General features: G+C 72.0%; 203 protein-coding genes and 4 tRNA genes (1 of these 207 only partly in view). 93 read left to right on the forward strand and 114 right to left on the reverse strand.

What is annotated here, in order from left to right:
* The first annotated feature begins 159 nt into the window (after positions 1 to 159).
* Positions 160 to 477, forward strand: a complete 318-nt coding sequence (locus CXY01_RS08845) for an exodeoxyribonuclease VII small subunit (RefSeq protein ID WP_146927077.1) — start codon at positions 160 to 162, stop codon at positions 475 to 477.
* Complete coding sequence (locus CXY01_RS08850; protein WP_146927078.1) at positions 474 to 1,406, forward strand: carbohydrate kinase family protein; 933 nt, start codon at positions 474 to 476, stop codon at positions 1,404 to 1,406. Before CXY01_RS08845 ends, CXY01_RS08850 begins: the two co-directional genes overlap by 4 nt.
* 69 nt (positions 1,407 to 1,475) lie before the next feature.
* Here the strand turns inward: CXY01_RS08850 and CXY01_RS08855 are convergent, their stop codons facing one another.
* The 4 genes from CXY01_RS08855 to CXY01_RS08870 are packed head-to-tail and all read right to left on the reverse strand — an operon-like array spanning position 1,476 to position 5,905.
* Positions 1,476 to 2,732 (reverse strand): ABC transporter ATP-binding protein, encoded by a 1,257-nt coding sequence (locus CXY01_RS08855; RefSeq protein WP_146927079.1) that lies wholly within the window; start codon positions 2,730 to 2,732, stop codon positions 1,476 to 1,478.
* 34 nt (positions 2,733 to 2,766) lie between these two features.
* Positions 2,767 to 3,615, reverse strand: a complete 849-nt coding sequence (locus CXY01_RS08860) for a carbohydrate ABC transporter permease (protein WP_146927080.1) — start codon at positions 3,613 to 3,615, stop codon at positions 2,767 to 2,769.
* A complete protein-coding gene (locus CXY01_RS08865) occupies positions 3,615 to 4,610 on the reverse strand; it encodes a carbohydrate ABC transporter permease (protein ID WP_146927081.1) in 996 nt (331 codons plus the stop codon). The genes CXY01_RS08860 and CXY01_RS08865 overlap by 1 nt, the downstream gene beginning before the upstream one ends.
* Positions 4,607 to 5,905: an extracellular solute-binding protein gene (locus CXY01_RS08870; RefSeq protein ID WP_246125186.1), complete on the reverse strand. Its 1,299-nt coding sequence runs from the start codon at positions 5,903 to 5,905 to the stop codon at positions 4,607 to 4,609. The genes CXY01_RS08865 and CXY01_RS08870 overlap by 4 nt, the downstream gene beginning before the upstream one ends.
* Positions 5,906 to 6,001: 96 nt before the next feature.
* Here CXY01_RS08870 and CXY01_RS08875 point away from each other — a divergent pair, with 96 nt between their 5' ends.
* Both CXY01_RS08875 and CXY01_RS08880 read left to right on the forward strand, forming a co-directional pair.
* On the forward strand, positions 6,002 to 6,658 hold the full coding sequence (locus CXY01_RS08875; protein ID WP_146927083.1) for a carbonic anhydrase: 657 nt from the start codon (positions 6,002 to 6,004) through the stop codon (positions 6,656 to 6,658).
* Positions 6,659 to 6,679: 21 nt separating this feature from the next.
* Positions 6,680 to 8,077: a class II fumarate hydratase gene (locus CXY01_RS08880; RefSeq protein WP_246125189.1), complete on the forward strand. Its 1,398-nt coding sequence runs from the start codon at positions 6,680 to 6,682 to the stop codon at positions 8,075 to 8,077.
* 49 nt (positions 8,078 to 8,126) lie between these two features.
* Here the strand turns inward: CXY01_RS08880 and CXY01_RS08885 are convergent, their stop codons facing one another.
* Both CXY01_RS08885 and CXY01_RS08890 read right to left on the reverse strand, forming a co-directional pair.
* Positions 8,127 to 9,749 carry a DHA2 family efflux MFS transporter permease subunit gene (locus tag CXY01_RS08885; RefSeq protein ID WP_146927085.1) on the reverse strand — a complete coding sequence of 541 codons (1,623 nt, stop codon included), beginning with the start codon at positions 9,747 to 9,749 and terminating at the stop codon, positions 8,127 to 8,129.
* Complete coding sequence (locus CXY01_RS08890) at positions 9,746 to 10,378, reverse strand: PadR family transcriptional regulator (RefSeq protein WP_146927086.1); 633 nt, start codon at positions 10,376 to 10,378, stop codon at positions 9,746 to 9,748. The genes CXY01_RS08885 and CXY01_RS08890 overlap by 4 nt, the downstream gene beginning before the upstream one ends.
* 186 nt (positions 10,379 to 10,564) lie before the next feature.
* Here CXY01_RS08890 and CXY01_RS08895 point away from each other — a divergent pair, with 186 nt between their 5' ends.
* From CXY01_RS08895 to CXY01_RS08910, 4 genes are all read left to right on the forward strand, one after another.
* Entirely contained in the window at positions 10,565 to 13,843 is a 3,279-nt protein-coding gene (locus CXY01_RS08895; RefSeq protein ID WP_146927087.1) for an FtsX-like permease family protein, read from the forward strand.
* Positions 13,844 to 13,848: 5 nt separating this feature from the next.
* Positions 13,849 to 16,647: an FtsX-like permease family protein gene (locus CXY01_RS08900; protein ID WP_146927088.1), complete on the forward strand. Its 2,799-nt coding sequence runs from the start codon at positions 13,849 to 13,851 to the stop codon at positions 16,645 to 16,647.
* Between the two features lie 34 nt (positions 16,648 to 16,681).
* Entirely contained in the window at positions 16,682 to 17,752 is a 1,071-nt protein-coding gene (locus CXY01_RS08905; RefSeq protein ID WP_146927089.1) for an ABC transporter ATP-binding protein, read from the forward strand.
* Positions 17,753 to 17,838: 86 nt separating this feature from the next.
* On the forward strand, positions 17,839 to 18,471 hold the full coding sequence (locus CXY01_RS08910; RefSeq protein WP_146927300.1) for an ABC transporter ATP-binding protein: 633 nt from the start codon (positions 17,839 to 17,841) through the stop codon (positions 18,469 to 18,471).
* 22 nt (positions 18,472 to 18,493) lie between these two features.
* On the opposite strand, the gene CXY01_RS08915 is transcribed toward CXY01_RS08910, so the two are convergent.
* Positions 18,494 to 19,090, reverse strand: a complete 597-nt coding sequence (locus tag CXY01_RS08915; RefSeq protein WP_146927090.1) for a class I SAM-dependent methyltransferase — start codon at positions 19,088 to 19,090, stop codon at positions 18,494 to 18,496.
* 59 nt (positions 19,091 to 19,149) lie between these two features.
* Here CXY01_RS08915 and CXY01_RS08920 point away from each other — a divergent pair, with 59 nt between their 5' ends.
* A complete protein-coding gene (locus CXY01_RS08920) occupies positions 19,150 to 19,617 on the forward strand; it encodes a MarR family winged helix-turn-helix transcriptional regulator (RefSeq protein ID WP_146927091.1) in 468 nt (155 codons plus the stop codon).
* 42 nt (positions 19,618 to 19,659) lie between these two features.
* On the opposite strand, the gene phoH2 is transcribed toward CXY01_RS08920, so the two are convergent.
* Together phoH2 and CXY01_RS08930 are read right to left on the reverse strand one after the other, a co-directional pair.
* Complete coding sequence (phoH2, locus tag CXY01_RS08925) at positions 19,660 to 21,039, reverse strand: RNA 5'-3' helicase PhoH2 (protein ID WP_371862758.1); 1,380 nt, start codon at positions 21,037 to 21,039, stop codon at positions 19,660 to 19,662.
* Between the two features lie 285 nt (positions 21,040 to 21,324).
* A complete protein-coding gene (locus CXY01_RS08930; protein ID WP_146927092.1) occupies positions 21,325 to 22,086 on the reverse strand; it encodes an isoprenyl transferase in 762 nt (253 codons plus the stop codon).
* A 261-nt stretch (positions 22,087 to 22,347) separates the two neighbouring features.
* Here CXY01_RS08930 and trhA point away from each other — a divergent pair, with 261 nt between their 5' ends.
* A complete protein-coding gene (gene trhA, locus CXY01_RS08935; RefSeq protein WP_146927093.1) occupies positions 22,348 to 23,103 on the forward strand; it encodes a PAQR family membrane homeostasis protein TrhA in 756 nt (251 codons plus the stop codon).
* A gap of 9 nt (positions 23,104 to 23,112) precedes the next feature.
* Here the strand turns inward: trhA and CXY01_RS08940 are convergent, their stop codons facing one another.
* Genes CXY01_RS08940 through mca form a run of 3 tightly spaced genes read right to left on the reverse strand, consistent with a single transcriptional unit; the run spans position 23,113 to position 25,192 of the window.
* A complete protein-coding gene (locus CXY01_RS08940; protein ID WP_146927094.1) occupies positions 23,113 to 23,946 on the reverse strand; it encodes a carbon-nitrogen hydrolase family protein in 834 nt (277 codons plus the stop codon).
* On the reverse strand, positions 23,943 to 24,311 hold the full coding sequence (locus CXY01_RS08945) for a hypothetical protein (RefSeq protein WP_146927095.1): 369 nt from the start codon (positions 24,309 to 24,311) through the stop codon (positions 23,943 to 23,945). Before CXY01_RS08945 ends, CXY01_RS08940 begins: the two co-directional genes overlap by 4 nt.
* On the reverse strand, positions 24,308 to 25,192 hold the full coding sequence (mca, locus tag CXY01_RS08950) for a mycothiol conjugate amidase Mca (RefSeq protein ID WP_246125191.1): 885 nt from the start codon (positions 25,190 to 25,192) through the stop codon (positions 24,308 to 24,310). Before mca ends, CXY01_RS08945 begins: the two co-directional genes overlap by 4 nt.
* Before the next feature lie 179 nt (positions 25,193 to 25,371).
* Between mca and CXY01_RS08955 the strand changes: the two genes are divergently transcribed.
* Both CXY01_RS08955 and greA read left to right on the forward strand, forming a co-directional pair.
* On the forward strand, positions 25,372 to 25,839 hold the full coding sequence (locus CXY01_RS08955) for a DUF4307 domain-containing protein (protein ID WP_186813339.1): 468 nt from the start codon (positions 25,372 to 25,374) through the stop codon (positions 25,837 to 25,839).
* Positions 25,840 to 26,091: 252 nt separating this feature from the next.
* Entirely contained in the window at positions 26,092 to 26,577 is a 486-nt protein-coding gene (gene greA, locus CXY01_RS08960; RefSeq protein ID WP_146927096.1) for a transcription elongation factor GreA, read from the forward strand.
* A 55-nt stretch (positions 26,578 to 26,632) separates the two neighbouring features.
* On the opposite strand, the gene ilvA is transcribed toward greA, so the two are convergent.
* From ilvA to CXY01_RS08975, 3 genes are read right to left on the reverse strand one after another with little or no spacing between them, the layout of a single operon-like run.
* A complete protein-coding gene (gene ilvA / locus CXY01_RS08965) occupies positions 26,633 to 27,829 on the reverse strand; it encodes a threonine ammonia-lyase (RefSeq protein WP_146927097.1) in 1,197 nt (398 codons plus the stop codon).
* Positions 27,826 to 29,151 (reverse strand): AI-2E family transporter, encoded by a 1,326-nt coding sequence (locus tag CXY01_RS08970; RefSeq protein ID WP_371862759.1) that lies wholly within the window; start codon positions 29,149 to 29,151, stop codon positions 27,826 to 27,828. The genes ilvA and CXY01_RS08970 overlap by 4 nt, the downstream gene beginning before the upstream one ends.
* Complete coding sequence (locus tag CXY01_RS08975; protein ID WP_146927098.1) at positions 29,148 to 30,380, reverse strand: cystathionine gamma-synthase; 1,233 nt, start codon at positions 30,378 to 30,380, stop codon at positions 29,148 to 29,150. Before CXY01_RS08975 ends, CXY01_RS08970 begins: the two co-directional genes overlap by 4 nt.
* Positions 30,381 to 30,584: 204 nt before the next feature.
* Between CXY01_RS08975 and msrA the strand changes: the two genes are divergently transcribed.
* The gene (msrA, locus tag CXY01_RS08980) at positions 30,585 to 31,253 is read left to right on the forward strand and encodes a peptide-methionine (S)-S-oxide reductase MsrA (RefSeq protein ID WP_146927099.1); all 669 of its coding nucleotides are present in this window, start codon (positions 30,585 to 30,587) and stop codon (positions 31,251 to 31,253) included.
* Between the two features lie 345 nt (positions 31,254 to 31,598).
* On the opposite strand, the gene CXY01_RS08985 is transcribed toward msrA, so the two are convergent.
* On the reverse strand, positions 31,599 to 31,886 hold the full coding sequence (locus tag CXY01_RS08985) for an Rdx family protein (RefSeq protein WP_146927100.1): 288 nt from the start codon (positions 31,884 to 31,886) through the stop codon (positions 31,599 to 31,601).
* 135 nt (positions 31,887 to 32,021) lie between these two features.
* On the opposite strand from CXY01_RS08985, the gene CXY01_RS08990 reads away from it, so the two are divergent.
* From CXY01_RS08990 to CXY01_RS20810, 3 genes are all read left to right on the forward strand, one after another.
* Entirely contained in the window at positions 32,022 to 32,810 is a 789-nt protein-coding gene (locus tag CXY01_RS08990; RefSeq protein ID WP_146927305.1) for a CPBP family intramembrane glutamic endopeptidase, read from the forward strand.
* Positions 32,811 to 32,819: 9 nt separating this feature from the next.
* Positions 32,820 to 34,076: a D-arabinono-1,4-lactone oxidase gene (locus CXY01_RS08995; RefSeq protein WP_146927101.1), complete on the forward strand. Its 1,257-nt coding sequence runs from the start codon at positions 32,820 to 32,822 to the stop codon at positions 34,074 to 34,076.
* A 148-nt stretch (positions 34,077 to 34,224) separates the two neighbouring features.
* Complete coding sequence (locus CXY01_RS20810) at positions 34,225 to 34,572, forward strand: hypothetical protein (protein ID WP_186813340.1); 348 nt, start codon at positions 34,225 to 34,227, stop codon at positions 34,570 to 34,572.
* 10 nt (positions 34,573 to 34,582) lie between these two features.
* Here CXY01_RS20810 and CXY01_RS09005 read toward each other — a convergent pair whose 3' ends face one another.
* From CXY01_RS09005 to CXY01_RS09015, 3 genes are all read right to left on the reverse strand, one after another.
* Complete coding sequence (locus tag CXY01_RS09005; protein WP_146927102.1) at positions 34,583 to 35,512, reverse strand: transglutaminase-like domain-containing protein; 930 nt, start codon at positions 35,510 to 35,512, stop codon at positions 34,583 to 34,585.
* A gap of 33 nt (positions 35,513 to 35,545) precedes the next feature.
* Positions 35,546 to 36,370, reverse strand: coding sequence for a MerR family transcriptional regulator (locus tag CXY01_RS09010; RefSeq protein ID WP_186813341.1), 825 nt, complete (start codon positions 36,368 to 36,370; stop codon positions 35,546 to 35,548).
* 76 nt (positions 36,371 to 36,446) lie between these two features.
* Positions 36,447 to 36,857, reverse strand: a complete 411-nt coding sequence (locus CXY01_RS09015; RefSeq protein WP_146927104.1) for an FKBP-type peptidyl-prolyl cis-trans isomerase — start codon at positions 36,855 to 36,857, stop codon at positions 36,447 to 36,449.
* Between the two features lie 108 nt (positions 36,858 to 36,965).
* Here CXY01_RS09015 and CXY01_RS09020 point away from each other — a divergent pair, with 108 nt between their 5' ends.
* From CXY01_RS09020 to CXY01_RS09030, 3 genes are read left to right on the forward strand one after another with little or no spacing between them, the layout of a single operon-like run.
* Positions 36,966 to 37,829: an alpha/beta fold hydrolase gene (locus CXY01_RS09020; RefSeq protein ID WP_146927105.1), complete on the forward strand. Its 864-nt coding sequence runs from the start codon at positions 36,966 to 36,968 to the stop codon at positions 37,827 to 37,829.
* The gene (locus tag CXY01_RS09025; protein WP_146927106.1) at positions 37,822 to 38,409 is read left to right on the forward strand and encodes a TetR/AcrR family transcriptional regulator; all 588 of its coding nucleotides are present in this window, start codon (positions 37,822 to 37,824) and stop codon (positions 38,407 to 38,409) included. The genes CXY01_RS09020 and CXY01_RS09025 overlap by 8 nt, the downstream gene beginning before the upstream one ends.
* A gap of 52 nt (positions 38,410 to 38,461) precedes the next feature.
* Complete coding sequence (locus CXY01_RS09030) at positions 38,462 to 39,067, forward strand: class I SAM-dependent methyltransferase (protein ID WP_146927107.1); 606 nt, start codon at positions 38,462 to 38,464, stop codon at positions 39,065 to 39,067.
* On the opposite strand, the gene CXY01_RS09035 is transcribed toward CXY01_RS09030, so the two are convergent.
* From CXY01_RS09035 to CXY01_RS09045, 3 genes are all read right to left on the reverse strand, one after another.
* Positions 39,050 to 40,075: an acetylxylan esterase gene (locus CXY01_RS09035; RefSeq protein WP_146927108.1), complete on the reverse strand. Its 1,026-nt coding sequence runs from the start codon at positions 40,073 to 40,075 to the stop codon at positions 39,050 to 39,052. The two genes, CXY01_RS09030 and CXY01_RS09035, sit on opposite strands and share 18 nt — an antisense overlap.
* 20 nt (positions 40,076 to 40,095) lie before the next feature.
* Positions 40,096 to 41,481: a cystathionine beta-synthase gene (locus CXY01_RS09040; RefSeq protein ID WP_146927109.1), complete on the reverse strand. Its 1,386-nt coding sequence runs from the start codon at positions 41,479 to 41,481 to the stop codon at positions 40,096 to 40,098.
* A 108-nt stretch (positions 41,482 to 41,589) separates the two neighbouring features.
* Positions 41,590 to 42,414: a Bax inhibitor-1/YccA family protein gene (locus CXY01_RS09045; protein WP_146927110.1), complete on the reverse strand. Its 825-nt coding sequence runs from the start codon at positions 42,412 to 42,414 to the stop codon at positions 41,590 to 41,592.
* 207 nt (positions 42,415 to 42,621) lie between these two features.
* Between CXY01_RS09045 and CXY01_RS09050 the strand changes: the two genes are divergently transcribed.
* Together CXY01_RS09050 and CXY01_RS09055 are read left to right on the forward strand one after the other, a co-directional pair.
* The gene (locus CXY01_RS09050) at positions 42,622 to 43,599 is read left to right on the forward strand and encodes an ABC transporter ATP-binding protein (RefSeq protein ID WP_146927111.1); all 978 of its coding nucleotides are present in this window, start codon (positions 42,622 to 42,624) and stop codon (positions 43,597 to 43,599) included.
* Positions 43,596 to 44,465, forward strand: coding sequence for a DUF2705 family protein (locus CXY01_RS09055; protein WP_146927112.1), 870 nt, complete (start codon positions 43,596 to 43,598; stop codon positions 44,463 to 44,465). Before CXY01_RS09050 ends, CXY01_RS09055 begins: the two co-directional genes overlap by 4 nt.
* A 54-nt stretch (positions 44,466 to 44,519) precedes the next feature.
* Here the strand turns inward: CXY01_RS09055 and CXY01_RS09060 are convergent, their stop codons facing one another.
* Positions 44,520 to 47,594 carry an efflux RND transporter permease subunit gene (locus CXY01_RS09060; RefSeq protein WP_146927113.1) on the reverse strand — a complete coding sequence of 1,025 codons (3,075 nt, stop codon included), beginning with the start codon at positions 47,592 to 47,594 and terminating at the stop codon, positions 44,520 to 44,522.
* Positions 47,595 to 47,823: 229 nt separating this feature from the next.
* On the opposite strand from CXY01_RS09060, the gene CXY01_RS09065 reads away from it, so the two are divergent.
* Positions 47,824 to 48,684 carry a siderophore-interacting protein gene (locus tag CXY01_RS09065; RefSeq protein ID WP_146927114.1) on the forward strand — a complete coding sequence of 287 codons (861 nt, stop codon included), beginning with the start codon at positions 47,824 to 47,826 and terminating at the stop codon, positions 48,682 to 48,684.
* Between the two features lie 3 nt (positions 48,685 to 48,687).
* Entirely contained in the window at positions 48,688 to 49,116 is a 429-nt protein-coding gene (locus CXY01_RS09070) for a VOC family protein (protein WP_146927115.1), read from the forward strand.
* Positions 49,117 to 49,135: 19 nt separating this feature from the next.
* Here CXY01_RS09070 and CXY01_RS09075 read toward each other — a convergent pair.
* The 21 genes from CXY01_RS09075 to CXY01_RS09175 form a co-directional block, all read right to left on the reverse strand.
* A tRNA-Leu gene (locus CXY01_RS09075) sits at positions 49,136 to 49,209 on the reverse strand.
* Between the two features lie 73 nt (positions 49,210 to 49,282).
* Positions 49,283 to 50,773 carry an NAD(P)/FAD-dependent oxidoreductase gene (locus CXY01_RS09080; RefSeq protein ID WP_146927116.1) on the reverse strand — a complete coding sequence of 497 codons (1,491 nt, stop codon included), beginning with the start codon at positions 50,771 to 50,773 and terminating at the stop codon, positions 49,283 to 49,285.
* Between the two features lie 80 nt (positions 50,774 to 50,853).
* On the reverse strand, positions 50,854 to 52,338 hold the full coding sequence (locus CXY01_RS09085; protein ID WP_146927117.1) for a GH1 family beta-glucosidase: 1,485 nt from the start codon (positions 52,336 to 52,338) through the stop codon (positions 50,854 to 50,856).
* Positions 52,339 to 52,439: 101 nt separating this feature from the next.
* The gene (locus tag CXY01_RS09090; RefSeq protein WP_146927118.1) at positions 52,440 to 53,555 is read right to left on the reverse strand and encodes an HAAS signaling domain-containing protein; all 1,116 of its coding nucleotides are present in this window, start codon (positions 53,553 to 53,555) and stop codon (positions 52,440 to 52,442) included.
* Positions 53,552 to 53,881 carry a PadR family transcriptional regulator gene (locus tag CXY01_RS09095; RefSeq protein ID WP_055917522.1) on the reverse strand — a complete coding sequence of 110 codons (330 nt, stop codon included), beginning with the start codon at positions 53,879 to 53,881 and terminating at the stop codon, positions 53,552 to 53,554. The genes CXY01_RS09090 and CXY01_RS09095 overlap by 4 nt, the downstream gene beginning before the upstream one ends.
* A 447-nt stretch (positions 53,882 to 54,328) precedes the next feature.
* The gene (locus tag CXY01_RS09100) at positions 54,329 to 55,282 is read right to left on the reverse strand and encodes a Ppx/GppA phosphatase family protein (RefSeq protein ID WP_146927119.1); all 954 of its coding nucleotides are present in this window, start codon (positions 55,280 to 55,282) and stop codon (positions 54,329 to 54,331) included.
* 70 nt (positions 55,283 to 55,352) lie between these two features.
* Positions 55,353 to 55,853 carry a DUF501 domain-containing protein gene (locus tag CXY01_RS09105; RefSeq protein WP_146927120.1) on the reverse strand — a complete coding sequence of 167 codons (501 nt, stop codon included), beginning with the start codon at positions 55,851 to 55,853 and terminating at the stop codon, positions 55,353 to 55,355.
* A gap of 30 nt (positions 55,854 to 55,883) precedes the next feature.
* On the reverse strand, positions 55,884 to 56,612 hold the full coding sequence (locus CXY01_RS21170; protein WP_246125192.1) for an FtsB family cell division protein: 729 nt from the start codon (positions 56,610 to 56,612) through the stop codon (positions 55,884 to 55,886).
* A gap of 176 nt (positions 56,613 to 56,788) precedes the next feature.
* Entirely contained in the window at positions 56,789 to 58,069 is a 1,281-nt protein-coding gene (gene eno / locus CXY01_RS09115) for a phosphopyruvate hydratase (RefSeq protein ID WP_146927121.1), read from the reverse strand.
* A 99-nt stretch (positions 58,070 to 58,168) separates the two neighbouring features.
* Positions 58,169 to 59,551 carry a Re/Si-specific NAD(P)(+) transhydrogenase subunit beta gene (pntB, locus tag CXY01_RS09120; RefSeq protein ID WP_146927122.1) on the reverse strand — a complete coding sequence of 461 codons (1,383 nt, stop codon included), beginning with the start codon at positions 59,549 to 59,551 and terminating at the stop codon, positions 58,169 to 58,171.
* 4 nt (positions 59,552 to 59,555) lie between these two features.
* Positions 59,556 to 61,109 (reverse strand): Re/Si-specific NAD(P)(+) transhydrogenase subunit alpha, encoded by a 1,554-nt coding sequence (locus tag CXY01_RS09125; RefSeq protein ID WP_146927123.1) that lies wholly within the window; start codon positions 61,107 to 61,109, stop codon positions 59,556 to 59,558.
* Between the two features lie 134 nt (positions 61,110 to 61,243).
* Positions 61,244 to 61,885, reverse strand: coding sequence for a nucleoside triphosphate pyrophosphohydrolase (locus CXY01_RS09130; protein WP_307724387.1), 642 nt, complete (start codon positions 61,883 to 61,885; stop codon positions 61,244 to 61,246).
* On the reverse strand, positions 61,882 to 62,442 hold the full coding sequence (locus tag CXY01_RS09135) for a hypothetical protein (RefSeq protein ID WP_186813342.1): 561 nt from the start codon (positions 62,440 to 62,442) through the stop codon (positions 61,882 to 61,884). The genes CXY01_RS09130 and CXY01_RS09135 overlap by 4 nt, the downstream gene beginning before the upstream one ends.
* Positions 62,443 to 62,549: 107 nt before the next feature.
* A complete protein-coding gene (gene mfd / locus CXY01_RS09140; RefSeq protein ID WP_146927125.1) occupies positions 62,550 to 66,236 on the reverse strand; it encodes a transcription-repair coupling factor in 3,687 nt (1,228 codons plus the stop codon).
* A gap of 145 nt (positions 66,237 to 66,381) precedes the next feature.
* On the reverse strand, positions 66,382 to 67,491 hold the full coding sequence (locus CXY01_RS09145; protein ID WP_146927126.1) for an acyltransferase family protein: 1,110 nt from the start codon (positions 67,489 to 67,491) through the stop codon (positions 66,382 to 66,384).
* A 13-nt stretch (positions 67,492 to 67,504) separates the two neighbouring features.
* Complete coding sequence (locus tag CXY01_RS09150; RefSeq protein ID WP_146927127.1) at positions 67,505 to 67,963, reverse strand: FAD synthase family protein; 459 nt, start codon at positions 67,961 to 67,963, stop codon at positions 67,505 to 67,507.
* Positions 67,964 to 68,074: 111 nt separating this feature from the next.
* A complete protein-coding gene (locus CXY01_RS09155) occupies positions 68,075 to 69,196 on the reverse strand; it encodes a glycosyltransferase (RefSeq protein WP_246125194.1) in 1,122 nt (373 codons plus the stop codon).
* A 132-nt stretch (positions 69,197 to 69,328) separates the two neighbouring features.
* Positions 69,329 to 70,438, reverse strand: coding sequence for an acyltransferase family protein (locus tag CXY01_RS09160; protein ID WP_146927128.1), 1,110 nt, complete (start codon positions 70,436 to 70,438; stop codon positions 69,329 to 69,331).
* Positions 70,428 to 71,597, reverse strand: coding sequence for an acyltransferase family protein (locus CXY01_RS09165; RefSeq protein ID WP_146927129.1), 1,170 nt, complete (start codon positions 71,595 to 71,597; stop codon positions 70,428 to 70,430). Before CXY01_RS09165 ends, CXY01_RS09160 begins: the two co-directional genes overlap by 11 nt.
* Positions 71,590 to 72,741 (reverse strand): acyltransferase family protein, encoded by a 1,152-nt coding sequence (locus CXY01_RS09170; RefSeq protein ID WP_146927130.1) that lies wholly within the window; start codon positions 72,739 to 72,741, stop codon positions 71,590 to 71,592. Before CXY01_RS09170 ends, CXY01_RS09165 begins: the two co-directional genes overlap by 8 nt.
* On the reverse strand, positions 72,734 to 73,807 hold the full coding sequence (locus CXY01_RS09175) for an acyltransferase family protein (protein ID WP_146927131.1): 1,074 nt from the start codon (positions 73,805 to 73,807) through the stop codon (positions 72,734 to 72,736). The genes CXY01_RS09170 and CXY01_RS09175 overlap by 8 nt, the downstream gene beginning before the upstream one ends.
* A gap of 140 nt (positions 73,808 to 73,947) precedes the next feature.
* On the opposite strand from CXY01_RS09175, the gene CXY01_RS09180 reads away from it, so the two are divergent.
* Entirely contained in the window at positions 73,948 to 75,264 is a 1,317-nt protein-coding gene (locus CXY01_RS09180; RefSeq protein WP_146927132.1) for a hypothetical protein, read from the forward strand.
* A 112-nt stretch (positions 75,265 to 75,376) separates the two neighbouring features.
* Here CXY01_RS09180 and CXY01_RS09185 read toward each other — a convergent pair whose 3' ends face one another.
* Both CXY01_RS09185 and CXY01_RS09190 read right to left on the reverse strand, forming a co-directional pair.
* Entirely contained in the window at positions 75,377 to 80,707 is a 5,331-nt protein-coding gene (locus CXY01_RS09185) for a PKD domain-containing protein (RefSeq protein ID WP_146927133.1), read from the reverse strand.
* 166 nt (positions 80,708 to 80,873) lie between these two features.
* Positions 80,874 to 81,563 carry a DUF4352 domain-containing protein gene (locus CXY01_RS09190; protein WP_146927134.1) on the reverse strand — a complete coding sequence of 230 codons (690 nt, stop codon included), beginning with the start codon at positions 81,561 to 81,563 and terminating at the stop codon, positions 80,874 to 80,876.
* Between the two features lie 212 nt (positions 81,564 to 81,775).
* Here CXY01_RS09190 and CXY01_RS09195 point away from each other — a divergent pair, with 212 nt between their 5' ends.
* Positions 81,776 to 83,434, forward strand: coding sequence for a tyrosine-protein kinase domain-containing protein (locus CXY01_RS09195; RefSeq protein WP_186813343.1), 1,659 nt, complete (start codon positions 81,776 to 81,778; stop codon positions 83,432 to 83,434).
* 5 nt (positions 83,435 to 83,439) lie between these two features.
* On the opposite strand, the gene CXY01_RS09200 is transcribed toward CXY01_RS09195, so the two are convergent.
* From CXY01_RS09200 to CXY01_RS09210, 3 genes are all read right to left on the reverse strand, one after another.
* Positions 83,440 to 85,008 carry a glycosyltransferase family 39 protein gene (locus CXY01_RS09200; protein ID WP_146927136.1) on the reverse strand — a complete coding sequence of 523 codons (1,569 nt, stop codon included), beginning with the start codon at positions 85,006 to 85,008 and terminating at the stop codon, positions 83,440 to 83,442.
* Complete coding sequence (locus CXY01_RS09205) at positions 85,005 to 85,970, reverse strand: glycosyltransferase family 2 protein (RefSeq protein ID WP_186813344.1); 966 nt, start codon at positions 85,968 to 85,970, stop codon at positions 85,005 to 85,007. Before CXY01_RS09205 ends, CXY01_RS09200 begins: the two co-directional genes overlap by 4 nt.
* 85 nt (positions 85,971 to 86,055) lie before the next feature.
* Entirely contained in the window at positions 86,056 to 87,105 is a 1,050-nt protein-coding gene (locus CXY01_RS09210; protein ID WP_146927137.1) for a glycosyltransferase, read from the reverse strand.
* A 136-nt stretch (positions 87,106 to 87,241) separates the two neighbouring features.
* Here CXY01_RS09210 and CXY01_RS09215 point away from each other — a divergent pair, with 136 nt between their 5' ends.
* The 4 genes from CXY01_RS09215 (at position 87,242) to CXY01_RS09230 (ending at position 91,982) form a co-directional block, all read left to right on the forward strand.
* The gene (locus tag CXY01_RS09215) at positions 87,242 to 88,138 is read left to right on the forward strand and encodes a glycosyltransferase family 2 protein (protein WP_186813345.1); all 897 of its coding nucleotides are present in this window, start codon (positions 87,242 to 87,244) and stop codon (positions 88,136 to 88,138) included.
* Positions 88,135 to 89,295, forward strand: coding sequence for a glycosyltransferase family 4 protein (locus tag CXY01_RS09220; RefSeq protein WP_146927139.1), 1,161 nt, complete (start codon positions 88,135 to 88,137; stop codon positions 89,293 to 89,295). The genes CXY01_RS09215 and CXY01_RS09220 overlap by 4 nt, the downstream gene beginning before the upstream one ends.
* Positions 89,296 to 89,366: 71 nt before the next feature.
* On the forward strand, positions 89,367 to 90,446 hold the full coding sequence (locus tag CXY01_RS09225; RefSeq protein WP_146927140.1) for a polysaccharide pyruvyl transferase family protein: 1,080 nt from the start codon (positions 89,367 to 89,369) through the stop codon (positions 90,444 to 90,446).
* Positions 90,447 to 90,464: 18 nt separating this feature from the next.
* Complete coding sequence (locus tag CXY01_RS09230; RefSeq protein ID WP_146927141.1) at positions 90,465 to 91,982, forward strand: lipopolysaccharide biosynthesis protein; 1,518 nt, start codon at positions 90,465 to 90,467, stop codon at positions 91,980 to 91,982.
* An 81-nt stretch (positions 91,983 to 92,063) separates the two neighbouring features.
* Here the strand turns inward: CXY01_RS09230 and CXY01_RS20815 are convergent, their stop codons facing one another.
* The 6 genes from CXY01_RS20815 to pth all read right to left on the reverse strand — a co-directional run bounded on the left by CXY01_RS20815 (position 92,064) and on the right by pth (position 101,153).
* Positions 92,064 to 93,914 (reverse strand): right-handed parallel beta-helix repeat-containing protein, encoded by a 1,851-nt coding sequence (locus CXY01_RS20815; protein ID WP_186813346.1) that lies wholly within the window; start codon positions 93,912 to 93,914, stop codon positions 92,064 to 92,066.
* A gap of 715 nt (positions 93,915 to 94,629) precedes the next feature.
* Positions 94,630 to 96,237, reverse strand: a complete 1,608-nt coding sequence (locus tag CXY01_RS20820) for a right-handed parallel beta-helix repeat-containing protein (RefSeq protein WP_186813347.1) — start codon at positions 96,235 to 96,237, stop codon at positions 94,630 to 94,632.
* A gap of 611 nt (positions 96,238 to 96,848) precedes the next feature.
* Positions 96,849 to 97,583 carry a CDP-alcohol phosphatidyltransferase family protein gene (locus tag CXY01_RS09245; protein ID WP_146927142.1) on the reverse strand — a complete coding sequence of 245 codons (735 nt, stop codon included), beginning with the start codon at positions 97,581 to 97,583 and terminating at the stop codon, positions 96,849 to 96,851.
* Positions 97,580 to 98,782 (reverse strand): DUF1972 domain-containing protein, encoded by a 1,203-nt coding sequence (locus CXY01_RS09250; RefSeq protein ID WP_146927143.1) that lies wholly within the window; start codon positions 98,780 to 98,782, stop codon positions 97,580 to 97,582. The genes CXY01_RS09245 and CXY01_RS09250 overlap by 4 nt, the downstream gene beginning before the upstream one ends.
* Before the next feature lie 99 nt (positions 98,783 to 98,881).
* Positions 98,882 to 100,300, reverse strand: coding sequence for a sugar transferase (locus CXY01_RS09255; protein ID WP_246125196.1), 1,419 nt, complete (start codon positions 100,298 to 100,300; stop codon positions 98,882 to 98,884).
* A gap of 232 nt (positions 100,301 to 100,532) precedes the next feature.
* Positions 100,533 to 101,153: an aminoacyl-tRNA hydrolase gene (gene pth, locus CXY01_RS09260; RefSeq protein WP_146927145.1), complete on the reverse strand. Its 621-nt coding sequence runs from the start codon at positions 101,151 to 101,153 to the stop codon at positions 100,533 to 100,535.
* 240 nt (positions 101,154 to 101,393) lie between these two features.
* Here pth and CXY01_RS09265 point away from each other — a divergent pair, with 240 nt between their 5' ends.
* Positions 101,394 to 102,602 (forward strand): acyltransferase family protein, encoded by a 1,209-nt coding sequence (locus CXY01_RS09265; RefSeq protein WP_186813348.1) that lies wholly within the window; start codon positions 101,394 to 101,396, stop codon positions 102,600 to 102,602.
* 112 nt (positions 102,603 to 102,714) lie between these two features.
* Here the strand turns inward: CXY01_RS09265 and CXY01_RS09270 are convergent, their stop codons facing one another.
* The 6 genes from CXY01_RS09270 to CXY01_RS09295 form a co-directional block, all read right to left on the reverse strand.
* A complete protein-coding gene (locus CXY01_RS09270) occupies positions 102,715 to 103,344 on the reverse strand; it encodes a 50S ribosomal protein L25/general stress protein Ctc (RefSeq protein ID WP_146927147.1) in 630 nt (209 codons plus the stop codon).
* Positions 103,345 to 103,591: 247 nt separating this feature from the next.
* Positions 103,592 to 104,260 (reverse strand): SIMPL domain-containing protein, encoded by a 669-nt coding sequence (locus CXY01_RS09275; protein ID WP_246125198.1) that lies wholly within the window; start codon positions 104,258 to 104,260, stop codon positions 103,592 to 103,594.
* Positions 104,261 to 104,265: 5 nt separating this feature from the next.
* Positions 104,266 to 105,249, reverse strand: coding sequence for a ribose-phosphate diphosphokinase (locus tag CXY01_RS09280; protein WP_146927148.1), 984 nt, complete (start codon positions 105,247 to 105,249; stop codon positions 104,266 to 104,268).
* Positions 105,246 to 106,856: a bifunctional UDP-N-acetylglucosamine diphosphorylase/glucosamine-1-phosphate N-acetyltransferase GlmU gene (gene glmU / locus CXY01_RS09285; RefSeq protein WP_146927149.1), complete on the reverse strand. Its 1,611-nt coding sequence runs from the start codon at positions 106,854 to 106,856 to the stop codon at positions 105,246 to 105,248. Before glmU ends, CXY01_RS09280 begins: the two co-directional genes overlap by 4 nt.
* Before the next feature lie 64 nt (positions 106,857 to 106,920).
* Complete coding sequence (locus tag CXY01_RS09290; RefSeq protein ID WP_146927150.1) at positions 106,921 to 107,196, reverse strand: hypothetical protein; 276 nt, start codon at positions 107,194 to 107,196, stop codon at positions 106,921 to 106,923.
* 67 nt (positions 107,197 to 107,263) lie between these two features.
* Positions 107,264 to 107,335 (reverse strand) — tRNA-Gln (locus CXY01_RS09295).
* 104 nt (positions 107,336 to 107,439) lie between these two features.
* Between CXY01_RS09295 and CXY01_RS09300 the strand changes: the two genes are divergently transcribed.
* Genes CXY01_RS09300 through CXY01_RS09310 form a run of 3 tightly spaced genes read left to right on the forward strand, consistent with a single transcriptional unit; the run spans position 107,440 to position 109,776 of the window.
* Positions 107,440 to 108,036, forward strand: a complete 597-nt coding sequence (locus CXY01_RS09300; protein WP_146927311.1) for a TetR/AcrR family transcriptional regulator — start codon at positions 107,440 to 107,442, stop codon at positions 108,034 to 108,036.
* A gap of 35 nt (positions 108,037 to 108,071) precedes the next feature.
* Positions 108,072 to 108,596 (forward strand): MarR family winged helix-turn-helix transcriptional regulator, encoded by a 525-nt coding sequence (locus CXY01_RS09305; RefSeq protein ID WP_146927151.1) that lies wholly within the window; start codon positions 108,072 to 108,074, stop codon positions 108,594 to 108,596.
* 4 nt (positions 108,597 to 108,600) lie between these two features.
* Positions 108,601 to 109,776, forward strand: coding sequence for an MFS transporter (locus tag CXY01_RS09310; protein WP_146927152.1), 1,176 nt, complete (start codon positions 108,601 to 108,603; stop codon positions 109,774 to 109,776).
* On the opposite strand, the gene CXY01_RS09315 is transcribed toward CXY01_RS09310, so the two are convergent.
* Complete coding sequence (locus CXY01_RS09315) at positions 109,777 to 111,561, reverse strand: ABC-F family ATP-binding cassette domain-containing protein (RefSeq protein WP_146927153.1); 1,785 nt, start codon at positions 111,559 to 111,561, stop codon at positions 109,777 to 109,779. It abuts the gene before it with no gap.
* An 87-nt stretch (positions 111,562 to 111,648) separates the two neighbouring features.
* On the opposite strand from CXY01_RS09315, the gene CXY01_RS09320 reads away from it, so the two are divergent.
* The gene (locus tag CXY01_RS09320) at positions 111,649 to 112,833 is read left to right on the forward strand and encodes an LCP family protein (protein ID WP_146927154.1); all 1,185 of its coding nucleotides are present in this window, start codon (positions 111,649 to 111,651) and stop codon (positions 112,831 to 112,833) included.
* A 5-nt stretch (positions 112,834 to 112,838) separates the two neighbouring features.
* Here CXY01_RS09320 and CXY01_RS20825 read toward each other — a convergent pair whose 3' ends face one another.
* From CXY01_RS20825 to CXY01_RS09370, 10 genes are all read right to left on the reverse strand, one after another.
* Positions 112,839 to 113,564 carry a hypothetical protein gene (locus CXY01_RS20825; RefSeq protein WP_186813349.1) on the reverse strand — a complete coding sequence of 242 codons (726 nt, stop codon included), beginning with the start codon at positions 113,562 to 113,564 and terminating at the stop codon, positions 112,839 to 112,841.
* Between the two features lie 47 nt (positions 113,565 to 113,611).
* Positions 113,612 to 114,085, reverse strand: coding sequence for an SRPBCC family protein (locus CXY01_RS09330; RefSeq protein ID WP_146927155.1), 474 nt, complete (start codon positions 114,083 to 114,085; stop codon positions 113,612 to 113,614).
* Between the two features lie 2 nt (positions 114,086 to 114,087).
* On the reverse strand, positions 114,088 to 114,417 hold the full coding sequence (locus CXY01_RS09335) for an ArsR/SmtB family transcription factor (protein ID WP_146927156.1): 330 nt from the start codon (positions 114,415 to 114,417) through the stop codon (positions 114,088 to 114,090).
* 49 nt (positions 114,418 to 114,466) lie between these two features.
* On the reverse strand, positions 114,467 to 115,405 hold the full coding sequence (locus tag CXY01_RS09340; RefSeq protein WP_146927157.1) for a 4-(cytidine 5'-diphospho)-2-C-methyl-D-erythritol kinase: 939 nt from the start codon (positions 115,403 to 115,405) through the stop codon (positions 114,467 to 114,469).
* Complete coding sequence (gene rsmA, locus CXY01_RS09345) at positions 115,402 to 116,349, reverse strand: 16S rRNA (adenine(1518)-N(6)/adenine(1519)-N(6))-dimethyltransferase RsmA (RefSeq protein WP_146927158.1); 948 nt, start codon at positions 116,347 to 116,349, stop codon at positions 115,402 to 115,404. Before rsmA ends, CXY01_RS09340 begins: the two co-directional genes overlap by 4 nt.
* A 68-nt stretch (positions 116,350 to 116,417) precedes the next feature.
* A complete protein-coding gene (locus tag CXY01_RS09350; RefSeq protein WP_146927159.1) occupies positions 116,418 to 117,698 on the reverse strand; it encodes a resuscitation-promoting factor in 1,281 nt (426 codons plus the stop codon).
* Positions 117,699 to 118,006: 308 nt separating this feature from the next.
* A complete protein-coding gene (locus CXY01_RS09355; RefSeq protein WP_246125199.1) occupies positions 118,007 to 119,206 on the reverse strand; it encodes a resuscitation-promoting factor in 1,200 nt (399 codons plus the stop codon).
* A 151-nt stretch (positions 119,207 to 119,357) separates the two neighbouring features.
* Positions 119,358 to 120,263, reverse strand: coding sequence for a TatD family hydrolase (locus CXY01_RS09360; RefSeq protein WP_146927160.1), 906 nt, complete (start codon positions 120,261 to 120,263; stop codon positions 119,358 to 119,360).
* Entirely contained in the window at positions 120,263 to 122,056 is a 1,794-nt protein-coding gene (gene metG, locus CXY01_RS09365) for a methionine--tRNA ligase (protein ID WP_146927161.1), read from the reverse strand. The genes CXY01_RS09360 and metG overlap by 1 nt, the downstream gene beginning before the upstream one ends.
* Positions 122,057 to 122,087: 31 nt before the next feature.
* Entirely contained in the window at positions 122,088 to 123,212 is a 1,125-nt protein-coding gene (locus CXY01_RS09370; RefSeq protein WP_146927162.1) for a PQQ-dependent sugar dehydrogenase, read from the reverse strand.
* Positions 123,213 to 123,361: 149 nt separating this feature from the next.
* Between CXY01_RS09370 and CXY01_RS09375 the strand changes: the two genes are divergently transcribed.
* A complete protein-coding gene (locus CXY01_RS09375) occupies positions 123,362 to 124,561 on the forward strand; it encodes a cytochrome ubiquinol oxidase subunit I (protein WP_146927163.1) in 1,200 nt (399 codons plus the stop codon).
* On the forward strand, positions 124,558 to 125,481 hold the full coding sequence (locus CXY01_RS09380) for a cytochrome d ubiquinol oxidase subunit II (protein WP_146927164.1): 924 nt from the start codon (positions 124,558 to 124,560) through the stop codon (positions 125,479 to 125,481). Before CXY01_RS09375 ends, CXY01_RS09380 begins: the two co-directional genes overlap by 4 nt.
* Positions 125,482 to 125,664: 183 nt before the next feature.
* Here the strand turns inward: CXY01_RS09380 and rsmI are convergent, their stop codons facing one another.
* Complete coding sequence (gene rsmI, locus CXY01_RS09385) at positions 125,665 to 126,531, reverse strand: 16S rRNA (cytidine(1402)-2'-O)-methyltransferase (protein ID WP_246125200.1); 867 nt, start codon at positions 126,529 to 126,531, stop codon at positions 125,665 to 125,667.
* Positions 126,532 to 126,597: 66 nt separating this feature from the next.
* Here rsmI and CXY01_RS09390 point away from each other — a divergent pair, with 66 nt between their 5' ends.
* Positions 126,598 to 128,787, forward strand: a complete 2,190-nt coding sequence (locus tag CXY01_RS09390) for a dolichyl-phosphate-mannose--protein mannosyltransferase (protein ID WP_246125201.1) — start codon at positions 126,598 to 126,600, stop codon at positions 128,785 to 128,787.
* Between the two features lie 12 nt (positions 128,788 to 128,799).
* Here the strand turns inward: CXY01_RS09390 and CXY01_RS09395 are convergent, their stop codons facing one another.
* Positions 128,800 to 130,284 (reverse strand): beta-N-acetylhexosaminidase, encoded by a 1,485-nt coding sequence (locus CXY01_RS09395; protein WP_146927165.1) that lies wholly within the window; start codon positions 130,282 to 130,284, stop codon positions 128,800 to 128,802.
* 45 nt (positions 130,285 to 130,329) lie between these two features.
* Positions 130,330 to 131,343 carry a bile acid:sodium symporter family protein gene (locus tag CXY01_RS09400; protein WP_307724388.1) on the reverse strand — a complete coding sequence of 338 codons (1,014 nt, stop codon included), beginning with the start codon at positions 131,341 to 131,343 and terminating at the stop codon, positions 130,330 to 130,332.
* Positions 131,344 to 131,475: 132 nt separating this feature from the next.
* Between CXY01_RS09400 and CXY01_RS09405 the strand changes: the two genes are divergently transcribed.
* The 12 genes from CXY01_RS09405 to CXY01_RS09460 all read left to right on the forward strand — a co-directional run bounded on the left by CXY01_RS09405 (position 131,476) and on the right by CXY01_RS09460 (position 145,048).
* Entirely contained in the window at positions 131,476 to 131,751 is a 276-nt protein-coding gene (locus CXY01_RS09405; protein WP_146927166.1) for a GlsB/YeaQ/YmgE family stress response membrane protein, read from the forward strand.
* Between the two features lie 88 nt (positions 131,752 to 131,839).
* Positions 131,840 to 132,196, forward strand: coding sequence for an ArsR/SmtB family transcription factor (locus tag CXY01_RS09410; RefSeq protein WP_146927167.1), 357 nt, complete (start codon positions 131,840 to 131,842; stop codon positions 132,194 to 132,196).
* Entirely contained in the window at positions 132,193 to 132,699 is a 507-nt protein-coding gene (locus CXY01_RS09415) for an SRPBCC family protein (RefSeq protein ID WP_146927168.1), read from the forward strand. Before CXY01_RS09410 ends, CXY01_RS09415 begins: the two co-directional genes overlap by 4 nt.
* Before the next feature lie 680 nt (positions 132,700 to 133,379).
* On the forward strand, positions 133,380 to 136,166 hold the full coding sequence (locus CXY01_RS09420; RefSeq protein ID WP_246125217.1) for an ATP-binding protein: 2,787 nt from the start codon (positions 133,380 to 133,382) through the stop codon (positions 136,164 to 136,166).
* Positions 136,167 to 136,391: 225 nt separating this feature from the next.
* Positions 136,392 to 136,673: a hypothetical protein gene (locus CXY01_RS09425; protein ID WP_146927170.1), complete on the forward strand. Its 282-nt coding sequence runs from the start codon at positions 136,392 to 136,394 to the stop codon at positions 136,671 to 136,673.
* A 292-nt stretch (positions 136,674 to 136,965) separates the two neighbouring features.
* Positions 136,966 to 137,193 carry a hypothetical protein gene (locus CXY01_RS09430; RefSeq protein WP_146927171.1) on the forward strand — a complete coding sequence of 76 codons (228 nt, stop codon included), beginning with the start codon at positions 136,966 to 136,968 and terminating at the stop codon, positions 137,191 to 137,193.
* A complete protein-coding gene (locus CXY01_RS09435; protein ID WP_146927172.1) occupies positions 137,163 to 137,636 on the forward strand; it encodes a hypothetical protein in 474 nt (157 codons plus the stop codon). Before CXY01_RS09430 ends, CXY01_RS09435 begins: the two co-directional genes overlap by 31 nt.
* A gap of 179 nt (positions 137,637 to 137,815) precedes the next feature.
* Positions 137,816 to 140,347 (forward strand): ATP-binding protein, encoded by a 2,532-nt coding sequence (locus CXY01_RS09440; RefSeq protein WP_186813351.1) that lies wholly within the window; start codon positions 137,816 to 137,818, stop codon positions 140,345 to 140,347.
* Positions 140,344 to 142,485 (forward strand): hypothetical protein, encoded by a 2,142-nt coding sequence (locus CXY01_RS09445; RefSeq protein ID WP_146927174.1) that lies wholly within the window; start codon positions 140,344 to 140,346, stop codon positions 142,483 to 142,485. Before CXY01_RS09440 ends, CXY01_RS09445 begins: the two co-directional genes overlap by 4 nt.
* The gene (locus tag CXY01_RS09450) at positions 142,485 to 143,054 is read left to right on the forward strand and encodes a hypothetical protein (RefSeq protein WP_146927175.1); all 570 of its coding nucleotides are present in this window, start codon (positions 142,485 to 142,487) and stop codon (positions 143,052 to 143,054) included. Before CXY01_RS09445 ends, CXY01_RS09450 begins: the two co-directional genes overlap by 1 nt.
* 15 nt (positions 143,055 to 143,069) lie before the next feature.
* Positions 143,070 to 144,386: a M23 family metallopeptidase gene (locus CXY01_RS09455; RefSeq protein ID WP_146927176.1), complete on the forward strand. Its 1,317-nt coding sequence runs from the start codon at positions 143,070 to 143,072 to the stop codon at positions 144,384 to 144,386.
* Positions 144,386 to 145,048: a hypothetical protein gene (locus CXY01_RS09460; protein ID WP_146927177.1), complete on the forward strand. Its 663-nt coding sequence runs from the start codon at positions 144,386 to 144,388 to the stop codon at positions 145,046 to 145,048. The genes CXY01_RS09455 and CXY01_RS09460 overlap by 1 nt, the downstream gene beginning before the upstream one ends.
* Before the next feature lie 248 nt (positions 145,049 to 145,296).
* Here the strand turns inward: CXY01_RS09460 and CXY01_RS09465 are convergent, their stop codons facing one another.
* From CXY01_RS09465 to CXY01_RS09485, 5 genes are all read right to left on the reverse strand, one after another.
* A complete protein-coding gene (locus tag CXY01_RS09465) occupies positions 145,297 to 145,590 on the reverse strand; it encodes a hypothetical protein (protein ID WP_146927178.1) in 294 nt (97 codons plus the stop codon).
* A gap of 361 nt (positions 145,591 to 145,951) precedes the next feature.
* Positions 145,952 to 147,211, reverse strand: a complete 1,260-nt coding sequence (locus CXY01_RS09470) for a DUF1214 domain-containing protein (RefSeq protein ID WP_146927179.1) — start codon at positions 147,209 to 147,211, stop codon at positions 145,952 to 145,954.
* Positions 147,212 to 147,251: 40 nt separating this feature from the next.
* A complete protein-coding gene (locus CXY01_RS09475) occupies positions 147,252 to 147,923 on the reverse strand; it encodes a GAP family protein (protein ID WP_146927180.1) in 672 nt (223 codons plus the stop codon).
* Complete coding sequence (locus CXY01_RS09480; RefSeq protein WP_146927181.1) at positions 147,920 to 149,593, reverse strand: SulP family inorganic anion transporter; 1,674 nt, start codon at positions 149,591 to 149,593, stop codon at positions 147,920 to 147,922. Before CXY01_RS09480 ends, CXY01_RS09475 begins: the two co-directional genes overlap by 4 nt.
* Before the next feature lie 307 nt (positions 149,594 to 149,900).
* Positions 149,901 to 150,863, reverse strand: a complete 963-nt coding sequence (locus CXY01_RS09485; protein WP_186813352.1) for a PAS and ANTAR domain-containing protein — start codon at positions 150,861 to 150,863, stop codon at positions 149,901 to 149,903.
* A gap of 341 nt (positions 150,864 to 151,204) precedes the next feature.
* On the opposite strand from CXY01_RS09485, the gene CXY01_RS09490 reads away from it, so the two are divergent.
* The 3 genes from CXY01_RS09490 (at position 151,205) to CXY01_RS09500 (ending at position 153,471) form a co-directional block, all read left to right on the forward strand.
* A complete protein-coding gene (locus CXY01_RS09490) occupies positions 151,205 to 151,948 on the forward strand; it encodes an ANTAR domain-containing protein (RefSeq protein WP_146927183.1) in 744 nt (247 codons plus the stop codon).
* Complete coding sequence (locus CXY01_RS09495) at positions 151,945 to 152,637, forward strand: GAF and ANTAR domain-containing protein (RefSeq protein ID WP_146927184.1); 693 nt, start codon at positions 151,945 to 151,947, stop codon at positions 152,635 to 152,637. Before CXY01_RS09490 ends, CXY01_RS09495 begins: the two co-directional genes overlap by 4 nt.
* Before the next feature lie 141 nt (positions 152,638 to 152,778).
* Positions 152,779 to 153,471, forward strand: coding sequence for a GAF domain-containing protein (locus tag CXY01_RS09500; protein ID WP_146927185.1), 693 nt, complete (start codon positions 152,779 to 152,781; stop codon positions 153,469 to 153,471).
* A 35-nt stretch (positions 153,472 to 153,506) separates the two neighbouring features.
* Here CXY01_RS09500 and CXY01_RS09505 read toward each other — a convergent pair whose 3' ends face one another.
* Complete coding sequence (locus CXY01_RS09505) at positions 153,507 to 153,980, reverse strand: ATP-binding protein (protein ID WP_146927186.1); 474 nt, start codon at positions 153,978 to 153,980, stop codon at positions 153,507 to 153,509.
* Positions 153,981 to 154,114: 134 nt separating this feature from the next.
* On the opposite strand from CXY01_RS09505, the gene CXY01_RS09510 reads away from it, so the two are divergent.
* Together CXY01_RS09510 and CXY01_RS09515 are read left to right on the forward strand one after the other, a co-directional pair.
* Positions 154,115 to 154,423, forward strand: a complete 309-nt coding sequence (locus CXY01_RS09510; RefSeq protein WP_146927187.1) for an STAS domain-containing protein — start codon at positions 154,115 to 154,117, stop codon at positions 154,421 to 154,423.
* Between the two features lie 104 nt (positions 154,424 to 154,527).
* Positions 154,528 to 155,106, forward strand: coding sequence for an HD domain-containing protein (locus tag CXY01_RS09515; protein WP_146927188.1), 579 nt, complete (start codon positions 154,528 to 154,530; stop codon positions 155,104 to 155,106).
* Here the strand turns inward: CXY01_RS09515 and CXY01_RS09520 are convergent.
* Positions 155,056 to 155,526 carry an NUDIX hydrolase gene (locus CXY01_RS09520; protein WP_146927189.1) on the reverse strand — a complete coding sequence of 157 codons (471 nt, stop codon included), beginning with the start codon at positions 155,524 to 155,526 and terminating at the stop codon, positions 155,056 to 155,058. The two genes, CXY01_RS09515 and CXY01_RS09520, sit on opposite strands and share 51 nt — an antisense overlap.
* A 20-nt stretch (positions 155,527 to 155,546) precedes the next feature.
* A complete protein-coding gene (locus CXY01_RS09525) occupies positions 155,547 to 156,287 on the reverse strand; it encodes an XRE family transcriptional regulator (RefSeq protein WP_246125202.1) in 741 nt (246 codons plus the stop codon).
* Positions 156,288 to 156,431: 144 nt separating this feature from the next.
* Between CXY01_RS09525 and CXY01_RS09530 the strand changes: the two genes are divergently transcribed.
* The 6 genes from CXY01_RS09530 to CXY01_RS09555 all read left to right on the forward strand — a co-directional run bounded on the left by CXY01_RS09530 (position 156,432) and on the right by CXY01_RS09555 (position 161,554).
* Complete coding sequence (locus tag CXY01_RS09530; protein ID WP_146927190.1) at positions 156,432 to 156,857, forward strand: plasmid replication, integration and excision activator; 426 nt, start codon at positions 156,432 to 156,434, stop codon at positions 156,855 to 156,857.
* Positions 156,854 to 157,243 carry a hypothetical protein gene (locus tag CXY01_RS09535; protein WP_146927191.1) on the forward strand — a complete coding sequence of 130 codons (390 nt, stop codon included), beginning with the start codon at positions 156,854 to 156,856 and terminating at the stop codon, positions 157,241 to 157,243. The genes CXY01_RS09530 and CXY01_RS09535 overlap by 4 nt, the downstream gene beginning before the upstream one ends.
* On the forward strand, positions 157,243 to 158,694 hold the full coding sequence (locus tag CXY01_RS09540; RefSeq protein WP_146927317.1) for an FtsK/SpoIIIE domain-containing protein: 1,452 nt from the start codon (positions 157,243 to 157,245) through the stop codon (positions 158,692 to 158,694). Before CXY01_RS09535 ends, CXY01_RS09540 begins: the two co-directional genes overlap by 1 nt.
* 116 nt (positions 158,695 to 158,810) lie before the next feature.
* Entirely contained in the window at positions 158,811 to 160,217 is a 1,407-nt protein-coding gene (locus CXY01_RS09545; protein ID WP_146927192.1) for a replication initiator, read from the forward strand.
* Positions 160,218 to 160,259: 42 nt separating this feature from the next.
* The gene (locus CXY01_RS09550; RefSeq protein WP_146927193.1) at positions 160,260 to 160,433 is read left to right on the forward strand and encodes a helix-turn-helix transcriptional regulator; all 174 of its coding nucleotides are present in this window, start codon (positions 160,260 to 160,262) and stop codon (positions 160,431 to 160,433) included.
* Positions 160,430 to 161,554: a tyrosine-type recombinase/integrase gene (locus CXY01_RS09555; RefSeq protein ID WP_146927194.1), complete on the forward strand. Its 1,125-nt coding sequence runs from the start codon at positions 160,430 to 160,432 to the stop codon at positions 161,552 to 161,554. The genes CXY01_RS09550 and CXY01_RS09555 overlap by 4 nt, the downstream gene beginning before the upstream one ends.
* 61 nt (positions 161,555 to 161,615) lie before the next feature.
* Here the strand turns inward: CXY01_RS09555 and CXY01_RS09560 are convergent.
* From CXY01_RS09560 to galU, 5 genes are all read right to left on the reverse strand, one after another.
* Positions 161,616 to 161,688: transfer RNA gene (locus CXY01_RS09560), tRNA-Ala, on the reverse strand.
* A gap of 54 nt (positions 161,689 to 161,742) precedes the next feature.
* Positions 161,743 to 162,861, reverse strand: a complete 1,119-nt coding sequence (locus tag CXY01_RS09565; RefSeq protein ID WP_146927195.1) for a SepX/GlpR family protein — start codon at positions 162,859 to 162,861, stop codon at positions 161,743 to 161,745.
* A gap of 63 nt (positions 162,862 to 162,924) precedes the next feature.
* Positions 162,925 to 163,524, reverse strand: a complete 600-nt coding sequence (locus CXY01_RS09570) for a GNAT family N-acetyltransferase (protein ID WP_146927196.1) — start codon at positions 163,522 to 163,524, stop codon at positions 162,925 to 162,927.
* Positions 163,524 to 164,759: a molybdopterin molybdotransferase MoeA gene (locus tag CXY01_RS09575; protein ID WP_146927197.1), complete on the reverse strand. Its 1,236-nt coding sequence runs from the start codon at positions 164,757 to 164,759 to the stop codon at positions 163,524 to 163,526. The genes CXY01_RS09570 and CXY01_RS09575 overlap by 1 nt, the downstream gene beginning before the upstream one ends.
* Positions 164,760 to 164,785: 26 nt before the next feature.
* Positions 164,786 to 165,688, reverse strand: coding sequence for a UTP--glucose-1-phosphate uridylyltransferase GalU (gene galU / locus CXY01_RS09580; protein WP_146927198.1), 903 nt, complete (start codon positions 165,686 to 165,688; stop codon positions 164,786 to 164,788).
* A 121-nt stretch (positions 165,689 to 165,809) separates the two neighbouring features.
* Between galU and CXY01_RS09585 the strand changes: the two genes are divergently transcribed.
* Positions 165,810 to 166,448, forward strand: a complete 639-nt coding sequence (locus tag CXY01_RS09585) for a 5-formyltetrahydrofolate cyclo-ligase (RefSeq protein WP_146927199.1) — start codon at positions 165,810 to 165,812, stop codon at positions 166,446 to 166,448.
* On the opposite strand, the gene CXY01_RS09590 is transcribed toward CXY01_RS09585, so the two are convergent.
* Positions 166,438 to 169,026: a penicillin acylase family protein gene (locus tag CXY01_RS09590; protein WP_371862762.1), complete on the reverse strand. Its 2,589-nt coding sequence runs from the start codon at positions 169,024 to 169,026 to the stop codon at positions 166,438 to 166,440. The genes CXY01_RS09585 and CXY01_RS09590 overlap by 11 nt on opposite strands.
* A 155-nt stretch (positions 169,027 to 169,181) precedes the next feature.
* Here CXY01_RS09590 and CXY01_RS09595 point away from each other — a divergent pair, with 155 nt between their 5' ends.
* The 3 genes from CXY01_RS09595 to mscL all read left to right on the forward strand — a co-directional run bounded on the left by CXY01_RS09595 (position 169,182) and on the right by mscL (position 171,139).
* Entirely contained in the window at positions 169,182 to 169,517 is a 336-nt protein-coding gene (locus CXY01_RS09595) for an FmdB family zinc ribbon protein (RefSeq protein WP_146927200.1), read from the forward strand.
* Between the two features lie 281 nt (positions 169,518 to 169,798).
* Positions 169,799 to 170,482, forward strand: a complete 684-nt coding sequence (gene cpaB, locus CXY01_RS09600; RefSeq protein WP_146927201.1) for a Flp pilus assembly protein CpaB — start codon at positions 169,799 to 169,801, stop codon at positions 170,480 to 170,482.
* A 66-nt stretch (positions 170,483 to 170,548) separates the two neighbouring features.
* Positions 170,549 to 171,139, forward strand: coding sequence for a large conductance mechanosensitive channel protein MscL (mscL, locus tag CXY01_RS09605; protein WP_246125204.1), 591 nt, complete (start codon positions 170,549 to 170,551; stop codon positions 171,137 to 171,139).
* Between the two features lie 178 nt (positions 171,140 to 171,317).
* Here mscL and CXY01_RS09610 read toward each other — a convergent pair whose 3' ends face one another.
* From CXY01_RS09610 to CXY01_RS09630, 6 genes are all read right to left on the reverse strand, one after another.
* On the reverse strand, positions 171,318 to 171,959 hold the full coding sequence (locus tag CXY01_RS09610; RefSeq protein WP_307724389.1) for a dienelactone hydrolase family protein: 642 nt from the start codon (positions 171,957 to 171,959) through the stop codon (positions 171,318 to 171,320).
* Positions 171,960 to 171,962: 3 nt separating this feature from the next.
* Complete coding sequence (locus CXY01_RS09615) at positions 171,963 to 172,247, reverse strand: hypothetical protein (RefSeq protein ID WP_146927203.1); 285 nt, start codon at positions 172,245 to 172,247, stop codon at positions 171,963 to 171,965.
* A gap of 58 nt (positions 172,248 to 172,305) precedes the next feature.
* Positions 172,306 to 176,883: a PDDEXK-like endonuclease domain-containing protein gene (locus CXY01_RS20830; protein WP_307724390.1), complete on the reverse strand. Its 4,578-nt coding sequence runs from the start codon at positions 176,881 to 176,883 to the stop codon at positions 172,306 to 172,308.
* Between the two features lie 619 nt (positions 176,884 to 177,502).
* Positions 177,503 to 177,625 carry a hypothetical protein gene (locus CXY01_RS21310; protein ID WP_281285303.1) on the reverse strand — a complete coding sequence of 41 codons (123 nt, stop codon included), beginning with the start codon at positions 177,623 to 177,625 and terminating at the stop codon, positions 177,503 to 177,505.
* A 117-nt stretch (positions 177,626 to 177,742) separates the two neighbouring features.
* Positions 177,743 to 179,053 carry a helix-turn-helix domain-containing protein gene (locus tag CXY01_RS09625; RefSeq protein ID WP_146927204.1) on the reverse strand — a complete coding sequence of 437 codons (1,311 nt, stop codon included), beginning with the start codon at positions 179,051 to 179,053 and terminating at the stop codon, positions 177,743 to 177,745.
* Positions 179,054 to 179,302: 249 nt separating this feature from the next.
* The gene (locus CXY01_RS09630; RefSeq protein ID WP_146927205.1) at positions 179,303 to 180,796 is read right to left on the reverse strand and encodes an MFS transporter; all 1,494 of its coding nucleotides are present in this window, start codon (positions 180,794 to 180,796) and stop codon (positions 179,303 to 179,305) included.
* A gap of 120 nt (positions 180,797 to 180,916) precedes the next feature.
* On the opposite strand from CXY01_RS09630, the gene CXY01_RS09635 reads away from it, so the two are divergent.
* Positions 180,917 to 181,519 carry a TetR/AcrR family transcriptional regulator gene (locus tag CXY01_RS09635; RefSeq protein ID WP_146927206.1) on the forward strand — a complete coding sequence of 201 codons (603 nt, stop codon included), beginning with the start codon at positions 180,917 to 180,919 and terminating at the stop codon, positions 181,517 to 181,519.
* On the opposite strand, the gene CXY01_RS09640 is transcribed toward CXY01_RS09635, so the two are convergent.
* Complete coding sequence (locus tag CXY01_RS09640; RefSeq protein WP_146927207.1) at positions 181,520 to 182,950, reverse strand: MATE family efflux transporter; 1,431 nt, start codon at positions 182,948 to 182,950, stop codon at positions 181,520 to 181,522.
* A 200-nt stretch (positions 182,951 to 183,150) separates the two neighbouring features.
* Between CXY01_RS09640 and CXY01_RS09645 the strand changes: the two genes are divergently transcribed.
* Positions 183,151 to 183,918, forward strand: a complete 768-nt coding sequence (locus CXY01_RS09645) for a class I SAM-dependent methyltransferase (RefSeq protein ID WP_146927208.1) — start codon at positions 183,151 to 183,153, stop codon at positions 183,916 to 183,918.
* 45 nt (positions 183,919 to 183,963) lie between these two features.
* Positions 183,964 to 184,353 carry a hypothetical protein gene (locus CXY01_RS09650; protein ID WP_146927209.1) on the forward strand — a complete coding sequence of 130 codons (390 nt, stop codon included), beginning with the start codon at positions 183,964 to 183,966 and terminating at the stop codon, positions 184,351 to 184,353.
* Here the strand turns inward: CXY01_RS09650 and CXY01_RS09655 are convergent, their stop codons facing one another.
* Together CXY01_RS09655 and CXY01_RS09660 are read right to left on the reverse strand one after the other, a co-directional pair.
* Positions 184,354 to 185,040: a hypothetical protein gene (locus CXY01_RS09655; protein ID WP_146927210.1), complete on the reverse strand. Its 687-nt coding sequence runs from the start codon at positions 185,038 to 185,040 to the stop codon at positions 184,354 to 184,356.
* Between the two features lie 101 nt (positions 185,041 to 185,141).
* Positions 185,142 to 185,897, reverse strand: coding sequence for a DinB family protein (locus CXY01_RS09660; protein WP_146927211.1), 756 nt, complete (start codon positions 185,895 to 185,897; stop codon positions 185,142 to 185,144).
* A gap of 91 nt (positions 185,898 to 185,988) precedes the next feature.
* On the opposite strand from CXY01_RS09660, the gene CXY01_RS09665 reads away from it, so the two are divergent.
* The 4 genes from CXY01_RS09665 to CXY01_RS09680 are packed head-to-tail and all read left to right on the forward strand — an operon-like array spanning position 185,989 to position 189,312.
* Positions 185,989 to 187,116: an epoxide hydrolase family protein gene (locus CXY01_RS09665; RefSeq protein WP_146927212.1), complete on the forward strand. Its 1,128-nt coding sequence runs from the start codon at positions 185,989 to 185,991 to the stop codon at positions 187,114 to 187,116.
* Positions 187,117 to 187,142: 26 nt separating this feature from the next.
* Positions 187,143 to 187,742 (forward strand): dihydrofolate reductase family protein, encoded by a 600-nt coding sequence (locus CXY01_RS09670; RefSeq protein WP_146927213.1) that lies wholly within the window; start codon positions 187,143 to 187,145, stop codon positions 187,740 to 187,742.
* 23 nt (positions 187,743 to 187,765) lie between these two features.
* The gene (locus CXY01_RS09675; RefSeq protein WP_146927214.1) at positions 187,766 to 188,092 is read left to right on the forward strand and encodes a YciI family protein; all 327 of its coding nucleotides are present in this window, start codon (positions 187,766 to 187,768) and stop codon (positions 188,090 to 188,092) included.
* Positions 188,089 to 189,312, forward strand: coding sequence for an RNA polymerase sigma factor (locus tag CXY01_RS09680; RefSeq protein ID WP_146927215.1), 1,224 nt, complete (start codon positions 188,089 to 188,091; stop codon positions 189,310 to 189,312). The genes CXY01_RS09675 and CXY01_RS09680 overlap by 4 nt, the downstream gene beginning before the upstream one ends.
* Positions 189,313 to 189,341: 29 nt before the next feature.
* Here CXY01_RS09680 and CXY01_RS09685 read toward each other — a convergent pair whose 3' ends face one another.
* Positions 189,342 to 189,809 carry a DUF6493 family protein gene (locus tag CXY01_RS09685; RefSeq protein ID WP_146927216.1) on the reverse strand — a complete coding sequence of 156 codons (468 nt, stop codon included), beginning with the start codon at positions 189,807 to 189,809 and terminating at the stop codon, positions 189,342 to 189,344.
* Positions 189,810 to 190,080: 271 nt separating this feature from the next.
* Here CXY01_RS09685 and CXY01_RS09690 point away from each other — a divergent pair, with 271 nt between their 5' ends.
* Both CXY01_RS09690 and CXY01_RS09695 read left to right on the forward strand, forming a co-directional pair.
* Entirely contained in the window at positions 190,081 to 190,515 is a 435-nt protein-coding gene (locus tag CXY01_RS09690) for a VOC family protein (RefSeq protein ID WP_146927217.1), read from the forward strand.
* A 5-nt stretch (positions 190,516 to 190,520) separates the two neighbouring features.
* Positions 190,521 to 191,162: a winged helix-turn-helix transcriptional regulator gene (locus CXY01_RS09695; protein ID WP_146927218.1), complete on the forward strand. Its 642-nt coding sequence runs from the start codon at positions 190,521 to 190,523 to the stop codon at positions 191,160 to 191,162.
* Between the two features lie 12 nt (positions 191,163 to 191,174).
* Here CXY01_RS09695 and CXY01_RS09700 read toward each other — a convergent pair whose 3' ends face one another.
* The 4 genes from CXY01_RS09700 to CXY01_RS09715 are packed head-to-tail and all read right to left on the reverse strand — an operon-like array spanning position 191,175 to position 195,824.
* Positions 191,175 to 192,704, reverse strand: a complete 1,530-nt coding sequence (locus tag CXY01_RS09700; protein WP_146927219.1) for an alpha-N-arabinofuranosidase — start codon at positions 192,702 to 192,704, stop codon at positions 191,175 to 191,177.
* A gap of 30 nt (positions 192,705 to 192,734) precedes the next feature.
* Positions 192,735 to 193,559, reverse strand: coding sequence for a carbohydrate ABC transporter permease (locus CXY01_RS09705; protein ID WP_146927220.1), 825 nt, complete (start codon positions 193,557 to 193,559; stop codon positions 192,735 to 192,737).
* Complete coding sequence (locus CXY01_RS09710; RefSeq protein ID WP_186813353.1) at positions 193,556 to 194,509, reverse strand: carbohydrate ABC transporter permease; 954 nt, start codon at positions 194,507 to 194,509, stop codon at positions 193,556 to 193,558. The genes CXY01_RS09705 and CXY01_RS09710 overlap by 4 nt, the downstream gene beginning before the upstream one ends.
* Before the next feature lie 58 nt (positions 194,510 to 194,567).
* Complete coding sequence (locus tag CXY01_RS09715) at positions 194,568 to 195,824, reverse strand: ABC transporter substrate-binding protein (RefSeq protein WP_146927221.1); 1,257 nt, start codon at positions 195,822 to 195,824, stop codon at positions 194,568 to 194,570.
* A gap of 160 nt (positions 195,825 to 195,984) precedes the next feature.
* Between CXY01_RS09715 and CXY01_RS09720 the strand changes: the two genes are divergently transcribed.
* Positions 195,985 to 196,986, forward strand: coding sequence for a LacI family DNA-binding transcriptional regulator (locus CXY01_RS09720; RefSeq protein WP_146927222.1), 1,002 nt, complete (start codon positions 195,985 to 195,987; stop codon positions 196,984 to 196,986).
* 94 nt (positions 196,987 to 197,080) lie between these two features.
* A complete protein-coding gene (locus CXY01_RS09725) occupies positions 197,081 to 197,929 on the forward strand; it encodes an SDR family oxidoreductase (RefSeq protein ID WP_146927223.1) in 849 nt (282 codons plus the stop codon).
* Between the two features lie 30 nt (positions 197,930 to 197,959).
* On the opposite strand, the gene CXY01_RS09730 is transcribed toward CXY01_RS09725, so the two are convergent.
* The 3 genes from CXY01_RS09730 to CXY01_RS09740 form a co-directional block, all read right to left on the reverse strand.
* The gene (locus CXY01_RS09730; protein ID WP_146927224.1) at positions 197,960 to 198,334 is read right to left on the reverse strand and encodes a hypothetical protein; all 375 of its coding nucleotides are present in this window, start codon (positions 198,332 to 198,334) and stop codon (positions 197,960 to 197,962) included.
* 19 nt (positions 198,335 to 198,353) lie between these two features.
* A complete protein-coding gene (locus CXY01_RS09735; protein WP_146927225.1) occupies positions 198,354 to 200,498 on the reverse strand; it encodes a DEAD/DEAH box helicase in 2,145 nt (714 codons plus the stop codon).
* Between the two features lie 292 nt (positions 200,499 to 200,790).
* Entirely contained in the window at positions 200,791 to 202,236 is a 1,446-nt protein-coding gene (locus CXY01_RS09740; protein ID WP_146927226.1) for a DUF1254 domain-containing protein, read from the reverse strand.
* A gap of 161 nt (positions 202,237 to 202,397) precedes the next feature.
* On the opposite strand from CXY01_RS09740, the gene CXY01_RS09745 reads away from it, so the two are divergent.
* The 4 genes from CXY01_RS09745 (at position 202,398) to CXY01_RS09760 (ending at position 207,563) form a co-directional block, all read left to right on the forward strand.
* On the forward strand, positions 202,398 to 202,964 hold the full coding sequence (locus tag CXY01_RS09745) for a dihydrofolate reductase family protein (RefSeq protein ID WP_146927227.1): 567 nt from the start codon (positions 202,398 to 202,400) through the stop codon (positions 202,962 to 202,964).
* Between the two features lie 184 nt (positions 202,965 to 203,148).
* Positions 203,149 to 204,765 (forward strand): LCP family glycopolymer transferase, encoded by a 1,617-nt coding sequence (locus CXY01_RS09750; RefSeq protein ID WP_186813354.1) that lies wholly within the window; start codon positions 203,149 to 203,151, stop codon positions 204,763 to 204,765.
* Positions 204,766 to 205,374: 609 nt separating this feature from the next.
* Positions 205,375 to 206,526, forward strand: coding sequence for a hypothetical protein (locus tag CXY01_RS21035; RefSeq protein ID WP_222594524.1), 1,152 nt, complete (start codon positions 205,375 to 205,377; stop codon positions 206,524 to 206,526).
* An 11-nt stretch (positions 206,527 to 206,537) separates the two neighbouring features.
* Positions 206,538 to 207,563, forward strand: a complete 1,026-nt coding sequence (locus CXY01_RS09760; RefSeq protein WP_146927229.1) for a hypothetical protein — start codon at positions 206,538 to 206,540, stop codon at positions 207,561 to 207,563.
* Between the two features lie 247 nt (positions 207,564 to 207,810).
* Here the strand turns inward: CXY01_RS09760 and CXY01_RS09765 are convergent, their stop codons facing one another.
* Positions 207,811 to 208,128 carry a hypothetical protein gene (locus tag CXY01_RS09765; protein ID WP_146927230.1) on the reverse strand — a complete coding sequence of 106 codons (318 nt, stop codon included), beginning with the start codon at positions 208,126 to 208,128 and terminating at the stop codon, positions 207,811 to 207,813.
* 360 nt (positions 208,129 to 208,488) lie between these two features.
* Here CXY01_RS09765 and CXY01_RS09770 point away from each other — a divergent pair, with 360 nt between their 5' ends.
* Complete coding sequence (locus tag CXY01_RS09770) at positions 208,489 to 209,202, forward strand: tyrosine-type recombinase/integrase (RefSeq protein ID WP_246125206.1); 714 nt, start codon at positions 208,489 to 208,491, stop codon at positions 209,200 to 209,202.
* A 23-nt stretch (positions 209,203 to 209,225) separates the two neighbouring features.
* Here CXY01_RS09770 and CXY01_RS09775 read toward each other — a convergent pair whose 3' ends face one another.
* From CXY01_RS09775 to CXY01_RS09785, 3 genes are all read right to left on the reverse strand, one after another.
* Complete coding sequence (locus CXY01_RS09775; protein ID WP_146927231.1) at positions 209,226 to 209,771, reverse strand: hypothetical protein; 546 nt, start codon at positions 209,769 to 209,771, stop codon at positions 209,226 to 209,228.
* Positions 209,772 to 209,949: 178 nt separating this feature from the next.
* Positions 209,950 to 210,022 (reverse strand) — tRNA-Arg (locus tag CXY01_RS09780).
* Between the two features lie 79 nt (positions 210,023 to 210,101).
* Complete coding sequence (locus CXY01_RS09785) at positions 210,102 to 210,467, reverse strand: VOC family protein (protein WP_146927232.1); 366 nt, start codon at positions 210,465 to 210,467, stop codon at positions 210,102 to 210,104.
* An 80-nt stretch (positions 210,468 to 210,547) separates the two neighbouring features.
* Here CXY01_RS09785 and CXY01_RS09790 point away from each other — a divergent pair, with 80 nt between their 5' ends.
* Positions 210,548 to 211,879, forward strand: a complete 1,332-nt coding sequence (locus CXY01_RS09790) for an FAD-binding oxidoreductase (protein ID WP_146927233.1) — start codon at positions 210,548 to 210,550, stop codon at positions 211,877 to 211,879.
* On the opposite strand, the gene CXY01_RS09795 is transcribed toward CXY01_RS09790, so the two are convergent.
* Both CXY01_RS09795 and CXY01_RS09800 read right to left on the reverse strand, forming a co-directional pair.
* Positions 211,876 to 212,064 carry a hypothetical protein gene (locus tag CXY01_RS09795; RefSeq protein ID WP_146927234.1) on the reverse strand — a complete coding sequence of 63 codons (189 nt, stop codon included), beginning with the start codon at positions 212,062 to 212,064 and terminating at the stop codon, positions 211,876 to 211,878. The genes CXY01_RS09790 and CXY01_RS09795 overlap by 4 nt on opposite strands.
* On the reverse strand, positions 212,061 to 214,667 hold the full coding sequence (locus CXY01_RS09800) for a LuxR C-terminal-related transcriptional regulator (RefSeq protein WP_146927235.1): 2,607 nt from the start codon (positions 214,665 to 214,667) through the stop codon (positions 212,061 to 212,063). The genes CXY01_RS09795 and CXY01_RS09800 overlap by 4 nt, the downstream gene beginning before the upstream one ends.
* Positions 214,668 to 214,933: 266 nt before the next feature.
* On the opposite strand from CXY01_RS09800, the gene CXY01_RS09805 reads away from it, so the two are divergent.
* Genes CXY01_RS09805 through CXY01_RS09820 form a run of 5 tightly spaced genes read left to right on the forward strand, consistent with a single transcriptional unit; the run spans position 214,934 to position 218,114 of the window.
* Positions 214,934 to 216,502 (forward strand): phage tail sheath family protein, encoded by a 1,569-nt coding sequence (locus CXY01_RS09805; RefSeq protein ID WP_146927236.1) that lies wholly within the window; start codon positions 214,934 to 214,936, stop codon positions 216,500 to 216,502.
* Between the two features lie 32 nt (positions 216,503 to 216,534).
* Entirely contained in the window at positions 216,535 to 217,014 is a 480-nt protein-coding gene (locus CXY01_RS09810; protein ID WP_146927237.1) for a phage tail protein, read from the forward strand.
* A complete protein-coding gene (locus tag CXY01_RS09815; protein ID WP_222594525.1) occupies positions 217,011 to 217,478 on the forward strand; it encodes a hypothetical protein in 468 nt (155 codons plus the stop codon). The genes CXY01_RS09810 and CXY01_RS09815 overlap by 4 nt, the downstream gene beginning before the upstream one ends.
* A 5-nt stretch (positions 217,479 to 217,483) precedes the next feature.
* A complete protein-coding gene (locus CXY01_RS20835) occupies positions 217,484 to 217,657 on the forward strand; it encodes a DUF6760 family protein (protein ID WP_186813355.1) in 174 nt (57 codons plus the stop codon).
* Positions 217,650 to 218,114, forward strand: a complete 465-nt coding sequence (locus tag CXY01_RS09820; protein ID WP_246125207.1) for a phage tail protein — start codon at positions 217,650 to 217,652, stop codon at positions 218,112 to 218,114. The genes CXY01_RS20835 and CXY01_RS09820 overlap by 8 nt, the downstream gene beginning before the upstream one ends.
* A gap of 2,035 nt (positions 218,115 to 220,149) precedes the next feature.
* Here CXY01_RS09820 and CXY01_RS09825 read toward each other — a convergent pair.
* Entirely contained in the window at positions 220,150 to 221,232 is a 1,083-nt protein-coding gene (locus CXY01_RS09825) for a hypothetical protein (RefSeq protein WP_146927238.1), read from the reverse strand.
* A gap of 66 nt (positions 221,233 to 221,298) precedes the next feature.
* Positions 221,299 to 221,790, reverse strand: a complete 492-nt coding sequence (locus CXY01_RS09830; RefSeq protein WP_146927239.1) for a hypothetical protein — start codon at positions 221,788 to 221,790, stop codon at positions 221,299 to 221,301.
* 73 nt (positions 221,791 to 221,863) lie between these two features.
* Between CXY01_RS09830 and CXY01_RS09835 the strand changes: the two genes are divergently transcribed.
* The 7 genes in view from CXY01_RS09835 to CXY01_RS09865 are tightly spaced (each overlapping or abutting the next) and all read left to right on the forward strand, a layout consistent with a single transcriptional unit that may run on beyond the window.
* Positions 221,864 to 222,076 carry a hypothetical protein gene (locus tag CXY01_RS09835; RefSeq protein WP_146927240.1) on the forward strand — a complete coding sequence of 71 codons (213 nt, stop codon included), beginning with the start codon at positions 221,864 to 221,866 and terminating at the stop codon, positions 222,074 to 222,076.
* Positions 222,076 to 222,756 (forward strand): CIS tube protein, encoded by a 681-nt coding sequence (locus tag CXY01_RS09840; RefSeq protein ID WP_146927241.1) that lies wholly within the window; start codon positions 222,076 to 222,078, stop codon positions 222,754 to 222,756. Before CXY01_RS09835 ends, CXY01_RS09840 begins: the two co-directional genes overlap by 1 nt.
* Positions 222,753 to 224,516, forward strand: a complete 1,764-nt coding sequence (locus CXY01_RS09845) for a phage baseplate assembly protein V (RefSeq protein WP_146927242.1) — start codon at positions 222,753 to 222,755, stop codon at positions 224,514 to 224,516. Before CXY01_RS09840 ends, CXY01_RS09845 begins: the two co-directional genes overlap by 4 nt.
* On the forward strand, positions 224,513 to 224,935 hold the full coding sequence (locus CXY01_RS09850) for a GPW/gp25 family protein (RefSeq protein ID WP_146927243.1): 423 nt from the start codon (positions 224,513 to 224,515) through the stop codon (positions 224,933 to 224,935). Before CXY01_RS09845 ends, CXY01_RS09850 begins: the two co-directional genes overlap by 4 nt.
* Entirely contained in the window at positions 224,935 to 226,881 is a 1,947-nt protein-coding gene (locus tag CXY01_RS09855; protein ID WP_146927244.1) for a putative baseplate assembly protein, read from the forward strand. The genes CXY01_RS09850 and CXY01_RS09855 overlap by 1 nt, the downstream gene beginning before the upstream one ends.
* Positions 226,878 to 227,429, forward strand: coding sequence for a phage tail protein (locus tag CXY01_RS09860; protein WP_146927245.1), 552 nt, complete (start codon positions 226,878 to 226,880; stop codon positions 227,427 to 227,429). Before CXY01_RS09855 ends, CXY01_RS09860 begins: the two co-directional genes overlap by 4 nt.
* Positions 227,426 to 227,691, forward strand: partial view of a hypothetical protein gene (locus CXY01_RS09865; RefSeq protein ID WP_146927246.1) — the 5' portion only. The gene runs 211 nt beyond the window's last position; only the first 266 of its 477 coding nucleotides appear in the window; it begins with the start codon at positions 227,426 to 227,428; the stop codon falls past the right edge of the window. Before CXY01_RS09860 ends, CXY01_RS09865 begins: the two co-directional genes overlap by 4 nt.

The raw sequence follows: 227,691 nt of genomic DNA on the forward strand, positions 1-227,691 counted from the left end.
CTAGTCGGCGGTTCCGGCTCTACGCGTCGTCAGGCGGGTCCGGCTCCACGCCCTAGTCGGCGGTTCCGGCTCTACGCGTCGTCAGGCGGTTCCGGCTCGGCGTCTCGTCCGGCGGGTCCGGCCGTCGGGAGTGTGGCCGCCTGCTGGTTGACTGTCCCCGTGCCGAAGCCGTCCTCGTCCTCCCCCGCCACCCCGCCGGCCACGCCGCCCGACCCGAACGCCGACGTCGCCGCCCTCGGCTACGAGGAGGCCCGCGACGAGCTCGTCGCGGTCGTGGCCAGGCTCGAGGCCGGCGCCGCGACCCTCGAGGAGTCGCTCGCGCTCTGGGAGCGCGGCGAGGCGCTGGCGACGCGGTGCCAGGAGTGGCTGGACGGTGCACGCGAGCGCCTGGCCGCCGTCCGCGAGACGCGCACCCCGACGAACGTCAGCACGAACGACAGCACGGACGGCAGCACGGACGACCAGGAGGCACGATGACCCCGCCGACCGCAGACCGCGCCCTCGTCATCGGCGAGGCGCTCATCGACGTCGTCGCCCGCCCGGACGGCAGCCGCGCGGAGCACCCCGGTGGCAGCCCCGCCAACGTCGCGCTCGGGCTCGGTCGCCTCGGTCGGCGGGTGGACCTGCTGACGTGGCTCGGTCAGGACGCCGCCGGGGACCTCGTGCGCGAGCACCTGCGCGGGTCCGGGGTCACCGTCCTGGAGGGCAACCGGTCGCCGCTGCGCACCCCGGTCGCCACCGCCCACCTCGACGCCACCGGGACCGCCTCGTACGAGTTCGACCTCAAGTGGGACCTGCCGGAGACGTGGGACGAGGACGCCGGCGACCCGCTGGTTGTCCACACCGGCTCCATCGCGACCGTGCTGCAGCCCGGCGGAGCGGCCGTCGCCTCGATCGTGGGCCGCCGCCGCGAGACGTCGACGATCACCTACGACCCCAACCTGCGGCCCGTGCTGATGGGTTCGCCCGCGCACGCCCTGCCGGTCGTCGAGGCCCTGGTCCGGGTGGCCGACGTGGTCAAGGTCAGCGACGAGGACCTCGCCTGGCTGCACCCGGGCGTCGCGCCGGCGGAGATCGCCGAGGAGTGGAGCCGGTCCGGGCCCTCGCTCGTCGTCGTCACGCACGGGGGCGAGGGGGCGTTCGCCAGCACGTCGGCGGGCGCGCGCATCTCGGTCGAGGCACCGTCGGTGCAGGTGGCCGACACCGTGGGTGCCGGGGACTCGTTCATGGGCGGGCTGATCGACGGTCTGTGGTCGGCGGGGCTGCTCGGGGCGGACCGCCGCCAGGCGCTGGCCGACGTCGACGCCGCCACGGTCGAGGCCGTGCTCGAGCGGTGCGCACGCATCGCGGCGATCACGGTGTCACGGGCGGGCGCCAACCCGCCCCGCCTCGCCGAGCTCGGCTGAGACGGAGCGCCACCCGGGCCGAGCGCGGCCGGGTGACCCCGGCCGCGGCGCGGGCGTGGGGGCGGACGGTCAGGCGCTGGCCTTCTCGCGCGCCTGTGCGCGTTCCAGGGACGCCTTGCGGTCGGCCTCGTTCTCCTGGTCGATCGTCCTGGCGGCGTCGGCGTCCCACGTGAGGTTCTCCCCGGTCTCGGGGTCGAACACCATCATGCGGGCGGGGTCGAACCAGAGCTGGGCGTCGTCGCCGTCGCGGATCTTGGTCTCCGACCCGAGCGTGACGATGAGCTGGGTGCGCAGCCCCTCGCCGTCGAGGTCCCGGTCGAGCTCCTCCAGGGTCGTCGCGACGTCAGGGTTCGTCTCGAAGGGGATGTAGGCGTAGAGCTCCGAGCCCAGCCACTCGCTGACGTCCACGGGAGCGGTGAACGTGACCCCGGACGACACCTTGGACTCCTCGAGGAGGTTGGCGTCCTCGAAGTGCTCGGGGCGGATGCCGACGATCACGACGTCCTTGCCGCCGAGCTTGGGCGCCAGGTCTGCCGAGATCGGCACGTCGGCGAACGGGAGGTGCATCGTCGACCCGTCCACCTCCCCCGGCAGGAAGTTCATGGGCGGTGAGCCGATGAAGCCGGCGACGAAGAGGTTCACGGGCTGCTCGTAGAGACCGCGCGGGCTGGCCACCTGCTGGAGCTCGCCCTTGCGGAGCACCGCGACCCGGTCGCCCAGGGTCATGGCCTCGGTCTGGTCGTGGGTGACGTAGACCGTCGTGGTCCCGAGCCGGCGCTGCATCCGGGCGATCTCGGTGCGCATCTGGCCGCGCAGCTTGGCGTCGAGGTTGGACAGGGGCTCGTCGAAGAGGAACGCCTGCGCCTCCCGGACGATGGCGCGGCCCATCGCGACGCGCTGGCGCTGACCACCGGAGAGGTTCGCGGGCTTGCGCTGCAGGTGGTCCTGGAGCTCGAGCGTCTTCGCGGCGAACTCGACCTTCTCCGTGATCTGCGCCTCGGTGAACTGCCCCTTCTGCAGGCGCAGCGGGAAGGCGATGTTCTCGAAGACCGTCAGGTGCGGGTAGAGCGCGTAGTTCTGGAACACCATCGCGAGCTTGCGGTCGCGGGGTGCCTTGTCGTTGACCCGCGTCCCGCCGATGGTCAGCTCGCCGGCGGTGATGTCCTCAAGGCCGACGATCATGCGCAGCAGCGTCGACTTCCCGCAGCCGGAGGGCCCGACCAGGATGACGAACTCGCCGTCGGCGATGTCGAGGCTCACGCCCTTCACGGCGAGGAAGCCGTCGCCGTACTGCTTGACGATGTCCTTGAGGGTGATGGCGGCCATCGGATCTCCTTCGTGGGACGGGCTGTGCGCGGGCTCAGCCCTTGACGGCGCCCTGGGTCAGGCCGGACACGATCTGGCGTTGGAACAGCAGGACGAGGATGACTACCGGGACGGTCACGATGATGGCGGCGGCGGAGATCGACCCGGTCGGCTCCTCGAACTGGGAGGCACCGGTGAAGAAGGCCAGCGCCGCGGGCACAGGACGCGCGCGGTCGGTCGAGGTCAGCGAGATCCCGTAGACGAAGTCGTTCCACGCGATGAAGAACGCGATCAGCGCGGTGGTGAACACCCCGGGTGCTGCCAGCGGCACGATCGCCTTGCGGAACGCCTGCCAGGTGGTCGCACCGTCGACCTGGGCAGCCTGCTCGAGCTCCCACGGGATCTGGCGGAAGAACGCCGCGAGGGTCCAGATGGAGATGGGGAGCGTGAGCGACAGGTACGGGATGATCAGCCCGAGCCAGGTGTCGTAGAGGCCGATGTTGCGCCACAGGTTGAACAGGGGCGTGACGATCGAGATCACCGGGAAGATCGACACGCCCAGCGCGGTGAGCAGCACCAGCCGCTTGCCGGGGAAGTCCAGACGGGCGATCGCGTAGGCCGCGAGCGTGGCCAGGACGACGGCGATGGCGGTGGCGATCAGGCAGATGCCGATCGAGTTGCGCAGCGACGACAGGAACAGCGTCTGGGCGGAACCGCCCGGCGCGAGGATCTCCTCGTAGTTCACCAACGTCCAGGTCTTCGGCCAGAACAGCCCCAGGTTGAGCTGGCTGGGCAGCTTGAACGACGTCGCGAAGATCGAGACGATCGGGAAGAGGGCGTAGGTGATGACGAAGATCGTGATGAGGGCCCAGGCCCACTTCGCCCTGGTGGACAGCTGCTTCATCAGCTCGCTCCCCTCGCGCCGCCGGCCAGATCGACCTTGAAGAGCTTGACCGCGATCCAGCAGATCAGGATCACGCACAGGAAGAGGAGCACGGAGATCGCGGACCCGAGGCCGATCTCGAGCCGTCCGATCGACGTCCGGTAGGCGAGCAGCGACAGCACCTCCGTGCCGTTCGCGCCGTTGGTCATGATGAACACGTTGTCGAAGATGCGGAACGCGTCGAGCGCACGGAACAGGACGGCGACCATGATCGCGGCCTTCATGTTCGGCAGGACCACCCGCGTCAGCCGCTGCCACCACGTGGCGCCGTCGACCTCCGCCGCCTCCTCGAGCTCCGTCGGCACCTGCGAGAGGCCGGCGAGCAGGAGCAGCGAGATGAACGGCGTGGTCTTCCAGATCTCCGACAGGATGATCACGAAGAGGCTGGTGCCCTGCTGCGCGAACCAGTTGAGGTCCGCGCTGATGCCGGGCACCCAGTCGAACCAGTGGTTGATGTACCCCGAGTCGATGGCGAAGGCGTAGAACCAGGCGAACGCCGAGACGACCGTGATGATCCCGTAGGGCACCAGGATCGCGGTGCGCAGCAGGCCGCGGAGCTGGGTGATGGCGCGGTGCATGACCAGCGCGAGCGCGAACCCGAGGACGAGCTCGATCACGACCGTCACCACCGTGATGAAGACGGTGACCCCGAGCGCCTGCCAGAAGATCGGGTCGGAGAGCACGACCGCGTAGTTGCTCAGGCCCGCCCAGCGCCTGTCGTCCGGCGCGGTCAGGCGGAAGTGGAACAGGGAGTCGTAGAAGGCCTGCAGGATCGGGTACAGCGTGACGGCGAGCATGACGACGAACGCCGGCCCGGCGAGCAACCAGCCGAGGCGCGCCTCGGCCTTCGCGCGGTCGCTGCGGCCCGCCTTCGCCGCGTCGTCGCGCAGGTCGGGTCGAGCGCCCGAGGGAACCTGCTGCTTGACCGCACCAGCCCCCGTCGATGCGGTGCTCATAGCAGCTGCTCCCCTCGAAGGACGGCTGTGATCAGGTCCGTCGACTCGGTCGGCGTGACCTCCGGGGTCACCGCGCTCGGCGGGTGCCACGTCTGCTGCAGACCGGAGGACACCTCGTTGTAGTACGGCGTCTGCGGCCGGGGCACGGCGATCTCGAGCGACTCCCGGATGACGTCCGCCATCGGGAACGCCTCCGAGACGGCGGGGTCGTCGTAGGCCTCGGTGTTGGACGGCGGGTTGCCGTTCGTCGCGAAGTACTGCGCCTGGTGCTCCGGGGTGACGATGCACTCCGCCGCCTCGTAGGCGAGGTCGACGTGCTCGCTGAAGGCTCCGACGCCGAGGTTGATGCCGCCGTACGGCGGAGCGGTCTGCTGGTCCTCGGTCACCTGGGGGTACAGCGCCCAGCCGATGTCGTCGAGCAGTGACTGCTCGAACGTGCCGTCCTCGACGCCGGCCTTCGTGGCCGACCACACGAACGGCCAGTTGACCATGAACGAGCCCCGGTCGCCCTGGAAGATGGACAGCGACGCGCCCTCGTCCTCGGTCGGCAGGCCGGGTCCGCCGACGCCGCCCGACTCGCCGATCGTGCCCATGATCGTCGCGGCGGCCTCACCCGCGGGGCTCTCCAGCCCGAGGGTGATCTCGTCGGCCGGCGCCTCCGGGTTCTCGATGATCGTCCCCCCGGCCGAGGCGACGAGGGCGTTGATCCACACGGTGAGGGACTCCGCCTTGGTGCCCTGGACGCCGAGCAGCTTGTCCTGGTCCTGCGCGGCGGTGATGATCTGGTCCCACGTCACCGGTGCCGCGGCCGGGTCCAGCCCGGCCGCCTCCGCGACGGACTTGCGGTACCAGAGCAGCTGCGTGTTCGCCCAGAACGGGACGGTGACCAGCTCGTCGCCCCAGGTCGCCCCCGCGAGCGCACCGGCCACGACGTTCTCGGACACCCGCGACGCCACGTCCTCCGGCACGGGCGCGAGGAACCCGGGCTCCGCCATCTCGGGGATGAACGGGGGGTCGAGACTCATGAGGTCGATGGACGGGTCCTTGGCGGCCAGGCGTCGGGCCAGCTGCTCGCGCTGGGCGCTGGCGTCCCGGGGCAGGAGCGACGTCTCGATGACGTACTGCCCCTCCGCGGACTCCGTGCACTGCTTCGCGATCTCCGCCTGACCGCCGTCGTCCGGGTTGATGTACCAGGTGAGCACGGGAGTGCCGGACCCGGATCCCGCGCACGCGGCCAGCGGAGCGGCGACCGCTGCCCCCACGACGAGGGCGAGAGCTCGTGTGCGTCGTCGCACGGAACACCTCCGAAGACCGAGACGTGGTCGCCTCTGGGTCTTTGGTACTCCCGCCCGGAGGTGCCCGCCACTGGAGACGGGCTCCCGTCCGGCGCCATGACCTGCGACCATGGCGCCGTGCCACGTCCCACCACACCTGCCGAAGCCTGGTCCGCGCTGCGCGAGGGGAACGAGCGGTTCGTCCGCGGCGAGATGCTCCACCCGTCGCAAGGCGCCGACCACCGCACCGAGCTGAGCGTCGCCCAGCACCCGTACGCGGTGATCTTCGGCTGCTCGGACTCCCGGGTGGCCGCCGAGATCATCTTCGACCAGGGCCTCGGCGACGTGTTCGTGGTCCGCACCGCCGGCCACGTGCTGGACACCACCGTCATCGGTTCCATCGAGTACGGCGTGGACGTCCTCGGGGCGTCGCTGGTCGTCGTCCTCGGCCATGACAGCTGCGGCGCGGTCGCCGCCGCGACGACCGCCCTGACCACGGGCGAGCTGCCCACCGGGTTCGTGCGCGCGATCGTCGACCGGGTCATCCCGAGCATCGTGAACCTCGGCGGCGGTGGCCTGGGCGCCCTGGACAGCGTCGACCCCGCCGCCTTCGGCCACGAGCACGTCCGGCACACGGTGCAGATGCTCCAGGGCTACTCGCGGTCGCTCGCGGAGTCGGTCACGGAGGGGCGGGTCGCGATCGTCGGGCTCGAGTACACGCTCGCCGACGGGACCGTCCACCTCACGGAGTCGCTGGGGGACGTGGGGGCGTAGTCGTGCGGCAGGATGGCTCGCATGACTTCTGAGTTCCGCATCGAGCACGACACGATGGGTGAGGTGCGCGTCCCGGTCGACGCCCTCTACCGCGCACAGACCCAGCGGGCGGTCGAGAACTTCCCGATCTCCGGCAGCCGCCTCGAACGCAGCCACATCGAGGCGCTCGCCCGCATCAAGAAGGCCGCGGCCCGCGCGAACGCCGAGCTGGGCGTGCTGGAGCAGGACGTCGCGGACGCCATCGTCGCCGCCGCGGACGACGTCGCCGGCGGTGCGCACGACGGCGACTTCCCGATCGACGTCTACCAGACCGGCTCGGGCACCAGCTCGAACATGAACACCAACGAGGTGCTCGCGACGCTGGCGACGCGGCGGCTCGGGCGCGACGTGCACCCGAACGACCACGTCAACGCGTCGCAGTCGTCCAACGACGTGTTCCCGACGTCGGTGCACGTGGCCGCGACCGCGGGCGTCGTGCGCGACCTCATCCCGGCGCTGGAGCACCTCGCGGGCGCGCTCGAGGCGAAGTCCGTCGAGTGGGCGCAGGTGGTCAAGTCGGGCCGGACGCACCTCATGGACGCCACGCCGGTCACGCTCGGCCAGGAGTTCGGTGGCTACGCGGCCGCGGTCCGGTACGGCATCGAGCGGCTCGAGTCGGCGCTCCCCCGCGCGGCCGAGGTCCCGCTGGGCGGGACCGCCGTCGGGACCGGCATCAACACCCCGGCGGGCTTCCCGCAGCGCGTCATCGCGCTGCTGCGCGAGGACACGGGCCTGCCGCTGACGGAGGCGCGCGACCACTTCGAGGCGCAGAGCTCGCGCGACGGCCTGGTCGAGCTGTCGGGGGCGCTGCGCACGATCGCGGTCAGCCTCACCAAGATCTGCAACGACCTGCGCTGGATGGGCTCCGGCCCGAACACGGGGCTCGGGGAGCTCGCGATCCCCGACCTGCAGCCGGGGTCCTCGATCATGCCCGGCAAGGTCAACCCGGTCATCCCCGAGGCCGTGCTCATGGTCGCCGCGCGCGTCGTCGGCAACGACGCCACCGTCGCGTGGGCCGGTGCGAGCGGGTCGTTCGAGCTCAACGTGCAGATCCCCGTGATCGCCGCCGGGGTGCTGGAGTCGGTGCGGCTGCTGGCCAACGCGTCGCGGCTGCTCGCCGACAAGACCGTCGTGGGGCTCGTCGCCAACGTGGAGCGCGCCCGTGAGCTGGCCGAGTCGTCGCCGTCGATCGTCACGCCGCTGAACCGGGTGATCGGGTACGAGGCCGCCGCGAAGATCGCCAAGCACGCGGTCAAGCACGGGATCACCGTGCGGGCCGCCGTGATCGACCTCGGCTTCGTCGAGCGCGGCGAGGTCACCGAGGAGCAGCTGGACAGCGCGCTGGACGTCCTGAGCATGACGCGACCGCCGCAGGCCTGATCCGACGACGACGGCCCCGGTCCGTGGGACCGGGGCCGTCGTCGTCCCGTCAGACCTCGGCGGGAACGCGCTCCTGCGTCGGCGCGTGGTGGACCGGGCGTCCGCCCTTCATGGCCAGGCTGGAGACCAGCCCCAGCACCAGCACCGCGACCGTCAGCAGCATCGTCTGCGTCACCGCGGTGGCGAACCCGGAGTGCACGGCCTGCTGCGCGACCTGACCGATCTGTGCGGCGACGTCGGCCGGCACGGACGACGGCAGCTCGGGGGCAGCGCCGCTCGCGAAGCTCCCGGACGCGAACCCGTCGACGAAGGACTGCCGGAACTGCTCGGGCACCTGGTCCGCGGCGGCCTCGGCGGCGGCCGGGATGGTGACCGCGAGCCGGGAGGTCAGCATCGCGACGATCGCGGCGGAGCCGATGACGCCGCCGATCTGCCGGGTCGTGTTGAACGCGCCGGCACCGGCGCCGGCGGTGCGGCCGTCCAGCCCCGAGGTCGCCAGGTTGGCGAGCGGGGAGAACAGGGCGCCGGTGCCGATGCCGAACAGCGTCATCGGGAGCACCAGGTGCCAGACCGGCGCGTCCGGCTGCACCGCGAGCGCGAGCCACGTGATGGCGACCGACAGGATGGCGAACCCGCTGGCGACGACCCACTTGCCCGCGACCCTGTCCGACAGCCGGCCCGCGAACGGGGCGACGACGCCGGACAGGAGCGAACCGGGGAGCCCGACGAGCGCGGCGTTCAGGGGGCTGAGGCCGAGCACCTCCTGCAGGAACAGGGTGAACGGGAAGAAGATGCCGATCATCGCGAACGTCACGGCGCCGCCCGCGACGTTGGACAGCGAGAAGTTGCGGCTGTGGAAGAGGCTCAGCGGCAGCAGGGCGTCGCTGCCGCGGTGGCGCTGCCAGAGCACGAAGCCGACGAGCACGAGCACGCCGGCGGCGATGACGCCCCACACGGTGACCGGTCCGGTGATGGTGCCCCAGTCGAAGGTCGCGCCTTCCTGGATGCCGAACACGACGAGGAACATGCCCACCACGGAGAGCAGGACGCCGAGACCGTCGAACGACCTGTTCGCCGTGGGGAGCGCGGGGAGCGTCCGCAGCGCGAGGACGAGGGCCACGACCCCGACGGGGATGTTGACGTAGAAGATCCACTCCCAGCCGACGGTCTGCACCAGCAGCCCCCCGAGCACCGGCCCGGTGATGGTCGCGATGCCGGCGACCGCACCCCACAGCCCCATCGCGGCGCCCCGCTTCTGCGGCGGGAAGACGCGGGTGATCATCGACATCGTCTGCGGGGTCATCAGCGCGGCGCCGACCCCCTGCAGCGCGCGGGCGACGATGAGCATCTCGATGGACCCGGACAGGCCGCAGAGCAGCGACGTCACGGTGAAGATGACGAGGCCGAGCACGAAGACGGGCCGGGGGCCGAACCGGTCGCCCAGCCGTCCGGTGACCAGGAGCAGCGTGGCGAAGGTCAGCAGGTAGGCGCTGTTCACCCAGCCGACCGCCGTCAGGTCCGCGTCGAAGGCCGTGACCAGCGACGGGATGGCGATGTTCACGATCGTGGTGTCCACCATGATCATGAAGAAGCCGAGGCACAGCGCGGGCAGGATGCTCCACGGGCTGCGCCCGTGCAGGTCGACGAGCGCGCGGGGCTGCTCAGTGCTCATGGGACGTCCTTCGGGTGGGGGTCGAGGGCGCGCAGCGTGCGCTTCGCCTCGTGGAACGAGTCGGGGATGGGGCTGGTCCAGTCGAGGTCGCCGGAGCGCAGCTCGGTGATCGTGCGGTCGAGCCAGTCGATCTCGGCGCGCAGCGTGGCCAGCGCGTGGTCGACGTCGAGCAGGTAGCGCCGGGGCAGCCCGAGGCGGCTGACCGAGTCGGAGGACGCCGCGAGGTGGTCCCGGTGGGCGACCGCGCGGTCACGTCGCCGGACCAGCTGCGTGACGACCTCGTCGGCCGGCAGCTCGTTGGCCTCCGCCAGCCCGACGGAGAACAGCGGGTAGCTCGGGTGCTCGTCGCCCAGCAGGCTGGTGAGGCGGGCGGCGAACTCTGCCCGGCCCGCGTCGGTGATCCGGTAGGTGGTGCGCTCGGGTCGCCTTCCGGCACGGTCGGTCCGGACGACCTCGACCAGCCCGTCCCGCTCGAGCCGCTCGACGCCGTGGTAGACGGCGCCGGGGTTGACGCGGACGATCCGGGTGTCGCCGCGCTCGACCAGGGTCTGGTGGAGCTGGTACGGATGCATCGGCTGCTCGTGCAGCAGGCCGAGGACCAGCACCGCGACCGCGGAGAGCTTCGCCATGACATCACCTCCGCATCAAATATTCCGGTCGGAATATACCCGTCCCGGCAGACCCTGTCGCGCCCGTTCGTATCGGTTCGATCACAACCGCGGGATCGCTCCCACACCTCGGTTCTGCTCCCATACGATCGCCGGACCGCGCAGCGACGTCCCGACGTCGGCCGCGCCCCGAGACGAGGAGGTCGGATGGGCTGGAGCCTGCGAGTGCTGCGGCACCGCGCCGCCGCCCAGCGCACGCTGCTGGCCGCGGTCCTCGCCGTCGCGCTGATCGGCTCCACGCTGCTGGGCACGTTCGCGCTCCTGCTGTTCACCAGCGAGAACCGGGCGATGGACACCGCGCTCAACGAGGCGCCCGCGCAGGACACGGACGTCGACGTCGAGCTCCGGCTGGAGCGTTCCGACCCCGTGGAGGCCGCCGCGGCCGGCAGCGCCTTCCTCGACAGCCTGCTCGGTGAGGTCTCCTCCACCCGCACGCAGTGGACCGCGTCGCCCATGTACCGGCTGCTCGGGGAGGCGCAGGCCGTCCCGCCCCTCGCGTACCTCGCGTCGAACCCGCGCCTGGAGACGAACGCCACGCTGCTGGCCGGGCAGTGGCCCACGACCGCCACGGACGACGCCGGACGCGTCGAGGTGTCCGTGCCGCAGGTCGCCGCCGAGGAGTACGGCTGGACGGTCGGCACCGAGCTGCCCGTGCAGAACATGGGCACCTACGCCGAGAGCGCCGTCGTCGTGGTCGGTGTGCACGAGCTGACCGGTGCCAGCCGCCTCTGGACCCGGGACGTGCTGCAGGGCCTGGAGCACGACCCGTCCTACCCGGTCCCGGGCAGCTTCGGGTTCGTGGTCACCGACGCGTGGGGCCCGTTCGTCGTCGCCCCGGAGGCGCTGACCGCTCCGGGCAGCGTCCTGTCGATCGACCTGGTCGCCGCTCCGGAGCTCGTCGACAGCCCGCCCGGCGCCGTCGACGCCATGCGCGGCCGGCTCGACGAGGGGCAGGCCGCGCTCGTCGCCGCCACCGACGACGTGACCCTCGGCAGCCTGCTCCGGACACGCCTGGGCGCGACCATCGACGTCGCTGAGTCCAACCTGGCCGTCACCCGGGTGAGCCTCGTCATCGTCGGCCTGATGCTCGTGGTCCTCACCGTGACGGTGCTGCTGCTCGCGGCCCGGCTGCTGGCCGACCGGCGCGCCCCGGAGCAGACGCTCATGGCCTCACGGGGCGCCTCGGGACGTCAGCTGCTCGGACTGGCCGCCCTCGAGGCGGCGGCCGTCGCGCTGATCACCACGCTCGTCTCCCCCTGGCTCGCCGGACTGCTGTTCCAGGCGATCACCGCGGTCGGCCCGCTGGCCCGCGCCGGGCTCCACCACGACCCGGGCCGCCCGCCGTCGCTGTGGATCACCTGCGCCGTCTCCTCGTTCGTGCTCGCCGGCGTGCTGCTCGGACCGCTGCTGCGGCGTCGCGGCAGCGTGGTCGACGCAGAGCAGCAGCTGGTGCGTCAGGACCGGCGAGGGGCCCTCGCCCGGTCCGGGGCGGACCTCGCGCTGCTGGGGCTGGCCGGGGTCGCGGTGTGGCAGCTCAGCACCTACCGCTCGCCCGTCGCGGCGACCGGTGCCACGACGCTCGACCCGGTCCTCGTCGCCGCACCCGCCCTGCTCCTGCTCGCCGGCGCCGTGCTCGCGCTGCGCCTGCTGCCGCTGGTCACCGGGACGGGCGAGCGCCTCGCGGCGCGCAGCCGGTCCCTGATCTCGCCGCTCGCGGCCTGGGAGGTCGGCCGCCGGCCCGCTCGTGCCGCGGGGGCGGTGCTGCTGCTGACGCTCGCCCTCGCCGTCGGGTCGTTCTCCCAGTCGTTCCTGAGCACCTGGCGCACGTCGCAGGCAGAGCAGGCCGACCTGGCGATCGGGACCGACGTCCGGCTCGACCGGATGGCGGGGTCTCCCGTCACGCAGGCGGCCGTCGCCACGGGCCTGCCCGACGTGCAGGAGGCCAGCGCGGCCGCCAACCGCTCGGTCGACCTGGGTCAGCCGTCCATGCTCGGGGTGGAGGTCCGCCGCCGGTCCGCCAACCTCCTGGCGATCGACACGACGCTCGCCGCCGAGCTGCTGCGTGGACGGATCTCCCCGACGTGGGACGCCCTGTCCACCCCGCTGCACCCGGTGGGGCCGGACGGTGCGCTGCCGCTGCCCGGGTCCCCCACGAGCCTGCTCGTCGACGTGGTGAGCGAGGCGAACCTGGCGCTGCCGGGCACGATGCTCGTCACGCTCGTCCTGCAGGACGACATGGCGAACCGCGTCCCCGTCGAGCTTGCCGCGATGGCCCTGGTGGGCACCGAGGACGACATCGCCGTACCGCTTCCCGAGGGGGCCGGTGACCTGGCTCTCGTCGGCATGACGGTGCGCACCTTCGCCGAGGTCGAGGACCCGCAGAAGTTCCTGAGTGCCGACCAGTCGGGCGAGCTCAGGTTCGGCGTGACCCTGCGCGACGTCCGGGCGGTCGAGGACGACGTCGTCTCGGCCGTCCCGCTGGTGGAGCCGGCCTGGAACGTCCTGGGCCTGCCCGACGAGCGCGGGAACAGCGCCACCCTGGCGATCGACGCCGACGAGGAGGGCCTGCACGTCGACGGTCCCCTCGACATCGTGCGCATGATGTTCGACGGCGCCGGGTTCGCGGCGACGACGTTCCCGGACCCGGGGCCGGTCCCCGTCCTGGCCACCGACACGCTGATGGCGTCGTTCGGGGTGCAGGTCGGCGACGAGCTCGAGGTGGATCTCGGCGGCGTGCTGGTCCCGGTCGTCATGGAGCGGGAGGTGCCCTACCTGCCCGGGCTGCCCAAGGGTGCCGGGATCCTCGCCGACCGCGACGCCCTGTCCCGCGCCGCCGTCGTCCGCTCCTTCACGGCGCCGCTGCTGGACGAGTGGTGGCTCCAGGTGCCGGACGAGGACGCGCCGGCGCTCGTCGACCACATCGCGACGGCCGACCTCGGCGTCGCGGAGTCCCGCGCCACCCTCCGGCAGGCCGCCACCGACGGCCCGCTGCGGATCGGCGTGCAGGCCGCGCTCTGGATCGTCACGATCGCCGCGGTCGCACTCGCCGTCGCCGGGTTCGCGATGAGCGCGACCGTGGCCGTACGGACCCGGCGGCTCGAGCTGGCGCGCCTGCAGGCCCTGGGGGCGTCCCGGCCGGGACTCGTCCGGTCGGTCCTCGTGGAGCACGGCATCCTCGGCATCCTCGGGCTGCTGGCCGGCCTGACCCTCGGCGCGCTCCTGGGCCACGTGGTCGCCCCGCTGGTCACCGTGTCGCCGGAGGGCGGTCGGCCCGTGCCGGCCGTGGTCGTGCAGTGGCCCTGGCCCACCCAGCTGATGCTGGTGACCGCCCTCGTCGTGCTCGTCGGCCTGGCCGTCGTGGTGACCACCAACTCGCTCCTGCGCCGGGCGTCCGGCGAGCTCCTGCGTCTGGGGGACGAACGATGAGCGTCATGGCCACGCGCAGCCGCACCACCAGCAGGTGGCGCGCCACCACGGGGGACGCGGTTCTGGTCGCGCGCCGCCGCAGCGTGCAGGACGCCGGGCTCCTGACGCTCGCCGCGGTGGTGCTCGCCGTGACGGTGCTCATCGCCCTGGCCGTCCCCAGCGTCGTGCTCCAGATGGCCGACGAGGGCGTGCGGCGCAGCGTGCTGGACGCCGGACCCTCGGCCGACGTCGTCGCCGTGCTCGGCGGCGCGCCCGGCGGGCGCAGCATCGGGATGGACGGCAGGCCCGTCCGCGTCGAGAACGCCTCCGTCCTCGTCTCGAACGCGGCACGGGACATGCGGATCTCCCTCCCGCCGGAGCTGCAGGCAGTCACCGGGCCGCCGGTCACCGCCGTGCAGAGCCCGCCCCTGACCGCCCGCATCGACGACGAGGACGTGCTGGCGACCCGGCTGCTGCACGTCGCCACGACCACGGGCCGGGAGGACCCGGTCGTCCGCTGGGTGGACGGGGTCGAACCGTCCGCCTCCGTCGAACCGACCGTCGGCACCGCCGAGCCGTACCTCGTCCAGGTCGGGATCTCCGCCGCGGCCGCGGACCGGCTCGGCCTGACCGTCGGGCAGCGGCTCGAGCTGACGGGCCCGACGCGGCGCTCGCCGCTCGCGGTCGTGAGCGGCCTGTACGAGCCGCTCGATCCCGAGTCACCGGTGTGGTCGACGTACCCGGACCTGCTCGACCAGGTGCCCGCACCCGCCGCCGCGGCCGCCGTGGGCCGCGTGGCCATGCTGCTGTCGGACGAGTCGCTGCCGGACATGATGCTCGCGATCGAGGCCGACCGGTCCGTGAGCACCTCGACCCGCTTCCCCGCCGAGCCCACCGACCTCCTCGCCACGGACATCGCCGCGATCGAGCGGGCCACCGCCCAGCTGATCGTCGTCCCGCTCCCGCTGACCGGGTCGGACGGCCGGACACCAGCCGTCCAGACCACGCTGGACGCCGTCATGCGGACCGCCGACGAGCGGCTGACCGCCGCGACCGCGCAGACGTCCGTCCTGCTCGTCGGGCTCGCCGTGGCCGGCGCGCTCGCGCTCGTCCTGGCCGCGAGGCTGCTCGTGGTGCGCCGCGAGACCTTCCTGCTCGCGGAGCGCGCACGCGGTGCGTCCATCGCGTCGGTCGCGCTCCGGGCCCTGGTCGAGACCGTCCCGCTGGCCGCCGCCGCCACCGTGGTGGGGGCCCTGGGCGCCTGGCTGATCGTCCCCGGCGGCCGAGGCACCTGGGTGGTCGCGGCGGTCATCGTCGTCGTCGCCGCCCTGGCCCCCGCCGTCGCGGCCTCGGTCGTCGTGGCGGGCGCCTGGACGGGTCGGCGGCTGCCGGCCAACCGCGCCGACCGCGAGCGGGTGCTCGGGCGCCGGCGCGTGCGCCGCCTCACGGCCGAGCTCACCCTCGTCGCGGTCGCCGCGGCGGCGCTGGTGTCGGTGCGCAGCCGCGGGCTCCTGCAGACGGCGACCGGCAGCGTCGACCTGCTCCTGGCCGCGACCCCCGTGCTCCTCGCCGCCGCGGCCACGGTCCTCGTCGCCCGGATCCTGCCGCCGACCCTCCGTGCCCTGTCGCGCCGGTCCTCGCGCGGGCGCGGGATCGTCCCGATCGTGGCGACCGCACGGGCCAGCCGCACCGCCGGGACGCGCGTACCGCTGCTGACCCTGACCATCTCGGTCGCGCTCGTGGTCTTCTGCGGCACCACCGCCGTCACCGTGCAGCGCGGCCAGGACGTCGCGGCCGACATCGTGGTCGGTGCGGACGTGCGCCTCCAGGGGGTGCTCGACGACGCCGACATCGACGCCCTGCGGGAGATGCCCGACGTCACGGCCGTCGCGGGGGCGACGACGCTGGGCGAACGGACGTTCGGCCGGGACAGCGGCGTCAAGGCGCGGCTCGTGCTCGTCGACGCCGCCGAGCTCGCCCAGATCCTCGAGGCGCACGACCGGCCCGTCGACCCCGGGCTCGCCACGCTCGCCACGGCCGCCACGGGAGGCGGCACCCCGGTCCTGATCACGCCGTCCCTGCAGCGGACGGCCACCCTCGTGCGGCCCGAGGTCATGGGCTCCGACGAGTTCGTCGACCTGCAGGTGGTCGGGACCGCGGAGCACCCGCCGGTCCTGCCGAGCACCTCGAGCACGGCGACCGTGCCCGACGGGTACGTCGTCGTCGACCGCGAGACCTTCGCCGCGGCCTCGGGCGCCGACACCGCACCCAGCACCGTGTGGGTCGACGGGCCGGGGGCCGCCGCGGCGGTGCGGGACGCCGGGCTGGCGGACGCTCCCGGCGTGACCGTCGTGACCCGCGTCGACTGGCTCGACACCTGGCGCACGTCGCCCCTCAACGCGGGCCTCATGGTCCTGCTCGTCGCGACCGGCGTCCTCCTGGCCGGGTACGCCGCCCTCGCACTGGTGCTCACGGTGGTCGCGACCAGCCGCGAGCGCGGCCGGACGCTGTCGGCGCTGCGGACCCTCGGGCTCGACGCGCGCACGGCCCGCGCGATGACGTTCGGCGAGCTGGCGCCCCTCGCTCTCGCCGCCGTCCTGGCGGGCACCGTGATCGGCATCGGGGTGCCGTGGCTGCTCACCGGCGCGCTGGGTCTGGACCTGCTGACGGGCGACCCGGGCGCGACGGCGCTGCAGGTGACCTGGATCCCGGTGGTCGGCGCGGCCGCGGTCGTGCTGGTCGCGCTGCTGGCGGCGGTCGCGGTCGAGTCGGCGGTCCGCAAGAAGGACCGGCTGGGCGAGGTGCTCCGGGTGGGAGAGCGATGAACATGACGGACACGGCGACACGCAGGAGGTTGTGATGAACGCCATCCAGACGGTCGAGGAGCCGACTCTCGGCGCGCTCGAGGAGCGCGCCCGGCAGCGCACCGACGCGTTCGGTGAGCACGCGCTGATCGTGTGCGACTCGCTGGTCCGGATCTACCAGTCCGAGGGCGTCGAGGTGCAGGCCCTGCAGGGCCTCGACCTGCTCGTCGAGGACGGAGAGCTCGTCGCCATCGTCGGCGCCTCCGGCTCCGGCAAGTCGACGCTGCTGTCGGTGCTGTCCGGCCTCGACGTGCCCACCGCCGGCAAGGTGCGGGTGGGCCCGTGGGACCTCATGGGCATGACCGGGGCGCAGCGGGTGGAGTACCGGCGGTCCATGGTCGGCTTCGTCTGGCAGCAGACGGCCCGCAACGTGGTGCCGTACCTGAGCGGCACCGAGAACGTGGCCTTCCCGATGGCGCTGGCCGGGGTCCCCCGCAAGGAGCGTGACCGCCGGGCGACCGAGCTGCTGGACGTCCTCGGCGTCGGCTACTGCGCCGACCGCCGGCCCGGGCAGATGTCCGGTGGCGAGCAGCAGCGGGTCGCGATCGCGGTCGCCCTCGCCAACTCCCCGCAGGTCCTGTTCGCCGACGAGCCGACCGGTGAGCTCGACTCCGCCACGTCGCACGACGTGCTCGAGGGTCTGCGGACCGTCAACCGCGAGCTGGGCACTACGGTCGTCGTCGTCACCCACGACCCCGGCGTGAGCGAGCACGTGCAGCGGACGGTCGCCATCCGCGACGGTCGGACGAGCTCCGAGGTCGTCCGTCGCACGCACACCCGGGAGGACGGCACCGAGCACGTGGTCGCCGAGGAGCTCGCGGTCCTCGACCGTGCCGGCCGGGTGCAGCTGCCGCGCGAGTACCGCGAGGCGCTGAACCTGGTGGGCAAGGTCCGGCTGGCGCTCGAGGAATCGCACGTGTCGCTCTGGCCCGACCGCCCGCTCCCGGCGCGGACCTCCGACCGCCCGTCGGGCCGGCACTCCGCCACGCCGACCGGGGCCGTCCCCGCCGTCCCGGCACCGCCCGCCGCACCCGCCCCGTCCGCCGAGCAGGAGGCCGACCGGTGACCACCGCCCTCACCACGCCCGCACCGACGGGTGCCACGAGCACGGAGCCCGTCGTCCGTGTGGAGAACGTCAGCCGCACCTACGGCATGGGCTCCGCAGCGGTCCACGCGCTCCAGGACATCTCGTTCACCATCGCGCCCGGTGAGCTGGTCGCGCTGGTCGGCCGCTCGGGTTCGGGCAAGACCACGCTGCTCAACGTCATCGGCGGCCTCGACCGGCCGGACGCGGGGCGCGTCGTCGTCGACGGGCGGGAGGTCTCCACGCTCGACGAGCGAGGCCTGGTCGACCTGCGCCGGGATGTCGTCTCGTTCGTGTTCCAGACGTTCGGCCTGGTGCCGGTGCTGTCGGCCGCGGAGAACGTCGGGGTGCCGCTGCGGCTGCGCAAGCTGCCGACCGCCGACCGCGAGGCCCGTGTCCAGCTCCTGCTCGACCTGGTGGGTCTCGGCGGCCATGCCCTGCAGCGTCCGGGCGAGCTCTCCGGCGGTCAGCAGCAGCGCGTCGCGATCGCACGCTCGCTGGCGAACTCGCCGCGCCTGCTGGTGGCGGACGAGCCGACCGGCCAGCTGGACACCGAGACCGGCACGGCGGTCATGGCCCTGATCCGCGCGGTCGTCGAGGCCGAGGGCATGACGGCCATCGTCTCCACCCACGACCCGCTGATGGTCTCGCTGGCCGACCGGGTGCTGCACATCGCCGACGGGAAGCTGGTCCAGGGCTGACCGCGGACCGGCTGCCGGCACCTCACCTCGCGCGCAGGACCAGGCGCCCGACGGAGAAGAACCACCACATCCGCAGGACGGAGCGCTCGTGGGTGACGTCCGTCGTCGGTGCGAGCGTCGAGGTGGTGGACCCGGCCTCGGCCAGCGCCCACCCGAAGTCGTAGACCCATGCCTGGCCCCCGGGCCGGAGCACGCGCCGGATCTCCCGCAGGCCTGCGGCCGCGTCGCCCCAGTGGTGCTGGCTGAGGCTGGAGACGACCACGTCGAAGGTGGCGTCGGGCCACGGCAGGGACTCGACGTCGGCGACCGTGTAGGTCACGCGGGGCGTCTCGGTCTGCTGGGCCCAGGCGATCATCTCGGGTGCGACGTCGACGGCGTCGACCTGCAGGCCGGGGGCGGACGCGGCGATCAGCCGGGGCAGCGTGCCGGGGCCGGTCCCGACGTCGAGCACCCGCGACCCCGCGGGCAGCCGGAGGTCGGTGACGTCCCGCGCGACCCGGCGGTAGAGGCGCGTGGCCAGTCGCGCCGAGAGGCGCTCGTACCCCTTCGGGTCGTGCATGGGGCCGGTCCCGTGCCCGCGCCGGTGCCGGTGCCCGTGCTGGTGGTCCGTGTCGGCCATGGGATCCTCCCGTATGGTTGTACGCCACAACTCCTACCGGAAGACAGTAGGCGAAACAGTTGCAGAGCACAACTCTTCCTGACGACAGCGCGCTGCGCCGGTTCATCCAGCAGATCGCCCGGTCGAGCGGCTTCCTCGAGTCCGTCCAGCGGCCGCACGAGCACGCGGGCGTCCGGCTCTCGGTCTCGGAGACCTTCGCGCTCGGAGAGCTCGTCGAGGCCGGCGCCCTCTCGCAGCAGGAGCTCGCCGCCCGGCTCGGCCTGGAGAAGAGCACCGTGAGCCGGCTCGCCGCGGGCATGCAGGAGCGGGGCTGGATCAGCCGCGAGCGCGACGTCGACGACCGGCGCCTCTACCGGCTCCAGCTCACCCCCGAGGGGCGGGACGTGGCCGAGCGCGTCGGCGCCGAGCTCAGGGAGCACCACGGCCGGCTGCTCGTCCGGCTGAGCGCCGAGGAACGGGCCGCCCTGACCGTCGGGCTCGGTGCGCTGGTCCGCGAGCTGGAACGGTTCCACGAGCAGCACGGGTGAGTCCGGCAGGACGCCCGGGTCCCCGGGCGTCCTGCCGGTCGGTCAGACCTCGATGCTCTCCAGCAGCTCGGTCACCAGCGCGGCGACGGGCGACCGCTCCGAGCGCGTCAGCGTGATGTGCGCGAACAGCGGGTGCCCCTTGAGCGCCTCGATGACGGCGGCGACCCCGTCGTGCCGGCCCACCCGCAGGTTGTCGCGCTGGGCCACGTCGTGCGTCAGGACCACGCGCGAGCTCTGCCCGATGCGGGACAGCACCGTCAGCAGGACGTTCCGCTCGAGCGACTGGGCCTCGTCGACGATGACGAACGCGTCGTGCAGCGAGCGCCCGCGGATGTGCGTGAGCGGCAGGACCTCGAGGATGTCGCGGTCCATGATCTCCTCGACGACCTCCTTCGACACCAGCGCACCGAGGGTGTCGAAGACCGCCTGCGCCCAGGGGTTCATCTTCTCGTCGGCGCTGCCGGGCAGGTAGCCCAGGTCCTGGCCGCCGACCGCGTACAGCGGCCGGAACACCATCACCTTGCGGTGCTGGCGACGCTCCAGGACGGCCTCGAGCCCCGCGCACAGCGCGAGCGCCGACTTGCCGGTCCCGGCGCGACCGCCGAGCGAGACGATGCCGATCTCCTCGTCGAGCAGCAGGTCGATCGCGATCCGCTGCTCGGCGCTGCGCCCGTGCAGCCCGAAGACGTCCTGGTCGCCGCGCACCAGCTGCACGTGCTTGTCCGCGGTCACCCGGCCCAGCGCCGACCCGCGGGGGCTGTGCAGCACCACGCCCGTGTGGCAGAGCAGGTCGTTCGGGGTCTGGTTGCCCCCGGGGAAGCCGGCCGCGACGTCGGCCAGCGGGATGGTCTCGTGCTCCCACAGCTGCGACATCTGCTGCTCGGCGAGGTCGAGCGCGTCCATCCCGGTCCACCCGGAGTCGACGGCCAGCTCCGCGCGGTACTCCTCGGCGGTCAGCCCGACGGCCGATGCCTTGACGCGCATGGGCAGGTCCTTGGAGACGACCACGACGTCGCGCCCCTCGGCCGCCAGGTTGGCCGCGACGGCGAGGATCCGGGTGTCGTTGTCGCCGAGCCGGAACCCGGCCGGCAGGACCGCGGGGTCGGTGTGGTTCAGCTCGACCCGCAGGGTGCCGCCGTCGGACCCCAGCGGGATCGGGGTGTCCAGGCGGCCGTGCTCGATGCGCAGGTCGTCGAGCATCCGCAGGGCCGACCGGGCGAAGTAGCCCAGCTCGGCGTGGTGGCGCTTGGCCTCCAGCTCCGTGATGACGACGACGGGGAGGACCACGTCGTGCTCCGCGAACCGCAGGATCGCCCGCGGGTCTGAGAGGAGCACCGAGGTGTCGAGCACGTGGGTCTTGCGGCCATCAGTCACGGTGGCGGGGGTCGCGGACTGGGGGTCGTGCTGCGCCTTGCTGACCACGGCAGGCTCCCTCTGGCGCTACGTGCGCCGAGACGGGCACCGGACACCGGCGTCCTGCCAGAGCAGGACCACGCACCGACGTACGGCGACGGGACGGGGGCGGTCGGCCCCTCCGGTGACGGAGAGCCGGATCCGGCCCTCCTCCCGGAGCGGATGCTCCATGGGCTGGCCTCCCGGGGACGGCGGTCGCTGTCCTCTACGGCGGAAAGTACGCCCGCTACCGATGCCCCGGAGCGTCGACACGCCACCGGTCACATGACGGTTACACGTCCTGCGGGTGAACCGTCAGCGCCCGCCCCGACGCTCCCGGGCGGCGTAGGCGCGGACCGCCCGCAGGAAGTCCACCCGCCGGAAGTCCGGCCAGTACGCCTCGCAGAAGTAGAACTCGGAGTGCGCGCTCTGCCAGAGCAGGAACCCGCCGAGCCGCTGCTCCCCCGAGGTGCGGATCACGAGCTCGGGGTCCGGCTGGCCCTTGGTGTAGAGGTGCTCGGCGATGTGCTCGACGTCGAAGGCCTCCGCCAGCTCGTCCAGGCTCGACCCGGCCTCGGCGTGCTGGCGCAGGAACGACTTCACGGCGTCGGCGATCTCCTTGCGCCCGCCGTAGCCGACCGCGACGTTCACGTGCAGGCCGGTCACCGACGCCGTGGCGTCCTGCGCCGCGACGAGGGCCTTGACGGTCTGCTCCGGCAGCAGCTCGAGCGCGCCGACCGCCTGGATCCGCCACCGGCCCGTGTCCGCGAGCGCGGCGACGGCGTCCTCGATGATCCGCAGCAGCGGCTCCAGCTCGTCGGCGCTCCGGGCGAGGTTGTCCGTGGACAGCATCCAGAGCGTGACGACCTCGACCCCGATGTCCTCGCTCCACTGCAGCAGGTCCGCGATCTTGTCCGCCCCCGCCTGGTGCCCGTGCCGGGTGGACTCGCCCATGCTGCGCGCCCAGCGGCGGTTGCCGTCGAGGATGACGCCGACGTGGCGCGGCAGTCCGTCCTGCGGGAGCGACGCCGCCAGCCGGCGCTCGTACAGCCCGTAGAGCGGGTGGGGCAGACGCACGCGCACTCCTCGGTCCAGGCGACAAGAACCCGCTCACCGTACTCGCCGGTCGGGCCCGGCGGACCCGGACTCCCGCAGCGCGGGACGTCGACGCACGGGACCTTCACAGGTTCCGCCCGTGCACCGCCGGGCGCCCGCGGGAGGTAGTTTCGGAAGGGTCGCGCCGACCGCGTCACATCGCCCCCGGCGTGGTCGACACGCTACCTACGGTGTCGTAACCTACGGTGTCGTAGGTTTCCGCTGACGAATCGAGTCCGGTCCATGAGCTCCTCCCCCGCGCCCGCCCCGGGACAGCCGGGCGCACCGTCCGTGGCCTCCTCCGGGACCCTCGGGCAGCAGGGGTCCGACGACCACGACGGCCTGGTCGACCGGGTCGCCGAGACCGTCAAGCCGCACCTGCGGGGCTGGATCCACGCCGGCGTCACACCGTTCGTGCTGATCGCGTCCATCGTGCTCGTCGTGCTGTCCCCCACGCCGCAGGCCAAGTGGTCCACCGCCGTCTTCGGTCTCACGGCCGTGATGCTCTTCGGCACCAGCGCCGTCTACCACCGCGGCCACTGGTCGCCCAAGGTCGCCGGGGTCCTGCGCCGGCTCGACCACACCAACATCTTCCTGATCATCGCCGGCACCTACACGCCGCTGTCGGTGCTGCTGCTGCCCGCCGGCACCGCGCGCACCCTGCTGGTCGTCGTGTGGTCGGGCGCGCTCGTCGGCCTGCTCGCGCGCGTCTTCTGGCTGGGTGCACCCCGCTGGGTCTACGTGCCCGTCTACGTGGCGCTCGGCTGGGTCGCGGTCTGGTTCTTCCCGGAGTTCTACCGGTCCGGCGGCCTCGCGATCGTCCTGCTCATCGCCATCGGCGGCCTGGCGTACACCCTCGGTGCCGTCGTGTACGGCACCAAGTGGCCCAACCCGAGCCCGCGCTGGTTCGGGTTCCACGAGATCTTCCACGTGCTCACCGTGGTCGGCTACGGCTGCCACTACGTCGCGGTGTCGCTCGCGTCGTACGGGTCGGTCTGACCGCAGGGCTCAGCCGACCGGGACCACCGCGTACCGCCGGTTGGCCAGCGACGGGTTCTGCTCCCGGACGCGCAGCAGCGCCGCACCGTCCAGGTCCACCGTCCGGACCTGTGGCTGCTCGTCCATCTCCAGGCCGACCACACCGTCGGGCGCCACCACGAGCGAGCGCCCGGTGACCCCCCTGCCGGCCTGCCCCACGGCGACCACCGCCGCGGTGTTCTCGATGGCCCGCGCGATCGCCAGGGTCCGCCAGTGCATCGCCTTGAGATCGCCCGACGCCCACGCCGCCGGCACGACGAGCACCTGGGCGCCCGCGTCGACCAGCCGGCGCGCCGACTCCGGGAACCGCAGGTCGTAGCAGGTCAGCACCCCGAACGTCAGACCGCCGACCTCGACGACGAGCGGCGGCGCGTCCGCCGGCCCCGGCGCCAGCCGCTCCGACTCCCGCTGGCCGAAGGCGTCGTAGAGGTGCACCTTGCGGTAGACGCCGACCAGCTCGCCGGACCCGTCGACGGCCACGACCGCGTTCACCGCGCGCGGGTCGTCGCCGTCCGCCGGCAGCGTCGTCCCGGCCAGCACCGCCACGCCCGTCGCCCGCGCGCGCGTCCGCAGCAGCGTCACGAACGGCCCGTCGAGCGGCTCCGCGTGCTCGGCGCCCACACCGCGGGCGTCGAACCCCGACGCGTACTCCGGCAGCACCAGCACGTCCGCGCTCGCCCGGGACGCCGTCGCGAACGCGTCCCCCACCGCCTCGCGGTTCGCCGTGTGGTCGTCGCTGACCTGCAGCTGCGCCACGGTCACCCGCACGGCGGGACGCTGCGGCGGCTGGGGGGCGGCACTCATCGGGAGGCGCCCCGCGCGGGCGGCTCGTCGTCCGGGTGCACGTCCCGGGGCGCCACCTCGACGTCGGCGTCCACCTCGAGGTCCGGACCCCCGGGTCCGGCGTCGACGAGCCCGAGGTCCGCATGCGGACGGGCCGTGCGGTCGTCGGAGCCGTCCTCGTCGTCCAGGCCCAGCGCCTTCGCCCGGCGGTCCACGACCCGCAGCTGCTTGGTCAGCGAGAGGAACAGGAAGACGACCGCGAGCGCGAGCGCGAACGTGAACACGAAGCCGAGGAACCCCGGCGAGCCCAGCGGGGTGCCGTCGATCGTGACGTCCGTCGGGGACGGGGTGGGGTCCGGTGCGACGCGGAGCAGGGCGGCGATCATGCGGTCGCGTCCCCACGCAGCCCGGCGAACAGGTCGTCCTCCGGCAGGGTCACCGGCACGTGCGACACCGCGAGCTCGTACTCCTCGGTGGGCCACTGGGCGACCTCGAGCTCGCGCGGCACCGCGAAGAAGAAGCCGTCCGGGTCGATCTGCGTGGCGTGGGCGCGCAGGGCGTCGTCGCGCTGCGGGAAGTACGCGGAGCACTCGATGCGCGTGGTCACCTCACGCTCGGGCACCTCGCGGGCCTGCCGGGAGTCGAGCCAGTCGCCGAACGGGGACTCGCGGCCGGCGGCGACGATCGCGTCGTGCACCGCCCGCATGCGCGCGAGCGAGAATCCGTGGTTGTAGTAGAGCTTCGACGGCGCCCACGGCTCGCCCAGCCCGCGGTAGCGCTCCGGGTCCCCGGCGGCCGCGAACGCCTCCGCGGACACCCGGTGGCACATGATGTGGTCGGGGTGCGGGTAGCCGCCCGTCGGGTCGTACGTCGTGATGACGTGCGGCCGGAACTCGCGGACCAGCTGGACCAGCGGGGCCGCCGCCTCCTCGAGCGGGACCAGCGCGAAGCAGCCCTCCGGCAGCGGCGGCAGCGGGTCGCCCTCGGGCAGGCCGGAGTCGACGAAGCCGAGCCACCGGTGCTGCACGCCCAGCGCGCTCGCCGCGGCGGCCATCTCGTGCCTGCGGTACTCCCGCATGCCGTCCAGCCCGCCCTCGACCGCGGGGTGCTGCGGGTTGAGCACGTCGCCGCGCTCACCGCCCGTGCACGACACGACGAGGACGTCGACGCCCTCGGCCGCGTACTTCGCCGTGGTCGCGGCGCCCTTGCTCGACTCGTCGTCGGGGTGGGCGTGCACCGCCATCAGGCGCAGCCGCTCTCCGGTCACCTCGGGCCTCCCGTCGGTCGCCCGCCGATGGCCCGCCGGGACCGCGGGGTCGCGGTCCGCTCGGCACGGGCGGGATGGTGGACGAGAGACAATGATCGCGCACGCGGCGCTCGCGTCGCGCCACCACCCGCACCCGCACCGTCCCGCTCGCGTCTGCCGCGCGAGGCACGAGGAGCTCCGTGACCCAGTCGCCCGACACCCGACCGCCGTCCGGCGGGGACGGTCTCGCGCAGCCCGCCGTCCGACCGCCCGCCGGTCGGTACGGCCCCGAGCCGACCGCACGGTCGGCCCGGCGCGGGCGGATCGGCATCCTCGCGGCGGCGGTCGTCGGCGTCGCGGTCGTCATCTGGGTCGGCCTGTCCATGGCGGGCCAGCCCTTGTCGTTCAAGGACGTGGGCTTCGCCGTCGACGGCGCCCGGTCCGTCGACGTGACCTTCGAGGTGACCAAGCCCAAGGAGGCGACGGTGACGTGCACCGTCACCGCGCTGTCGGAGTCGTACGCCGAGGTCGGCGTCCGCACGGTCGAGGTCGGTCCTGCCGACGCGGCCACCCGTCGCGTCACGGTCACCGTGCAGACCACCGAGCTCGCCGTGACCGGGGTCGTGGACTCCTGCGAGCTGGTCGAGGAGCCGACCGCCGGAGACTGACCCCGGTGCCTCCCCCCGGGTGATATCGGGGCTCCGTCGGCCCCGCCTTGCTATCCTGTTCGTTTCAACGCCGCCCCGGTCCGGCGCCGTCACTGGTCCACCCGACCGCGAGGGAACGGCGGAGCACCCCTGGAGTACCCGCTATCCGGATGCGTCCGCAGGACGCGTCCGGTCGATCGGACTGCCGAGCGCTGGCCCCCCGGGCAGCGCGGTATCGGCCCGTCCGGCACACACGTCAGGAAAGGAGCGATCGTGACCGACACGACTGCGGCCACATGGCTGACCCAGGAGGCCTACGACCGCCTCACGGCCGAGCTCGCCCACCTCGAGGGCGAGGGCAGCGCCGAGGTCATCGAGCGCATCGCCGCCGCACGCGACGAGGGCGACCTCAAGGAGAACGGCGGCTACCACGCCGCTCGCGAGGAGCAGGCGAAGCAGGCTGCCCGGATCCGCGAGCTGAAGGAGAAGCTGCGCAACGTCCAGATCGGGACGCCGCCGGACGACGGTGTCGTCGAGCCCGGCATGGTCGTGACGGCCGTCGTGGCCGGTGACGAGATGGTCTTCCTGCTCGGCTCCCGCGAGATCGCCGGGACGTCCGACATCGAGGTCTTCTCCCCCACGTCGCCGCTCGGTGCCGCCATCAACGGCTCCAAGGTCGGCGACTCGACCTCGTACACCGCACCGAACGGGCGCGAGATCCAGGTCGAGATCACGGACGCCAAGCCCTTCACGGGCTGAGCCCCGCACGGACCACGAGGCGCCCTCCCTGTCCGGGGGGGCGCCTCGTCGTCTGTCAGCCGAGCCGGTAGCCCGCGGCGCGGAGCCGCTCGAGCACGTGCTCGCAGTGGTCGGGACCCTTGGTCTCCACCTGCACCACGATCGCGACCTCGTCGAGCTGCAGGTCCCCGACGGTCCGCGCGTGCGACACGTGCATGACGTTCCCGCCCGTGTCCGCCAGGGCGCGCAGCAGGTCGGCGAGCGCGCCCGGTGTATCGTCGATCCGGACCTGCAGCTGCAGGAACCGCCCCGCCGACGCGAGCCCGTGGCGGACCACCCGCATGAGGACCAGCGGGTCGATGTTCCCGCCGGACAGGATCACCACGACCGGGCCCTCGAGCGGACCGACGCCCGCCATGACCGCGGCCGCGGCGGCCGCGCCCGACGGCTCGACCAGCATCTTGGCGCGCTCCGCGACGAGCAGCAGCGCGCGGGACAGGTCCTCCTCCGAGACGGTCACGACCTCGACGTGGTGGCCGGCCAGGATCTCGAACGGCACGGTGCCGGGCAGGCCGACCGCGATGCCGTCGGCCATGGTCCGCAGCTCGGGCGCGGGCACGGGGTGGCCCGCGGCGAGCGACGCGGGGTACGACGCGGCGCGTGCGGCCTGCACCCCGATGATCCGCACGTCGGGCCGCAGCTCGGCCAGCGCGGCGACCACCCCGGCGGCCAGGCCTCCACCCCCGATCGGCACGACGACGGTCGCCACGTCCGGCACCTGCTCGACGATCTCGAGGGCGATGGTGCCCTGCCCGGCGACGACGTCCTCGTGGTCGAACGGGTGGATGAGCACGGCACCGGTGCGCTCCGCGAACTCCCGGGCGTGCACCAGGGCCTCGTCGACGCTCGCGCCGACCAGCTCGACCCGTGCGCCGTAGTCCCGCGTCGCGGCGATCTTCGGCAGCGCGGCGTCGGCCGGCATGAACACCACCGCGGTCAGCCCGAGGATCCGGGCCGCGAGCGCGACGCCCTGCGCGTGGTTCCCCGCGCTGGCCGCGACGACGCCGCGCGCCTTCTCCTGATCGGTCAGCCGTGCCATGCGCACGTAGGCGCCGCGCAGCTTGAACGAGCCGGCGCGCTGCAGGTTCTCGCACTTGAGCCACACCTCGGCCCCGCACGCCTGCGACAGGGCACGGCTCAGCTGCACGGGGGTGCGGTCCGAGATCCCCTCGAGCAGCGCCGCCGCGTCACGGACGTCGGCGAGGCCGGTCATCGCCTGCTCGTCGGCGACGCATCGTCCGGGCCGCCCGGCTCGCCGGCGTCCTCCGCCACCGTGTCGACCGTCGCGGGCTGCTCGTCGGCCTCGGCACGCTCGGCGATCTCCGCCTCCGTGGCCACGCGCTCCGACGTCGCCTCGGCGACCTGCGCGATGGCGCGGTCGAGGACGGGGTGCCCTCGTCCGCGCACGGGGACGTGGTCGTCGGTGCCCAGCTGCGGGAACTTGTCGTGGCCGTGCAGGTAGAGCATCACGGTGTTGAGGGTCGCGGCGATCGGCACGGCGAACAGGGCGCCGACGATCCCCGCGACGAACGAGCCCGCCGCCACCGACAGCAGCACCGCGACGGGGTGCAGCGACACCGCGTGGCCCATGAGGAACGGCTGGAGCACGTGCCCCTCCAGCTGCTGGACCACGATGACGACGACCAGCATCCAGAGCGCCGTCGCGGGGCCGTTGGACACCAGCGCGACGAGGATCGCGATCGAGCCGGTCACCACCGCGCCGACGATCGGGATGAACGAGCCGAGGAACACCAGCACCGCGAGGGGCAGCGCGAGCGGGACCTGCAGGATCGCCGCGCCGAGACCGATGCCGAGGGCGTCCACGCCGGCGACCAGGATCTGCGTCCGGGTGTACGCGCCGAGGGTGACCACCCCGCGCCGCCCGGCCTGGTGGACGTGCTCGCGGGACCCGCGCGGGAGCAGGCCGACGACCCACGCCCAGATGGTGCGCCCGTCGAGCAGGAAGAAGAACGTGCAGAACAGCGTGATGAGGGACCCGGCGGCCACGTGCGCGACCGTCGTCGTAGCGTGCAGCGCACCGGTCACCAGCTCGGAGCTGCCGCCGCTCAGCGACCCCTGGATGCGGTCCACCCACCCCGAGATGTCCGAGGTCGTGAGCTGGAGGGGGCCCTCCGCCAGCCACGTCGTCAGCTTGTCGACGCCCTGCGCGGCCTGGTCCCACAGCTCACCGAAGCCCTTGACGATCGAGCGGCCCGCCAGCGTGAGCAGTCCGGCCACGAGCACGACGAGCCCGGCCAGCGACAGCCCCACGGCCGCCCCGCGCGGGAGCCCGCGCCGGACCAGCCAGCCGACGAACGGCGTGAGCAGCACGGTCAGCAGGAGCGCCACCGCGATCGGCACCACGACGACCTTGAGCTCGCTCAGGAGCCACAGCAGGACCGCGAGCGCGGCCCCGATCAGCAGCAGGCGCCACGACCACGCGGCGGCGTTGCGGACCGACGGGGGAACCGACGTGCCGTCGGTGGCCGGTGGACGGGTCGTCGGCGCGCTCACGCTCCCCGCAGGTGTGCTCACGCGGCGCGTCCCTCGGCCAGCGCGGCGTCGAGGTCGGCGATCAGGTCGGCGACGTCCTCGATGCCGACGGACAGGCGCACCAGGTCGTCGGGGACCTCCAGCTCCGTCCCCGCCACGGACCCGTGGGTCATCTTGTGCGGGTGCTCGATCAGGGACTCCACGCCCCCGAGCGACTCGGCGAGCGTGAACACGTGCGTCGCCCCGCAGACCGCCAGCGCGGACGCCTCGCTGCCGGTCCGGAACGAGACCATCCCGCCGAACCCGGTCATCTGCCGGGCGGCCACCTCGTGCCCGGGGTGGCTGTCGAGACCCGGGTAGATCACGGACGTGACCGCGTCGTGCGCCACGAGGAAGTCGGCGATCGCGCGGGCGTTGCTCTCGTGGCGGTCCATGCGCACCGCGAGCGTCTTGAGCCCGCGCAGCGTCAGCCACGCGTCGAACGGACCCGCGACCGCGCCGGACGCGTTCTGGTGGAACCGCACGGCGTCCGCGAGGTTCGTCGTCCCCGTCGGCGACTCGAGCCCCACGGGCAGCTGTGCACCGTCCGCGACGACCAGCGCACCGCCGACGACGTCCGAGTGCCCGCCGATGTACTTGGTCGTGGAGTGCACGACGACGTCGGCCCCCAGCGCGAGCGGCTGCTGGAGGTAGGGCGTCGCGAACGTGTTGTCGACGACGAGCAGGGCACCCGCGGCGCGCGCGTGCGCGGCCAGCACCGCGATGTCGGCGACGCCGAGCAGCGGGTTGGTCGGCGTCTCCACCCAGACCACCTTCGTGCGGCCGGGCTGGATCGCGGCGACCACCGCGTCGGCGTCGGACAGGTCGACCGGCGTGTGCTCGATGCCCCAGGGCCCAAAGACGCGCGCGATCAGGCGGTACGTGCCGCCATACGCGTCGTTGGGGACCACGACGTGGTCGCCGGGCCGCAGGGTCGCCCGCAGCAGGGTGTCCTCGGCCGCGAGGCCCGAGGCGAACGCGAAGCCCGCGGCGCCGCCCTCCGCCGCGGCGAGGGCCGACTCCAGCGCGGTGCGCGTCGGGTTGGCGGAGCGCGAGTACTCGTACCCGCCCCGCAGGCCGCCGACGCCGTCCTGCTTGTAGGTCGAGGTGGCGTAGATGGGCGGGACGACCGCCCCGGTGGCGGGATCCGGGTCCTGACCTGCATGGATGGCGCGGGTCGAGAAGCCTGCGGAGGACCAGTCGTCGTCGTGGGGGTGCGCGTGGTTCGTCACGCGTCCCAGGCTAGGCGCTCCCGGCGTTCCCGCCGCGACGGGTCGCGCACGGTGCGCTGCGGGTCATGGGAGGGTGCGCTCTCGGTATGGTATTGGTTCGGTCAAGACTTCTTCATGCGCGCGGGAACACCAGCGGGGTGCGTACCGTTGCAGATCCCGGGAGGACCCAGGTGACCAACCGGGCTCCCGGAGAGGATCACGACCATGAACTGGCTGTTCGGTTCCGCCCTCAAGACCACGATGGTGACCCCCGAGAAGGCCCTCGCCGGACGCGACCGCTACGCGTACGCCGTCCCGACCACCCACACCGTCCTCGGCACCCCCCTGCAGGGTCCGTGGCCCGAGGGCACCGAGGTGCTCTACGTGGGGATGGGCTGTTTCTGGGGCGCCGAGCGCACCTTCTGGAAGATCCCCGGGGTCGTCACGACCGCCGTGGGCTACCAGGGTGGGTTCACACCCTTCCCCAGCTACGAGGAGACCTGCACCGGCCAGACCGGGCACACCGAGATCGTGATGGTCGCGTACGACCCCACGGTCGTCTCGGCCGACGACCTGCTCCGCACCTTCTGGGAGTCCCACGACCCGACGCAGGGGTACCGGCAGGGCAACGACGTCGGCACCACGTACCGGTCGGCGATCTACACCACGACGCCCGAGCAGGAGCTCGCCGCACGCACCACCCGCGACGAGTTCCAGCCGCGGCTGACCAAGTCCGGCTTCGGGGAGATCACCACCGAGATCCGGTCCGCGGACGAGGCCGGCACGTTCTACTACGCCGAGGGCTACCACCAGCAGTACCTCGACAAGAACCCGGCGGGCTACTGCGGCCTGGGCGGCACGGGCGTCTCCTGCCCGCGTCCGACCGGCGCGTAGCCGCTGACCGAGATCGTGGGTCGGGCGTCAGATCGTGGCGTCGCACCCACGATCTCGGGTCGATGCCACGATCTCGCTGCCGCGGCGAGCGCCGCCCGTCCCAGATGTACGGGCGGGTGACCGAGGAGCCCCCGCTGTCGGTCACCCGCCCGTCATGGGGCCGGCCGGAGTCCCCCGTCTCCCGGCCAGCCGCCCTCGGGAGCGTCTGTGGCGGACCGGCCAGGTCGCTCTCCTTGCCGGTCCGCCGCGAACTTATCGACGCACGCGCGGACCCGTCCACGGTCGTCCACCTGGTGCTGGACCCCGGTCCACCTGCACGAACGTCCACCTCGGTGCCGCCGTCGGTCAGTCCTGCGCCACCCGGTCGGTGTGCCCCAGCGGCTTGTCGGGCGCCACGAGGTCCCGCACGATCCGCTTCAGGTCCGGCAGCTCGGGGAACCCGCCGCGCTCCGAGCGGTCCCACACGAGCACCCCGTCGACCTCGACCCGGAACACACCCCCGGTCGCGGGCCGCAGCGCGACCTCGCCGAGCTCGCGGTGGAACGTGGTCAGCAGCTCCTGCTGGTACCAGGCGGCCCGCAGGAGCCAGCGGCACTGCGTGCAGTAGGTGATCGCGACGCGCGGCAGGTCCATGGGCCAAGTGTCGCCCAGCGGCCGACGAGCAGTCAGACTGCACGTCGAGACCCTGGAGGCCCGCCCGTGCCCGACCTGTCCAGCGCCACCCACGACCACCCCGCGGTCGTCGACCAGCCGCCCGCCCTGTCGGCGATGCGCATCCTCGCCGCCGCGCTGGTGTGCGGTGCGGCGGTCCTGCTGTTCGCGGTCCACGTGCGCCCGCTCGGGTACGTGCCGCTGGTGCTGGGCGTCGCCCTGGGGCTGGTGGTGGACCGGAAGCTGGGCCGGGACCTGGGCCTCATCGCGCTGGGCCAGGTGATCATCAGCACGATCTCGCTGAAGGCGGACCTGTCCAACGTCGGCATGCTGAAGTTCACGCTCGCGCTCGGTCTGGCGGTGGTCGTGCCGACCGTCCTGTCGAGCCGGGTGTTCCACGACGACACGATCCACTTCCCCGTGCGCACGGGCCGCCGCTGGGACCGCTGGCAGGCGCTGTACCTGGTGGCGGTGGCGTTCGCGGCGTACCTGATCCTGCCGGCGTACTTCCTCGGGTCCGGCGTGTGGCAGAACTGGCCGGACCTCGACGGCACGGGCGACGTGGCCCGGCTGTTCGTCGGCGTGAACGCCGTGGGCATCTGGGACGAGCTGTTCTTCATCTGCGTGGTCCTGGCGCTGCTGCGGCCGCACTTCCCGTTCTGGCTGGCCAACCTGCTGCAGGCGACGGTGTTCGTGTCGTTCCTGTGGGAGCTGGGCTACCGCGAGTGGGGGCCGCTGCTGACCATCCCGTTCGCGCTGATCCAGGGGTGGATCTTCCGGCGGACCACGTCGCTGACGTACGTGGTCGCGGTGCACCTGCTGTTCGACCTGTTCGTGTTCATGGTGCTGGTGCACGCCCACGACCCCAGCATGTTCGACATCTTCGTCACCGCTCCCGCACCGTAGGTTGGTCCGGTGACACTGACGAACTGGGCCGGCAACTACGTCTACCGCGCGGGGGTCGTGCACCACCCGACGTCCGTCGAGGAGCTGCAGGAGCTCGTCGCGCGGTCCCCGCGGATCCGCGCGCTGGGCACCCGGCACTGCTTCAACGACCTCGCCGACGACCCCGCCGCGCTCGTGGCGCTCGACGAGCTCGACGGCGAGCCGCAGGTCGACGAGCAGGCCCGGACGGTGACCGTCACGGGCGGCACGCGCTACGGGACGCTCGCGCAGCACCTGCACCCGGCGGGCTGGGCGGTGCACAACCTGGCGTCCCTGCCGCACATCTCGGTGGCCGGTGCCGTCGCCACCGCCACGCACGGGTCCGGGGACGCGAGCGGCAACCTGGCGTCGGCCGTCGCCGCCCTGGAGGTCGTCGGACCCGACGGCACGCTGCGGACGGTCCGCCGTGGCGACGACGACTTCGCCGGGTCCGTCGTCGCGCTGGGCGCGCTCGGCGTCGTGACCCGCGTGACCCTCGACATCGAGCCCACGTACGAGGTCGCCCAGGAGGTCCACGTCGACCTGCCGTGGGCGCAGGCGCTGGAGCACCTGGACGAGATCACGAGCAGCGCCGACTCCGTGAGCCTCTTCACCGACTGGACCGGCGAGACCATCCAGCAGGTCTGGCGCAAGACCCGCGTCACGCCGGGCTACACGCTGCGCACCGACCTGTTCGGCACGGTCCCGGCCGACGGCCCGCGGCACCCCCTGCCCGGCATCGACCCGGTCAACTGCACCGCGCAGCTGGGCCAGCCCGGCCCGTGGCACGACCGCCTGCCGCACTTCCGGATGGACTTCACGCCGAGCAACGGCGACGAGCTGCAGTCCGAGTTCCTGGTGCCGCGCGCCCACGCGGTCGCGGCCCTGGAGGCCGTCCGGTCGCTGAGCGACCTGGTCTCACCGCTGCTGCAGGTCACCGAGGTCCGCACGATGGCCGGTGACGACCTGTGGCTGTCCGGCGCGCAGGGCGGCCCCCGGGTCGGCCTGCACTTCACGTGGCTGCCCCGGCAGGCCGAGGTGGAGGCGGTGCTGCCGACGATCGAGGCCGCGCTGGCGCCGTTCGACGCGCGGCCGCACTGGGGCAAGCTCTTCGCCGACGAGAACCGCGACCTCGCGCGCCTCTACCCGCACTGGGACGACTTCCAGGCCCTGATCGCGCGGACCGACCCCGACGGCGTCTTCCGCAACGACTTCCTCGAGCGGCACGTCCTCGGGACCCGTGCCTGACACCTCCGCCGGCGCGGTACACGAGCATGGACCCCGCGACCTCGGCTGGTCCGAGCCGCAGCCGGTCCCGGACGGCACCTGGCACCGCACCGCCGTCGTTCCGTGCACCCACCGCGCGTGTGCTGGTGGGGTGCTCGCCGTCCACCTCATGACGAGCACGGACGGCCGGGTGCCGCAGCAGGCCGCGGACCTCGCGACCAGGATCGTCGCAGCGGTGCCCGGCGTGCTCGACGACGCCCTCGCGTTCCTCGTGGCAACCGCCCGCGCGGACCCGCAGGCAGTCGGGCTCGATGACGCCGGTGCGGTGGTCGCCGACGTCCTCGACGAGCTCTCGCTGGTGCTGGACGAGTCCGACGAGTGGCTCGTCCACGTCGGCGAGTGCCCGTTCCCCGCCGCGGACCCCTACGGCATCGCCGTCCGGATGCGCGGGCTGCGACCGGTCGGCCTCGAGGTCCTCGAGGACGCGGAGACCGAACCGCCGGGCACCGGCTCCTGAACCCGCCCGATCAGCCCTGTGCGTCCGGGGCCCGCCAGCGGTTGACCTTCGCGACGAGGTCCGCGTCGCCGACCCGTCCGGTCGGGGACAGCGTCACGACCTGCTCGCCGGGACGCAGGCGCGGGTCGCTCGCGTACCGCTGCTCCAGCTCCGCCTCGGCCGCAGCGGAACCGCCGTCCGCGGCGACCAGCAGCTCCGCGATCTCGTCGGCGAGGCGGTCCAGCTCCTCGGCGGGCGTCGACGTCTCGGGCAGCGTGTCGCCCCACACGTCCCAGAGCAGCAGCTCGTCGCGCTGCCGGTGCGCCAGCTCGGTGACGACGTAGCCCCGGACGAACTCCGGTCCGCACAGCTCGGGCAGGGAGGGGTCCACGCCGTACGTGGACACGTCGAGGCCGTCGCGACGATGGGCCAGCCACACCTCGGCGGCCGTCTCGAACGGTGCCCCGAGGCCGGTCGCCATGTCGTGCGAGTCGAAGCCGAACCAGGGGTTCGCGGCGTCGAGCTCGGCGTCGAAGCGCACCCAGCGCGACCCGTCCCAGTGCTCGGCGACCACGTGGTCGTGGTGGAACCCGGGCCGGAAGTAGCCCGCGAAGCCGACCCGGCTGCGCGCCGGGATGCCGTGCTCGCGCAGGACGCCGATCGCGAAGAGCGTGTGGTCCCGGCAGCATCCGGCGATCTGCTGGGCCGGCTCCCGGGCGGCGTCGAGCGGGCCGGTCGCGCGCTCCTGCGCCTCGCCGAGGATGTCCGCCAGCCAGCGCAGGTCGATGTCGGCGTCCTGCCCCGGCGCGAGCTGCTCGGCGCCCGCGCGGTAGTGCACGACCGTGCGGCAGGCCGCCGCGTGCAGCGCGGCGGGGTCCGGGGGAACCGCCTTGAGGAGCACGGCGTGGGGTCCGGGGTCGGTGAACGGGCTGTGCGTGGCGTACGCGGCGAGATCAGGCATGACGCCAGCGTGGGCCCTCCCCCTGGGGCAGGGTCAAGCGACGGGCTGCGCGACGTGCGCGACGACGACCTCGTCCGACCACGGGACGGGGTAGATCTCCCGCGTCGGTCCCGCGGTCCGACGACCGTCGGTGGTGAACCAGGTCTCGAGCGCGACGTACGCGCCGATGATCTGGGGGTAGCGGCAGTCCGCCGCGGTCACCGGCACGAACGCCATCGTCTGCGCGGGCTCCTCGCGCAGGACGACCGGTCCGACGGGGACGACCGCCCCCTCGTACGGGACGCACGTCTCGATCGGGCCGTCCCCGTCGTGACCCACCGCGCCGTGGAACAGCACCCAGAACTCGGTCCCGTACGTCGCACCGGCCGCGTCGAGGAACGCGCGCAGCTCCAGCACGTCCGACGCGAAGGCGGCGACCAGGTCCTCCTGCACGACGTGGCGGCGCACCGTCGCGACCGTCCGGGCCTCGACCGGCCGGACGACGACGTCGTCGACGCCGAGGTGGCCAGGGTGGACCGGACCTGTCGGTGCACCGAGGGACTGCAGCACGAGGTCGAGCTCGGGTCCGCGGTCGACCAGCTCGCGTCGGCGGCCGTCCCACCAGGCCCGGATGGCGTGTCCCTGCCCGGCGGGCTCGGCGAGCACGTCGGCGATCGCGCCGAGCGGCATCTCCAGGCGCCGCAGCAGGGAGATGGTGCGCGCGCGGGCCAGCTGCTCCGGGTCGTAGTAGCGGTACCCGCTCGCGGGGTCGACCCGCACCGGCTGCAGGAGCCCGCGGGCGTCGTAGAGCCGGAGCGCCTTGAGCGAGAGCCCGGACCGGCGGGCGAACTCGCCGATGGTCACCTCGCCGCCTGTCACAGGCCGAGGATACGCACGAGACCGGGCAGCGGACGGCCCCCTCCGCCCGCTGGTGGAGGGGGCCGTCGGCCGGTGCTCAGCTGCCGCTGGTGCCGACGATGTCGACCACGAAGACGAGCGTGTCGCCGCCCTTGATGCCGGCCTGCGGCACGCCACGGTCGCCGTAGCCGAGGTGCGACGGGATCGAGACGAGGACGCGCGACCCGACCTGCTGGCCGACGAGCGACTGGTCCCACCCGGCGATGACCATGCCGACGCCGATCGGGAAGCTGGTCGTGGAGCCGCGGTCGTACGAGTTGTCGAAGATGCCGCCCTGCCAGGACTGGCCCAGGTAGTGGACCTCGAGCTCGTCGCCGGCCTCGACGAGGGCACCGTCGCCGCGGGACAGGACCAGGACCTCGAGCTCACCGGACGCCGGGGCGTCCGGGAAGGTCAGCGTCGGCTTCTGGCCGAAAGAACCCGAGACCTCGGGCAGCGCTGCGGACATGACGTACTCCTTCGGTGGATGACAGTGCGCGCACCATCTTGCCAACCTCGACCGACAGCCGCCGAACCGAGGGTTGACGTCGTTGGCTAATAGCATTAGCTTTGCGTCATGACACAGCACCTGAGCCGCCCCGAAGGTCGCATCGCCTACTCGCTCGACGGTCCTGCCGCCGGCCCGCTCGTCGTCCTGATCCCCGGCATGGGGGACCTGCGCAGCACGTGGCGCGAGCTGACCGGCCCGCTCGTCGCGGCCGGCCACCGCGTGGCCGCCCTGGACCTGCGTGGTCACGGCGACTCCGACACCACCTTCGCCACGCACGGCGACGTCGTGACGGGCCAGGACGCCCTCGCGCTCGTCGAGCACCTGGGCGGACCGGCGGTCCTCGTGGGCAACTCGATGGGGGCCGGCGCCGCCGCGTGGGCAGCCGCCGAGCGACCCGACCTCGTCGCGGGCCTCGTCCTGACCGGCCCGTTCCTGCGGGATCGCACGATGCCGGCCGTCGTCACCGCCGCCGCGCACGGCCTGATGCGCGCGCTGTTCGCCCGACCGTGGGGCGCCGCGGCGTGGGCCTCGTACTACCGCGGGACCCTCAACCGCGGCACCAAGGCGCCGTGGCTGGACGAGCACGTCGCGGACCTGCGGGCGGCGATGAAGGACCCCGCCCACCTGCGCTCCTTCCGGCACCTGACGGCCCAGCTGACACACGCACCGGTCGAGGCCCGCGTCCCGGAGATCACGACTCCCGCCATCGCCTTCGTCGGCGCGATCGACCCCGACTTCGCGGACCCCGCAGCGGAGGCCGAGTGGCTGCGCGGCGCGATCGACGCCGACGTCATCCTCATCCCGGACGTCGCCCACTACCCCCAGCACCAGGCGCCCGAGGTCGTCGTCCCCCGCACGCTCGCCTTCCTCGCGGACCTCCCCCGCGACGCTGACGGTCGGCTCCAGGTGCCCGCGAGCGCGCGTGCCTAGGGCCGGGCTCGACCGGGCGACCGTGGTCGACCTGGCCCTCGCGGTCGTCGACGACGGCGGCTCGACCGGGTTCTCGGACCTGACCCTTGCCGCCGTCGCGGCCAGGGCCGGCGTCGCGGTCCCCAGCCTCTACAAGCACGTCGCCGGGCTCCCCGCGCTGCGCCGCGAGGTCGCGCTGGTCTGCATCGAGGAGTACGACGCCGCGCTCCGGTCCGTCCGCGCGGACCACTCGGGCGCGGACCTGGTCCCGGCCATGGCACGGGCCATCCGGGACGTCGCCCGCCGCAGCCCCGGGCGCTACCAGGCGGTCCAGGGGGCGGCCTGGGTGCACGACCCGGACGCGCACGCCGTCCGTGAGGCCAGCGTCCGGGTGGTGGACAGGATCGCCGACGCCGTCGCCGCGCTCGGCATCCCGGACGACCGCCGGATCGACGCCGTGCGCGCCGTCCGCGCCGCGGTGCACGGGTTCGTCGTCCTCGAGCTCGACGGCGGCTTCGGCATGCCCGACGACGTCGACACCAGCTTCGACTTCCTCGTCACGGGCCTGGTCGGCGGCCTGGAGCGCCTGAGCGTCCGCTAGGTCTGTGCACCGGAGCCGTCCGGTGCTGGGATGGGACCGGAGGTGTCGGGCGATGAAGGGTGTCCGCACGGGGTACGGCCTGGCCTACCGCATCGGGTTCGCGCCGTGGGAGCACTACGGGCGGATGGCCGAGGCGACGGTCTGCGCGCTGCTGGACCGGGAGGAGGTCGACCGCCCGCACCCGCCGGGCCGGGCCCTCGACCTGGGGTGCGGTCGCGGCCGGCAGACCCACGAGCTCGCCCGCAGGGGCTGGGACGCCGTCGGCGTCGACACCGCGGTGCACGCCATCGCCGTGTCGGGCGCCCACGGGTCGTCCGGCGCACGGTTCCTGGTGGCCGACGTGACGGCGCTGCCGGCCGACCTGGGCACGTTCGACTTCTTCCTGGACGTCGGCTGCCTCCAGCACCTGGACCTCGCCGAGCGGACGGCGATGGGCCGCGGGGTCACCGCCTTGGCGAACCCGGGCGCGACGCTGCTGATGCTCGAGTTCGGTGCGAGCCGACTGCGCTCCGTCGTCGGCGGCGTGACCCGGGCGGAGATCCAGTCGGCGTTCGCACGCTGGGACCTGCTCGCGGCCGAGCCGGCCAGCACCGCCGGTCTGGGCTGGCCCATGTCGAGGACCGCACCGCAGTGGTTCCGGCTAGGACTGGCCGCCTGAGACGAGCGCGGCCCGCGACGGGGACGCGAGCAGCGACCGCAGCCAGCGCAGCTGCCGGTCGAGCTGGTGCGCCTGCCCGCCCTCGTGCTGGTTGAACGCGTAGACCTCGATGTCGGTGGCGGGTCGCGATCCCGAGAGCCCCGCGTAGTGGTTGTACGCCGCGAACACGGTCGACGGCGGGCACGTCTGGTCCCGCAGCGCGACCGAGAACAGCGCCGGCGCCGACGCCCGTCGCGCGAAGTGCACGCCGTCCAGATACGACATGGTGCGCAGGACGGTCGCCTCCTGGTCGCGGTGCACCGCCAGATACTGCACGAGCTCGCCGTACGGGAACGCGTCGGTGATGCCCAGCGCGCGCGGGTAGTGGCACAGGAACGGCACGTCGGGCATGACCGCGGCGAGCCCGTCCACCAGCCCACCGACCGCCAGCGCCAGCCCGCCGCCCTGGCTGATCCCGGCCACGGTCACGCGCGCGGCGTCGACGCCGGGCAACGCACGCGCGGCGTCGACCGCGCGGACCGCGTCGGTGATGAGCCGCCGGTAGTAGTGCTCGTGCGGGTCGAGGACGCCGCGCGTCATCACGCCCGGCGACGCGGGACCGGAGCCGGCGGGGTCGGGCGTGTGCCCGCCGGCGCCCCAGGTGGAGCCCTGCCCGCGCGTGTCCATCACCAGGTGCGCGTACCCGGCGGCGGCCCAGGCGAGCCGCTCGTGCGCGAACCCGCGCCCGCCCCCGTACCCGATGAGCTCGACCACCGCGGGCAGGTCACCCGTCGCGCCCGCGGGCCTCGTCAGCCAGGCCTTGATCGGGTGCCCGCCGAACCCGGCGAACGTCACGTCGAACGCGTCGATGACCGTGAGCACGGAGTCGACCGGGGTCACGGTCAGGCCGAGGTCGAACGTGCGCGCCTCGGCGAGCGTCGTCGCCCAGAACTCGTCGAAGTCCGCCGGCTCGTGCAGGTCGGGCAGGTAGCGCTCGAGCTCGGGCAGGGGAAGGTCGAACAGGGCCATCGTGCTCCTTGGCAGCCGAATCAGCGGGCGAGGAATCCCAGCAGATCATGCCGGGTGAGCACGCCGACGGGCGACCCGTCGTCGACCACCATGAGCGCGTCCGCCTTCTGCAGCGCCGACCGTGCCGACTCCACGCTCTCCCCCGAGCCGATCAGCGGCAGCGCCGCGGCCATGTGCCGGTCCACCCGGTCGGACAGCTCTGCCTCGCCCGAGAACACCGCGTCGAGCAGCTCGCGCTCGCTCACCGCACCGGCCACCTCGCCGATCTTCACCGGCGGCTCCGCACCGACGACGGGCATCTGCGAGACGCCGTACTCGTGCAGGATCTCGATGGCGTCACGGACGGTCTCGTTCGGGTGCGTGTGCACCAGGTCGGGCAGCGTGCCGGTCTTGGTGCGCAGCACGTCGGCGACCGTCGCGCCCTCGTCGGCCGCCAGGAACCCGTACGACCGCATCCACTTGTCGTTGAAGATCTTGGAAAGGTACCCGCGCCCGCTGTCGGGCAGGATCACCACGATCACGGCCGCCTCGGCAGCCGCCGGGTCCTCGTCCTGCAGCCGGCGCGCGTACCGCAGCGTCGCCTCGACGGCCATGCCGCACGAGCCGCCGACCAGCAGGCCCTCCTCGCGCGCGAGCCGTCGCGTCATCGCGAACGAGTCGGCGTCGGAGACCGCGATGATCTCGTCGGGCACCGTGGGGTCGTAGGCGGTGGGCCAGAAGTCCTCGCCGACGCCCTCGACCAGGTACGGCCGCCCGTCGCCGCCGGAGTACACCGAGCCGGCGGGGTCGGCGCCGATGACGACCACCCGCCCGTCGGAGACGTCGTGCAGGTAGCGCCCGGTGCCGGTGATCGTGCCGCCCGTGCCGACGCCCGTGACCAGGTGCGTCACGCGGCCCTCGGTGTCCGCCCAGATCTCCGGACCTGTCGTCTCGTAGTGGCTGGCCGGGCCGTTGACGTTGGCGTACTGGTTCGGCTTCCAGCCGCCGGGGATCTCCTTCGCGAGGCGGTCGGAGACCGAGTAGTACGAGTTCGGGTGGTCCGGGGCGACCGCGGTGGGGGTCACGACGACCTCCGCTCCGTACGCCCGCAGCACGTCGCGCTTGTCCTGGCTGACCTTGTCGGGGCAGACGAACACGCAGCGGTAGCCCTTGCGCTGGGCCACGAGCGCCAGCCCCACGCCGGTGTTCCCGCTGGTCGGCTCGACGATCGTGCCGCCGGGCAGGAGCTCGCCGCTCGCCTCGGCCGCCTCGATCATCTTCAGCGCGATGCGGTCCTTCACGGAGCCGCCGGGGTTCATGTACTCGACCTTGGCGAGGATCGTCGCCGTCAGGCCGGCCGTCACGGACGTGAGCTGGACGAGCGGGGTGCCGCCGACGAGCTCAGAGATGTGCTTCGCGTACTTCACTGCAGCTGCTCCCAGGGGTGGTGGGTCACGTTCGGTGCGGCCGGACGCACGTCGGCCCGGGTGCGATCGATCATCGCACCCGGGCCGACGTCAGGCAGTCAGGCTGGGTCAGTCGCCACGCAGGATCGCGAAGATCCGCAGCAGCTCCAGGTAGAGCCAGACCAGCGTCACGACGAGGCCGAAGGCGGCCGTCCACGCCAGCTTGGCCGGGACACCGGCCTCGACACCGCGCTTGATGGAGTCGAAGTCGACGATGAGCATCGCTGCTGCGAGCACGACCGCGATCAGGCCGACGGCGACACCGATCCACCCGGAGCGCAGCGGGCCGTACTCGCCGCCGCCGACCCCGAACAGCATGAGACCGAGGTTGATGAGCGAGAAGACCAGGTAGCCGACCATCGCGATCAGCAGCGTCCGCTGGAACTTCGGCGTGACGCGGACCTTGCCGGACTTGAAGAGGAACAGCGAGACGGCGAACACCGAGAGCGTGGCGAGCACGGCCTGACCGACGATGCCGTTGTAGAACGACTCGTAGAACTGGCTGATGCCACCGAGGAAGACACCCTGCGCCGCGGCGTAGAGCAGGATCAGCGGCGGGCTGGGCTCCTTCTTGAACGCGTTGACCAGGCCGAGGACGAGGCCGACGATCGCGCCGAAGATCCACAGGCCGGGCGCGAGCACCCAGGTGGCTGCACCGGTGACGACCAGCACGGCCAGCAGGCCGGCGGTCTTCATGATGACGTCGTCGTACGTCAGCCGACCCGTCTCGCGCGTGGTCGCGGCGGGGGCGGCGTACATCTGGTCGAGCGTGGCGGCGTCGGCCACCTGGGCGCCGGCGGTGCCGTAGGAGACCGTCGACGCGGGCGACTTCTGGCCCTTGCGCTGGACGGGGTCCTGGAAGACCGGACTGTTGTTGAAGATCGGATTGGCCATGGCGTCCTCCTGGACGGATCGGGCGCTGTCAGACAAGGCTGTCAGCGTAACGAACGTCGACGGGGGCGTGTTCGTTCCCAGGTCTTGTGTGCCTCGGCCATTCGGTGGGGGCGGATCCCCCCTTGGTCCGATGTATGGGCTTGCCGGGCACCCCTAGGGTCGACGCAGTTCCATTCACCATCCGTTCCCGACTGACGAGGACAAGTGATGATCGAGGCCCACGACCTCACGAAGAGATACGGCACCAAGACCGCGGTGGACGGCATCTCGTTCACGGTGCAGCCCGGCCGGGTCACCGGCTTCCTGGGCCCCAACGGTGCCGGCAAGTCCACCACGATGCGGATGATCATGGGCCTCGACCGGCCCACGCACGGCACCGTCACCGTCAACGGCCGTCCCTACGCCGAGCACCGCTCGCCGCTCACGCAGGTCGGCGCGCTGCTCGAGGCCAAGGCGGTCCACACGGGCCGCACCGCCCGCAACCACCTGCGCGCCATCGCCGCGACGCACGGCATCGGGGACAAGCGGGTCAACGAGGTCATCTCGATGACCGGCCTGGACACCGTCGCCAAGCGGCGGGTCGGGGGCTTCTCGCTCGGCATGGGGCAGCGCCTCGGCATCGCGGCCGCCCTCGTCGGCGACCCGCAGACCCTGATCCTCGACGAGCCCGTCAACGGCCTGGACCCCGAGGGCGTCCTCTGGGTGCGCAACCTGGTCAAGTACCTGGCCGCGTCCGAGGGCCGCACGGTCTTCCTGTCCTCGCACCTCATGAGCGAGATGGCCGTGACTGCGGACCACCTCATCGTCATCGGCCGCGGCAAGATCATCGCCGACGGCCCTGTCGACTCCGTGATCTCGGACGCCACGCGCGCCACCGTGCGCGTGCGGTCGCCGCAGGCGTCCGACCTGGCGGCGCGCCTGGCGGGCCCCGCCGTGACGGTGACGCCGGCCCAGGACGGGCTGCTCGAGGTGCACGGCGCCACCGCGGTCGAGATCGGCGAGATCGCCGCGCGGTCCAGCATCGTCCTGCACGAGCTCACCCCGCTGCAGGGTTCCCTCGAGGACGCCTACATGTCGCTGACGTCCGAGGCCGTCGAGTACCACTCGGCGGAGATCCCCGGCCAGCCCCACGCGGGCAGCCACGTCGCAGCACCCGCCGTGACCACCGGAGAGGACGCCCGATGAGCGCCGCCGTCGCCACCGAGACGCACCGCCACGCCACCCCGTCGACGGACTACAAGCTGGGCTTCGGCCACCTGCTGCGCGGTGAGTGGATCAAGTTCTGGTCGGTCCGGTCCACGACGTGGACCCTGTCGATCTTCCTGATCGCGACCGTCGGCCTGGTCGTCCTGATCAGCCTGGCCTTCGTCAACGTGCCCAGCCCGGAGGACGGTGGACCGCCCGCGGGCACCGCCGGCAACCCGCTGGACCCGTTGAGCATCGCCGTCACGCTGGCCCAGCTGGCCCTCGCGGTGCTGGGTGCGCTGACGATCACCAGCGAGTACAGCACCGGCATGATCCGGTCCAGCCTGACCGCCGTGCCCAAGCGTCTGCCGATGCTCTGGTCCAAGGCGATCGTGCTCGTCGTCTCGGTCTTCGCCGTCTCGCTGGTCGCGGTGGCGCTCGCCGTGGCGCTGCAGTGGCTGTTCTTCGACAGCAAGGACTTCTCGATCGACGTGACGGACCCGGAGATGATCCGCCCGCTCGTCGGCACCGCGGTGTACCTTGCGACCATCGCGCTGTTCTCGTTCGCGCTGGGTGCGCTCCTGCGGCACTCGGCGGCGGCGCTGGCCACGGTCCTCGGGCTCCTGCTCGTGGCACCGATCCTGTTCGGTTCCATCCCGTGGAAGCCGCTACAGCTGGCCAACCCGTTCCTCCCGGGCGTGGCGGGCCAGCAGTTCACCCAGACGACCGAGCAGCTCGAGGCGTCCGCCTCGTTCAGCGACGTCGGCGTGGACCTGACCGCCTGGCAGGGCTACGGGGTGCTGGTCCTGTGGATCGTCGTGGTCCTGGGTGTGGCGGCCGTGCTCCTGAAGAAGCGCGACGCCTGACCTGAGACACAGCGAAGGGGGCGGTCCGGATCCGGACCGCCCCCTTCGTCGCGCTCAGACCGTCCGGCCGCGAGCCTTGGCCTTCTCGGCCAGCGTGTAGAGCACGGGCACCAGCACCAGGGTGAGCAGCGTCGAGCTGACCAGCCCGCCGATGACGACGATGGCGAGCGGCTTGGAGATGAAGACGCCCCCGCCGGTGAGCCCGAACGCCATCGGCAGGAGCGCGAAGATCGTCGCGAGAGCAGTCATCAGGATCGGCCGCAGGCGCTTGCGAGCACCCTCGGTCACGGCCTCGGCCAGCGGCCTGCCCGCCCGGCGGTACTGGTTGACCAGGTCGATGAGCACGATGGCGTTGGTGACCACGATGCCGACGAGCATGAGCACGCCGATCAGCGCCGGGACGCCCAGCGGGGTGCCGGTGAGCAGCAGCGCCAAGAGCGCGCCCGTCGCGGCGAACGGCACCGAGACCAGCAGGATCACCGGCTGGAGCAGCGACCGGAACGTCGCCACCATCACCAGGTAGACGATCGCGACGGCGACGAGCAGCGCGAGGCCGAGGTCCGCGAACGCGTCCTGCTGGTCGGTGGCCACACCGCCGATCGCGACGCCGGCACCGGCCGGGACGTCGAGGTCGTCCAGCTCCGCCTGGAGCGCGGTGGTGAGCGCGCCCAGGTCCTGGCCCGTCGGCGTCGCGGAGATCGTCGCCGACCGCTCGCCGTCGACGCGCGTCACCGAGGTGGGCACGTCGACCTCGTCGATGCTGGCCACCTGCGTCAGCGGCACGAGGCCCGTGGCCGTGGGCAGCACGACCGCACGCAGCTCGTCGAGCGTCGACGGGCCCGCGGTCGCCACGACCGTCACGTCCAGCGGCCCCTCGCCCAGGTCGACCGTCCCGATCGGGCGCGGGCTCATCACCGCGGCGACCGTGCCGGCCACCTGCGTCTCGGTGAGCCCCACCTCCGCGGCGGCCGCACGGTCCACCACGACCTGCACGGTGGGTTGGGCGGCGGCGAGGTTGTTGGTGACGTCGGAGGTGCCGTCGACACCCTCGACCACCGTCTGCACCTCCCCGGCGAGCTCCTCCAGCTGCACGGGGTCGTCCGACCGGACGACCACGTCGACCGTCGAGCTGCCGAACGCCGCACCGCCACCGGCGACGGTCACGTCGCCGTCGGTCCCCAGGTCGGCCGTCGCGTCCCGCACGTCCTCCTGGACCCGCTCGGCGTCCGCGTCACCGTCGAGCGTGAGCGCGAACGTGGCCCGCGGGGTGCCGGAGCCCCCGGTGAACGCGGCCTCGGCCCCGCCGGACGAGCCGACCGTGGTCTGCACGGTGGTCACGCCGTCGACGCCACCGAGAGCCTGCTCGACCACCTGGGCGGACGCGTCCTGCGCCTGCAGCGACGTCCCCGGCGCGAACGTCTGCGTGACCGTCAGGGTGTCCTGGCCGGAGTCGCCGAGGAAGTTCGTCTCCAGGCGCGGGACCAGCGCGAGCGTGCCCGCGAAGATGAGGAAGGCGGCGCCCAGGGTGATCACGGGGTGGCGCAGCGCCGGGCGCAGGGTGGCCAGGTAGCCGCGCTGCAGGAACCCGTTGCGCTCGCGCTCCTCGGCCGCGTCGCGCGCAGGGGCGGCGTCGTCGGCCTCGTCGGCACCCGGCGTCACCTTGATGAACCAGTACGCGAGGACCGGCACGATCGTCAGCGCGACGAACAGCGACGCGGTCATCGCGATGGCGACGGTGACGGCGAACGGGCGGAACAGCTCGCCGACCATGCCGCCGACCAGCGCGATCGGCAGGAACACCGCGACCGTGGTGACGGTCGACGCGGTGATCGCCCCGGCGACCTCGCGCACCGCCGTGAGGATGGCGGTGCTCTTGGCCTCGCCGTACGACAGGTGCCGCTTGATGTTCTCGATGACCACGATGGAGTCGTCGACCACCCGCCCGATCGCGATGGTCAGCGCACCGAGCGTGAGGATGTTGAGGGAGTAGCCGCCGACGTTGAGCCCGACGAACGTGACCAGCAGCGACAGCGGGATCGAGATGGCGGAGACCAGCGTCGAGCGGACCGAGCCCAGGAACAGCAGGATCACGAGCACCGCGAAGACCAGGCCGAGCGCACCCTCGGTGGCCAGGCCATGGATGGACTCCTCGATGAACGGCGCCTGGTCGAACACGACCGCCACCTGCACGTCGTCGCCCAGCTGGGCCTCGAGCTCGTCGACGGCGTCCTGCGCGCCGTGCGAGACCTCGACGGTGTTGCCGTCCGGGGTCTTGGTCAGCGCCACGGCGAGCGCCGGCTCGCCGTCGAGGCGCGAGTAGGACGTCGCGGGGACAGGCGCGACGGCGACCTCCGCGACGTCGCCGAGCGTCACGGCCGGGTCGGCGCCGACCAGCGGCAGCGACTCGAGGTCCTCGACGGAGGCCAGCTCGCTGCCCACCTGCACGGACAGCGTGGTGTCGCCATCGTCGACCGTCCCCGTGGGCAGCACGACGCCGTTGTCCTGCAGGATCGTCGCGACGCCGGCGGGCGTCAGGCCGACGCCGGCGAGCGCGGGCAGGTCGAGCGTCACGGTCACCGCGTCGTCGGCGACGCCGGTCACCGTCACGTCGCGCACCCCGTCGATCTGCTCGAAGCGCGGCACGACCGTGTCCTGCACGAGGGCGGCCAGCTCGGCGTCGTCGGTGCCGGTCCCGCCTGAGATCGCCAGCTGCACCACGGGGAAGTCGTCGAGCGAGCCCGTGAACACGGTGGGCTCCACGCCGTCGGGCAGCGCCGTGCGCACCCGGTCGACGGCCTGCTGCAGCGACTGGGCGGAGGCGTCGAGGTCGCCGCCGTAGGTCAGCTCGACGGTCGTCGTCGACAGGCCGGTCGAGGACGTCGACGTGACCTTCTCCACCCCGTCGACGGCGCGAACGGCCTGCTCGACGGGCACGGTGACCTGCTGCTCGACCAGCTGCGGCGACGAGCCCGGGTCCACCGCGACGACGACCGCGGTCGGGATCTGCAGCGAAGGGATGAGCTCCTGCTTGAGCGACCCGAGGCTGATCCAGCCGAAGACGGCGATGGCGATCGTCAGCAGCGCGACGACCGAGCGGTTGGCCAGCGAGAGGCGGGCAAGGCGGGACATGGATCCTCCGGCGGGGTCCGCGTACTTGTGCAACAGGTGACGCGGAACCGCGTCCAGGTGCGAGAACGTGCTCCGGGGCGAGGTCGTTCCCGGTCCGGAGCGCGTCGTGCGTCACAGGTCGGACGGCCTGGCCGAGCACCTCCCCCGGCACACCCTCGACGCCCGCGGCACACGGACAGCGGCTAGCGTGGGCCGCCGCAGGAGACGTTCACCCCGACGAAGGACCTCGATGACCGACGCACCGGCCCGCCCCCGCCCCGCACCGCTCGTCGGGGAGGTCGTCCGGACCGAACGCATCGCCGCGACCATGGTCCGCGTCGTCGTCGGCGGAGCGGGCCTGGCCGCCTTCCAGCCGTCGCCCCACGCCGACTCCTACGTCAAGGTCGTCTTCCTCCCGCCGGGCACCGCCCGGCCCCTGCGCGAGGACGGCCGGCTCGACCTGGACGCGGTGCGCGCGGCACTCCCGCCCGAGCAGCAGCCCCGGCAGCGCTCGTACACGGTCCGCGCCTGGGACCCGGCCGCGCACGAGCTCACGCTCGACTTCGTCGTGCACGGCGACGAGGGCATCGCGGGGCCCTGGTCGGCGTCCGCGCAGCCCGGGGACGAGGTCCTCCTCGTCGGCCCGGGTGGGGCGTGGTCGCCGGACCCCGGCGCGGCGTCGTACCTGTTCGCCGGGGACGCCAGCGCGCTGCCCGCCATCGCGGTCGCTCTCGAGCGGCTCCCCGCCGACGCGGTCGGGCACGCCGTCGTCGAGGTGCACGGCCCCGAGGACGAGATCCCGCTGGCCTCCCCCGCCGGCATGCACGTCGTCTGGGTGCACCAGGGCTTCTCGGTCGCCGGCCTCGCGCTCGTCGACACCGTCACGGCCCTCCCCGACCTGCCCGCGCCCGTTAGTGTGTTCGTGCACGGCGAGGCCGGGGTGGTGCGCGAGCTGCGTCGGCACGTCCGCGTCGACCGCGGCATCACCCGCGAGCAGCTCTCGGTCTCCGGCTACTGGCGGCTCGGCGCGGACGACGAGGGCTGGCGGGCCACCAAGCGCGACTGGCTCGCCACCATCGAGGAGTCCGAGGCGGCGGAAGGACTGGACTGACCCATGTGGAGCGTGACGTTCGACTGCGCCAGCCCGGCGGTCATGGCCCGGTTCTGGGGTCCGGCCCTGGGCTACGTCGAGCCGCCCCCGCCCGACGGGTTCCCGACCTGGGAGGCGTGGGCGCGCCACCACGAGGTCCCTGACGACGAGCTCGACTCCGGCGCCTACCTCGCAGACCCCGACGGCGTGCTGCCGACCCTGTCGTTCCTCCGGGTGCCCGAGGGCAAGGTGGCCAAGAACCGCGTGCACCTCGACCTGCGCGTGTCGGGCGGTCGGTCCGTGCCGCAGCCGGAGCGGGAGGCGCTGATCGGCGCCGCGGTCGAGCGGCTGACGGCGGCGGGCGCGACCGTGCTGGCCGAGCACGGTGGGCCTGACGGCCTCGACCACCTGGTGATGGCCGACCCCGAGGGCAACGAGTTCTGCGTCGTCTGACGCCACCGGCGGACGGACGTGCCCCCGCCGGGGTTCGAACCCGGACTGTGCCGGGTTTAAGCCGGCTGCCTCTGCCAGTTGGGCTACGGGGGCTGCCCGCCATCCTGCCAGCCACAGCACGCGAGCCCCCGACCCGCACGGGGTCGAGGGCTCGCGTCGAGGCTGGTCAGGCGGTCTTGGCTGAGGACTTCGCCGCCGGCGACCCGGGCTCGGCCTTCTGGGGCGGCAGCGCCTTGTCACCCTCACCGGGCTCGACGGCGCGCGGCTTGGCGGGCACGGACGCGGCCCGGAACTCGGCGCGGGGGTCGTGCAGGGTGCCGAGCGCGACGACCTCGCGGCGCAGCAGCAGCGCACCGGTCCAGCCTGCGGCGATGCGGATCTTGCGGTTCCAGGTGGGCATGGCGGCCACGTGGTACGAGCGGTGCAGGACCCACGCCAGGAAGCCGCGGACCTTGACCTTGCCGAACATCTGGGCGACGCCCTTGTACATGCCGAGAGACGCGACGGCGCCGATGTTCTTGTGCTTGTAGTCGGTCACCTCGGCCGAGCGCAGGACCCGCGACAGGTTGTCGCCCAGGTGGTTGCCCTCGCGCAGCGCGTGCTGGGCGTTCGGGGGGCAGAACTGGCCGGGGTTGTACAGGTCCGGGACGGCCGCGCAGTCGCCGGCGGCGTAGGCGTCGGCCACGACCGCGCCGTCCGCGTCGACCACCTGCAGGGCCGCGTTGCACGTGACCCGGCCCATCTTGTCCAGCGGCAGGTCCGAGTTCTGCAGGACGGGGTTCGCCTTCACGCCCGCGGTCCAGATGAGCGTCTCGGCGTCGAACTCCATCTTGTTGGACAGCACGACGTGCCCGTCGACACAGCTGTTCAGGAACGTCGAGAGGTGGATCTCGATCTGCCGCTTGCGCAGCTGCTCGAGCGTGTACCCGCCGAGCTCCTCGCTGACCTCGGGCAGGATGCGGGGCGACCCCTCGACCAGGACGAAGCGCAGCTCCTCCTGCTCGATCGCCTTGTAGTACTTCACCGCGGCGCGCGCCATGTCCTCGACCTCGGCGAGGGCCTCGATCCCGGCGAACCCACCACCGACGAAGACGAACGTGAGCATGCGCTTGCGCAGGTCCGGGTCCCACGTGCTGGCCGCGACGTCGATCCGGTTGAGGACGTGGTTACGGACCGCGATGGCCTCTTCGACGTTCTTGAAGCCGATGCCCTGCTCCGCCAGACCCGGGATGGGCAGCGTGCGGGCGACCGAGCCCAGGCCGACCACCAGGTGGTCGTAGGTGATCCAGTACGGGTCACCCTCCTCCGGGGTGATCTGCACCGTGCGGCCCGCGTGGTTGATCTCGCTGACCTTGCCCTGCAGCACGTCGATGCCCTTGAGCGCGCGGCGGTGGGGGGCGACGACGTTGCGCGGGTCGATCGACCCGGCCGCGGCCTCGGGGAGGAAGGGCGCGTACGTCATGTACGGGCGGGGGTCGACGACGACGATGGCCGCCTCCCGCTTGCCCAGCCGCTTGCGCAGCCGACGCGCCGTGTACAGACCGACGGTGCCGCCGCCGAGGATCACGACACGGGGCACCTTGCGCGGCTTGCCCGGACGGGCCGCCGCAGCTGTGCTGGTCGACGTGGTGGCGACATCGGAGACGGGGGTAGGCATACCTCAACGGTAGCGGCGTGGGCATACCGCCGCGCTCCGGGAGGCGGCCGGAAGGCGGTGATAATGCGCACACCGGGAACTCAGGAGGGCGGCACCGCGTTCGCGCGGACCACCGTCGAGTACCACTCCATGCTCGCCTTGGGGGTCCGTTCCTGGGTCTCGTAGTCCACGTGGACGAGGCCCCAGCGCTGGCTCATCCCCTCGGCCCACTCGAAGTTGTCCAGCAGCGACCACGCGTAGTAGCTGACCAGGTCGACCCCGTCCTCGATCGCGCGGGCGGCCTGCTGCAGGTGCGCGCGCAGGAACTCCAGCCGCTCCTGGTCGTCCGTCGTGCCCTCGGGCGTCCGGTCCGGGATGCCGTTCTCCGTGATGACGAGCGGGGGTGCGTCCGGGTAGTCGATGAGCAGGTCGATCAGCAGGTCGAACAGACCCTCCGGGTGCACCTGCTGCCACGTCGCCGCCGACGTCGGGTAGAGACCGACCTGGTTCCCCGCGTCGTCGACCCCCGCGACCCCGTAGTACTGCACGGCCAGGACGTCGAGGGGCGCGCTGATGACGTCGAGGTCCCCGTCCAGGACGAGGTCCTGGAAGGCGCCGGTGTCCGCCGGCAGCTGCCCCGGCTCCCTGCCCAGCGCGTCCGACGGGTACCGCCCGAGCAGGACGGGGTCCAGGAACATCCGGTTCTCGACGGCGTCGGTGCGGACGGTCGCCGCGGCCGCGTCGGGGCTGGTCGGGTAGACGGGCAGCAGGTTCAGCGCGATGCCGATGCCGCCCGCGGCGCCGCTCGCCCGGAACGCCTCGACCGCACGACCGTGCGCCAGCAGCTGGTGGTGGACCGCGGCCGCGGCCTGGTCCTCGTCGGCGATCCCCGGTGCGTGCCCGCCCCACCGGTGGCCGACGTACGCGGTCGTCTTGGGCTCGTTGATGGTCAGCCACGTGGCGTCGACGTCCCGCAGCGCGTCGAACATCACCGCCGCGTACTCGCCGAACCGGTCCGCCGTCTCGCGCACCGCCCAGCCGCCGGCGTCCTGCAGGGCCTGCGGGAGGTCCCAGTGGTACAGCGTGATCGCGGGGTGGATGCCCCGGGCCAGCAGGCCGTCCACCAGGCGCCGGTAGAAGTCGACCCCCGCCTGGTTGACGTCGCCGGAGCCCGTGGGCTGGATCCGGGACCACGCCACCGAGAACCGGTAGGCCGCCAGGCCGAGGTCCGCGATCAGGTCGAGGTCCGACTCCCACAGCCGGTAGTGGTCGGCGGCCGGGTCACCCGTCGACCCGTCGTGGATGCGGCCGGGGGTGGCCGCGAAGGTGTCCCAGATCGACGGCCCCCGGCCGTCCGCGGTGGTGGAGCCCTCGACCTGGAACGCCGACGTCGCGGCGCCCCACACGAAGCCCGCGGGGAACGCCATGGGCGCGGCGGGCGGCTGCCAGCCGGCCGGGACCGTCGCGGTCGGCGACGAGGAGGCCGGTCCGCCGGGCGTGCAGGCGGCGAGCACCCCGGCTGCCGCCACCCCGCCGCCGAGCTGCAGGACGGTGCGCCGGTGCAGCATCGGGTCAGGGACGGTCATGACTCTCCTCGTCGAGCGCGTTGGGAGCGTTCCCATTCGCCATGGTCCCAGCCCACAGGCGTCGGCGGCACCCGTTTCCGGGCGGGTGCCGCCGACGGGCGTCAGGGCGTGCTGGTCGGCGTGGGCGCAGGACCCTCCGCGCCGATCGTCGCCTCGGGAGCGGCGTCGAGCGCGGGCGCCTTGGCGAACGGCCACGGGGGTGTCGTCGCGCTGGAGCCCGCGGGGAGCACCTGCAGGCCGTCGTCGTCGTAGGTGAACTCCGACGTCGGCGCGCCCTGCAGCGGGTAGACGTTCCAGCGCGCGCGGCCGTCCGAGTCGACCCGGCTCACGAACGACCACGGCTCCGTGGCCTCGGGGAACCAGTACTGGTCGAAACCGTTGTCGAACGTCGTGCGCACCGGGCGGCCGCGGTCGTCGTAGACCTGGACGTCCGACAACGGGTTGCCCTCCGCGTCGTACACGAACAGGTTGCTCACCTGCATGCCGTCGACGACGACCCCGTCGACCGCCTTGTCCTGGATGATCGTCTGGGTACCCCCGCCGCCGCTGAGCCGGCCCGCCGTGTAGTCCGCGTAGACCGACTCGCTCGCGGCCACCCGGTCGTGCGCCCCGGCCAGCAGGGGCAGCACGGCGAGGACCGCGACCACGTTCGCCGTCACGGCCAGCCACGTCACCCGTCGCGACCGGAACCACTCGCCCCGCCCGTACTGCACGCTGAGCACCACGGCGCCGACGAGCACCAGGAACGCGGCGAGGTTGCGCGGGAGCCACCCCGACACGCCCAGCACCAGCGCGACCAGCTGGTAGACGACCCACCCGCGCAGCAGCCACCACGCGGGCCGGAGGGCGATGAGGAACGCCTCGACCGGTGCCCACCACGCCTGCGCGCGCAGGCGTCCCAGCGCCCAGCGACCCAGCCGGCGGGTGTCCTCCACCGGGTCGCCGAACAGCCGCACCCGACCCGTCGGTGCCGCCGCCGGCGCCAGCCCGGCAGCCGCGCGGAGCTCCGCTGCGTACTCCACGGGCGGTCCGAACTGCTCCAGGACCCCGCGGCCGTGCGCGACGTGCCGCTCGTCGTCCAGCGCCTCCGCGAGGTCCGCCTCGAGGTCGTCGGTCAGGTCGTCGACCTGCTCCGGCCCCAGGTCGGCGAGGCTGCGCCGGACGGCCGCCGCATAGCCCGCGACGTCCAGGACGTCCGTGGTGTCCAGCACGCTCATCGCACGACCTCCGTCTTGAGCAGGCGGCCCATCGTGCCTGCGAACTCCTGCCAGTCCTTGCGCTGCGCCTCGAGCATCGCCCGCCCCTGCGCGTTGATCCCGTAGTACTTGCGGTGCGGTCCCTCGTCGCTGGGCACCACGTACGACGTCAGGGCTCCCGACGAGTACAGGCGCCGCAGCGTCCCGTAGACCGACGCGTCCCCGACCTCCTCGATCCCCGCGGCGCGCAGCCGGCGCACGACGTCGTACCCGTACCCGTCCTCGTCGGAGACGACGGCGAGCACCGCCAGGTCGAGCACGCCCTTGAGCAGCTGTGTGGTGTCCATCGGTCCTCCGGGTCGGGGTGCGCACCCGCGTCCCCGGCCGGCGGCTGCCCGCGGGCGACCGACGGCACGGGGACCGGCGCGCTGGTGCGGGAACCCCCTCCGGTTCCCGCAGGCGTGACGCTATTACACACTGCGCACTACCGTCCAGAACGCACAAGGCGTGTCGGACCGCAGGAGCACTCCCGGCTGCCCGGCACGACGTCCGCACATGCAGTCGCCAGGACGCTCGGACGTGCGGACGTCCCGGTCTACCCCGCCGGACGTCCGCAGAAACGGTCGTCAGGACGCTCGAACCTGCGGACGTCCCGGTCCCCCCGCCGGACGTCCGCAGAAACGGTCGTCAGGACGCTCGAACGTGCGGACGTCCCGGTCTCCCCCGCCGGACGTCCGCAGATCCGGTCGTCGGGACGCTCGAACGTGCGGACGTCGCGAGGCGGCCGGGACGGTTCAGCGGGTGGCGATGCTCCAGGCGATGCCGTCGAGGATGTCGTGCTCCGAGGTGACTACCTCGGTCAGCTGTCCTCCGGCGGCGGCGACGTCGTCGCGCACCCGGCGGATGACGTCCGCCCAGACCAGCGCGCCGGCGCCGATGACGTCGACGCGGCCGGGATGCATGAACCCCAGGGCAGCGCGGTCCTCGCGGGAGCGTGCCAGGAGGTCGTCGCACGCGGCGAGGACGACGTCGACCGGCAGGACGGACCCGTCGATGACCGCGGGGTCGTACGCGGGCAGCCCGAGGGCGTGGGCGGTCACGGTGGTGACGCTGCCGGCGAGCCCGACGAGCGTCACGGTCTTGCCGAGCGGGACGACCGCCGACGCGGTGTCCAGGGCGGCGGAGACGTCGGCGTGCGCAGCGGCGACCTCCGCGGCGGTCGGCGGGTCGCTGCGCAGGTGCCGCTCGGTCATCCGGACGCAGCCGACGTCCATCGAGAACGCCGCCTCGGGGGTCGTCGTGCCGAGGACCAGCTCCGTCGACCCACCGCCGAGGTCGACCACGAGGAACGGTCCGGGGTGCTGTGCGCCGAGCACGCCGGTGGCGCCGCGGAACGACAGCTCGGCCTCCTCCTGCCCGGCGACGACCTCCGGCTCGACGCCCAGCGCGGCGTGCACGCCGTCGACGAAGTCCGCCCGGTTCTCCGCGTCGCGGGACGCCGACGTGGCGACGAACCGGATCGCCTCCACGCCGAGTTCGGTGCAGATGTCGTTGTACCGGCGGGCGGCGTCCAGGGTCCGTGCGAGGGCCTCGGGCGCGATCCGCCCGGTCTGGTCCACCCCCTGGCCCAGGCGCACGACCTCCATCCGCCGGTCGAGGTCCACGAGCGTCCCGGCGTCGGGATCGACGTCGGCGACGAGCAGCCGGATGGAGTTGGTCCCGCAGTCGATGGCAGCCACACGAGTCACGCCACCATCCTCGCACCGCTCCTCGTCCGTCACCTGCGGCGTCCGAGCGCGTGACGGCCCCGCGCGCGGGTCAGCAGGTGCAGCGGTCCGGACGCCAGTCGTCACGGAGGAGGGTCAGGGCCTCGTCGCCGATCGGGTTCACGCCGGGGCCGGACGCCAGGGCGTGGCCGACCAGCACGTGCAGGCACTTCACGCGGGTGGGCATGCCCCCGGCCGAGATGCCCGCGATCTCCTCCACGTGCCCGAGCGCCTCGCGGTCCGCGAGGTAGGCGTCGTGGGCGCGGCGGTAGGCGGCGGCCAGCTCCTCGTCGTCGGCGAGCCGTGCCGTGAGCTCCTTCATGAGCCCGCCGGCCTCGAGGGTGCTCACCGCGGCGACCGCGGGCGGGCAGGTGAGGTAGTACGTGGTCGGGAACGGCGTCCCGTCGTCGAGACGCGGGGCGGTCCGGACCACGAGCGGGCGACCGCAGACGCACCGGGCGGCGATGCCGACGACGCCGCGGGGCGGGCGGCCGAGCTGCTCGGCGAGCACCTCGAGGTCCTGGTCGGTCACGGCGTCGAAGGAGGGGGCCACAGGTGGATCCGTTCGTGCGGGGAGGTCCGGTCAGCCGCCGGCGGGCGGTGCGGGCGTCCCATTGTCGCCCGGCGTCGCGGCATCCTCCTGCACGGGCGTGACGCCGGCGACCGCGACGGACTCCCACACGGTCGCGTACCAGGGCAGCGTCGACCCCGAGTCCAGCACGGACGCGGGCCCCTCGGCGGCCGGCGGGGTGTCGGGGACGGTCTCCGGGTCGATGACGCGGAACGCCTTCTCCCCCGGCATCACGAACGAGAGCCGCTCGCGCGCCTGGGCCCGGACGTAGGCCTCGTCGTCCCACCGCAGGAGGTCGGCCTCGAGGTCGTCGTTGCGCTCGCGCGCCGCCTCGACCTCGGCCCGCAGCTGGTCGACCTCGACGCGCTGCTGCAGGTACGAGTGCAGGGTCGGGTAGACGAGCACGAAGGCGAGCAGCAGCACGCAGGAGAACACCATCGCGCGGACGGTGAACAGCCGCGGCACGCGGACCTGCACGCGCTCGGCGCGCGGGGTGCCCCGTGGCGGGGTCGGCGTCCCGCGGGTGGCGGGCCGGGTCGCGGCGGGCCGCGACGAGGACGGCTTGGGTGAGGACGAGGGGGTGGGGCCGACGCGAGGGGTCGCCCCCGAGCGGGGTGCCGACGGACGGCTGCTCGCGCTCCCGCGCGGGACACCGCCCGCGGGGGTGGGTGCCCCGGTCCGCGCTGCCCCCGGGCGCCTGCCGGGGGCGCTCGGGGACGCCGGGCGTCGGGGGGCAGACATGGCGTCGATTCTGCCCCGGACCGCCCCGACCTGCCCGGATGTCGGGTGCCGTGGCGCGCCGGGGCCGACATTCACAGGTTCGGCGTCGAGAACGGCGAGCAGCAGCGTCCGCCGCGGCCCGACCCGCGCACGCCGAAGGCCGGCCACCCGAGCGGGCGACCGGCCTTCGAGGTGTGTCAGGCCTGGAACCGAGGGAAGGCGGAGCGGCCGGCGTAGCGCGCGGCGTCGTCCAGCTCCTCCTCGATGCGGAGCAGCTGGTTGTACTTGTTGATGCGCTCGCCACGGGCGGGGGCACCCGTCTTGATCTGGCCGGCGTTGGTGGCCACCGACAGGTCGGCGATCGTGGTGTCCTCGGTCTCGCCGGAGCGGTGCGAGGTCATCGTCGTGAAGCCGCTGCGCTGGGCCAGCTCGACGGCGTCGAACGTCTCCGTCAGCGTGCCGATCTGGTTGAGCTTGACCAGCAGCGAGTTGGCCGACTTGAGCTCGATGCCCTTGCGCAGGCGCTCGGGGTTGGTGACGAACAGGTCGTCGCCGACGATCTGCACGCGGTCGCCGACCTCGGAGACCAGCTGCGACCAGGACTCCCACTCGTCCTCGGACAGCGGGTCCTCGACGGAGACCAGCGGGTAGTCGCGCACCAGCTGCTCGTAGTACGTGATCATCTCCTGCGGGGTGTGCGCGCGACCCTCGAACTGGTAGGCGCCGTCCTTGAAGAACTCGGTGGCGGCGACGTCGAGCGCGAGGCCCAGGTCGACGCCGGGCGTGAAGCCGGCCTTCTCGATGGCGACCAGGATCAGGTCGAGCGCCTCGCGGTTGCTGCCCAGGTTCGGGGCGAAGCCGCCCTCGTCGCCGAGACCGGTCGACAGGCCCTTGCTCTTCAGCACGGACTTGAGCGAGTGGTAGACCTCGACACCGGTGCGCAGCGCCTCGCGGTACGTGGCCGCGCCGATGGGGGCGACCATGAACTCCTGGATGTCGACGTTGGAGTCGGCGTGCGACCCACCGTTGAGGATGTTCATCATCGGGACCGGGAGCACGTGCGCGTTGGGGCCGCCGAGGTAGCGGAAGAGCGGCAGGTCGGCCGAGTCGGCAGCGGCCTTGGCGACGGCGAGCGAGACGCCGAGGATCGCGTTGGCGCCGAGCTTGCCCTTGTTGGCGGTGCCGTCGAGGTCGATGAGCGCACCGTCGATCAGGCGCTGCTCGGTGGCCTCGAAGCCGATCAGCTCGGGGGCGATCTCGTCGATGACGGCGCTGACGGCCTCCTCGACGCCCTTGCCCAGGTAGCGGGCGGAGTCACCGTCACGGCGCTCGACGGCCTCGAAGGCGCCGGTCGAGGCACCGGAGGGAACTGCAGCACGGGCGATGGTGCCGTCGTCGAGTGCGACCTCGACCTCGACAGTGGGGTTGCCGCGCGAGTCGAGGATCTCGCGGGCGCCGACGGCCTCGATGCTGGCCATGGGTGCTCCTTTGGAAGCGGGTGGGTTTACGACCTCACCCTAGTGGCGTCCACGAAGAGCTGCGGAGGGCCCTTCGACCCGTGGACGCGCTCGACCTCCTCAGAGCGCCAGCATGATGTGCTCGACCTGGTCCTTGGCGTCCCCGAACAGCATCGAGGTGTTGTCCCGGAAGAACAGCGGGTTCTGCACGCCCGCGTAGCCGGTGGCCATCGACCGCTTGAAGACGATGACGCGCGCGGCCTTCCACACCTCGAGCACGGGCATGCCCGCGATCGGCGAGGACGGGTCGTCGAGCGCCGCCGGGTTCACGGTGTCGTTGGCGCCGATGACGAGGACGACGTCGGTCTCGGCGAGGTCGCCGTTGATCTCGTCCATCTCGAGCACGATGTCGTACGGCACCTTGGCCTCGGCGAGCAGGACGTTCATGTGCCCGGGCAGCCGGCCCGCGACCGGGTGGACCCCGAACCGGACCTCGACGCCGCGGGCGCGCAGCTTGGTGACGAGCTCCGCGACGGGGTACTGCGCCTTGGCGACGGCCATCCCGTACCCCGGCGTGATGACCACCCGTCGGGCGTCGGCGAGCAGCTCGGCGGCCTCGGGCGGCTTGATCTCGTGGTACTCGCCGACCTCGGCGTCCGACGCGACGACCGTCCCGCCCCCGGTCCCGTAGCCGCCGAGGATGACGCTGACGAACGAGCGGTTCATCGCCGTGCACATGAGGTAGCTGAGGATCGCACCGGACGAGCCGACGAGCGCGCCGGTGACGATCAGGAGGTCGTTGCTGAGCATGAAGCCCGCCGCCGCGGCCGCCCAGCCGGAGTAGGAGTTGAGCATCGAGACGACGACGGGCATGTCGCCGCCGCCGATGGAGGCCACCAGGTGCCAGCCGAGGGCCAGCGCCACCACGGTCATGAGCAGCAGCGGCCACACGCTCCCCGTGCCGAGGAACCAGACCAGCAGCGCGCCCGACGCCACGACCATCGCCAGGTTCAGCCAGTTGCGGCCGGGCAGCACCATCGGCGCGGAGCTGATCTTCGTCGACAGCTTGAGGTACGCGACGATCGAGCCGGTGAACGTCACGGCGCCGATGAGCACGCCGAGGAACACCTCGACCAGGTGTGCGGGGTCGGACGGTTCCGTGAGGAACGAGTTGTAGCCGACGAGCACCGCGGCGAGCCCGACGAACGAGTGCAGGATCGCGATGAGCTCGGGCATCTGCGTCATCTCGACGCGGCGCGCCTGCCAGGTGCCGACCGTGGCGCCGATCAGGAGCACGACGAGGATCAGCGACGCGGTGACCTCGACGGGCCGCTCGGACCCCTCCAGGGCGAGCGCGATGGTCGCCGCGAGCGCGATGACCATGCCCACCATCCCCGCGACGTTGCCGCGCCGGGCGGTCTCCTGCTTCGAGAGTCCGGCGAGGCTGAGGATGAACAGGACGGCAGCGGCGAGGTAGGCAGCCTGGGCCACGGAGGTCAGCACGGGGTCAGGCGTCCTTCCGGAACATGCGGATCATGCGGTTGGCGACGAGGAACCCGCCGAACACGTTGATGCTGGCCACGGACGCGGCGATCACCGCGAGCGCGGTCACCAGCCAGCTGTCGTCGCCGATCTGCAGCAGCGCGCCGACCAGGATGATCCCCGAGATGGCGTTGGTCTGGGCCATCAGCGGCGTGTGCAGCGAGTGGCTGACGTTCGAGATGACGTAGTAGCCGACGATCACCGCGAGCACGAAGACCGTGACGTGCCCGAGCACGGCGGCCGGCGCGAACGAGATCGCGAACAGCACGGCGACCGCCAGGAGCGCGAGGACGACCGACCGTCGCTGGCGCCGGCGCGCCTTCTCCTCCGCGGAGGCGGTGGCCGCGAGAGCACGCTCCTGCGGCGACGGCCCGGCCGGTGCGGCGGGTGCCGCCGACACCTGCACGGGCGGCGGTGGCCACAGCACCTCCCCGTCGCGCGTCACCACCATCCCGCGCTGCACGGGGTCGTCGAGGTCGAGCACCAGCTGCCCGTCCTTGCCGGGGGTGAGCAGCTGGAGCAGGTGCACGATGTTGGTGCCGAACAGCTGGGACGTGTGCTGCGGCATCCGGCTGGTGAGGTCCGTGTAGCCGACGACGGTGACGCCGTTCTCGGTCACGACGGCCTTGCCCGGCACGGTGCGCTCACAGTTGCCGCCACCGGAGGCTGCCAGGTCGACGATCACGCTGCCGGGCCGCATGCCGGCGACCATGTCGGCGGTGATCGTGGTCGGCGCGTGGCCCCGCACGAGCGCGGTCGTGATGACGATGTCCGCGTCGGCCGTCTCGGCGGCGTACATCTCCTGCGTCAGCCGCTCCTGCTCCTGCGTGAGCGCGCTGGCGTACCCGTCGGAGCTGACGGCCTGCTGGGCGGCTGCGGCCTGCACGAACGTCGCCCCCATCGACTCGATCTGCTCACCGACCTCGGGCCGGACGTCGAACGCGCGGACGCGGGCGCCCATCGACCCCGCCGCCCCGATCGCCGCCAGGCCTGCCACTCCCGCGCCGATGACGAACACCCGCGCCGGCGGGGTCTTGCCGGCGGCGGTGACCTGCCCGGTGAACATGCCGCCGTAGACCTCGGCCGCCTCGATGACGGCCCGGTAGCCCGCCACGTTCGACATGGTGCTCAGGACGTCGAGCGCCTGCGCCCGCGAGATGCGGGGCACGGCGTCGAGGGCCAGCGCCGTCACGCCGCGCGCGTGCAGGTCCTCGACCAGGCCGGGGCTGGCCGCGGGGGCGAGCATGGCGACGAGCGTGGCGCCCGGCCGCAGCGAGGCGAGCTCGGCGTCCGTCGGCGGGTTGACCTTGGCGACGACGTCGCTCAGCCAGGCGTCGGCCGCGCTGCCGACCGCCGCGCCGGCGGTCGCGTAGTCCTCGTCGCGGAAGGTGGCCGCATCGCCGGCGCCGCTCTCGACGACCACCTCGTAGCCGAGGCCGACCAGCTGCCCGACCGTCTTGGGCGTGGCAGCGACGAGGCGTTCGCCCGGGCGGCTCTCCGTGGGGATGCCGATGCGCATCGCTGCGTTCCTCCGTCGTCGGTGGTCGTGGTGGCTGGCCCTCATCATGGCGGCCCCGGGCAGGCTACGGCCTTCGCTCGGGCTCCGGCAAGCGCTTTCCGTCTGCTGGTCGGAGGATCCGCGGAACTTCCGCCTCAGGCACCCGCGGCCCGCTCGGCCGAGCGCAGGTCCCGCTCCCAGGCAGCGGCCGCCTGCCGCAGCGCACCCTCCGCGTCCATCCCGGCGGCGTCCGCCTCCAGGACGAGCGCGAGCAGCCGTTCGCCCAGGCCCTCTCCTCCGGCGGGGGGCGGGGTCGTGAGCTGCGCCCGGCCGGCCCGCCCGGCCACCTTCTGCGCCCGCGCGAGCGCCCCCAGGGCGAGCGGCACACCGTCGAGCGCCGAGGCGCGCTGCTTCTCGGCCTTCTTCAGCCGGTCCCACTGCACGTGCACGTCCCCCACGACCGCCGCGGACCCATCGTCCTCGAAGACGTGCGGGTGCCGCCGCACCAGCTTGGCGACGAGGTCGGCAGCCACGTCGTCGACGTCGAACGGGTCGCTCGGGTGCTCGGTGGCGATGCGCGCGTGGAACACGACCTGCAGCAGCAGGTCGCCCAGCTCCTCGCGCAGCCCGGGCCGGTCGCCCGTCTCGATCGCCTCCGCCAGCTCGTACGCCTCCTCCAGGGCGTACGGCACCAGCGACCCGTGCGTCTGCTGGGCGTCCCACGGACAGCCGCCCGGCGAGCGCAGCCTGTCCATCACCCGCACGAGCTCGCGCAGCGGGTCCGGCGCCGTCGTCACGAGGCCGAGGGCGCGGGCTCCGGCGTCGGCTGAGGCTCCGGCGCTCCGTCGTCGGCAGCGTCCGCGTCGGCGTCCACCAGCCACGACGGGCGGACGGGAGCGCCGATCTGGAAGCCTTCCTGCAGCGAGGCGAACCGCGGGTTGACCGTGATGTCGAGCTCGCGCAGCCGGCCGTCGATCTCCTGGCCGACGTCGTCGGCCTCCGGGAGGGCCTCGAGGTTGCTGTAGGCGATGGAGTACCGCGCGACCGCGAGCGACGGCTCCGTGAAGGTCGCCGTGGCACCCTCGACCCGCTGCTCCACGACGCTGTCCAGCAGCGCCTGGGCGTCCTCGTCCGAGACCCCGACGCCCTTCTCCTCGGCCAGCTCCACGACCGTCGGCTCCTGGACCAGCAGGGCCAGCAGGTTGGTCGTCGTGATGTCCGGGAGCCACGGGGACAGCTCGGTCAGGGCGGCCTCGAGGTCCGAGGTGGGGATCGCCGTGCCGTCGACCACGGCCGCGGCCCCGGGCTGCCCGGAGCACCCGACCAGACCGACCGTCGCCGTCAGCGCGACCACCAGGCCTGCGCCCCGCACAGCCTTGCCCCGCACTGCCCTACGCCACTGCACCGCCACAGCCGGACCTCCCGCGTCGTCGCTCGTCGATCGGGGTCATCGTAGGGCCCTCACCTGCGCGCGGTGCCCACCGTCCCGGCTGTGCCTGCCGTGGCCGCCGCGGCGACGTCACCGCGGACCACCGCGTCGATGAACTGGCGCGCCCAGAGCATGACCTCGCGCCCCTGCACGGGCTTGCCGCCCAGCCGTGCGGTCATGGGCCAGGGCACCAGGACCGTGCGCGTGGCCGGCTTGAGCACCGCGCCCGGGTAGAGCCGCTTGAGCCGCAGCTGCGCGGACTCGGGCAGGTCGACGGGCGCGAACCGGACGAACTTGCCCTGCGCCGTGACGTCGGACAGCCCCGAGGCGCGCACGTGCTGGCGGAACTCGGCCACCTCGAACAGGTTGTCGACCGCTGACGGCACGGCGCCGTACCGGTCGAGCAGCTCAGCCCGGACCTCGCCCAGCGCCGCCGAGTCCGCCGCCGCCGCGATCTTGCGGTACGCCTCGAGGCGCAGCCGCTCGTGCGCGATGTAGTCGTGCGGGATGTGCGCGTCGACGGGCAGCTCGATGGTGACGTCGGGCAGCTCCTCCTCGACCTCGCCGCGGAAGTTGGCCACCGCCTCCCCGACCATGCGGATGTACAGGTCGAAGCCGACGCCCTCGATGTGCCCGGACTGCTCGCCGCCCAGGAGGTTGCCCGCACCGCGGATCTCCAGGTCCTTCATGGCCACAGCCATGCCGGCGCCGAGGTCGGTGTTCGCGGCGATCGTCTGCAGCCGGTCGTGCGCGGTCTCCGTCAGCGGCTTCTCCGGCGGGTAGAGGAAGTACGAGTACGCGCGCTCGCGCCCACGGCCCACCCGGCCGCGCAGCTGGTGCAGCTGCGACAGGCCGAGGAGGTCGGCGCGCTCGAGGATGAGGGTGTTGGCGTTGGAGATGTCCAGGCCGGTCTCGACGATCGTCGTGCAGACCAGGACGTCGAACCTCTTCTCCCAGAAGTCGACGATGACCTGCTCGAGCTGGTGCTCGTTCATCTTCCCGTGCGCCACCGCCACCCGGGCCTCGGGCACCAGCTCCATCAGGCGCGACGCGGTCCGCTCGATCGAGTCGACCTTGTTGTGCACGTAGAAGACCTGGCCCTCGCGCAGCAGCTCACGACGGATGGCCGCGCTGATCTGCTTCTCGTCGTACGCGCCGACGAACGTCAGGACCGGGTGCCGCTCCTCGGGCGGGGTGGCCAGCGTCGACATCTCCCGGATGCCCGTGACCGCCATCTCCAGCGTGCGCGGGATGGGCGTCGCGCTCATCGACAGCACGTCCACGTTGGTGCGCAGCGCCTTGAGCGTCTCCTTGTGCTCGACGCCGAACCGCTGCTCCTCGTCGATCACCACGAGCCCCAGGTCCTTGAACCGCACCTCGCCGGTGATCAGCCGGTGGGTGCCGATGACCACGTCGACCGTGCCGTCGGACAGCCCGGCGGCGACCTCCTTGGACTCCTTGGGCGACTGGAACCGGCTGAGCGCCTTCACCGTCACCGGGAACGCGCTGTACCGCTCGCTGAACGTGTCGAGGTGCTGCTGGACCAGGAGCGTCGTCGGCACGAGGATCGCCACCTGCTTGCCGTCCTGCACCGCCTTGAACGCGGCCCGCACGGCGATCTCCGTCTTGCCGTAGCCGACGTCCCCGCACACCAGCCGGTCCATCGGGATGGGCTTCTCCATGTCGGCCTTGACCTCGTCGATGGTCGCCGCCTGGTCCGGGGTCTCGACGTACGCGAACGCGTCCTCGAGCTCGCGCTGCCACGGCGTGTCCGGGCCGAACGCGTGCCCGGCGGTCGCCATGCGCGCCGAGTAGAGCCGGATGAGCTCCGCGGCGATCTCCTTGACGGCCTTCTTGGCGCGGCCCTTGGTCTTCGCCCAGTCGCCCCCGCCCATCTTGGACAGGCTCGGCGCCTCGCCGCCCACGTACTTGGTGACCTGGTCCAGCTGGTCGCTGGGCACGAACAGCCGGTCCCCCGGCTGACCCCGCTTGCTGGAGGCGTACTCGATGACCAGGTACTCGCGCGTCGCCGCGGTGGCGCCGGTTCCGATGGTCCGCTGCACCAGCTCCACGAACCGCCCGACGCCGTGCTGCTCGTGCACCACGTAGTCGTGCGGGCGCAGCTGGAGCGGGTCGACGACGTTGCGGCGCCGGCTCGGCATCCTGCGCATGTCCCGCGTCGACGTCCCCGCACGGCCCGTGAGGTCCGACTCGGAGAACACGGCGAGGTGCAGCGGCTCCGCGACGAACCCGGGCCCGACCGGGGCCGGCACGACGAGGACGACGCCGCCGTCGGGCTCCTCGGCGATCGTCCCCACCAGCCGCGCGGGCACCTCGGCGGCCTTGAGCTGCTCGACCATGCGCTGCGCCGGGCCGTGCCCCTCGGTGGCCAGCACCAGCCGCCAGCCGGCCTGCTGCAGCACCCGGACGTCGGCCACCGCGCGGGCGACCTCCCCGCGGTAGCGCTCGACGTCCCGCGCCGCGATCACGAGCGTCTGCGCGGTCGCCGCCAGGTCGTCGGCCATCGCGCTCAGGTGCGGCGACTCGTTGCGGGCGGCCGTGTGGCCGGTGCCCGTCGCGCCCTCGTAGAAGTCGTCCGGCTTGGCGGCCTCCGTCGCGTCGACGTCCAGGGAGAACGGCGACAGCGTCCACCAGCCCAGCCCGCGCACCGCCGCCAGCGCGCGGACCTCCGCGAACGACGCGAAGCTCGCCGCCGACAGGTCCAGGGGCGTCGCCGCACCGGCCGCCGCGGACGTCCACGCCGCCTCGAGGAACTCCTGCGTGGTGGCGACGAGGTCGTGCGCGCGACGGCGCACCCGCTCGGGGTCCACCATCACCAGCAGGCTGTCGTCGTGCACCAGGTCGAGCACCGGGACCATGCGGTCGACCAGCGCGGGCGCCAGCGACTCCATGCCCTCGACCGCGATGCCCTGCGCCAGCTTGTCCAGCATGTCGACCGCACCGGGCAGCTGCGGGACCAGCTCGGCGGCACGCGCACGGACCGCGTCCGTCAGCAGGATCTCGCGGCACGGCGGCGCCCACACCCCGTGGTCCGCCACCTCGAGGCTGCGCTGGTCGGCCACGGAGAACCAGCGGATCTCCTCGACGTCCTCGCCCCACAGCTCGACGCGCAGCGGGTGGTCCTCCGTCGGCGGGAACACGTCGATGATCCCGCCGCGCACCGCGAACTCGCCGCGCTTCTCCACCATGTCGACGCGCGTGTACGCCGCGCCGACCAGCTTCTCCGCGAGGTCCGCCAGGTCCACCCGGTCCCCGGTGCTGATCGAGACGGGCGCCAGCTCCCCGAGGTCCTCGACCACCGGCTGCAGCAGCGCCCGCACCGGCATCACGAGGACCCGGACCGGCCCGGCGTGCCCCTCCGTCTCGGGGTGCGCGAGCCGCCGGAACACCGCCAGACGCCGTGCCACGGTGTCGCTGCGCGGCGACAGGCGCTCGTGCGGCAGCGTCTCCCACGACGGCAGGACCGCCACGTCGTCGGCCGGCACGTAGCACCGGATGGCGGCGGCGAGCTCGTCGGCGTCCCGGCCCGTCGCGGTCACGACGACCAGCGGGCGACCCGAGGCCAGCGCGGCCAGCAGCGGCGGACGGACCCCCGCGGGGCCGACGACGTCGAGCTCGCCACGGGCACGGACGTTCTCGACGGCCGCGGCGGCGGCAGGGTCGGAGAGCAGGGCGGGCAGGAGGCCGGAGAGGTCCATGGGGTCCTTCGTGGAGCGACGAGACATGCCTGCGGCACCGGGGAGGGCACCTAGGTGCAGCGCGAACGCCCCGGATCCACGAAGGAGGCGGGGTGCAGGTCAAGTCTACGAGGGCCGTCGGACATCCGGCGGGGCAGCGCGCATCTCAGCGACCCAGACGAGCGCGGACGGGACGAGGGAGCTCCCACAGCGCCGACCACCCGGCCCGGCGGGTGAGGACCTCCACCCCGAGGCTCAGCGCGATCACGGCCGCCGTGATCGCCAGGGGCGCCAGCAGCGCACCCACCGCGGACCCGAGCACCCCGTCGACCAGGGCGCCGGCAGCTCCGGCCGTCGCCCACAGGAGCAGGTAGATCCACAGCGGGTGCAGGACGTACACCGCAAGGGTGTGCCGCCCGAGGCCGACGCCCAGGCGGAGGGCGGGTCCCCATCGGACGACCAGCGCGACCGCAACCACGGCCAGGAGCATGAATGCCGTCCCGCGCAGGACGAAGAGCACACCGCCCAGCACGGGACCCTCCATCACCCGGCCCAGCAGCGTGACACCCGCCGCGAGCACCGCTGTGGCCAGCAGCAGACCGGGGCCACCCCGCTCGCCGAGCCGACGCAGCAGCGGCGCGCCGTAGACACCGACGGCGAAGAACACGAACACCTCGAGGATGCGGGGCCAGAAGCTCGCGGTGTCGTCGAGCGTGTGCGCCCAGACCGAGAGCGGGACCAGGGCCGTGAGCACGAGCCACGCCGGTACGCGCCGTGCGGCCGCCAGGACCGGGATGAAGACGGCGAGGGCGAACAGGTACCAGAGGGTCGTCGCCGGGGCGACCACCTGGACCAGCAGGTCCCCCACGCCGTCGATGCGGTGCGGGAGCTCGGTGGCAGGGACCACGACGAAGAACACCGCGTACAGGGCCAGCCACACCAGGTAGAGGTAGTAGTTGCCCACGGCCCGGAAGACGGTCGTCGACCGATGCAGTCCCGCGCGGACCTGCCGCGACATCACCAGGCCTGACGCGGCCAGGAGAACGGGCATCCGCACGCTGCCCAGCCACGAGTTCACGGTCCGCCACAGGCTGTCACCGGGGTCGGCGATGCCGGCCGGTGACGCGAGCGTCCACCAGAGGACCACGTGGAACAGCACCACGGCGGCCACGCTGTAGCCCCGGGTCGCATCGACCCAGGCCAGGCGCGGCGCCCGATCCGGCTCACGGCCGGTGTCCGCGGGGGCCGGCGCGCTCGTGGCCCCCGGCGTGCTCATGGCCGCCGGTACCTCACGCCGTGGCCGCCACGGCCTCGTCGTCACGCAGCGGGCTGACCAGGCGGTCGAGAGCGGCGCGCAGCATCGTGCTGGACGTCTGCATCGTGTACGGGAAGTACACGACCTCCACGCCGACCTCGGCGAAGCGCCGCTCGAGGTCGCGGCCCTTGACCGTGCCACGCCAGTCGTCGCCCTTGAAGAAGACGTCGAAGCCCACCGCGGCCCACGTGTCCAGCTTGTCCGGCAGCACCTCGGCGTGGACGCGGTCCACGAAGGAGATGTGGCTGACGATCTCCATCCGCTCCGCCAGCGGGACGACCGGCCGCCGGCCCTTGGCCCTCTCGAGCATCTCGTCGGAGACCACGCCGGCGATCAGGACGTCGCAGTGCTGGCGCGCGTGCCGCAGCAGGTTGAGGTGCCCGACGTGGAACAGGTCGTACGCCCCTGGGGCGTAACCGACTCGCTGGGACATCCGACCTCCAGTACGTAGGCCGACAGCGTTGGCGGCGAGCTTCTTTCTCGACATCGACATTATGATGAATCGGGCATTTCCGGCAGGGTTCAGACGGGTGAATACCCCGTGTCAGGCCCGCTCGTCCAGCAGCGGAGCGGCCTCGGCCGGCAGCGACGACGACCTCCGCGACGACCGCGGGCGGTAGATGACCCGGGCGTGGAACGTGAAGCGGGCCAGGAACGCGATCAGCAGCGTCACAGCGGTCGCGGGGACGGCGGCGACGTGTGCGGTCTGCACGAGCAGCGCCAGCAGAGGCAGACGGACGAGCGTCTCGGCGTTGTTGAAGGCGAACGAGCTGCCGAACCTGCGCCAGACCCCCCGGCCCTCGTGGCGCAGGTCGTGGAACACGAACCGCTCCTGGAGCAGGAAGTTCATGACGATCGTGAACTCGGCCGCGCAGACTGCGGCGAGCAGGTAGCCGGCTCCCAGCGAGGTCAAGGCGGCCACGATGCCGATGTTCACCAGGGCGCCCAGTCCGCCGATCACCGCGAACCGCGACATCCGGCCGAACCGGAGGGCCGCCAGCTGCGAGAGGAACGAGAGACCCTGTGCCAGCGAGGCCTTCGACTCCCCGGCCAGCCGGTCCCCGAAGACGAACGGGATCTCCGCGAGCGTGAGCCGGTGCCGGGCCAGGATCTCGAGCAGGATCTTGAACCCGCGGGGACGCAGGCGCTCGAGGTCGACGGCGGCCCGACGGACGACGAAGAATCCCGTCATCGGGTCGGAGCAGTCCGCGAGCCGCAGGGGGAACATCGCCCGGGTGAGGCTGGTGGACACGGAGGAGACCGCGCGCCGGGTGGCGTTCGCCAGTCCCCCGCTGCTGCCGTCGGCCAGGTACCGGGAGGCGACGACGACGTCGACGCCCTCGTGGACGGCGGTCGCCAGCAGCACCGGCACCAGGTCGGGGGGGTGCTGCAGGTCGCCGTCCATCACGAGGCACCACGTCGCCGTGCTCGCGGCGATGCCTTCCTGGACGGCCCCACTGAGTCCGCCGGTCGGGTTGTCGCGATGGATCAGTCGCACCGGGATGGCCGCCGTCGCGGCGACCGTCCGGACGACATCGGGCGTGTCGTCCGAGGAGTCGTCGACGAACAGGACCTCCGCTGCGACACCGTCGAGCGCGACCCCGAGCTGCCGGACGAGCTCGGCCACGTTCGGTGCCTCGTTGTACGTGGGGACGATGACGGTCACCTCGAACCTCGAGGTGGTGCCTGGGCCGTCCGACACGCTCACATGGCTCCCTCAGAGATGGGTGGGCTCACGCCCGGTGACTTGCAGGCTAGCCGCGGGACCCCCGCACGGCGGAAGGGTTCCGGTCCGATTTCACCCCGTTTGTCCCCCGGGTGGCCGAGCACCCCGCTTGAGCCTGAGCGCCGGACGCTCGACCAGGAACCAGCTCGCCGCAGCAACCGGCAGGGTCACCGCGATCGAGAGGCCGGCGAACACCGCCACCGGCAGCGCACCCAGCCCGACGCACACCAGCGCCTGCTGGAGCGGGAACGCGTAGACGTACGTGCCGTAGGACAGGTCCTGGGTGAACCGCCAGCGAGGCGCCGTCATCATCGCGCCCAGCCCGAGCGCCACGTAGGCGACGAGCGGCGCGGCGACGAGCCTGTAGTCCGGGACGAAGGCGGCGGGGACGACGGCGAGCGCGGCGACGGCGAGGTACGCGGGGCGGACCCGCACCCGGTGGGCCAGCACCAGGAGCAGGGCGCCGGCGGTGAACATCAGACCGAACCGCGCGCCCATGCGGAACTCGTAGCGCTCGACGACGCCGAGGGTCACCGCGAGCTCCGCGCACCAGAAGAGGACGAACAGCACGACGACGGTCTCCCGGCTGCGGCGCAGGAGACCCACCACGCCCAGCGCGGCGATGCCGAGGTAGCAGAGCGCCTCCCACCACAGGGTCCACAGGGACCCGTTCCAGACGCCCTCGTACGGCACGCCGGTCGGGGTCCCCGCGATGTCGTACTGCTGCACCCGGAGGAACGCGTTGGCCAGGACGTAGTCGAGCGAGTCGGAGAGGCTGAGGGACTGGCCCTGGGCGCGGACGGCCAGCGGCGCGATGACGAACGCGGTCAGTACGAGGCACACGTAGAACGCGGGCAGGATCCGCAGGGCGCGCGCCCACAGGTACGTCCGCAGGCGGGGGTTGCGGATCCAGCTGCGGGTGATCAGGAAGCCGGAGATGGCGAAGAACGCGTCGACCCACAGGCTCCCGCCCAGCTGACGCACCGGCGCCCAGGGCACCGAGGCACCGGTCACCGGGACCGAGTGCCAGACGATCACCGCCGCGGCCAACCCCAGGCGGACGGCGTTCAGCCCGTTGCGCCGGGGATCGAACTGCTCAGCGAGGGTCGGGGCTCCCTGCGCGCGGGGACGGGGCGGTTCCAGCACCTCCGGCCGCGGCGCGACCACCTCGTCAGCCGTCATCGCCCGGACCCGTCGCAGGTGGAACCGGGACAGCCGGACGACGGAACCGGCTGAGCAGCTCCACGTTCTTGAGCCGGAGCGCGGGACGTTCGACGGCTCGCCAGCTCAGGGCCGCCATGGGGAGCACGACCGCGACCGAGGCGACGAAGAACCCGAGGACGCCCAGCGAGGCGGCGCCCACGCCGATCAGCATCTGCTGCATCGGGTAGCCGTAGATGTAGGTGCCGTACGAGAGGTCGGTCGGCAGGCGCAGCGCCGGGTTCTTGATGAGCGCCCCCGCGACGATGACGAGGTACGCCAGCGGCAGGGCGCCGATGAGCCGGTAGTCCGGCAGCGCCGTGGACAGCAGCACGACGGCGGCAGCCGGGAGCAGGAGCCACCTCGAGGCCGGGATCCGGTCCCGGAACGTGTAGACCACCGCTCCGGCCAGGAACATCGTCGCGAACCGCGCGGCGTGATGCGGCAGGTAGCCCGGGACGACGTCCGTGGAGGTCAGCGAGAGAAGCGCCAGCGAGCCGAGGAAGAGCACCACGATCACGGCTCGCCGGGACACCAGGCGCGTCACGCCGAGGACCAGGACCCCCACGTAGCAGGCGAACTCCCACGAGAGGGTCCACAGCGACCCGTTCCAGGTGCCCGACTCCTGCGGCGAGGCACCGGTCGGGGTGCCGTCGATCCCCTCCTGGAAGATCCACAGCGCGCTGTTGTGCCAGACGTAGCCCCACTCGTCGCTGACGAACCGGGAGGTGATCGGGTGGCCCGTGATGAGCGCGTGCACCGGTGCCAGGACGAACGCCGTCACCACCAGGCACACCCAGAAGCCCGGCATGATCCGCAGGAACCGGGCCCGGGCGTAGCGGCGGACGTCGGGTCTGCTGACCCAGCTGCCGAGGATCAGGAAGCCGGAGATCGCGAAGAACGCGTCCACGAAGACGCTCCGCATCAGGACCTCGGCCGGAGCCCAGCCGGAGCTCGTGCCGAGCATCGTGAACGAGTGCCGCAGCAGGACGCCGAGCGCCAGCAGCAGGCGGATGAGGTTGAGCGCGTTGGCCCGCGGGTCGAACACGTCCAGCAGGGAGGGCAGCGCGCGGCGGCGCGTCCGGCCCCCCGGCGTCGTCGGACGTGCCGGGGCGATCGTCGCCGCGTGGTCGTCAGCCATGCGTGGTCCTCTCCGGCTCCGGCGCGGCGGCTGCTCGGACGGGCAGGTCTCCCCGGCCGAACCGCGCGCGCAGGGGCTCGGGCATCTCGAACAGGAACGCGAGCGGCGTGCGGGTGAGCACCGTCTGCACGCCGACCGACACGGCGACCACCACGGCCGTGACGACCAGCGGGTAGACGAGCGCCGTCGCGCGCTGGCCGAGCACGTCGTCCAGCCGGTCCCCGCCCCAGGTGCGCACGACGACGATCCACACCCCGATCAGCAGGGGGTGGAGCACGTAGACGCCGAGCGTGCGGCGGCCGAGGGCGACCCCGAGCCGGCGGAGAGGCTCCCAGCGCACGGCGAGCGCGACGGCGACGACGCTCACGGCGACGAACGCGGTGCACCGGACGACGAAGAACAGCGAGTCGGCGAGCGGCCCGTCGACGAGCCGGTTCGCCACCGTGAGCGCCGCGGCGGCTGCCGCTGCGACGAGCAGGACGACCACACTGGCCCTCTCCGCGAGCCTGCGGAGCACCCCGGCGCCGTAGACGCCCAGGGCGAAGAACACGACCATCTCCGGGACCTTGGGCCAGAACTGGTCCGCCACCCCGGGGACGTCCCAGACGCGCAGCGCATGGGCGACGGTGGAGACCAGCGCGGCGACGACCAGCACCGGGACGGGCGGCGCGCGGTGCAGGAGCGACAGGACGACGATGTACGCCGCGAGCGCGTAGACGTACCAGAGCGTGGTGTCCGGGACCAGGAGCTGCACGAGCACGTCCGCGCCGTCCACGCGGTGCCGCAGGTACGCCTGCGCGAACACCGCGAAGAACAGGAAGTACACCAGCAGCCACACCACGTAGAGGTAGTAGTTGGCCGCTGCGCGGTATCCCGTGGTGCTCGTCCGCAGACCCGCGCGCACCTGGCGGGCGAGCACGAGACCCGAGACCGCCACGAGCACGGGCATCCGGACGCTGTCGAGGACGGTGTTGACCAGCCCCCACACGCCGTCGGCGACGTCGTCCACCGCGTCCGCGGACAGGACGTTCCAGAGGACCACGTGGAACAGCACGACGGCGACGACGCAGTAGCCGCGCGTCGCGTCGACCCACGCGAGCCGCGGGGTCGTCGACGTGCCCACGGCGGGTGCGGCGTCAGCCACGGGGCTCCGCGGCGACGGCCGTCCGGTCGGCGGGGCGTCGCACGGTGGCGAACCACCCGGGCGGGGCGAACAGGGCCTCGCAGTGCAGGCTGCTGCGGCGGGAGTGCACGAGGAGCGCGACCGACACCGCCGTGGCTGCCAGCAGGGGCGGCATCAGCACCGACATGCCGGGCAGGTCGACCGCACCGCTGTAGTGCAGGGCCACGGCCAGCAGGATGATCAGCGGGGTGTGCATGAGGTAGATCGGCAGCGTGCGGGACCCGATCCAGCGCAGCGGCGCGTTCTGCACCGCCATGCTCAGCGCGATCCCGGCGCCGACGCCCAGGACGCAGTTGACGAAGTACAGTCCCGGCAGCGCACGCCAGTCCATGGCCCACAGGAGCACCGAGAACCCCGCCCACGTGACGATCAGGGCGGTCCCGAGACCCCACCCGACGCGCTCGGAGAACGCGAGCACGGCGCTGCGCGCGTACATCCCCGCGAGGAAGAAGAAGTAGTACTTCACCGACCCCGACCAGCCCGGGACGGAGGTCTCCCACCCGCTCAGCGCGATCACCGACGCGACACCGGCCACGGCCAGCTGCGCGGCCACGGGCACCCGCGCGGTGAGCTTGGCCACCACGAAGAAGAGCGCGAGCGCCCAGATGAACCACAGCTCGAGCTGCGGGGCGTACGGCGATGCCCCGACGACGCGCAGGACCCCCTCGAGCGACCCCTCGCCCTTCATCCGGACGCCGATGAAGAAGGTGGCGACACCGACGACGGTCCACAGGAAGTACGTCCAGACGTACAGCCGCAGCTTCACGTCCCAGAGGTCGGACCAGCGTGCCAGCACCCACTTGCGCGCGAAGAGCCCCGCGAGCACGAAGAACAGCGGCATGCGCAGCGACGACACGACGAGGTTGACCTGGATCCACCCGCCCACGTGCGCACCCGCCGCGGCGGACCAGTTGGCGGAGTGGAACAGCGCGACGAGAAGGATGGCGATGCCACGCCCGGCGTCCACCCAGCCGAGGCGGGGGCGGGGGGTCCCGGAGTCCGCGCTCGGGTGGGGTTCGGTCGTCACCCCGGAATTTTAGGCTGGGCAGGCACGAGATGTACCGTTTGTCCCCGTTTTTCAGCCGCTATCCACCCGACTGCCGGTCTGCGCTCGCCCGGACGGTGGGAGACTGAGACCCCGCGGACCGCGAGAAAGGCGGCGAACCTGTGCCTCCTCTCGTCCGGACGGGTGCCGTCGGGTCCGACACCCTGGAGCGCGGGGGCCGGGGTGCGTGGCACACCGGAGGGTCCGCCTGGGTCGCCGCCGCCACCGTGCTGCTCGTCGCCACGCGGATCCCCGTCGCGCAGGGCGTGACGCTCGGGATGCTCGCCTCGGCGGTGTTCCTGCCCGTCTGGTGGCCCGTCGTGGTCCGGTGGGCCGGCTACCGGTGGATCGTCGCGGGCGTGCTGGCGTCCCTCGTCCTCGGCTTCTGGCTGACCGAGCTCGCGTCGGCGACCTTCCCGACCTCTCAGCGGGCCCTGATCTTCTCCAGCGTGATGGCCCTCGAGCTCGCGCTCGGGATCGGAGCCGTCATCTGGGCGCGCACGCTGATCCCCGCGCCCGCGATCGCCGTGCTCTTCGGGGTCGGCATGTTCTTCGCGTCCAGCGGGGAGCTCGACCCGGACACCAACCTGTGGCGCTTCCGTCTGGCCACCCCGGTGACGATCATCGCCCTGGCCCTCGCCTGGTACGTGGGCAAGGTGTGGGTGCAGGCCCTCACGACCGTCGTGCTCATCGCCGTGTCGGCGCTGAACGGCGGACGTTCCGCGACGGCCATCCTCGTGCTCGCGCTCATCGTGGTCCTGGCGCAGTCCTGGGGCCCGGCGCGATCCCGGCGCACCTCCCGGCTCCGCGCGGCCGCGCTCGCCGCCGTGCTCGTCGTGGCGCTGTACAACGTCGGGCAGAGCCTCATCCTCGAGGGGTACCTGGGCGAGTCGGCGCAGCAGCGCACCGAGGCGCAGACGGCGGCCAGCGGCTCCGTCATCCTCGGGGCGCGCCCGGAGCTCGGCGCGACGATCGCCCTGTTCGCGCACCGGCCCTACGGGTTCGGCAGCGGGACGCAGCCCACCGCCGAGACGGTGGTCGTGGCCAAGACCGGCATGGCGTCGATCGGCTACGACCCGAACAACGGGTACGTCGAGCGGTACATGTTCGGCAGCGGGATCGTGCTGCACTCCACCATCGCCGACTTCTGGGCCCGGTTCGGGTTCGCGGGCATCGCCACCGGTGTCGCGCTCCTCGCCGTCACGATCAACGGGTACCTGCGCCGCCTCGCCAGCAAGCAGGCGGCGGCGCTCCTCACCTACCTCGCGGTGCGGACCATCTGGAACCTGCTCTTCAGCCCCGCACACTCGTCGCTCCCCCAGATCATCCTCACCGTCGGGCTGCTCGCCTGGGTCGTCGTCCGCGATCCCGCGACGCCGCGAGCCGCCGTCGAGACCCCGGCGCCCGCCCTGGACTCGGCGCCCGACAGCCGGGCCTGACGGCCGCCGCCCACCCCCCGGAGGCGGTCCGCCGTCGCGCCCCGGACGCGAGAGACCCCCGGCACCGGAGCGGTCTCCCGCTCCGACCCGGGGGTCGCCTGCGCCGGTGCCGTCAGGCGACCGGCTCTGCCGTGAGGTCGTCGAAGGAGAAGACGACCGGTCCCACCGTGGCGGACCCGGCGAGGTAGGTGGTCACACCCACCGTCCCCGGACCCTGCAGGCTCGCGGCGGCGTCGACCATGCTGACCTGCCAGTCGGCGGGCTCGGTCGTGCCCACCTCCCAGACCTTGGCACGCACCGTGGTCGGGGCGGACCCGACGACCTCGAGGACCACGCGGAGCCGGTCGCCACCGTCGAACGTCAGGCCCGGCACCGTGATCCCGCTGACGACGACCCCGGCGCCCCGCGACACGTGCAGCTGGACGCTGCCGTCCGCGACGAGCTTGAGCCGTGCGCCGTAGGCCTCGCCGCCGACCTTGCGTCCCTGCACCATGATGAGCGACCCACCACCGTCGGGGCGCTTGTCCGCGCCGACCGTGAGACCCACGCGCGCGCTCGGCGACGCGGCCGCCGGGAGCGTCGCCCCGAGCGTCACCCCCGCGGGGATGGTGAACGTGCCCGCGCCGCCGTCCACGCCGAACCTGCTCGCCGTACCCGTGAGCGCCCAGGCGCCCCCGGTGTCCGCCGCGCCCCAGCCACCCGCGACGGTGCGCGTGAACGCGTCGGCGACGAAGGGCTGGTTGGCCGGCGGGGCCGCGACCGTGACAGACGTCGTCGAGGTGGCGGTGGCACCGGTGTTGTCGGTGGTGGTCAGCGTGACCGGGTAGGTGCCGGCCGCCCCGTACGTGTACGACGCGGTCACACCGCTGGCGGTCCCGCCGTCGCCGAACTGCCAGGCGTACCCCGTCACGGCCCCGTCGGGGTCGGACGACGCCGACGCGTCCACCGAGACGCCGAGCCCGTTCACCGTCGGGGTGAACACCGCCGTGGGCGCCTGGTTCGGTGCTGCCGCGCCCACCGGCCGGGCGGAGAGCTCGTCGTAGGAGAAGACCACGGGGCCGTTGGCGGCCGAGCCGGACAGGTACGACTGGATGCCGATCCCACCCGGTGCCTGCAGCGCCGGCGTCGCCGAGTCGGTGAACGTGGCGAACCACGCCGCCGGCTCGGGGTCGCCGACCTTCCAGACCTTGGCCTGGACGGTCGTCGGGGAGACCCCCGTGACCTGCAGACGCAGGTTCAGCCTCGTCGCCGCGGTGAAGGTCAGCCCGGGGACCGTCCCGCCGACGAGCGTCGTGCCGGGCCGGGTGAGGTGCAGCTGCACCGCGCCGTTCTCGTACAGCTTGATGCGGGCGCCGTACGCCTCACCCGTGCTCGCTCGCCGGCCGAGGACCGTGAGCATGGCACCGCCACCGCCCGGGACCTTGTCGGCGCCGACCGTGGTGGTCAGGTCCGTGCTCGTCGAGGACACCCCGGCGAGGACGGACGTCGTGGTGATGCCCGCGGCCAGCGAGACGTTGCCGGTCGAGCCGTTCACCGAGAACCGGCTCGCGGTCCCGGTGCTCGTCCAGCCGCCACCGACGTCGGCCGTGCCCCAGCCGTTGGCGACGGTCCGGCCGAAGCCGTCCACCGCGAACGGTGCGTTGGCCGGCGGCGTGGAGACCGTGACCGGTTCGGACGTCGTCGCCGAGTCGCCGTCGTCGTCCGTCACCGTGAGGGTCACGGTGTAGGTCCCCGGCGCGGCGTAGGGGTGCGAGGTCGTCGCGCCCGTCGCGGTGGGGGTCCCGTCGCCGAAGTTCCAGGCGTACGTCTGCACGGTGCCGTCCGGGTCCGTGGAGCCGGACGCGTCGAGCGCCACCGACAGTCCCGTGGCGGTCGCCGTGAACGCGGCCGTCGGTGCCTGGTTCGGGATGACGACGAACACGTTGCGGGACGCCGTCCCCGTGGCGCCGTCGTCGTCGGTCACCGTCAGGGTGACCGTCTTCGTCCCGTTGCTCGTGTAGGTGTGGCTGGCCGTCGGGCCGGTGGCCGTCACGCCCTCCCCGAAGTTCCACGCGTAGCTCGTGACGGAGCCGTCGGGGTCCGAGGACCCGGTCGCGTCGACCGAGACCTGACCGCCCACGACGCTCGCGCTGAACGCGGCCGTCGGGGCGACGTTCGGTGCCGTCGTCGTCACGACGTTCGTCACCTGGGACGTCCCGCCGTCGTCGTCCGTCACCGTCAGCGTGACCGAGTGGTCGCCCGCCGTCGTGTAGACGTGCGTCGCCGTGGCACCGGTGGCGGTGGCACCGTCACCGAAGCTCCAGGCGTACCCGACCACGGTGCCGTCGCTGTCGGAGCTCGTGGAGCCGTCGACGAGCACGGTCTGGTCGGTCACCGTGGACGTGAACGCCGCGGTCGGCAACGCGTTGGGCGGGACCGCACCGCTGCCCAGCTGCCAGTGCGAGGCCACCTGCGCCGGCGTGAGCGCGACCGGGTAGATCGCAGCCTCGTCGATGGTGCCGTCGAACCAGGGCTGCGGGCCCCAGGTCGTGTCGCCACCGATCCGCCAGTAGCCGGTGTACTCCTGCGCCGCGGTCTGCGGGTGCGTGCCCCGCAGCTGGCCGTCGACGTAGAGCCGCATGCCCTCCGACGACTGCGTCGCCACGAGGTGGTGCCACGCGTTGTCGTTGTACGCGGCCGGCGTGGTGATGGTGTTGGTCTGTCCGGTCCACACGCCGAACGTCAGGCGACCGTCGGTCTCCATGTACACGTGCCGGTCGTAGTTGTTCGAGGTGCCGGAGGTGGCGTCACCGAACCCGATGAGCTTCCCGCCCGACGTCGTCGAGGTCTTGAACCACAGCTCCTCGCTGTAGGTCGTCGGGCCCGACGCCGGCTTGGTCGCGACGACCAGCCCGTGCGTGCCGCCGGTCGGCGGCAGCTGGACGGCCTTGCCCGGGCCGGGCACGGCCCCGTCGACGCGGTAGTTGACCGCCCCGCGGTAGGTGCCCGGGTTCTCGGTGGGTCCGGCGTCCGCCGCCATCGAGCTGCCGGCGGCGTCGTCGAGGCGCCAGTAGACGTCCGGCGAGAGGCCGAAGACGGCGGCACCGTAGGCGTCCGCGGGAGCCGTCGGCAGGGCCGAGGGCCGCCCGGAGGCCACCCAGTGGTTGTTCACCTGGGCCGCCGTCAGCGGGGTCGAGTAGATCGAGACGTCGTCGATGTCGCCACGGAAGTAGGCGTCACCGGACCACGGGGAGTCCCCGCCGATCCGCCAGTAGCCCGAGTACGACTGAGCCGACGTGACGTTGCTGGCCTGCGCGACGCGCTTGCCGTCGATGTACAGCTTCTGCCCGTCCGGGCCCAGCGTCGCGACCGCCTGGTGCCAGGTGCCGTCGTTGTAGGACGACCCCGAGGTGACGATCTTGCTCGCGTTCGGGTAGACCCCGAACACGACCTGGCCCGACGGCAGCATGTAGATGTGCCGGTCGTAGCTGCCGCTGTTCCCGGTGTTGCGGTTGCCGAAGCCGACGATCTTCCCGCCGGTCATCGTCGTCGTGCGGAACCAGGTCTCGATGGAGAACACCTGCGGCCCGGGGACCGCCGTGTTCGTGGCCACGAGGCCGGAGGTCGTGCCGGAGAAGCTCGCCGCCTTGTTGGTGTCGCCGAGGATCGCCCCGGTCACGCCACGGGTCACGCCCGCGCTCGCGGTCGCGTCGGAGAAGCCGGCCCAGTCGTTGACGTCGGGCCCCATCGGCTCACCGAGCCGCCAGAACGAGGTCGCGTCGTCCTCCCACACGGCGTCGGTGTAGGCGCTCGCCACGCCGTCGGCGTTGACGGTCACCGTGACGTAGTCCGAGCGAGCCAGGTTGCCGAACGGGTCGACCGCCTCGAGGCGGTACCGCTGGCTTGACCCAGGCGTGAGGTTCCGGTCCACGAAGCCCATGGACTGCGGCAGCCAGAACGGCGTGGTCACGGTCTCGGTGTAGATCGGGGGCGTCGTGATGTTCGTGCGGTACAGCTTGTACGTGAGCGTGGCGTTGTCCCGGTCGTAGTTGGTCTTCCAGGACAGCCGCACCTGACCCGACGCGAACGAGTTCGCCGAGAGGGGGAAGTTGGCACCCGAGAGGCGCGGTCCCTGGACGTCGGGGGCGATCGCGGACCGCGCGAACCGCGCGAGACCCTGCTGGCCCGCGCCGTTGACCAGGGTGAACTCGCCACCCATCAGGACGTAGTCGTCGTTGCCGTTCACGGTCCACGGCCCCTGGCCCTTGCCGGTGAACGTGCCCGCGTTCATCGTCGGGTACCAGTTCAGCATGCGCGGGGCCGGCTCACCGTCGTGGTCCGGGTAGCCGTACGGGTCCACCGTGTTCACACCGAAGACCGCCTTGCTCGTGGCGGTGGCGCGGTAGTAGGTCCACGGGTCCGTCTGGGGGAAGCCGCCCGTGTTGCCGCAGAAGTGCTTGTGGCTCGCCGAGTAGACCTCGTCTCCGGCCGGGAACGCCGAGTACGTGTCGCCGTGGCAGTCCTCGACCCAGTTCATCTGGCCGGTGGCCCAGCTGGCCGAGAACGACCCCTCCATGTTGCCGCCGCCCCCGAAGTGGTAGCCGGCTCCGTAGAAGCTGGTCCCGTCCGACTCGAGGCTGAGCACGGCGGAGTCCTGGCCGCCGTTGCGGATGAAGCTGTTGACCGGCAGCGGGATGCTCGCGCCGGTCGCCGTCGACACCCGCGCGAGACCGTAGCCCGCACCACCGTTGACGCTCGTGAACGCGCCACCGAGGATCAGCGACTCGCCGTCGGGGGCGGCCAGCACGGCGCGGATCGAACCGCCGGAGACGGTCGGGTTGAAGGGGAGCACGGTCGAGGTGACCGGGTCCAGGCCGGCGACGCCGACGCGCGCCGTGCCCTGCACGCTGGTCAGCGATCCGCTGAAGAAGACACCGGAGGGGGTGGCCGTCACGCTGACGAGGGGTGCGTTCACCGTCGGGCGGAACGTCGTCAGAGCGCCCGTGGCGGTGTCGAACGACGCGATGCGGTACCGCGCCTGGCCGTCGATCGACGTGAAGTTGCCGACCGCGTACAGCCGGGACCCGTCGGGAGACAGCGCGAGGTCCTTGACCTGTGCGTTGAGCACGGGGGCGAACGACGGCTTGAGCACGCCCGTGGTCAGGTCGTAGGCCAGCAGGTGCGTGCGGTTGACCTCGTTGGCACCCGGGGCGGACCCGGCCGGCCTGGCCTTGGTGAAGTCACCCGCCACGTACACCGTGTTGCCCACGATCTGCTGGTTCCAGACCACCCCGTTGACCTGGACCGTGGGCAGCGAGTCCGCGGTGACGGTCGTCGGCTCCGCCGGGTCCAGTGGCGCGGTGTCGGCCTGGGCCGGGGACGCGGCCACCAGCCCGGCGAACCCGAGAGCGATGACGGCGAGGGGGGCCGCGACGGCCCGCTGTGCCCACGTTGACCGCTGCATGTGCCGTTCCTCCTGATTGGGGGCTCAGGTGACGTACAGCTGAGCGACTGGGGAGAAACTAATGCCGAAAAGGGACAAACAGGTCACTGCACAGGGGTGAACTTGCCCGTTTTGGGGGTGATTGTCGCCCGTTCGGCGGCACCGCGTCGTGGACGCGCTCGACGCCTCAGACCCCTGCGGGACCCCGGAGCAGCACGACGGCCGAGCCCACGGACAGGTCGAGCTCGATGGTGACGTCGTCGCGGGCGTCGACCGGCACGTTGAACACGAAGGTGCCGGTCGACGACGCCCCCGGCTCCACCTGCTCGGCGAACGGCACCGTGCCGGGCTGGCCGAGCGGTGTGGCCGGGGTGGCGTCCGCCCCGTAGTAGAGGTTGACCACCGCGGTCGTCAGGTCGAGGGCGCTCGCCGTGCCGTTGGTGATCTCGACCGACACGCGCAGCGACGGGCCGCCCACCTCGCCCGGCAGCTCGGCCGTCCCGTCGACCGCCTCGATCAGGGCGACCCGGGCCGTGACGTCGGCCGCCGGCGTCCCCGTGCCGTCGATCGGCGCCGTCTGCGTCGAACCCGGCTCCGGGGCGGGGGCAGGGGCAGGGGCCTCGCCCTCGGCCGGGGCGGACGGCTCCTCGGTCGGTGTGCTGCTCGGCGCCGACGAGGTCGCCGAGGCCGTCTCGGACGCGGAGGCGCTCGTCCCCGTCGCGGTCGGCGACGCGTCGTCCGACGTGGGGCGCGTGAGCGCGATGCCGATCGACACGGCCAGGACGACCGCGACCGCACCGGCGACCCACCACCACCACGCAGGACGACGGCGCGAGGCGCCCTCGTCGACGGGCGGGGAGTTCACTGGCTCAGACATGGGGTGCTCCGCGCGCCGGGGGTGGGGACGAGGCGAAAGTGTAGGGGCGGTGGGTCGCGGCCGTACCGCCGCGCACCGTATTTCAGCCGCACCCGCCCCGGTCGGTGCTCGGGCCTCGTGAGACGATGGGCGGCCGGTGCGGCACCACCACTTTCCCTCGTGGATCGGGGTCCGTGGGGGCGAGGGCGAGGGCGGAGGAACGTGCGTTGGGCATGAACGAGTACTTGTCGGCGCTGCGCAAGCGGTGGTGGGTGATCGCTGTGCTCGCCGCCGTCGGCGCAGGCATCGGCTACTACAACACCCAGTCGGCGACGCCGATGTACCGGGCGAGCAGCGAGATGTACGTGTCGCTGACCCGCGGCGACACCGTGGGCGAGCTCGTGCAGGGCTCGACCTACACGCGTGGCCTGGTCGAGTCGTTCGTGCAGCTGGCCACCACGCCCCGAGTTCTCGATCCGGTCGTCGAGGACCTCGGGTTGACCGTGAGCAGCCGCGCCCTCGCCGGAGCCGTCACCGCCGACTCCCCGCTCAACACCGTGATCATCAAGGTGACCGCCGTGTCCACCGACCCGGACCGCGCGGCCGCGATCGCCAACTCGGTGGCGACGCACCTGTCCGAGACCGTCGTCGAGCTGTCGCCGACGTCCGCGGAGGGAGCCGCGACCGTCACCATGAACGTCGTCTCCCCCGCCGTCGCGCCCCTGCACCCGTTCTCCCCGAACAAGAAGCTGGACGTGGCCACGAGCCTCGCCCTCGGCCTCGCGCTCGGGTTCGTCATCGCCCTGGTCGTGTCGCGGCTCGACACCCGCGTCCGCACGATCAAGGACATCCCCACCGAGCCCGAGCGGGCGATGCTCGGCGTGGTCCCCCTCGATCGTTCGATCCGCCGTCACGGCGGGCGCGCGATCGTCGAGGTGCCGCACTCTCCGCTCGCCGAGTCCTACCGCCGCGTGCGTACCAACCTCCAGTTCCTCAACCTGGCCACGCCCCTGCGGGTGGTCGTCGTGTCGTCGGCCGTGCCCAACGAGGGCAAGACGATGACCTCGATCAACCTGGCGCTCACCATGGCCGAGCAGGGCAAACGAGTGCTCCTGGTCGACGCCGACATGCGGCGGGCGAGCGTGGCGAGCGAGTGCGGGCTCGAGGAGAGCGCCGGCCTGTCGACCGTGCTGGTGGGCGAGGCGACCCTCGAGGAGGTCGCGCAGGTCTGGGCCACTCCGACCCTGCGGGTCGTCACGGCGGGCACTGCCCCGCCCAACCCCGGACAGCTCATCGAGTCGGAGGCGATGTCCGCCTTCCTGCACCGGGCACGCGAGCTGTACGACTTCGTGGTCGTCGATGCCCCGCCGCTGCTGGCGGTCACCGACGCGGCGGTCCTCGCCCACCGGACCGACGGGGTCATCGTCGTGGCCGGGTCCAGCAAGGTCCGTCGGCACGAGCTCGTCGAGGCCCTCGACTCCCTGGACGCCATCGAGGCGAACGTCCTCGGCATCGTCCTCAATAAGGTCCGGCGGTCGCGGTCCGCCGGCTACGCGTACAGCTACGGCTCGGCAGGCCGCAAGAAGTCGCGTGCGCGCCGGCGGCCGTCGTCGGCGACCGCGGTCCCCGTCGTACCCGACCCCACCGCCGCGCCTCCCCCGGCGGTCGCCTGGCAGCGGCGGGGCCCGGACGCGGGCGCGCACGTCGCCGAGCAGAGCGCCCACGAGCCTCCCGCGCCGAGGGAGCCGTCCGACTCCCCCGCGCAGGACACCGCGCACGGCGCCGTGGACGAGAGCGCACCGGTCGAGCCCGGCACGCGGACCGAGCACGACGTGCTCGAGCCCGGCACCTCCGACGAGCGCCTGCGTGACGAGGAGCCGGCCCGGGGCTGACGCGGTCAGCGACCGAAGGTGATCACCTGGTCGAGGGCGCCGTTCCACGTCTCGCCCTTCACCAGGCCGGCCGCCTCGATGGCGTCGTCGTCGCGCGCCGCAGCGTCCGCCGGGTAGTCGTGCCGACGGACGACGACGAGCGTGTCCACGCCGGCCAGCGCCTCCTCGGCGTCACCGATGAGCACCGACCTTCCCAGGAGGTCCCCCGCGTCCACGGGGCTCACGACGAGTGTCATGTCGACCGTGCCGTCGAAGGCCTGCGGGTACGCGACCGAGAGGTTGCGCGTGGTGAGCCGGACCTCGGGACCGGTGGGCGGGTACCGCGGGGAGAAGTAGACGCCGTCGCCCGCCTGCACCTGCGTGGCCACGCGCTCGGCCGCCTGCTGCCAGTCGGACCCGCTCTTTGCGTTCTCCGTGCGCTGCGAGACCAGGACGGGCAGGGCGAACGAGACCAGGAGCGCGGCGACGACCACCCGGACCGCGTCACGGCGCAGGGCGGCGAGACCGAAGGCGACGAGCAGCGCGACGCCGGGTGACGCGAAGGCCAGGTAGCGCGGCGAGTAGGTGGCACTGACCAGGGCGTACGCGACGAGGACGACGGTCGGCGCGACCACCCACGGGAGGGCCCAGCCCAGGAGGTCCCGCGTGGGGGCGTCGAGCGGCCGACGACGCGCCGCCGCGACGACCGCGCCGACGACCAGGGCGACGACGGCCAGCGCGAGCGCCACGGACGCGACCTGCCACACCTCGATCCCGGCGGGGGTCGGTGCCTGCTGACCGCGGGTGTACACGGTCGGTGTCTCCCCGAGGAACCACTGGTTCACCACGACGTTGCGCGCGAGCTCGGCGGCCGATCGCGGGGCCTGACCGATCTGCCCCGACTGCCCCAGCGCCGTCAGCACCATCGGCGCGGTCACCGCGATCCCGACCGCCCCGGAGACGAACCAGCGCCGCAGCACGGGTCGGTCGCCGCGGTGCAGGAGCAGCAGAGACACCCCGTGCGCGACCACCAGCAGCACCAGGTAGAGGTTGAGCAGGACCGACGACGCCACGAGCGCGGCGTAGAGCACCCACCACCGCGCCCGCCCGTCGCGCACCGCGACCAGCAGCGCGAGCGTCGCCCAGACGCCGCACGCGGTCGCGAACGCGAACGGCCGGGCCTCGACCCCCATCCAGGCGACCCGTGGGAGCAGGACGAAGGCGGCTGCCGCCACCGGTGCGGACGCAGCCCAGCCGAGGCGGACGGCGATCAGGTAGACCCCCGCGGTCGCCAGCCCGATGGCGACCGCGCTCGGTGCGCGCAGGGCGAGCTCGCTCTGCCCCGCCACCGCGATCCACCCGTGCATGAGGAGGTAGTACGTCCCGTGCACGGCGTCGATGGTCTGCACCATCCGCCACAGCTCGGGCAGGCTGCGGGTCGACGCCGAGATGGTCGCGGCCTCGTCCGTCCACAGCGACGGCGTCCACGACCCGAGCGCGACGACGACCGCCGCCACGACGCCGGCCAGCGAGGCACGCAGGCGGTCCGAGCCCCAGACGCCCGGGGGTGCGACGTGGGATGCGGTCGCCGTCACGGTCGTGCGTAGTCGAAGACGACCGCGCCGAGCGCGCCCGAGATCATGCCGCGGCCCCGAGCGGCGGTGCGCCGACCTTTCGCGTCGTGCTCGTCGGACCGCAGGAGCCGCCCGACGACCGACCGTGCCGTGCCGCCGGCCGTGCGGATCGCGCCGGCAGCGAGGCACCGCGCCCGGACCACGGCACGCGCCGGGGCGGAGGGCGCGAGCACGATGCTGCACCGGCTCGCGGAGTTCCCGCTGCGGCGTGCCCGGTGCAGCACCCACTCGCGTGTGGTCCGCTCTGCGGGGACCACGTCCGTGACGATCGCCTCGTCGCACCACACGAGTGCGGCGCCGCTCGACGCCAGCTGTCGGGTGAACAGGGTGTCGGACCCGCCGCTCAACCCGAACTGCGCGTCGAACCGCAGCCCCAGGCGCTGGACGGTGGTCAGGTCGAGCAGGAGGTTGTTGGTCGCCGCGACGTCCACGTGCGTCCCGGTCGGCAGGCGCCGACGGTCGAAGAAGCGCCCCGCGGTCACCCACGGCTCGAGCGGCACGGCCATCTCGGAGACGACGGGGCCGACGACGGCCGCGGGTCGGCCGGCGCGGTACGCGTCCAGCATGCTCGCCAGCCATCCCGGTGACGGCCGCTCGTCGTCGTCGATGAAGATCAGCACATCGGCGTCGGACGAGGCGTCCAACGCCCGGTTGCGGGCCGCCGCGATCCCCGGCGTCGCCTCGTGCTCGTACCGCACGCCGTCGCCGAACGGTGCGAGGGTCTCGCGGGCGCCGCCGGCGGGGTCGTTGTCCACCACGAGCAGCTCGACCGTGTCCGGGACCGCGGCCACCTGCTCGAGCAGCTGCGGGACCACGGCGAGCAGGTCGTCCGGCCGACGGTAGGTGAGGACCGCGACGGTGACGGACAACGGGTGCGTCGAGCTCCTCGTCGTCGTCGGCGTCCTGGGGTCGACCTGTGCCACTCGCGGCTCCGTTCCGGTGGGATGCACCGAGTGTGCAGCACCGCCCGGCCACCGTCACCGGTTCCGGGTGCCGGAGATGTCGGATTCACCCGGTTGTCGGCCTGGGGTGGACACGGTCGACCGCGCGCCCGAAGACGCCCAGGTAGAGGTCGGCCAGGTGCGCCCAGCTCCGCTGCGAGAGGTCCGGCGGCCCGGGCGGCTCGCCGGACGTCGCCGCGAGCGCCTCGACCAGACGGTCCGGTGTCAGGTCGCCGTCGTACCGCTGGAGCCACCACGGACCGACCTCGGCCGCGAGGGCGTCGGTGACCGGGTTCGCGGGGACGAGCACGGGACGGCCCAGGGTGAGCGCGAGCAGGACCGCACCGGAGTTGTGCATCTCGCGGTACGGCAGGGTGACGAGCTGCGCGGCGCCGATGGCGGCCGCCAGGTCGGCGTCGGCGACGTGCCCCAGCTGCAGCTCGACGCGGTCGTCCCCCGCCGCGGCGGCGCGCAGGTCCGCCTCGACCTCCGAGGAGGAGGGTCTGCCCGCGACGACGAGGCGCGCGGCCGTGTCAGGCACACCACGGAACACCTCGAGGAGGGCGGGCACGTCCTTGTACGGCCGGATCAGCCCGAAGAACAGCATGCGACCTGCCTGCGGGGGCGTCGAGGGCCGGCCGTACCAGTCCCCGTAGTCGCCCAGGGGGATCGTCGTGGCCGGCACGCCGGCCGGCGTCACGGTCGCGTCGTTGAGCCGGACCCACCAGGTGGTCCAGCGGTCGGTCAGCCGCAGCACGGCGCGCGTCAGGGCGTCCTGCCGCTCGTGCGGGGACACGTTGTGCGCGGTCCGGACGACCGCGGTCCGGCGTAGCCGGAAGCCGACCAGGGCGACCGCCAGCAGCACGCAGGCCGCCGCCCGGCGCACTGCGGTGCTCTTCGCGACGACGACCTCGGGCCAGTGCACGTGGAAGACGTCGTACCGGCCGAGGACCGCCCGGCGCCAGCTGAACGTGTCGACGTGCGCGGAGGTGCGCAGCGCGTCGAGCAGGAGCACGGAGTGCGGGTTCGTCGTCTCCCGGGGAGGCCCGAACGACTCCAGGACGCGCAGGCGCGGCCGGCCGTGGCTCCCGCCCTGCGTGGTGTCGTTCGTCGCCATGCCCGCTCCCGTCGCTCGTGCCGGATGCTACCGATTCACCCGACACCGGGTCCCAGCGCCCGAGGGATCGCGGATACGCTCCGACCCGCCGATGGTCCCCTGGGGGCGACCGCGGTGCTGTCGAGGAGGAGACCACGTGCAGACGGACGACGGGCGGCGCAACGCCGTCGTCGTGGTCAACCACGGCTCCCACGAGCTCCTCGAGCGGTACCTGGCCCCGCTGGCGGCCGAGCTCGACGCGCTGGTCGTGGTCGTCGACAACTCCGCGGCCCCGGCAGACCGCGACGCCGCCCGGGACGTCGCGACCCGCGCGGGATGGCACCTCGTGCCGACCGAGAACGACGGGTTCGGTGCCGGGGTCAACGCCGGCGCCGCTGCCGCGGTGGCGCTCGGGTGCGACGTCCTGCTCGTGCTCAACCCCGACCTCGCGATCGACGCGGGAACGGCACGCGACCTCCTCGACGGCGTGCGGGCAAGCCCCGGCACCGTGCTCAGCCCGCGGATCGTGCGGCCCGACGGCACGACGTGGTTCGCCGGCGGGACGGTGGACCTGGTCCGCGGTCGGACCTCCACCCGGCACACGGACCGCGTCGACTGGCTCAGCGGTGCGGGCTTCGCCGTCGCGACGAGCGCGTGGACGCAGGTCGGCGGGTTCGACGACGCCTTCTTCCTGTACTGGGAGGACGTGGACCTGTCCGTCCGGCTCGTCCGCGCCGGCCACCGGCTCGTCGTGCGCGACGACCTGACCGCCGTGCACGACGTCGGCGGGACGCAGGCCCACGCCGGGACGCGCCGCAAGTCCGACCTGTACTACCGGCACAACTGCCGCAGCAGGCTGGTCTTCGCCGCCCGCCACCTGTCTCGCCGCGACCAGCTGCGGTGGGTGCTCGGCGCACCCGGCTTCGCCTGGGAGGTGCTGCTGCGTGGCGGCCGCCGCCAGCTTCTGCGATCCCCCCGGCCGGCGCTGGCCGCGGCCCGCGGGACCCTCGACGGCACGCTGTTCGTCCTCAGCCACGGAAGGCGGCCGGCATGAGACGGCTCGTGATCGCGCACCCGTCCCCGGACCTCTACGGGTCCGACCGGCAGCTGCTGCGCTCGATCGAGGCGGCTCGCTCCGCGCAGTGGCAGGTCCTGCTGGTCCTGCCCCGGACGGGACCGCTGGTCGAGCTCGCGCGACACAGCGGCGCCGAGGTCCGCGTGGTCGAGTTCCCCGTCCTGCGCAAGTCGCTCCTGCACCCCCGTCGCCTCGCCGGCCTCGCCCGCGACGCGCTGGCCGCTGTGCGAGGAGCCGTCCGGCTGCTGCGCACCACACGGCCGGACGCGCTCTACGTGAACACGGTGACCATCCCCTGGTGGGTCGTGGCCGGCCGGCTGGCGCGGACTCCCGTGCTCGTCCACGTCCACGAGGCGGAGTCCGACCAGCACCCTCTGGTCGGGCTGGCCCTCACGGCCCCGCTCGGGCTCGCGCGGCAGGTGGTCGCCAACAGCGCCGCCGCCGCGGACGTCCTCACCGGCTCGTTGCCGAGCCTGGCGTCGCGGATCACGGTGGTGCACAACGGCGTCCCCGCCCCTCCGGCTGCGCCGACGCCGCGTGCGCGACCGGACGGAGCGCCCTGGCACCTGGTCGTCATCGGCCGGCTGTCGCCGCGCAAGGGCATCGACGTCGCGCTCGACGCGGTCGCGCTGCTCGCAGGACGGGGGTACGACGTCACCCTCGAGGTGGGCGGCACGATCTTCCCCGGGTACGAGTGGTACGAGAGCGAGCTCCTCGCCCGTGCGGCCGAGCCCGACCTCGCCGGCCGCGTGGTGCTCGCGGGGTACGTGCACCCCACGTGGGACCGGCTGGCCGCCGCGGACGTCGTGCTGGTGCCGTCGCGGGCGGAGCCGTTCGGGAACACCGCCGTCGAGGGCCTGCTCGCCCGTCGGCCCGTCGTCGCGTCCCGCGTCCAGGGCCTCATGGAGGTCGTGCAGGACGAGCGCACCGGCCTCCTCGTCGACCCCGGCGACCCGGTCGCGCTCGCGGACGCCGTCGAGCGGCTGCTCGGCGACCCCGCGCTGCGGACCCGCCTCGCGGACCACGGCGAGCAGGACGCGCAGGCCCGGTTCGGCGCAGCGTTGTACGACGAGCGGATCGCCGCCCTGCTAGGCCGAATGGTGCAAACCGGGGCAGTTCACCCTGCGGACGGCTGATCCGACCCGCGCGGTCCGCATAGATTGGCCGTCCACCACACCACTTCACCGCCGATACCGGGGGGTCACCTGTGCGCGTCCTCGTCGCCTGGTCCGACGACCGTTCGCGCAACCTGGGCGTCCGTGCCCTGGCGCACGGCTCAGCAGCTCTCGCCCGCCGGGCGTTCGGCGACGACTGCGAGGTCGAGTTCCAGAACTTCGGCAAAGGCGCGTCGCCGGTCCCGGTCGGGAGCCTGCGGAGCCTGGCGCGCGAGCACCTGGACCGGCACCAGGTCCGCGACTGGCTCGCCTCGTTCGACCTGGTCGTCGACACGCGGTCCGGGGACAGCTTCGCCGACATCTACGGCACCAAGCGGCTCGCGACGATGTCGGCCTTCGCCGACCTGGCACGCCGGGCCAAGGTCCCGGTCGTCCTCGGGCCGCAGACGATCGGGCCGTTCGGCAGCCGCGTCGGCCGGGCGATCGCCCGTCACTCGATGCGCACGGCCACGCTCACGATGGCCCGTGACCCCGCCAGCGCTGCGGCGGCGCACGACCTCGGGCGCGACGTCGACGTCCTCACCACCGACGTGGTCTTCGCACTGCCCGCGCCTGCCCGCACCCACACCCGCGACGTCCTGCTCAACGTCTCCGGCCTGCTGTGGGACGGGAGCCCCCACGTCGACGGCCCGACCTACCGGCGCACCGTCGACACGCTGACCACGCGGCTCCTGGCCGCCGGGCGGCGCGTGACGCTCCTCGCGCACGTCCTGGACTCCCCGCTCGCCGACAACGACGTGCCCGCCGTCCAGGACGTCGCCCGCGCCCATCCCGAGGTCGACGTCGCGATCCCGACCGACCTCGACGACGTGCGGTCGATCATAGCCTCGTCCGAGCTGGTCATCGGGTCCCGCATGCACGCCTGCCTCAACGCCCTGTCCATCGGCGTCCCGGCACTGCCCCTGGCCTACTCCCGGAAGTTCGCCCCCCTCCTCGACTCGCTCGGCTGGTCGAGCACCGTGGACCTGCGGACGTCGTCGGACCCCGCGGGCGAGGTGCTCGCGCACCTGGACGACCCGGAGCTCCCCGACCGGGCGGGCACGGTGCAGCAGCGCGCCGCCGAGCTGCTCCGACCGGCCGAGGACGCGTTGCGGACAGCTCTGCGCCGATGAGCAGGCGATGAGCAGGCGATGAGCACGGGGGACGACGCGCCCGACGCGCGGTCGAGCGACCCCGCCTCCCACGCGCAGGACAACCGCGGGATGGGCCGACGTGCGGCCCGCGGGGCGTTCGTGACGCTCGGCGGCCAGGGCATCCGCATCGTCCTGCAGGTCGGCGGCGTCGTCGTCCTCGCACGCCTGCTCTCCCCCAGCGACTACGGCCTCATCGCCATGGTCACCGCGGTGACCGGCATCGGTGAGCTGTTCCGCGACTTCGGCCTCTCCGCGGCGGCCATCCAGGCGAAGTCGCTCAGCGTGGCGCAGCGCACCAACCTGTTCTGGCTCAACTCCGGCATCGGCGCCCTGCTCTGCGCACTGACGGCATCGCTGGCGGTCCCCATCTCGCACCTGTACGACGAGCCCGATCTGGTGCCGGTGGTGCACGCCCTGGCCTTCACGTTCCTGTTCAACGGGATGGCGACGCAGTTCCGGGCCGACCTGTCGCGGCGCATGGAGTTCACGCGCCTGGCCGCCGTCGACGTCATCAGCGCCGTCGTCGCGCTGACGGTGGCCATCGGGATGGCGCTGGCGGGAGCCGGGTTCTGGGCGCTCGTCGCCCAGCAGCTCACCGCTGCGCTGGTGCTGCTCGTCAGCGTCGCCGTCCTCGCGCCGTGGCGCCCCGGGATGCCGCGTCGGCACGTCCCGATGCGCGGCCTGCTGTCGTTCGGGTGGAACCTGCTGGCCACCCAGCTCGTCGGCTACGCCGGCAACAACGTCGACTCGCTCACGATCGGTGTCCGGTTCGGCGCCGTGGACCTCGGTCTGTACAACCGGGCGTACCAGCTCCTGATGTCCACGCTCTCGCAGCTGCGTGCCCCCACGACGACCGTGGCGCTCCCCGTCCTGGCTCGCCTCCAGGACGACCCGGTGCGCTTCGCCGACTTCGTCCGGCGCGGGCAGCTGGCGCTGGCATACGGACTCGTCGCCGCCCTGGCGTTCGTCGCCGCGGCCGCCGAGCCGCTGACGGACCTCCTGCTGGGACCGCAGTGGCTCGCCGCGACCCCCTTGATCCGGTTCCTCGCCATCGCCGGCGCGTTCCAGACGCTCGCCTACGTGGGGTACTGGGTCTATCTGGCCCGCGGGCTCACGGCCGTGCTGCTGCGCTACACGCTCGTGTCGTCCGCGATCAAGATCGTCTGCGTCGTGGTCGGCAGCACGTGGGGTGTCGTCGGTGTCGCAGCAGGGTTCGCCCTCGCGCCCGCCCTGTCCTGGCCGCTGTCCCTCTGGTGGCTCTCCCGCCACGCCCCGGTCCAGCTGGGCACCCTGATCGGTGGAGCGCTGCGGACCCTCGCCACCTTCGCCACCTGCGGCGCTGCCGCCTACCTGGTGTCCGCGGCGGTCGACCCGAGCTCGCCGTGGATCGCCGTGGGGATCCAGGCCGTCGTCTACGTCGGCCTGCTGGCCGGCGTGTGCGCGGTCGTCCCGGCGCTGCGCAGGGACGTCCGCGACGTCGTGGTCGCCGTCCGGCTGGCCACCCGACGCGGCTGAGCCGGTGCGCCGCCCTGTGCGGGAACGGCGATGCCCACCCCGTGACCGGGGTGGGCATCGCCGCGTGCCTGCGTCGGGGCGTCAGCCCTTCTTCACCGTCACCGCGACACCGTCGGTGTAGACGTTGTTGCTCACCTTGAGCAGCGGGATGGTCGTCGTCGGGGCGAGGATGGCGCAGTTGGCCACCCGCGTGCTCCGGCCGAAGACGTTGTCCTTGAAGGTCAGCCCGCTGATCGGACCGTAGGACTTCTCCGCCAGGTTCACCGAGCACGCACCACCGTCGACGTAGTTGCCGGAGAACACCAGGTCGGTCACGACACCGCGGTCCTGCGTGATCATGAGCACCGCGTTCTTGGTGCCGGTCATCACGTTGTTGGTGAACCGCAGGTTCTTGCCGATGGAGATCTGGATGTTGTCGTCGTGCGTCGGCGTGTTGTTGTAGTTGGGGTCGTTGTCCCAGTAGGCGTTGTCGTGGAACCAGGAGTCCTGGACCGTGACGTTGTCACCCGTGATGAGCACCTGGTCCACCACGTGGTGGATGTTGGTGCGGATGAGCGTGAAGTTCGCGCCGATGATCCCGCGGATGTGATAGCTCGGGGTGCTCGGCGCCAGCTCGGAGTCCTGGATGGTCACGCTGGCGGGGACGGCCTTCGAGACCATGACGAGCCCCTTGTCGGACTCGATCGCCCGACCGCGGACGATGCTGTTCTTGATCACGACGCCCGGCGCCTGGATGGCGACGAACCCGCGGATGTCCAGGGAGTCGATCACGGCGTTCGGCGTGGTGATGGTCAGGTCACCGTCGTGCACCGTCAGCGGCGTCCCCGCCGGGACCCCGGTGTTGCCCGCGCCGGGGCGACCGCTCGCCGGGGGAGGTACCGGCGCCGTCGTGGGCTTCGGCTCCGGGGCTGTCGTCGGGGCCGGGGAGGGCTTCGGCGTCGGCGTGGGCGTCGGGGTAGCCGTCGCGGTCGGCACCGGAGTGGGCGTCGTGGTCGGGACCGGGGCCGGGGCCTTCGTCGGTGCCGGGGTCGGGGCCTTCGTCGGAGCCGTCGTCGGGGCCGGCGCAGGCTTGCCACCGGCCGGCTCGGCGACGTAGCCGGTCAGGACCAGCCACACACGCGCGCTCGCCGACGAGTTGTACACGGTGACCTTGTTGCTCGCACCGGACAGGTCCACGGTGGTGGTCGCGGTACCGAGCTTCTGCACCGGCGAGACCAGCGCCGGCTTCGCGGTGCAGGACGAGCTCGCCTTCGTCCCGGCGCAGACAGACACCTGCGTCGCCTTGTACGCGTACTGGGCCCGCACCTCGAACGTGGCGGACCTCAACGACGGGAGCGACGCCAGGTCGACCGTGAGCGAGGAGGACGGGGCGATGACCACCCGGTCCACCAGGGTCTTCGGAAGGTTCGTGGCGGGAACCGTGTACCCCGTCAGACGCAACCAGGTCTTCACGCTCGCGGCTGAGTTGTGGACCACGACGCTGCGCACGTCCGCGGTCAGCGGGACGGTCACCGTCGCCTTGCCGAGGGACTGGACAGGTGTGACGAGAGCAGGCTTGCTCTTGCAGTCCGAGGTCGCCTTGGTACCGGCGCAGACGGAGAGCTTCGTGGAGCGCCAGGCGTAGCGGCCCTGGATCTCGAACGTCGCGGAGACCGCGCCGGACGGCACACCGGGCAGGTTCACGGCGGTCGTCGAGCCGGGGGCGAGCACCTTGCCGTCGACGAGCGACGTCGACACCGCCTGCGTGATCGTGGCGGCGTTCGCGCCGGTGCTGGCGACGAGCGACATCCCCGTCGCCACGAGGACCGCGACGAGGCCGGCGGCCCAGGCGGGCGCCATGCGAGGGATCCGACGAAGGCCGACGGCGCGCTCGAGGTGCGCGGGGTGCGAGCGGCCTCTCGGCTCCGGCTTGGCGTGCCGGGGAACGCTCATGGGTATCTCCTTGCGTGTCGCATCACTCGTGCCGGTCCGTGCTGGTTGGGGAGCCTATGGGGTGAGACGCCGACACAAGACCCCTGGGGCGGCCGAGATCGGGCCGTTGCTCGGACCGGCGCGTGACGGAGCCGCGCGGCTGTCCGACGTCTCCGTCCGCTGGCCTGCACAGTCACCGCGGCCAACCGGGACGACTCCGACGTACCGGAAAGTTCCGTGACGTGCGTCACTCGCAGGAGGAAGATGGTCATATGTCCAACATGCGGACAGTTTCTGAGCGCCGCGTTCACCCGAACGGAGTCGGTCGAGCGCACCCGCGCCTCCCCGCCCGCCCCGTGAGCACGGCACGGATCGCGCGCCTGCGCAGGTCATGAGCCATCCGAGCGCCAGGAGCTCGCTGCCCTGGCCAGGGCACACATCAGGGCGTTCTGCACGCGAGATCACGCGTACGGGTGAGGCGTGAGTGTGATGACGACGCACGCCTCCCCTCGCGGCCGCCCCTGCGGACCGTCCGGCGCCTAGGCCGAACAGGTGAACGGGTGGTCGTCGACGAGACCGGCGCCGGACCGTCGGCACGCGCGACCGGTCCCCTATACACCGGAGCTCGAGAACCGACGGAGTGCGCTCGACAGGTGAACGCACGAGGACACCAGAGCGGCACGACAGCACCGTGCCCGCCCCCGGATCGGAGGCGGGCACGGTGTGATCCGACGGGTCAGCCCCTCTTGACGGTCACCACGGCACCGTCGACGTAGACGTTGTTGCCCAGCGTCAGCAGCGGGATGGTCGTCGTCTTGGCGAGGATGGCGCAGTTGGCCACCTTGGTGCTCCGGCCGAAGGTGTTGTCCTTGAACGTCAGACCGCTGATCGGACCATAGGTCTTCTCGGCCAGGTTCACCGAGCACGCGCCACCGTCGACGTGGTTGCCGGAGAACAGCAGGTCGGTCACGACGCCACGGTCCTGCGTGACCATGAGCACCGCGTTCCTGGTGCCGGACATCACGTTGTTGGTGAACCGCAGGTTCTTGCCGATGGAGATCTGCACGTTGTCGTTGTGCGTCGGGGTGTTGTTGTAGTTGGGGTCCTGCTCCCAGTACGAGTTGTCGTGGAACCACGAGTCCCGGACCGAGACGTTGTCACCCGTGATGAGCACCTGGTCCACCACGTGGTGGATGTTGGTGCGGATGAGCGTGAAGTTCGCGCCGATGATCCCCCGGATGTGATAGCTCGGGGTGCTCGGCGCCAGCTCCGTGTCCTGGATGGTCACGCTGGACGGCACCTCCTTGGAGACCATCACCAGACCACGGTCGTACGTGGTCGGTCCGCCGCGGACGATGCTGTTCTTGATGATGACGCCGGTGGCCCGGATGACCACGAAGCCCCGGATGTCCATCGAGTCGATGACCGTGTTCGGCGTGGTGACGGTCAGGTTCCCGGTGTGCACCTTCAGCGTCTTGCCCGCGGGAACACCGGTGTTGGTCGGACCCGGTCGCACGGCCGGTGTCGGGCTGGCGGTCGGGACCGGGGCCGGCGTCGGGGTCGCGGTCGGGACGGGTGTCGGCGTCGGGGTCGCGGTCGGGACGGGCGTCGGGGTCGCGGTCGGGACCGGGGCCGGCGTCGCGGTCGGGACCGGCGTCGGGGTCGCGGTCGGGACGGGTGTCGGAGCAGGCGTCGCGGTCGGGACAGGTGTCGGAGCAGGCGTCCCGGTCGGGGCCGGAGTGGGGGCCGGGGCCGGGGCGGGCGTGATCGTGGCGCTGGCCCGCGTCGTGTAGGAGGTCAGCACGAGGGAGACCTTCACGCTCGCGACCGTGTTGTGCAGAGTGACCAGACGACCGGCGCCACGGACGTCGAGGGTGACGGTGGAGGTGCCCGCGGACTGGGTGGGCGTCACGAGCGCCGGTGCGGCGAGGCAGCCCGACGTCGTCGTGGAGCCCGCACAGAGACTGATGGCCGTCGGCTTCCACGCGTAGCGACCCGCCACGCGGAAGGTCGCCTTCACTGCCGTCGACGGCAGGTCGGGGAGGGCGACGGTCGTGGAGGAGCCAGGGGCCAGGACGGCACCCGCGACGTACGTGCGCGGGAGGTCGGCGGGCACGAGCGTGGCGGACGCGAGCGTCGGGCTCGACGCGACGCTCGCCGTCGCGACCGACGTCGGCGCCGCCGCGACGGCGGCTGCACGGGCGACGACCCGCTTGTCCACGGAGGTGGTGCCGGCAGGCTGGAACCCGGTCCCAGCGACAGCGCTGGCTCCTGAGCCCACGGTCACGGTCGCGGTCAGGGCGAGGACTGCCACGAGAGCCGCACGGGATGCGGGTCGCTTCACGGACCGGCGGTGGCCGTTCGTGGCGTGGCGGACGGTGAGTCGGTCCGCAGTCGTTGGGATAAACACTTACAATTCCCCCAGGGAGCGCATTGCATGATCGAGATGGTGAGCGCTCGGGAGCATAGACAATTGTTTCTCGCATCCCCACACCTTCCCGGCGGGAAGGCATCAATGGCGGGTCCCGCCATCAATGAGGGCAATTACGACATCTCGGGCCGCCCCGACAGGCTGACCAGCGAAAAAGCAAATCGGCGCGCCGGATCAATTCGGACAAACGCTCCGACTGTGACGTGCGTCACTCTCAGGAAGAGCGTTCCGGATGTCCATCATGTGGACATGTCGCCGGGAAGCCTGTTTCCGCCCGGCTCGACCGCTGCCTGCGGGTCACTCAGGACCACAGGGCGCGGAGTGCGGGCGCTGGGACTCGCCGCCGGACCCGGCGCACTGCTCGGTGACCTGCGAGAACACGGCGACGACCGAGGGGAAGTCCCCACCATGTCATTTCTGCCGCTCTCGGGAACCAGAGCCCCACGACGTTCCGACGAATATGGACGCCTCGCGTCATTCGCCGGGCGCCCAGGACCGTGGCCCAGGAATAGCGGGGCCCAGCTTCAGGAGATGCCGATCTGGCCCATCTCCCGGAACCACTTGGCGCAGGCAGCGGCGGTAAACAATGCCGTGCACGCCACGACGGCGGTGTAAACCACCATGAATGCGACAGGGGCGCCGAACAAGAAGAACGCGAGGCAGAGCACGCCGTAGTCCGTGGGGATGGCCAGGACCGAGCGCAACCACGGAGCGCGGCCCCCGGTGGCCGCGACGCTGCGCACCCCGTGCGCCCGCCGCAGCTGCTCGGTGAGGATCATGGCGAAGAACAGGACGGCGCCCGCGACGGCGTGGACCAGCGGGACCGCGAGCCAGCCGACCGGCACGGACTCGAACCGGAACAGACCGACCAGCAGCGCCAGCGGCATGGCCGAGATCTTCGTCGCATCGACGACGTGGTCGAGCCACTCCCCCGCGGACGAGCCGCGGCCGGTCAGCCGCGCCACCTGGCCGTCGGCCGAGTCGAGCGCGTAGCCGAGGACGAGCAGGAGCGCGACTGCGCTGCCGAGCAGCCACGACGGAGGGAAGATCGCCAGGAGGGCGATACCGGTGAACGTCGCGAGGGCGCTCAGCCCGGTGACCGCGTTGGGCGACAGGCCGCGCCGGTACGCCCAGGCGGCGAGGAGCCGTCCGAGCCGGCGGTTCACGAACCGGGAGTACGCCGGGGCGCTGCGGGCGGCGTCCTTCTGCGCAGTGGCCAGGAGGCGCACCGTGTCCCGGTAACCCGTGGTGGCTGTCATGCGTCGACCTCGATGTGCTGGGGCGTGGACTCCACGGCCGCGCGACGTCGGCCCTTCTGCGGACCGGGGACCCGACGGTCATGCAGGTCGCGGGCGAGCTGCTCGTAGCCGCGCGCCACCTCGTCCCAGTCGTAGTCGCCCGCCCGGGCCTGGAGCTCCGCACCGCGCGCCGCAGCCGCCGCGGGGTCGCCCTCGGCATCCTCGATCTGCCGGGCGACGTCGTCGGCCGACCGGAAGTAGCGCCCGGACGTCCCGAGCACCTCGCGGTTGAAGGACACGTCGAAGGCCACCGTCGCGGCGCCCGCGCCGATCGCACGCAGGAGCGAGGGGTTGGTCCCGCCGACGGAGTGCCCGTGGACGTAGGTCAGGGCGTGGGCGTAGAGCTGGTCGAGCGCTGCCTGGTCCCACACCCCGCCGAGCAGCCGGACGCGTGGGTCCGTGCCGGCTGCGGCCTGCACGCGACGCGTGTACTCGTCCGCGTACGGTGCGGAGCCCACGACCAGCAGCGGGTGCCGCGCGCCGGAGCGCACGTAGCCCTCCACCGCGAGCTCGACATGGTTCTCCGGCTCGAACCGGGCGACCACGAGGTGGTAGGCACCTGGGGCCACCCCGTACTGCCCGAGCAGGTCCGCCGGCGGGTCGTCGAGGCGGGGCGCCCCGTACGTCAGCAGCGTGGTCGCTGCGCCGAACTCCGCCGTGTAGTAGTCAGCGATGCCCTGCGCGTCTGCGATCAGGGCGTCGGACAACCGGACCGAGAGACTCTCGGCGGCGCGGTAGTACCGCCGGCCCGTGCCGCCCCACTTCGCGCGCTTCCACTCGAGCCCGTCGACATGGGTGGCGACCGGGATGCGACGCGCACGCAGCAGCGGCAGGAGAGGTGCGTTGGCGGCGTTGAAGACGAACGCGACGTCCGTGCGCCTGGCCACCAGGTGGCCGACCGACAGTGCCGTGTGGCTGAGGGTCTCCAACGACCGACGACGCAGGGCGGGCAGGGCCACGAGGTCCATGCCGAGGTAGCTGCCGGGAACCTCGTCGTCGACCGAGCGGCAGTACACCCGCACCCGGTGCCCTCGCTCGACCAGGCGACGACCGACTTCCTCGACCGCGGTCTCGAAGCCCCCGTACCGCGCCGGCACACCTCGCGTGCCCACCATCGCGATCGACAGCGCATCGCGCGACGACCTCTGAGGACTGCTCATCACTGCCCCCTGCTGGTTGCCGACACTGCCGTGGCCGCCCGCGAGCCTAACCGCGTGGCTGACGACCGAGAGGTTCGAACGAGCGGATTCACCCGTCCCTCAGTACGCGCCGTTGCCGGTGAGGACGGCGCGCGCCGTCTTCCAGAGGATGAGCATGTCCATCGTCACGGACCAGTTGTCGACGTACCGCAGGTCGAGCTGCACCGACTCGGTCCACCCGAGGTTCGAGCGTCCGCTGACCTGCCAGAGACCCGTGAGGCCGGGGCGCACGTGGAGCCGGCGCTGCACCTGGTCCTCGTACGCCTCCACCTCCTCCAGCAGCGGCGGGCGCGGCCCGACGAGCGCCATGTCGCCCCGCAGGATGTTCAGCAGCTGGGGAAGCTCGTCCAGGGAGTACCGGCGCAGCACGCGACCGACCCGGGTCACCCGCGGGTCCTGCGCCATCTTGAACAGGACACCGTCGCCGAGGCTCGACCCCAGCAGAGCAGCGCGTCGGGCGTCCGCGTCCTGGTACATGGTGCGCAGCTTGAGCATCGTGAACGGGCGTCCGTCGATGCCCACCCGCGTCTGCCGGTAGAAGGCGGGCCCAGGACTGGTGAGCCGCACCGCGGCAGCCGCGGCAGCGATCACCGGTGCGAACACCACCAGAGCGAGCGCGGCCAGCGTGGTGTCGATGAACATCTTGGCGACGAGCCTGCGCCGGGGCGACCCGACCTCCACCTCGAGGAGCGAGAGCCCCGCCGTGGGGTGCACGGTCAGCCGGGGCGCAGCGACCTCGATCAGGTCCGGCGCCACGACCAGGTGGGCGCCGGCACGCTCGAGCGCCCAGGACAGCCGCCGCAGCGCAGCGCCGGACAGGTACGAGCCCGTGACGACGACGACATCCACCTGCCGGTCGGCCACGATCTGGACGACGTCGGCCACCGCACCGAGTACCGGGACGCCGCCCACCGACCGGACCCCGTCGAGCGACGGGACGCAGACACCGTCGACGCGGTAGCCGTGGTGAGGAGCGAGCGCGAGGTCGCCGATGACACGACCGGCCGAGATCTCGTCGCCGACGACGACCGTGGTCATCATGGCGCCGCCCTCCTGACGCCACCGGTGCAGCCACCGGCGCTGCACGTGCCGGAACATCCAGCACAGCGCGGTGCCGAGGGGCAGAGCCACCAGGACGAGGGAGCGAGGGACGGGGACTCGGAAGACGTAGCCCAGGACCATGAGGCCCAGCACCAGGGCGACGGAGGCCCGCAGCAGGGACTGGAACTCCCCCGGCCCGTCGCCCACGTGCCGCGAGCGATAGCCGCCGAACGCGGCGACCAGCGTGACGAACACCGCGGCACCGACCACGCCGAACACCAGGGAGTGCACCAGGTCGTAGCTGCGGGCGAGCGTGATCCCGGTGACCAGCATGGCGATGGCGGCGTCCGACGTCGCTGCGACCAGGCCGTACCGGGCGCTGACGACGCGCCAGCCGCTGGAGTGCTCGGTGGGGGCGGCGCGCACTGTCTTGCGCACCTCGAACGGCTGGGACGACGCCCACGACCGACGCGGTTCCCGCGCGGTACCGCGGCGGTCAGCAGGGTCATGGAACAGCGCAGAGTCATGATCGGCTGCTAGCGTCACGGCTCCCCCACCCTGTGTGCACTTCATGGACACGAGGAGGCTATAGCCGGTTTCCGTACGGTTCAGTACCTTCTGTCCTATTTCACCCGGGTTGACCGTTCTTCACCCCCGCCCGGGTGACTGGTCAGGCGCGGGTGTGAAACTTGAGCTGCGCCGCCTCCAGGCCCTGGGCGATCACCAGCTCGACCGCGTCCGCCGCCGCGTCGACGAGCCACGGCACGTCCTTCAGCTCCGACTTGGAGAAGTCGCGCAGCACGAACTCGGCCGGATCCATGCGGCCCGGCGGGCGCCCGACCCCGACGCGCACCCGCACGTACTCCTTGGTGCCCAGCGCCTTGGTGGTGTCCCGCAGCCCGTTGTGACCACCCTCGCCACCGCCGCGCTTGAGCCTGACGTCCGCGAACGGGATGTCGAGCTCGTCGTGCACCAGCACCGTCCGCTCCGGCGGCACGTCGTAGTACTTCGCGAGCGCCGCCACCGGTCCTCCGGAGACGTTCATGTAGGTCGTCGGCTTCGCCAGCACCACTCGCGGACCCGGTGCTCCGCCTGCCAGCATCCCGAGCCGCGCCTCCGCGACCGCCGCCTGCGGCCGGCGGGACAGCAGCCCGGAAGCCCGGGAGCCGAACGTCGACCCGGTCCGGCGCGCCAGCTCGTCGAGCACCATCTGGCCGACGTTGTGCCGGTTGCCTGCGTACTGGGGTCCGGGGTTGCCGAGGCCGACGACCAGCCAGGGTCCGTCGGTCATCGCTCCCCCTCGTCCTGGCAGTGCACGGGCCCGCACCACCGAGGGGACACGGTACCGGCCAGACGCCAGACGCACCTGCTCCCTCGCCCGCGGTCGGGCCACAGCCGCGGCATGTCCGGAATGGACGGTTTTCACCCCTCGCGCGCCGCACGTCCGCGCCCCGCCCGCCTAGCCTGTTGTCCCCGGACCTGGAGGTGTGAACGTGGCGTCACCCGCGCACACTGCCGCAACGGTCGTCCGGTGACCGCGGCCGACTCGATGCCGGCGCCCGCTGCCGGTCCGGGACGTCGTCCGGTCCACATGATCAAGGGGCTCGACGGCCTGCGCGCCGTGGCGGCCATGGCCGTCGTCGCCTACCACATCAACTTCCTCGCCCGGTCGGGGACCGGCCCCGTCGCCGAGGCGGCGGCGGTCGGCTGGATCGGCGTGGACCTGTTCTTCACGATCTCCGGGTTCATCCTCTTCCTGCCGTTCGCCCGGGCGGCGCGCGACGGGGGCTCGGTGCCGCTGCGGCGGTACTTCGTGCGGCGGGCGCGGCGCATCCTGCCCGCGTACTGGCTCAACCTGTTCATCCTGGTGACGCTCACCGTGCCCGTGCTGATGACGACGGGTCGGGGCTGGAGCATCATCGCGAGCAACGCGACCTTCACCGCCGAGTACGCGGGTCTCCCGTCGGTCAACGTCGTCTACTGGTCGCTGTACTGCGAGCTCGCGTTCTACGTCGCGCTGCCCGTGATGGCTCTCGCGTTCATCCGGCGGCGGTGGATCGCCGGACTGATCGGCGCCGTGGTGGTCGGCTGCGCCTACCGGTTCGCCGTCGTCTCCACGGTCGACGGTGTCGACAGCTACTTCTCGCTGATCATGCAGTTTCCCGGGGTGATCGACCAGTTCGCCTTCGGCATGACCGCCGGTGCGATCTGGGTGACCCTCGAACGACGCGCAGAGCCGATCCGCATGGCGATCGCGATGTCGCTGGTCGCAGGAGGAGCCGCCGGGGTCGTGCTCATCGCCTGGGTCATCCAGCGGTCCATCGGGCTGGAGACCTACTGGTCCGGCTCGTCGGACTGGGGCCCGTGGGCCATCGTCACGCTGCGACCGTTGCTCTCAGCGTGCTTCGCCGCCGTCATCATCGGCGTCTGCGCGCGGCCGAGCTGGATCCGCTCCGCGCTGGAGCTGCGCCCGGTGCGCTACCTCGGGCTCGTCAGCTACGGCATCTACCTGTGGCACCTGCCGATCATCCGCGGGCTTGCCGAGGAGGTGGAGGGACGCGGCCGTTCGAGCGCGTTCTACCTCGTCGCCTTCGCCGCCGTCATGGCGCTGTCGACCGCCTGGGCCGCGCTGTCCTACCACTTCGTCGAGAAGCGCTTCCTCGGCGGCGGCCAGCGACCCGCTCCTCCGGCTGAACCGACCCCCCACGTGCCCATGCCTGAGGTCGCGGCCAGGAGCTGACGACGGCGCCGGACCCCGGGAACGACGACGCCCGGCACCGTCGGGGACGGTACCGGGCGTCGAGAGGTCGACCAGGCTCAGACCTCGAGCCGTGGTCGGGCCGAGGTCGGGCTCAGCCCTCCGACTCGGCGGCGGCGGCGGACGCAGCCGACTGCGACGCGGCGAGCTCGGCGGCGGCCTCCTCGGCGGCGACGTCCTCGGCCGAGGCGTGCGGCACGGAGACGGACACGACGGTCATCTCGGGGTCGGTCAGCAGGACCGAGCCCTTCGGGAGCTCGATGTCGCCGGCGCTGACGGAGGAACCGCCCGCGAGGCCCTCGATGGAGACCTGGACCTCGGTGGGCAGGTGCGTCGCCTCGGCCTCGAGGGACAGCGTCTGCGTCTCGACGACGTGGATGGTGCCGGGCGCGGACTCGCCGACGATCGTGACGGGGACGTCGACGGAGACCTTCTCGCCCTTGGTGACGATGAGCAGGTCGACGTGCTCGATGGTGTTCTTGACGACGTCGCGCTGGACGTCCTTCGTGATGGCCAGCGTCGTCTTGCCGTCGAGCTCGATGGCGAACAGCGCGTTGGCCTGCTTCACGGCGAGCATCGTCTCGTGGCCGGGAAGGGCGACGTGCAGCGGGTCGGAGCCGTGCCCGTAGAGGACGGCCGGGACCTGGTGGGCGCGGCGCAGACGGCGTGCGGCGCCCTTGCCGAACTCCGTGCGGGTGGTGGCGACAAGCTTGACCTCGGACACGTGTACTCCCAGAGTGCTGGCGTCGGCGTAGTGGGCCGACGTGGTGGCGGTGGCGATGGCGGCACGGGGCCGCGATGAAGACAGGTGTGGTGGCCTCGACGCGGGACGCAGGACGGGCACGCGGAGGCGCTCACCCAGTCGATCACGGAGCGCAGGTGGTCGTGGAACTTCGCTGACCGTCCTTCGTCCCTCGCCGAGGCAACCTGGAGAGCCTACCCGGTCGAGTGCGTGGATCCCAACCCGCGGGTCAGAGGGCCGAGGCGTCCTCGGCCCACGCCCACCGCACCGTCACGTCCGCCGACACCGTCTGCTGGCCGGCCTCGACGGGGACGGACGTGGCCTTCGCGACCCCCATCCCGCGGCTCAGCCGCAGCGGCGCGGCGTCGGATCCGCCCTCGGTGACCCACTGCACCTCGCCCAGCGAGCGGCCGGACAGGGCGGCCCACTGGGTGGCGCGGGCCACGGCGTCCGCCCAGGCGGCCTCGCGCGCCCGGGCACGGGGCTCGGTGGGGTCGCTGATCTCGAGCCGGATGCCGTCCATGCGGGCCGGCTCGCCGCCCGCGACGACAGCGGCCCCGACGACGTCACCGGCCACCGCGACGTCGCGCAGCGTGACCTGCAGGCCGAGCCGGGCGACGACGCGCGACGAGCCGACCGCCGAGCCGTCGGTCCAGGTGCTCGACTGCGTGGTCCGCATCGCGAGGTCGTCGACCCCGGCGTCGCGCAGGACCGCACGCATCCGCTCGAGGCAGGCCCCTGCCTCGGCGAGCGCGCGCTCGGCGTCGACGGCTCGGGCCTCGGCACCGAGATCGGCGACGGCGCGGTCGGGCACCGCCTCGGCCTCCCCGGCACCGGTGACGGTCACGCCGCCGCGCGGGCCACGGCGACGCAGCGTGTCGTCGTCGCGGCCGTCCACGAGCGTCAGGCCTGGCCGTCGAAGAGCGACGTCACGGAGCCGTCGTCGAACACCTCGCGGATGGCCCGCGCAATCAGGGGCGCGATCGAGAGCACGGTGAGCTGCGGGAAGCGCCGGTCTTCGGCGATGGGCAGCGTGTCGGTGATGACGACCTCGCGGGCGCCGCAGTTCTGCAGCCGGTCCACCGCGGGGTCGGACAGGACGCCGTGCGTCGCGGCGACGATGACGTCCTTGGCGCCGGCCTCGAGCAGGACCCGCACGGCACCGGCGATGGTGCCGGCGGTGTCGATGAGGTCGTCGACGAGCACGCAGCTGCGACCCTCGACGTCACCGACGACCCGGTTGGCGACCGTCTTGTTGGGGCTGCGGATGTCCCGGGTCTTGTGCACGAAGGCCAGCGGCCCGCCGCCCAGCTTGGCGGCCCACTGCTCGGCCACCCGGATGCGGCCGGCGTCGGGCGAGACGACCGTGACGTTGGAGGTGTCGACGCGGCTGCGCACGTACTCCGTGAGGATCGGCATGGCCCAGAGGTGGTCGACCGGCCCGTCGAAGAAGCCCTGGATCTGCGCGGCGTGCAGGTCGACGCTCATGAGGCGGTCGGCGCCGGCCGTCTTGAACAGGTCGGACATGAGGCGCGCGGAGATCGGCTCGCGGCCGCGGTGCTTCTTGTCCTGGCGGGCGTACCCGTAGAACGGCGCGACGACGGTGATCGTCTTGGCGGAGGCACGCTTGAGGGCGTCGACCATGAGCAGCTGCTCCATGATCCACGTGTTGATGGGCGACGAGTGCGACTGCAGCACGAACGTGTCGGCGCCGCGCACGGACTCCCCGAAGCGGGTGTAGATCTCCCCGTTGGCGAACTCGTAGGTGGTGGTCGGCAGGAGGTCGATGCCGAGGTGGCTGGCCACGCTGGTGGCCAGGTCGGGGTGCGCCCGACCCGTCAGGAGCACGAGACGCTTCTCGCCGTCCGAGGAGATGATCCCGGTCATCGTGCGGAGTCCTTCGGGTTGGTGCCGTTGTCCGGCAGTGCAGGCGGCGGGGTCGGCGGTGCGTCGGCGGATGCTGCGGCGGCACGGTCGCGCTCGGCGCGGGCCTGCGGGGAGAGCTCGTCGTCGGCGGACGGCCGGACGACCGCCTTGGCCGCGGCCGTCCCGGCGCGTGCGCGGGAGACCCAGCCCTCGATGTTGCGCTGCGCGCCGGCACTCACGCCGAGCGCGCCCGAGGGCACGTCGCGACGGATCACGCTGCCGGCGCCGGTGTAGGCACCGTCCCCGACGGTCACGGGGGCGACGAACATGTTGTCGGCACCCGTGCGGGCGTACGAGCCGATGGTCGTGTGGTGCTTGTTCACGCCGTCGTAGTTGACGGTCACCGACGCCGCACCGATGTTCGTGTGCTCGCCGATCGTCGCGTCGCCCACGTAGGACAGGTGCGGGATCTTCGAGCCGGTGCCGATCTGCGCGTTCTTCGTCTCGACGAACGTGCCGATCTTGCCCTTCTCACCGAGCACCGTGCCGGGGCGCAGGTACGCGAACGGCCCCACGCTCGCGTCGGCACCGACCACGGCCAGCGTGCCGTGCGTGCGCACGACGCTGGCGCGCGGGCCCACCTCGACGTCCGTCAGAGTGGAGTCCGGTCCGACGGTCGCGCCCTCGCGGACCACCGTCGCGCCGTGCAGCTGCGTGCCGGGCAGGAGCGTGACGTCCCGCTCCAGCTCGACGTCCACGTCCACCCAGGTGGTCGCCGGGTCGATCACGGTGACGCCCTCGCGCATCCAGGCCTCGAGGATGCGGCGGTTCATCTCCGCCCGGAGCACCGACAGCTGCACGCGGTCGTTGACGCCCTCCACCAGAACCGGGTCGTCCGTCTGGAGCGCCCGGACGTGACCGCCGTCGGTGCGGGCGATCGCCAGCACGTCGGTCAGGTACACCTCGCCCTGCGCGTTGTCGCGACCGAGCCTGCCGAGCGCGCCGCGCAGCACACCGGCGTCGAAGACGTAGATGGAGGAGTTGATCTCCGTGATCGTGCGCTGCTCGTCGTCGGCGTCCTTCTCCTCGACGATGCCGAGCACGTCGCCCGTGCCGGGCTCGCGCAGGATCCGGCCGTACCCGGTGGGCTCTGCCACCTGCGTGGTCAGCACCGTCACCGCGTTGCCGTCTGCGTGGTGCGCCTCGAGCAGCTCGTGCAGCGTTCCGGCGTCCAGCAGCGGGACGTCGCCCGCGATGACGACGACCGCCCCCGACACCTGTGCGTGCGTCGCCGACCCGACAGAGGTGTCGTCGGCGGCGTCTGCCTGCGCGGCCGCGTCGAGCGCCGTCATCGCGACCTGGACCGCGCGACCCGTGCCGGGGATGGCGTCCTGGTCGGCGAGCAGCGCCTGGGGGTCGACCTGCGCGACGTGCGCCGCGACCTGGTCGCGCTCGTGCCGGACGACGACCAGCACCCGGCCGGGGTCGAGCGCACGCGCGGTGGACAGTGCGTGGCCGAGCATACTGCGGCCGGCCAGGGTGTGCAGGACCTTGGGGGTTGCCGAGCGCATCCGGGTTCCTTCACCTGCGGCGAGGACGACGACGGCGGCCGGGCGGGGGAACGTCACCTGTAGGTGCTCCTCGCGGATCTGCCCGGGAGTCGGGCGGCGGATCTCGTGCGCAGGGTGCACTCTACCCGCGCGCGGAGGTCGCTCCGGCCGGGCCGGGGTCGTCGGGCGCGTCCTCCGGTGCGGGCGTGAACTGCTTCGGCACCGGCGGGGGCAGCCGCCTCTGCCGGGCGATCCACACCCCGGTCAGCACGGCTCCGACGGCCGCCACGACGATCACCGCGACCCGCACACCGACCTCGGTGGCGCCCGCGGCGAGGTCCACGACCTGCGACACGACACCGAACACGAAGAGACCCAGCAGGACGTATGCAGCACGCAGGTTGCGCGTCGTCGCCATGAGTCGCACCGTACCGCGTCCACCCCGGACGGTGGCGCGACAGGCGGGCCGACGCCGTGGCGGCCCGCTCCGCCCCCAGGATTCGAACCTGGACTGCACGGCTCCAAAGGCCGGCGTGCTGCCGTTACACCAGGGCGGACCGACGGTCGTCGCGTCGTGGCCGCCAAGTCTGCCAGCCATGTCTGGTGCTCACGGCATGATGGGCGCGTGGCCACCGACAGCAAGCGCTCCACCCGCTCCCGCATGACGGGGACGCAGCGGCGCGCCCAGCTGGTCGACGTGGCGCGGCGGCTGTTCGCCGAGAAGGGCTTCGACGGCACGAGCATCGAGGAGATCGCCGCTCGCGCGGAGGTGTCCAAGCCGGTCGTGTACGAGCACTTCGGCGGCAAGGAGGGCATCTACGCGGTGGTGGTCGACCGCGAGATCCAGGCGCTGACCGGTGCGCTGAGCGGCGCGCTGGAGGTCGGGGGTCACCCCAAGGTTCTGGTGGAGCGGACGACGCTGGCGCTGCTCGGGTACATCGAGACCAACGAGGACGGGTTCCGGATCCTGGTCCGCGACTCCCCGGTCGCGCAGGCGACGGGCACGTTCTCCAGCCTGATCGGGGACGTCGCCACGCAGGTCGAGCACCTGCTGGCGTACCAGTTCAAGAAGCAGGGGCAGGACCCGAAGACGGCGCCGATCTACGCGCAGATGCTGGTCGGCATGGTCGCGCTGACCGGGCAGTGGTGGCTCGACGCGCGCAGCCCCAGCAAGAACGTCGTCGCGGCGCACCTGGTGAACCTGGCGTGGAACGGGCTCTCGGCGCTCGAGCGCAGGCCCACGCTGACCCGCACCTGAGGGGAATCTCTCTCGACGTCGAGTAATCTCGCGTCATGGTGGCACGCACCCCTCCGGACGCTCCGGGGGCCCGCGACGAGGTCGATCGGATCGTCCTCGCCTGGGAGCGTGAGCGCCCCGACCTGGACGTCCGCCCGCTGACCGTCCTGTCGCGCGTGAGCCGGCTGGCCCGGCACCTCGACCTCGCCCGCCGCTCGGCGTTCGCACGTCACGACCTGGAGACGTGGGAGTTCGACGTGCTCTCCGCGCTGCGGCGTGCGGGCGCGCCGTACCGCCTGTCGCCGGGGGCGCTGCTCACCCAGACCCTGGTCACCAGCGGCACCATGACCAACCGCATCGACCGCCTGGCGGAGCACGGGCTGGTCGAGCGGCTGCCCGCACCGGACGACCGCCGCGGTGTCCTCGTGCAGCTCACCCCGGCCGGGCTGGACCGGGTGGACGCCGCGTTCGCGGACCTGCTCGACGTCGAGCGGGGTCTGCTGGGCGACCTCGACGAGGCCGACCGCGACCGGCTGGCCGACCTGCTGCGCGAGGTGACCGCGCCGTTCGACGCGTCGTGAGGGCATGACGGCGGCTCGGTCCGCCGCACGAGGGCTGCTGCTCGCGGCCGTCCTGCTGTACGCGCTGAACCTGCGGGCGCCGATCACGGCGCTCGCCCCGGTCGTCGACGACGTCCGGGCGGACCTCGGGCTGAGTGCCGCGGGCGTCGGGCTGCTCACGGGCATCCCGGTGCTCTGCTTCGCGGTGGCGACGCCGTTCATGGCGGTCCTGCTCGGGCGGCTCGGAACCGGACGGGTGGTCGCGGCGTCGCTGGTGACGGTCCTGGCCGGGACGCTGCTGCGGTCGGCCGACGGGTTCGGCACCGCGCTCGTCGGCACCGTCCTGATCGGGGTGGCCATCACGGCGGGCAACGTCGCCGTGCCGGTGGTGATCGGGCGGGACTTCCCCGGGCACGTGCCGCGGGTGACCGGCCTGTACACGGCGGCGCTCAACGGCGGCAGCGTCCTGACCACCACCCTGACCGCCCCGCTCGCGGAGGTCGTGGGCTGGCGGTGGGCGCTCGCGTCGTGGGGGCTGCTGGCCGTGGTCGCCCTCGTGGTGTGGCAGCGGGCGTACCCCTTCTCTCGTGCCGAACCCGTGCCCGTCGTCACCGGCACCAAGGCGCCCGACGTCTGGCGCCGGCCCGTGACGTGGTTCCTCGCCGTCGCGTTCGCCGGGCAGGCCTTCGGGTACTACGCGGTCAGTGCCTGGCTGCCGTCGGTCCTGCACGACAACCTCGGGCTCGAACGGGCCGCGTCCGGCGGCGCCGCCGCGCTCTTCCAGCTGTTCGGCATGGTCGGCGGCATCGCGGTGCCCATCGCGCTCGGGCGCCGCGCACCCGTGGCCGCCGTGGCCGCCGCGATCGCGGTCGGCTGGGCGGCCCTGCCCATCGGTCTGCTGCTCGCCCCGCAGTGGTGGCCGGTGTGGTGCACGTTCGCGGGCGTGGCACAGGGCGGCAACTTCGCGGTGATCTTCACCGTCATCGCGTCCAGCGCCGGGTCGCAGGCGGCCGCCCGCCGCATGTCCGCGACCGTGCAGAGCCTCGGCTACGGCTGCGCCGCCCTGGGCCCCAGCGTCCTGGGCGCCGTGCACGCGTCGAGCGGCGGGTGGACCGCACCGCTGCTGGTCGTGCTCGGAGCCGTGCTGACGATGGGTGCCGCGACGGGGCTGGGCCTGCGCAGCATGCGCCGGGAGGGCTAGCTAGCCGACGATCTCCGCGGCCTCGAGCCACGCGGCCTCGAGCTCGTCCTTCTCGGCGGCGAGGGCCCGCAGCTCGGCGTCCAGCGCGATCACGGCCTGGTGGTCGGTCGCCTGGTCCGACATCCGCTGGTGCAGGACCGCCTCCTGGTCCGCGATCCGCGAGAGGCGCCGCTCGATGCGGGCGATCTCCTTGCGAGCCGTGCGCAGGTCGGCGGTGGACACCGCCGCGGCCGCCTCGGCCACCGGGCGGGCGTCCAGCGGGGAGCTGGCCGTGGCCGCGGCATCGCGGCGCAGGTCCAGGTACTGCTCGACGCCGCCGGGCAGCTGGCGGAGCAGGCCGTCACCGAGGAGGGCCATCTGCGTGTCGCACACCCGCTCGAGCAGGTACCGGTCGTGCGAGACGACGATGAGGGTGCCCGGCCAGCCGTCCAGGAGGTCCTCCAGGGCGGCCAGCGTGTCGGTGTCCAGGTCGTTGGTCGGCTCGTCGAGCAGCAGCACGTTGGGCTCCCCGACGAGCAGCCGCAGCAGCTGCAGCCGTCGACGCTCCCCGCCGGACAGGTCCCGCACCGGCGTGCGCGAGCGTTCGCGGTCGAAGCCGAGCCGCTCGACCAGCTGGGCTGCGGTGAGCTCCTTGCCGCCGACGACCACCGAGCGCTTCTCGCTCTCGATCACCTCGATGACACGCAGACCCGCCAGCTCGTCGAGCTCCTCGACGTCCTGGCTGAGCTCGGCCACCTGCACGGTCTTGCCGCGCTTCACCCGCCCGGTGGTCGGTTGCTGGCGTCCGGACAGGAGCCGCAGCAGAGACGTCTTGCCGGCGCCGTTGACGCCGACCAGGCCCACCCGGTCTCCGGGGCCGAGCCGCCAGGTGATGTCGTGCAGGAGCGTGCGGTCGCCGTAGACGACCGAGGCGTCCTCGATGTCGAGCACGTCCTTGCCCAGCCGGGCGGTGGCCATCCGGGTCAGGCTCAGCTGGTCGCGCGGCGGCGGCTCGTTCTCGATGAGCGCGTTCGCGGCGTCGATCCGGAACTTCGGCTTGCTCGTGCGCGCAGGTGCGCCCCGGCGTAGCCACGCGAGCTCCTTGCGGAGCAGGTTCTGCCGCTTCTCCTCGGTGGTCGACGCCGTGCGTGCCCGCTCGGCCCGCGCCAGCACGTAGGCGGCGTACCCACCCTCGTACTGGTCGACCGTCCCGTCGTGCACCTCCCACGTGCGCGTGCAGACCGCGTCGAGGAACCAGCGGTCGTGCGTGACGACGACGAGCGCGCCGTTGGAGCCCCGGTACCGCTCGACCAGGTGCGCGGCGAGCCACGCCACGCCCTCGACGTCGAGGTGGTTGGTGGGCTCGTCGAGGACCAGGACCTCGTCGTCCCGCACGAGCAGCGCCGCCAGGGCGACCCGGCGACGCTGGCCGCCGGACAGGGTGGCGACGTCGGCGTCGAGCGACACGTCCCCGAGCAGGCCGGCGTGCACCGAGCGGATGCGGGAGTCGGTGGCCCACTCGTGCTCGTCGGCGGACCCGTGCACCACGTCGAGGACGGTGCTGCCGGCCAGCAGGTCGTCGCGCTGGTCCAGCACGGCGATCCGCACGCCGCCGGCGCGGGTGACCCGGCCGTCGTCGGGCTCCTGCAGCCCGGACAGCACGCGCAGGAGCGTGGACTTTCCGGCGCCGTTGGGGCCGACGACGCCGATGCGCTGACCGTCGTCGAGCCCGAGGGAGACCTCGTCGAGGAGGGTGCGCGTGCCCAGCGCGAGCGTGACGCGATCCGCGCCGAGAAGGTGTGCCATGTCGTGTGAAGGCTACCCGCACACCCGCACAAGGCCTCCACCCGGACCACCCGCACCCGCACTGACCTGCGCACTAGCGTCCGGAGGATGAGCCAGCACGCGCGCGCCGTCCGACCCCGCCGGGCGCTTCGCGCGGTCGGCCTGACCGCCGTGGGCGTCCTCGTGTTCGGTGTCGCGGGCGCGGCGGCCGTGTACCGGGAGCTCCAGTCGAACGTCACGGGGGTCGACCTGGCCGACCTCGTCGGCGACGAGAGCGCCCGTCCCCAGGCGTCGGAGCCGCCTCCCGGGGACGCACGGGCGGGCTCCCCGGTGAACCTGCTGATCATCGGCTCCGACGACCGCAGCGGGGAGAACGCCACGATCGGCGGTGACAACGAGGGCATGGCGTCCGACACCACGATCGTCGCCCACGTGGCCGCCGACCGGTCCCGGGTCGAGCTGGTGTCGATCCCTCGTGACCTGATGACCGACCGACCGTCGTGCACGATGACGGACGGGTCGACGACACCGGCGCGGGACGACCGGCAGGTCAACGAGGCGTTCGCGGTCGGCTGGCAGCAGGGTCAGGACGTCGCGTCGGCGTCGGGGTGCACCTGGAAGACGGTCGAGCTCCTCACCGGGGTCCGGCTGGACGGGCTGGTGCTCGTCGACTTCGTGGGGCTGCGGGACATGGTCGACGCGATCGGCGGGGTGCCCATCTGCCTGCCCACCGGCCTCAGCGACGAGGACACCGGGCTGGACGTCCCCGCCGGTGCGCAAGTGTTCACCGGCACGACCGCCGTCCAGTTCGCCCGGGCGCGGCACGACATCGGCGACGGGTCCGACACCGGCCGGATCACGCGTCAGCAGGACCTCATGGCCGCGATGACCCGGTCGGTGCTCAGCCAGGAGGTGCTGACGAGCCCGACGGCCCTCTTCCGGTTCGCGCAGGCTGCGACGAGCTCCCTGACCGCGAGCACGGGCTTCCGGGACCTCACCGACCTGACCGGGTTCGGCCTGTCGCTGCGCCACCTGAGCGCGGAGCGGATCGTGTTCGCGTCGATGCCCACCACTCCCGACCCTCGCGACTCCAACCGGCTGGTCGCCGCACCGGCCGCGGCCGACCTGTGGGCCCGGATCGCCACCGACCAGCCCGTGGGTGTGCTGCCGGCGGCTGACGTCACGCCCACGACCCCACCCGCGGGCACGCCTGCGCCGCCGCCGGCCGTCGAGACGCCGTGGTCACCGCCGGGTGGCGTGCTGACCTCGGCGGACGACTCGTCGACCTGCTGACCCCGTCAGCAGCCCGCGGAGTCGTAGCCGCACAGAAGCTCCCACGCGGCCTGCGCGTTCGCCGTGACGACCTCGCGTGCGGTGCCGACCTGCCCCTCCCCGCCCTGCACCGCGACGAGGGTTACCGCGTTCCCGCGCCGCGTGACCGCCAGGTAGGTGCCCATCGCCTCGTCCACCCGCCCGTCTCCGGCGTAGTAGCGGGTGGCCAGGCCGACCCCCTGCGCCCCCACGTCCAGCGGCTCGACCGTGTACATGGTGGTGTCGGGGGGGACCTGTTGCGGGCACGCGCTCAGCGCGGCACCCAACCGGCCGGCCTCGGCCACCGCGGCGTCGGCGTCGGCGAGCACGACGACCTGGTGCGCACCGACGCGCGACTCGACCTCTCCGGAGCCCTGCGTGACGGTGCGCATCGCGACGCCGTCGGTCGGCATCCCGGCGTCGCACGTCTCGTCGACGAGCCAGCTGACCACGCCCTCCGACTCCTCCCGCCAGCTGTCCGGGCCGGCGGTGTCCCAGGCGGTCTCCGGCAGCATGACCTCGGCCGGCAGGTCGGTGGGCGGCGTCCACGTCGGCGTCGGCGTCGGCGTCGGTGTCGGTGTCGGTGCCTGGGTGGGCTGCGCCTCGGTGGTGACCGTCGCGCCCGGTTCCTGCGCCGTCGGTCCGGTCGGTGCGCACCCGACGAGGGCCAGCACGCACACGACCGTGATCAGGGACGGAGCCGTGGCGCGCATGGCGTCACCCTGCCGTCGGAGTCCGACGGGGCGCAAGCGGCCGCGCGTCAGCGGGCCAGGTACGCGCCGAGGGCGTCGAAGATCCCGGCGAAGCCCGACTCGCGCTTGCTGCCGTCGTCCTTGCCGTCCAGGAAGACGCCCTGCTCGGTGTAGGTCACGCGCGTGCCGCCGTCGACCGCCTCGAGCTCGACGGTCGCCAGCGACGTGGACAGGTGCTCGCCGGCCACCCACATGTCGTAGGTCGACACGATGCGCGAGCGCTCGACGATGTCCGTGTAGGTGGCGACGTAGCGGCTGGTGGGCCCGTCGTGCCACTGGCCGTCCTGGACGGCCTGCCCGCCGACGCGGAAGTCCTCGTGGGCCTCGGTCTCGGCGAAGCCCGGGTCGGACCCGAACCACTGGGCGTGCTGCTCGGGCACGGAGAACGCGTCCCAGACACGGTCGAGCGAGGCGTCGAACGTCCGCTCGACGACGAAGGTCGCGTGGACGACGGTGCTGGTGCTGGCGGTCTCGACGGTCATGATCAAGGTCCTTCCGTGGTGGCGAGATAGGTACCGAGCCGGTCCAGCCGGCGCTCGCCGGGCAGCCGCTGCCGGCCCATCCACTCCCCCGCGCCCGTCAGGGCGTCGGTGGCGAGCTGGACCGTGCGGACCCGGCCGGTCTTGTGCGAGGTGACGATGCCGGCGTCCTCGAGCAGCGCGAGGTGCTGGTGGACGGCGGGCAGGGACATCGCGAAGGGCTCGGCGAGCTGGCTGACGGAGACCGGACCGCGTGCGACGCGTTCGACCATCGCGCGGCGGGTCGCGTCGGACAGGGCCTTGAAGACCTTGTCCAGCTCGCCATTGTTAAGCATGTGCTTAAGTATTGCCGCTCGCGACGAGAAGTCAAGGGTCGATCGGGAGTCAGTCCATGGAGCTGACCACGCGCGCACCGGCCACCGGGCCGGCAGCGGTCAGGACCCGGTCCGAGACGCCGGACGCGGTGAACGCGGCGGCGAGCACCAGCGCGTGCTGGCGGCTGCGGCCGAGGGCGGCGACCGTCGGACCCGACCCGGACACGACGACGCCGAGCGCCCCCGCGTCCTGCGCGACCGCGAGGGGCTCCGCGAGGCCCGGGTCGAGCTCGAGCGCCGCCATCTGCAGGTCGTTGTGCAGCGCGGCACCGAGCGCCCGCGGGTCCCCCGCGCGCAGCGCCTGCATCAGCGGGACGTCGTCGTCCTGCTCGGGCACGAGGGCCGAGCCGTGCAGGTCGTCGAACGCGGCGTACACGGCCGCCGTTGACAGCCCGCGGTCCTGCACGGCGAACGCCCAGTGGAACTCGCCGCGACTGAGCGCGGGCGTCAGCAGGTGACCGCGCCCGGAGCCCACCGCGGTGTGGCCCGCCAGCGAGAACGGCACGTCCGACCCCAGCTCCGCGGCCAGGTCCAGCAGGTCGTCCCGGCTGAGCCCGGTGCGCCACAGGGCGTCGCAGGCGACCAGGGTCGCCGCGGCGTCGGCCGAGCCGCCCGCCATCCCGCCGGCGACCGGCACGCCCTTGTGCAGGTGCAGGTGGACGCCGTCGTCGATGCCCGCCCGGTCCGCCAGCAGGGTCGCGGCCCGCAGCGCGAGGTTGGACCCGTCGGTCGGCACCAGCTCGGCCTGCGGACCGCTGACGGCCAGGGTGCGCTCCTCGGACGGGGTGGCGACGACCTCCTCGAACACCGACACGGCCTGGAAGACCGTCGACACGGCGTGGTAGCCGTCGTCCTCGCGCGGGCCGACCCGCAGAGACAGGTTGATCTTGCCGGGCGCACGGACCCTGACCTCGTGCTCGGGCAGCGGGGCCACGGGGGTCAGCGTCACGGCTCCACAATGCCAGGTCGGCCGCCGACCGGCCCGGGGTGCCCGAGATGTTCGGCGATGCGCGCGAACCCGGCGATGTCCACGCGCTCGCCGCGCGCCTGCGGGTCCACGCCCGCGCCCTCGAGGGCCGCCACGGCGGCGTCGGAGGACCCCGCCAGGGCGGACAGCGCGGAGCGGAGCATCTTGCGGCGCTGGGCGAACGCGGCGTCGACGACGGCGAACACCGCCTCACGGGACGCGTCGGTCTCGGGGGGCTCGCGGCGGTCGAAGCGCACGAGCGCCGAGTCGACGTTGGGCGCCGGCCAGAAGACCGAGCGGCCGACCGTCGCGGTCCGGCGCGCCGACGCGTACCAGGCCGCCTTCGCGGACGGCACCCCGTAGGTGCGACTGCCGGGCGGTGCGGCGAGCCGGTCCGCCACCTCGGCCTGCACCATGACGAGGACGCGCTCGAGGCTGTCGAACCGCTCGAGGAACGTCAGCAGGACCGGGACGGACACGTTGTAGGGCAGGTTGGCGACGAGCGCGACGGGCGGCGGGCCGGGCAGCGCGTGCACGTCGAGGGCGTCCGCGAGCACGATCGTCAGGCGGTCGCGGCCCGCCTCGTCGCGCAGGACCACCGGCTCGTCGTCGGCCCCCGCGACGACCGTCAGCCCCGGCACGTGCCGCGCGACCGTGGTGGGCAGCAGCCGGGCCAGCGTCGGGTCGATCTCGACGGCGACGACGTCGGCGCCTGCCTCGAGCAGCCCGAGCGTGAGCGAGCCGAGACCCGGCCCGACCTCCACGACGCGGTCGCCCGGCTCCACGTCGGCCTGCCGCACGATCTTGCGCACCGTGCCGCCGTCGAGCACGAAGTTCTGCCCCAGCTGCTTGGTCGGGCGCACCCCGGCGCGCTCGGCGAGCTCGCGGATCTCCGCAGGCCCGAGCAGCGTGGTGGTGGTCGACATGCGCACGAGCCTAGGCGAGCACGACAGAACCCCCGCCCACGATGCCGGGCGGGGGTCCTGTCGAGTGGTCAGCTGAAGAGGTTCTTCCCGCAGTGCGGCCACTGGCCGGCACCGGAGCGGTTGTAGAGCATCTTCGCGCGGGCGGTCTGCTCCTCGGCCGAGGCGTCCGAGGGGAGCCCCGCACCGCCGACGGCCTGCCACGTGCTCACCGAGAACTGGTAGAGGCCGTGGTACTTGCCGGTGGACGACACGATGCTCGGGTTGCCACCGGACTCGCACCGGGCCAGCGCGGCCCAGTTGAGGGAGTCGGCGTCGCCGCCGGCGGTGACCGGGCTGCCGGTCGACGACCCGGCGGGGGCCGGGGCCGGCGCGACCGGGCGCGTCTTGGTGCCGACGCTCAGCACCTCGTCCACGGGCGCCTGCGTGACGACGTCCGACACGGGGACGCGGGCGGACTCGACACCGTCGATCGTGGTGACGCGCTCGACGAGGGTGCGGACGCCGGGGACACCGGCGGTCAGCGTGCGCTTCTGACCGGCGTAGCGCTCGGGGTCCTCCTGCGTGGTCGACGCGAAGGCGACCTCGTGCGTCGACGTGACGTCCTGCACGACCACCCGGTTGACGACGACCTGGACCCGGCCGGCGGCACCCTGCACCACGGACACGCGGTCCAGCGCGTTCAGGGTGATGCCGAGCTCGCCGAGGACCTGCGCGACGGAGGCGTCGGCGTCGGTGACCTCGAGCGTGGCGCCGTCCACCAGGACGTCGGCCGGGCCGCGCAGCGTCAGGTCGAGCGCGAGCTCGGGGCGGCCGCCGGCCGCGGACCGGGACGCGACGAGCGCCACGGACGTCCCGCGGGCGGCGAGCGTGTCGAGCGCCTCGTCGGCGGACAGCGCGGTCGTCCAGACGGACGTCTCCACGCCGTCGACGTTGACCGAGACCTGGTGCGCGTGCCGGACGACGATCTCGGTGCCCTCGCGCAGCGCGCCGCGCTGGCTGACGACGTCACGCTCTCCGACGACGACGCCCTGGTCCTCCAGGAGGCCGTCGACCGAGCCGGCGAAGGTGCTCAGCCGGGCGACGTCGCCGTTGACGTCCAGCGTGACCGTCTTCTGCGCGTGGGCGAACGTGGCGGTCCCGCCCGCGAGGACGAGTGCCGCGGCGGCGGCCGTGATGGGCAGGATGCGTGCCCGGCCGGACCGGTGGCCAGTCGTGGGGAGGTCGTCCGGGGAGGACGTGGCGCTGGGTCGTTCGGACCGTCGCGCGGACAGGCCAGGGATCAGGGTCGAGAACTGCACGAGGCTCCAGCCGTCGAGGTGCCCGGGCACGGGGAGTGGAGCGTGCCGCATGCGCGGCACCCGGCGGTGTGCCTCCGTTCGAGGCTCGGCGGACACCCTCTGGGCGTCTCCCGTCGGTCCCGGATCCCCGATCCGGCCGTCACGGCGGCCCGCCTGCTGCGGGCGCCGACCACCCCGCGGTACGTCTGCCAGCACAGGTGGGCCGACGTTCAGATCGCGAGGCGCGACCGACCGTAACCGAATCGTGATCCGGTTGCCAAGCGCGCCTACCCGCCGATCGGGTAGAGATGTGCCTCGTTTTCGCGGGTGATCGACCGTTCCCCCACGTCAGAGCCCGTGAGCGGGATCACACGGGTGAATCAGTACCAGCCCTTGGCCTGGCTGTGCGCGTAGGCGCCGCACGGGTCGCCGTAGCGGCCGCCGATGTAGTTCAGGCCCCACGTGATCTGCGTCGCCGGGTTGGTCCGCCAGTCGTCCGCGACCGTCGCCATCTTGCTGCCCGGGAGCGACTGCGGGATGCCGTACGCACCCGACGACTTGTTCTCCGCGTTCACGCGCCAGCCGCTCTCCTTGTTCCAGAGCGCGAGCAGGCAGGCGAACTGGTCGTCGCCCCACCCGCGGGCCGCGGCCATCTCCTTGCCGAGCGCCTGGGCGGTGCCCGGCTCGACGGCGACGACGGACGGGTCCGGCAGCTCGGCGGTGCCGACCTTGGTGACCTGGGTGACGGGCGCGACCGTCACCACCGAGGCCACCGGGGTGCGGCCGACGACGACCCCGCCGACGAGCTGGAGCTCGTACGTCGTGGTGCGGACGCCGGCCTTGCCCTTGGTGGCGATCACGGTGTTGCCCTTGACCATCCCCGGGTCCTCGACCTCGGTGGACTCGAACGGCATCGCCTCGGTCACCGTCTCGCCCGACGTGCTGGCGCGCGTGACCATGACCACGAGGCCGTCCACGGCGGTGGAGTCGAGCGGCACCGATACCTGGTCGCCCTCCTCGAGCACCAGGCCGATGTCCCGCAGACCGTCGCGCACCGTGGCGGCGCTGGTCAGCCCGTCGATGACCTGGCCGTCGACCACGAGGTGGATCGTCTTGAGCGTCGAGACGCGCAGCGTGTCCCGGCCGAGAGCCGCGGAGCGGGACGCCGACAGGCGCACCTCGTCGTCACGCAGCCCGAGCCCGTCGACGGCCTCACCGACCGTCAGGGCCGTGGTCCACACCGACCGCTCGGAGCCGTCGACCTCGACGGACAGCTCGCGGCCGTGCCGCACGACGATCTGGCCGGACCGCGAGATGGGCTCGTCCAGGCCGGGGGCGACGAGGTCGCGCTCGCCGACCTCGATGTCGGCGCTGGCCAGCATGTCCTCGACGGTGCGGCCGAAGGCCTCGACCTCCACCGAGGTGCCGTCGACGTCCACCGTCACGGTCTTGTGCATCACCGCGAACGCGCTGGTCGCGGCGGCCACGACCGCGAGCACGGCGCCCTGGGCCACGACCCGCACGGCTCGACGACCACGGAAGGGGCGACCTCGGGTCGCACGCTCCAGGTCCGGGCTCACGCGGTGGGTCCTCTCAGCGGGGCTGGTACAGCCGCGCCCCTGCTGGACGCAGGTCCGACCGTAACCGATCCGTGACCGACGCGGTAACCCGAGGTCCGCCCTCCGGGACCGACATCACCCGACCGTCCGGCGACAGACCGGGTCATTCCCGTCACCACGACCCGTAGACCGCCTCGGAGGTGGCCGCGAGCGCGGTGCAGACGTCCACCAGCGGGCGTCCCGTCACGTCGGCGACCGTCCGGACCGTGCCCGGCAGCAGGTAGGGGGCGTTCGGCCGGCCCCGGAACGGGTGCACGGTCAGGTACGGCGCGTCCGTCTCGACGAGCAGCAGGCTGGGCGGGACCTCCCGCAGCGCCTCCCGCAGGGCGTCGTTGGCGCCGAACGAGACCGGCCCGGCGAACGAGAGGTACCAGCCGTGGGACACCGCGAGCCGCGCCAGCTCGGCGTCGCCGGAGAAGCAGTGGAAGACCGTGCGGTCCGGCGCCCCGTCCGCGAGCAGCACCTCCACGACCTCGTCGTGGGCGTCGCGGTCGTGGATCTGCAGCGCCAGGCCGAGCTCCTTGGCCAGGGCGACGTGCGTGCGGAACGCCTCGCGCTGGACCGCGCGGCCCCGGGGTCCCGCGCGGAAGTGGTCCAGGCCGGTCTCGCCGATGGCGCGGACGCGGGGGTTGGCACGGGCCACCGCCTCGACCCGGGCGATGGCGTCGGCCAGCGACACGTCGTGCACGGGCTCCGGGTCGAGCCCGTCGGGGGCCGTCTCGCGCACGCCGGCGTGGCGGACGGCCTCGTTCGGGTGGATGGCGACCGCGCCGAGCAGGGCGTCGTGCGTCCGCACGGCCACGTCGGTCCACGCGATCGCGTCGAGGTCGCAGCCCACCTGCACCATGCGGGTCACGCCGACCGCCGCCGCGCGGGCCAGGTGGTCGTCGAGGGTCGGGTCCCAGCCCTCCGCCTCCCACGTCACCACGGTGTCGAGGTGGGTGTGGTTGTCGACCACCGCGACCGGCAGGGGCTCGGGCGGTGCGGGCCAGCCCCGCTCGCCCTTCGACCGCGCCATCACGCCTGGCGCAGCCGCTCGAGCTCCTCCTCGACGATCGAGTCGTCGAGCTTGGTGAACACCGGGACCGGCTTGGCGACGGGCGTGCCCGTCACCAGCGGCTCCGACCGCCACGGGGCGACCGTGCGTCCCAGCTCGTAGTCGCCCGTGATGATCGGGTAGTGGCGCGAGTCGTCGTCGAGGTCGGTGACCTCGTCGATGCGCGGCAGCGGCGAGAACGTCCCCGTGCGGCCGAACGTCTCGTGCACCTGCTGCGCCGAGTGCGGCAGGAACGGCGCGAGCAGCGTGTTGGCGTCACTGACGGCCTGGGCGGCCGTGTGCAGCACCGTGCCCAGCCGGTCACGGTCCTGCGTCAGCTTCCACGGCTCCGTCTCGGAGATGTACCGGTTGGCCTCCTGGACGACCCGCATCGCCTCGCTGATCGCGGCGCGGTTGCGGTGCCCCTCGAGCAGGCCGCCGACCGTTCCGAAGCCCGCCGACGTCGTCGCGAGCAGACCCTGGTCCACCGGCTGCAGCTCGCCCGGTGCCGGGATCTCGCCGAAGTTCTTGTGGATCAGGCTCGCCGTGCGGTTGACCAGGTTGCCCCAGCCCGCCACCAGCTCGGAGTTGGTGCGCGTCTTGAAGTCCGCCCACGTGAAGTCCGAGTCCTGGTTCTCCGGCCCGGCGGTGGACAGGAAGTACCGCAGCGCGTCGGGCTGGTAGCGGGACAGCACGTCCCGCACGTAGATGACCACGCCACGCGACGAGCTGAACTGCTTGCCCTCCATGGTGAGGAACTCGCTGGACACCACCTCGGTGGGCAGGTTCAGCGTGCCGAACGTGCCCGGCGAGCCGCCCTTCGTGCCACGGCCGTCGTAGGCCAGCAGCTCGGCCGGCCAGATCTGCGAGTGGAACGTGATGTTGTCCTTGCCCATGAAGTAGTAGCTCAGGGCCTCGGGGTCGTTCCAGAACGGGCGCCACGCGTCCGGGTCGCCCGTGCGGCGCGCCCACTCGATCGACGCGGACAGGTACCCGATGACCGCGTCGAACCACACGTAGAGGCGCTTGTTCGGGTTGTCCTCCCAGCCCTCCAGGGGCACCGGGATGCCCCAGTCGATGTCCCGCGTCATCGCACGGGGCCGCATGTCGTCGACGAGGTTGAGCGAGAAGTTCAGGACGTTCGGGCGCCAGTCCGTGCGGGTGCGCAGCCACGCCTCCAGGGCGCTCGCGAACGCGGGCAGGTCCAGGAAGAAGTGGTTCGACTCGACGAACTTCGGCGTCTCGCCGTTGATCCGGCTGTGCGGGTTGATCAGGTCGATGGCGTCCAGCTGGTTGCCGCAGTTGTCGCACTGGTCGCCGCGCGCGCCGTCGTAGCCGCAGATGGGGCACGTGCCCTCGACGTACCGGTCCGGCAGGGTGCGTCCCGTGCTCGGCGAGATGGCGCCCATGGTCGACTGCTCGATCATGTAGCCGTTCTTGTGCACCGTGCGGAACATCTCCTGCACCACGGCGTAGTGGTTGCGCGTCGTCGTGCGCGTGAACAGGTCGTACGACAGGCCCAGGTTGGTCAGGTCCTCGACGATCACGCGGTTGTAGCGGTCCGCCAGCTCCTGCGGGCCCACGCCCTCCTGCTCGGCCAGCACCAGGATCGGGGTCCCGTGCTCGTCGGTGCCCGAGACCATGAGCACCTCGTTGCCCGCCATCCGCATGTAGCGGCTGAAGATGTCCGACGGGACACCGAAGCCGGCGACGTGACCGATGTGGCGGGGACCGTTCGCGTAGGGCCACGCGACGGCCGAGAGGATGCGGGACATGCGCCGATCCTAGGTGAGCGCGTGGGGACGCTCAGTCGACGACCACCCGCAGGATCCGGTCGTCCCCGTCGCGCACGTCGCCCCGCCCGTCGGTGTTCCCCGTGACCACCCAGAGCGACCCGTCGGGCGCGGGCTCGACCGCGCGCAGCCTGCCGTGCTCGCCCTCCAGCAGCGCCTGCGGGGTGCCGACGCCGACCTGCGTCAGCGGCACCCGCCACAGCCGCTCGCCGCGCAGCCCCGCCAGGTACACCGCGTCGTCGGTGACGGCCAGGCCGCTCGGCGACGCGTCCGTGGTCGCCCAGACGGCTAGAGGTTCCGAGAACCCGTCCGCAGCGCCGTCCGACAGCCCCTCGACCTCCGGCCACCCGTAGTTCCCGCCCGGCTCGATGAGGTTGAGCTCGTCCCACGTGTTCTGGCCGAACTCCGAGGCGAACATCCGGCCGTCCGGCGCCCAGCCGATCCCCTGCACGTTGCGGTGCCCGAGGCTCCACACCGGCGAGCCCTCGTCCGGGTTGCCCGGGGCGGGGTCGCCGTCGGCGGTGATGCGCAGGATCTTGCCGCTGAGGCTGTCCGGGTCCTGCGCCGACGGCGGGTCGCCCGCGTCACCGGTGGCGACGTAGAGGAAGTCGTCCGGGCCGACGGCGAGCCGCCCACCGTCGTGGTTCCCCGCCTTCGCGATGCCGGTGAGGATCGGGTCCAGGTCCCCCAGGACCGACCCGTCGAGCGTGCCGCGCAGGACCCGGTTGTCGTCGGCCACGGTCGCGTACAGCGCCAGATCGACGGCCGGCCCGTCTGCACCGAGGATTGCGACCCCGAGCAGACCGCCCTCACCGGCGGGGACGACGAGGTCCGCGAGCTCGTCGGCACCCGGTCCGGTCACGTCCGTCCTGGTGCCGTCCGGTGCGACGAGCACGAGAGCGGCCGCGTTCCGCAACGTGACGACCGCGTCGCCGTCCGGGAGGAACGCGAGCCCCCAGGGGACGTCGAGGCCACCGACGACCTCGTCATTCTCGGAGACCGCGACGGTCGGGGCGCTCGCGCTGCCCGTCGTGTCCGTCGTTCCCGTCGCGACCGGGGTCGCCGGGGTGCAGGCCGCGAGCGCGACGACGAGCGCGCAGGCCGCGACGGCCCGTCGTCCCGAGGATCTCGACGCCATGCGACCACCCCAGCACGGCCGTCCGGGCACCGCACTCGGTGACCACCCTGAGCGGCAGCGGGAGCAGGCTCGGGGACCACCCGGAACCGTCCCGGATCTTCCCCTGGGACCCGGTTTCATCAGCCTTCCGCGGGCCTAGCGTCACCCTCGTGAGCGCCGTCGACGCCGCCCGCACGCAGTTCGCGCTGCTCGCGGGCTTCCACTTCCTGTTCGTCCTCGTGACCCTGGGCCTCGGACCCGTGGTCGCGATCTTCCAGACCCGGTGGGCGGTCACCCGTCGTGAGGTGCACGAGCGCGCCACCCGGTTCTGGGGGCAGCTCTACCTCGTGAACTACGCGCTCGGCATCGTCGCGGGCATCCTGCTGGAGCTCCAGTTCGGGCTGCACTTCCCCGGCCTGCTCGACGTGGCCGGCGAGGTGTTCGGCGCGCCGCTCGCCGTCGAGACGATGGTCGCGTTCTTCCTGGAGTCGACGCTGCTCGGCCTGTGGGTGTTCGGATGGCACCAGCTCAACCGGTGGGTGCACACGGTCGTGTTCTGGCTCGTCGTGCTCACCGGGTACGCGTCCGCGCTCGCGGTCATGGTCGCCAACGGGTTCCTGCGCAACCCCGTCGGCTACGAGCTGGTCGACGGCGTCGCGCACATCACCGACCCCGCCGCGCTGGTGCTCAACCCTGCGGCCGTCCTGTCCCTCGGGCACGTCCTCGGTGCGTGCCTGCTGGCCGGGGCGTTCGTCGTCATCGGCGTCAGCGCGTGGCACCTTCGCCGGGAGACGGCGTTCGACGAGCTGTTCCGGCGCTCGCTGCGCACCGGCGTCGTCGTCGGGGCCGTCGGTGCGCTCCTGGCGGTCGGGTTCGGGTTCTCCCAGTTCTCGTACGTCACGCAGGGCGCCGAGGCCGGGCAGCACCCCGTGGTCGGGGTCGCCCTCGGGTTCATGATCCTGGGCGGCTTCGCACTGTTCCTCGGCGCGATCCCCATGCTCGCGCTGATGATCGGCGGGGCGCTGTTCCGGCTGCCGTTCCGACGGGCGGTCTACGGGTTCCTCACCGCGGTGCTGCCCGTCCCGTTCGTGCTGGCGATCCTCGGCTGGCTGACCCGCGAGATCGGCCGGCAGCCGTGGGTCCTCGTCGGCGTGCTGCGGACGTCCGACGCCACCTCCGCGCACAGCGCCACGACCGTCCTCGTCTCGCTCGTCGTGCTCGTCGGCCTCATCGCCACCCTGGCGGTCGTCGACTGGGTGCTGCTCGGGCGGCTCGCCCGTCTCGGGCCGGGGTCGCCCGTGCTCGGCGCGCCCCCGTCGCAGGCCCGCGAGGCCGACGAGCCCCTGACCTTCGCCGAGGTGTCCCGATGATCTGGAGCCTGCTGCTGGTCGGCGCGCTCGCCGGCTGGGCCGTGCTCGACGGCATGAACCAGGGCCTCGGCGCCACGCTGCGCCAGGTCGGACGGACCCCCGGCGAGCGCCGGACCGTGCTCACCGCCCTCGGCCCGTTCCTGCTGGCGGGCGAGGTCTGGCTGGTCGCCGCGGCCGGCATCCTGCTCGCCGGCTTCCACGACCTCGAGCGCGACCTCCTGCTCGTCGGGTACCCGCTGGTCATCGCGCTCCTCGTCACCTGGGTGCTCCGCGACGCCGGCGTCTGGCTGCGCAGCCGGCGGCCCGGGGTCCGCTGGCGGGCCGGGTGGGAGCGCGTGATCGTCGCCGCCTCCGTGGGGCTCCCCCTGTCCGCGGGCGCCCTGCTCGGGACCGCGCTCGTGTGGCTCCCGCCGCAGCCGTCGCTGACCGCGCGCGTGGTCGTGCCGGTGCTGACCGCGCTGTCCGCGGTCGCCGTCACCCGCGTCCTGGGCACCACGTTCGTCGCCACCCGGACGTCCGGCGTCCTGCGCGAGAGGGCCGCACGGCTCGCCGGTCGCGCGCTGCCCTGGTCGGCGGGGCTGCTGGCCGCGTCGGCCATCGCGTACGTCGTGCTCGTCCCCGCCGACGGCCCGGTCGACGCCGTCCTGCCGCCGCTCGTCGTCCTCGCCGGCTCCGGCTCCGCCCTCGTGGCGCGACCGGCGCTCGCGGACGGTCGGCTGCACCGCGGGCTCGCCGCGGTCGTCGTCGGCGGCGCGCTGCCCGTGGTCGCCGTCGCCATCGCGCTGGCTCCTGTGGCCTCCCCCGCGTCGACCCTCGAGCTCGTGCTGCTCGGCTGCGTCCCGGTGCTGCTCGCGGCGCAGGCGTGGGTCTGGTGGACGTTCCGCCACCCCGTCGGCCCCCGCGACGCGGTCTTCTACTGACGGCGGCCGCCGAACCCGACATCGTTGCCGCGAAGGCCCTCAGAACGTCCTCCATGTCGGGTTCGGCGACCTGGCGCTCGCTGGGGTTCACCGCCTGCGACACGTCCGTCAGGGCTCGGTGGGCCACTCGTGCGCGTGGTCGTCCTCTGCGAGGGCTTGGTCGGCGTCGCGCGCTCGCTGTGGTCAGCGGGGCTTGGCCGCCAGGGCTGCCGCGTACAGGTCGCGCTTCGGGACGCCCGCCGCCGCAGCCACCTCCGCGACCGCGTCCTTCAGGCGGTCGCCGGTGTCCGTGCGGGACAGCACCTCGGCGACGAGGTCCGCGGTCGAGAGCTCCACCGCCTTCACCGCCCCGCCGACCACGACGACGATCTCGCCGCGCACCTGGTCCGCCGACGCCCACGCCACCAGCTCCGCAAGTGGCGCCCGGACGATCTCCTCGTACGTCTTGGTCAGCTCCCGGCAGACCGCGGCCGGCCGGTCCGCCCCGAACGCGACGGCCATCGCCGCCAGGGTGTCGTCCAGCCGGTGCGGCGCCTCGAAGAACACCATCGTGCGGCGCTCGTCGGCGAGCAGCTCGAACGCCCGGGCGCGCTCGCCCGGCTTGCGCGGCGGGAACCCCTCGAAGCAGAAGCGATCGGTCGGCAGCCCGGACAGCGCGAGTGCCGTCAGCACGGCGCTCGGCCCCGGGGCGGCCGTCACGGGCAGACCGGCGGCGACAGCGGCGCCCACCACCCGGAACCCCGGGTCCGACACGGCCGGCATCCCGGCATCCGTCACGACGACCACCGTCCCACCGCCCGCCACGACCGCGAGCACCTCCGCCGAGCGCTCGACCTCGTTGTGCTCGTGGAAGCTGAGCACCCGCCCACCGATCTCGACGCCGAGCCGCACCGCGAGCGCCCGCAGCCGGCGGGTGTCCTCCGCCGCGACGACGTCCGCCTCCGCGAGCAGCCGGCGCAGGTGCGCCGACGCGTCCTCGGCGTTGCCGATCGGCGTGGCGGCCAGCACGAGACGGCCCGGGGTCTGCTCAGCGGGGCTCACAGGGGTCACGCGGGTCAGCCTGCCACCTCCCGGAACCCCCTCCCGCAGCACAGGCCCCGCCCCTACGATGACCGCGTGCCGCCCACCGGAGACGACGACGCCTCGACCCTGACCGGACGTCAGGAGGGCCCCGCCCCCTCCCTGAGTCCCGACGAGGCCGGCACGACCCCGGCGGCGCAGACGCCCGACGGGGCGGACGTGCTCGGCGAGACGGCCGCCACCGAACCAACCGACGAGCAGGCACCGGTCGCCGAGCCGCGGCCTCGCGACGGATCCGGCACCTCCGACCGCCACTCGGCGGTGGACGAGACCCGCCCGCTCGACCCGACCGACTCTCCCGGGGATCCGGCAGCGGTCGACCCGATCGACGAGCCGGCAGCCGTCGACGGGACCGAGCCCACCCATGCCGCCCACGAGCCCACCGAGGCCGACGAGACCAACCGGGTCAGCACGGCGGACGCGACCGGCATCGTCGAGGAGCCGAGGACCGTCGACGAGATCGAGCCGGCGGCCGAGCCCACCGCCCCCGAGCCGACCCCGGTCGGCGAGACCGCGGTCGCGGCGGCGGTCGTCGGCAGCTCTGCGGTGGGCGGGACGGCGCCGGCCGAGACGGAGGCGGCCCGCGAAGGCACGGTGCTGACCCTCGACGAGCCGCGCGAGCTCGAGGGACCCGAGGAGTCCACGCGCGGCCGGCTGCTGCGCCGGCTGCTGGGCGACGACACGCTGCGCCTCGACGCCACCAGGCGCGACCGGGTCATGGGCTGGGTGTGGCCGCTCGCGGTCACGGTGCTGGCCGCGGTGCTGCGGCTCTGGGACCTGGGCCGCCCGCACACGCTGGTGTTCGACGAGACGTACTACGTCAAGGACGCGTACTCGCTGCTCGTCAACGGCTTCGAGGCTACCTGGGGCGAGGACCCGAACCCGGCGTTCGAGGCGGGCGACACCAGCGGCCTGACGGACGTCGGCTCGTACGTGGTGCACCCGCAGGTGGGCAAGTGGCTGATCGCCCTGGGGATCCAGTTCGGCGGCGGTGTCGGCAGCTCGGCGGCGTGGCGTGCCGCGGCGGCGGTCTGCGGGATCCTGGCGGTCCTGATGATCGCGCGCATCGGCCGGCGGCTGTTCGCCTCCACGGCGCTGGGCACGCTGGCGGGGCTGCTGCTCGCGGTCGACGGCGAGGCGATCGTGATGTCGCGGATCAGCCTCCTGGACCCGTTCCTCATGTTCTTCGTGCTGGCCGCGTTCGGCGCTCTCCTGCTCGACCGCGACCAGGCCCGACGGCGGCTGGCCGAGCGGACGGCGCAACGGATCGACGCGGGCGAGGACCTGCGCGACGGGCCCCGGCTGGGGGTCCGCTGGTGGCGGCTCGCGGCCGCGGTGCTGCTGGGCCTGGCGCTGGGCACCAAGTGGTCCGCGATGTACTTCCTCGCGGTGTTCGGGCTGCTCAGCGTGGCGTGGGACCTGACGGCCCGCCGGAGCGTCGGTGTGACGCACTGGTGGCGCGCGGGGATCCTCAAGGACGGCGTCGTCGCGGGGATCTCGATGGTCGGCATCGCGCTCGTCGTGTACGTCGGCTCGTGGTGGTCCTGGTTCGCGCACAAGGAGTCCTACGGCCGCCTCTGGGCGGAGCAGAACCCCGACCAGGGCGTCCAGTGGCTGCCCCCGGCGCTGCGGTCGTTCTGGAAGTACCACCAGGACATGTGGGCGTTCCACAACGGGCTGGAGACCCCGCACTCGTACTCCGCGCACCCGCTCGGGTGGATCGTGCAGTGGCGGCCGACGTCGTTCTTCTACCCGACCGAGGTGTCCGGCCTGACCGGGCAGGCGGCGCAGGACGCGTGCGGCGCGGCCAGCTGCTCGCAGGCCGTCGTGGCGCTGGGCAACCCGGTGCTGTGGTGGTGCGCTGCGGCGGCGATCATCGTCGCTGTCGTCTGGCTGTTCCGGTACCGCGACTGGCGGGCGGGGGCCGTGCTGTCGGGCCTCGTCGCCGGCTGGCTGCCCTGGTTCGCGTACGAGCACCGCACGATCTTCACGTTCTACTCGATCGTGTTCGCGCCCTGGGTCGTGCTCACGCTGGTGTACGTCATCGGCCTGGTGGTCGGACCGAAGGACCTGGACCCGCGGGAGCGCCGCTGGGCGATCGTCGGCTCCGGGGTCCTCGTCGCGCTCATCGTGGGCGTCAGCGCGTTCTTCTACCCGCTCTGGTCCGCGTGGATCGTGCCGTACGACTTCTGGCACGCGCACATGTGGCTGCAGACGTGGGTCTGACGGCCTGACGGCTCAGCGCGTCCAGTCCACCTGCGGGCTCGCGTACCAGGACAGCCCGAGGCGGTCCCAGAACGCGGCCTGCCGGCCGACCCGGGCGCGGAAGTCGTCCCAGTCGCGTCGCTCGGGCGCGGACCAGGCGACCTCGGCGATCGCGGCGAGCCGCGGCAGCAGCATCTGCGTGAGCGCCGGCAGGTCGCGCAGGGTCTCGGTCCAGACGGCGGCCTCGACACCGATCACGGACTCGGCGGGCACGCCCTCGACGAGGGTCGACGGCTCCCAGTCGTAGGCGTCGCGCAGCTCGATGTGACCGGCCCACTCCAGGCCGAGCTCGGTGGTCGCGTCGTACTTCATGTCGAGGTAGGCCTTCGATCCCGGAGACATGAGCAGCAGCGCCCCGGCCTGGGCGGCTGCCACGAACGGCGCCGGGTCGACGCGGGTGTCCCAGTACTGCACGACCGTCCCGGGCTCCAGCGGCGTGTGGGCGATCTCCTGCCAGCCGACCACCTTCTTCCCGGCGGCACGGACCGCGGCGGACGCGGCGGCGACCAGGGTGGCGTACTCGGCGGCCTCCATGGTGAGCACCTCGTCGCCCCCGATGTGCACGTACTCGCCGGGGGTCATGGCCGCGACCTCGGTGAACACGTCCGTGAGGAACGGGCGCGTCGCGGGCAGGTCGGCGTGCAGCCGGCTGAAGCCGACCTCGATCCCGGTGTACGTCTCGGTCGGCTCCCCGGTCGGGTTGAGGTCCCCGTACGCGTGCGTCGCCGCGTTCACGTGACCGGGGACGTCGATCTCGGGCACGATGCGCACGCCGCGGACCGCCCCGTACGCCACGAGGTCGGCGTAGTCGTCCGCCGAGTAGTAGCCGCCGGGGTCCCCGTCGACCGACGTGCTGCTCGACAGCCGGGTCAGCAGCGGTCGGGACCGCAGGTGCAGCCGCCAGCCCTGGTCGTCGGTCAGGTGCAGGTGCAGCACGTTGAGCTTGTAGTGCGCCATGAGACCGATGACGACCTTGAGGTCGCGCACGGGCAGGAAGTGGCGGGCGACGTCGACGGACAGTCCTCGCCACGCGTACCGGGGCGCGTCCTCGATGCGGACGGCGGGCACCTGCAGGCTCCCGCCGGGCCCGGCAGCGATCAGCTGGCGCAGCGTCACGATCGCCCGCACGAGTCCCGCGGGGGTGCGGGCTTCGAGGTCGATGCGGCCGCTGCGTGCGGTCAGCCGGTAGGCCTCGTCGCCGGCCGGCAGCGACTGGACCAGCCGGAGGCGGACGACGCCGAGGGCGGTGGACTCGCTGCTCGCCGTGTTCTCCGAGTACCGCACCTCGACCGCCCGGCCACCGACCCGGCCCAGCAGGTCGGCCGCGAGCACCGCGATGCCGATCAGGTCCGGCCTGCCGTCGACGACCACGGTGGTCGTCTCCGTGAGGACGAAGGGTGCGTCGCCGGTCGTCTCGACGTGAGCAGGCTGCGGGATGACGGCGATGGCGTCGGCCACGGTGGGGTCCTCGGGGGCAGAGGGTCGAATCGTTCCGGGCAGACGCTACTCGACCTGGGCCGCGAGCCGTCGCGCGAGCACCGCGCACACCGCCAGCTGCAGCTGGTGGAAGACGATCACGGGCAGCGCCACACTGGCGGCGAGCGCCGGCGCGAACAGCACGGCCGCCATCGGCAGGCCCGTCGCCAGGCTCTTCTTCGAGCCGCACATGAGGAGCGCGACGCGGTCGTCGCGCGGGAGCCCGAGCCACCCGCCGCCGCTCCAGGTGAGGAAGAGCATCGTCGCCAGCATCACCGCGCACACCACCGCGAGGACGACGAGGGCGACCCACGTGACGTGGGACCACGCCCCGGACACGGTCGCCTCGCTCACGGACGTGTACGCGACGAGCACGATCGCGCTCCGGTCGGTCACCCGCGTCAGGTGCGGGCGTGCCCGCAGCCAGGGACCGGTCCAGCGCTGCACCAGCTGCCCCGCCGCGAACGGCAGCAGCAGCTGGAGCAGGATGCCCCACAGGTTCCCGCCCGTCTCGCCCGAGGTCCGCACCATCAGGACGCCGACGAGCAGCGGCGTCAGGACGATCCCGACGACGTTCGAGATCGTCGCGCCCGTGATCGCGCCGGCGACGTTGCCGCGGGCGATGGAGGTGAACACCACGGACGACTGCACCGTCGAAGGCAGCAGCGACAGGTACAGCAGACCGGTCTTGAGCTCGGGCGAGACGAGGGTGTCCGGCAGCAGCTGCACCAGCAGCCCGAGCACCGGGAAGGCCGCGTAGGTGGCGGCCAGCATCGAACCCTGCAGCCGCCAGCTGCGCAGCCCGGCCCACACCTCGCCGGTCGCCATGCGCGCGCCGTAGAGGAAGAACAGGAGCACGATCGCGGCCGTGCGGACCACGTCGAGGACGTCCGCGACCACTCCGCTGGCCGGCAGGAGCAACCCCAGGAGGAGGGCCGACAGGATCATGACGACCAGCGGGTCGACCCAGCTCAGTGCGCGCGACCAGACGCTTCGCCCGGTGTCGTCGGCTGGTCCGCTGGCGGGCACGGCTGGGGGCACGGTGACATCTTGCCACCGCGCTCAGCGCGCGGATCCGACGGATCCCCCCTAGATTCGTCCGTCGTACCCGGACAAACCCCTCGAAGTCCCGTCGTACCCGGACGAACCCCTCGAAGTCAAGGAGTTCCACTCATGACACCCGAAGGCATCATCTCCGCCATCATCATCGGCGCCGTGATCGGCATCCTCGGCCGTCTGCTCGTGCGCGGCCGTCAGCGCATCTCGCTGCTGCTGACGATCGTCATCGGCATCGTCGCCGCCCTCATCGGCACGTACCTGGCCAGCCTGGTCGGCGTCCAGGACACGGCCGGTGTCGACTGGATCGAGCTCCTGTTCCAGGTCGTGCTCGCCGCGATCGGTGTGGCCGCCGTCTCCGGCAGCCGCAGCCGTCGCCGCAGCATCCTCTGAGCCCCACAGCACACCACGAGGGCGGTCTCCTCTCCGGGAGACCGCCCTCGTCTTGACAGATTGGTAACCATACAGTTACCAATAAGCCATGGACCCGTTCGCCGGACTCGCTGACCCCGTGCGGCGTGACCTCCTGCGGACGCTGGCACGCGGCGGGGCCCGCGTCGTCGACCTCGCAGCGATGCACCCGATCAGCCGGCCGGCCGTGAGCAAGCACCTGCGCGTGCTCGTCGACGCCGGCCTGGTCCGCGCCGAGACGCACGGACGTGAGCGCCACTACGCGCTGGTCCCGAGCGGGCTGGACCCGGTGCGCGACCTGCTCCGCGACCTCGGACCCCGACCGCGCTTCGACGAGTCCGCACTCGACGGCCTCGACCTCGAGGTCCGCCGCACGGTCCGTGACCACCGAGAACCGACGTCCGACCCGATGGAGGAGACAGCATGACCCCGAGCGCCACCGGCCGCCGAGAGACCCGCGACGGCCACGACAGCGTCGTGATGGACCGCGTCTTCCGGGCGCCCATCGAGTCCGTGTGGGCGGCGGTCACCGAGTCCGACCGGCTCGAACGCTGGATCGGCACCTGGACCGGGGACCCGGCCTCCGGGTCGGTCCTCTTCCGCATGAACGCCGAGGGCGACGACGCCAAGCCCGAGACCTTCACGATCCACGAGTGCGACCCGCCCCGCCGCGTCTCGCTGACGTCACAGGTGGTCGGCGAGCAGAACGCCTGGCACTTCGTGCTCGAGCTCACCGAGGACGCCGGCACCACCACCCTCACGTTCAGCCAGTCCGTGCCGGACGCCGAGATGGCGACGGGTGTCGGGCCGGGCTGGGACTACTACCTGGACCGGCTCGTCGCGGCGGAGACCGGCGGCGACGTCGCCGCGCTCGACTTCGACGACTACTACCCGGCGCTGTCGGACCACTACCGGGCCTTGTTCAGCTGAGCGGTGCAGGGACGACGAAGGCGGCCTCCCGAACCGGGGGCCGCCTTCGTGTGCGGGTGGAGCTGAGGGGATTCGAACCCCTGACCTTCTCATTGCGAATAGATTCCCGACCCTGCAGAGGTTGGCGCCGCGAGTGTTTCGGGTGCACTGGGTGCATCCCGAGCGGGTGCATTCGCTCTGCGGGGTGCGCGGGGGGTGCGCGCTTCACGAGGCGTGAACACTTCAAGGCGCTGAACCGATAGCGGAGCACAAGAGGCCGTCGTAGGCCCGTGTCAGGGGTGGTGTAGCCATCACGTAGTGACGCCGTAGGCGCCCTTGACGCGGGGCGGAGACGGCCGGATGCTCGGCGATCGGTGCGGGGCCGGGCGTCAGGACTGTGCAAGCATTCGGTGAAAGCAGGCGGCTCCGCGAACGACTCGGGGCCGCCTTCGTCACGTCCGGTGGTCGGCTGGAGGGGTGGGGTGCGCGCAGCGAGCTTGCGAGCGGAGCGCGGGGCCCCGCCCTGGAGGCCGACCCGCGCGGCGGAGCCGCGCGCTTGAGTCAGTAAGGAAAGTTCTCACGACACTGCTCGCAGCTGCCTGCGATCGATGGACCGCGCCGGGATCGTTCAGATACCGGGTCAGAGGGACACCAAAGTCGCGTACCTGATCGCTCTTGCGGGGCACACTGGCCTCGTGTCAATGCATCTCTACGGTCGAGAGATCGATACAGCTGCGGTTCGGTCGCGGCACAACGGAGTCGTGGTCGTTGCTGGCGACTCCGGGATCGGAAAGACGCGCTTTCTAGCCAGTCTCGCTGAGGGGTGGAACGAGGACGATCTCGTGGCCGCGCCAAGCACTCTTCGATCCGTCCGCGGCTCCCTCCAGGGCGCGCTGGCAGAGGCGATCGGGGACTGCTTGCATCAGTACACGATCCTCGATCCCGACGCCGCTCAGGCGATCTGGACCACGATCAAGGCAACAGCGGTCCAGTTGGCCGACGCCACTGGCCGGCAAGCTGGGCGGCTCCTCGTCTCGCGGGCGTTTGAGTTCCTAGAGTCGAAGATCGGCAAGGACGCGGCGGGAGTGGTCAAGGGAGTTCTGGGCGAGGTTCTCCGGCCCGCAAGCGCAAGTTACGAAGAGAGACTGGAGGCTCTGGTCGCGCCCGACACGGCCGCGGATCTCTCCCACATCGCCAGCGAGATCGCTCAGCACACCGGTCGACGATTGGTGCTTCTGCTCGATGGGGGTGAGCGGCTCGCGGTCGATGACCGCAGCCTGCTCGCCGAGCTCACCACGTCTCTAGATGGCGCACCTGTGCTCGTCGTCGTGTGCGTGAATTCCAGCACCGTGGAAGGTTTGGAGATCGTACGGGTAACTGAGGCCAGGGACGCGTACTGCCACCAGATTGGCTCACTGAACCGTCGGAGCGTCTACGAATGGCTTGCGGCTGAAGATATTCCCCAATCGTCATGGGATGCAATCGTTCACGCATCGAGCGGCTATCCGCTCTTTATCGATGACGCAATCCGACTGGTCAGAGCAGGTGTTTCGCTCTCGGAGATCCAGCCGCCCGTGCGATTTGAGTCACTATTGCGCGGGTCTTGGCAAGCATTGGAGCCCGGGCTCCAACTGATCGTGACAAAATTGTCCGGTTTCACGGACCCGCCAAGCGAGGAATTTCTTGGCACATACCTAGGCCTCGAGCAGTTGGAAATGTCCATCCTCCGGAAACGGCTGGTGGCCACCGGCGTTTTCGTAGCCCGCGCCGACGGCGATGAGTGGTTTCACGAACGCCGTCGCCAATATGTCTGGGGTTCTCTACTCACAGCAAGTGACCGAGCAAACGTCTCCGCCACCATGCTTGCCTCTCTACGGTCGTGGATAACTTCTTCAAACCGTATCGATGGCTGGATTCCCCGCACCATCCCGTCGATTGTCCGCCAGGTGCCGCTTGCAGACTTGGGCGAAGACCTCGGCAGCCTGCTTTCCTTAACTCGAAACGAACTTGGAATTCTCTGGGCGCTACTTGAAGTAGCGGAACCCAGCGGGAAACGCGGCGAGTTCTCGGAAACCAGCGAGGTTGTTCGATACGCCGCGGTCCGTGCTGGGTTCCGCGGCGATCCAGTCGCTGCGATTGAGCGCTTGGTCGATCTGAAATTGGTATACACGGCAGCGAACGAGCACTTATCCATCATGTGCGCAATCATCCCAAACGCCTTCGCCCACGCCGCTCTAATTGGTGAAATAGAGCGAACTTTCGAGGTACGGCCAATACCTCGATTTGCCTCATCGGCATTTGAGGCGTTTGTCCGACCTCCTCTCGAGCCTTTCAAGTCAGCGGCGATATCGCTCGGTCCGGGTTCGCTCGCAAACCATCGCAACGCGATGGATGAGTTCGATGTTGCCGCGGAAGCATCTCCGTCGCTCTCACAAGTATCTGGGCTCGGCATCGACATTGCCGCGGATGGACACCCAGTGACGATCACGGCGATATTCGAAAGTCCGGAGCACCGAGATGCAGCGCGAGCTCGGATTGCCGATCGGCTCGGGTCCACCCGAGCTGGCCACGTCACCCTGCGTGGGTTCGCAGAACTGCCCCCGAACCGCAGCCGCTACGGACGCTACCGCGCATTGCTTGGTCTGCTGGAGCTTGATCGCTCGTTCGTTCCCGTTCCGGACATTGCGGCGTTAGTACACATGTATCAGCAGACGGCTGATTGCTTCTCTATTTTCCGACGATACATAGACGCCGAGGATGCCTCCGCACTTGGGTTGCTTGATCCGCTCCGATATATAGTGGACACGTCCGGATGGCCAGAGTCGTCGATTGAACTCCTCGTGTCAGGCAACATCAGTCGCGACTCGGAACTGGTTAATTGGCGCGGTGAGAGCGCATCGCTGTTTGACCCTCTGCTCGAATTGCGATTGAGGGCCCTGGGCGCTTTGGAGCCAGAAGAGTCGATCGTGCAAACTACCGGCAGCGGTGGTGTTGCTCGCAAATTCGCGCACCCGCTGCGAAGGGCCGTCGAGCGTATCGAGCAACGAGGTCGCGCGTTCAACAAGGGATTGCCGCCGGTCAAGGTTTCCGTGGATGAGGTTGAATTACAGAACAGGATTACTCAGGAACGCGGCGTAGTATCATCTATTGTCTCTGAGCTCGCTGCCGCCGAAATCATCGCCGATCAATCCGACTCAAGCGATTCCTTGATCATTGTGCTTGCCGGAGCCGATGCTGACGCCGGACCCTGGTCGCGCACCATGGCCAGTTGTTACGCGATTTCGGATGGCCGCTGTGAGGTTTCTGTTCGAGTGCTAGAGGCTGGAGCCCCGAGCCCGGAGTGGGACGATCCGCATGGCTATCTGCGGTCGCTCGGATTCATTCGAGACGTTGGCTTGATTTCTCGCGTGAGCGACGGCGTCAGTACGGCTATCATTGGGCCGCTACTGGGATATGCGCCAGAAGATTTGCAATTCGCTCGCCGCTAGAACGCTCACGTAAAGGAGGGCAACGCGCGTCTGGCGTGATGCGGGCGCACATCTCCCGCCTACGTGGCGGACGCAGGTGACCGGAGGTGCAATGCCGAGCTCGACATGCGCGACGGAGTGTCCGAGGTTCGCGCGGCCGGAAATTGAGTGCGGATGGCGCGTCGCCTGGGCCGGGGGTCGCCGACCACGTGCAACGTGTTGCACGTCTACGGGTAGGGTCGATTCATGGTTGACGGAAGCCGCTTGCAGTACGACGTGCACCGCGACCGCGCTCGCAAGGCGATCGCCCGTCAGAAGGACGCCACTGAGCGGGAGCGGGAAGCTCGTGCAACCCGCGACGCTGAGATCCTGGCGATGCTGGCAACGCCGGGCGCATCCCTCGGTTCCGTCGCCGCCGACGTCGGCCTCTCCAAGAGCATGGTCGCCTACATCGACCGCACCGCCCGCGCCAGCTTCGACAGCGCCGAGCAGGCACGCGCCTACCTCGCGCAGCACGCTGAGGCGTAGCCGAGAAGTTCGCTCTTAAGGCGCGGGTTCTCGGCGCGTCGTCCGCCAGCAATCGGTTGCAATGCCGACACTGGATGAGAAGGAAGCGCGCATCGTCGCGCCCGTGAAGGGCACGGCGTAGATAGCCCCGCGTGGGACACCGCCAGCTCGGCTCAGCCAGTGCGGTTGTGAACCGAAGCCGCGAGCGAGCGGCCACACCATCACTCACACACCGGCAGCAACGTTCTAGCGACAACCAGACCTGTCGTGTAACGTGTTGCACGTTGTACGACCAGAGACAGGGGGCAAGACCATGCTCGGTACCGGCGGCATCGCTCAGTGGATCCAGGACAACATCGTTCCGCTCATCCTGATCGTCATCGCGATCGGTGTTCTGTGGGCCGGCAACGCCGGCAACATCTCTAAGGCCGTGACCAAGATCGGCGTCAGCCTGGTCGGGATCGCGTTCCTGGCGATGGTCGTGTCGGGCTCGTCCGACGACGTCGGGCAATGGCTCGTCGGCCTGGTGCACGCGGGCTGACCATGCGGTTGCCGGACGACGACGAGATCTACGACGTCGACCAGACGTACCTCGGTCCGCCGGGGTACTACATCGGACGGTTGCGCTACCGGATGATCGCGGTCACCCCAGTGGTCGTGCTGGTCGGGCTCGCCTTCCTCGTGAAGACCGGCATCGGGTTCACGCTGCTTTCTGTCGCCCTGACGGTTCTGATCTCACTGCGCCTGTCGCAGTGGATCGTCGACAAGACGACGCACGAACGCCCGATCGGCGTCCTGGTGACGACGTTCTGGCACGAGCTGACCGCGACTCGCCTGCCCCTGAAGGGGCTGCACGCCCGTCGCCCGTCGGCGTTCCGTTCTCGGACCACCGCGATCGAGGACGCCCATGCACTGCCCGTCGGGCGCCGCCGACGCTGGCGGTCGTACGCGAACTGGAAGGCCGCTGCACACAAGGGGGAATGATGCAGCTCAAGCTCACGTCGCTGTTCGGCCGCCGGCCAAGCACAGACGACGACCCGGACGAGGACGTCTCCGTCGCTTACGACCCGGACGAGGATCTGGTCGAGAGCCCGCCGCCGCAGCCGGCGAAGACGTCAAAGGGCCGCGGTCGGAACCCTGACGCGCCGAGACTGACGAGCCCGATGAAGTGGGCGCTGTCGCGCGTGGCCGACCACGTCACGTTCTCCGACAAGCGGATGGTGGCCTGGTACCTGCTCGACCCACAGCGGTGGAGCTTTCGCACGGTCACTGACGGCGAGTCCCTGATCGAGGCGCACGCGTCGCAGATCGCCGAGCTCGTGGGCCGGACCGTGTACGGGCGGATCACGACCCGCCCGTACGCAGTGGAGACCTGGGCGGAGGCCGCGTGGAACAACTCGCCTGCACCGACCGAGGGGTTCGCGAAGATCCTCGAGCGTGACCAGGTACAGCTCTCGTCGCGGATGCAGAGTGACAAGCTCGTGTACCTCGGCGTCGACCTGGGCTCGCGGTCCTCGGCCGTGGATCTGACCGGCCGGATGATCCCCGACGTCGCGCGACGCGAGCTCGAAGCGCTCCAGCGTCGGCTGGACGAGGTCGACGACGTCATGGCCGGCCCCGGCGTGGACGCGATCCCCGCCGTGGGGAACGACATGGCGTGGCTCCTGGCGCGTTCGTTCGCTCTCGGGTGCCCGGCTCCGGTGCAGGACACCGTGGAGGAGGTCCACTGGTCCAAGGAGGATCTGCACGAGTTCACCGGCGCGACCCACTGGAGCGCCGAGCCGCTGGCTCAGTCGGTGCGGATCGACTCGACGATGGGCGAGCAGCCCATCACCCGGCACGTGGTCGTGCTGACGGTCGGACGCATGGGCGAGCTGCGCATCCCCGAGATCGACGAGCCCTGGATCGCCAAGACCGACAAGCTGCCCTTCCCCGTGGAGTGGGCCTTTCGGCTCGACGTGCGCTCGTCGCACGAGACCTCGAAGGAGATGAACAAGCTCTCCGACCGCGTCTTGGCCCAGCGCGACCACTACCTCGACGACCACGGCAAGCAGCCTCCTCGCCAGCTCGCGCGGCAGGCCGAGCGAGCCTCCGCCGTCGAGGACGAGCAACGCTCCGGCTTCGACGGTCTCTCCACTCGCACCCGCGGCTGGTACCGGATCGCCGTGTCGGCCCGCACGCAGGAGGAGGCGCTCCAGCGGGCGAAGGTCGTGCAGAAGATCTACAAGCCGGCCATCAAGATCGAGCGCGAGTTCGACCAGTTCCGTCTCGCACGCGAGTTCGTCCCGATGGAGCCTCTCGCGAACACGGGCCACACACGGCACCTGCCGATCCTCAAGCTCGCCGCCGGCGTTCCCGCGGCCACGGCCGAGGTGGGCGACAAGCGCGGCGTGTTGATCGGCTACACGAGCGGTTTCGCGGAGCGCCCGGTGACCTGGGACCCCTGGTACGGCCCTGAGGTCGTGGAGGGCTCGGGGCTGGTCCCGATCGTCGGTGGCCTGGGGGCGGGCAAGAGCTTCTTCGCCGGCGGGATCGTCTACAAGACCGGTGCCCAGGGCGTGCCCTGGACGGTGCTGGACCCGTCCGGCCGGCTCGGCTCGCTCGCGGACCTCCCCGAGTTCCGCGGTGTCGCGAAGGCCGTCAACCTGCTGCAGTCCGAGCCGGGTGCACTCAACCCTTACGCCCTCGTTCCCGAGCCGCAGCTGGAGTGGTTCCGGGACGAGCCGGACCCGCACCACGCGGTCTCGCTGGCGAAGTCCGCTGCCGAGGCTCAGCGCCGTGACCTGATGACCGACACGTTGCGATGGTGCCTGCCCGCGGAGGACCAGAACGACCCGGCCGCTCTGTCGATCCTTCGCGACGCCGTGTCCCGCGCCGAGGCGCGCCCATATTCGACCGCGCACGGAGTCCTTATTGCGCTCAACCACAACGCTGACGGCGACCACGACCTGGCTTCCCGCGTCGTCCGCCGGCTGCGAGAGGCGTCGGAGCGCGAGCTGTCGCGCCTCTTCTTCGCGACGCCGTCGGGTGGGAACCACGGGGATGCGCTGAGCGACCGACGTATGACGTTCTTCAGCCTCAAGGGCCTCTCTCAGATCGACGAGAGCAAGCCGAAGAACGAATGGTCCTACGACGAGCTGATGAGCCGTCCGGTGATGTCGCTGGCCGCGTGGTCGGCGCTGCGATCCGTCTACCGAGCCGACTTCCACGACCGCAAGGGAATGATCCTCGACGAGGTCCACGAGATCACCGCGGTCTCCACGGGCCGCACGCTCGTGCAAAAGGTCGCCACCGACACCCGCAAGCACGACATCGCCGCCCTGGTCTCCACCCAGAACGCGGCCAACGTCATCGGTCAGAACATCAACAACTTCGTCGGCGCCGCGTTCGTCGGGAAGACCACCGATGAAGAGGCCCAGGCGCACAACTGCCGGCTGCTCGGCCTGCCCGTGGGCGTCGGCTACGAGGCTGAGTTCGCGAAGCTCTCGCGTCGTTCCCGTCGTTCCGAGATCACCGGAACGCCGCGGGAGTTCATCTTCCGTGACGGCATGGGTGGTGAGGACGGCAAGGGCGGCGTCGAGAAGATCCGCGTCGACTACAGCAACCACGAGCGGTTGACCGTGGCCCTGAACACCACGGCGGATCCGACCAAGCGCCGAGCCCTTGAGCTCGTCGCCGAGGAAGGCGCCGCATGATTCGCCGCGCCCTGATCGGGGTCGCGCTCGCCTTCGGTCTGGCGGTCGCCGGTCCTGCGCTTGCTGCCAGCGCGGCGCCCGTGGCGACGGCAGGTCCGGTGGCTACGAAGGCGTGCGCGCCTGCGCCTGAGCCGGCGTCACCGTTCGCCGCCCTGTCGGGCAAGTTCTACGGCGAACCCGCCACGGCGAGTGACGGCGACCCGTTCGCCAACGGAAACGTGAAGATCGCTGACGTCTACGGGTACTCCTACCAGTGGGCCAACTACGACAACGGGTGCTTGCCCGGCTCGGCGGTCTTGCCGCAGGCGCAGACCGACATGGCGAACGTCCTGCTGGGTGGCAGCGCGTCGATCTCCGCCTTCACGCATGGGCTCTTCAGCCTCGTCGTGACCCCCGACTTTCTCGCCCCGCTCGACGGCGTCCTGACGAGCGCGACCAGCGCGATCAAGGGCGGGTTCTGGGACCCGTGGGTCAGCGCGATCTTGATCCTGGTCGCAGCGGGCACACTCATAGCCGCGACTCGCGCCGAGGTCTCGTCGGCGGTGACCACAGTCGGCTGGGCCGTACTGGTCCTCGTGGGCGCGACGTACGTCATGAGCTACCCCGTGTCGTCGGCCCGTGCCGTCGACGAGCTTGTGCAGACGACCGTCGCGACGTCGGCTCGAGCGATCGGCGCGACGAACGAGACCTCCGGTCCACCGGCTGCGGACACGCAGGCGCGCGAGAGCACGAACCCGGCGCAGGCCGCTCTCGACGACATGTTCGACACGATCAACCGCGACACGTTCTACGAGGCATGGCTCGAGGGGACGCTCGGGTCGTCGGACAGCGCAGTTGCTCGAGCGCACGGCCCCGACCTGTTCCGTGCATCGCACCTGTCGTGGAGCGAGGCAGAGATCGTCAAGGACGACCCCGACGCCGGCCAGGCGATCATCGAGGCGAAGAAGGCTCTGTGGGTCACGACGGCAGCCGCGGTTGAGCGCGCCGACTCCGCGGCCTACCAGCAGCTCACGGGCAACAACGGGCGGTGGGATGCGGCGGCAACCGTCGCACTGCGGGTCGCCCTGATGATGCCGTTCCTCGTGGTTGCCGCGGTGTTCATGGTCGTGGCCTACGTCGCGACCCGCGTGTTTGTCCCGCTGGCGCCGGCGTTCGGTGTCCTCGGGCTTCTGTATGCCACCCAGGACTGGGTCATCGACGTTCTCAAGCAGGTCGGCCGGTTCATCATTCTCGGTCCGGCGTTCTTCGTCGCCGCGCTGGCGAACCTGCTGCTCGACACAGCGGTGCTCGACTCCGACATCGCCTTCGGACTCAAGCTCGTGATTGTCGCGGCCGTCCCGTTCGTGCTGTTCAAGCTGCTGCGTCCTGGCCGTGCGGTTCCCGGTTCGCGCGCAGCACGCCGCATGGCCAGGTTCGGGCTAGGAACCCTCCTGAACGCGTCCGTCACCCGTCGGGCGGTGCGCGAAGGTGTCGACGACGCACAGGGCAACGACGGCGCCGGCGCCACTCCCGCCCACTCGAGCGTTGGGCGCGATCCGAATCGGGTCGGGACTATCAAGAGCGCACCTGTAGCTACGGGCGACACACTCGCGATCACGGCAGGCAGTCGGCGGCCACGCGAGCTCCCATCGGCGCTCCCCCGTGACGTGCCCGAGGTGCCCGTGCTCGCGGCGAGAAGCCAGCCCGTCGACCGCAGCAACGAGCTGCCCATTCACCAGCCAGAGGGACGCACGCTCACGCGACGCACCCGCCGAGAGCTCGCTGCCATTGGTGGCGGGCCAGAGCAGGACGCTGTCACGTCTCGCCCGCGAGAGACCTTCACGGCCGCCGCCGACTCGGACACCGCAGCGCGGGTCCTGCCTCCCGCCACGTCAGCCTCTGGTCGTGGTCGAGATCTCGGTGCCGGAGAGCTGCTGAGCCACCCGGCGACCCGGCCGGATGAGCGGGACGTCGACCTTGCCGCGCCGGTCGACAAGAGCGTTCCTCGGGGCGAGCTCATCGGTCGCTCGACGGAGCTGCCGACAGGCATCGTCGAGGCGACGACGCGGTATGACGCCGAGGGCAATCCCGTCTTCGAGATCTGGCGTCCGCCGACGACCGTGCACACGGACGGCGATGGCCCGGAGGAGTTACGCTGATGTGGGAAGCAATCGCCCCGATCGTCCGATGGCCGCTCTACTCGCCGGTGCGATTCGTCATGGTCGTCGTTCTCGCGCTGGTCGGAGTGTTCGTCGCCGGAGAGATGAATGACAGGCCGAGCCCATCAGAGCCGGCCGCATCGATCTCATCGACGCCTACAGCCGCTGCGTCGCCATCATCGGGTCCGCCGACCAGCATGGCTGTAGACGACATCTCCGCCACGGACGAGCTGAGCGTTGACCCGGCCGACGATGACCCTTCGGCGGCCGCAGCCAACGCCGCCGCGGCCTTCGTCGCCTCCTGGGCCAGGCCCGACCTCGACGTCGAGGTGTGGTCCGCTGGCGTACGGCCGCTGGCCACAAGCGAGCTGTGGTCAACAGGGCTGAGCATGACCGAGCCATCCAGTACGCCCGATGTCACCGTCCGCGGGGAGCCGAGGGAGGTGGCGATGAACGCCGAGGAGGGCGTGCTCGACGTGCCGACGACGGGCGCGTGGGTGCGCGTGTACGTCGTGCCCAGCCCGGACCACCGGGGATGGCTGGTCTCCCGTGTCGAGCCGGTGGACTGACCCGGAGGGAGATCGGTGGAAGCGTTCGCGGCCTGGCTCGTCGTCTGGGCCAAGACCCGGGCCGTCGGCTGGCTCGCGCGCCATTGGCCCAAGCTCGTCGCTGCTGTCCTCACGGTGGGTGGTGCGGCGGTGTTCGTGGCGGTCACGGCGGCGACCCTGGTGTCTGGCACGGACCAGGACGCTGTGGCAGCGAACGCGTGCACCGAGCTGGGCTACCTGGTGGACGACGCCGCGTACCAGCCGCCTCCTGTCGACCAGAAGCCTGCTATCCCGACCGGCGGGCCCGTCGCCGGGTTCGGTCGAGACGATGTCGACAAGATCGTGAATGCTCGGGCGATCGTCGCAGCTGGCACTGAGGCCGGCGTCGGGCGACGTGGCCTCATCGTGGCTATCGCCGCGGCGTTGCAGGAATCGGGGCTCGAGAACGTCCGCCACGGTGACCGCGACTCGCTCGGGCTCTTCCAGCAGCGGCCGTCGCAAGGATGGGGTACGCCGGAGCAAGTGCTCGACCCTCGCTTCGCCGCACTAGCATTCTTCGGCGGCGCCACCTCGCCGCACTTCCATCTCCCGGCGGGTAAGTCGTCCCCCGCCGGCCTGCTGGACGTACCCGGGTGGGCGGACCTGCCGGTGACGGTCGCGGCGCAGAGCGTGCAGCGGTCGGCGTTCCCCGACGCCTATGCGAAGCACGAGGCCCGAGCAGTCCTGATCGTGGATGCGCTCATCGGCGGTTCCCCCGCGGCCGCGATAGCTCCTCCTCCGGACGTCGGGGCGCCCCTGCGAAGCGATCACTCGGGCGCGGTGACGGCCGCCGACTATCGCGCGAGCGGTGTCGACATCGATGCGTTCTGCTCGTCGAGCTTCGAGCTCGCTTCGGACTCCCGTCCAGGGGCTGGCCCGGGGGGTCAGATCATCCCGGCCGGCGCGTGGACAGCGCCGCTGCAGTCCAGAGTCACGTCGGCGTTCGGGAACAGGTTCCACCCCGTGTACCGCGAATGGCGCCTGCACGCGGGCACCGATTTTCATGCCGCGGTCGGGACAGCGATCGCGTCCCCCACGGTGGGCGTCGTCGAGGGCGTTTCGTGGAGCTCGGGTGGCGGCCTGACCGTCACCATCACGCACGCCGATGGCGTCGAGACCCAGCATCTGCATCTGTCCGAAGCACTGGTGAAGCCCGGCGCGGAAGTTCAGGGCGGTCAAGTCATCGCTCTGTCCGGGGGCAGCGGCGTCGGCACCCGGCCGCATTACCACTTCGAGGTGCACGTCGACGGAGAGCCGGTCGACGCGGAGCCGTTCATGCTGCAGCGCGGAGTCAACCTGCGAGCATGGTCATGATGGACGCCGACTTCTTCGCGTTCGAGGACGTCACGTGGCAGACGGTGCCGCCGCCGGCTCGGCACCCGGTGCCCGCTGCGTACGTGCCCGACCTCGACGTCGGGGACGAGCTGACCATCGGCCTCCCGAACCGGTACTTCATCGACGGGCAGGTGCTTCTTCGGCCCGAGCGGGAAGTCGTCGATTTCTCCGATGACGGCACGCTGCACGAGTCTCTGGCCGTGTGTGCGCCGCTCCACTATTGGACCTGGAAGGCCAGCCCGTCGCGGAACCCCGTCATGCAGTGGTGGCCGGTCGAGTACGCGTGGGCCTACAGAGATGCCGGAGCGCCGGGCGAGTCGGCGCCCACAGCGCTCGATGCGATGGACGAGCAACGCTCATGGCTGGATCGCGTGCGGCTCGATGCGAGCCAGCCTCCTGTCCTGCTCCCGGTCCCTGTGCGAGAGGCCGGCGCGCTCACTGGCCGAGCCCTGCGCTCACGGAACCCCGCGGGAGAGTGGTTCTGGTTCGTCGGCGTCTCCGAGCCGGTGGACGTGCACGGGGAGATCTGCGTCCAAGTCGTGCCGTCGTCCCACTGGTGGCTTCACCAGGTGGGCTACTACTCGGAGCTCCAGGACAAGGTGCGGTCCGTACCGCTCCATCGACTCTTTGCATACGTCTGACTTCACGTTTGTCGCGGACAACGACGCGAAGACCATGTACTGGGCGCGCCATGATCCTTACGACGGCATGCGGCATGCGCCTCAGCCGCACTCGACGCGTGACGCTCGTGGCGAGGACGACACCGCCGACATAAAGCACCACCGCACGGCACTGCGTGGCGCAAGCCGGTCACAGTGTCGCGACACCGAATTCTTCAAGTACGACCGAGAACGCATCCATCCAGACTTCTCGATGCAGAGCGGGCTCCTCACACCTCGATGTAGGTGAATGGGGCGTACTCGTTCAGGAGGTCGGACGGCATCTCGTACAGCTGGGCGTCGGGCTCCTGGGTCCACAGGTACGGGCGGGCAACCTCTTCGGGCATCTCCACCACGACGAGGAAACCCTCCCCGGTATAGGTCTCCATCTCGGCCCGGCGCCCGGGGCTGTTGCCGAGCAACATGTGGAAGCCGCGACGCGACGGGGACCCGGTCTCGGCCGAGAAGCCCTCCCGCTGGATCGCGTCCCGCGACGAGGGATCAACGAGGTGAAAGAAGAGCACGTGAGATCCGATCAGCCTTGCCGGGGGACGGAGCGCCGCAGGCCGGCGCGCAGCCACGATCGAGGTTGTGGTGCAGTTCGCGCTCAGTAGCGTGCGTACCGTCAGTGAGAATCAGGTGACTCAGGGGTGAGCGCACTCCCCGAGCTGCTGCTCATGCTGCGACTCTGAACGACGGCGCCACGCACCGCAACATCTCCACCGTCCCCGACGTAGCCCGGCGTGATGTTGGAGGTCCTCGCCCTATCGACAGCGGGACGGCGCCGTCACGGCACGATCATTCGTCGTCGAGCGGGGAGGCCACTCACGGTGAGATGTCCAGCCGTGCGGTTCGTGATCTGTCACGCCTGCTAGCGGAACGAAGTCATCGAACGGCCTGGATGACTGGTGGGAACCACTCGCCGCGGAGCGCGGGCGCGCGGGCGACGTACAGGCGCAGGTTCAAGGAGAATCCCCGGCCGGCCGGGGTGGGCAGCCAGTTGGCGTCACCGGCCTCGGCGGGGCGTTCCGGGGCGAGCCAGATGCTGGTCGTGCCGTCGCTGTTGGTGGTGAGTGACGCTTCGGAGTTGATGTCGAACCGGTCGAGCGGGTTCGCGACGACGTGATAGTCGGGGACCGAGTAGAGGGTGAGCGACCAGAACGCGTCGACCAGGCTGTCGGGCTCGTCGGACGCGAAGCGGATCTCGTAGGTCTGGCTGCCGTCCAGGAGCTCGCCGTCGCTGCCGAGCTGGCCGACGTAGTAGATGGCCTCGTCGACGACGTTGGCCCAGATTCCTCCGTAGTCGACGATGGCACGGGCGAGGACGTCGTTGCCGAACCGGCCAGCGGAGAAGGCGACGGACCACCCGTTGCGTTGGGTGCCGAAGCCCTTGGTGCCGGCCAGGAAGGCAGGCACGGCCTTGGTGTGGATGACGGCGTCGACAGCCGCTGCTGCGTCGTCGCTCGTGGCCACGTAATTGGCGACGGAGCTCACCATGGCGCTGTACCGGGCGGCGTCGGGCATGGCGTCGGGTGCGGTGGCCAGCAGTGCCGGGCCGACCCGGAACGCCTCGACGCCGGGCAGCTGGGTGTTGGTGAAGTCCGGCACGACCGGAGGCGGTGCGATCTCGACCCCGTCCGGGGCGTGGATGGTGAACTGCTGCTGCAGCGCTACCGCGGCGTCGGGGGTGTCCTTGAGCTCGACCCGGGCCAGGATCTTGGCCTTGGGACCGGGCAGGTCGATGACCAGGGCGCCAGGGTCGACTGTGGGCGTCGAGCCGGCGAGCCGGAACGCGATCGTGCCGGCCGGGTGGTCGGCGTTGTTGCGTTCGTTCACGTTCGCGATGACCTCGCCCCACACGTCCATGATCTGCACCGTGTAGTAGCGCCCCGAGATCTGCGGTACCTCGAGCGTGACGGCGTGCTCGGCATCAACGGCAACCCACGCCTCGAGGTACGCCACGTCCAGGTTCGGGTTCACGAACTCGGCCGACCCGACCGGGTTGTACTTGATCTGGTTCCAGCCGACCCCCTCGACGTTGATGTCGTAGTTCTCCTGCCGGGCGACCAGCAGGCGAGCGAAGAGGTACAGGTAGGCGCTGACGACGTCGTCGTCGCTCGGCTGGGTGATGGGCGATTCGGACATTGGGTCCCCCTCAGTTCACGGTTCTTGGCGGCGTGACGGGTCAGAAGCTGCCGATGCCCTTGCCGATCACGGCAACGCCGATGACCAGCAGCAGCACCGCCATGACCGTGGCGTTGTTGTGGACGAGCCAGGTGTGTAGCGCCCGGAGCGGGGCGGCCATCCGAGCCGAGGCAGCGAGATAGGCGATGACCGGGATCGCCACAGTGGATGCCGCGATGGCGGTGTAGACCAGGATGGCTCCGGCGGACTGCCCGGCGGACAGTCCTGCTGATCCGATCACGACCCCGGCGGCCGCGCCCATCAGCAGGTTCTTCGGGTTCAGGCCGGACAGCAGGAAGCCCAGCACGAGGGCGCGTCCGGCGGTCATCGTGTCGATCGCGGCCATCCACTTCGGCAGGGCGGCCTCTTCGTCCCCGGTGGGCCGCGAACGCCACTGCTTGACAGCGAGCAGGAGCAGCAGGACGCCCAGAACGATCTTGATCGTTCCGGCGATCGGCTGGGACTCGTCGGCACCGTCTTGGGGTAGGACGGAGGACAGCAGCGTGAACAGGACGACGGCGACGACGATCCCGAGCACCCATCCGACCAGGAAGCCGAGGCTGGTGCCCTTCGCCTTCGGAGACAGGAGCATGAGGATCGCGGCGATGACGGGGATCGGGCTGATCGCTACCCCGAGGGCCAGGGGAAGGATCTCGCCGATGACGTCGGTCATGGAACCTGCTTTCGTTGTGCGCCGGTCAGGCGGGGGGTCGCGTCGATGGCGGCCAGGGCGGCCCGGTTGGTCGGGTAGAGCGGTTCCTCGTCGATCAGACCGAGGGCGCGGAAGCGTTCGGCGATCGCCGTGCGGGGCCGGCTGAACGCCAGTGTGATGTCCCGGTCCCGCAGCCAGACCTTGAGCCCGGAAAACGCCTCCGCGCCGGTCACATCGACGTCGGTGACGGCCTCGAGGTCGACGACGACGGTCCGGACGTCCGAGCTCTCGGTCACGGCTCGTTTCACCGCGTCGGCGAACACCGAGCCGTTGGCGAAGAACAACGGCGCCGCGAGGCGGATCACCACCACCCCCGGTGCTGTCGCCGTCCCGACCGGTGCCGGGTCGAGCAGCGAGGAGTCGGGGTTGTCATCTGCGGCCAGCACGTCGATGGCCGGTGTCGAGGCCCGCTTGGCCAGGTTGATCAGGGCGAGCACGAACGAAACCACGATGCCAGGGATCGCACCGACCAGAAGGGTGACCAGGAAGCACACCACGCCGATCGCGAACTCGAAGCGGTCCTGCGCCCAGAGCTCCCGAAAGTCCCGGATGCCCAGCAGCGGCAGGACGGCGACGCCGACGATCGCCCCGATGGCCGGCGATGGAATGTGCTCGAGCAGCGCCGTGCCGAACAGCAGCAGGAGCAGTGTCCCGGTCGCGGCAACCACGGAGGGCAGCTGTGTTCGCGAGCCGGCCTGGTCCATCGCCGCGGTGCGTGAGGTCGAGGAGCCCACAGCGAACCCGCCCGTCGTGCCGGCGGCGAGGTTGGCGGCGCCGAACGCGAGCAGGTCCCGGTTCGGGTCTGTGCTGTAGCGGCGCTTCTCGCCGTAGCTGCGCGCCACGAGAAGGCCCTCGGCCATGGTGACCATCGTCAGGGCGATCGCCGAGGGGACCAGGGCGAGCCAGGTCGCGAGGTCCAGCGTCGGCCACGTCAACGTCGGCGGTCCGGCGTCCACCGGGCCCAGCACCGCCACGCCCTGCGACTCCAGCCCGGTCACAGTCACGACCAGCGTCGCGACGACCAGCACCACCAGCGCCCATGGCACCGCCCGGGCGATCCTGCGGCCACCGAGGAGCACCGCGACGGCGACCACGGCGATCAGCACCGACCAGCCGTTCGCCGTCGACAACCCCGCCACGAGACCGGAGACCTTCTCGGTGAACTCACCGCCGGAGTCGATCTTCACCCCGAGCATCTTCGCGACCTGGCTGGCCAGGATGTCGAGCGCCAGGCCCCCGACGAAACCCACCAGGATCGGCTTGGACAAGAAGTTGGCCAGGAACCCGAGCTTGAACACCGCGGCCAGGACGAAGAGCGCCCCGCAGATGACCGCCTGCGCGAACGCCATCATCAGGTACTCGTCACCTCCGGCGACCGCCAACCCACCGATCGACGAGGCGACCAGCGCCGCGGCAGCCGCGTCGGGCGAGGCGACGACCTGGCGCGACGACACCACCAACGCGTAGACGATCGCCGGAAGCACGAGTGCGTAGAGCCCGGCCGTCGGTGGAAGACCCGCGATCTGGGCATACCCGATGTTCAAGGGCACCGCGATCGCCAGCAACGTGACCCCGGCGACCGCCTCAGATGCGGCATTGCGCCAGGTCAGCCCAACGAAAGGTCGATCCATCTGCGGTCTGCACCCTTCGTCCCAGGGGTTCGGCCGATTCTCACACAACCGTTGGCGACAGCCCACCTGGCGCGGCGTAACCGGGCGCCGGCGGGTTTCAAGCTGTTCTAGGCACGGGTGCAGGCGTGGTCAGAGGCGTTCCCCGAGTCCGGAGGGCAGACGGGAGCAAGGCTGGAGTGCGCCGCCGCCTGGCGCCTCGCGCCCGTTCCCAACAGCAGGGCGGGCGACGAGCGCGTCTGAGTCGCCCGCTCGGTCCAGGTGGCACCGCGGCCCGGACCCGTGGCGCCTTGACGGAATGCCGGCGTTGTCAGGGGGCGGTGCCGATTCCGGCGGTGGCTCGACGGTTCCTTCGCGCGGACTGTGCGGGTGTCCAATCGTGGTCGGCGGCGAAGCCGGAGCGGTCAGCCAGCAGGAGCCTGATCGTCAGTCCGGCGCTAGCGCTACGGCGCCGGGCGGCCTCCAGGACAAACACGGCGGTCTTTCCGAGGCAGGCGCCACGCAGATCGACGACGACTTCGTCATGGTCCCGTCCAGCAGCCATGAGCTTGTTAACCGCATCGTTGAAGATGCTCATGCACATCACGTCTACGCGTCCGATCACCTGCAGCGTGGGGACCTGCGCGCGGCGCTCGAAGGTGAGCTGCAGAGGCTCGAGGTGGGGGTGCTGCGGGGGCATCTCCTTACCCTCAAGGAGGGCCATGAAAGTGTCGTCCGTTGCGGCGCGAACCTCGGAGCCCAGCCCGCCTGCAGACTGGAACGCGGTGATCAGATTCTCAGCCAGCGCTCGCAGCCGGAGGTTGCCGTGCTGGGAGGCCCACCGCAGGAGCTGGAACGCCGTGTCGCTGTCCACACCGTAGACGCCGATCAGGATGCCCTTGGCCTGGTCAATGACGGCGTGCGACTGCAACGCCCGCTGCAGTTCATCGTCCACCTTGTCGGAGACCGCGCGTTGCTGGCGCTCGGTGTCGTCGATGACGAACCCCGATACACCCCCGGTCTGGTCCCCGGAAATGGTCGGGCTCAGCGCGATCATGACGTCGCGCGTGTAACCCGCCAGATTCACCAGCCTGTACGCGCAGCCCACGGGCTGGCCGTCGGCGAGGCACGCGTGAAGCAGCTGCTCGACCCGGGCACGGTCTTCGGGATGGACGTGGCTCAGGAAGAGGGCATGCGTGGGCACCACATCTCCCGGGGCCATGCCGTGCAGTGCGAACATCCCGTCCGACCACGCCCACCGAGGCGCGCTCGCCGAAAAGGTGAACTGGCCCACCACTGTCGTCGTTGCTGAGGTACTCACAAGGTCCTCCACCACTCGACACATGGACGGGTCTCCGCGGCAAGGCTCCGACTGAACCTGAGGGGATCCGCCAGGTCGACCAGTGACCGGGCCAACCAGTGCGACTGCGCCCAAGAAGGCTAGGTCGAGAGTCGGACGAGCGCGACATGAGTGACCAACCGGCCGTATCGGGTTCCGTGAGACCGCGATAACTCCAGGCCGCCGTCGGCGCCGATCGGGCCTAGCCTGGAGCAACTGGTCGAGGCGACCGCTTCCGGCCATCCCGCAGGCACAGAACCTGTCGTGCGGCCTGGCGGGAGTGCCGGAGGTGGCCCGTGAGCGACCGAATCACTGTGCTCACCCAGTTGGCACGCGTGATCGCCTCTGCACCGGCCGACGAGCCGCTGCCCGTGCGGTTGTGCCGGGCCTACGTCGAGGTCCTCGGCGCGGACGGCGGGGCGATCACCCTGGCGTCGACGACCACCCAGCGCCTCACCCTGAGCACGTCCAACGGTGTTTCCGCCCAGATCGAGGACCTGCAAGATGTCCTCGGGGAGGGACCGGGTCAGGACGCCTACAACAGCGGCACCGCGGTGGTCACCGAGGTCGATGGATTCCGGGACAGGGCGTTCCCCATGTTCTCCGCGCTGGCCGGCGCTCTGACCGGCTCGCTGACCGTGTGGGCGATCCCCATGCACCCGGGCGGAGCCACCATCGGTGTCATCACGGTCTACCTACGCACCGGCGGGCTGGCCCACAGCCTGGACGACGCCCAGTTCCTGGCGGACTCCGTTGGCGCGGCACTGCTGGACGACCCGAGCGCGCGCAGGCAGACCCCGTTCTCGGGATGGTCGGATCGCGCCCGGGTCCATCGGGCGACCGGCATGATCGTCGCCCAGCTGAGTGTCGGAACCGAGGACGCCTTCGCAATTCTGCGCGCGCACGCGTTCGCCGAAGGGACCAACCTGGACGGCGTCGCCACCGAGGTCCTCGAACGACGGCTTCACTTCACGCCTCCGCACACCGGCGCCGCATCGCTCGACAGACCGGGCGACAGCACGAAAGGAGACGAGCCATGACCGACCGCACCCCCGAGCAGGCCCTCACCGACGTGCTCGGCGCGCTCGTGCGCAACCAGGAGACGACCGACCTGCTGTCCGACCTCGTTCGTGACTGCGCCGCGCTCATGCCCGCTGGAGCCGTCGCCGTGCTCGTCCACAACGGCCATCGCCAGCTGGAGCTGTTGAGTGCGACGTCGCACCGCGCGACCGAGCTCGAGCTCTACCAAGCACAGGAGAACCACGGCCCCTGCGTAGATGCAGCACGCAGCGGTGAACCGGTCAGCGCCGTCGGCGAAGCCGACCTCGTCGCGCACTGGGACCAGGTCGGGCAGGCGATCGTGGACTCCGGGTTCCTGGCCGTGCACGCCTTCCCTATGACGTGGGGCGGGCGGCCGCTCGGCGCCCTCAACGTGTTCTCCGAGTCGCCCGACCCGCTCGGGCCTGCGGCACTTCCCCTGGGCCAGAACTTCGCCTACGTCGCCACCCTGGCCCTGACGCAACCCACCCAGCTCAATGACGGCGACCTCGCCGAACGCGTCGAATCCGCCCTGCAGGGCCGCGTCGTCGTAGAACAGGCCAAAGGCGTGCTGGCCCAGAACCTCGGCCTCGACATGGACGCCGCCGACGACCACCTGTTGCACCGAACTCTCGAAGCCCGCTCTACCCTGAGCCGGACCGCTCGACAGGTTATCCGTGAAGCCCAGTAGCGCTGAGACGATTGCTCGCCCCGGGCCGGCGCCTTTGAGGCCGCACTGTGCGATGGTGGACAGGCGCCGGTCTCCCGGGTCGCCGTCCGCAGCTCCCCCTTCCGCGACCGATCCGCGACCGGCGAGCACCCAAGGATCGCGATGACCGACAACATGGATCTGAGCGGCAAACCGCAGGCCGAGGCAGCCCTCGCAGCATGGTGCCTGGGCGACTTCGCCCTCCACGCCGCCACCCACCTAGGCATGAGCAGTGAGTGCAGCATCATCCTGCGTCGCGCCGGACACACACGACGGACCGCCTCGAGCAGCGACCGCGCCGGCCAGTGCGACGACGTCGAAACCCGCCAGAACTCCGGCGCCTGCATCGAGGCGATGGACGAGCTACGCGTGATCCTCGTCCACGACCTCGTCGTCGAGGACCGCTGGCACGACTGGACCCAGGCAGCACTGAGCGCCGGCTTCCGGTCCGCCGCCGCCTTCCCCGCCTACGTCGGCTCCGGCGCCGAGATCGCGTTCAACGTGTACTCAGAGGAACACGACCCGTGGACGCGCGACATGATCGTGCGAGCCGACATGTACGCCCAGCAGATCGGCCTGGTCATGGGCCTCGTCCTCGACGTCACCGACCTGGAGGACAAGGTCGCGGCTTTCCAGAAGGCCCTCGCCGCGCAGGCCGCCATCGACCAGGCGATCGGCGCCATGATGCACAGCCAGAGTTGTACCGCCGAGGAAGCCCTCACCATCCTGCGCAGCGCCGCCGGCGACCGCAATGTCGACCTCCCGCAAGTGGCCGCAACTGTGCTCCAGGGACTCACGAACGACAACGGACGGTAGGACCGACGCCGTGCCGTCAAGGCCTTCGCTCGGGGCTACGGGCCGATCTCAGCCCAGATGACTTTGACCGTGTCCGTGCGGTACCAGCCCACGTCTCGGGACAGGCGCCGGGCGATCTGCAGTCCGAAGCCTCCTTGTCCCGGCGGGCGGTCACCGACTATGCGCGGCTCGCTACTCAGGTCGTGGTCGGCCACGGTCAGCAGGAAGCGGGCGCCGTCTTGCAGAAGCTCGACGATGGTCGGGGGTCGACCATGACGGATCCCGTTGGTTGCCAGCTCGGAGGCGACTAGGACCAGGTCGTGGGCTACCCGGTCGAGGCGTCGGTCGGGATGCTGCACCGCGCGGGCGTTGATCTCGCGGCGCACCCCCTCACGCAGATCATGCAGCTGGGCGACGGTGTCCACCACCCACCGGTGCACCGGCACGAACCTGGACGGCGGGTGTGAGGATCGCAGCCCACCGTCGCGGTCACGATCCTCGCCCGCGAAGGGATCGGAAGGCGAGATCACGGACCGACGATAAGTGCGTCAGCCCGTTACCGCCCGCTCGGTCAGCCAAGGTCTCCGGACCTCTAGAGTCCTGCCAAGAAGCGGAGCGCGTCCAGCCACGAGAGGCGGTCCAGGTCGTGCACAGTAGCGACGTCGTGGGCTCCAACTTTCCAGGAACCGTGCACGTCACGGTGACCGATGTTGCCGTCCAGGTCACGCTGACCGGTGACATCGACGTCGACTTGACCGACGAGTTGGACGAAGCCGGACGCACGGCCCGTGAGCACCGGCTACCAATCTTCGTCGATGCCGTGGGAGTAAGTTTCATGGACTCAGCCGGCGCCCGATTCATCGGACGCTGCTACGGCCACGGTCCGCTCACGGTCGCCGCCTCACCACCGGTCCGCTTGCTGCTCAAGATTCTGGCGATGGACGACGTCCTGACCCCACGTGAGCCGAGCTAGCCGGCAGGTGTCATCTAGCGGCGGCGCAGCGGACCGACACGGTCCGTGCGGCTCATCCGGCCGCCGACCCCCCACATCAGCACGGTGCGGCAGGATTAGTTGCCATGTGGAGTCCCGAGAATGCCTCCAAGGTGGCATCCGAGTACCTCTCGGGCCTCGGTCGACGCTGGAACCACGTGCGCACGGTAGGCGAGCTCGCCGATGGACTGGCCGCAGCAGGCAAAATCTCGGCTGACGTGGCTGCTGCTGCGTGGCTCCACGACCTGGGCTACGCCGAGGAGCTGTCGATGACGGGACTGCATGCCCTCGACGGCGCGGCATTCCTCGCGGCCGAAGGCGCCCCCGTTGAGGTCGTGAGCCTCGTGGCGCATCACACGGGCGCCGAATATGAGGCCGAGGAGCGTGGGCTGAGGTCGTTGCTCTCCACGATGCCCGCCGCCGAGCCAAGCGAGCTCGATGCCCTCACCCTGCTCGACCTCGTGACGGCGCCCGACGGCAGCCTTACCGAGCCTGAGACCCGGATCGCCGAGATCCTGAGCAGATATCCCGACTCCAGTCCCGTGCATCGGGCGGTCAGCCGCTCAAGAGGTGAGCTGCTTGCCTCCGCTGAGCGAGCGAGACGGCAGCTCGGCCTACCCGATGAATGGCCGGCCGGAGCCCTTAAGGGCGTGCTCGAGCCGTAACCGCATCGATGCGTGGAGGTCCAGGGATTCGATCTGGTCTGGCGTGAGCCATTCGACCTCGTCGCTCTCGGAACTGGTGGCCCTCTCGCCCCCTAGGAGCCGTGCACGAAAAGCGATCGAGAACTGTTGGCGCACCTCCCCGTCGTCGTACTGCATGACGTGGTTCGGGTTGGTGTAAGTGCCGGTGATCGTGTCCACCTCGACGTCGTAACCGGTCTCTTCCTTGACCTCTCGGATCACGGTGTCGGCGATGCTCTCACCAGGCTCGTGACCGCCTCCGGGAAGTGCCCAGCGGTTGTTGTCCGTCTTGTGGATCATCAGTACGCGACCTTCGTCGTCCTGCACGATCGCGACGACGGAGGGCACCACGGAGTTGATCTCCGGAGCATTGGGGTCATCGATGTAGTCGATGCGAGCCATGTCTTCGAGCGTACGGGTGCTCAGACAGTTTTGGCGGCCTGCCAGGTGCGCTCGAAGGACTCCATGTAGTGCGCGAAGAGACGGCCGCCGGGGATCCGGTTGACGTGCATGATCGGTGAGTGGCCGGCGGGCGCTCCAATGGCGTGCGGGTTGACGAGCAGCTGGTCGTCGAACCGGAAGAGCGAGGCGTAGAGCGTGCTGCCGTGCTTCCGTCCTTCGATGCCGGCGACATCTCCCAGTAACGGCGTGAGGTACTTCCAGGTCAGGTTGCACCTGGCGGCCATCAGCTCGCCGATGCCCTCCTCCTCGCCTCGGAGCGCGACGGCGGGGCTCTCAGGGTCTCCGAACAGCAGGCGGACGCGGACGCCGCTCTTCGCTCGCGCTGCGATCCGCTCAGCGAACTCAGGGATGCCGTCGTGCAGGAAGCTGCCGGCGAATGCGAGCAGGTCGATCGCCTCTCGTGCGTTGTCGATGAGCTCTTCCCAGGTCGAGACCGGCAGTGCGGCGCGGCTGGGATAGAGGTCGAGGAACTCGGCGCGGGTGGCGGACCTGGTGCGCGGATCTGAGTCGGTGGCGGGCCACAGGAACACGTCGGACCTGCCGAGGATGCTCGCCGCGCTCATGCGGTGCGTCCGATGCGGGATCCGGTCAGTGCTGATCCAGCGTTCGACCGTCTTGGGATCGACCCCGACCTTCTCGCCGAACTGCTGGAGCGAGAGTCCCGCGTCCGTGATCGCTGCGCGGAGCCGTTCGTTCGTCATCACGCCTCCAGGGCGTCTTGGGACGTTTGCACCCATCCTAGGACGTCCCGAAACGTCCCACAACGGGGTGACGCCGTCCCACTCCATCGCGGTCTCGTTGGTCGTGGGCAGATAGCCCACACATGAGCGCAAGGAGTCGACATCATGGCCATCGCCAAGCGTTTCGAGATCGCTCACGAGACGGTGTTCCCCAAGGGGGCCTACCTGCGCGGGCTCGTGGAGCCCGTCACGGACTTCCAGGCCGAGCAGCGCCCGGACGGTTCGCGACCCCAGCAGCATGACAAGGAGACCGGCCTCCGGCTGTGGCAGTGCACGGTCATCGATGGCGACGACGAGGTCGGCCGCCGCGAGATCGGTGTGACGGTCAAGTTCGCTGCAGAGGTGCAGCCGGTGCCGCCGAAGAACAACTCGCCACTGCCGTGGACGCCGGTGGAGTTCGTGGGCCTCACGGCACTGCCGTACGTCGACGACTCGGGGAAGCGGCCCCGCATCGCGTGGTCGTTCCGGGCGGAAGGCTTCGCCACACCGGGCCAGTCGGCCAGGGTCGGGGAGCCGAAGGCGGCGGCGTGATGTCCGCGCTGACTGCCACAGAGACCTGCGACGCTTCGGCGGAGGTAGGGCCGACGATTCCCGAGCTGCTGGTGATGGCGGCCGACATCGTGGCAATGGTCGACGGTCATGTCCGGTCGGTCGACATCGGTCACGGCATCGTGTCGGTGCACGTCACCTGTCAAGCGGCTGCCGAGTACCTGGCTTGGCGACTCGCTCTGGACCACGTCACGGTCTACGAGCCCACCAGGACGTGCCACGGCTTCGCAGTCTGGAGCGGCGGTGCATGGCCGGCGGCGGAGTTCAAGGTGTTCTGCCGGGGGGACCTCGTGCCGCCGTTGCGCACGTTTCCTTGCCTCGAGCTCCAGGCAGCGGCACACACCAGGGTCCTGACCAAGGCCGCGTGATGGACCGGACCGCTTGGATCCGGCTGGGCAGCGCGTTCTGGCACTTCGTGTCTTGGACCGCCCAGTCGTGGCGCACGATCCTGGTCTGCCTCGTGATCGGCAACGTGCTGCTGATCGCCGATCACGAGGCAGCCGGGGTCGCGGTGTTCTGGGTGGTGCCGGCCTGGTGTGCCTTCCGAGCCGCCTGGGAAGCGCTGAGTCCACTGACCTACGAAGGAGTGCTCGGTGGTCCGCTCCGTCGTCACGGCTGGCGGCGTCGGGCACGCAAGGAGTGGGCCCGGGTGGCTGAGCGGTGCGGGCTGGCGTGGCCCTGGGAACGAGGAAAGCGGAAGACGATCCCCCGCCTGTTGAGGGTGCACGCGAGCGACAACACGCTCTCGCTGCGTGTTCGCGCCGCCGTGGGCCAGACCGTCGATGACCTGAACCAGGCGGTCGAGGCTATAGCGACGGCGTTCGAGGCAGAGTCCGCGGAGTCGCGTCGCGTGGCACCGGGTGTCGTCGAGATCGCCCTGACAATGCGCGAACTGCTCCACGAGCCCACGACGCCACAGGCCCCGCACGAGCTCGAGGTGGACGCCGTGACCCTCGGTCGTCGCTCGGACGGCTCGCCCTGGCGGCTCGACCTCAATGGTCTCCACACGCTCGTCGTCGGACGGTCGGGTGCCGGCAAGGGGTCGATCTTTTGGGGCATCGCCGGCAACCTGGCTCCGGCCGCCCACGCTGGCCTGGTGCGGTTGTGGGGAATCGACCTCAAGGGCGGCGTCGAGGTGGCGGTCGGCGCCCGCATGTTCTCGTCCGTCGCGATGGATGAGCAGTCCGCTCTGACGCTCCTGAGGTCGTTGCAGCAGGTGATCGTCGAGCGGCAGGGCGCCATGAGGGGCAGGTCGCGCCAGTTCGAGCCATCACCGGGCGACCCCGCGCATGTGCTCCTGATCGACGAGCTCGCTGTCCTGACGGGCTATGCCTCGCGTGACGTCGTCAACGAAGGAAACACCCTCCTCAAGCGGATCTTGACCCAGGGGCGCGCACTGGGCGTGATGGTCGTGGCGTTCGTCCAGGACCCGCGCAAGGAGACCGTCGGCATGCGTGAGCTGTTCACCCAGACGATCGCCTTGCGGCTCGCCTCGTCGTCCGAGACGCGCATGGTCCTCGGTGACGGCTACGGCGATGTGGCTCCCGCACATCGGATCGACAGGACCATGCCTGGGGCCGGCTACGTCGTGCGGGACGACGGCGTCGTCGAACGAGTTCGAGCCGACTTCTGGCCGGACGACGTCATCCGGACGGTTGCAGAGCGCTACCCGGCACCAGCCGCGCCTGTCGACTGGTATGAGAACCGCACTCCTGTCCCCCTCGCTTCGGTCGTCACAGCCGACATGGACGGGGCGCCTCGCCCGCGCCGCCGCAGTCCGCGGAGCGCGAGCGGACCCGAGGACTCTGAGGCGGTGTGATGACGACGGGGACGAGCGGTGGCTTTCGGGGGCACGGCCCGCAGGCTCCCCTCGACCTGGGCGAGCTCGGTCCGGCTCAGGTGGAGTCCATCGTGGGGCGCCTTGCAGACGGGACCATGCCTGCCCTGGCCGGCGCGCTCGCCAAGGCCAGCAACTGCGTCCATCCGGTCCGGCTGGTCGGGCGATCGGAGTCCGTCGATCTGCGTACGGGCGAGATCGTGAGCACGTTCCGCTCTGTCGACGAGCCCATGGGGCTCCTGTACAAGCCGTGCGGCAATCGCCGGGAAGCCGTCTGCCCGTCGTGCTCTCGCCTCTATGCACGTGACACCTTCGAGCTGATCTCCACCGGCCTGCACGGCGGCAAAGGCGTCCCTGCCGCCGTCAACGCGAACCCGCTGTTGTTCGTCACCCTGACCGCTCCATCGTTCGGTCCAGTTCACCGGATCCGAGACGGGAAGGAGCCCTGCCACCCGCGCACGCGATTGGCGATGTGCCCGCACGGCCGCCGCCTGACGTGTTGGGCCAACCACTCCCCCGACGATCCCCGGGTGGGTGCGCCGCTGTGCGGTGACTGCTACGACACCGTGTCGGCGATCGTCTGGCAGTGGCACGCGCCTGAGCTCTGGCGTCGCTTCACGATCGCGCTGCGCCGTCAGCTGGCCGTCGAGCTCGGGCTGCGGGACCGCGATCTCAAGCACCACGCCCGCCTCGAGTACGCCAAGGTCGCCGAGTTCCAGGCGCGTGGCCTGGTGCACTTCCACGCGCTCGTGCGGATGGACGGACCCGACGGTGCCGGATCTCCTGCGCCGATCGGCGCCGCAATGCTCCAGCACGCCGTTGGCCACGCTGCGGCCGCCGTGACCTGCACCGCGCTGCCCCTCGACGACCGGGACGTCGAACGGATCTTGCGTTTCGGAGCCCAAACCCACGTCAGGATCGTCCGTGAAGGCACGGTCGCGGGCGATGAGATCACCGCTGAGCAGGTCGCCGGCTACTTGGCGAAATACTCGACCAAGTCGGCCGGCGCTGACCCGGAGCACCTTCTTCCCCACCTGGCGAGGCTCACGGAGTTCTGCCGTGCTCTGTCTGCTCGTGCGCTCGCCGGTTGCCCGTTCGCGTGCGAGGAGCGGGCCGGCGACCGACACCCCCGTCTGTGCGGAGCTTGCGCTCACAACCCCTATGCGCTGCTGGGCCGGTGGGCGTCGATGCTCGGCTTTCGCGGTCACTTCTCGACAAAGTCCCGCCGCTACTCAGTGACTCTCGGCGCCCTGCGACGCGCCCGCCGGCGCTTTCAGTCTCTGGCCGTCGACGCTAGGCACCGCGCGACACCCCTCGACACCCGCGAGCTAGAACAGCGGCTCATGGCCGACGACGAGGAGACCACGTTGGTCGTCGGCTCGTGGACCTACGACGGCTCGGGCTGGCCACGCCCAGGGGACAAGGCACTCGCCGACGCCGCTGCCTCACGGGCCCGGGAGTACGCCCGGTGGCGGGCGGACCAGCGCACGACCAACCCGGCTTAGGCGGCTGGAAAGACCACAGTGGGATGAGGGCAGGGGGCAACCATGGATGAGTACCTGACTACCGAGGAAGTGGCCCTGTGGCTCAGGGTCGCGCCGTCGACGGTGTGCCGGTGGCGGCTGGCCGGAAGGGGCCCGCGCGTCACGTGGCTCTCCCCGTCATTGCCGCGGTACAAGAAGTCGGATCTGTTCGCCTGGCTCGAGGGGGCTGCGTCGTGACGATCCGAAAGACACCGGGTGGCCGGTTCCGGGCGCAGCTCAAGAGCGGTCGCCTCAGCGTCGGGTCCCGCACCTTCGACACGAAAGCCGAAGCGGCCGCGTGGCTCAAGCGAGAGCGTGCCGCGCTCGACGGCGGCATTGATCCCAGAGCGGGCAAGGAGCCCACGGGAAGGGTGCTCGAGCGCTGGCTGATGATGCGCGAATACACGGTCGCGCTCAAGACCTACCGAGCGGACAGGGACCTAGCCCGGCTCATGCCGATCTCGCTGCAGCGGATGCACCTGTCGGCCGTCACTGGTCGCGATGTCGCCCGGTCGTTCGAGTCCCTGCTCTCGACCGCACCCCGCCGCTCGGCCGGCGCTCGAGGCCGCGCACCGAAGCCGTTGGAGTACACGTCCGTCGTCCGATACCGGGCCAGCCTCTCCACGTTCTTCGCGTGGTGCGTGCGAGAGAGGCTGATCGCTACGAACCCCGTCACAGGGGTTGCGGTGCCTAGGAGCTCGCGCGAGAGGGCGGAGATGAACCCGTTCACGGAGGCTGACCTGGAACGCCACTTCGAGCTCTGGGCGCAGCGTGACGAGACGCTGGCCAACGTCCTTCTGGTGCTCGGCTGGACCGGCCTTCGCTGGGCCGAGGCCCGCGCGCTCATCGTCGCGGACTTCGTCGAGGTGCCGACACCTGGGTTGCTCGTGCGTCGGTCCGACCCCGAGGGCGTCGGGCGCAAGGCGACGAAAGGCCGGACCTCTAGGCGAGTTCCGCTCGCGAACCGGGTTCTTCCGATCGTTCGCGACCTCACCAACGGCAAGGCTGCTGGCGATCTGCTGCTGACGACGGCACAGGGTGCGCAGCTGCATCGGTCGGCCGTCGTGAGGACGCTGCACTGGGCAACAACCGGCGGTGGCCGTCGCCTGCACGACCTTCGTCACACGGCCGCGTGCCTCTGGCTGTCGCGCGGCGTCGACCCCGGAACGGTCCAGGCGTGGTGCGGCCACGAGTCGATCGCGACGACCAACCGGTACCTGCACTTCCTCGGGACCGGGGCCGATCAGGCGGGTCTCAGCAGGCTCAATGAGGGCTCGGGGTGCGCGGGGGGTGCGCGCGATGGCGTCCGTCTCGAATGACAAACCAGAAGCCCTCGCCTCCCCGGGCTGTATGGCCTGGTCGGACGAGGGCTTCCTCGGGTGGAGCTGAGGGGATTCGAACCCCTGACCTTCTCATTGCGAACGAGACGCGCTACCAACTGCGCCACAGCCCCGCGAGCGGCCTAAAGACTAACACCAGGCCCCGGCTGATCGCGAAATCCGGGGGGTCACTCCCCCGCGGCGCGACGCTTCGCCAGGACCGCGTTGAGGTCGATGCTGCCGGTGGTCTCGACGGGCGCCTCGAGCGGGGGGCGCTCGGCGTCGGCGGGTGCGTCGGCCTCCGCGGTGCGGGCGGCGGTCGACCCCTCCAGGTTCTCCAGCGGGGCCGGCTCGCGGCGGGGCGCGGAGGGCTTCATCGTGTACGTCGGACGCGGGACGGGCACCGGCGACCAGGCCTCGTCCTCCTGCTCCGGGGCGTCGGCGGAGTGCTCGCTCACCGACCGGCGGACCACGGGCACCTGCCCGGTCGACGCGTGCCGGGCGGGGCCGTCGGACTCGCCCTTGTCCTCGACGATGCGCGCGAACACCTCGGTGCTGGCGTCGGACGGGTGCACGGCCCGCCCGGTGACGAAGGCCGCCGGCGCCTCGAGGGGAGCCTCGACCGGCGCCTCGACGCGAGCGTCGGCCGCCGGGGCGACGGGCTTGGCGGCGGTGGCCGTCGCGACGGCACGCATGGCGCCCGTGCGCGGACCGGACGCCGTGCGGCGCTCGTCGGCGATCTTCTGCTCCCAGGCCTCGTCGGCCTCCCGACCGGCGAGGACGGCGCGTCGGCCGAGCACGAGGACGGAGCCGAGCAGGACGGTGGGGACGACGCCCGCGACCCAGGTGACCAGCGGGCTCAGACCGACCGCGGCCCAGCCGACGACGGTCGCGACGACGAGGAACCCGGCCAGGAGCGCGCGACGGCGCGCGGCTGCCCCGCGACGGGCGACGGACGCCGCCCGGGCAGCACGTGCCTGCGCGGCGCGGCGGGCCGCGTCGGCGGTGATCCTGTCCTGGGTGCCGTGCGGTCGGTCCACGGTGGTGCCTCCTGTCGCGCTCCCGGTGGCCACCGGGAGCCCCTTGCCCGGGGTCAGCAGCCCCGCGGTACTGCTCACCGTCACCCCGGCGGCGGCCTCCGGGCGGTTGCGCCGGTCGCTCACCGCGACCACGCGCAGCGCCTCGGAGAACCGGTCGTCCGCGCGGGACTCCAGCAGCTGCTGCCGGTGCCGCAGCTTGTGCGGCACCAGGTACGCCACCCACAGGCCGACCAGCGCGAGCGCGACCGGTCCTGCGAGATCGTTCACGTCACGACGGTAGGCGTCCGGGCAGCACCCGCCCGGGACCGCGACGGCGTGTCGGCCTGTGCGTCACCCGACAGTGCGCGACCGCCAGCGCGTGAGCAGCCCGCCGGGGACGTCCTCGACGGTCAGGGCGAACGTGCGGTGGTCGCACCAGCGGTCCTGGATGTGCAGGTACTTCTCCCGAACGCCCTCGTCGCGGAACCCGAGCTTCTCGACGACGCGCAGCGACGGACCGTTCTCGGGGCGGATGTTGATCTCGACGCGGTGCAGCCCGAGCGACTCGAAGCAGTGGTCGGTGGCCAGCGCGACGGCGGTCGGGGTGATGCCGAGCCCGGCGACGTGCTCGGACACCCAGTAGCCGATGGCCGCGGACCGCAGGGAGCCGTAGATGATCGAGGAGACGGTCAGCTGCCCGACCAGGCGGTCGGCGTGGTCGATCGCGAACGGCAGCGTGACCCCGGCGCGGGCCTGCGCGGACAACGTCCGCACGAACGCACCGAACGAGGGCCGCGGACCGGTCACGGGGACCGGGCTCGTGGCGTCCCACGGCTCCAGCCACGCCGCGTTCTGTGCGCGCAGCGCCATCCACGTGTCCTGGTCGCGCCGCCGCAGCGGGCGCAGGCGCACGTCTCCCTCGACGAGCACGGCGGGCCATCCGGGAACCATCAGCCCTCCAGCACCAGGCAGTGGACCACCTGTCCGGGGTGCACGGTGAGGTCGTGCTCGCCGACGACCGCGAGCGCGTTGGCGTGCGCGAGCGCGCTGACCGTGGGCGCCGACGGGTCACCGATGGGCGTCACGCGGTACCCCTCGTCGGGTGACCCGAGCACGGTCGCGGGCACGAACTGCCGCAGCCCCGGCGGGGAGACCCAGCCCTCGACGGCCTCGGCGGCGACGGACGGGCGGAACACCTCGGTGTGCCCGGCCATGGCCCGCAGCGCCGGCCGGACGAACACCTCGAACGAGACCTGCGCGGCGACGGGGTGCCCCTGCAGCGCGAAGATCGGCACCGACTTGTCGCTGGCCAGGTCGTCCGCCACGGTGCCGAACCCGTGCCGCTGCCCGGGCGTCATGGCGACCTGGTCCAGCCGCACGCTGCCCATCGTCGCCAGCACGTCCTTCACGGTGTCGTGCGTCAGCTCGGACAGCCCGCCGGTGATGACCAGCAGGTCGGCGCGGACCAGCTGGTCCTCGATCGCCTCCCGCAGCACCGCACGGTCGTCGCCCAGGATGCCGACCCGGACCGACGCTGCCCCGGCGTCCCGGACGGCGGCCTCGAGCGCGTGCCCGTCGGTCTCGAAGACGCCGTGCCCGGAGCGGTCGGCGTGCGTGCCCGGCTCGACCAGCTCGTCGCCCACCGAGAGCAGGACCACGCGCGGGGTCGGGTGGACGCGCAGGCGCCCGCGACCCATCGACGCGGCCAGCGCCAGCTGCCGGGCGCCCAGGCGCGTCCCCGCCTCCAGCACGACGTCGCCCGCACGCACGTCGGACGCCACCGGGCGCACGTGCTGACCCGGCACCGCCGGGCGCTGCATCGCGACGCGCGCCGCGCCCCGGTCGGTCTCCTCCAGCGGCACGACGGCGTCGGCGCCGAGCGGCAGCGCCGCGCCGGACGCGACGCGCACGGCGGTGCCGGGCACGAGCCGCAGCGGCCCCGCACCCGGCCGCACGTCGTGCGCGACCGGCAGCGACTGCGCGCTCGCGTAGCCGGCGCCCGCGGTCTCGTACGCGGCGACGGCGTACCCGTCCCGCGCAGCGACCGCGAACGCCGGCAGGTCGTGCGTGGCCGTGACGTCGTCGGCCAGGATGCAGCCGACGGCGTCACGGAGCACGACGTCGAGCGGTGCGACCGGTCCGACGGAGGCCAGCACGGCCGCGAGGTGATCTTGGACCGATCTCATGCGGGCATTGTGCCCCGCCGAGGAGGTCAGTCGGAGAGGCTCTGCGAGAACTCGCCCAACCAGGCACGGAAGTCGGGTCCCAGATCAGGACGGTCGACCGCGATCTGGACGACGGCCTTGAGGTAGTCCAGGCGGTCGCCCGTGTCGTAGCGCCGACCGCGGAACACCACCCCGTACACACCGCCGCCCTCGGACGCCGGCAGACCGGCGAGGGTCGCGAGGGCGTCGGTCAGCTGGATCTCGCCGCCGCGCCCGGGCTCCGTGCTCTCCAGCACCTCGAACACGGCGGGGTGCAGCACGTAGCGGCCGATGATGGCGAGGTTGCTGGGTGCCTCGTCGGCCGGGGGCTTCTCCACGAGGGCCGTGATGCGGACCTGGTCGGCATCAGCGGCGCCGTCGAACGTCTCCACCGCCGCGCAGCCGTACATGGAGATCTGCGCGGGCGGCACCTCCAGCAGCGCGATGACCGAGCCACCGGTCCGTTCCTGCAGGGCGAGCATCGTGCTGAGCAGCTCGTCGCGCTCGTCGATCAGGTCGTCCCCGAGCAGCACCGCGAACGGCTCCTGCCCGACGTGGTGCTTGGCCTGCAGGACGGCGTGCCCCAGACCCTTCGGCTGACCCTGGCGGACGAAGTGCACGTGACCCAGGTCGGTGGACTCGCGGACCTTGGCCAGCCGATCCAGGTCACCCTTCGCCTCGAGGGCTGCCTCGAGCTCCGGTACCGCGTCGAAGTGGTCGGCGAGCGTGCGCTTCGACCGACCGGTGATGAGCAGGACGTCGTCGAGACCGGCCTTGACGGCCTCCTCCACGACGTACTGGATGGCCGGTTTGTCAACGACCGGGAGCATCTCCTTGGGCGTCGACTTCGTGGCGGGGAGGAACCGCGTTCCCAGACCCGCAGCGGGGATGACTGCCTTGTGGATCGTCATGACGGGACCCTAGCCGGGGTATGACGGGGCCGCGCTATGGCGTCGGTCACCACGTGGCCGGCCTCACAAGTCATACCTCGGTCGGTCCTCCCAGCGGCGCCCGGTGGGCGACACTGTTCCCATGAGCAGCGTCGCCCAGCCGTATCCGCGCGTGTCCGAGGGGGACGAGGTGGAGGACGTCAAGGAGCGGCTGCGGGTCGCCATCCGCGACGCCCGCAAGATCCGCTCCGTGCGACAGCGCGACGCCGCAGCCCACGCCCTCGCGGACGTCGTGCTCACCATCCCCGCGGTCGCCGACGCCACCTGCGTCTCCGTCTACGCGTCCCGCGTCACCGAGCCCGGCACCGGTCCCCTGCTCGAGGCGCTCGCCGCCCGCGGCGTCCGCCTGCTCCTGCCCGTGCTCGGCAGCGGGCTCCAGCGCGAGTGGGCGGAGTACGCCGGTCCCGACGACCTGCGTGAGCGCGCCCCGGGCCGACCGCCGGAGCCCGGCGGTCCCACGCTCGGTGCTGCGGCGCTCGCCGACGCCGACGTCGTGATCGCGCCGGCGCTGGCCGTCGACACCACCGGCGCACGGCTCGGCCAGGGCGGCGGCTGGTACGACCGGGCCCTCGAGCACCTCCGCCCCGGCGCCCCCGTGGTGGCGCTGGTGTTCCCCGAGGAGCTCTACGACGCCCAGAAGCGCCCGCTGCCCCGCGAGCGCCACGACCGCCTCGTCGACGCCGTCGCGACGCCGCTGGAGTGGCACCTCATCACGGAGTGAAGGTCAGCCGGTCCCGCGCGTCCGCCTCGGTCGCAGCCTGCGTGAACGGCCACGGGAACGTCTCGCCCCGCGACCACGGGCCCAGCTGGTCGGCGTAGTGCACGCTCGCCGGATGACCTGACGCGCCCGTGAGCGTCACCCACGTCGACGCGTCGAGGTCGCCCAGGTCGACGACCATGCGCATCGACGGTGCCGCGGTGACCGCGAACGAGTCGGAGCTGGCGTCCCAGGCAGTGGCGTCCACGATCGAGGACCCGCCGCCCACGGCCACCGCCTCGGGGTTGACCAGCCCGCGGACCACCCCGGGGAGAGACGAGCCACCGAGCACGGGATGCTCCGGGGCGGCCGGGTGGAGCTGTCCCCAGCGCCAGTCGGTCGCCTCGCGGCCCAGCGACGCGGTCAGCTCGCGGCGCGCCGTCACCATCGCCCGGGTCAGCACCTCGTCGCGGCCTTCGACGACGCCCGGGGTCGACTTGTCGTCCCACCAGGGCGAGGCGGGCTCGTCGACGAGCCGGCGCACCACCTCGAGCCATCGCGAGCCGCCCGACGGCCCGTAGCCGTCCGGGAGGTCGTCGGCGAACGCGGACGAGAGGATCTCCGCCCAGACGGCCGCGAAGTACGCCGCCGCCGCCGAGTCCGCCGACTGGACCCGGTTCCAGGTGCGCAGCAGCTCCTGCCCGTCGTCGTAGAAGGCGACCTCGATGTCGGGGAACGCGTCCTCGATGTCCAGCGAGAGCAGCACCGGGACGAGCGCGTCCGCGTACGGGCTGTGCTGGTCGACCTGGATCCGGCCCATGTCGGCGACGCTCACCTTGCCGCCCGACGTGGCGTCCGTGAGGAGCTCGCGGATCCGCTGCGCGCGGTAGCCGTAGTCCCAGTCGTCCGTCAGGAACGGGCCGACGCCGGCCGGGGTGACGGCCTGGTTGGCGGTCACGATGAAGCCCTCGACGGGGTCGAGCGCGCGCGGCATGGCGGTCGGGTCGACGAACCCCTGCCACTCGTAGCGACTGTCCCAGCCCGGGCGCGGCCACGTGCCGTCCGACGGGACCGGCCCGCCGGAGATGTCCGCGCGGACGGGGATGCGGCCGGGCGCCTGGTAGCCGATGTGCCCGTCCGTCGTCGCGAAGACGATGTTCTGCGACGGGACGTCGAACAGGGCGGCGGCCGCCTGGATGTCCGCCGCGTCCTCGGCGACGTTCATCGCGAGCACCGCGTCCATCGTCCGGCCCGGCTGCAGGGCGGTCCAGCCGAGCGCGACGTCGAACCGCCGGCCCGGCGCACCGTCCGGGACCGGCGCCGTACCGACGCCCTGCAGGTCGAGGACCTCGGACACGAGGGGCCCGTGCACGGACTCCTGGACCGTCAGGCGGACGTCGTCACCGCCGTTGACGTGGATGACCTCGACGCGCTCGGTGACCGGCACCTGCGCGCCGTCGAGCCGGGTGGTGCCCTCGTCGACGCGCTCGAGGAAGAAGTCCGTCACGTCGGCGCCCAGGTTGGTCAGTCCCCAGGCGAGCTTGGCGTTGTGGCCGATGACCACCCCGGGCATCCCCGCGAACGCGAAGCCGGTGACGTCGTACGGGCAGCGCGCGGAGACGTCCTCGCACCGCAGGCCGATCTGCTCCCAGATCCCGGGTGCCGAGATGCCCAGGTGCGGGTCGTTGGCCAGCAGCGGCTTGCCCGACTCCGTGAGCTCGCCGGAGACGACCCAGGAGTTGGAGCCCACGCCCTCGCCGTCGCCCATGAGGTTCGGCACCGCGTCCAGGGCGGCTGCCGCGGACGCCATCGCCGCCTGCAGGTCGGCGCTGTCCAGGTCGAGCGTCGTCGTCGTCGCGGACGTCTGCTCCGGGAGCGTCGCCGGCAGGTCCGCGGCGGTGAGGATCGGCAGGTTCAGGTCCTGCGGGTAGGCCGGGAACAGCTCGTCGACGCGCGCGACGTCCCCGATCGTCGAGTACGACGCGGCACGCTCCAGCTCCGCGTCGTAGTTGCCCCGCAGGTCCCACGCCATCGCCTTGAGCCACGCGAGCGAGTCCACCGGGTCCCACGGCGCCGGCGCACGCAGGTCCAGCCGCACCCCGAGCACCGAGTACTCGACGGCGATCGCGCCGGGGTCCCGGCCGTCGAGGTAGGCGTTGACGCCGTCCGCGTAGGCCTGGAGCGCGTCGCGGGTGCTCTGCTCGAGCAGCCCCCACTCCTGCTCGGCCACCCGGCGCCACCCGAAGGTCCGGATCACCTTGTCCGCGGCGAGCGCGTCCGGGTTCTCGCCGACGAGCTCCGACAGCCGCCCCGACGTCACGTGGCGGCGGTAGTCCATCTCGAAGAAGCGGTCCTGGGCGGCCACGTAGCCCTGCGCCCGGAACAGGTCCTCCGACGTCGTCGCGGTGATCGTCGGCACCCCGCGGTCGTCGCGCGTGACCGTCACCTCGGCGTCGAGCCCCGGCAGCTCCAGCTCACCGGCGACCTCCGGCAACGGCCGTCGCACGACGATGACCGCGGTGACCATGACCGCGACCAGGGCGACGACGACCACCGCGGCGACGGTGATCAGGGAGAGACGGACGAGGCGACGACGAGACACGCTTCGGAGGGTACTTTGCCGTCCCGCGTCCGGCTGTCGCTGCGCCCGGCGCGGACGTGCGGAATGTGCCGCGGGAGCGAGCGGTTAGGATTGGCACTCGGACGACGCGAGTGCCAGACCTTCCGCCCGCTCGATCAGCTGCCAGGAGACCTTCAGTGCCCACCTACGCCTACGCCTGCACGGCGTGCGGTCACGCCTTCGAGATCGTGCAGTCGTTCAGCGACGACTCGCTGAGCGTCTGCCCCGAGTGCGAGGGACGCCTGCGCAAGGTGTTCTCCTCCGTCGGGGTCGTGTTCAAGGGTTCCGGCTTCTACCGCAACGACGCGCGCGCCGGTGCCAAGTCGACCGCCCTGAGCCCCGCCGCGTCCACGCCCGCTGCGACGCCGGCGTCGTCGACCTCCTCGTCGTCGACCTCGTCCTCGTCGACCTCCTCGACCTCGTCGTCGTCCACCTCGACCGCCCCGGCGGCCAAGCCGGCGGCGTCGTCCTGATCCAGCCGTCCTGAGCGTCTCGGCGCCGTCACCCTCCGGGTGGCGGCGCCGACCTCTTTCGCACGGGGTCCGGGGTCGTCCCTGGCTGCGGGCGCCTGTCTGGACGAGCACGCGCCCGCAGCAGCTCTCACGGTGGCTGCCGTGCTCCACGCCCATCGCCCGGACCGGGTCCGAGGTCGCTGCGTGCCGAGCCGCCCACAGCCCCGCGCGCCGCACGCCGACCCCCCACCCACCCGGGACGGCCCGTGCCGCCGGACGAGGCGCGCCTAGCGTCGGCCGTCATGCAGCCCCACGTCCTCGCCGGTCGGCCGCCGCCGCTCCCCCACCGCCGACGCCCGATCCCCCTGGCGGTGCGCGCGACGCTGTGGCGCACGCGGTTCGCCGTCGCCGCGGTGTTCCTCGGCATCGCCGCCGCGTGCACGGTCCAGGCGCTGCGACCGGCCGACCCGCCGACGACGCCCGTGGTCGTCGCCTCCCGGCCGCTCGCGGCCGGGACCCCGCTGACCAGCACGGACGTCCGGCTCGCCCGGTTCCCCGTCGGGGTCGTGCCCGACGACGCACCGACCGACCTTGACGCGGTGCTCGACGCGGCGACGGCCGTGCCGCTCACGGCGGGCACCCCCGTGCTGCCCGGCCTGCTCGCCGACGACGACGTCCGCGGGCCACCCGGCACCGTGGTCGCGACGGTCCGGTTCGCCGACCCGGCCGTCGCCGGGCTGCTCTCGCCCGGGATGCGGGTCGACGTGCTGGCCGCCACCGCGGAGGGCGGGCCGGGCGGGGTCGTCGCGACGAGAGCGCTCGTCCTGCCGGTCGCCCAGCGGACCGCGTCGGCGCAGAGCCCGCTGGGCCTCGGCGGCTCCGGCGACGACTCGGTCCCCGTCCTGCTCGCCGTGTCCCCGGACGAGGCACCCGCGCTCGCCGGCGCCGCCGCGTCCGCGTTGCTGTCCGCAGTCGTCGTGCCATGATCGACGACCGGGGACGGCCACCCGGGCCACCTCGGACCACCCGCCATCCACCCCGAGGGGGCAGACGTGACCGACAGGCTCAACGCCGGGATCACCGGAGCACGGCAGGGCCTCAAGGGCACCGCGAAGGTGTTCCAAGGGTTCAAGGACTTCATCAGCCGCGGGAACGCGATCGAGCTCGCCGTCGGTGTCGTCATCGGTGCCGCCTTCGGCGCGGTGGTGACGTCGATCGTCGACGGCCTCATCGGGCCACTCATCTCGGCGATCTTCGGCCAGCAGGACCTGAGCGAGGTCTGGTCGTTCACCGTCAACGACGCGGTCTTCTCGTTCGGGCTGATCCTGAACGCGCTGATCCTCTTCCTGTTCACCGCCGCCGCGGTGTACTTCCTCATCGTGCTCCCGCTGAACGCCCTCGCGGCGCGGCGCAAGCGCGGCGAGGAGGAGGAGCCCGCCGCTCCCGGCGAGGACATCCTGCTGCTGCAGGAGATCCGCGACCTGCTCGCCGCCCGCCCCTCGCCGGCCATCGTCAACGACGCCGGCGCCAGCGGCCTCGGGACGGGCGCCACCGGCACGGCGCGTGACGTCGCGACGCCGCCGTCGGGCACCGACCTGCCCCCGTCCATCCCCCCGGGCCCGGCAGCCCCGCGCCCGTCCTGACCCCACCTCGTGGCAGGTAGGACGACCCCGCCGCAAGGCACGTCGTCCTGCCTCCTCGTGGGAGGCAGGACGACCCGCCGCAAGGCACGCGGACGCCCCGACTCGGGCGGCGCGTGACCTGAGCGGGCCGTCGCGCGGGCGGCGCATCAGCCGAGCGGACTGCCGCGCGGGCGGGCCGCTACCGGACCGCTGCGAGGAAGGCGAGCGTGCGCTCGGTGAGGAGCTGCGCGGCCGCCGGGTCGTACGACGGCAGGCTGTTGTCCGCGAACAGGTGCTCCTCCCCCGGGTAGACGAACAGCTCCGCGTCGGGGGACTCCTTCACCAGGGCGCGGGCGGCGTCGATGTCGCCCTCGCCGGCGAAGAAGGGGTCGGCCTCCATGCCGTGGATCTGCACCGGCACGCCAGCCGGCCACGGGCTGTCGAAGTCGGCGGTCGGGACGCACGAGTGGAAGAACAGCGCGCCCTTCGCGCCGGGCCGCGTCTGCGCGAGCATCTGCGCAGGCAGGACGCCGAGCGAGAAGCCGGCGTACACGAGCCCCTCGGGGAGCTGGTCGACGGTGGCCTGTCCCCGTCCCAGCACGGTCGGGAACCCGACCTCGTCGGCGTATGCGAGGCCGGACTCGATGTCCTCGAAGGTGTGCCCGTCGAACAGGTCCGGGACGTGCACGGTGTGACCGGCCGCCCGCAGGGTGTCCGCGAAGTCGCGCACGCCGGGTGTCAGGCCCTGGGCGTGGTGGAACAGCAGGACCTCGGCCATGGGGGTCTCCTTCGGTCGTTCGAGTGGTCGGGGCCCGGCGATCGTCTCGCGCGGGTGTGACACGGGTTACCAGTGCGGCGGCTTGTCCTGGTGCAGGCGGTCGTCGTTGGAGCCGGCCTCCCGGTCGCCCCAGCCGACGTCGGAGTCGTCGGCGCTGCGCGTCGGGACGGCCGGCTCGGGCGCGGCGGTGCGGTCCGGCGGCGTCGTCGGCACGGTGTCCGGCGCCGTCGGCTGCACCGGGTGGGACGAGACGAGGTTGGCGTCGTCGCCTCCGACGGTGCCCGCGTGCCGGACTGCACGCCTCGGTCGGCGCGCGCGGGGGTCACCGTGAGGGTGCGGGGGCGACGTCATCGTCCGATGATCCCACCGGTCATGCACCACGGAGGAACCCGCAGGCGCCCCGGGCCGCTCAGCGCATGCCGCGGGTGATCGCGCTCCGGACGGCGGTGTCGATCCGGTAGGACCGGCGCGTGATGCCGAGCTCGTCCCGCAGGGCGGCCGCCAGCTGCTCGCGGGTCCGCTCCTGCTCGTCCGACTGGAGCCACGCCACCAGCTCGTCGAGCTGGTCGTCGCTGTAGGCACCGATGGGCAGGCCGCGACGGACGTCGGGGCGCTGGCGGGTGGGTACCGCGAGCGCGAGCTGGAGCGGCCGGTTCGGCGGGTGCGGGTCGTCGCCAGGCGCGTCGGACGGGTCCGCGGTCCGGCCGGCACCGGAGCCCGCGGACTCGGGAACCTCCGTGTCCGCGACCTCGGCGTCGGCGACCTCCGCGTCGGCACCCTGCGGGCCCGCAGCCTGGACGGGCGCGTCCTGGGCGAGCGCGTCCTGGGCGGGCAGGTGCTGCCCGGCGCGACGGCGAGCACCGAAGGCGGCTGCAGGCTCCGCTCCAGGCGTGGCTGCGGGGTCCGCAGCACGCGCGGCGGCGACGGCGTCGACCACCTCGATCGTCGACCACACCCCCGTGGCCGGTCGCGGCTCGGCCGGGTGAGCCGCGGCCCGTGCCGCAGCGCGTGCCGCGGACCGGGCGGTCGACGCGGGGGTCGGCAGCTCCTCGGTGTCGTCGGCCTCGTCGAGCAGGCCGAGCTGCAGCGGCGCGGTGCGGGGGGCTGCCGGGGCGGGCACGCGGGCGTGCACAGCGCGGCGGATGCGGTCCACCTCGGCCTGCGGGTCCATGAACGCGGCAGCGGACCAGACGCGGATGACGCTCCAGCCGACGCGCTCCAGGCGGTCGGCGGTGAGGCGGTCGCGGACGCGGACGCTGGGCTCGGCGGTGTACTCCGCGTCGTCGGTGAGGACGGCGACGAGCATCTCGCCGGGCAGGTCGGGGTGGCCGACGACGAGCGGGATCCGGTCGCCACCGGGGATGCCGTGGTCGGCCTCGACCAGCAGGCCGTGCTTCCACAGGCGCTCGGCGAGGTCCAGCAGGAGACGGTCGGGCTCGGAGGCGGCGGCCAGCGCCCGGTCGGCGGCCGAGGTGGCGGCGGCCAGCGTCCGCAGGAGCGGGTCGGTCGGCTCGGGCGGGGTCACCAGGTCCGCGACGTCCTCGCCCGCACTGCGGCGGGCCGCGAACGCGAGCAGGTCCGCCAGGAGCCGCGGGCCGGGGCCGCGCAGCCGCTCGGGGTCGAGGTCGTCGGCCCCGAAGCACGCGACGACGGTGAGCCGGTGCCGGGTGGAGCCGAGCGCGTCCAGCAGCAGCGCGTCGCCCCCGGGTCCGGTGATGGGACCGAAGGTGTGCAGGACGCGGCGGTGCGGGGTGCGGCCGAGCCCGAGCGACAGGATGATCGCCTCGCGGCGCAGGCCGGCGACGTTGGGCAGGTCGGTGACGACGAACGGGTCGACCCGGCCGGAGTCGAAGAACGCGGCGAGTGCAGGGTTGCCGCGGACCTCGGACAGGACCGCCTCGCGGACGGCCTCGGCGTGGGTCGGGGTGGCGGTGATGACGGCGAGCGACTCCTCGGGCCGCATCAGCGCGTGCGTGAGGACGAGCTCGACGACGTGCTCGACCTCCTCCCGCGTGGAGTCGACCGACCCGGTGACCTGGTCCGGCATCCCGGTGCCGTCGACGACGTCGAGGCTGACCAGCGGGCGGTGCTGCGGCAGCGGCGTCGGACGCAGCACCCCGGCGTAGCCGTGCGCAGCGAGGAACGCGGTGAGGTACGGGTCGCGGCGCGAGGAGTCGGCACGCAGCGCGACCGACGGCAGCACCGCGGCGAGCTCGCGCACGGCGCTGCCCGAGGCGCAGCGTGCGTCACCGACGACGACGACCTGCCGGCCGCGGGCCACGGCGGCGAGGGCGACCTCCACGGGCAGGTGCGCGGCGGAGTCGATGACCACCAGGTCGACGGTGCGCGTCGGCGGCAGCACCTGCGGGACCAGCATGGGGCTGGCCGCGATGACGGGCCGCAGCCGCCGGGTGACCTCGGGGTGCCGCACGACGGTGTCCCGCAGCGACGTGAGCCGCTCCTCGACGAGGTCCGCGAACAGCGCCTCGGCCTGCTCGCGGTGCTGGCGCAGGGTGTGCGAGACGTGCCCGACGACCGCCCCGAGGACGGGGCCGGAGAGGCTCTTGACGTGCGCGCGGTCGAGGGTCGCGTAGCGCGCGGACAGGGCGCCGAGCGCGGCGCCGTCGTACCCGGCGAGCGCGGGATCCTCGCCGAGGATCTCCTCGACCACCGTGCTCCACCAGGCCAGGTCCAGCTCGGCCGGCGCGAGCGCGGGCTCGATCCGGCGGGTGGCCAGGTCGTCGACGAGGGCGCCGAGCCCCGCGGACCGGAGGCGGTGCAGGAGCCCCGTGCGCTCGGGCAGGTCGGTGAGCGCGGCGGTGTCGGACCGGAGCCGGGTCAGCCGCTCGGTCAGCGCGGGGAACGGCAGGCTCGAGAGACCGCCGCCACCGGGGGTCGTCGCGAGGACCTCGTCGAGCGCGTCGAGGTCGGCACGCACGGCGGCGAACTCCTCCTCGATGTGCTCGAGGCCGTCGGGCAGCCGCGGCCACCCGCCGGACGGGCAGTGCGCCTGCCAGACCTCGCGCTGCGCCTGCACCTCGAGCAGGCGTGCGTGCAGGTCCGCGACGGGTCGGCCGGGCCGGACCATGTCCTTCGACTGCTTGCGCAGCCGGCGACGCACCCAGTAGCCCATGTCGATGCCGCGCTCCGCGCGCCACTCCTTGGTGGCGGTGGCGGCCACCAGGTCGGCGGCGGTGCGCTCGAAGACGATGGGCTGGAACACGTCGAGCGCCGCCCGGACGCCGTCGAGCATGGTCAGCTGCTCGATCCAGGAGACCACCGTCGTCGCCTGCGTCAGCCCGGTCTCCGCGGCCACCTGCGCGGTCCGCGCGACGAGCGCCGGCAGGGTGGAGTCGAGCACGCGCTCCAGCCGGCGCACGGCGTTCTCGGCGTCGGCGCGCGTGCGCAGGTCCGCGCCGTACCAGGGGGTGTCCGTCGGGCGGACCCGGAACGCCCCCAGCTCCCCGGCCTGCACGAGGGCGGCCGCCAGCTCCGCGCGCCGGGGCGCGTCCAGCACCCGGGCGACGTCGGGCGACAGGCGGACCGTCGTCTTCGGGGTCGGTCGGGTCGAGGTGAGCCGGGCCAGCTGCTGGAGCGTGTCGTACGCCGAGACCCCCCACGGTGCGCGCTCGGCGTGCAGGGCGTCGACGTAGGCCCGCAGACGCTCCCGCGTGCTGACGAGCTCGCTGCGCAGGGCGACGACACCGTTGGCGTCGACCGGGGGTGCCTCGAGGGTCATGGCGCCGAGCAGGCGGCGGGAGATCGCCGAGCGCCACCCGGCCTCCGGTGCGACGTCGAGCAGCAGGTCGCCGAGACCGAGGGCGGTCAGCCGGTCCGCGAGCGCGGACGCCGCGCGACGGTGCCCCGGCACGTACAGCACCGTGCGGCCGGTGGCGGCCGCGTCGGCGACGAGCGCCGCGAGGGTGCCGGTGACGTCGGCCCCGGCGGGCGCGTCGACGAAGAGGTGCGTGCCCGTCGCGACGACGTCGAGGACGTGCTGCTGCGCGGGGTCGAGGTCACCCACGCCGCGCTCGTGCGCGGGGTCCCGGTCACCGCGGACCGGCGTCGGCAGGACGCGCCGCAGCCGGCTCCGGGACTCCTCGACGCCCGCGAGCGCGGAGACCACCTCGTGGCGCTCGAGCGTGCCGGACAGGTTGTCGAGGTCGTCGACGAGGATCTGGCCGGGGTGCACGAAGGTGCCGACGACCACCCGCTCGCTCATCGAGAAGTCGTCGAGGACGGCCTCGCCCAGGGAGGCCAGCCGGTGCAGGGCGCCCCGGGGGTCGAACCCGTTGGAGGTGAACGTGCCGCGTGCGACCGCGCCCGGGTCGAGCAGCGCGCCACGGGACCGCAGGGCGCGGGCGAGCACCGGGTTGACCTCGAGCGACGGCTCGAGGGCGAGCTCGTAGTCGCTCTCGCCGGAGCCGCGGGCATGGAGCGTGACGGGCCGCAGGAGGACCGGTGCGCGCACGGTGCGGGGCGCCGCGTCCGTCGGCTGCTCCCCCTCCGGGGTGCGCTGCCGCGTGACCGACGCCAGCGCGGCGACGTCGTCGCTGGCGATGTCGGGCGTGGTGCGCTCGGTCCAGGTGGCCACCCCGATGGCCAGCGACGTGGGCGCGATGCCGTACCGCTGGGCGTAGACCGCGGCGCGCGCGCTGACGGCTCGGGCGCGACGGCGCGCGGTCGACAGAGCCGCACCCTCGCGGACGAGGTTGGACAGTCGCGTCTCGCGGCCGGCGTACAGCTGGGAGATCCCCGACGGGTGCGCGGCGGACAGGTCCAGCGCGGCGTCGCCGAGGAGCTCGACGTCGACGAGCGTCGACCCGCCGGCGGCTTCGACGAGGGCGGCCCGCCAGGTGGCGACGGACCCCTCGAGGAGCTCGGCAGGGCTCGGGGGCTCGACGAGCATGGGGCGGTCGGCTGGGTCTGCGCCGGTCTCAGGAGCCTGGTCGGGTCCCGGGCCGGAGGAGCGCTCGGGGACGGTCACGCTGGGAACGCTAACCGGGCTGCCGCGTGATCACGGGCATGGCGCGCCGGGGCGCGGCAGGTCGGGCGCACGCACAGACGCCAAGAGCGGGACGGGTCAGGGGACCCGTCCCGCTCTTCGGACGTGAAGACGGTGCGCACCGCGCAGGGGGCAGGCGATGCGCACCGTCAGGACGAGTGTGCGGCACGGACATGGTCCTGGTCAAACGTCCAGGCCGTCCTTCCGGGTGAATCCTGGAACCTGAGAATCACCTGGATCCTGGCTGATCCTGCGGGGCCTGCGGCCAGCCGGTCGGGCGTCCAGACATACCCGGCGGGCCGGTGGACACCAGGACGGCGTCCACCGGCCGGCGGGACGTGGTAAGCGTCGCCGCACGCGGGGGGTGCGGGACGCCACAGGCACCGGTTCTCAGGTGCCCGTCTTGCAGCACGGTGCGGACGCCTGGGCGTCTGTCATGGGTGCGATGACTGCCCCGACGCCCGTGAGGGCGGTGAGAGCGAGGACGAGGGCGATGCTCTGCTTCTTCATGGTGGAACCTTCCAGCTGGTCGTTCCGGCCGTGTCTCGACCGCAGCCGCGGACCGCGGAGACGTCTGCGGCGACGCGGATCGTCGGAGGTGTCAGATCGCCTGCTTGCAGCAGGGGGACGCGACCTGCTGGGTGGAACCAGAGGTCGCCGTGGCGGTGGAGACACCGGCGAAAGCGGTGAGGGCGATGACGACGACGACGCTGAGCTTCTTCATGAGGGAACCTTTCCGAGGGTGTACCGGACTCTCCCGTACACCTGGAATGGTCCCTAGCCGGTGTCTGTACCGCAATGACGCAGGACACTAGGGGGTAGACATCACCGTTCTGCGCGTTCAGGCCCTCGGTGGAGGAGGAAGGACGCCGCGGATCCCGGCCGCGGCGAGCGCCCGGCCGTAGGCCTCGACCACGCGCTCGTCCTCGTCGCCGGCCACGCGGAGGCGGTCGCCGATACGACGCCAGAGCACCGCGGCGGACCGGCCGGACGAGATCATGTCGAGCAGCTCGGCCGCCGACCGGTACTCCTTGACGGCCTCGGGGCGTGAGCGCTGGGCGAGCATCGCGTCGCCGAGGACCTCGTGCGCGGACGCCGAGTCGCGGCGCACTCCCTCCCGCAGCAGCTCGACCGCACGCGTCGCGTAGCGCTGCGCGGTCTCGGCGTCGTCGAGCAGGAGCCACGCGCGGGACCGGACCGAGTCAGCACGCGCGAGCTCGATCTGTGACTCCCCCACCTCCAGGGCGGTCTGCGCGGCGTCGAGGTCCGCGAGCGCCTCCGCGGCACGCGGCGGCTCGACCGAGACGAGCAGGAACGCCCGGTCGAGGCGCAGCCGGGGCAGGTCGCGGTCGATCTCGTCGGCACCCGCCAGCGCGATGGCGGCCTCGAGCTGTGCGAGCGCGGCGTCGGGGTCCCCGAGCGCGTCGTCGACGAAGGCGAGGTTCCAGTGCACGGACGACACCGCCCGCGCCGAGCCGTGCTGCTGGGTGTGCGCCAGCAGCTGCCGGCCGCGGTAGCGCGCGTACGTCGCGTCGCCGCGGGCGATGTACGCCCAGATGATCGTGGACTCGAGCCGGACGACCTCGTCGCTGGCGGCGACCGAGGCCGGCAGCTGGGCCAGCAGGTGCTCGCCGCGCGCGACGGCCCGGTGCAGGTCGGCGACCTCGGTGAGGGCCATGACGATCCGCATCGCGGCGTAGGCGGCCTGCAGGTAGCGGTGCGCCTCCATCAGCCGCTCGCAGAGTCGCTCCAGCGCGTCGACGGACCCTTCGAGGTCCCCGGCGAGGTCGAGGGCCTCGGCGTGCGCGAGCCCCACCCGCGCGGCGGCGTCGACGTCCAGCGCGGACACGTCCACCTGCGCGAGGACGTCCGCTGCGGCCCGGGCGTCCCCCATGCGCGACAGCCGGCGGGCCTCGACGAGGGCGCTCTCCGCCGAGCGGTAGTCGGGCGCCTGCTCGCCGTCGAGCAGGTACGCCACCGAGACACCGAGAACCTGGGCCACCCGCGCCAGCGCGTCCTCGCCCAGGGCACGACGGTCGTTCTCGACGTGCGAGATGTAGGTCGGGTGGACCCCCGCCTGCCGTGCGAGCTCGCCCTGGCTCAGCCCGGCCTTCTCACGGGCGTCGCGCACTCGTCGGCTCAGCGGGTTCACGCACCCACGATAGGGACCGAGGCTGGCAACCGGTAGCCGGGTGCGCCGGCGGCGCCGACTCTCGCCCGGGCGGGTGATATGCACATTCGGGAGGTATCGGCCTTTCCATGCCATACCGGGCGCGCGCGGTGGTCGAGGCCGGTGGCGCTGCGGCACCGGCTCGGGAGCGGGCCGACGCCGACACGTGGGCGCTCACGGACCACGAGAGGGCTCGCGCGGCACGCGGCCGCGCGAGCCCCTCGTCCCCGGTCAGTGCACGAGCACCGGCGCCTCGTCGGGCGTCACCGGCACCACAGCGGCGGCCCGGGCCTCGCGGTCCCGGCGCGTCCGGAAGAGCGACGCGGTGAGCAGGGCGCCGAGCAGGAAGATCCCGGCGGACCACGTGTAGGCCACGGAGAAGCTGTGCACCGCTCCGGCGGCGAGGACCTCCGGCGTGGCCGGTGCGTGGTCGGCGACGTAGGCGGTGGCGGCCGTCGCGGCGAGCGTGTTGAGCACCGCGGTGCCGATGGCGCCGCCGACCTGCTGGCTGGTGGAGACCATCGCGGACGCGGCACCGGCCTGCCGGGGTGCGATGCCGAGCGTGGCGATCTGGAACGACGCGGGCATGATCGAGCCCATCGCGATCCCCATGCCGATCAGCCCGACGAGGACCGCGGGGTAGCCGCTGCCGATGTCCAGCGTGGTGAACCAGAGCATCGCCGCGGCGCCGACGGCCATGCCCAGCGGCACCACGACCTTCGGCCCGAACCGCGGGACCAGGAGGTTCGTCTGGACCTGCGCGGTGATGACGATGAACAGCACCATCGGCAGGAACGCCGTGCCGGTCTGCATAGGCCCGTACCCGAGCGTGAGCTGCAGGTAGTAGGTGAGGAACAGGAAGACGCCGAACATGCCGGACCCGGCGACGAGGATGGCCAGGAAGCCGGCACCGCGGTCCCGGTCCTGGACGATCGAGAGCGGGAGCAGCGGGTGCTCCGCGGTCCGCTGCCGCAGGACGAAGCCGACCAGCAGCACGACGCTTAGGGCGAGGGACCCCCACACGACCGGCGCGCCCCAGCCCTGCGGCTCGGCCTGCGAGAAGCCGAACACGAGCGCGAACAGGCCGGTCGACGCCAGCAGAACGCCGGGGACGTCGATGCGGGTGTCGTGCTTGGCCTCGGTCCGGGACAGCAGCATCGTGCCGGCGGCGAACGCGACCACGGCGATGACGACGTTGACGTAGAGGTTCCAGCGCCAGTCGAAGTTCTCGGTCAGGTACCCGCCGAGCAGGAGGCCGATGGCGCCACCCATGCCGGCGATGGCGCCGAACACGCCGAACGCGCGGGCGCGCTCCTTGGGGACGGTGAACGTCGTGGTCAGCACGGACAGGGCGGCCGGGGCGAGGACCGCGGCGAACACGCCCTGCAGCGCGCGGGCGCCGACGAGCAGCTCGAACGTCTGCGCGGCGCCGCCGAGCGCCGAGGCGGCCGCGAAGCCGACGAGGCCGATGAGGAACATGCGCCGCCGGCCGAACATGTCGGCGAGGCGGCCGCCGAGCAGCAGCAGGCTGCCGAAGGCGAGCGCGTAGGCGGTGACCACCCACTGGCGGTCGTTGTCGCTGAACCCGAGCTCCGCCTGGGCGGAGGGCAGCGCGATGTTCACGATGGTCGCGTCGAGCACGACCATGAGCTGGGCGAGGGCGACCGTGGCCAGGACGAGCCAGCGGTGCCGGCTCTCCGGCGGTGCCTGCGTGGGTGTGGACATGAGGGTGCTCCTGGGACGTCGTGGTCGGTGGAGCGACTGTAATACGGAACTCACTAGTTCCGGAACCCTTCAGTCTCGTTTTCTCTGGATAGAGTGGGCACCCGACAGAGAGGACGGCGCGTGGACGACGCAACGCCTGTGACCGCCCGGAGGCCGGGTCGTCGTCGCGACGAGTCCAAGGACGACGCGATCCTCCAGGCGACCCGCGAGCTGCTGGCGGAGCGGGGCTTCGACGGCATGACGATGGACGCCGTCGCCGACCGCGCCGGAGCGGGCAAGGCCACCGTCTACCGCCGCTGGCCGTCCAAGGTGCAGCTCACCGTCGACGCCATCGTCTGCACCCCGGGCATCCCCACCACCGCGGACGACATCCCCGACACCGGGTCGCTGCGCTCCGACCTGCTGTCGGTCCGCTTCGGTCGCAAGCGGTCCGACGACGCCGAGCTCATGTCCGGCGTGATGTCCGCGGTGCGCGAGAACCCCGACGTCGCCGCCGCCTTCCAGCAGCAGTTCGTCCGCTCGCGCGTGAGCCTCATGCGAGGCCTGCTCGAGCGGGCGCAGGAACGCGGCGAGCTGCGGCCCGACGTCGACCTCGACATGGTCTCCGCCGTCGCGCCGGCCATGATCGCCTACCGCAAGATGGTCGCAGGCCAGCGCGTCGACGACGCGTTCGTCGAGCAGATGATCGACTCGGTGATCCTGCCGCTGGTCACCGGCCCCTGATCAGGCCGACGGCACCCGCGGGCGACGAAGCACCTTGCGCGCCGACGGTCCGCGCCGCCGCACCCGCGTGACGCGCCTCGGCGGCACGACCCCGGCCACGGGCTGCAGCGCGAGGCGTCGCGACGCCACCACGTAGGCCGGCACCAGCAGGACGACCGCGCCGATCCACGCCAGGGGGTTGCCCCACACGACGCCGCCGTAGCCGTAGGCCGCGCCGAGGACGCTCGCGGCGCCGACGCGGCAGATGAGCTCGACCACGCCGGTCAGCGTCGGCACCACGGTCTGGCCCAGCCCCTGGAGCGCACCGCGGAGCACGAACAGCACGCCCAGCACGACGTAGAGGATCCCGTTGACCAGCAGGTAGTGCGCGGCCATGTCGACCACGCGCTGCTCGCCCTCGCCGACGAAGAGGCCGACGATCGCTGACCCGCCGGCGACGAGCACGACACCCAGGACCAGGGCGCCACCGACCGAGAGCCACATGGCCTGGACGACGCCGCTGCGGATGCGGTCCGGCCGGCCGCCGCCGAGGTTCTGCGCGACGAACATCGACACCGCGAGCCCGAGCGAGGCCAGCAGCGCGACCGCGAGACCGTCGACGCGGACGGCCGTCGTGTACGCGGCGACCGCGTCGGAGCCCAGCTCGTTGAGGCGCACCTGCACGGCGAGCGTGCCGATCGCGATGATCGAGGCCTGGAATCCCATGGGCAGGCCGAGCTTGAGGTGGCGACGCAGCTCGACGCCGCTGACCCGCCAGTCGTCGCGGTGCACGTGCAGGACCGGGACCCGGCGCCGCACGAACTCCAGGCAGAGCGCCACCGAGACGCCCTGGGAGATGACCGTCGACACGGCCGCGCCGGCCACACCCATGCCCAGGCCGCCGACCGCGACGAGCACGAGGACGACGTTCAGGACGCAGCTGACGGTCAGGAAGACCAGTGGCGTGCGCGAGTCCCCGATCGCCCGGATGATCGCCGACAGGAAGTTGAAGAACATCATCGTGCTGGCGCCCAGGAAGCTGATGACGGCGAACGTCGTCGCCTCCGGCAGGAGCTCCTCCGGGGTCCTGAGCAGCCGGAGCGCCGGGCCGGCCAGGAGCGGGGCGGCCACGGTGAGCACCGCGCTGGTCGCCGCCGACAGGACGGTCCCCGCGGCGACCGAGCGACGGACAGCCGCGTGGTCGCCGGCGCCGAACGCCTGCGCGGTCGGGATCGCGAAGCCGTTCGTCATGCCCCAGGCGAACCCGAGCAGGAGGAACAGCAGGGCGCCCGTCGCGCCGACGGCGGCGAGGGAGTCGACGCCGAGGACGCGGCCGACGACGACCGCGTCAGCGGCTTGGTAGAGCTGCTGGACGACGTTGCCGACGAGCAGGGGGACGGCGAAGAGGACGATGACACGCCAGGGGCGACCGGCGGTGAGGACCTTGGGCACAGCGAGACCTTGGGACTGGAGAGCGGGTGGGGACGTCCGCGGCGGTCGGTGGTTCCGGGTCGCGTCGTGCCTCGATCGTATCGATACGACTCGGCGCCGGGGAAACCCTTTTTCGGTACTTCACCTGTGACGTTGCACGCTCAGGGCACTCCGGACCCGGCATCCCGGACATCCGGGGCGCCCGGCCCTACAGTCGAGACGTGCCCGACGGCCGAGAGTCCGAGACCGCGCTGAACCGGGCGCTGTGGGCCGTCATGAACGAGCGCTTCACCGACGCGGCCGCCGAGCAGCAGTGGGTGCGGCCGGAGCCGGTCTGGGGACTGTTCGAGGTCCCCGAGCACGACCTCGGCGTGCTGGGCGACGTGCGCGGCCTCGACGTGGTGGAGCTGGCGTCCGGGACGGCGTACTTCTCCGCCTGGCTCGCCCGTGCGGGCGCCCGCACGGTGGCGGTGGACCTCTCGGGCGAGCAGCTGGAGACGGCCCGCCGGCTCCAGGACGAGCACGGGCCGGTCTTCCCGCTGGTCCAGGGCGACGCGGAGCACGTCCCGCTGGCCGACGGGTGCGCCGACCTGGTGGTCAGCGAGCACGGCGCCGCCGCCTGGTGCGACCCCGAGCGCTGGCTCCCGGAGGCCGCGCGGCTCCTGCGCCCCGGCGGGCGGCTGGTGTTCCTCACCAACAGCCACCTGTCGGCCCTGTGCGTGCCGGCGGACGAGGGCGTCGCGGAGGAGCAGCTGCTGCGCGGGCAGCGCGAGGCGTACAAGGTGCGGTGGCCCGGTGGCGGCGTCGAGTTCCACCCGTCGCACGGCGACTGGGTCCGGCTGCTGCGCCGGGCCGGGTTCGTCGTGGAGGCGCTGCACGAGCTGTACGCGCCGCCCGACGGCGACGACCACGCGTTCTACGAGATCGTGTCCGCCGACTGGGCGCGCCGGTGGCCCGCCGAAGAGCTCTGGGTGGCCACCCGGCACTGACATGTCTGCGCGCGGGCGCCGGACGGGCGTCGTTACGATCGGCCGATGCCCCTGGAGAGCTGGATCGAGCACCGCCGCCCCGGCGACCGCGAGCGCCTCGGCTGGATCCGGCCGGAGGGCGACGGGTTCGTCGCCCATGACGCCCTGGGCCGCGAGGCGACCGGGACCGTCGACTGGCTCGCCGCCGAGGAGGCGCTCGAGGAGCGCGGCCTGCACTGGCTCGCCGACCTGTACCAGCTCGAGCTGCCGGACGGCACCCGCGAGCGTGTGCGCCTCGTCGAGGTGACACCGGAGCGCGTCGTCGTGAAGGTCGACGACTTCGGCGCCGTGGACGTCGTGACGGCCAGCTACGTGCTGCCCTTCCCCGCACCGGACACGCTGCGCCCGTTCGAGGGCGACGCGTCGACGTTCGAGGGCGGGGTCCTGCCCGGCTGATCAGACGCGGCTGCGCAGCTCCCGCGCGCGGGAGTACACGGTCACCAGCCCGGCGTCCCAGACCCCGTTCGCCGGCCGGCCGAAGGCTCGCTGGATGTTCATGGTGACGGCGTCGTGCGCCCGGCGGGACTCCCGGCCCCACACACCGTCGTCGGGAACCCCCACCACGCGCTGCGTGAACGCGATCCCCAGCGGGAAGCCGACGCCCATGAGGTTGCTCGCGGCCTTGACCGACTCGAGCCGGGCATCCGTCTCGGTCCCCCACACCTGGTCCGGACCCGTGTTCACGGCACGCTGCAGCGCGTCCGTCAGCGCGTCCCCGCCACCACGCGGCCGGGACGACGAGGCGCCGAGGTGGCTGAACGGGCCGACGTCCACGTGCAGGTGGTTCTTGTGCGAGCCGCTGACACCCGCCGAGCCGTCGCGCGCGAAGATGACGCCGAGGCCGAGCTCCTGCGCCCGGTTCAGCGCCTCGATCAGCGCGTCGCGCTCGTCGGGACCGTTCTTGTTGATGTCCGCGGCCTTGCCGAAGCCGCCGTCCTGGTCGAAGTGCCACGACCCGCCGGTGTGGACGGGGTGCACCGCCGAGAACCCGTGCATCTCGCCGACGGAGTAGCCGTGGCGGCGGGCCCACAGGCAGAACGTGACGAGCGTCTGCGTGGGCGAGAGCTGCGTTCCGAGTGCCATGAGAGTGCCTCCCCTTCGAGACTCGTGCGCCATGGCGACGCGCGTTTCCTTGAAGGGGCCGGCGCTCCGGCGGACAGATACGCCGGGGCCGGGTGATCGGGTCAGGCCTCGGCGGCGGCCTCGATCGTGTCGAGGTCGCGCACGGCGAAACGGTGGTGCTCCCACTCCTCCTCGAGGATCACGTGCAGGCAGGCCCGCACCGTCTCCGGCTGCTCCGGGGCGTGCGGGTTCGCGCGGGTCTCGGCCAGCTCGGCGTCCGTGACGCCGGCGAGCAGGTCGCGCACCATCGCGACCCGGTCGGCCCGCGCCTCCAGGACCTCCGCGTACGCCGGGGTCCCCGTCGTGAAGAGCGTCAGGTCGGTGCCGTCACGGGCGGCCCCCGCGTCGAACTGGCCGAGCGGGTGGAACGGCTGCTCGAGCCGGAGGATCGCCTTGCCCAGCCAGGTGTCGGTCGCGAAGACCAGGTGGCGCAGCGTCTGCGCGAACGACCACTCCCCGTCCACGGAGACGTCGACGGCCCCGGCGGGCAGGGCGTCGGCCCGCTCGAGGGTGCCGTCCCACGTGCGCTGCAGCGCGGCCCACGCCGCGCGGAGTCCGTCCGGGTCGGCCGCCCGTCGCTGCGCCCGGCCGGGGAAGCGGCGGTCGAGCTCGGCCTCGACGAAGGGGATCACGTCGACCCCGTTGACGCGGAAGAAGTCGGCCTCGGGGAGCCACGGCGCGTCGATGTCCACGTCCGCCACGTCGACCCCGCGCATCACGGCGCCGGACAGGTCCGACTCGGCGAACCGCGCACCGCGCAGGTTCACGCCGGTGAACGTCGCACCCTGCAGGTCGTCGGAGCGGCTGAAGGCGGTCATGGGGTCTCCTCGTCGGTGCGGTCCCGTCGGGTCGATCATGCTGGCGACCTCTGACATCCGGGATGTCGGAGGCGGCTCCTACGGTGACCCCATGACCGTCCGACCGTTCGTCATCGACGTGCCGCAGCCGGTTCTCGACGACCTGCGCGACCGGCTGGCGCGCACGCGCTTCCTGGACGACTCGCCGCGCCGGCCGACGTCGGGCATGACCTCCACGTACCTGCGCGAGCTCGTCGCCTCGTGGCAGTCGTTCGACTGGCGAGCGCGCGAGGCGTGGCTGAACCAGCACCCGCAGCTCCTCGCGGACGTCGACGGGGTGACGCTGCACGTCGTGCACCGCCGGTCGGCGGACGCGGACGCCCCGGCGCTGCTCGTGATGCACGGGTGGCCGCACACCTTCGCGCTACAGCTGGCCTTCGCGGACCTGCTGACGGACTTCCACGTGGTCGTGCTGAGCCTGCCCGGGTTCGCGTTCTCCCCGCCGTTGGACGAGTCCCCCACCGAGCAGCGGCTCGCCGAGCTGGCGCACACGCTCATGACGGACGTGCTGGGCTACTCCCGCTACCTCACCTACGGGGAGGACATCAGCGCCAACGTCAGCGACCTCGTCGCCGCGACGCACCCCGAGGCGGTCGCGGGGGTCGTCGTCACGCACGCGCACTTCCTGACGCAGGACGAGCGGGAGGCGACGACGGACCCGGACGAGCGCGCGTTCTACGACCGCATGGCGGCCGGGTGGTACGAGCAGGCGGCCTACGCCCACGTGCAAGGCACCCGGCCTGACACCCTGGCGGCCGCCCTGAACGACTCGCCCGCCGGTCTGCTCGCGTGGCTCACCGAGAAGCTGGTGGAGTGGAGCGACACCCCGGCCGGAGACCCGGCGGCCGTCGAACGACGGATCTCGCGCGACCAGATCCTCACCGAGGCGACCCTGTACTGGGTGACCCAGAGCATCGGGCACTCGTTCCAGACGTACGTCGACGGCGGGGACGCGACGATCCCCCCGGTCGACGTGCCGGCCGCCGTGTTCGTCCAGAGGCACGAGCACGACAACCCGGAGTCGGTCGCGCGGCGGTTCTACCGCGACCTGCGCGTGTTCGAGCGGCTGGAGGAGGGTGGCCACTTCACCGTCGCGGAGGTGCCGGAGGCGATGGCGGAACGAGTACGGACGTTCGCCGCCGCTGTCGGATCGGGGCGTCCTCGTTCGTTGGAGAGGTGAGGAACACCGACGAAGGGACGACGACCATGAAGCTGGTCACCAACACGCAGATCACCGTCGACGGCGTGATGCAGGCGAACGGCGGGAACAACCCGACGCTGGACCCCGGGTTCGACCGGGGCGGCTGGGCGCTGCCGCTCGGCGACGACGAGTCGACCGCCTACATCGGCGACTGCTACCTGCGCGCCGACGCGTTCCTGTTCGGCCGGCGCACCTACGACCTCTTCGCGGGCTACTGGGGGGTGCGGGACGACGTGGACAGCCCGTTCGTCCGGTCGCTGAACGCCCGGCCGAAGTTCGTCGCCTCGCGCACGATGACCGAGCCGCAGTGGGCGGGCACGACCGTGCTGTCCGGTGACCTGGAGACGGCGGTCCGCGAGCTGAAGGCCCGGCCCGGCGGTGAGCTGCAGGTGCACGGGAGCGGGCAGCTGATCCGGTGGCTGCTCGAGCGGGAGCTGGTCGACGAGCTGGTGCTGATCGTGTGCCCGGTCATCGTCGGAGCGGGCACGCGGCTGTTTCCCGACGAAGGAAAAGACTTCGCGCTCGACCTGGTGGAGTCGCGCAGGTTCGCGACGGGCATCCTGGCGCAGACCTACCGGCCCGCCGGCCGTCCGCAGTACGCGTAGCAGGATGACCTCGGAGGTGTGACATGCAGTACCTGGTGTCCGTGATCGACGACAGGACCGGCTCCGGTACGCCGGAGGAGATGGTGGCGATCGACGCGTTCAACGACCGTCTCCGCAGCGGTGGCCACTGGGTGTTCGCGGCCGGTCTCGCCGCACCCGAGTCGGCCACCGTCATCGACGCCCGCGGCGACGAGCCGATCCTCACCGACGGTCCCTTCGTCGAGTCGAAGGAGCACATCGCCGGCCTCTGGATCATCGAGGCGCCCGACCTCGATGTCGCGCTCGCGCTCATGACGGAGGGGTCCAAGGCGTGCAACCGGCGGGTCGAGGTGCGGCCGGTCCTGGCGTGACCGACGCGAGCGCAGCGATCTCGCGGGCCCACCAGGAGCAGTGGACCCGGCTGGTCGCCACGCTCGCCCGCCGCTACGGCGTCGACCTCGCCGAGGAGGCGGCGGCCGAGGCCTTCGCGACGGCCGTGGAACGGTGGCCGGCCGACGGCGTCCCGCCCAACCCGGGCGGGTGGTTGACCACGACCGCCAACCGGAAGGCCATCGACCGGCTCCGGCGCGAGAACAGGCGCGACCCCCTGCAGCGGGAGGCCCTGATGCTGACCGACGCCGGTCCGCCCGAGCCGCTCGGTGCCATCGATGACGACCGGCTCCGGCTGATCTTCACGTGCTGCCACCCCGCCCTGGCGATGGAGGCCCGGGTCGCGCTGACGCTGCGACTGGTCGGCGGGCTGACCGTCCCGGAGATCGCCCGCGGGTTCCTGGTGCCGGAGAGCACCCTGGGCCGGCGGATCACCCGCGCGAAGGCCAAGATCTCCAACGCGCGCATCCCCTACCGGGTGCCGTCCGCGCAGGACCTGCCCGCCCGCACCACCGGTGTCCTCGCCGTCCTCTTCCTCGTGTTCAACGAGGGCTACCTCGCGACCGGTCCCGAGACCGACCCCATCCGCCCGCACCTGACCGCCGAGGCGATCCGGCAGACCCGGCTCGTCCGCACGCTCCTGCCCGAGGACGGTGAGGTCGCCGGCCTGCTGGCGCTCATGCTCCTCACGGAGGCCCGACGTCCCGCCCGCGTCTCCGCGGACGGCCTGCTCGTCCCGCTCGCCGACCAGGACCGCGGCGCCTGGGACCGTGCGCTCGTCGACGAGGGGCACCGCCTGGTGCGGGAACGCCTCGCCACGGGCGTCGCACCCGGCCGCTACCAGCTGCTCGCCGCGATCAACGCGGTGCACACCGACGCGGCGGACGCCCGCGACACCGACTGGTCGCAGGTCGTGGCCCTCTACGACCAGCTGGTCCGCCTCGACCGCTCACCGGTCGTCGCGCTCAACCGCGCCGTCGCGGTCGCCGAGGTCGACGGCCCGGACGCCGCACTGGTCGTGGTCGACGAGCTCGGGAACGCGCTGGACCGGTACCACGCGTTCCACGCCACCCGCGCCGAGCTGCTGCGCCGGCTGGACCGCCGCGCAGACGCGCGCGCCGCCTACGACCGGGCGATCGCGCTCGCGGGCAACACCGCCGAGACGGCGTACCTGGTGCGCCGTCGCGACGAGCTCGGCTGACCGAGCCGCGTCGATCTGGCTGTGCGGCGCTAGGGCCTCCCGCCACTCGCCGCGAGGCTCGACCGGAGGCGTGCGAACCACCGCCTCTGCGCCGCCGGGAAGTCGCGACCAAGGGCTCCGGCGCACGCGTCCAGCACTCGGTCCCGGTCGAGCGTGCCGTCTGTGACCAAGAGGTCGATGCTCGCCTGCCACCCCTGACCGGGCTCGCCTCGATAGCGGTCGAGGTAGGCAAGGTTGACACGCCTCGAGCCGGACACCTCGAACATGCGCCAGAACGTCCCCTCCCGCAGCTCGTCGTCCGCCGTCAGGGCGTCAGCCACGATCGACGCGTCGAGCCCACCGCCCAGCGCGTTGATCATGGCGAGCACGTACTCGTCGTCGTGGTCGAGCACGTACTCCCCGTGGCGCTCACGCCACCGGACGATCTGGAAATAGGGCTCCCAGACCTGCGCCGTGGCGAGCGCGTGGACGAGGCTGCGTCCGGTCCCGTCGCCCATCCCGTCCAGGTCGTGGACGAGGTGCCGAAGGTGTCGAGGCAGCTTCTCTGACGATGCTCCGACGGCGGACCGCATGGACCACATGCTAGGTGCGCGACGGGCGAGCCAGTTGTCCGGCTTGCGCCAACGTGCTCCGTAGGCCCGCGGACGTCGATCCCCGGGTGTGTCTGCCTGATCCGCGATCGACATTGCTCGACCTTGACGGGCCACTTGTTTTTTGCAAGTGTGAGATCACCAAGCAAGCGCTGAGGAACGACGAGAGGCGACGACGATGACCGCGATGTTCGTGAACCTGCCCGTGACCGACCTGGAGCGCGCGAAGGCGTTCTACACGGCGGTCGGCTTCACCCTCGACCCGGCGATGTCCGACCACAACGCCGCCTGCTTCGTCGTCGAGCCCGGCCACAGCTACGTGATGGCCCTGACGCGCGAGTACTTCCAGACGTTCACCGCCCTCCCCCTGGGGGACCCGGCGACGAACCCGTCGGTGTCGACGGCGATCTTCCTCGACAGCCGCGACGCGGTCGACGCGACCGTCGCCGACGGTCTCGCGGCGGGCGGCGCGGAGCCGCACCCGGCCTCCGACTACGGCTTCATGTACCAGCGCCAGCTCAACGACCCCGACGGCAACATCATCGAGTTCGGCTGGTTCGACCCGGCCGCCGCGGCTCCGCCGGCGGACGCGCTCGCCGACCAGCAGGCCTGACGTCTGTGGCCGCACGCGACTACGGGCAGTACTGCGGGATCACGCAGGCCCTGGAGCTCGTCGGTGAGCGCTGGGCCCTGCTGATCGTGCGGGACCTGCTCGTCGGGCCGCGCCGCTACGGGGAGCTCGCCGCGGGCCTCCCCCGCATCCCGAGCAACATCCTGGCGGCGCGGCTCAAGCAGCTGCAGGAGGGCGGGGTCATCCGCCGGGCACCGCGGTCGCGCGTGATCATCTACGAGCTGACGCCGTACGGCCGCGAGCTCGAACCCGTCGTCCTCGCGCTCGGCGCGTGGGGGTTCAGGTCGATGGGCGACCCGCGCGACGAGCAGGTGATCACCCCGGACGCGATGACGATGACGTTGCGCACGGCGTTCCGGCCGCAGGTGGCGGCGACGCTGCCTGCGACCGCCTACGCCGCGCGCGTCGGCACCGCGGAGCTGCTCGTCCGCGTGGACGGCCCCACGCTCGACGTGACGCGCGGCGACGGACCGGCCGACCTCTCCTTCGCGGTCGGCCCGGACGTCCGCCGGCTCATCTCCGGCGAGCTCGCTCCGGACCGCGCCATCGCGACCGGCGTGGTCGAGGTGCTGCACGGGTCAGGCGACCTGCTGGAACGCTTCGCGAGCACGTTCCACCTGGCCGCCTGACCCGCACCACCGTCAGCCGAGCGTCAGCGACACCGTCACGTACGAGTGCGGCGGCAGCTCCACCTCGAGGCCGCGTGCGTGCGGCCGGACACCCTCGAACTTCACGGGCGCGACGGCCTCGGGCTGCTCGGGCGTGTTGTGCGTCTGGAGCGTCGAGGCCGTGAGCAGCCGGGCGGAGGTGCCCGCCACGTCGCGCCCGCGCAGGTCCAGCACCAGGGTGAGCGGCTCGTCGGTGTCCAGGTTGGACAGCGAGACCAGCGCGGTGTCGCCGGTGGTCGACGCGGACGCCGACAGGAGCGGCAGCGCGGTGCCCTCCACCTCGCGCGTGGGCACGTCGCCGCGCAGGTTTACGGTCAGCGCGGACGCGTCGTGGTGCGCGGTGTTCATCTCGAACACGTGGTAGCTCGGGGTGAGCACCAGGGCGCCCGTGTCCGGGTCGGTGAGGATCATGGCCTGCAGCACGTTGACGGTCTGCGCGATGTTGGCCATGACGACCCGGTCGGCGAACCGGTGGAACGTGTCCAGGTGCACGCTGGCCACCAGCGCGTCCCGCAGGGTGTTCTGCTGGTACAGGAAGCCGGGGTTGGTCCCCTCCTCCACGTTCCACCAGGTGCCCCACTCGTCGACCACGAGGCCGATGCGCTTCTCGGCGTCGTACGCGTCCATGACCGCGGCGTGCCCGCGCACGATCTCCTCCATGCGCCGCGCGCGGAGCATGGTGACGTACCAGTCGTCGGTGTCGAACCGGGTGGCGTCGCCCTTGTCGTCCCACGACCCGTTGATCGTGTAGTAGTGCAGCGAGATCGCTTGGAAGAAGCCGCGCGGGTCGCGCGCGCAGCCCAGCCACGAGACGGCCTTCATGAGCGCCTCGGTCCACCCGTAGTCGTCGCTGTTGGCGCCCGCGGCGATGCGGGTCACCTCGTTGCCGCCGTGGTTGCGGACGTACGTGCCGTACTGGCGGGCCAGGTGGGCGTAGTGCTCGGCGGCCATGTTCCCGCCGCAGCCCCACGGCTCGTTGCCGATGCCGAAGAACGGGACCTTCCAGGGCTCGTCGCGACCGTTCGCCCGCCGCAGCGCGGCCATCGGCGAGTCGTCGCCACGCGTCAGGTACTCGACCCACTCGCTCATCTCGCGCACGGTGCCGGACCCGACGTTGCCGTTCACGTACGCCTCGGCGCCGAGCAGCTCGCACAGGTCCATGAACTCGTGGGTGCCGAACGCGTTGTCCTCGACCACGTCGCCCCAGTGGGAGTTGACCATCCGGGGGCGCTCGTCGCGCGGCCCGATGCCGTCCTTCCAGTGGTAGTCGTCGGCGAAGCAGCCGCCAGGCCAGCGCAGGTTCGGGATGCGCAGCGCGCGCAGCGCCTCGACCACGTCGGTGCGGATGCCGCGCACGTTCGGGACGGACGAGTCCTCACCCACCCAGAAACCGCCGTAGATGCAGCGGCCCAGGTGCTCGGCGAAGTGGCCGTAGATGTGCCGGCTGATCGTCGGGCCCGGCAGGTCGAGGTCGATGACGGCGGTCAGTGCTTCATCGGGCATGGGTGTCTCCTCAGACGGTGGGTGGGGGTGTCAGCCCTTGACGCTGCCGGCGAGCAGGCCGCTGGCGATGTGCTTCTGGGTCAGGACGAAGAAGACGATCATCGGGACGAGGGCGATGACCGAGACGGTCATGAACATGGGCCAGTTCGTCGTGAACTCGGTGACGGCGTTGTAGACCTGCAGCACGACGGTCCGCTTGTCCGGGCTGGAGATGAACACCGTCGGCAGCAGGAAGTCGTTCCAGACCCACATGGACTGGAAGATGCCGACGGTCACCAGGATCGGCTTGATGAGCGGCAGCACGACGTGCCAGAAGATCTGCCCGTCGTGCGCACCGTCGATGCGCGCCGCCTCGATCACCTCGAACGGCAGCGTCCGCATGTACCCCTGGACCAGGAAGTAGCAGAAGATCGCCCCGCCCAGGTACATGACGACCAGGCCGTTGAGGTTGTCGACGAGCTCGAAGCCGACCAGCGTGCGGTACAGCGGGATGAGCGTCGACTGGCCGGGGACGACGAAGCCGATGAGCAGCAGGTTGGCCAGGATGCGGTTGAGGCGCGACGTGCGCACCACCATCGCGTACGCCGCGAGCGCCCCGACGAGCAGCTGGAGCACCACCGAGATCACGGTGACGTACAGGGTGTTGGCGAACGACCGGTACATCCGGGGGTCGCTCAGCACCTCGCGGTAGTTGTCGAGCACAGGCGACGTCGGCAGGGACAGCGGGGAGGCCACCATCTCGCCCTGCGTCTTGAACGTGTTGACGACGACGTAGTAGAGCGGGACGGCGATCAGGCAGGCGAGCAGCAGCATCGCGACGCTGAGTGCCGCACGGCGCCAGACGGGGACGGTCACGTGAACCTCTTCTCCACGAGCCGGGTCAGCCACAGCTGACCGAAGGACAGGGCGGCGACCGCGACGGTGAACATCACCGCGAGCGCGGAGGCGAGGCCGTAGCGGCCCTGGCCCACACCGGAGACGACGATCGACTGCGTGATCGTGTACGTCGAGAAGCCGGGGCCGCCGGTGGTGAGCGTGTAGGGCAGGTCGAACACCTTGAGGCCGCCGGTCATGAGCAGGAAGGTGCTGATGACGATGGCCGGGGTGAGCAGCGGCAGCGTGATGCCGAAGAACTGCTGCCGCGGCGTCGCCCCGTCGATCCGGGCCACCTCGTAGTAGTCCTGCGGGATGGACTGCAGGTACGCGGTGTAGAGGACCGCGTGCCAGCCGGTGGCTGCCCACACGCCGACCACGATGACCGAGATCCGGGCGAGCGTCGGGTCGGAGAGCCAGCTGACCGGCCCCAGACCGAACGTCCCGAGGACGGTGTTGAGCGCACCCGAGTCCAGCGGCGACAGGATGTACCGCCACACCAGGCCGAGGATCGCCATCGACGGGATCGCCGGGAAGAACCAGATGGAGCGGACCAGGTTGCGCCCGCGGAACGCCTTGTTGAGCTGCACCGCGAGCGGGATGGCCAGGAGCGTGATGAGGAGCGTCGTGCCCACGCCGAACAGCAGCGTGAACGCGAGGCCGGCGAGCATCGACGGGTCGGTCAGGATCACCCGGTAGTTGGCCAGGCCGACGAAGGCCGCCTCGGGGCTGTACCCGGTGAAGTCGGTCAGGCTCCACCAGAAGGTCTGGGCCAGCGGGATGACGAACAGGAAGACGAACACCGCGATGGCGGGCAGCAGGAACGCCTTGTTGACGGCGCTCTGACGCCAGCCCCCGGACGGGCGGCTGAGCCAGGTGCGGGCGTCGGACGGGCGCAGGCCCGCGGTCGGACGAGTGGCGAGCGTGGTCACGAGATCCCCTCTCAGCGTGCTCGGCGGTGCGGGCGTGCGCACCGCCGAGCACGCGGTCTCAGGAAGCGGCGAGCTTCGTGTCGAGGGCTTCGGCGACCTGCTCGGGCTCCACCTCGCCGCGGATCATGCGCTGGATCTGGGCGACGGCCTCGACGTTGAGCACGTCCTCGGCCCGCTGCCAGGCGATCATCGGCAGGTACAGCTGGCCCTCGCGGATCGACGGCACCATCGGCTCGAACGTGGGGTCGACCGGCGGCTCGAAGTCGCTGGTGACCGTGACGTCGTTGGTCAGGCTCTGGAACAGCTCGACCGCCTCGGGCGTGGCGAGCCAGCGCAGGAACGTCTTGGCGGCCTCCTGCTTGTCCTCGTCGGCCTTGGAGTTGATGGCGTAGCCGGGCGACGCGGCGCCGGCCGCGAACGGCTCGCCACCGTCGATCGCCGGCACCAGCGAGAACGAGAAGTCGAGGTCGGGGTTCGCCTCCTTCAGCGCGCCGATGAACCACGGACCGCCGTTGATGACCGCGACACGGCCGTTGGCGAACTCGTCGCGCACCTGGTCGCCGTCGAGCCCGACGACGTCCGGGGACATGAGCCCCTCCTCGAAGATCCGGTTGTACTCCTCGAGCTCGGGCGTCCACTGCTCGGCGAACGTGGACTCGCCCGAAAAGATCTGGTCGTCGAGCGACGGCTCCATCTCCGCGTTCTTGGCGCCGACCCACGCCGAGACGGTGGTCGGCATCTGGTCGACGCTCTCGAGGAACGGCGTGATCCCCGCGTCCTGGAGCTTGGCGCACATCTCGAGGAACTCGTCCCAGGTCTCCGGCACCGCGTCGTACCCGACCTGCGCCAGGAGCTCCTTGTTGTAGAGGTACCCGGCGGCCCACGACGACAGGGACAGGCCGTAGTACTTGCCGTCACGGCCGTAGGTCTCGAGGTTGAACGGCTCGACGTTCTCGACGAAGTCCTCGCCCGACAGGTCCAGCACGTGCTCGCCGTTGATGAGGTTCGTCTTGTTCTCCGCAGCGATGAGGAAGACGTCGGGAGCCGTGCCGGACAGCACGCGGGTCTGCAGCGCCTGGATGTACTCGGCGACCGGCGGCGAGTACGAGGCCTCGACGTCGATGTCGGGGTGGTCCTCCTCGAACGCGTCGATGACCTGCTCCATCTGCTCCTCACCCGTCCAGGAGAGGAACGTCAGCGTGGTGGTGCCGCCGGAGTCTCCGCCGTCGCCGGAGTCGCCGCTGCACGCGGTGAGCGCCAGGGCGGCTGCCGCGGCGAGGGCGGCCAGCGCGGTGGGACGTGAGCGTCGCTTCATTGCAGGGCTCCTTCGGTGCTTGCGCGTCAGGGTGGGCTACGATCGTGTTTATCGATATACCACCGTGTGTGACGACGACTGTGCACGCTGCTCTCCCGTACCGTCAAGTGTGGGAGCGCATCCAATTGTTAACGCTCACATTTCGCGAGAGGGGTCGCCCGTGACGACGCTCAAGGACGTCGCCCGAGCCTCCGGCGTGTCCGTGATGACGGTGTCCAACGTCATCAACGGTGTCCCCCGGGTCGGCCCCGCCACCCGCGAGCGCGTGCTGGGCGCCATCGCCGATCTCGGCTACGAGGTCAACCTCACCGCCCGGCGGCTGCGCTCCGGCACCAGCGGGACCGTCGCGCTCGTCGTCCCCCGCGCCGACCACCCGTACTTCGGCGAGCTCGCCGACGCGTTCACCTCCGTGCTGCGCGCCACCGGCCGCCACCTCGTCATCGAGCAGAGCGGCGCCAGCAAGGAGGGCGAGCTCACCGCGCTGTCCCAGGCACGCCTCCAGATGTACGACGGCGTCCTGCTCAGCGCGGTCGGCCTCCAGTACGCCGACGTCGACCGCGTCCAGGCCGACCTGCCCCTGGTCCTGCTCGGCGAGAAGCCGATGCCACCGCAGTTCGACCAGATCCAGCTGGGCAACGTCGAGGGCGCCCAGCTGGCCACCGCACACCTGCTCGACCGCGGCGCGCGGTCCGTCGCCCTCGTCGGCGGCCTGACCGGTCCCACCGACGGCGGCATGCAGGACCAGCGCACCGAGGGCTGGCGCGCCGCCCACCGGGCCGCCGGACGCACCCCCGACGACCGGCTGATCCTGAACCCTCCCGCCCTCGAGATGGCCGCCAGCCGGCAGACCATCCGCGACGCCGTCTCCGGCGGGCTCCAGCTGGACGCCGTGTTCGCGATCACCGACCAGGCGGCCATCGGCGTCGTCGCCGGCCTGCGCGACGTCGGGCTGCGCGTGCCGGACGACGTGCAGGTCGTCGGGTTCGACAACCTCGCGATCGGCGCGCACCTGTGGCCGGAGCTCACCACCGTCGACCCGAGCAACCACTGGCTCGTCACCGAGGCCGTGCGGCTGCTGGAGCGGCGGATGGCCGGTGAGCACGGGGACGCCGAGCACCTCGTGACGCCGGTGAGCCTGGTGGTGCGCGGGTCGACGCGCTGAGGTCCTCCGGCGGTACACCCTCCAGCAGTGACTTCCTCGCGAGCTCGTCGGGGCGTTGCATGGCGTCATCACCGCCATCGACGGAGGACGGGACATGAGCGAGCAGCAGGTGTGGCTGATCACCGGGGCGAGCCGGGGCATGGGAGTGGACTTCGCGCAGGCGGCCCTGGCGGCCGGGCACGCGGTCGTCGCCACCGGCCGCGACCCGCAGAAGGTCACGGCCGCCGTCGGCGCGCACGAGAATCTGCTGGCGGTGCGGCTCGACGTCACCGACCCGGCCGACGCGAGCGCCGCCGTACAGGCCGCCGTCGACCGGTTCGGGCGCATCGACGTGCTGGTGAACAACGCCGCCAACTTCTACGCCGGGTTCTTCGAGGAGATCACGCCCGACGACTTCCGCGCGCAGGTCGAGACCAACCTGTTCGGCCCGGTCAACGTGACGCGCGCCGTCCTGCCGGTCATGCGCGCGCAGCGCTCCGGGCTCGTCGTGACCATCTCCTCGACCGCCGGGCTCGTGGGCGGGGAGTTCACGTCGGCGTACGCGACCTCGAAGTTCGCGGTCGAGGGCTGGATGGAGTCGCTCACCCCCGAGATCGCGCCGTTCGGCATCCGCACGATGCTCGTCGAGCCCGGCTTCTTCCGGACCGACCTGCTCACCCCGGAGTCGACGACCTACGCCGAGCCGTCCCTCGACGACTACGCCGAGCGCACCCGGCAGACCGTCACCGCGTGGACCGCGATGAACGGCCAGCAGAGCGGCGACCCCGCCAAGCTCGCCGCGGCGCTCGTGCAGCTCGCCGCGCTCGACGACCCGCCCCTGCGGTTCGCGGCCGGCGCCGACGCGGTCGGAGCGTTCGAGCAGAAGGCCCAGGACCTGCTCGACCAGGCCCACGCCCATCACGACCTGTCGTCCTCCCTCGCGCACGACGACGGGACGCGCTGACCTCGCCGCCCTCGACGGGCGGCGACACGCTCAGGAGCCGCCGGCGTCCGTCCCGAACCGGGCGGGGCGGTCCTTCGCGGGACGTCGGCGAGTGCGCGCCAGCGGCCGGACCTCTCCCTCGAGGTACGTGACCGCAGCGAGGGCCATGACGTGGTTGTGCGTGACCTGCCGCCCCTCGACGGGAAGCGGAAAGCTGCGGTCCTCGTACCACGACGAGATCGTCTGGATCGAGAGCAGGGTCGCGTCGTCGATCATCAGGGCGAGGTCGGCGAGGTCGTCCTCGCCCAGGTCCCACAGGGCCGACGCGAGCACGCTCCGCGAGAAGCTCACGCTGAACTGAGGACGCGGTTGCAGGAGTCGCTGCAGCACCCGTTCCGCGTCGGAGCCGCCCCGCGTCCCGGTCATCGTCGGCCGCGCACCCTGCTCAGGCCACGCCCTCGGCGGCGAGCGCGTCGGTCAGCAGCCCGACCAGCGCCTCGAGCTGCACGTCCGTCGACGACGTGACGTCCTCGTCGCCGGCCCCGTCCAGCGCTCGGGCGGCCAGGCCCGACTTGCTGTCGATGAGCTCGGCGATCTTGGAGTCGATGGTCTGCGCCGCGATGACCCGCCACGCGGTGACGGGCTCGGCCTGGCCGATCCGGTGGATCCGGTCGATGGCCTGGGTCTGCTCGGCGTAGGTCCACGACAGCTCCGCCAGCACCAGGTTGGACGCCACCTGCAGGTTCAGCCCCACGCCGGCGGCCGTCAGCGAGCAGACCACGATCTGCACCTCGGGGTCGTCGACGAACGCGGCGATGTTCTTCTTGCGGGCGGTGGGCGTCTGCTCGCCGCGGATGGAGGCGTAGCGGATGCCGCGGTCGGCGAACGTCTGCTCGGCCTGGTCCATGACGTCGACGTGCTTGGCGAAGAACACGACCTTGCCGACGTTGCGGGCCAGCTGCGCGGCGTAGTCGGCGGCCAGCCCGGCCTTCGCCTGACCGATCCGCCGGACCATCGTGAAGACGTTCTCGCCGCCGGCCTTCGAGCTCGAGTCCTTGAGCTCCGCCGCCGCGACCCGTCGCGCCAGGTCGAGGTCGATGCCCTCGACCGGCTCGTCGCTCGCGCGCGCCGCCAGGGCGGACCGGTAGTGCTCGACCATCCGGGCCGCGAGCGCGGCCTCGGCCGCACGGATCGACCGGCCGACCGCGCCGTCCAGCTCGACCGGCAGGTCTGCGACCCGGCGCGCGGGGATGTCCGCGACCACGTCGACCTTGCGACGACGCACGATGCCCATGTCGATCACGGCCGTCCGTGCAGCGGCGTAGAAGCCGGGCTCGGCCGGGGTGAGCCCGGTCTCCTCGAGGGCCGCCATCAGTGGTCCGAGCGGCTTGGTGTCGTCGATCCAGCCGAGGAACTGCCAGATCGCGCGGAAGTCCTCGATGTCGTTGATCAATGGCGTGCCCGTGAGCGCCATCAGGAGCGGCCGCCCGACGCGCGCGCGGATCCGCTCCGACAGCGCGAGCACGTGCTGCGAGCGCTGGGACGTCTTGTTCTTGATGAAGTGCGCCTCGTCGACGACCATCCCGCGGAAGCCGAGGTCCCCGAGCCAGCCGACGTGCCGGTCCAGCAGCTCGTAGTTCACGATCACGACGTCCGCGAACCCGTCCATCCGGTCGCCGTCGCCGTGCACCACGGTGGGTCGTCGGAACGGCGTCCACAGCCCGACCTCGTGCGCCCAGTTCGTCTTGACGACGTTCGGCACCACGACCAGCAGCGGGTAGGCGTTGGCGGCCTGCGCGGCCAGCAGCGCCTGTGCGGTCTTGCCGAGCCCGGGCTCGTCGGCCAGCAGGAACGTCCGGTGACCGGCGGTCGTCGCCGCGACGACCTGCGCCTGGTGCGGCATCAGCTCCCGCCCGGCGGGCGTCGGCACCGGACGCGGCTCGGGCAGCGGCATGCACGCGGGCGCACCCGTCGCCGCACGCTCGAACGAGTTGAACAGGGGGTCGAGCAGCTCCCAGCCGGCCAGCCGCCGCGCACGCGTCGCGGTCCGTTCCGCCGCCGCCTCGTAGTCCGGGGCCAGGAACGGGTTGGCCAGCTGGCGCGAGATCACCGACCGCGGCACCACGCGCGTCGCGGTGCTCGGCGCCGGCGCCGCCTTCTCGACGGGCGCGGGCTCCTCCGGCGGCTCCAGCCCGCCCGCGCGCATCACCGTCGCCTTGTAGGCGCGCGCCGCGTCGGACACCCGGGCGTCGTCGGCCAGCAGCTCGAGCAGCGATGTGTCGCGCGCGGCGGTCCGGGCCAGCATCGTCGCCACCCCGTCGAGCCGCTTGAGCTGCTCCCCGCGTCGCGACGCCGACAGGCCGGTGTCCGCCCGCACCCGGTCCCGCTCCTCGCGCACGAGCAGCGCCACCACCTGGAACTTCGTGCGCACGGCCGGCCGCGTCGGGGGCCGCTGCACGGCCTTGTCCACCTCGCGCGCGATGTCCGCCAGCACGGGGATGAGCCCCTGCTCGGAGGGACGCGGAGCGCGGCGCTGGTTGCCGGAGTCAGCGCGCGCGCCAGCGGAACCGCGTCGGCCCTGTCGTGCCACAGCTCCTCCTTCTCAGCGTCACGCCGCGACCGCGGCAGCCAGCAACGTCACGAGCGCGCTCGCCCGTGACCGGTCGGGCCCGGTCACCGCGGGGCACGGCGCTCGCACCGTGTTCGCGTCCCCGGTCGCTGCCGCAGCCCGCACTCAGGCCGATGGTGCACGTCGCCGGGTGTCTCCATGTACGCCGCGGAGGACGATCGTGGCCAGCGTGATTCGCTGACGAACCTGGAGCCTACCGCCGGGCGGCTCCAGGACGTCAGATGCCGCGTCGCTGTGCGGCGAGCGGGTTTTCTCAGCCGATCGGCTCGAACTCGTGGAGCCGCCACGTCTGGTCGAACCACGGCTCGAGCGGCCCATAGAGCCGGAAGAGCTGGAACCACGACTTGCCCGGGATGGTCTCCACCCAGTTCGACTCCTTGCCCTCCGGGGCGGTCGGGCCGAAGTACAGGTCGAAGGAGCCGTCGTCGTTGGCCTGCAAGGTGCCGGTGTTGCTGGCCAGCGCCGGCCAGATCGTCGACGGCACCTGCAGCAGCGAGCGCGTCTGGGTGTCGTAGACGTCGACGGACCAGAAGTTCTTCGCCGGTGGGTTGGCATCGACGTGCAGGCGGTACGTCTTCGCGCCGTCGAGCAGGACGCCGTTGCTGTCGTGGATCGTGTACGCGTAGGCCGACCCGGCCCCGACCTGCGCGTGGGCCATCGCCGGCGTGACCACCGTGGCCAGGTAGTGGAACTGGGTGCGGGCGTCGAGCAGCCGGGCGCCGTTGCGCAGGAACTCGTAGCTGCCCCCGACGAACCCGACCTTCCACGACCCGTACAGCGAGGCCTCCTCGTCGCGCGGCGCGTAGGCGATCGTGCGCGCCAGTCCGGCACCGACCTGCGCGGCCTGGGACAGGATCGCGCGCATCCGGTCGTCCGGAGCGAACGGCCGACCCTTCACCAGCCCGATCGCCGCCAGCTGCCCCGACCGCTCGGCGTCGAGCGCGTCGGTCGGCTCCTCCTGGACCAGCTCGTCCAGCTCCGAGAAGAACGAGAGGTCGTTGGCGTGGACGGTGTTGATCACCGCGTCCGACAGGTTGACGAACTCGTTCGGCTCCGGCGCAGCAGCCAACTCCGCGAGCGGGTAGATCTTCGTCTGCTTCATCGCCGGCACCCCGCCGAGCGCCCGCAGGATCACCCAGTTCGAGAACGTCGGCGTCCGGTACGTGAAGTACCCGTCGGGGACCTCGCCGTCGTATCCCGGCGGAAGGAACAGGTACTTCCCACCGGCGCCGCGGTCCGGCCCCGGAATGCCCATGTCGGCGACGTAGCGGAACCAGAAGTCGTCCACGACGCACAACGACTGCGGCGGTGCCTCGATGACCGTCGGACCCCACTCCCGCAGGTCCAGGAACGTGGTCCCGTAGGTGGTCTCGGTGTTCGGGGTGAGGAACAGGCTGTTCGAGTTGGCCCGCGGCTCCGTGATGCCGATGACGCGCGCCGACGAGATCCCCGCGGCTCTCAGCCCACGACGCATCGCCACGAGCGACGCCCCGGGCACCGCGTTGAGGAACACCTCGATCCCGCGCATCAGATCCAGCGCGTCGTACGCCGACGTCACCGTCTCGGGCGTCGGCACCCCGTCGAAGAACCTCAGCTTTCCGAACGGCGAGTCCACCACGTCCGGCGACGAGAGCGACGCGATCGCCTCCCCCATCTGCTCGGGTGACAACCCGGTTCCTGCGGTGCCCTCGGTCGACATGCGCACTCCTTCGTCAGGGTTTCTTCCTGTGCGCCCACTCTGGCACCGGCGCGCACCTCGTCCCGTGGTTTCGGCACCATGACCGACGAGCGCGTCCGATGGTGTTGCCCGTGTCGGTGCCACCCAGCACGCTGGAGCCCTCGTCACGACGGAGGACCCCCATGGGCAAGCTGATCTACGCCGCTAGCATCTCGCTCGACGGATTCTTGGAGGACGAGAACGGCTCCTTCGACTGGTCCGTGCCCGACGAGGAGCTGCACGCCATCTGGAACCAGCACGAGCGGCAGATCGGCACCTCGCTCTACGGGCGACGCATGTACGAGACGATGCGCGTCTGGGAGGACGACGACTGGCTGGTCGACGAGCCGCCGGTCATTCGCGAGTACGCCCAGATCTGGCGCGACGCCGACAAGATCGTCTACTCCACGACGCTCGACGACGTCTCGACCGCGCGCACGACGATCGAGCGGACGTTCGACCCCGAGAAGGTGCGACAGCTCAAGGAGACCTCCGGCTCGGACCTGAGCATCGGAGGCGCGGGCATCGCGGTCGAGGCCTTCCGGCACGGCCTTGTCGACGAGTGCGTCCTGGTGCTGTGCCCGGTCATCGTGGGCGGCGGCAAGCCGGCCCTGCCCCGGGGCATCCGGCTCGACCTCGAGCTGCTGGAGAGCCGGCGATTCGGCAGCGGCGTGGTGTACCTGCGCCATGCGGTCAGAAAAGCCGACTGACCTTCTGACGGCCTGGTCGGACCCGACCGCCTCGCCGCACGAACGCCTGACCAGCGGCATCGACCGAGCAACGGGATCGCGAGCGGACATGGCCGACGACGCTCGTCGTGGGCAGAAAGCCATCTGGACAATTCCGACGAAGCGGCCCATAGCGGGCGTCCAGTTTGTGTCACACACTGGCCCGATGAGCCCGTCCGAGGCAGTCCCGTCGACGGCCGTGGCGAGCCGCTTCGACGTGCTGCTGGTGGGCACCACGAACGTGGGTCGCTCGCTCGCGGCCGAGCGGCTCCTACGCGCCCGGCTCGGGGTGGACAGCGCCGTGACGGTGACGAGCGCCGGAGTCTATGCCGCAGCGGACGATCCGGTCCCCGAGCATTTGAGAGACCTCCTCGCGCGCGAAGGCGTGGCCGTCGAAGGCCACCACCCGCGGGAGCTCAGCGCGACCATGGTGGAGTCGGCCGACCTCGTCCTCACCACGTCCCGGCAGGAGCGGTCGGCGGTGGTCCGCAAGGTTCCCGCGGCGGTGCGGCGGACCTTCACGCTGTCCGAGCTGGCCCGGGTCGCCACGTCACTGGGCCCGTCGGCCCTGCCTGAGGGTGACGTCGCGGCGCGCTTGTCGGCGCTGGCCGACGCCGCCGCGATGCACCTCGCGGGCACCGCACCGCTGACCGCCGCCGACGACGACATCCCGGACCCCGCGGCGGCCGGCCGGCGCCGCTACGAGAAGTCGTTCGTCCAGGTCCGAGCCGCCGTGGACGGCATAGCGTGGTCCCTTCTCTCGCCTCCCGACGAGCCCGGCCCGCCCCCGCCAGAGGTACCGCACGCTTCCCCCCACCACCGCGCCCGGAACATCGCGATCGCGGTCGTCGGATCGTTGGTCCTGCTGATCGTCCTCGCCACGGGCGGCGCCCTCGTCGTCGCCGGCGCCCTCGACAACCGGCTCGAGCGCTTCCCCGACCCCGTGGGCCTGACAGACCGGCCGGACCCGTTCCCACCGGCCACGGTGGGCGGACGCGCGCCGGTCACCATCCTCGTGCTCGGCTCGACGGACGACGTCCGCACCGAGGGCGGCCAGGACTGGGCCGCCGCAGCCGCCCAGACCGACATGGTCATGCTCGCGCACGTCTCGGCTGACCGGTCCAGCGTGCAGGTCATCGCGATGCCGCCCGACCTCTCCGTGGACGTGCCCGGTTCGGGTCCTGGGACCCTGCGCTCCGCCTTCGCGCAGGGAGGCCCGTCGGGCGCGGTGCAGACGGTCGAGCAGCTGACGAACGTGCGCCTCGACCACGTGGCGCTCACCGACTCCGAGACGTTCGCCCGGGTGACCGACGGGCTCGGCGGCGTCGAAGTCGACCTGGACAGCAGGCTCGTGGTCAACGGCCGTCAGGTGTCCCCCGCCGGCCTTCACCGGCTCACGGGCGAGGAGGCTCTCGCCTGGGTCCGCGGGGACACCCTCGACGACGTGTCGCGCGCGGAACGCTCGGCGGTGTGGCTCCGGGCGATCCTCGACCGGTCGGGGGATGACGACGTCCGCCGCAACCCGGCCACGTGGCTCCGGCTGCTCGGAGTCGTCGCCGGGTCCGTCGCCGTCGACGAAGCGTTCGACCGGTCCGAGCTGGTCGGACTGCTCACGAGCGTCCGGAACCTCGGTCCCGACGAGGTGCGGGTGGTGCCGGTCCCGACGACGGTCGTGATCACCGGCGACTCCGCCGCGGTGGTGCCCGACGCCGCACCCTTCGGGACTCTGATGGGAGCGCTACGCACTGACACCCTCGACGAGTACCTCGCTGCCGGTCCGTAGACGGAGCGATCACGGCCTCGTCCGCGCGGATGGGCCCACCACCACCATCCGATATAGCCACACGACGCGCCGGGACGTGCACGACGGCGGTCGGCTTCAGAGGACAAGGCGCCGTCTTGGCCCGCGCCAGCCCACGGGCGGCACCAGCACACCGCCAGCGGCATAAAACAACACTGTGTGCGCCTGGGCAGATTCGAACTGCCGACACCCGCTTTAGGAGTTCGATCCGCCACCCTTCACAAGATCCTGACCTGCTGAAATACATGCGCGTAAGGCAGTCCGGGCACCTATTCCGCGCACGATGCTTACCACATGCTGACCACGGACTCATTGGGTAGCTGCCCACGTCACTCCCGGGCCGGGCGCGGGGCTGAGTGCTGAAGCCCCAGCCGAGCCCACGCGCCGGCCTCGAGCCGGTGCGGTGATTGAATCGCGCCGACCGCCGGAGGGGAGCAGTCAGCCGTCCGAGTGTTGTTCTCTTGCACAACCACCTCGACTCCTACTGCTGCCCATAGGATCGTTGACACCGCCCAAGCCTCCGCTCGCTGGCTCGCTCACCGTTCCGAGAGGTCCCTAGCAGCCCGACTGGGCAGACATCGGAGCAGTCGCATGGATTGGATGTACGACGCCCGCACGCAGTGCTGGTCGGTGATGACCTCGTTGGCTGTGGGTGACTACCTGACCCTTGTAGCTCCGGCGCACGACGCCCAGGGCGCACTCAACGGCCAGCGAACCGTTCTCGCCACGACAACCGCAAAACGAATCCGCGCGCGAATGGTGGAGGACCTGAAGAAGGGCGCGACACTGCCGCCCGTTGTCATCGGTGCGGTGCTGGATCCAGACGCCTTCGCGCGGCTCCCCGGAGACGCAAACGCGGATCCGGACTCCTTCTTGCCCGCGGGACGTGAATCGCTGTCGATCATCGATGGTATGCAACGGACCGCGGCTCTGATCGAAGCGGCCACCGAGAACGATGAAGTGTCCGAGAAGAATCTGCGCGTCGAATTCTGGCTCACGGACAACGTTCGCGCCATGATCTACCGCATGCTCATTCTCAACACCGGCCAGGTGCCGTGGACCATGAGTCGCCAACTGTCCGTGGTCTTCGCACCGCTGCTCGACGAGATCGAGGCCAAGGTTCCGGAAATCGAAAAGATGTCGACGCCGGACAAGCCGGGCCGTCGCGTCGGAGCAGCGCAGTATTCCAGCGATGCGCTCATCGAGCTGTACACTGCATTCTCGCTGCGAAAGACAGCAGTCGACTCAAAGGAGGCCATTTCAGATGAGTTCTCCCGACTAGACTTTGTCGATAACCTTGCAGATGCCGGGTTCCAGGAGAACTTCTACGATGCCCTGTCGATGATGGTTCGACTCGACAAGGCGTTTTCTCAATACGAGGGCAATGCAGACGCCCCAGGCGGCAAGCTGGTGTTCGATCGCCAGCCAGCCCGAATAGGCTTCATTGTCGCCCTAGGGATTGCAGTTCTCGGACGCACCGGTGCAGATAAGCCCTCCGAAGAGCGGACCGCTCGAATGGTTCAACTCGTGGCCGCCGAAGGCCGTCTGACAGAGCGACTCGCGACGATGGACCAAGAGTTGCTCGGTGATTTTCTTAGGCTCGACGTTCTTAACGAAGTGCTGGACAAGCGCGTTGGCCAGGTGGGACGTTATGAACGATTAGTCTTCTCCGAGGCGTTCAAGGTCCTGATAGAGGAAGACTTCTCCCTTGACAACATGGAGCCCTGCTGGCGAGCCAGTTGATGAATCGAAGCATGATTAGCGCAAACTCCGCTGTCTTCCGTCGCCTTGCGGACTACTGCGCTGATCACGGGGTGGAAATAGCTGACCCGCGTGGGGCTAGATGGGTTCACGCTAATCCGTCGGCCGATGCATTTTTGATTGGCTTGGATGTTCGCGCGACCCTAAGTTTCGGACGGCACCGGCATCTCGCCTGGCTCGAACACCAGGGGGAGCACTACTTGGCACTCGTCGGATTCACTTTCGAGCCCGACGACCTACGGTACGCGGTTCTCGACGATGTCCAAGGCTTCGATGTCTGCCTGCTCGCGGAGCTGCCTATCTATCCGACGGCGTCCGCCGCACAGGTTCGCAACGTCGTCGAGGCCGGCATCATGGGCGACCCCGGGTACATCGGACACGACAACGCGGCGATCATGGACCTGTTTCCGACAATCCAACTAGTTCAGAACGCGACTCCGCTTCAGGAAGTGATTGCCTGGCCCGCCTTCCTGACGCTGTGCGTTCAGGAGAGTTTAGTCAGCGGCTCGTGGATCCAGGAGCCGCTCGCTGGATCGCTGGTGAGCCTTGCCGAGTTGGAAGTGCCTTCTCTTCCGTATCAGGAACTCTGCCGGGCGGTGCTGGACCTAGATCCTCGAAACGTCTACATGTCGCTCTATCGGTGCATCGAGGCAACATATGCATATGATAGAGCGACTGCTCTCGCTAAACTATTGTCCGTGACGCTTCCCTGGCATGAGATCGCGGCCCAACTCGACGCCGAAATGGGGTGGCGACCGCCGGAGCTGCAGAGCCTGAACGCAACGCTCGCACACGCGAACGAAAGCGATCTATATGAAATCTGCGATTGCCTGAATGCCACTGTAGGAAAAGACGTACGCGCGTCGGCGGGCCGGGCAATTTATCTCCTCAGGAACAAGATCGTTCACTACCGGCCGACCACTGAGCCCTTTCGCATGGACTCGGTCGACTGGAATCGCGCGTGCAACTTGCTCGTCGCCATCTCAGTGGAGGTCTTCGACCACGCCTACGGCGCTTAGTCCGTGCTCGCGGGTCCGGCGAGCTCCCGTAGTCGCGGACGCGTCTCGGCATCCAGGCGACCGTGACCCGTCGCGGAGAGACAGGACCTTGTTCCGGACGGCCGTAGCCCGCCCGCGGACCCGGATCCACCTCAGACGCACCGCCAGCATCCAGAGATGCAAGAAGAGTCGAGGCCTGTAATCGACCTTTGGCGTCCACGGGCCCCGACGGCTGGGCCGGAGGATCGGCGGGTCGCTCAGGTGTCGGTCAGTCCGACAGGAGATGAGTCCACTCGCGGCTGTTGTGCCAGCGCAGGCGAGCTTGGCCCCACGGATCCGGATGCCACGCTGCCCCGGCCTCGATGTCTGCTGCTCGCTGTGCCTCCGCGATCTCCGCCATCGCCCGCGCTTGGGCTGCGTGCTGAGCTGCCGCGAAGATCGCGAGCTGGTGCGCCTGGATCGCCGTCTGCTGGCGCATCAACTCCGTCTGGGCCTGCAACTCCGCAGCAGCTCGCTTGTTGTGCTTCCGCGACTGATTCGTGTTCACGACGACTGACGCGGCCGCAGCCTTCCGGATCAGACCCATGCGGCTCAGGTTAGCGCTGGCGCGGTACGTCTCTTGCCTTCGCCGGGTTTGCCCAGGAGGTCCGTGTCTTTCGGCGATGAGACCGGGGTCCGACCCTCGGTGTCGTGCAGCCCCTCGCTACCTCGATATAGCACCAGCCACCACGCCTCCTGCGCCGCAATGCCTACTGACCCGAGATCCGGCGTCTTGCAGTCGCCCGCGCACACCTGCTCCCGGGAGGGGCACGCAGCGCGATATGTGCGCACCCCTCCGGTTCCTATCGCTAGGTAGACGTCGCGTCTTAGGGACATCCCGGCGCACCTATCACCAGGAGCAACCGCTGCTCGAGCCGCGTGAGGAGGTGGCGCCGTGGTGATGTCGATGCACAAGCTGACCGTCGGCGCCGTCCGCGACCGGCGGATCTCGGTCATCGTCGCCCGCTCGATCCCGCTCCCCAAGGGCACGACCAAACGCGAGCCGCACTGGCTACGCGCGGAACAGCTGGGCAAACTCGCCGACGCCATGCCGCCCAACTGCCGGCCCGTCGTGCTCTTCCTCGGCCTGGCCGGCTGCCGCTTCTCCGAGATGTGCGCGCTGCGGGTCGACGACGTCGTTCAGACACCGCACGGTCTCGGTGTCCGCATCCACCGCGCCGCCCCGCAGTCGAAGCGAACCAGCGGAGCGATCTTCGGCCCGACGAAGACACACCAGACCCGAACGGTGCCGGTCCCACCGACGCTCGAGACCTACGTCCGGGATCGGATCGAGAACGCTCCGTCTGGCTCGTACCTGTTCCCGAGCCCGACGGGCGCGATCTGGACCAACACGAACTTCCGGGTCCGATCGCGGTGGACCGAGACGACACAGTCGGTCGGCCTAGCTGGCACGACGATCCACGACCTCCGCCACACGGCCGCCTCGCTGCTCATCGCGGCCGGCGCCGACGTGAAGGCGGTCCAGATGATCCTCGGCCACGCGACCGCGACGATGACGATGGACCTCTACGGCCACCTCTTCTCAGAGGCGCCGCGGGTGGCGATGGAGCGCATGCCGATGTTTCCGGAGAAGCCTGCGTCACGCGGAGATCGGGAGTGAGCGTGCGCGGACTACAACTGGATTCAGCGTTGCCACGGCCAACGCCGTTTGGCTGAGCTTTGACCCACCTCGAGCGCGGGCGCCAACGCCCGCACGTCGTCGTACGTATCGACGAACCGTCGCAGCTCAGCGTCGTACTGCTGCCTGTCGAACACGAAAGGGCCGCCGGTAAAACGGATCTCCTCCTCGCCGTCGTCCCAGCCGACATCCCAGCCGAACTCGCGCCAAACCACGTGGCTCGTCGAGCGCTCGACCAGAGCGGAGACGACTCCGCACCCGAGATCTCCGCACGCGGGGCAGACATAGAGCGGGACGCGACCATCGGCCAGTTCGGACGGCTCCTCCCCGAGCAGAACGAGCGCATCGCGCGGTCCCGCAGCGGGCCAGTTGTGGACGAGGGCGGACACGTTCTCCCCGGCGGGCCCCCGGCCAGCGTGATCCAGTACCTCGTCCTCTGGCTTGAGCTTCAGAAGATCGCGCAGCGGACGACCGTCGACAACCATCTCCGAAAGGAAGAGCCCAACCTTCTCCGAGCGGCCGGGCACAAGGGTCAGCCGGTTCACGGTCATGGCGGAATGGTTTCACCACAGCGCGGGTGCGGTCACCGCCCTCAGCCGTGTAGGACCCGCCACGCCGATCGCGACGACCACTTGACTACTGACCACATGCTGACCACGAAGCGGACATTGTGGACGCACCGATCACACCAGTCGCACCCGAGAGCAGGCTGACCTGCGCAAACACTTGTGCGCCTGGGCAGATTCGAACTGCCGACACCCGCTTTAGGAGAGCGGTGCTCTATCCCCTGAGCTACAGGCGCGCGGGCCGCGCGAGCGACCCGTGCACGCCCGAAGGGAGCCCGGACGCCGGGTCAGCCTACAAGGCACAACCCGGTCGGTTCACTCCTCGCTGAGGACGCAGAACTCGTTCCCCTCGATGTCCGCCAGGACGACGAACGAGCGCGATGGTCCTTGCCCCACGTCGACTCGGGTTGCTCCGAGGGCCTCGAGCCGGGCGACGTCAGCGTCCTGGTTCGGGGAGTAGAAGTCGAGGTGCACGCGGTTCTTGACGGTCCGCGCCTCGGGGACGGGTTGGAACACGATGCTGGGCGGGCCGTAGACGGTTTCGCCCTCCTGCGCGTGGATGATGGCCTCCCCGCGATCTCCGGACTGGCGGCCGGACCAGCCGAGCGCCTGTTGCCAGAAGTCCGCCACGGCGACGGGGTCGGTGCTGTCGATGACGATTCCGCTGAAGGTGAGAGTCATGCCCTTCATGGTGCATGTGGGGTCTGACAGTCCGCGTGACCCCCTTGGCAGGGACGTCCGACAGCGGCCAGAGTCGTCGCATGCCCACGGCCGGACCGCTCCCCGTCAGCTTCGAGGGTGACGTTCTCGTCCCCGACTCCCCCGCGTACGACACGGCGCGTGCCGTCTGGAACGGCGCGGTTGATCGTCGCCCGAAGTACGTCGTCCGGTGCGCCGGCACGGACGACGTGCGGACTGCGGTCCGGGTCGCGCGGGAGCTGGGGCTGCCGCTCGGGGTGCGCGGCGGTGGGCACAGTGCCGCGGGGTGGGCGGTGCCGGACGGTGGGCTGATGATCGATCTGAGCCGGATGCGGGAGGTGGTCGTCGATCCGCGAGCGAAGACGGCGCAGGTGCAGGGCGGGGCGCTGCTCGGATCACTGGATGCAGCGACGCAGCCGTTCGGGTTGGCGACGACGGCGGGGATCGTCTCGCACACGGGCATCGGTGGGCTGGCGCTCGGTGGTGGGGTCGGCTGGTTGGGTCGGCAGGTTGGGCTGACCTGTGACAACGCGCTCGGGTACGAGGTGGTGACGGCCGACGGCGAGCTGGTCTACGCGTCCGCCGACGAGAACCCCGACCTCTTCTGGGGGCTGCGCGGCGGTGGCGGGAACTTCGGCGTGGTCACGCGGTTCGACCTGCGGCTGCACGACGTCGGGACGCAGGCGCTCGTCGCCGAGGTGGACCTCGACCCGGCGCGCGGGCTGGATGCGCTGCGGACGTGGCTGGCGGCGTCGGACGACGCTCCGCGGCGGGCGACCTTCATCGCGGAGGTACGGTCGGGCGGGCCGCTGACGCTCGGGTTCGTGTGGGTGGGACCGCCGGAGGAGGCCGCCCCGCTCATCCAGCAGCTCGACGGCGTCGGCGACGTCCAGCAACGGCGGGTCGCGACGATCAGCTACCTCGATCTGCAGCAGCAGTCGGACGTCGGTGCCGCCTACGGGTACCGGCGGTACGCCAAGAGCCACTACGTCCAGGAGCTGCCCGACGCGGCGCTCGAGGCATTCCTTGCGCACACGGACGCGGACGCGGGCCCCTACGCGAGCCTCGTCGCGTACGGCGGCGCGATCGCGGAGGTGAACCCGGACGCGACGGCCTTCGTGCACCGCGGGACGCGTTTCGAGTACGACGTCGGCGCGAAGTGGGCGGACCCGAACGACGACGAGCGCCTGGCCACGGCGTGCCGGCGGCTCGCCGCGACGATCGCGCCGTGGAGCGTCGGCGTGTACGTCAACGCGCTCGGGGTCGAGGGAGCCGCGGGGGTGCACCGAGCGTACGGGGACGCCACGTACGCGCGGCTGCAGCAGCTGAAGGCCACGTGGGACCGGGAGAACACCTTCCGGCTCAACCAGAACATCCCGCCGGCAGAGAGCTAGGAGCCGTAGACGCCCTTCAGCAGCTCGAACACCAGGATCGCGGGCCACACGATCGCCTTGGGGATCGCGAGGACGAACTCCCAGAACGTCGAGCCGGCGGAGAAGTAGTAGACGGCAGCGCCGATGAACCCGAGGCCGTAGACGGCACCGCCGCCGGCGCCGGAGGTGGAGCGGCCGTCGCTCATCGGAGCACCGCCGAGAGCCCCTCGCGGGAGTGGACGCCGGTCTTGGCGAACACGCGGGCCAGGTGCGAGTCGACCGTGCGGACGGACAGCGTCAGACGCGAGGCGATCGCGCGGCTCGTCAGGCCGCCGGCGGCGAGGGAGGCGATCTCCTGCTCGCGACGGGTCAGCGACACGATCGACTCGACGGGCGGCAGCCAGAGGCCGCAGCGGTTGAGCTCGCGCTCGGCGATCCGGACGAGGTCCTCGTCGCCGGCGGCCTGCGCCTCGACGTGGTGGACGATCGCGGCGGCGCGGGGGCCGTCGACGAGGGGGGCCAGCTCGCGGACGCGGCGGAGGACCTCGGGGTTGACGCCGCGCGGGCGGGTGCCGGGGCGGCGGCGGTCGGCGGACCGGTGCAGGGCCTCCAGCTCGATGCGCAGGAGTCCGCGCTCGCTGGCCCAGCCGGCGAGGGCGCGGGCCTCGTCGATGGCGCGGGGGTCGCGCAGCCAGGCGAGGGTGTCGGCGCGCAGGAGCTGGACCTCGCCGTCGACGCCGGCCATGGCGCGGGCGGTGAGGTCGGCGCCGTGGCTGAGCAGTGCGCGGGCGGTGGTGCCGTCGCCGCTGGCGGCCGCGGCGAGGGCCTCGGCGGCGAGGTTGTAGACGGCGACGCCGCCCGGGTCGGCCCGGCCGCGGCGGGCGGTGGCGGCGTGCAGGTCGGTGTGGGCCTGCATCCAGGAGCCGCGGGCGATGCCGATGAGGCCGCGCGTGACGTGCACGGCGACCCAGTCGACGGCGGCGTTGCTCTCCTGGTCGAGTGCGTCGACCACGCGTTCGGCGCTGACGACGTCGCCGGACCACAGGGTGCTGAGGAAGGCGGCGACGGCCACCTCGCCGCGGCCCCACCGGTACTGGTCGTGGTGGGCGCCGGCCAGCTGCGCGGAGCGGCCCGCCAGGTGGGCGGCGTCGGCGAATCGGCCCGACTGCGCGAGGCCGACGATGGTCGGCGCGGCGAGCGGCACCGCGGCGCTGCCGGCGGCCGAGTCGAGCAGCACGGCGCAGGCGTCGTCGAGCCGCGGCCGGCCGCCGTAGCCGAGGCGGGCCAGCCGCGCGCTCTCGAGCTCCTGCAGCCCCCGGGCGGCGTGCGGGCCGCCGCGCTCGAAGATCCAGCGAGCGGCGATCTCGAAGGGGACGAGCGCCTGGTCAAGGTCGCCGTCGCGGTGGTACGCGATCCGCGCGCGCAGAGCGGTCGCGGCGACCATGAGCCGCACGGTGGGCGCGTCGGGCCCGACGGTGTCCCACAGGGTGTCGAAGACGTCGGTGAGGTCACGCGACGCGCGCCCGGTGTCGTCCACGTGCCACCAGGCGTCGGCGCGCTGCATCGCCAGGGTCGCACGGCGCAGGTCGCCGGGCTGCGTCTGGCGCAGGGCGGAGGTCAGCAGGCGGATGGCGGTGTCGGGCTGCTGGAGCTCGAACGCGGCGTCGACGGCTGCGTCGAGGCGGGAGTGCTCGACGGCCAGGTCGCAGTCGAGCGCCAGGGCGACCGACCGGACCAGGGCAGCGCCGCTGCGGTGGCCGCTGTTGGCCAGTCCGGCGACGCGTTCGAGCACCTCGCGTCGACGCGCCCGCGGGACCCCGGAGCGGACCGCCTCGGCGTACAGCGCGTGCGCGAGGTCGACGGTGACGTCGCCCTCCCCCGCGACCGTCAGCCGGGGGGACATCGAGACGAGGCCGACGCGGGACAGCTCCTCGACCACCGGGCGGGACACCAGGTCGAGCAGCACGCTCAGCGAGACGGGGCAGACGAGAGCGGCGATCTCCAGGGCCACGCGCGCGTCCCCGCTGAGCCGGGACATGTCGTGCGCGACCACGTCGAGAAGCCGTCGGCCCGGGGTGGCGCCGCCGACCCACACCCACGCACCGCCCTGCTCCTGGAGGGCGTGGACCACCTCGCCCAGGTGGAACGGGTTGCCGGCGGTCTCGGACCAGACGCGGCGGACGGTGTCGAGGGTGACCTGCCCGCCCAGCTCGCCGACCAGCCACTGCTGCACCTCGGCGAGCGTGAACGGCGGCACGTCGATGCGCTCGACGACGTCGTCCTTCCACAGCTCCAGCCACGGCGACTGCGACACGGCCGACGACCGGGCCGTCGCGACGAGCTGGACCTCGCCCTGCTGCACCATCCACGCGAGCGCCTGGCTGCTGGCCGGGTCGAGCAGGTGGGCGTCCTCGACGCGCAGGATCACGGGACCGCCGCGGGAGCGCGCCCGCAGCGACTCGGCGAGCGACTCGACGGTCCGCGCGGAGCTGCCGAGCGAGCTCAGGGCGACGTCACCGAGCAGCGGCTCCAGCGCGCCCAGCGGGATGCCTGACGGGGACGTGGCGCCGGAGACGCTGACGACCGTGGGCATCGGGGACGTCGGCGTGCCGATCCACAGGTGCGCCAGCGCGGCCGTCACGAGGTGCGTCTTGCCCACCCCGGCATCGCCGACGACGAGCACGCTGCGGCCCAGCTGGACCTCGGAGCGGACCTGCTCGGTGAGGGGCCGGACCACCAGCGTCCGGCGCGACACGAGCGTCTCGGGCAGCACCGAGGCCGTCGTCGGCACGTCCGCGCCTGCCCCCACAGCCACTCCACTCACCCATGAGCACCGGGACCCTCGCCCCCTGCCATCGGTGGTGGCATGCGCGGGCCGCACTTGGCTTGTTCGCGTTCGCACCTTATGCGCGGTTTGCGTCCAGGTTCAAACCTCGGTAGCGATTACCGATGCCGGGCACTGAGGGCCGTCCCTAGCGTGGCGATCGACACACCCGCGTCGCAGCGTTCCCGTGCAGGTCAGGGCAGGCCAGTGCAGGCCGGACCCGCCGGGCGCACCCGAGCAGAGGATGGCCAGTGCCTACTTACACCGCGCCCGGCGTCTACGTCGAAGAGATCCCCTCGACCCAGAAGGTGCTGGCGTCCGCCCCCACCGCTGTGGCCGCGTTCGTGGGGTTCACGGAGCGAGCACCGCTGGATGACCCGAACGACCCGCAGGGCCTCGCCCCGCGCCTCGTGACCAGCTGGAACCAGTTCGAGAGCATGTACGGCGGCTTCGTCGAGGGTGCGGTGCTGCCCCTCTCCGTCTACGGCTACTTCCTGAACGGCGGAAGCCTCGCCTACATCGTCCGGGTGCCCAACGCCGAGCCGTCGGGTGAGCCCGCCCGCCTGGCGCTACCCGCCGCGGACCGCTCCCTCGGGCTGCCGATCTCGGTGGAGTCCGTCGAGCCCGACGACGACCTCACGGTGGTCGTCGAGACCGCCGACGTCCCCGACGACCACAAGGGCCCGGCGCCCTTCAGCATCACGATCGTCGACGGCGGCGAGGCCGTGGAGAGCTACGACGACCTCACGCTCGGTGGCCCGCGCGACGCCGCGACGGTCATCAACAAGACGTCCACCCGCGTCAAGGTCGAGGTCAAGCTCGCCGACGACGTCGACCTCAAGAGCCAGCTCGAGCTGCTCAAGCCCGGCGCCTACGGGCTGGAGCGGGCCGCCGCCAAGCCGGTCCCGGTCAACGGCCGCAAGTTCGCCGGGTCCGAGTCCGCCCGCACCGGCATCGCGGGCCTCGCGATCGCCGACGACGTGACGATCGTGCTGGTCCCGGACCTGGTCACGGCCGCCACCAAGGAGGACGGGACGCTGGACCTGGGCCTCTGGAAGGCCGTGCAGACCAGCCTCATCGCGCACTGCGAGCTGCACGCGAACCGCGTGGCGATCCTCGACGCTCCTCCGGGGCTGTCGCCGCAGGCCGTCAAGGAGTGGCGGACCGACACGGCGCAGTTCGACTCGGCGTTCGCCACGCTCTACTACCCGTGGATCAAGGTGGAGAACCCCACCGGGTCCAACGGGAACTCCGAGGTCCTCATCCCGCCGTCGGGCCACGTGGCCGGCGTCTGGGCGCGGACCGACGAGACCCGCGGCGTCTGGAAGGCCCCCGCCAACGACACCATCCGCGGTGTCCTGGATGTGGAGCGCTCCATCACGCAGGCGGAGCAGGGCGTGCTCAACCCGCTGGGCATCAACGCGATCCGGCCGTTCGGCCAGCGCGGCATCCGCATCTGGGGCGCCCGCACGCTCACCTCGGACACCGACTGGACGTACATCAACGTCCGCCGACTGTTCAACATGGTCGAGGCGACGATCCTCGAGGGCACCCAGTGGGCCGTGTTCGAGCCCAACGACGTGGCCCTGTGGGAGGGCGTCAAGCGCACGCTCAACGCGTACCTGCGCGGGCTCTGGTCGGCGGGCGCCCTGTTCGGCGCCAGCGCGGACCAGGCGTTCTTCGTCCGCTGCGACGAGACCACCAACCCGCCCGAGTCGATCGACGCCGGGAAGCTCGTCGTCGAGGTGGGCATCGCGCCCGTCAAGCCGGCCGAGTTCGTGATCTTCCGGATCAGCCAGAACAAGCAGATCGCGTCCTGAGCGCGCCCCCTCATCGACCAAGGAGCACGTACATGCCGAACGACCTGATCGCCGTCGACCCGATCATCGCCCAGAACTTCTTCCTCGAGATCGACGGCAACGTCGTCACCATCCTCGCCTCCGTCTCCGGCCTGGACGTCGAGATGGAGGTGGCCACGACCCAGCAGGTGGGCAAGGACGGCAAGTCGCAGACCGTCAAGACGCTGGCCGGCCGCAACAAGGCGCCCGACCTCTCGCTGGTCCGCATGGCACCGCCGGACTCCACGCAGGACAAGCTGTGGGGCTGGTTCAACGACATCATGAACAAGGGCATCCTGCAGTCGGACCGCACCAACAACCGCAAGAACGGCTCGATCGTCATGTACGACTCGACCCACGTCGAGGTGGCCCGGTTCAACTTCACCAACGGCTGGCCCAGCAAGATCGCGACCGACCAGCTGAGCGTCGACTCGAACGACCCGGTGAAGGAGACCATCACCCTCACCATCGAGTCGCTCGCCCGGATCAAGTGAGCCTCAAGACCCGCTACGAGTTCACGCTCCCCCGGGGGTACGTGGACCGAGACGGCGGACTCCACCGGGACGGCGTGATGCGGCTGGCGACCGCGCGCGACGAGCTCGAGCCCCTGCGCGACCCCACGATCAGCGGCCCGGACGACCCGCGGCTCACCATCGTGGTGCTCGCGCGGGTGGTGGAGACGCTGGGGTCGCTGACCATGGTCACGCCGCACGAGATCGAGGGTCTCTTCGCGGCGGACCTGGCGTACCTGCAGGACTTCTACGGCGTCATCAACTTCGGGTCGCAGGAGGAGTTCGACGAGTTCGTCGCCGCGCAGCAGGGGGCAGGACCGCTGCCTGGGTCGGAGCCGCCGGCTCCGGCGCCGGTCCAGGTCGAGGTTCCCGACGAGGTCCCGACCCCGGTGCTCAGCCGGCCGGGTCGGGCCTCGATCGAGGAGATCCGGACCGAGGCCCGGTAGGACTCATGCTGCGCTACCCCACCGAGGCGCTCTGGCAGGAGATCGCGTTCCTCGCGTACCACCTGCACTGGCCCATGGACGAGCTGCTCGACCTCGAGCACCTCGACCGCGTCCGCATGGTGCGCGCCGTGTCGGCCATGAACGCCCGAGCGTGGGAGGCGGTGAGGGACAGTGCCTGAGGAGCCTCTGGGTGGCGACGCACCTGTCGCCGCCAACTTCGTGTTCGAGGTGGACGGCGTCGAGATCGGCTCGTTCAAGGAGATCACCGGCCTGCAGATGACCGTCACCACGCACGAGTACGTCGAGGGCGGCCAGAACCAGTACGTGCAGCAGTTCCCCGGCGTCATCCGGTGGCCGCACCTGGTGTTCAAGCGCGGCCTGGTCAACTCCGACGCCCTGTTCACCTGGGTGGGCAAGTCGTCCGGCGAGGGGTTCGCCGCCAACCAGAACAAGGTCACGCGCTCCACCGGCGCCGTCACCGTCCTGGGCAACAACGGCGAGCGGCTGCGGTCCTGGGAGTTCGAGGGCGTGTTCGCGGTGGCCTGGAGCGGGCCGACGCTCAGCGCCGACGTCGCCGACTCCCTGACCGAGACGCTCGAGGTCGCGCACAACGGCTTCCGGGCGAAGACGCTGTGAGCGCCGACGTGCCGCCGTCCTCGCGGTCCGACGGCGACCCGCGGACCCGGCTGGGTCGCTCGATCGGTGTGCGCCTGCGTCGGCCCGGACCCGTGCTCGGGCACGCGCGCCCGTCGCCGATCGGGTCGCTCGCGTGGTCGTCCTCACGGTTCTCCGCCGGGTGGGGTCGCTCCGTGGCCGTCCGCCGGTCGCTGCTCGGGCCGGCCGCCTCGGTGTCCGTCGGGTCCGGGCCGGCCAACGTGCAGCCGCCGCGCTGGTGGTCGGACGTGTCGGTCGCCCGCTCGACCGCCCCGGCCCCCGACCCCGCACCCCGTGGCCTGCCGCGCATGCTCGAGCGGGTCCCCGACCAGGCCACCTACCGCCCCGGCGGCAGCAGCAGCCGCCTGGCGCCGACCACCATCCCCGTCCGCGTCTCCGACGACGTGCGGTCCGCCGGGACGATGACCATGAAGTCCGACGCCCGCGTCATGCGCACGCCAGCGACCCGCGCCGCCGGGCCACCCGCACGACCGGGGAACGACGGGGGGCCCGGACGAGCGTCGTCCGCCGTGACAGGTGACCGGGCTCCCTCCGCTGCGACGCTCCCGACCAGCCCCGCTCGTCCCGCGCCTTCCGGCCGGCTGCTGCGCCGCCGCGCTCGTGCGACGGCGACCGCCGATTCCCGCCGCGCCGCGGTGTCCGCCCAGCCGACCGCCGGGTCCTCGGCCGGCACCCAGCTCGTCACTCCCGGCCGAGCTCGTCCGTCGCAACAGACGAGCTCGGCGCGGAGTGACGAGCTCGGCATCCAGCGAGTCGCCGCGACGGACTCGCGCTCGGCAGGGGCCGCGGTCTCCGGTCCGTCGGTCGCACCCGGCGCGTCCGGCACGCGCGGTGCCTCCGCTGCATCCGACGGATCGAGTGGGTCAGCCGGTCGCTCCCCGGCAACCGAGCTCGGAACGTCCCCCGACCTTCGGCGCTCGACGAGCGTGGCAGCGACGCCCGACCCGTCAGCCGGCGCCCACGCCGGTGGCTCGACGACGCCCGGCGGGTCCGTCGAGCGCGCCGGCAGCTCCGCCATGTCGCGCTCGTCCGGCGGGTCCAGCGCGTCCGGCACGTCGGGCAGCTCGACCCCACCCGGCACGTCGACCTGGTCCGGCACGTCCAGCCCCTCCGGCACGTCCAGCCCCTCCGGCACGTCCAGCCCCTCGGGCACGTCCAGCTCTTCCCGCGCTGACAGCGGGTCCGGCGCGGCAGGTGGGTCGAGCACGGCCGGCGGGCTCGGCGCGTCCCATCGGACCGGCTCGCCCAGCGGGTCGGCGGTCGGCGCCGGATCCGGTGGCCCGACGGCGGACGCTCCGTCAGTTGGTCCGACGGCGGACGCCCGGTCTGCTGGCCCGACGGTGCCCGGTGGTGGTTCGCCCGTGCCGACCGTGTCGCTCTTCGCCGGGTCGCCCGTCGGCCCGGGAGGCGAGGCGCTGCCCTCTCCCGCGCAGAGGCCGCTGGCCAGTGCTGTCCGGCGGACGCTCGCTCGGCGGATGTTCCGTCCGACCGGCTCCCTGGCCGACCCGACCGCCCGGGTTCGCCGGTCGGTCGCGCCGAGCACCGCGGCGGTCGCTGCCGTCGCCGCCGACTCGGCCGCGTCGACGGCCGCGCTCGCGGCATCTGCCCGGACCGCGTCGACGTCTACTGCGTCCGATCCGTCGGCAGGCACCGGTGCGAACAGCCGGGCCGGCGCCTCGTCAGCTTCCGGCCCGTCGGTCGGGACCGGTGCGATTAGCCGGAGCGTCGCGTCGTCCGCTTCCGGGCAGATGGCGTCGGACGTTGCCGGGTCGCGGAGCGCGGGTGGCAACCCGGTGGGCACCTCGTCGCCCACCGGCGCCACCCCGCCCGTGACCCGAGCGTCGGCTGCGTCGGGCTCGGACGCGAGCACCTCACGCGCAACAGCAGGTGCGTCAGTCCCGACGTCCCCCGCGTCAGGCTCGGGCTCCGGAGCAGTCCGCCACTCACCGGTTCCGTCGACCGGCACACCGACCGGCGAGGGCTCCGCGACAGTGCGTCACTCATCGGTGCCCTCGCCGGCGCCCACACCGGCAGGTTCCGGTGCGTCAGCCGCCCCGGGCGCATTCGCCGGCTCGGCAACGCCTTCGGCCGCCGGCCCTGCGACCGGCTCGGGACCCTCTTCGGCAGCCGGCCCATCGACCGGCTCGCGAACCTCTTCGGCCGCCGGCCCAGCAACCGGCTCGGGGCCGTCCTCCGCGTCCGGCTCATCGGCGGGCTCGGACACCTCTGCCACCGGCGCAACGGCCGGTTCGGGCACGTCTGTTTCCGGCCGACCCGCTGGTCCGGGCACCGTGCGCCGTCGTACCGGCTCCTGGGTGGGTGACGCCTTCGCGAGCGCGCCCGCCGCGGAGGGGCGGCTGCCCGGGACCGGGCACCGGCGCGCGTCGCACCACCGCACGCGTCCAGCGGGGTTCGGTCTGGGCATCGAGGGGATCGAGGTGCGCCGGTCGGTCGAGCCCGGGTCGCCCTCGGCTCCCGTCCGCGACCACCGAGGGACGTTCGCACCGCCGACCGGCGCCGCCTCAGCGAACCGCGGCGCGACCGGCGGCATGCGCGCGGCGGCCTCGTCGTCGAACGGCGCGTCGGCGAACGGCGTGACGAGCGAGGTCAGCCCGTCGGCTAGCGCTGCGACCAACGTCAGGCGCACGTCGGCGAACGGCGTGACGACCCAGGCCAGCCCGTCGGCAAGCGCTGCGACGAAGGTCAGCCGCACATCGGCGAACGGCGTGACGGGCGAGGCCAGCCCGTCGCCGAGCAGCGCAACGAGCCAAGCCAGCCGGTCGGCGAGCAGCACAACGAGCCAAACCAGCCCGTCGGCTAGCAGCGCGACGAGCCAGGCCAGCCCGTCGGCGAGCGGCGGAATGAGCCAGGCCAGCCCGTCGGCGAGCGGCGGAACGAGCCCAGCCGGCGCGTCGGCGACCGGAACGACCCCGACCCACCCGTCGCCCCACGGTGCGACGAGCCTCGCGAGCGGTGCGCGACAGGTCACCGCCTCGCAGCGCAACGGAGCACCCCGCTCGTTCTCGTCGGCGATGGGCGCACGACGCCCGGCCGACCCGGCGTCGATCGCGCGCAGCACAGCCGATCCGTCGACGATCAGCCGCACCGCAGGCGGGGCCGGGGGCGACCTGATCGCCGGCCCCGGCTACGCCTTGCGACTCATGTCTCCGACCGTCGTGGCCGCTGCCGGGGGCGCGTCGGCCGCGGGGGCGTCGATCCTCTCGGCGGCGTCGCCGGTCCGCCGCCGAGCGGGGTCGCCGTCCGGCACGAGAACGAGCAGCACCATCACCCCGACGGACACCGGCACGCCGGGCGGCGCAGGGGGCCGCCCGTCCGCGACGGGTCCGTCCGGACGTCCCGGCGCTCCGGGGACGAGCCGCCGGGGCTCGGGGGCGACGAGCCGGGCGGCGGTCGGCCAGCCGGCCGGGCACGTGCGCCGGTCGACGGCGCGGTCCGGGTTCACCGGTCCCGTCGGACCGCCGCTGCCCGCGAGCGCGGTGAACCCCCCGCAGCTGCCGTCGTCGTGGAACGTCCTGCCACCGCGCACGGTGGTGCGGCGCTCGATCGAGGACGTGCCGTCGTCGGCCATCGCCGACGCGCTCGCGACGCGGACGGCCGCGGGCACCGCAGGACCCATGACCTTCGGCGCTCCCGCCGGCGAGCCGCACGTGGTGCGGCGCTTCCACCCACCCGGTGAGGGGGATCCGAGCATGAGCATCGACGACGCGTGGCGGGACAGCTTCGCCGCGTTCGACAACTCCGGTGTCGACAAGGGGGTCGCGGAGCTCCACGTGCCGAGCGGTTCGGGCATGGGCTCGTACGGCGACCCGGAGTTCCGGGAGGCGGTCCTGCGGATCGTCGAGGAGCGGCTCGAGGAAGAGACCGAGCGTCGGGCGTGGCGTCGCGGGTCGGAGGTCTTCTGATGGCACCGAGCCAGCCGGCCAGCCCGCCGTCGAGCCAGAAGGCGTTCCTGGAGACCGAGGACGGCACCAAGGTCCCGTGCCTGTTCAACCCGGCGCAGCTGAAGATCACGCGCAGCAACACGTGGGCGGGCGCGGCGCTGCCGGGGCGGGGCGTGACGCGGCTGCGGTACACGGGGGCGAACTCGGGCGTGCTGCGGGTGGACCTGTTCTTCGACACCACCGACACGGGCACGGACGTCGCCGCGCACACGGGCAAGATCGTCGACCTCATGGAGGTGGACCCGACGCTGCCGGGCACCGACGAGACGAAGCACAGCGTCCGCCCGCCGTACGTGACGTTCCACTGGGGTGACCTGCACTCGTTCAAGGCAGTCATCACGCACCTGGACCTGACGTTCACCTACTTCTCCAGCACGGGCATGCCGCTGCGGGCGATGATGGGGCTGGTGCTCCGGCAGTACGAGGAGTCGAAGGCGTTCGGCAAGCAGAACCCGACGTCGGGCACGCCCCGGCCGCACCGGGTGCACCGCGTGCAGGCGGGCGAGACGCTCGACCGCATCTCCGCGCAGTACTACGGGGACTCGACGAAGTGGCGCCTGCTGGCGTCCGCGAACGCGATCGCCGACCCGTTGGCGCTGCGGCCCGGCTCGATGCTGACCATCCCGAAGCTCGACTCATGACCAGTCCCCTGGTCGACTCGGACGGGATCGTCAACCTCAGGGTCGCGGTCGAGGGTGCCGAGCTGCCCGAGGAGTACCAGGTCCTGCAGGTCCGGGTGCAGCTGGGGCTGCGCTCGGTGGGGCGGTGCACGCTGACGTTCGTCGACGAGAACTACGCGGTGGTGGGGTCGGGCAAGCTGAACATCGGGAAGGCCGTGTCGGTGTCGGCGGGGTACGGGGACCTGCTGGGCACGGTGTTCGAGGGCACCGTCACGTCGGCGACCAGCGAGGTGGACGGGTACCGCGGTGCCACGCTCACGGTCGTCGTCCAGGACGGCGGGTACGAGCTGCTGCGGGACACGGACGTCGAGTCGTTCACCAACGTGTCGCTGCGGGACATCGTGACGCGGCTGGTGCAGGCGGCGGGGCTGTCGCTGGGCACGGTCGACCTGCCGACGGCGCCGGTGAAGTACGCACTGCGCAACGACACGGCATTGGGCCTGATCGACGAGATCGCGCAGCGCACGGGCCGGGACTGGTGCATCTCCGGGAGGACGTTCTCGATGTGGCCGGCCGCGACCGGCAGCGCGCCCGGCGCCCGGCCCGTCGAGATCGTGGTGGGCCGGGACGTCATCGCGTTCAGCGCCCGGCAGGTGGGCGACGGCGACACCAAGGTCACGGTCCGCGGCTGGGACCCCGTCGCGCAGTCGCCGGTGGTCGGCACGTCGACCACGCCGACGTCGCGGGCGGGGTTCGACGTGGGCTCGCGGGGCGCCCCCACCTACACGCGGGTGGACGCCCGTGCGGCGACGCGCTCGCAGAGCGACGCGACGGTGGCGGCGGCCGCGATCGCCGCCCGGACCGGCCGGGTCGTGGCCACCGGGAAGGTGCAGTACACGGCGCTCATGGTCCCTGGCGGGCGCGTGATCGTCGGCGGGGCGGGGCCGTCGAACGGCAACTACTACGTCCGCGAGATCACCAACACCTGGATGGACGGCAACGCGATCACGCGGTTCGTGGCCGGCGACCGCGACCCCGTGCAGCTGTCGGACCCGTGGGAGACGACGTCGCCGGTGTCCAGCTTCCGGCGCAGCGGGCTCGCCGTCGGCATCGTCGACAACGTCAAGGACCCGGACGGGATGGGCCGGGTCAGCGTCTCGCTGGCCACCGCGTCCGACCAGGCCACCACCACGTGGGCACGGGTGCTGGGCCTCGGCGCCGGGGCGGGCCGCGGCCAGGTGGTGCTGCCGGAGGTGGGCGACGAGGTGCTCATCGGCTTCGAGGACGACGACGTGACGCGGCCCGTGGTGCTCGGCGGGCTGTACGGGAACAAGTCGACGACGCCGACGGCCGCCGTCGACCAGAACGGGGCCGTGATCACGCGGGCGCTGACCAGCCGGCTGGGCCACGTGCTGGAGATGAGCGACGGCACCGCGCCCGCGACGCAGCACGTGCTGCTCGCCGCGGCCGGCCTCAAGCACAGCCTGCGGATCGGCAAGGACCGTGCGGATCTCAAGGTGCCCGACGGGGTCCCGCTGAAGATCGCGGCGGGCTCGTCGTTCATCGAGTTCGACGGCAAGGGCGGCATCACCATCGACGCCACCACCGTGACCATCAAGGCGAAGGCCAAGGTCGAGACCTCCGCCACGGAGGTCACCACCACGGCCAGCGGGGCGCTGAAGCTGCAGGGCACGCAGGCGTCGCTCAAGGGCACCGGGATGGGCGTCGTCGAGGCGGGCGGGATCCTCGAGGTCAAGGGAGCGATGGTGAAGATCAATTGAGCGAGCTCTCCTCGACGCCGACGTCGGACTTCGTCGGCCGCGGGTTCACCTGGCCGCTGGGCGTGGACCACACCGGTGCTATCGCGCTGACCCGCGCGGGCGGGGACCTGGAGGACTCGATCCGGGTGGTCCTGCTGACCGCGCCCGGGGAACGCCTGATGCGGCCGCAGTTCGGCTGCCGCATCTGGGACCTCATGTTCGAGCCCGTCAACGCCAACCTGCTGGGCCTCATCAGCGAGGCGGTCCGCGACGCGCTCGGGCAGTGGGAGCCGCGGATCGAGGTGGAGGAGGTCACGCCCGAGCAGGACGCGGAGTCCTCCGGCGTGGTCCAGATCCGCATCGCCTACCGCGTCCGCGCCACCAACGACCGACGCAACCTGGTCTACCCCTTCTACGTGATCCCCCGCGAGGACGCCTGATGCCGCTCGACCCGCCGAACCTCGACGACCGCACCTTCCAGGACATCGTCGACGAGACCAAGCGCCTGATCCCGCGCTTCACGCCGGAGTGGACCAACCACAACGTGTCCGACCCGGGCGTCGCGCTCATCGAGCTGTTCGCGTGGGTGAGCGAGATGGTGCTCTACCGCGTCAACCAGGTGCCGGACCGGATGTACGTGCACTTCCTCAACCTGGTGGGCATCGAGCCGTTCCCGCCGAGCGTCGCGCGCGCGAACCTCACGTTCTGGCTGTCCTCGCCGGCCGACCGGGTGGTCCGCATCCCCGAGGGGACCGAGGTCTCGACGGCCCTCGACGACGCCGACGCGACCGTGTTCTCCACCGCGGCCGAGGCCGTCGTCGGCCCGCCGACGCTCACCACCGCGCACACGTCCAACGCGCAGCACCTGGCGTCCACCGACGTCTGGGACGACCTCACGCTGCCGGGCCAGTCCGCGGTCTGCTTCCCGTCGTCGCCGCTGGCCGAGGGCGACGCGCTGTACCTGGGCACCCGGGAGTCGCTGGCGGGGTTCGCGGTCCGGCTCGACCTGGCCGCCGACGCGCAGGGCATCGGCGTCGACCCGCGCAACCCGCCCCTGGCGTGGGAGGCCTGGAACGGGGAGGCGTGGGTGCGGACTCTCGTGGAGTCCGACGGGACCGGCGGCCTGAACAAGGCAGGCTCCGTGGTGCTCCTCGTCCCGCAGAAGCACGAGCCGCTGGTGCTCGGCGGCACGCTCGCGCACTGGCTGCGCGTGCGGCTGCTGCGGCCGCAGCCCGGGCAGCCGACCTACCAGGCGTCACCGCGCATCGCCTCGATCGCGCTGCAGGCCATCGGCATCACCGTGCCGGCCGAGCACGCGAGCGCGCAGCCCGCCGAGCTGCTCGGCCGCTCCACCGGCGTCACCGGCCAGTCGTTCACCGTCTCGGTCACCCCCGTCGCGGCACGTCGCGACGACGAGCGGGTCGTGGTCGTCGACCGCCGCGGCACGCACACCTGGCAGGAGGTGCCGGACTTCTCCGCGTCCGGGCCCGACGACCTGCACGTCGTGTGGGACTCCAACACCGGCGAGGTGCAGTTCGGGCCGGCCATCCGGCACCCCGACGGCGTGGTCCGCCAGCACGGGGCGATCCCGCAGGACGGTGCCGAGATCCGCGTCACCGGGTACCGCTCGGGCGGCGGCGCGCACGGCAACCTGGGCACGCGGACGCTGACCGCGCTGCGCACGGCCCTGCCGTTCGTCGCGTCGGTGACCAACCTGGAGCCCGCCACGGGCGGCGTCGACGCCGAGACGCCGCAGGAGGCGAAGGCGCGCGGGCCGCTGACGCTGCGCACCGGGCAGCGGGCCGTCACCGCGTCCGACTTCGAGGCCATCGCCCGCCAGGCCTCCGTCGAGGTGGCCCGCGCGCGGTGCCTGCCCGCCGTCGAGAGCGGCTCGTCGGTGGTCCGCGTGCTCGTCGTGCCGCAGCTGCGCACCGACCCGCGTCTGCACAAGATCGACGACTTCGCGCTGTCCAGCGAGCTGCACGCGACCGTCGGGGCGGCCCTGGACGTGCGGCGGATGGTCGGGGTGCCGATCGAGCTGGGCACCCCGTACTACCAGGGCGTCAGCGTCGCGGCGCTGGTCCGCACGCTGCCCGGGCGGCCCGGCGCGATGGTGCGGCAGCGGATCGTCGACGCCCTGACCCGGTTCGTGCACCCGCTCACCGGCGGGGCGGACCGGACCGGCTGGCCGTTCGACACCACCCTGACGGCGACCGCCGTCACGCAGGTGATCGAGTCGGTCGAGGGTGTGCTGTCCGTCGACGAGCTCCAGCTGTTCGAGTACGACCTGCGGACCGGGCGGCGCATCGGCGGCGGGCGCGAGTCGATCGTGCTGGAGCCGCACACCCTGTTCCTGTCCGCCGAGCACCGCGTGGTCGTGCGATGAGCCGGGACCAGGACTGGCTGCTGCGCCAGCTCCCGCTGGGGATGGTCTCGGAAGACTTCTTCGTGCGCTTCGTGTCGATCTTCCAGGAGCAGGCGGGCACGCTCGTCGCGCACGCCGACAACCTCGCGCACCTCGCGGACATGCGGCTGACGCCGCCGGAGATGATCCGGTGGATGGCGCAGTGGCTCGGGCTGCCCGGGATCGACCCCGAGTACAGCGAGCCCGTGCAGCGACGCATCCTGGCCACGGCCGCGGCCACGCTGCAGCTGCGCGGCACCACCACCGGGCTGACCCGGCTGCTCGAGCTCTACTCGGGCGGCCCCGTCATCGTCAGCGAGGGCGGGGGCATCTTCGAGCAGGGCGAGGCACCCGTCGGACCCGCCTGGGTGGTCATGGAGGTGGAGTCCACCGGCCTCCTGGAGGAGGCGGACTTCCTGTCCCTGGTGCTCGACGAGGTGCCCGCGCACGTGCACGCCGAGATCTGGGTGGCGCAGCACCGCATCTGGCCGACCCCCGAACGACTGGCCGAGAGGGAGCTGGCGTCATGACGGACGTGGTCGATCCCCCGACGGACGGGACCGTCGTCATCCCGTGCCCCGAGTGCGGCACCCCGTCGCCCGTGCACACCGACCAGCGGCTGGCCACCGACTTCTGCCCGACCTGCGACTACCCGCTGTTCTGGGCGCGGCCGTCCGTGGCGCCGGCCGGGGCCGAGGGCCGGACCGACGACGCCTTGCGCCGGGCGCCCGGCGCCTCGGGGTCGGCGACACCCGCCACGCTGGCCTGCCCCGCGTGCGCCGAGCTCAACGT

It is taken from the genome of Cellulomonas xylanilytica, from assembly GCF_007989805.1.
GTDB classification, from domain to species: domain Bacteria; phylum Actinomycetota; class Actinomycetes; order Actinomycetales; family Cellulomonadaceae; genus Cellulomonas; species Cellulomonas xylanilytica.

Bases quoted from the DNA above. Each gene is read 5' to 3' on its own strand.
- CXY01_RS08850 (WP_146927078.1), top strand. From the start codon at position 474: ATGACCCCGCCGACCGCAGACCGCGCCCTCGTCATCGGCGAGGCGCTC.
- CXY01_RS08855 (WP_146927079.1), bottom strand. From the start codon at position 2,732: ATGGCCGCCATCACCCTCAAGGACATCGTCAAGCAGTACGGCGACGGC.
- CXY01_RS08860 (WP_146927080.1), bottom strand. From the start codon at position 3,615: ATGAAGCAGCTGTCCACCAGGGCGAAGTGGGCCTGGGCCCTCATCACG.
- CXY01_RS08865 (WP_146927081.1), bottom strand. From the start codon at position 4,610: ATGAGCACCGCATCGACGGGGGCTGGTGCGGTCAAGCAGCAGGTTCCC.
- CXY01_RS08875 (WP_146927083.1), top strand. From the start codon at position 6,002: ATGACCTGCGACCATGGCGCCGTGCCACGTCCCACCACACCTGCCGAA.
- CXY01_RS08880 (WP_246125189.1), top strand. From the start codon at position 6,680: ATGACTTCTGAGTTCCGCATCGAGCACGACACGATGGGTGAGGTGCGC.
- CXY01_RS08885 (WP_146927085.1), bottom strand. From the start codon at position 9,749: ATGAGCACTGAGCAGCCCCGCGCGCTCGTCGACCTGCACGGGCGCAGC.
- CXY01_RS08890 (WP_146927086.1), bottom strand. From the start codon at position 10,378: ATGGCGAAGCTCTCCGCGGTCGCGGTGCTGGTCCTCGGCCTGCTGCAC.
- CXY01_RS08895 (WP_146927087.1), top strand. From the start codon at position 10,565: ATGGGCTGGAGCCTGCGAGTGCTGCGGCACCGCGCCGCCGCCCAGCGC.
- CXY01_RS08900 (WP_146927088.1), top strand. From the start codon at position 13,849: ATGGCCACGCGCAGCCGCACCACCAGCAGGTGGCGCGCCACCACGGGG.
- CXY01_RS08905 (WP_146927089.1), top strand. From the start codon at position 16,682: ATGAACGCCATCCAGACGGTCGAGGAGCCGACTCTCGGCGCGCTCGAG.
- CXY01_RS08910 (WP_146927300.1), top strand. From the start codon at position 17,839: ATGGGCTCCGCAGCGGTCCACGCGCTCCAGGACATCTCGTTCACCATC.
- CXY01_RS08915 (WP_146927090.1), bottom strand. From the start codon at position 19,090: ATGGCCGACACGGACCACCAGCACGGGCACCGGCACCGGCGCGGGCAC.
- trhA (WP_146927093.1), top strand. From the start codon at position 22,348: ATGAGCTCCTCCCCCGCGCCCGCCCCGGGACAGCCGGGCGCACCGTCC.
- CXY01_RS08940 (WP_146927094.1), bottom strand. From the start codon at position 23,946: ATGAGTGCCGCCCCCCAGCCGCCGCAGCGTCCCGCCGTGCGGGTGACC.
- CXY01_RS08945 (WP_146927095.1), bottom strand. From the start codon at position 24,311: ATGATCGCCGCCCTGCTCCGCGTCGCACCGGACCCCACCCCGTCCCCG.
- ilvA (WP_146927097.1), bottom strand. From the start codon at position 27,829: ATGACCGGCCTCGCCGACGTCCGTGACGCGGCGGCGCTGCTCGAGGGG.
- msrA (WP_146927099.1), top strand. From the start codon at position 30,585: ATGAACTGGCTGTTCGGTTCCGCCCTCAAGACCACGATGGTGACCCCC.
- CXY01_RS08985 (WP_146927100.1), bottom strand. From the start codon at position 31,886: ATGGACCTGCCGCGCGTCGCGATCACCTACTGCACGCAGTGCCGCTGG.
- CXY01_RS08990 (WP_146927305.1), top strand. From the start codon at position 32,022: ATGCGCATCCTCGCCGCCGCGCTGGTGTGCGGTGCGGCGGTCCTGCTG.
- CXY01_RS20810 (WP_186813340.1), top strand. From the start codon at position 34,225: ATGACGAGCACGGACGGCCGGGTGCCGCAGCAGGCCGCGGACCTCGCG.
- CXY01_RS09005 (WP_146927102.1), bottom strand. From the start codon at position 35,512: ATGCCTGATCTCGCCGCGTACGCCACGCACAGCCCGTTCACCGACCCC.
- CXY01_RS09015 (WP_146927104.1), bottom strand. From the start codon at position 36,857: ATGTCCGCAGCGCTGCCCGAGGTCTCGGGTTCTTTCGGCCAGAAGCCG.
- CXY01_RS09020 (WP_146927105.1), top strand. From the start codon at position 36,966: ATGACACAGCACCTGAGCCGCCCCGAAGGTCGCATCGCCTACTCGCTC.
- CXY01_RS09030 (WP_146927107.1), top strand. From the start codon at position 38,462: ATGAAGGGTGTCCGCACGGGGTACGGCCTGGCCTACCGCATCGGGTTC.
- CXY01_RS09035 (WP_146927108.1), bottom strand. From the start codon at position 40,075: ATGGCCCTGTTCGACCTTCCCCTGCCCGAGCTCGAGCGCTACCTGCCC.
- CXY01_RS09045 (WP_146927110.1), bottom strand. From the start codon at position 42,414: ATGGCCAATCCGATCTTCAACAACAGTCCGGTCTTCCAGGACCCCGTC.
- CXY01_RS09050 (WP_146927111.1), top strand. From the start codon at position 42,622: ATGATCGAGGCCCACGACCTCACGAAGAGATACGGCACCAAGACCGCG.
- CXY01_RS09055 (WP_146927112.1), top strand. From the start codon at position 43,596: ATGAGCGCCGCCGTCGCCACCGAGACGCACCGCCACGCCACCCCGTCG.
- CXY01_RS09060 (WP_146927113.1), bottom strand. From the start codon at position 47,594: ATGTCCCGCCTTGCCCGCCTCTCGCTGGCCAACCGCTCGGTCGTCGCG.
- CXY01_RS09065 (WP_146927114.1), top strand. From the start codon at position 47,824: ATGACCGACGCACCGGCCCGCCCCCGCCCCGCACCGCTCGTCGGGGAG.
- CXY01_RS09070 (WP_146927115.1), top strand. From the start codon at position 48,688: ATGTGGAGCGTGACGTTCGACTGCGCCAGCCCGGCGGTCATGGCCCGG.
- CXY01_RS09080 (WP_146927116.1), bottom strand. From the start codon at position 50,773: ATGCCTACCCCCGTCTCCGATGTCGCCACCACGTCGACCAGCACAGCT.
- CXY01_RS09085 (WP_146927117.1), bottom strand. From the start codon at position 52,338: ATGACCGTCCCTGACCCGATGCTGCACCGGCGCACCGTCCTGCAGCTC.
- CXY01_RS09090 (WP_146927118.1), bottom strand. From the start codon at position 53,555: ATGAGCGTGCTGGACACCACGGACGTCCTGGACGTCGCGGGCTATGCG.
- CXY01_RS09095 (WP_055917522.1), bottom strand. From the start codon at position 53,881: ATGGACACCACACAGCTGCTCAAGGGCGTGCTCGACCTGGCGGTGCTC.
- CXY01_RS21170 (WP_246125192.1), bottom strand. From the start codon at position 56,612: ATGTCTGCCCCCCGACGCCCGGCGTCCCCGAGCGCCCCCGGCAGGCGC.
- eno (WP_146927121.1), bottom strand. From the start codon at position 58,069: ATGGCCAGCATCGAGGCCGTCGGCGCCCGCGAGATCCTCGACTCGCGC.
- CXY01_RS09125 (WP_146927123.1), bottom strand. From the start codon at position 61,109: ATGCGCATCGGCATCCCCACGGAGAGCCGCCCGGGCGAACGCCTCGTC.
- mfd (WP_146927125.1), bottom strand. From the start codon at position 66,236: ATGGACCTCTCCGGCCTCCTGCCCGCCCTGCTCTCCGACCCTGCCGCC.
- CXY01_RS09145 (WP_146927126.1), bottom strand. From the start codon at position 67,491: ATGAGCACGCCGGGGGCCACGAGCGCGCCGGCCCCCGCGGACACCGGC.
- CXY01_RS09150 (WP_146927127.1), bottom strand. From the start codon at position 67,963: ATGTCCCAGCGAGTCGGTTACGCCCCAGGGGCGTACGACCTGTTCCAC.
- CXY01_RS09160 (WP_146927128.1), bottom strand. From the start codon at position 70,438: ATGACGGCTGACGAGGTGGTCGCGCCGCGGCCGGAGGTGCTGGAACCG.
- CXY01_RS09165 (WP_146927129.1), bottom strand. From the start codon at position 71,597: ATGGCTGACGACCACGCGGCGACGATCGCCCCGGCACGTCCGACGACG.
- CXY01_RS09185 (WP_146927133.1), bottom strand. From the start codon at position 80,707: ATGCAGCGGTCAACGTGGGCACAGCGGGCCGTCGCGGCCCCCCTCGCC.
- CXY01_RS09190 (WP_146927134.1), bottom strand. From the start codon at position 81,563: ATGTCTGAGCCAGTGAACTCCCCGCCCGTCGACGAGGGCGCCTCGCGC.
- CXY01_RS09195 (WP_186813343.1), top strand. From the start codon at position 81,776: ATGAACGAGTACTTGTCGGCGCTGCGCAAGCGGTGGTGGGTGATCGCT.
- CXY01_RS09210 (WP_146927137.1), bottom strand. From the start codon at position 87,105: ATGGCGACGAACGACACCACGCAGGGCGGGAGCCACGGCCGGCCGCGC.
- CXY01_RS09220 (WP_146927139.1), top strand. From the start codon at position 88,135: ATGAGACGGCTCGTGATCGCGCACCCGTCCCCGGACCTCTACGGGTCC.
- CXY01_RS09230 (WP_146927141.1), top strand. From the start codon at position 90,465: ATGAGCACGGGGGACGACGCGCCCGACGCGCGGTCGAGCGACCCCGCC.
- CXY01_RS20815 (WP_186813346.1), bottom strand. From the start codon at position 93,914: ATGAGCGTTCCCCGGCACGCCAAGCCGGAGCCGAGAGGCCGCTCGCAC.
- CXY01_RS09245 (WP_146927142.1), bottom strand. From the start codon at position 97,583: ATGACAGCCACCACGGGTTACCGGGACACGGTGCGCCTCCTGGCCACT.
- CXY01_RS09250 (WP_146927143.1), bottom strand. From the start codon at position 98,782: ATGAGCAGTCCTCAGAGGTCGTCGCGCGATGCGCTGTCGATCGCGATG.
- pth (WP_146927145.1), bottom strand. From the start codon at position 101,153: ATGACCGACGGACCCTGGCTGGTCGTCGGCCTCGGCAACCCCGGACCC.
- CXY01_RS09280 (WP_146927148.1), bottom strand. From the start codon at position 105,249: ATGACCGGGATCATCTCCTCGGACGGCGAGAAGCGTCTCGTGCTCCTG.
- CXY01_RS09290 (WP_146927150.1), bottom strand. From the start codon at position 107,196: ATGGCGACGACGCGCAACCTGCGTGCTGCATACGTCCTGCTGGGTCTC.
- CXY01_RS09300 (WP_146927311.1), top strand. From the start codon at position 107,440: ATGACGGGGACGCAGCGGCGCGCCCAGCTGGTCGACGTGGCGCGGCGG.
- CXY01_RS09305 (WP_146927151.1), top strand. From the start codon at position 108,072: ATGGTGGCACGCACCCCTCCGGACGCTCCGGGGGCCCGCGACGAGGTC.
- CXY01_RS09310 (WP_146927152.1), top strand. From the start codon at position 108,601: ATGACGGCGGCTCGGTCCGCCGCACGAGGGCTGCTGCTCGCGGCCGTC.
- CXY01_RS09315 (WP_146927153.1), bottom strand. From the start codon at position 111,561: ATGGCACACCTTCTCGGCGCGGATCGCGTCACGCTCGCGCTGGGCACG.
- CXY01_RS09320 (WP_146927154.1), top strand. From the start codon at position 111,649: ATGAGCCAGCACGCGCGCGCCGTCCGACCCCGCCGGGCGCTTCGCGCG.
- CXY01_RS20825 (WP_186813349.1), bottom strand. From the start codon at position 113,564: ATGCGCGCCACGGCTCCGTCCCTGATCACGGTCGTGTGCGTGCTGGCC.
- CXY01_RS09330 (WP_146927155.1), bottom strand. From the start codon at position 114,085: ATGACCGTCGAGACCGCCAGCACCAGCACCGTCGTCCACGCGACCTTC.
- CXY01_RS09335 (WP_146927156.1), bottom strand. From the start codon at position 114,417: ATGCTTAACAATGGCGAGCTGGACAAGGTCTTCAAGGCCCTGTCCGAC.
- rsmA (WP_146927158.1), bottom strand. From the start codon at position 116,349: ATGTCGACCACCACCACGCTGCTCGGGCCTGCGGAGATCCGCGAGCTC.
- CXY01_RS09350 (WP_146927159.1), bottom strand. From the start codon at position 117,698: ATGCGGCACGCTCCACTCCCCGTGCCCGGGCACCTCGACGGCTGGAGC.
- CXY01_RS09360 (WP_146927160.1), bottom strand. From the start codon at position 120,263: ATGGCGCGGTCGAAGGGCGAGCGGGGCTGGCCCGCACCGCCCGAGCCC.
- metG (WP_146927161.1), bottom strand. From the start codon at position 122,056: ATGTCCCGCATCCTCTCGGCCGTCGCGTGGCCCTACGCGAACGGTCCC.
- CXY01_RS09370 (WP_146927162.1), bottom strand. From the start codon at position 123,212: ATGGCGTCGAGATCCTCGGGACGACGGGCCGTCGCGGCCTGCGCGCTC.
- CXY01_RS09380 (WP_146927164.1), top strand. From the start codon at position 124,558: ATGATCTGGAGCCTGCTGCTGGTCGGCGCGCTCGCCGGCTGGGCCGTG.
- CXY01_RS09405 (WP_146927166.1), top strand. From the start codon at position 131,476: ATGACACCCGAAGGCATCATCTCCGCCATCATCATCGGCGCCGTGATC.
- CXY01_RS09410 (WP_146927167.1), top strand. From the start codon at position 131,840: ATGGACCCGTTCGCCGGACTCGCTGACCCCGTGCGGCGTGACCTCCTG.
- CXY01_RS09415 (WP_146927168.1), top strand. From the start codon at position 132,193: ATGACCCCGAGCGCCACCGGCCGCCGAGAGACCCGCGACGGCCACGAC.
- CXY01_RS09420 (WP_246125217.1), top strand. From the start codon at position 133,380: ATGCATCTCTACGGTCGAGAGATCGATACAGCTGCGGTTCGGTCGCGG.
- CXY01_RS09425 (WP_146927170.1), top strand. From the start codon at position 136,392: ATGGTTGACGGAAGCCGCTTGCAGTACGACGTGCACCGCGACCGCGCT.
- CXY01_RS09430 (WP_146927171.1), top strand. From the start codon at position 136,966: ATGCTCGGTACCGGCGGCATCGCTCAGTGGATCCAGGACAACATCGTT.
- CXY01_RS09435 (WP_146927172.1), top strand. From the start codon at position 137,163: ATGGCTCGTCGGCCTGGTGCACGCGGGCTGACCATGCGGTTGCCGGAC.
- CXY01_RS09440 (WP_186813351.1), top strand. From the start codon at position 137,816: ATGAAGTGGGCGCTGTCGCGCGTGGCCGACCACGTCACGTTCTCCGAC.
- CXY01_RS09445 (WP_146927174.1), top strand. From the start codon at position 140,344: ATGATTCGCCGCGCCCTGATCGGGGTCGCGCTCGCCTTCGGTCTGGCG.
- CXY01_RS09450 (WP_146927175.1), top strand. From the start codon at position 142,485: ATGTGGGAAGCAATCGCCCCGATCGTCCGATGGCCGCTCTACTCGCCG.
- CXY01_RS09460 (WP_146927177.1), top strand. From the start codon at position 144,386: ATGGACGCCGACTTCTTCGCGTTCGAGGACGTCACGTGGCAGACGGTG.
- CXY01_RS09470 (WP_146927179.1), bottom strand. From the start codon at position 147,211: ATGTCCGAATCGCCCATCACCCAGCCGAGCGACGACGACGTCGTCAGC.
- CXY01_RS09475 (WP_146927180.1), bottom strand. From the start codon at position 147,923: ATGACCGACGTCATCGGCGAGATCCTTCCCCTGGCCCTCGGGGTAGCG.
- CXY01_RS09480 (WP_146927181.1), bottom strand. From the start codon at position 149,593: ATGGATCGACCTTTCGTTGGGCTGACCTGGCGCAATGCCGCATCTGAG.
- CXY01_RS09495 (WP_146927184.1), top strand. From the start codon at position 151,945: ATGACCGACCGCACCCCCGAGCAGGCCCTCACCGACGTGCTCGGCGCG.
- CXY01_RS09500 (WP_146927185.1), top strand. From the start codon at position 152,779: ATGACCGACAACATGGATCTGAGCGGCAAACCGCAGGCCGAGGCAGCC.
- CXY01_RS09515 (WP_146927188.1), top strand. From the start codon at position 154,528: ATGTGGAGTCCCGAGAATGCCTCCAAGGTGGCATCCGAGTACCTCTCG.
- CXY01_RS09520 (WP_146927189.1), bottom strand. From the start codon at position 155,526: ATGGCTCGCATCGACTACATCGATGACCCCAATGCTCCGGAGATCAAC.
- CXY01_RS09525 (WP_246125202.1), bottom strand. From the start codon at position 156,287: ATGACGAACGAACGGCTCCGCGCAGCGATCACGGACGCGGGACTCTCG.
- CXY01_RS09530 (WP_146927190.1), top strand. From the start codon at position 156,432: ATGGCCATCGCCAAGCGTTTCGAGATCGCTCACGAGACGGTGTTCCCC.
- CXY01_RS09540 (WP_146927317.1), top strand. From the start codon at position 157,243: ATGGACCGGACCGCTTGGATCCGGCTGGGCAGCGCGTTCTGGCACTTC.
- CXY01_RS09545 (WP_146927192.1), top strand. From the start codon at position 158,811: ATGCCTGCCCTGGCCGGCGCGCTCGCCAAGGCCAGCAACTGCGTCCAT.
- CXY01_RS09550 (WP_146927193.1), top strand. From the start codon at position 160,260: ATGGATGAGTACCTGACTACCGAGGAAGTGGCCCTGTGGCTCAGGGTC.
- CXY01_RS09570 (WP_146927196.1), bottom strand. From the start codon at position 163,524: ATGGTTCCCGGATGGCCCGCCGTGCTCGTCGAGGGAGACGTGCGCCTG.
- CXY01_RS09575 (WP_146927197.1), bottom strand. From the start codon at position 164,759: ATGAGATCGGTCCAAGATCACCTCGCGGCCGTGCTGGCCTCCGTCGGA.
- galU (WP_146927198.1), bottom strand. From the start codon at position 165,688: ATGACGATCCACAAGGCAGTCATCCCCGCTGCGGGTCTGGGAACGCGG.
- CXY01_RS09585 (WP_146927199.1), top strand. From the start codon at position 165,810: ATGAGCAGCGTCGCCCAGCCGTATCCGCGCGTGTCCGAGGGGGACGAG.
- cpaB (WP_146927201.1), top strand. From the start codon at position 169,799: ATGCAGCCCCACGTCCTCGCCGGTCGGCCGCCGCCGCTCCCCCACCGC.
- CXY01_RS09615 (WP_146927203.1), bottom strand. From the start codon at position 172,247: ATGACGTCGCCCCCGCACCCTCACGGTGACCCCCGCGCGCGCCGACCG.
- CXY01_RS21310 (WP_281285303.1), bottom strand. From the start codon at position 177,625: ATGAAGAAGCTCAGCGTCGTCGTCGTCATCGCCCTCACCGCTTTCGCC.
- CXY01_RS09630 (WP_146927205.1), bottom strand. From the start codon at position 180,796: ATGTCCACACCCACGCAGGCACCGCCGGAGAGCCGGCACCGCTGGCTC.
- CXY01_RS09650 (WP_146927209.1), top strand. From the start codon at position 183,964: ATGCCCCTGGAGAGCTGGATCGAGCACCGCCGCCCCGGCGACCGCGAG.
- CXY01_RS09655 (WP_146927210.1), bottom strand. From the start codon at position 185,040: ATGGCACTCGGAACGCAGCTCTCGCCCACGCAGACGCTCGTCACGTTC.
- CXY01_RS09660 (WP_146927211.1), bottom strand. From the start codon at position 185,897: ATGACCGCCTTCAGCCGCTCCGACGACCTGCAGGGTGCGACGTTCACC.
- CXY01_RS09665 (WP_146927212.1), top strand. From the start codon at position 185,989: ATGACCGTCCGACCGTTCGTCATCGACGTGCCGCAGCCGGTTCTCGAC.
- CXY01_RS09670 (WP_146927213.1), top strand. From the start codon at position 187,143: ATGAAGCTGGTCACCAACACGCAGATCACCGTCGACGGCGTGATGCAG.
- CXY01_RS09675 (WP_146927214.1), top strand. From the start codon at position 187,766: ATGCAGTACCTGGTGTCCGTGATCGACGACAGGACCGGCTCCGGTACG.
- CXY01_RS09685 (WP_146927216.1), bottom strand. From the start codon at position 189,809: ATGGGCGACGGGACCGGACGCAGCCTCGTCCACGCGCTCGCCACGGCG.
- CXY01_RS09690 (WP_146927217.1), top strand. From the start codon at position 190,081: ATGACCGCGATGTTCGTGAACCTGCCCGTGACCGACCTGGAGCGCGCG.
- CXY01_RS09700 (WP_146927219.1), bottom strand. From the start codon at position 192,704: ATGCCCGATGAAGCACTGACCGCCGTCATCGACCTCGACCTGCCGGGC.
- CXY01_RS09715 (WP_146927221.1), bottom strand. From the start codon at position 195,824: ATGAAGCGACGCTCACGTCCCACCGCGCTGGCCGCCCTCGCCGCGGCA.
- CXY01_RS09725 (WP_146927223.1), top strand. From the start codon at position 197,081: ATGAGCGAGCAGCAGGTGTGGCTGATCACCGGGGCGAGCCGGGGCATG.
- CXY01_RS09730 (WP_146927224.1), bottom strand. From the start codon at position 198,334: ATGACCGGGACGCGGGGCGGCTCCGACGCGGAACGGGTGCTGCAGCGA.
- CXY01_RS09740 (WP_146927226.1), bottom strand. From the start codon at position 202,236: ATGTCGACCGAGGGCACCGCAGGAACCGGGTTGTCACCCGAGCAGATG.
- CXY01_RS09745 (WP_146927227.1), top strand. From the start codon at position 202,398: ATGGGCAAGCTGATCTACGCCGCTAGCATCTCGCTCGACGGATTCTTG.
- CXY01_RS09750 (WP_186813354.1), top strand. From the start codon at position 203,149: ATGAGCCCGTCCGAGGCAGTCCCGTCGACGGCCGTGGCGAGCCGCTTC.
- CXY01_RS21035 (WP_222594524.1), top strand. From the start codon at position 205,375: ATGGATTGGATGTACGACGCCCGCACGCAGTGCTGGTCGGTGATGACC.
- CXY01_RS09760 (WP_146927229.1), top strand. From the start codon at position 206,538: ATGATTAGCGCAAACTCCGCTGTCTTCCGTCGCCTTGCGGACTACTGC.
- CXY01_RS09765 (WP_146927230.1), bottom strand. From the start codon at position 208,128: ATGGGTCTGATCCGGAAGGCTGCGGCCGCGTCAGTCGTCGTGAACACG.
- CXY01_RS09770 (WP_246125206.1), top strand. From the start codon at position 208,489: ATGCACAAGCTGACCGTCGGCGCCGTCCGCGACCGGCGGATCTCGGTC.
- CXY01_RS09775 (WP_146927231.1), bottom strand. From the start codon at position 209,771: ATGACCGTGAACCGGCTGACCCTTGTGCCCGGCCGCTCGGAGAAGGTT.
- CXY01_RS09785 (WP_146927232.1), bottom strand. From the start codon at position 210,467: ATGACTCTCACCTTCAGCGGAATCGTCATCGACAGCACCGACCCCGTC.
- CXY01_RS09790 (WP_146927233.1), top strand. From the start codon at position 210,548: ATGCCCACGGCCGGACCGCTCCCCGTCAGCTTCGAGGGTGACGTTCTC.
- CXY01_RS09795 (WP_146927234.1), bottom strand. From the start codon at position 212,064: ATGAGCGACGGCCGCTCCACCTCCGGCGCCGGCGGCGGTGCCGTCTAC.
- CXY01_RS09810 (WP_146927237.1), top strand. From the start codon at position 216,535: ATGCCGAACGACCTGATCGCCGTCGACCCGATCATCGCCCAGAACTTC.
- CXY01_RS20835 (WP_186813355.1), top strand. From the start codon at position 217,484: ATGCTGCGCTACCCCACCGAGGCGCTCTGGCAGGAGATCGCGTTCCTC.
- CXY01_RS09830 (WP_146927239.1), bottom strand. From the start codon at position 221,790: ATGGGTCCTGCGGTGCCCGCGGCCGTCCGCGTCGCGAGCGCGTCGGCG.
- CXY01_RS09835 (WP_146927240.1), top strand. From the start codon at position 221,864: ATGAGCATCGACGACGCGTGGCGGGACAGCTTCGCCGCGTTCGACAAC.
- CXY01_RS09840 (WP_146927241.1), top strand. From the start codon at position 222,076: ATGGCACCGAGCCAGCCGGCCAGCCCGCCGTCGAGCCAGAAGGCGTTC.
- CXY01_RS09845 (WP_146927242.1), top strand. From the start codon at position 222,753: ATGACCAGTCCCCTGGTCGACTCGGACGGGATCGTCAACCTCAGGGTC.
- CXY01_RS09855 (WP_146927244.1), top strand. From the start codon at position 224,935: ATGCCGCTCGACCCGCCGAACCTCGACGACCGCACCTTCCAGGACATC.
- CXY01_RS09860 (WP_146927245.1), top strand. From the start codon at position 226,878: ATGAGCCGGGACCAGGACTGGCTGCTGCGCCAGCTCCCGCTGGGGATG.